The organism is Corticibacter populi (genome assembly GCF_004217315.1).
In the GTDB taxonomy this organism is placed as follows: Bacteria; Pseudomonadota; Gammaproteobacteria; order Burkholderiales; family Burkholderiaceae_C; genus Lampropedia; species Lampropedia populi.
Genome location: NZ_SGWR01000001.1, coordinates 459,488 through 686,603 on the forward strand (window position 1 = coordinate 459,488; position 227,116 = coordinate 686,603).

General features: G+C 62.3%; 220 protein-coding genes and 3 pseudogenes (2 of these 223 cut by a window edge). 129 read left to right on the top strand and 94 right to left on the bottom strand.

Annotation, left to right across the window (positions count from 1 at the left end):
* The 12 genes from EV687_RS01970 to EV687_RS02025 all read left to right on the top strand — a co-directional run.
* Positions 1–274: the 3' end of a Re/Si-specific NAD(P)(+) transhydrogenase subunit alpha gene (locus EV687_RS01970; RefSeq protein ID WP_122226208.1), read on the top strand. It extends 857 nt beyond the left edge of the window; only the last 274 of its 1,131 coding nucleotides appear in the window; its start codon lies beyond the left edge, outside the window; the stop codon is at positions 272–274.
* Positions 275–411: 137 nt separating this feature from the next.
* Entirely contained in the window at positions 412–762 is a 351-nt protein-coding gene (locus EV687_RS01975; RefSeq protein ID WP_122226209.1) for an NAD(P) transhydrogenase subunit alpha part 2, read from the top strand.
* A complete protein-coding gene (locus EV687_RS01980) occupies positions 759–2,180 on the top strand; it encodes an NAD(P)(+) transhydrogenase (Re/Si-specific) subunit beta (protein WP_122226210.1) in 1,422 nt (473 codons plus the stop codon). Before EV687_RS01975 ends, EV687_RS01980 begins: the two co-directional genes overlap by 4 nt.
* Positions 2,181–2,266: 86 nt before the next feature.
* On the top strand, positions 2,267–2,980 hold the full coding sequence (gene serB / locus EV687_RS01985; RefSeq protein WP_122226211.1) for a phosphoserine phosphatase SerB: 714 nt from the start codon (positions 2,267–2,269) through the stop codon (positions 2,978–2,980).
* Positions 2,981–3,339: 359 nt separating this feature from the next.
* The gene (locus tag EV687_RS01990; protein WP_122226212.1) at positions 3,340–6,501 is read left to right on the top strand and encodes a TonB-dependent receptor domain-containing protein; all 3,162 of its coding nucleotides are present in this window, start codon (positions 3,340–3,342) and stop codon (positions 6,499–6,501) included.
* Between the two features lie 70 nt (positions 6,502–6,571).
* Entirely contained in the window at positions 6,572–7,465 is an 894-nt protein-coding gene (locus EV687_RS01995; RefSeq protein WP_130466409.1) for a Slam-dependent surface lipoprotein, read from the top strand.
* A 178-nt stretch (positions 7,466–7,643) separates the two neighbouring features.
* Positions 7,644–9,098: a surface lipoprotein assembly modifier gene (locus tag EV687_RS02000; RefSeq protein ID WP_162846526.1), complete on the top strand. Its 1,455-nt coding sequence runs from the start codon at positions 7,644–7,646 to the stop codon at positions 9,096–9,098.
* A gap of 12 nt (positions 9,099–9,110) precedes the next feature.
* Positions 9,111–9,446, top strand: a complete 336-nt coding sequence (locus EV687_RS02005) for a TehB family protein (protein ID WP_122226215.1) — start codon at positions 9,111–9,113, stop codon at positions 9,444–9,446.
* Between the two features lie 177 nt (positions 9,447–9,623).
* Positions 9,624–10,640 carry an ABC transporter substrate-binding protein gene (locus tag EV687_RS02010; protein WP_122226216.1) on the top strand — a complete coding sequence of 339 codons (1,017 nt, stop codon included), beginning with the start codon at positions 9,624–9,626 and terminating at the stop codon, positions 10,638–10,640.
* Between the two features lie 117 nt (positions 10,641–10,757).
* Complete coding sequence (locus EV687_RS02015; protein WP_122226217.1) at positions 10,758–11,561, top strand: ABC transporter permease; 804 nt, start codon at positions 10,758–10,760, stop codon at positions 11,559–11,561.
* 139 nt (positions 11,562–11,700) lie between these two features.
* Positions 11,701–12,579, top strand: a complete 879-nt coding sequence (locus EV687_RS02020) for an ABC transporter ATP-binding protein (protein ID WP_122226218.1) — start codon at positions 11,701–11,703, stop codon at positions 12,577–12,579.
* Between the two features lie 20 nt (positions 12,580–12,599).
* Positions 12,600–13,877, top strand: coding sequence for an NnrS family protein (locus EV687_RS02025; RefSeq protein ID WP_207226361.1), 1,278 nt, complete (start codon positions 12,600–12,602; stop codon positions 13,875–13,877).
* Positions 13,878–13,935: 58 nt separating this feature from the next.
* Here the strand turns inward: EV687_RS02025 and EV687_RS02030 are convergent, their stop codons facing one another.
* The 4 genes from EV687_RS02030 to EV687_RS02045 all read right to left on the bottom strand — a co-directional run bounded on the left by EV687_RS02030 (position 13,936) and on the right by EV687_RS02045 (position 18,350).
* Positions 13,936–14,700, bottom strand: a complete 765-nt coding sequence (locus tag EV687_RS02030; protein ID WP_162846527.1) for a Crp/Fnr family transcriptional regulator — start codon at positions 14,698–14,700, stop codon at positions 13,936–13,938.
* A 232-nt stretch (positions 14,701–14,932) separates the two neighbouring features.
* The gene (locus tag EV687_RS02035) at positions 14,933–15,451 is read right to left on the bottom strand and encodes a copper chaperone PCu(A)C (protein WP_242612414.1); all 519 of its coding nucleotides are present in this window, start codon (positions 15,449–15,451) and stop codon (positions 14,933–14,935) included.
* Positions 15,452–15,504: 53 nt separating this feature from the next.
* Positions 15,505–17,604, bottom strand: coding sequence for a TonB-dependent copper receptor (locus EV687_RS02040; RefSeq protein WP_242612416.1), 2,100 nt, complete (start codon positions 17,602–17,604; stop codon positions 15,505–15,507).
* 311 nt (positions 17,605–17,915) lie between these two features.
* Positions 17,916–18,350, bottom strand: coding sequence for a DUF2946 family protein (locus EV687_RS02045; protein ID WP_122226222.1), 435 nt, complete (start codon positions 18,348–18,350; stop codon positions 17,916–17,918).
* A gap of 165 nt (positions 18,351–18,515) precedes the next feature.
* Between EV687_RS02045 and EV687_RS02050 the strand changes: the two genes are divergently transcribed.
* A complete protein-coding gene (locus tag EV687_RS02050; protein ID WP_122226223.1) occupies positions 18,516–19,208 on the top strand; it encodes a dienelactone hydrolase family protein in 693 nt (230 codons plus the stop codon).
* Between the two features lie 106 nt (positions 19,209–19,314).
* Here EV687_RS02050 and EV687_RS02055 read toward each other — a convergent pair whose 3' ends face one another.
* The 4 genes from EV687_RS02055 to EV687_RS02070 form a co-directional block, all read right to left on the bottom strand.
* A complete protein-coding gene (locus tag EV687_RS02055; protein ID WP_122226224.1) occupies positions 19,315–20,517 on the bottom strand; it encodes a BMP family ABC transporter substrate-binding protein in 1,203 nt (400 codons plus the stop codon).
* A 57-nt stretch (positions 20,518–20,574) separates the two neighbouring features.
* A complete protein-coding gene (locus EV687_RS02060; RefSeq protein WP_122226225.1) occupies positions 20,575–21,486 on the bottom strand; it encodes an ABC transporter permease in 912 nt (303 codons plus the stop codon).
* Positions 21,486–22,619 carry an ABC transporter permease gene (locus tag EV687_RS02065; protein WP_122226226.1) on the bottom strand — a complete coding sequence of 378 codons (1,134 nt, stop codon included), beginning with the start codon at positions 22,617–22,619 and terminating at the stop codon, positions 21,486–21,488. Before EV687_RS02065 ends, EV687_RS02060 begins: the two co-directional genes overlap by 1 nt.
* Positions 22,620–22,688: 69 nt before the next feature.
* Positions 22,689–24,296 carry an ABC transporter ATP-binding protein gene (locus EV687_RS02070; RefSeq protein ID WP_122226227.1) on the bottom strand — a complete coding sequence of 536 codons (1,608 nt, stop codon included), beginning with the start codon at positions 24,294–24,296 and terminating at the stop codon, positions 22,689–22,691.
* A gap of 301 nt (positions 24,297–24,597) precedes the next feature.
* On the opposite strand from EV687_RS02070, the gene EV687_RS02075 reads away from it, so the two are divergent.
* Positions 24,598–25,194 (top strand): peroxidase-related enzyme, encoded by a 597-nt coding sequence (locus EV687_RS02075; RefSeq protein ID WP_122227097.1) that lies wholly within the window; start codon positions 24,598–24,600, stop codon positions 25,192–25,194.
* A gap of 8 nt (positions 25,195–25,202) precedes the next feature.
* On the opposite strand, the gene infA is transcribed toward EV687_RS02075, so the two are convergent.
* The gene (gene infA / locus EV687_RS02080) at positions 25,203–25,448 is read right to left on the bottom strand and encodes a translation initiation factor IF-1 (RefSeq protein WP_122226228.1); all 246 of its coding nucleotides are present in this window, start codon (positions 25,446–25,448) and stop codon (positions 25,203–25,205) included.
* 518 nt (positions 25,449–25,966) lie between these two features.
* On the opposite strand from infA, the gene EV687_RS02085 reads away from it, so the two are divergent.
* The 5 genes from EV687_RS02085 to EV687_RS02105 all read left to right on the top strand — a co-directional run bounded on the left by EV687_RS02085 (position 25,967) and on the right by EV687_RS02105 (position 31,676).
* The gene (locus EV687_RS02085; protein WP_122226229.1) at positions 25,967–26,863 is read left to right on the top strand and encodes an NAD kinase; all 897 of its coding nucleotides are present in this window, start codon (positions 25,967–25,969) and stop codon (positions 26,861–26,863) included.
* On the top strand, positions 26,863–28,656 hold the full coding sequence (gene recN, locus EV687_RS02090; protein ID WP_122226230.1) for a DNA repair protein RecN: 1,794 nt from the start codon (positions 26,863–26,865) through the stop codon (positions 28,654–28,656). The genes EV687_RS02085 and recN overlap by 1 nt, the downstream gene beginning before the upstream one ends.
* 9 nt (positions 28,657–28,665) lie before the next feature.
* Positions 28,666–29,547: an RNase adapter RapZ gene (gene rapZ / locus EV687_RS02095; RefSeq protein WP_122226231.1), complete on the top strand. Its 882-nt coding sequence runs from the start codon at positions 28,666–28,668 to the stop codon at positions 29,545–29,547.
* Between the two features lie 212 nt (positions 29,548–29,759).
* Positions 29,760–30,632 carry a pirin family protein gene (locus EV687_RS02100; RefSeq protein ID WP_122226232.1) on the top strand — a complete coding sequence of 291 codons (873 nt, stop codon included), beginning with the start codon at positions 29,760–29,762 and terminating at the stop codon, positions 30,630–30,632.
* Positions 30,633–30,752: 120 nt separating this feature from the next.
* Positions 30,753–31,676, top strand: coding sequence for a pirin family protein (locus tag EV687_RS02105; protein ID WP_122226233.1), 924 nt, complete (start codon positions 30,753–30,755; stop codon positions 31,674–31,676).
* Between the two features lie 72 nt (positions 31,677–31,748).
* Here EV687_RS02105 and EV687_RS02110 read toward each other — a convergent pair whose 3' ends face one another.
* From EV687_RS02110 to EV687_RS02140, 7 genes are all read right to left on the bottom strand, one after another.
* Positions 31,749–32,543: an ABC transporter ATP-binding protein gene (locus tag EV687_RS02110; RefSeq protein ID WP_122226234.1), complete on the bottom strand. Its 795-nt coding sequence runs from the start codon at positions 32,541–32,543 to the stop codon at positions 31,749–31,751.
* Between the two features lie 16 nt (positions 32,544–32,559).
* Positions 32,560–33,447 carry an ABC transporter permease gene (locus tag EV687_RS02115; RefSeq protein WP_122226235.1) on the bottom strand — a complete coding sequence of 296 codons (888 nt, stop codon included), beginning with the start codon at positions 33,445–33,447 and terminating at the stop codon, positions 32,560–32,562.
* Between the two features lie 427 nt (positions 33,448–33,874).
* Positions 33,875–34,864 (bottom strand): ABC transporter substrate-binding protein, encoded by a 990-nt coding sequence (locus tag EV687_RS02120; protein ID WP_122226236.1) that lies wholly within the window; start codon positions 34,862–34,864, stop codon positions 33,875–33,877.
* 187 nt (positions 34,865–35,051) lie between these two features.
* Positions 35,052–36,236, bottom strand: a complete 1,185-nt coding sequence (gene bktB, locus EV687_RS02125; protein WP_122226237.1) for a beta-ketothiolase BktB — start codon at positions 36,234–36,236, stop codon at positions 35,052–35,054.
* Positions 36,237–36,483: 247 nt separating this feature from the next.
* Positions 36,484–36,813, bottom strand: coding sequence for a BON domain-containing protein (locus tag EV687_RS02130; RefSeq protein WP_122226238.1), 330 nt, complete (start codon positions 36,811–36,813; stop codon positions 36,484–36,486).
* Between the two features lie 219 nt (positions 36,814–37,032).
* Complete coding sequence (locus tag EV687_RS02135) at positions 37,033–37,503, bottom strand: hypothetical protein (RefSeq protein WP_242612417.1); 471 nt, start codon at positions 37,501–37,503, stop codon at positions 37,033–37,035.
* A 69-nt stretch (positions 37,504–37,572) separates the two neighbouring features.
* Positions 37,573–37,737 carry a DUF1328 domain-containing protein gene (locus EV687_RS02140; RefSeq protein WP_122226239.1) on the bottom strand — a complete coding sequence of 55 codons (165 nt, stop codon included), beginning with the start codon at positions 37,735–37,737 and terminating at the stop codon, positions 37,573–37,575.
* A gap of 580 nt (positions 37,738–38,317) precedes the next feature.
* Between EV687_RS02140 and EV687_RS02145 the strand changes: the two genes are divergently transcribed.
* From EV687_RS02145 to EV687_RS02155, 3 genes are all read left to right on the top strand, one after another.
* Positions 38,318–38,641, top strand: coding sequence for a hypothetical protein (locus tag EV687_RS02145; RefSeq protein WP_130466410.1), 324 nt, complete (start codon positions 38,318–38,320; stop codon positions 38,639–38,641).
* Positions 38,642–38,708: 67 nt separating this feature from the next.
* Positions 38,709–40,226 carry an aldehyde dehydrogenase family protein gene (locus EV687_RS02150; protein ID WP_122226241.1) on the top strand — a complete coding sequence of 506 codons (1,518 nt, stop codon included), beginning with the start codon at positions 38,709–38,711 and terminating at the stop codon, positions 40,224–40,226.
* A gap of 23 nt (positions 40,227–40,249) precedes the next feature.
* Positions 40,250–40,726: a YqaA family protein gene (locus EV687_RS02155; protein WP_122227101.1), complete on the top strand. Its 477-nt coding sequence runs from the start codon at positions 40,250–40,252 to the stop codon at positions 40,724–40,726.
* A 115-nt stretch (positions 40,727–40,841) separates the two neighbouring features.
* Here EV687_RS02155 and EV687_RS02160 read toward each other — a convergent pair whose 3' ends face one another.
* Entirely contained in the window at positions 40,842–41,477 is a 636-nt protein-coding gene (locus tag EV687_RS02160; RefSeq protein ID WP_122226242.1) for a superoxide dismutase, read from the bottom strand.
* Between the two features lie 443 nt (positions 41,478–41,920).
* On the opposite strand from EV687_RS02160, the gene carA reads away from it, so the two are divergent.
* The 3 genes from carA (at position 41,921) to carB (ending at position 46,889) form a co-directional block, all read left to right on the top strand.
* Positions 41,921–43,084: a glutamine-hydrolyzing carbamoyl-phosphate synthase small subunit gene (gene carA / locus EV687_RS02165; RefSeq protein ID WP_122226243.1), complete on the top strand. Its 1,164-nt coding sequence runs from the start codon at positions 41,921–41,923 to the stop codon at positions 43,082–43,084.
* A gap of 138 nt (positions 43,085–43,222) precedes the next feature.
* The gene (locus tag EV687_RS02170; protein WP_122226244.1) at positions 43,223–43,594 is read left to right on the top strand and encodes a hypothetical protein; all 372 of its coding nucleotides are present in this window, start codon (positions 43,223–43,225) and stop codon (positions 43,592–43,594) included.
* A gap of 37 nt (positions 43,595–43,631) precedes the next feature.
* Positions 43,632–46,889, top strand: a complete 3,258-nt coding sequence (gene carB, locus EV687_RS02175) for a carbamoyl-phosphate synthase large subunit (protein WP_122226245.1) — start codon at positions 43,632–43,634, stop codon at positions 46,887–46,889.
* Positions 46,890–46,981: 92 nt separating this feature from the next.
* Here carB and EV687_RS02180 read toward each other — a convergent pair whose 3' ends face one another.
* From EV687_RS02180 to EV687_RS02190, 3 genes are all read right to left on the bottom strand, one after another.
* A complete protein-coding gene (locus EV687_RS02180; RefSeq protein WP_122226246.1) occupies positions 46,982–47,986 on the bottom strand; it encodes a bifunctional riboflavin kinase/FAD synthetase in 1,005 nt (334 codons plus the stop codon).
* Positions 47,987–48,117: 131 nt separating this feature from the next.
* On the bottom strand, positions 48,118–49,236 hold the full coding sequence (locus tag EV687_RS02185; RefSeq protein ID WP_122226247.1) for an acyl-CoA dehydrogenase family protein: 1,119 nt from the start codon (positions 49,234–49,236) through the stop codon (positions 48,118–48,120).
* Between the two features lie 33 nt (positions 49,237–49,269).
* Positions 49,270–50,451: an acyl-CoA dehydrogenase family protein gene (locus EV687_RS02190; protein ID WP_122226248.1), complete on the bottom strand. Its 1,182-nt coding sequence runs from the start codon at positions 50,449–50,451 to the stop codon at positions 49,270–49,272.
* A 172-nt stretch (positions 50,452–50,623) separates the two neighbouring features.
* On the opposite strand from EV687_RS02190, the gene purN reads away from it, so the two are divergent.
* Both purN and EV687_RS02200 read left to right on the top strand, forming a co-directional pair.
* Positions 50,624–51,244, top strand: coding sequence for a phosphoribosylglycinamide formyltransferase (purN, locus tag EV687_RS02195; protein ID WP_122226249.1), 621 nt, complete (start codon positions 50,624–50,626; stop codon positions 51,242–51,244).
* Positions 51,241–52,626: an RsmB/NOP family class I SAM-dependent RNA methyltransferase gene (locus EV687_RS02200; RefSeq protein WP_122226250.1), complete on the top strand. Its 1,386-nt coding sequence runs from the start codon at positions 51,241–51,243 to the stop codon at positions 52,624–52,626. The genes purN and EV687_RS02200 overlap by 4 nt, the downstream gene beginning before the upstream one ends.
* 47 nt (positions 52,627–52,673) lie before the next feature.
* Here EV687_RS02200 and EV687_RS02205 read toward each other — a convergent pair whose 3' ends face one another.
* The 6 genes from EV687_RS02205 to EV687_RS02230 all read right to left on the bottom strand — a co-directional run bounded on the left by EV687_RS02205 (position 52,674) and on the right by EV687_RS02230 (position 57,914).
* Positions 52,674–53,507 (bottom strand): siderophore-interacting protein, encoded by an 834-nt coding sequence (locus tag EV687_RS02205; RefSeq protein WP_122226251.1) that lies wholly within the window; start codon positions 53,505–53,507, stop codon positions 52,674–52,676.
* A 286-nt stretch (positions 53,508–53,793) separates the two neighbouring features.
* The gene (mobH, locus tag EV687_RS02210; RefSeq protein ID WP_122226252.1) at positions 53,794–56,322 is read right to left on the bottom strand and encodes a MobH family relaxase; all 2,529 of its coding nucleotides are present in this window, start codon (positions 56,320–56,322) and stop codon (positions 53,794–53,796) included.
* The gene (locus tag EV687_RS02215; RefSeq protein WP_130466411.1) at positions 56,319–56,525 is read right to left on the bottom strand and encodes a hypothetical protein; all 207 of its coding nucleotides are present in this window, start codon (positions 56,523–56,525) and stop codon (positions 56,319–56,321) included. Before EV687_RS02215 ends, mobH begins: the two co-directional genes overlap by 4 nt.
* A 14-nt stretch (positions 56,526–56,539) precedes the next feature.
* Positions 56,540–57,025: a hypothetical protein gene (locus tag EV687_RS02220; protein ID WP_122226253.1), complete on the bottom strand. Its 486-nt coding sequence runs from the start codon at positions 57,023–57,025 to the stop codon at positions 56,540–56,542.
* Positions 57,022–57,282, bottom strand: a complete 261-nt coding sequence (locus EV687_RS02225) for a hypothetical protein (RefSeq protein WP_130466412.1) — start codon at positions 57,280–57,282, stop codon at positions 57,022–57,024. Before EV687_RS02225 ends, EV687_RS02220 begins: the two co-directional genes overlap by 4 nt.
* A 53-nt stretch (positions 57,283–57,335) precedes the next feature.
* The gene (locus EV687_RS02230; RefSeq protein ID WP_130466413.1) at positions 57,336–57,914 is read right to left on the bottom strand and encodes a hypothetical protein; all 579 of its coding nucleotides are present in this window, start codon (positions 57,912–57,914) and stop codon (positions 57,336–57,338) included.
* Positions 57,915–58,498: 584 nt separating this feature from the next.
* Here EV687_RS02230 and EV687_RS19355 point away from each other — a divergent pair.
* The 5 genes and pseudogenes from EV687_RS19355 to EV687_RS02260 all read left to right on the top strand — a co-directional run.
* Entirely contained in the window at positions 58,499–58,783 is a 285-nt protein-coding gene (locus EV687_RS19355; RefSeq protein WP_122226255.1) for a DUF7660 family protein, read from the top strand.
* Positions 58,784–58,850: 67 nt separating this feature from the next.
* Complete coding sequence (locus tag EV687_RS19360) at positions 58,851–59,135, top strand: DUF7660 family protein (RefSeq protein ID WP_122226255.1); 285 nt, start codon at positions 58,851–58,853, stop codon at positions 59,133–59,135.
* 82 nt (positions 59,136–59,217) lie between these two features.
* On the top strand, positions 59,218–59,424 hold the full coding sequence (locus tag EV687_RS02245; protein ID WP_122226256.1) for a YegP family protein: 207 nt from the start codon (positions 59,218–59,220) through the stop codon (positions 59,422–59,424).
* A 90-nt stretch (positions 59,425–59,514) separates the two neighbouring features.
* Entirely contained in the window at positions 59,515–60,183 is a 669-nt protein-coding gene (locus EV687_RS02250) for a DUF4145 domain-containing protein (RefSeq protein WP_122227103.1), read from the top strand.
* A 676-nt stretch (positions 60,184–60,859) separates the two neighbouring features.
* Positions 60,860–61,338 (top strand): annotated as a pseudogene (locus tag EV687_RS02260) (integrase core domain-containing protein); the annotation flags it as partial.
* A 225-nt stretch (positions 61,339–61,563) separates the two neighbouring features.
* On the opposite strand, the gene EV687_RS02265 reads toward EV687_RS02260, so the two are convergent.
* Together EV687_RS02265 and EV687_RS02270 are read right to left on the bottom strand one after the other, a co-directional pair.
* The gene (locus EV687_RS02265) at positions 61,564–61,974 is read right to left on the bottom strand and encodes a hypothetical protein (RefSeq protein ID WP_122226258.1); all 411 of its coding nucleotides are present in this window, start codon (positions 61,972–61,974) and stop codon (positions 61,564–61,566) included.
* Positions 61,975–62,149: 175 nt separating this feature from the next.
* The gene (locus EV687_RS02270; protein ID WP_242612419.1) at positions 62,150–62,470 is read right to left on the bottom strand and encodes a plasmid stabilization protein; all 321 of its coding nucleotides are present in this window, start codon (positions 62,468–62,470) and stop codon (positions 62,150–62,152) included.
* A gap of 51 nt (positions 62,471–62,521) precedes the next feature.
* Here EV687_RS02270 and EV687_RS02275 point away from each other — a divergent pair, with 51 nt between their 5' ends.
* Genes EV687_RS02275 through EV687_RS02370 form a run of 20 tightly spaced genes read left to right on the top strand, consistent with a single transcriptional unit; the run spans position 62,522 to position 82,065 of the window.
* Positions 62,522–63,697 (top strand): hypothetical protein, encoded by a 1,176-nt coding sequence (locus tag EV687_RS02275; RefSeq protein WP_130466414.1) that lies wholly within the window; start codon positions 62,522–62,524, stop codon positions 63,695–63,697.
* Positions 63,698–63,705: 8 nt separating this feature from the next.
* Positions 63,706–64,308, top strand: a complete 603-nt coding sequence (locus tag EV687_RS02280) for a hypothetical protein (protein ID WP_207226362.1) — start codon at positions 63,706–63,708, stop codon at positions 64,306–64,308.
* A 4-nt stretch (positions 64,309–64,312) separates the two neighbouring features.
* On the top strand, positions 64,313–65,017 hold the full coding sequence (locus tag EV687_RS02285) for a lysozyme family protein (RefSeq protein WP_122226260.1): 705 nt from the start codon (positions 64,313–64,315) through the stop codon (positions 65,015–65,017).
* The gene (locus tag EV687_RS02290; RefSeq protein ID WP_122226261.1) at positions 65,014–65,538 is read left to right on the top strand and encodes a PFL_4695 family integrating conjugative element protein; all 525 of its coding nucleotides are present in this window, start codon (positions 65,014–65,016) and stop codon (positions 65,536–65,538) included. The genes EV687_RS02285 and EV687_RS02290 overlap by 4 nt, the downstream gene beginning before the upstream one ends.
* Positions 65,535–67,751, top strand: a complete 2,217-nt coding sequence (gene traD, locus EV687_RS02295; protein ID WP_122226262.1) for a type IV conjugative transfer system coupling protein TraD — start codon at positions 65,535–65,537, stop codon at positions 67,749–67,751. Before EV687_RS02290 ends, traD begins: the two co-directional genes overlap by 4 nt.
* Complete coding sequence (locus EV687_RS02300) at positions 67,751–68,524, top strand: TIGR03747 family integrating conjugative element membrane protein (RefSeq protein ID WP_242612421.1); 774 nt, start codon at positions 67,751–67,753, stop codon at positions 68,522–68,524. The genes traD and EV687_RS02300 overlap by 1 nt, the downstream gene beginning before the upstream one ends.
* A gap of 35 nt (positions 68,525–68,559) precedes the next feature.
* A complete protein-coding gene (locus EV687_RS02305) occupies positions 68,560–68,886 on the top strand; it encodes an integrative conjugative element protein, RAQPRD family (RefSeq protein WP_122226263.1) in 327 nt (108 codons plus the stop codon).
* 50 nt (positions 68,887–68,936) lie between these two features.
* Entirely contained in the window at positions 68,937–69,167 is a 231-nt protein-coding gene (locus tag EV687_RS02310; protein ID WP_122226264.1) for a DUF3262 family protein, read from the top strand.
* Positions 69,168–69,216: 49 nt separating this feature from the next.
* On the top strand, positions 69,217–69,612 hold the full coding sequence (locus EV687_RS02315) for a DUF2976 domain-containing protein (RefSeq protein ID WP_122226265.1): 396 nt from the start codon (positions 69,217–69,219) through the stop codon (positions 69,610–69,612).
* Between the two features lie 12 nt (positions 69,613–69,624).
* Positions 69,625–70,110: a TIGR03750 family conjugal transfer protein gene (locus EV687_RS02320; RefSeq protein ID WP_122226266.1), complete on the top strand. Its 486-nt coding sequence runs from the start codon at positions 69,625–69,627 to the stop codon at positions 70,108–70,110.
* On the top strand, positions 70,107–70,868 hold the full coding sequence (locus EV687_RS02325) for a PFL_4703 family integrating conjugative element protein (RefSeq protein WP_122226267.1): 762 nt from the start codon (positions 70,107–70,109) through the stop codon (positions 70,866–70,868). Before EV687_RS02320 ends, EV687_RS02325 begins: the two co-directional genes overlap by 4 nt.
* Entirely contained in the window at positions 70,865–71,944 is a 1,080-nt protein-coding gene (locus tag EV687_RS02330; protein WP_242612422.1) for a TIGR03749 family integrating conjugative element protein, read from the top strand. The genes EV687_RS02325 and EV687_RS02330 overlap by 4 nt, the downstream gene beginning before the upstream one ends.
* A 12-nt stretch (positions 71,945–71,956) precedes the next feature.
* Positions 71,957–73,441, top strand: coding sequence for a TIGR03752 family integrating conjugative element protein (locus EV687_RS02335; protein ID WP_122226268.1), 1,485 nt, complete (start codon positions 71,957–71,959; stop codon positions 73,439–73,441).
* Positions 73,428–73,910 (top strand): TIGR03751 family conjugal transfer lipoprotein, encoded by a 483-nt coding sequence (locus EV687_RS02340; RefSeq protein ID WP_122226269.1) that lies wholly within the window; start codon positions 73,428–73,430, stop codon positions 73,908–73,910. The genes EV687_RS02335 and EV687_RS02340 overlap by 14 nt, the downstream gene beginning before the upstream one ends.
* Positions 73,911–73,921: 11 nt before the next feature.
* On the top strand, positions 73,922–76,867 hold the full coding sequence (locus EV687_RS02345; RefSeq protein WP_122226270.1) for a conjugative transfer ATPase: 2,946 nt from the start codon (positions 73,922–73,924) through the stop codon (positions 76,865–76,867).
* 21 nt (positions 76,868–76,888) lie between these two features.
* Positions 76,889–77,347: a TIGR03757 family integrating conjugative element protein gene (locus tag EV687_RS02350; RefSeq protein WP_162846528.1), complete on the top strand. Its 459-nt coding sequence runs from the start codon at positions 76,889–76,891 to the stop codon at positions 77,345–77,347.
* A gap of 14 nt (positions 77,348–77,361) precedes the next feature.
* Positions 77,362–78,654, top strand: coding sequence for a TraU family protein (locus tag EV687_RS02355; RefSeq protein ID WP_242612425.1), 1,293 nt, complete (start codon positions 77,362–77,364; stop codon positions 78,652–78,654).
* A gap of 8 nt (positions 78,655–78,662) precedes the next feature.
* Positions 78,663–80,033, top strand: coding sequence for an integrating conjugative element protein (locus tag EV687_RS02360; protein WP_122227111.1), 1,371 nt, complete (start codon positions 78,663–78,665; stop codon positions 80,031–80,033).
* Positions 80,030–80,368 (top strand): hypothetical protein, encoded by a 339-nt coding sequence (locus EV687_RS02365; protein WP_130466416.1) that lies wholly within the window; start codon positions 80,030–80,032, stop codon positions 80,366–80,368. The genes EV687_RS02360 and EV687_RS02365 overlap by 4 nt, the downstream gene beginning before the upstream one ends.
* 29 nt (positions 80,369–80,397) lie before the next feature.
* Entirely contained in the window at positions 80,398–82,065 is a 1,668-nt protein-coding gene (locus EV687_RS02370; protein WP_122226273.1) for a conjugal transfer protein TraG N-terminal domain-containing protein, read from the top strand.
* Positions 82,066–82,099: 34 nt separating this feature from the next.
* On the opposite strand, the gene EV687_RS02375 is transcribed toward EV687_RS02370, so the two are convergent.
* Complete coding sequence (locus EV687_RS02375) at positions 82,100–82,342, bottom strand: hypothetical protein (protein WP_130466417.1); 243 nt, start codon at positions 82,340–82,342, stop codon at positions 82,100–82,102.
* Between the two features lie 153 nt (positions 82,343–82,495).
* On the opposite strand from EV687_RS02375, the gene EV687_RS02380 reads away from it, so the two are divergent.
* The 5 genes from EV687_RS02380 (at position 82,496) to EV687_RS02400 (ending at position 85,734) form a co-directional block, all read left to right on the top strand.
* Positions 82,496–82,960 (top strand): PH domain-containing protein, encoded by a 465-nt coding sequence (locus EV687_RS02380; protein WP_242612427.1) that lies wholly within the window; start codon positions 82,496–82,498, stop codon positions 82,958–82,960.
* Positions 82,961–82,970: 10 nt separating this feature from the next.
* Entirely contained in the window at positions 82,971–83,702 is a 732-nt protein-coding gene (locus tag EV687_RS02385; protein ID WP_242612429.1) for a DsbC family protein, read from the top strand.
* Between the two features lie 125 nt (positions 83,703–83,827).
* On the top strand, positions 83,828–84,304 hold the full coding sequence (locus EV687_RS02390; protein ID WP_122226275.1) for a hypothetical protein: 477 nt from the start codon (positions 83,828–83,830) through the stop codon (positions 84,302–84,304).
* 10 nt (positions 84,305–84,314) lie between these two features.
* Complete coding sequence (locus EV687_RS02395; RefSeq protein ID WP_122226276.1) at positions 84,315–85,181, top strand: hypothetical protein; 867 nt, start codon at positions 84,315–84,317, stop codon at positions 85,179–85,181.
* Positions 85,182–85,185: 4 nt separating this feature from the next.
* Positions 85,186–85,734 carry a lytic transglycosylase domain-containing protein gene (locus tag EV687_RS02400; protein ID WP_122226277.1) on the top strand — a complete coding sequence of 183 codons (549 nt, stop codon included), beginning with the start codon at positions 85,186–85,188 and terminating at the stop codon, positions 85,732–85,734.
* 19 nt (positions 85,735–85,753) lie between these two features.
* Here EV687_RS02400 and EV687_RS02405 read toward each other — a convergent pair whose 3' ends face one another.
* Positions 85,754–86,251 (bottom strand): GNAT family N-acetyltransferase, encoded by a 498-nt coding sequence (locus EV687_RS02405; RefSeq protein ID WP_122226278.1) that lies wholly within the window; start codon positions 86,249–86,251, stop codon positions 85,754–85,756.
* Positions 86,248–86,544 carry a type II toxin-antitoxin system TacA family antitoxin gene (locus tag EV687_RS02410; protein ID WP_122227115.1) on the bottom strand — a complete coding sequence of 99 codons (297 nt, stop codon included), beginning with the start codon at positions 86,542–86,544 and terminating at the stop codon, positions 86,248–86,250. The genes EV687_RS02405 and EV687_RS02410 overlap by 4 nt, the downstream gene beginning before the upstream one ends.
* A gap of 73 nt (positions 86,545–86,617) precedes the next feature.
* Between EV687_RS02410 and EV687_RS02415 the strand changes: the two genes are divergently transcribed.
* From EV687_RS02415 to EV687_RS02460, 10 genes are all read left to right on the top strand, one after another.
* A complete protein-coding gene (locus tag EV687_RS02415; protein ID WP_423201059.1) occupies positions 86,618–86,791 on the top strand; it encodes a lytic transglycosylase domain-containing protein in 174 nt (57 codons plus the stop codon).
* A gap of 286 nt (positions 86,792–87,077) precedes the next feature.
* A complete protein-coding gene (gene pilL2, locus EV687_RS02420; RefSeq protein WP_122226279.1) occupies positions 87,078–88,142 on the top strand; it encodes a PFGI-1 class ICE element type IV pilus protein PilL2 in 1,065 nt (354 codons plus the stop codon).
* Entirely contained in the window at positions 88,142–89,953 is a 1,812-nt protein-coding gene (locus tag EV687_RS02425; protein WP_122226280.1) for a hypothetical protein, read from the top strand. The genes pilL2 (EV687_RS02420) and EV687_RS02425 overlap by 1 nt, the downstream gene beginning before the upstream one ends.
* A 10-nt stretch (positions 89,954–89,963) precedes the next feature.
* Complete coding sequence (locus EV687_RS02430; RefSeq protein WP_122226281.1) at positions 89,964–91,319, top strand: type IV pilus inner membrane component PilO; 1,356 nt, start codon at positions 89,964–89,966, stop codon at positions 91,317–91,319.
* Positions 91,306–91,794, top strand: coding sequence for a hypothetical protein (locus tag EV687_RS02435; protein ID WP_130466418.1), 489 nt, complete (start codon positions 91,306–91,308; stop codon positions 91,792–91,794). Before EV687_RS02430 ends, EV687_RS02435 begins: the two co-directional genes overlap by 14 nt.
* Before the next feature lie 13 nt (positions 91,795–91,807).
* Positions 91,808–93,628: an ATPase, T2SS/T4P/T4SS family gene (locus EV687_RS02440; RefSeq protein WP_122226283.1), complete on the top strand. Its 1,821-nt coding sequence runs from the start codon at positions 91,808–91,810 to the stop codon at positions 93,626–93,628.
* Entirely contained in the window at positions 93,625–94,731 is a 1,107-nt protein-coding gene (locus tag EV687_RS02445) for a type II secretion system F family protein (RefSeq protein ID WP_122226284.1), read from the top strand. The genes EV687_RS02440 and EV687_RS02445 overlap by 4 nt, the downstream gene beginning before the upstream one ends.
* A gap of 130 nt (positions 94,732–94,861) precedes the next feature.
* On the top strand, positions 94,862–95,455 hold the full coding sequence (locus tag EV687_RS19260; RefSeq protein WP_162846529.1) for a type IV pilin protein: 594 nt from the start codon (positions 94,862–94,864) through the stop codon (positions 95,453–95,455).
* 100 nt (positions 95,456–95,555) lie between these two features.
* Entirely contained in the window at positions 95,556–96,878 is a 1,323-nt protein-coding gene (locus EV687_RS02455; protein ID WP_165392805.1) for a type II secretion system protein, read from the top strand.
* Between the two features lie 33 nt (positions 96,879–96,911).
* Entirely contained in the window at positions 96,912–97,820 is a 909-nt protein-coding gene (locus EV687_RS02460) for a hypothetical protein (protein WP_130466419.1), read from the top strand.
* Positions 97,821–97,883: 63 nt separating this feature from the next.
* Here EV687_RS02460 and EV687_RS02465 read toward each other — a convergent pair whose 3' ends face one another.
* Positions 97,884–98,948: a CAP domain-containing protein gene (locus EV687_RS02465; protein WP_122226286.1), complete on the bottom strand. Its 1,065-nt coding sequence runs from the start codon at positions 98,946–98,948 to the stop codon at positions 97,884–97,886.
* Between the two features lie 336 nt (positions 98,949–99,284).
* On the opposite strand from EV687_RS02465, the gene EV687_RS02470 reads away from it, so the two are divergent.
* The 4 genes from EV687_RS02470 to EV687_RS02485 all read left to right on the top strand — a co-directional run bounded on the left by EV687_RS02470 (position 99,285) and on the right by EV687_RS02485 (position 103,908).
* Positions 99,285–100,106 (top strand): SprT-like domain-containing protein, encoded by an 822-nt coding sequence (locus EV687_RS02470; RefSeq protein WP_122226287.1) that lies wholly within the window; start codon positions 99,285–99,287, stop codon positions 100,104–100,106.
* Between the two features lie 375 nt (positions 100,107–100,481).
* A complete protein-coding gene (locus EV687_RS02475; RefSeq protein ID WP_122226288.1) occupies positions 100,482–101,558 on the top strand; it encodes an ABC-three component system protein in 1,077 nt (358 codons plus the stop codon).
* The gene (locus EV687_RS02480) at positions 101,555–102,049 is read left to right on the top strand and encodes an ABC-three component system middle component 2 (protein WP_122226289.1); all 495 of its coding nucleotides are present in this window, start codon (positions 101,555–101,557) and stop codon (positions 102,047–102,049) included. The genes EV687_RS02475 and EV687_RS02480 overlap by 4 nt, the downstream gene beginning before the upstream one ends.
* Complete coding sequence (locus tag EV687_RS02485) at positions 102,040–103,908, top strand: hypothetical protein (protein WP_122226290.1); 1,869 nt, start codon at positions 102,040–102,042, stop codon at positions 103,906–103,908. Before EV687_RS02480 ends, EV687_RS02485 begins: the two co-directional genes overlap by 10 nt.
* A gap of 243 nt (positions 103,909–104,151) precedes the next feature.
* On the opposite strand, the gene EV687_RS02490 is transcribed toward EV687_RS02485, so the two are convergent.
* The 8 genes from EV687_RS02490 to EV687_RS02525 all read right to left on the bottom strand — a co-directional run bounded on the left by EV687_RS02490 (position 104,152) and on the right by EV687_RS02525 (position 108,948).
* Positions 104,152–104,550 carry a type II toxin-antitoxin system VapC family toxin gene (locus EV687_RS02490; protein ID WP_207226389.1) on the bottom strand — a complete coding sequence of 133 codons (399 nt, stop codon included), beginning with the start codon at positions 104,548–104,550 and terminating at the stop codon, positions 104,152–104,154.
* A gap of 8 nt (positions 104,551–104,558) precedes the next feature.
* A complete protein-coding gene (gene vapB / locus EV687_RS02495) occupies positions 104,559–104,789 on the bottom strand; it encodes a type II toxin-antitoxin system VapB family antitoxin (protein ID WP_122227117.1) in 231 nt (76 codons plus the stop codon).
* A 135-nt stretch (positions 104,790–104,924) separates the two neighbouring features.
* Positions 104,925–105,200, bottom strand: a complete 276-nt coding sequence (locus EV687_RS02500; RefSeq protein ID WP_130466421.1) for a hypothetical protein — start codon at positions 105,198–105,200, stop codon at positions 104,925–104,927.
* A 100-nt stretch (positions 105,201–105,300) separates the two neighbouring features.
* Positions 105,301–106,089: a 5,6-dimethylbenzimidazole synthase gene (gene bluB, locus EV687_RS02505; RefSeq protein ID WP_242612430.1), complete on the bottom strand. Its 789-nt coding sequence runs from the start codon at positions 106,087–106,089 to the stop codon at positions 105,301–105,303.
* On the bottom strand, positions 106,071–106,880 hold the full coding sequence (locus EV687_RS02510) for an ATPase (protein WP_122226293.1): 810 nt from the start codon (positions 106,878–106,880) through the stop codon (positions 106,071–106,073). Before EV687_RS02510 ends, bluB begins: the two co-directional genes overlap by 19 nt.
* Positions 106,870–107,124: a hypothetical protein gene (locus EV687_RS02515; protein ID WP_242612432.1), complete on the bottom strand. Its 255-nt coding sequence runs from the start codon at positions 107,122–107,124 to the stop codon at positions 106,870–106,872. Before EV687_RS02515 ends, EV687_RS02510 begins: the two co-directional genes overlap by 11 nt.
* Before the next feature lie 180 nt (positions 107,125–107,304).
* The gene (locus tag EV687_RS02520) at positions 107,305–107,595 is read right to left on the bottom strand and encodes a helix-turn-helix domain-containing protein (RefSeq protein ID WP_122226295.1); all 291 of its coding nucleotides are present in this window, start codon (positions 107,593–107,595) and stop codon (positions 107,305–107,307) included.
* A gap of 12 nt (positions 107,596–107,607) precedes the next feature.
* On the bottom strand, positions 107,608–108,948 hold the full coding sequence (locus tag EV687_RS02525; RefSeq protein WP_122226296.1) for a type II toxin-antitoxin system HipA family toxin: 1,341 nt from the start codon (positions 108,946–108,948) through the stop codon (positions 107,608–107,610).
* A 447-nt stretch (positions 108,949–109,395) separates the two neighbouring features.
* Between EV687_RS02525 and EV687_RS02530 the strand changes: the two genes are divergently transcribed.
* Both EV687_RS02530 and EV687_RS02535 read left to right on the top strand, forming a co-directional pair.
* Entirely contained in the window at positions 109,396–110,559 is a 1,164-nt protein-coding gene (locus EV687_RS02530; RefSeq protein ID WP_130466422.1) for a hypothetical protein, read from the top strand.
* Between the two features lie 339 nt (positions 110,560–110,898).
* Positions 110,899–111,417: a ClbS/DfsB family four-helix bundle protein gene (locus tag EV687_RS02535; RefSeq protein ID WP_122226298.1), complete on the top strand. Its 519-nt coding sequence runs from the start codon at positions 110,899–110,901 to the stop codon at positions 111,415–111,417.
* 74 nt (positions 111,418–111,491) lie between these two features.
* Here the strand turns inward: EV687_RS02535 and EV687_RS02540 are convergent, their stop codons facing one another.
* Entirely contained in the window at positions 111,492–112,523 is a 1,032-nt protein-coding gene (locus tag EV687_RS02540) for an SDR family oxidoreductase (RefSeq protein ID WP_122227121.1), read from the bottom strand.
* A gap of 93 nt (positions 112,524–112,616) precedes the next feature.
* On the opposite strand from EV687_RS02540, the gene EV687_RS02545 reads away from it, so the two are divergent.
* The 4 genes from EV687_RS02545 to EV687_RS02560 are packed head-to-tail and all read left to right on the top strand — an operon-like array spanning position 112,617 to position 115,153.
* Positions 112,617–113,255, top strand: coding sequence for a TetR/AcrR family transcriptional regulator (locus tag EV687_RS02545; protein WP_207226363.1), 639 nt, complete (start codon positions 112,617–112,619; stop codon positions 113,253–113,255).
* A gap of 44 nt (positions 113,256–113,299) precedes the next feature.
* On the top strand, positions 113,300–113,914 hold the full coding sequence (locus EV687_RS02550; protein WP_122226300.1) for a LysE family translocator: 615 nt from the start codon (positions 113,300–113,302) through the stop codon (positions 113,912–113,914).
* A gap of 2 nt (positions 113,915–113,916) precedes the next feature.
* On the top strand, positions 113,917–114,192 hold the full coding sequence (locus EV687_RS02555; protein WP_122226301.1) for a hypothetical protein: 276 nt from the start codon (positions 113,917–113,919) through the stop codon (positions 114,190–114,192).
* Between the two features lie 34 nt (positions 114,193–114,226).
* On the top strand, positions 114,227–115,153 hold the full coding sequence (locus EV687_RS02560) for a pyridoxal-phosphate dependent enzyme (protein ID WP_122226302.1): 927 nt from the start codon (positions 114,227–114,229) through the stop codon (positions 115,151–115,153).
* Between the two features lie 303 nt (positions 115,154–115,456).
* On the opposite strand, the gene EV687_RS02565 is transcribed toward EV687_RS02560, so the two are convergent.
* A complete protein-coding gene (locus EV687_RS02565; RefSeq protein WP_122226303.1) occupies positions 115,457–116,323 on the bottom strand; it encodes a ParB N-terminal domain-containing protein in 867 nt (288 codons plus the stop codon).
* A 668-nt stretch (positions 116,324–116,991) separates the two neighbouring features.
* Between EV687_RS02565 and EV687_RS02570 the strand changes: the two genes are divergently transcribed.
* The 3 genes from EV687_RS02570 to EV687_RS02580 all read left to right on the top strand — a co-directional run bounded on the left by EV687_RS02570 (position 116,992) and on the right by EV687_RS02580 (position 118,962).
* Entirely contained in the window at positions 116,992–117,288 is a 297-nt protein-coding gene (locus tag EV687_RS02570) for a DUF4031 domain-containing protein (RefSeq protein WP_207226364.1), read from the top strand.
* Between the two features lie 266 nt (positions 117,289–117,554).
* The gene (locus EV687_RS02575; RefSeq protein WP_122226304.1) at positions 117,555–117,875 is read left to right on the top strand and encodes a hypothetical protein; all 321 of its coding nucleotides are present in this window, start codon (positions 117,555–117,557) and stop codon (positions 117,873–117,875) included.
* 10 nt (positions 117,876–117,885) lie between these two features.
* Positions 117,886–118,962, top strand: a complete 1,077-nt coding sequence (locus tag EV687_RS02580; protein WP_122226305.1) for an ImmA/IrrE family metallo-endopeptidase — start codon at positions 117,886–117,888, stop codon at positions 118,960–118,962.
* On the opposite strand, the gene EV687_RS02585 is transcribed toward EV687_RS02580, so the two are convergent.
* From EV687_RS02585 to EV687_RS02615, 7 genes are all read right to left on the bottom strand, one after another.
* Positions 118,959–119,897: an alpha-glutamyl/putrescinyl thymine pyrophosphorylase clade 3 protein gene (locus EV687_RS02585; protein ID WP_122226306.1), complete on the bottom strand. Its 939-nt coding sequence runs from the start codon at positions 119,895–119,897 to the stop codon at positions 118,959–118,961. The two genes, EV687_RS02580 and EV687_RS02585, sit on opposite strands and share 4 nt — an antisense overlap.
* Positions 119,894–120,706 (bottom strand): hypothetical protein, encoded by an 813-nt coding sequence (locus tag EV687_RS02590; protein ID WP_122226307.1) that lies wholly within the window; start codon positions 120,704–120,706, stop codon positions 119,894–119,896. The genes EV687_RS02585 and EV687_RS02590 overlap by 4 nt, the downstream gene beginning before the upstream one ends.
* Positions 120,703–121,680 carry a thymidylate synthase gene (locus tag EV687_RS02595; protein WP_165392806.1) on the bottom strand — a complete coding sequence of 326 codons (978 nt, stop codon included), beginning with the start codon at positions 121,678–121,680 and terminating at the stop codon, positions 120,703–120,705. Before EV687_RS02595 ends, EV687_RS02590 begins: the two co-directional genes overlap by 4 nt.
* Positions 121,681–122,283: 603 nt before the next feature.
* Positions 122,284–123,081 carry an NERD domain-containing protein gene (locus EV687_RS02600; protein ID WP_122226309.1) on the bottom strand — a complete coding sequence of 266 codons (798 nt, stop codon included), beginning with the start codon at positions 123,079–123,081 and terminating at the stop codon, positions 122,284–122,286.
* Positions 123,082–123,532: 451 nt separating this feature from the next.
* The gene (locus EV687_RS02605) at positions 123,533–124,399 is read right to left on the bottom strand and encodes a methylenetetrahydrofolate reductase (RefSeq protein ID WP_242612437.1); all 867 of its coding nucleotides are present in this window, start codon (positions 124,397–124,399) and stop codon (positions 123,533–123,535) included.
* Positions 124,400–124,520: 121 nt separating this feature from the next.
* Entirely contained in the window at positions 124,521–125,189 is a 669-nt protein-coding gene (locus tag EV687_RS02610) for an epoxyqueuosine reductase QueH (RefSeq protein ID WP_122226311.1), read from the bottom strand.
* A complete protein-coding gene (locus EV687_RS02615; protein ID WP_122226312.1) occupies positions 125,173–126,102 on the bottom strand; it encodes a LysR family transcriptional regulator in 930 nt (309 codons plus the stop codon). The genes EV687_RS02610 and EV687_RS02615 overlap by 17 nt, the downstream gene beginning before the upstream one ends.
* Positions 126,103–126,151: 49 nt before the next feature.
* Here EV687_RS02615 and EV687_RS02620 point away from each other — a divergent pair, with 49 nt between their 5' ends.
* From EV687_RS02620 to EV687_RS02635, 4 genes are read left to right on the top strand one after another with little or no spacing between them, the layout of a single operon-like run.
* Positions 126,152–126,559 (top strand): hypothetical protein, encoded by a 408-nt coding sequence (locus EV687_RS02620; RefSeq protein WP_130466423.1) that lies wholly within the window; start codon positions 126,152–126,154, stop codon positions 126,557–126,559.
* On the top strand, positions 126,556–127,131 hold the full coding sequence (gene msuE, locus EV687_RS02625) for an FMN reductase (RefSeq protein ID WP_122226314.1): 576 nt from the start codon (positions 126,556–126,558) through the stop codon (positions 127,129–127,131). Before EV687_RS02620 ends, msuE begins: the two co-directional genes overlap by 4 nt.
* A gap of 36 nt (positions 127,132–127,167) precedes the next feature.
* A complete protein-coding gene (locus EV687_RS02630; protein ID WP_122226315.1) occupies positions 127,168–128,151 on the top strand; it encodes a DUF1852 domain-containing protein in 984 nt (327 codons plus the stop codon).
* 28 nt (positions 128,152–128,179) lie between these two features.
* On the top strand, positions 128,180–129,208 hold the full coding sequence (locus tag EV687_RS02635) for a methionine synthase (protein ID WP_122226316.1): 1,029 nt from the start codon (positions 128,180–128,182) through the stop codon (positions 129,206–129,208).
* A gap of 122 nt (positions 129,209–129,330) precedes the next feature.
* Here EV687_RS02635 and EV687_RS02640 read toward each other — a convergent pair whose 3' ends face one another.
* A complete protein-coding gene (locus tag EV687_RS02640) occupies positions 129,331–130,452 on the bottom strand; it encodes a tyrosine-type recombinase/integrase (RefSeq protein WP_130466424.1) in 1,122 nt (373 codons plus the stop codon).
* Between the two features lie 194 nt (positions 130,453–130,646).
* Between EV687_RS02640 and EV687_RS02645 the strand changes: the two genes are divergently transcribed.
* Positions 130,647–130,940 carry an H-NS histone family protein gene (locus EV687_RS02645; protein ID WP_122226318.1) on the top strand — a complete coding sequence of 98 codons (294 nt, stop codon included), beginning with the start codon at positions 130,647–130,649 and terminating at the stop codon, positions 130,938–130,940.
* A gap of 59 nt (positions 130,941–130,999) precedes the next feature.
* Here EV687_RS02645 and EV687_RS02650 read toward each other — a convergent pair whose 3' ends face one another.
* Both EV687_RS02650 and EV687_RS02655 read right to left on the bottom strand, forming a co-directional pair.
* Positions 131,000–132,232 carry a type II toxin-antitoxin system HipA family toxin gene (locus EV687_RS02650; RefSeq protein WP_122226319.1) on the bottom strand — a complete coding sequence of 411 codons (1,233 nt, stop codon included), beginning with the start codon at positions 132,230–132,232 and terminating at the stop codon, positions 131,000–131,002.
* A gap of 8 nt (positions 132,233–132,240) precedes the next feature.
* Positions 132,241–132,516 (bottom strand): helix-turn-helix domain-containing protein, encoded by a 276-nt coding sequence (locus tag EV687_RS02655; protein ID WP_122226320.1) that lies wholly within the window; start codon positions 132,514–132,516, stop codon positions 132,241–132,243.
* 644 nt (positions 132,517–133,160) lie between these two features.
* On the opposite strand from EV687_RS02655, the gene mbhE reads away from it, so the two are divergent.
* The 10 genes from mbhE (at position 133,161) to EV687_RS02705 (ending at position 143,263) form a co-directional block, all read left to right on the top strand.
* Positions 133,161–135,485, top strand: a complete 2,325-nt coding sequence (gene mbhE / locus EV687_RS02660) for a hydrogen gas-evolving membrane-bound hydrogenase subunit E (protein ID WP_122226321.1) — start codon at positions 133,161–133,163, stop codon at positions 135,483–135,485.
* Positions 135,482–135,937, top strand: a complete 456-nt coding sequence (locus EV687_RS02665; protein ID WP_122226322.1) for an MnhB domain-containing protein — start codon at positions 135,482–135,484, stop codon at positions 135,935–135,937. Before mbhE ends, EV687_RS02665 begins: the two co-directional genes overlap by 4 nt.
* A complete protein-coding gene (locus EV687_RS02670) occupies positions 135,934–136,362 on the top strand; it encodes an NADH-quinone oxidoreductase subunit K (protein WP_122226323.1) in 429 nt (142 codons plus the stop codon). Before EV687_RS02665 ends, EV687_RS02670 begins: the two co-directional genes overlap by 4 nt.
* Positions 136,359–137,876, top strand: coding sequence for a Na+/H+ antiporter subunit D (locus tag EV687_RS02675; RefSeq protein ID WP_122226324.1), 1,518 nt, complete (start codon positions 136,359–136,361; stop codon positions 137,874–137,876). Before EV687_RS02670 ends, EV687_RS02675 begins: the two co-directional genes overlap by 4 nt.
* Entirely contained in the window at positions 137,873–138,226 is a 354-nt protein-coding gene (locus tag EV687_RS02680) for a Na+/H+ antiporter subunit E (protein WP_122226325.1), read from the top strand. The genes EV687_RS02675 and EV687_RS02680 overlap by 4 nt, the downstream gene beginning before the upstream one ends.
* Complete coding sequence (locus EV687_RS02685) at positions 138,223–138,528, top strand: MrpF/PhaF family protein (RefSeq protein ID WP_122226326.1); 306 nt, start codon at positions 138,223–138,225, stop codon at positions 138,526–138,528. The genes EV687_RS02680 and EV687_RS02685 overlap by 4 nt, the downstream gene beginning before the upstream one ends.
* Entirely contained in the window at positions 138,525–138,923 is a 399-nt protein-coding gene (locus EV687_RS02690) for a cation:proton antiporter (protein WP_122226327.1), read from the top strand. Before EV687_RS02685 ends, EV687_RS02690 begins: the two co-directional genes overlap by 4 nt.
* A gap of 23 nt (positions 138,924–138,946) precedes the next feature.
* Positions 138,947–140,311: an SLC13 family permease gene (locus tag EV687_RS02695; RefSeq protein ID WP_122227125.1), complete on the top strand. Its 1,365-nt coding sequence runs from the start codon at positions 138,947–138,949 to the stop codon at positions 140,309–140,311.
* A gap of 70 nt (positions 140,312–140,381) precedes the next feature.
* Positions 140,382–141,767 (top strand): Trk system potassium transporter TrkA, encoded by a 1,386-nt coding sequence (gene trkA, locus EV687_RS02700; protein ID WP_122226328.1) that lies wholly within the window; start codon positions 140,382–140,384, stop codon positions 141,765–141,767.
* Positions 141,764–143,263 (top strand): TrkH family potassium uptake protein, encoded by a 1,500-nt coding sequence (locus EV687_RS02705; RefSeq protein ID WP_242612438.1) that lies wholly within the window; start codon positions 141,764–141,766, stop codon positions 143,261–143,263. The genes trkA and EV687_RS02705 overlap by 4 nt, the downstream gene beginning before the upstream one ends.
* A 16-nt stretch (positions 143,264–143,279) precedes the next feature.
* On the opposite strand, the gene EV687_RS02710 is transcribed toward EV687_RS02705, so the two are convergent.
* The 24 genes from EV687_RS02710 to ssb all read right to left on the bottom strand — a co-directional run bounded on the left by EV687_RS02710 (position 143,280) and on the right by ssb (position 166,047).
* Positions 143,280–144,002 (bottom strand): response regulator, encoded by a 723-nt coding sequence (locus EV687_RS02710; protein ID WP_122226329.1) that lies wholly within the window; start codon positions 144,000–144,002, stop codon positions 143,280–143,282.
* Positions 143,986–146,727 carry a sensor histidine kinase gene (locus tag EV687_RS02715; RefSeq protein WP_122227128.1) on the bottom strand — a complete coding sequence of 914 codons (2,742 nt, stop codon included), beginning with the start codon at positions 146,725–146,727 and terminating at the stop codon, positions 143,986–143,988. The genes EV687_RS02710 and EV687_RS02715 overlap by 17 nt, the downstream gene beginning before the upstream one ends.
* 28 nt (positions 146,728–146,755) lie before the next feature.
* Positions 146,756–147,379, bottom strand: a complete 624-nt coding sequence (kdpC, locus tag EV687_RS02720; RefSeq protein WP_122226330.1) for a potassium-transporting ATPase subunit KdpC — start codon at positions 147,377–147,379, stop codon at positions 146,756–146,758.
* 10 nt (positions 147,380–147,389) lie between these two features.
* Positions 147,390–149,420, bottom strand: coding sequence for a potassium-transporting ATPase subunit KdpB (kdpB, locus tag EV687_RS02725; protein ID WP_122226331.1), 2,031 nt, complete (start codon positions 149,418–149,420; stop codon positions 147,390–147,392).
* 19 nt (positions 149,421–149,439) lie between these two features.
* Positions 149,440–151,149 (bottom strand): potassium-transporting ATPase subunit KdpA, encoded by a 1,710-nt coding sequence (kdpA, locus tag EV687_RS02730; protein ID WP_122226332.1) that lies wholly within the window; start codon positions 151,147–151,149, stop codon positions 149,440–149,442.
* A 642-nt stretch (positions 151,150–151,791) separates the two neighbouring features.
* Positions 151,792–154,173: a helicase-related protein gene (locus tag EV687_RS02735; protein WP_122226333.1), complete on the bottom strand. Its 2,382-nt coding sequence runs from the start codon at positions 154,171–154,173 to the stop codon at positions 151,792–151,794.
* Positions 154,174–154,390: 217 nt separating this feature from the next.
* Positions 154,391–154,999, bottom strand: coding sequence for a hypothetical protein (locus tag EV687_RS02740; protein WP_122226334.1), 609 nt, complete (start codon positions 154,997–154,999; stop codon positions 154,391–154,393).
* Between the two features lie 84 nt (positions 155,000–155,083).
* Positions 155,084–155,347 (bottom strand): hypothetical protein, encoded by a 264-nt coding sequence (locus tag EV687_RS02745; protein ID WP_122226335.1) that lies wholly within the window; start codon positions 155,345–155,347, stop codon positions 155,084–155,086.
* A 296-nt stretch (positions 155,348–155,643) separates the two neighbouring features.
* Complete coding sequence (locus EV687_RS02750) at positions 155,644–155,973, bottom strand: hypothetical protein (protein ID WP_122226336.1); 330 nt, start codon at positions 155,971–155,973, stop codon at positions 155,644–155,646.
* Positions 155,974–156,229: 256 nt separating this feature from the next.
* Positions 156,230–156,475 carry a hypothetical protein gene (locus tag EV687_RS02755; protein WP_122226337.1) on the bottom strand — a complete coding sequence of 82 codons (246 nt, stop codon included), beginning with the start codon at positions 156,473–156,475 and terminating at the stop codon, positions 156,230–156,232.
* 23 nt (positions 156,476–156,498) lie between these two features.
* Positions 156,499–156,825 (bottom strand): hypothetical protein, encoded by a 327-nt coding sequence (locus tag EV687_RS02760; RefSeq protein ID WP_122226338.1) that lies wholly within the window; start codon positions 156,823–156,825, stop codon positions 156,499–156,501.
* A gap of 81 nt (positions 156,826–156,906) precedes the next feature.
* Complete coding sequence (locus EV687_RS02765; RefSeq protein ID WP_122226339.1) at positions 156,907–157,098, bottom strand: hypothetical protein; 192 nt, start codon at positions 157,096–157,098, stop codon at positions 156,907–156,909.
* A 10-nt stretch (positions 157,099–157,108) separates the two neighbouring features.
* The gene (locus tag EV687_RS02770) at positions 157,109–158,251 is read right to left on the bottom strand and encodes a DUF6094 domain-containing protein (RefSeq protein ID WP_122226340.1); all 1,143 of its coding nucleotides are present in this window, start codon (positions 158,249–158,251) and stop codon (positions 157,109–157,111) included.
* 117 nt (positions 158,252–158,368) lie between these two features.
* Positions 158,369–158,578 (bottom strand): hypothetical protein, encoded by a 210-nt coding sequence (locus tag EV687_RS02775; RefSeq protein WP_122226341.1) that lies wholly within the window; start codon positions 158,576–158,578, stop codon positions 158,369–158,371.
* Positions 158,579–158,652: 74 nt separating this feature from the next.
* Positions 158,653–158,850 carry a type II toxin-antitoxin system HicA family toxin gene (locus EV687_RS02780; protein WP_122226342.1) on the bottom strand — a complete coding sequence of 66 codons (198 nt, stop codon included), beginning with the start codon at positions 158,848–158,850 and terminating at the stop codon, positions 158,653–158,655.
* Positions 158,851–158,861: 11 nt separating this feature from the next.
* A complete protein-coding gene (locus EV687_RS02785) occupies positions 158,862–159,137 on the bottom strand; it encodes a DUF1902 domain-containing protein (RefSeq protein WP_207226365.1) in 276 nt (91 codons plus the stop codon).
* Between the two features lie 211 nt (positions 159,138–159,348).
* Complete coding sequence (locus EV687_RS02790; RefSeq protein WP_130466425.1) at positions 159,349–159,795, bottom strand: DUF7673 family protein; 447 nt, start codon at positions 159,793–159,795, stop codon at positions 159,349–159,351.
* A gap of 128 nt (positions 159,796–159,923) precedes the next feature.
* On the bottom strand, positions 159,924–160,235 hold the full coding sequence (locus EV687_RS02795) for a hypothetical protein (protein ID WP_122226345.1): 312 nt from the start codon (positions 160,233–160,235) through the stop codon (positions 159,924–159,926).
* Between the two features lie 74 nt (positions 160,236–160,309).
* The gene (locus EV687_RS02800; protein WP_122226346.1) at positions 160,310–160,750 is read right to left on the bottom strand and encodes a hypothetical protein; all 441 of its coding nucleotides are present in this window, start codon (positions 160,748–160,750) and stop codon (positions 160,310–160,312) included.
* Between the two features lie 482 nt (positions 160,751–161,232).
* Entirely contained in the window at positions 161,233–161,850 is a 618-nt protein-coding gene (locus tag EV687_RS02805; protein ID WP_122226347.1) for a DUF3275 family protein, read from the bottom strand.
* Between the two features lie 404 nt (positions 161,851–162,254).
* Positions 162,255–162,881 (bottom strand): DUF3577 domain-containing protein, encoded by a 627-nt coding sequence (locus tag EV687_RS02810; RefSeq protein WP_122227129.1) that lies wholly within the window; start codon positions 162,879–162,881, stop codon positions 162,255–162,257.
* A gap of 339 nt (positions 162,882–163,220) precedes the next feature.
* Positions 163,221–165,215, bottom strand: a complete 1,995-nt coding sequence (locus tag EV687_RS02815; RefSeq protein ID WP_122227130.1) for a DEAD/DEAH box helicase — start codon at positions 165,213–165,215, stop codon at positions 163,221–163,223.
* A complete protein-coding gene (locus EV687_RS02820) occupies positions 165,215–165,538 on the bottom strand; it encodes a hypothetical protein (protein ID WP_122226348.1) in 324 nt (107 codons plus the stop codon). The genes EV687_RS02815 and EV687_RS02820 overlap by 1 nt, the downstream gene beginning before the upstream one ends.
* A 92-nt stretch (positions 165,539–165,630) precedes the next feature.
* Positions 165,631–166,047, bottom strand: coding sequence for a single-stranded DNA-binding protein (ssb, locus tag EV687_RS02825; protein ID WP_122227132.1), 417 nt, complete (start codon positions 166,045–166,047; stop codon positions 165,631–165,633).
* A gap of 41 nt (positions 166,048–166,088) precedes the next feature.
* Here ssb and EV687_RS18865 point away from each other — a divergent pair, with 41 nt between their 5' ends.
* Together EV687_RS18865 and EV687_RS02830 are read left to right on the top strand one after the other, a co-directional pair.
* A complete protein-coding gene (locus EV687_RS18865; protein ID WP_162846531.1) occupies positions 166,089–166,235 on the top strand; it encodes a hypothetical protein in 147 nt (48 codons plus the stop codon).
* Positions 166,225–166,410 (top strand): hypothetical protein, encoded by a 186-nt coding sequence (locus tag EV687_RS02830; RefSeq protein ID WP_130466426.1) that lies wholly within the window; start codon positions 166,225–166,227, stop codon positions 166,408–166,410. The genes EV687_RS18865 and EV687_RS02830 overlap by 11 nt, the downstream gene beginning before the upstream one ends.
* Here EV687_RS02830 and EV687_RS02835 read toward each other — a convergent pair.
* The 10 genes from EV687_RS02835 to EV687_RS02880 form a co-directional block, all read right to left on the bottom strand.
* Positions 166,390–166,734 carry a hypothetical protein gene (locus tag EV687_RS02835; RefSeq protein WP_130466427.1) on the bottom strand — a complete coding sequence of 115 codons (345 nt, stop codon included), beginning with the start codon at positions 166,732–166,734 and terminating at the stop codon, positions 166,390–166,392. The two genes, EV687_RS02830 and EV687_RS02835, sit on opposite strands and share 21 nt — an antisense overlap.
* 84 nt (positions 166,735–166,818) lie before the next feature.
* Positions 166,819–167,145, bottom strand: coding sequence for a hypothetical protein (locus EV687_RS18870; protein WP_122226350.1), 327 nt, complete (start codon positions 167,143–167,145; stop codon positions 166,819–166,821).
* A 254-nt stretch (positions 167,146–167,399) separates the two neighbouring features.
* Positions 167,400–168,518, bottom strand: a complete 1,119-nt coding sequence (locus tag EV687_RS02845; RefSeq protein ID WP_122226351.1) for a PFL_4669 family integrating conjugative element protein — start codon at positions 168,516–168,518, stop codon at positions 167,400–167,402.
* Between the two features lie 24 nt (positions 168,519–168,542).
* Entirely contained in the window at positions 168,543–168,965 is a 423-nt protein-coding gene (locus tag EV687_RS02850) for a hypothetical protein (RefSeq protein WP_130466429.1), read from the bottom strand.
* 191 nt (positions 168,966–169,156) lie between these two features.
* Entirely contained in the window at positions 169,157–170,857 is a 1,701-nt protein-coding gene (locus tag EV687_RS02855; protein ID WP_122226352.1) for a hypothetical protein, read from the bottom strand.
* Positions 170,858–170,869: 12 nt separating this feature from the next.
* On the bottom strand, positions 170,870–171,298 hold the full coding sequence (locus EV687_RS02860) for a hypothetical protein (protein ID WP_122226353.1): 429 nt from the start codon (positions 171,296–171,298) through the stop codon (positions 170,870–170,872).
* Positions 171,295–171,864, bottom strand: coding sequence for an STY4526/YPO1902 family pathogenicity island replication protein (locus tag EV687_RS02865; RefSeq protein WP_122226354.1), 570 nt, complete (start codon positions 171,862–171,864; stop codon positions 171,295–171,297). Before EV687_RS02865 ends, EV687_RS02860 begins: the two co-directional genes overlap by 4 nt.
* 10 nt (positions 171,865–171,874) lie before the next feature.
* Positions 171,875–173,572 (bottom strand): ParB family protein, encoded by a 1,698-nt coding sequence (locus EV687_RS02870; RefSeq protein ID WP_122226355.1) that lies wholly within the window; start codon positions 173,570–173,572, stop codon positions 171,875–171,877.
* 12 nt (positions 173,573–173,584) lie between these two features.
* Positions 173,585–174,484: a ParA family protein gene (locus tag EV687_RS02875; protein ID WP_122226356.1), complete on the bottom strand. Its 900-nt coding sequence runs from the start codon at positions 174,482–174,484 to the stop codon at positions 173,585–173,587.
* A gap of 183 nt (positions 174,485–174,667) precedes the next feature.
* A complete protein-coding gene (locus EV687_RS02880; protein WP_122226357.1) occupies positions 174,668–175,366 on the bottom strand; it encodes a hypothetical protein in 699 nt (232 codons plus the stop codon).
* 249 nt (positions 175,367–175,615) lie between these two features.
* Between EV687_RS02880 and EV687_RS02885 the strand changes: the two genes are divergently transcribed.
* The 11 genes from EV687_RS02885 (at position 175,616) to hisI (ending at position 186,757) form a co-directional block, all read left to right on the top strand.
* Entirely contained in the window at positions 175,616–176,020 is a 405-nt protein-coding gene (locus EV687_RS02885) for a Fur family transcriptional regulator (RefSeq protein ID WP_122226358.1), read from the top strand.
* Between the two features lie 80 nt (positions 176,021–176,100).
* Positions 176,101–177,291: a zinc metallochaperone GTPase ZigA gene (gene zigA, locus EV687_RS02890; protein ID WP_122227134.1), complete on the top strand. Its 1,191-nt coding sequence runs from the start codon at positions 176,101–176,103 to the stop codon at positions 177,289–177,291.
* Positions 177,292–177,362: 71 nt separating this feature from the next.
* Positions 177,363–178,298 carry a GTP cyclohydrolase FolE2 gene (folE2, locus tag EV687_RS02895; RefSeq protein WP_122226359.1) on the top strand — a complete coding sequence of 312 codons (936 nt, stop codon included), beginning with the start codon at positions 177,363–177,365 and terminating at the stop codon, positions 178,296–178,298.
* Complete coding sequence (locus EV687_RS02900) at positions 178,295–179,461, top strand: CobW family GTP-binding protein (RefSeq protein ID WP_122226360.1); 1,167 nt, start codon at positions 178,295–178,297, stop codon at positions 179,459–179,461. The genes folE2 and EV687_RS02900 overlap by 4 nt, the downstream gene beginning before the upstream one ends.
* Positions 179,458–180,873, top strand: coding sequence for a cysteine--tRNA ligase (gene cysS / locus EV687_RS02905; RefSeq protein WP_122226361.1), 1,416 nt, complete (start codon positions 179,458–179,460; stop codon positions 180,871–180,873). Before EV687_RS02900 ends, cysS begins: the two co-directional genes overlap by 4 nt.
* The gene (gene yidD / locus EV687_RS02910) at positions 180,870–181,121 is read left to right on the top strand and encodes a membrane protein insertion efficiency factor YidD (RefSeq protein ID WP_122226362.1); all 252 of its coding nucleotides are present in this window, start codon (positions 180,870–180,872) and stop codon (positions 181,119–181,121) included. The genes cysS and yidD overlap by 4 nt, the downstream gene beginning before the upstream one ends.
* Positions 181,122–181,264: 143 nt before the next feature.
* Complete coding sequence (locus EV687_RS02915) at positions 181,265–181,825, top strand: gamma carbonic anhydrase family protein (protein ID WP_122226363.1); 561 nt, start codon at positions 181,265–181,267, stop codon at positions 181,823–181,825.
* A gap of 12 nt (positions 181,826–181,837) precedes the next feature.
* A complete protein-coding gene (gene thrS / locus EV687_RS02920; protein ID WP_341273243.1) occupies positions 181,838–183,865 on the top strand; it encodes a threonine--tRNA ligase in 2,028 nt (675 codons plus the stop codon).
* Positions 183,862–185,250: a dihydroorotase gene (locus EV687_RS02925; protein WP_122226365.1), complete on the top strand. Its 1,389-nt coding sequence runs from the start codon at positions 183,862–183,864 to the stop codon at positions 185,248–185,250. The genes thrS and EV687_RS02925 overlap by 4 nt, the downstream gene beginning before the upstream one ends.
* Entirely contained in the window at positions 185,162–186,193 is a 1,032-nt protein-coding gene (locus EV687_RS02930) for a D-alanyl-D-alanine carboxypeptidase family protein (protein ID WP_122226366.1), read from the top strand. The genes EV687_RS02925 and EV687_RS02930 overlap by 89 nt, the downstream gene beginning before the upstream one ends.
* 66 nt (positions 186,194–186,259) lie before the next feature.
* Positions 186,260–186,757, top strand: a complete 498-nt coding sequence (gene hisI / locus EV687_RS02935) for a phosphoribosyl-AMP cyclohydrolase (protein WP_122226367.1) — start codon at positions 186,260–186,262, stop codon at positions 186,755–186,757.
* 369 nt (positions 186,758–187,126) lie between these two features.
* Here the strand turns inward: hisI and EV687_RS02945 are convergent, their stop codons facing one another.
* On the bottom strand, positions 187,127–187,837 hold the full coding sequence (locus EV687_RS02945) for a hypothetical protein (protein ID WP_130466431.1): 711 nt from the start codon (positions 187,835–187,837) through the stop codon (positions 187,127–187,129).
* Positions 187,838–188,096: 259 nt separating this feature from the next.
* Between EV687_RS02945 and pilL2 (EV687_RS02950) the strand changes: the two are divergent.
* Positions 188,097–189,065 (top strand): annotated as a pseudogene (pilL2, locus tag EV687_RS02950) (PFGI-1 class ICE element type IV pilus protein PilL2); the annotation flags it as partial.
* A gap of 18 nt (positions 189,066–189,083) precedes the next feature.
* On the opposite strand, the pseudogene EV687_RS19365 reads toward pilL2 (EV687_RS02950), so the two are convergent.
* A pseudogene (locus EV687_RS19365) lies at positions 189,084–189,200 on the bottom strand (IS3 family transposase); the annotation flags it as partial.
* 331 nt (positions 189,201–189,531) lie between these two features.
* Here EV687_RS19365 and EV687_RS02955 point away from each other — a divergent pair.
* The 12 genes from EV687_RS02955 (at position 189,532) to EV687_RS03010 (ending at position 202,495) form a co-directional block, all read left to right on the top strand.
* A complete protein-coding gene (locus tag EV687_RS02955; RefSeq protein ID WP_122226369.1) occupies positions 189,532–190,569 on the top strand; it encodes a helix-turn-helix transcriptional regulator in 1,038 nt (345 codons plus the stop codon).
* A gap of 259 nt (positions 190,570–190,828) precedes the next feature.
* Positions 190,829–191,185 carry a hypothetical protein gene (locus EV687_RS02960; RefSeq protein WP_122226370.1) on the top strand — a complete coding sequence of 119 codons (357 nt, stop codon included), beginning with the start codon at positions 190,829–190,831 and terminating at the stop codon, positions 191,183–191,185.
* A gap of 8 nt (positions 191,186–191,193) precedes the next feature.
* Positions 191,194–191,541: a DUF3649 domain-containing protein gene (locus EV687_RS02965; protein WP_122226371.1), complete on the top strand. Its 348-nt coding sequence runs from the start codon at positions 191,194–191,196 to the stop codon at positions 191,539–191,541.
* 113 nt (positions 191,542–191,654) lie between these two features.
* A complete protein-coding gene (locus tag EV687_RS02970; RefSeq protein ID WP_423201068.1) occupies positions 191,655–193,250 on the top strand; it encodes a PepSY-associated TM helix domain-containing protein in 1,596 nt (531 codons plus the stop codon).
* Positions 193,247–193,666, top strand: coding sequence for a DUF3325 domain-containing protein (locus tag EV687_RS02975; protein ID WP_122226373.1), 420 nt, complete (start codon positions 193,247–193,249; stop codon positions 193,664–193,666). The genes EV687_RS02970 and EV687_RS02975 overlap by 4 nt, the downstream gene beginning before the upstream one ends.
* A 37-nt stretch (positions 193,667–193,703) precedes the next feature.
* On the top strand, positions 193,704–194,870 hold the full coding sequence (locus tag EV687_RS02980) for a YncE family protein (protein WP_122226374.1): 1,167 nt from the start codon (positions 193,704–193,706) through the stop codon (positions 194,868–194,870).
* 28 nt (positions 194,871–194,898) lie between these two features.
* Complete coding sequence (locus EV687_RS02985) at positions 194,899–197,094, top strand: TonB-dependent siderophore receptor (protein ID WP_122226375.1); 2,196 nt, start codon at positions 194,899–194,901, stop codon at positions 197,092–197,094.
* A 138-nt stretch (positions 197,095–197,232) separates the two neighbouring features.
* On the top strand, positions 197,233–198,498 hold the full coding sequence (locus EV687_RS02990; protein WP_242612439.1) for a YncE family protein: 1,266 nt from the start codon (positions 197,233–197,235) through the stop codon (positions 198,496–198,498).
* Between the two features lie 65 nt (positions 198,499–198,563).
* Positions 198,564–199,568 (top strand): Fe2+-enterobactin ABC transporter substrate-binding protein, encoded by a 1,005-nt coding sequence (gene fepB / locus EV687_RS02995; protein ID WP_207226366.1) that lies wholly within the window; start codon positions 198,564–198,566, stop codon positions 199,566–199,568.
* A complete protein-coding gene (locus tag EV687_RS03000; protein ID WP_122226376.1) occupies positions 199,540–200,574 on the top strand; it encodes a FecCD family ABC transporter permease in 1,035 nt (344 codons plus the stop codon). Before fepB ends, EV687_RS03000 begins: the two co-directional genes overlap by 29 nt.
* Positions 200,575–200,585: 11 nt before the next feature.
* Positions 200,586–201,638 carry a FecCD family ABC transporter permease gene (locus EV687_RS03005; protein WP_242612440.1) on the top strand — a complete coding sequence of 351 codons (1,053 nt, stop codon included), beginning with the start codon at positions 200,586–200,588 and terminating at the stop codon, positions 201,636–201,638.
* A gap of 11 nt (positions 201,639–201,649) precedes the next feature.
* Positions 201,650–202,495 carry an ABC transporter ATP-binding protein gene (locus EV687_RS03010; protein WP_122226378.1) on the top strand — a complete coding sequence of 282 codons (846 nt, stop codon included), beginning with the start codon at positions 201,650–201,652 and terminating at the stop codon, positions 202,493–202,495.
* 456 nt (positions 202,496–202,951) lie between these two features.
* On the opposite strand, the gene EV687_RS03015 is transcribed toward EV687_RS03010, so the two are convergent.
* The 5 genes from EV687_RS03015 to aceE form a co-directional block, all read right to left on the bottom strand.
* Positions 202,952–204,259 carry a type II toxin-antitoxin system HipA family toxin gene (locus tag EV687_RS03015; RefSeq protein WP_122226379.1) on the bottom strand — a complete coding sequence of 436 codons (1,308 nt, stop codon included), beginning with the start codon at positions 204,257–204,259 and terminating at the stop codon, positions 202,952–202,954.
* Positions 204,256–204,618, bottom strand: a complete 363-nt coding sequence (locus EV687_RS03020; protein ID WP_122226380.1) for a helix-turn-helix domain-containing protein — start codon at positions 204,616–204,618, stop codon at positions 204,256–204,258. Before EV687_RS03020 ends, EV687_RS03015 begins: the two co-directional genes overlap by 4 nt.
* 250 nt (positions 204,619–204,868) lie before the next feature.
* Complete coding sequence (gene lpdA / locus EV687_RS03025) at positions 204,869–206,668, bottom strand: dihydrolipoyl dehydrogenase (RefSeq protein ID WP_122226381.1); 1,800 nt, start codon at positions 206,666–206,668, stop codon at positions 204,869–204,871.
* Positions 206,669–206,686: 18 nt separating this feature from the next.
* A complete protein-coding gene (aceF, locus tag EV687_RS03030) occupies positions 206,687–208,369 on the bottom strand; it encodes a dihydrolipoyllysine-residue acetyltransferase (protein WP_122226382.1) in 1,683 nt (560 codons plus the stop codon).
* 22 nt (positions 208,370–208,391) lie between these two features.
* Positions 208,392–211,118: a pyruvate dehydrogenase (acetyl-transferring), homodimeric type gene (gene aceE, locus EV687_RS03035; RefSeq protein ID WP_122226383.1), complete on the bottom strand. Its 2,727-nt coding sequence runs from the start codon at positions 211,116–211,118 to the stop codon at positions 208,392–208,394.
* Between the two features lie 245 nt (positions 211,119–211,363).
* On the opposite strand from aceE, the gene EV687_RS03040 reads away from it, so the two are divergent.
* The 4 genes from EV687_RS03040 to EV687_RS03055 all read left to right on the top strand — a co-directional run bounded on the left by EV687_RS03040 (position 211,364) and on the right by EV687_RS03055 (position 217,947).
* Positions 211,364–213,877 (top strand): PAS domain-containing sensor histidine kinase, encoded by a 2,514-nt coding sequence (locus EV687_RS03040; protein ID WP_122226384.1) that lies wholly within the window; start codon positions 211,364–211,366, stop codon positions 213,875–213,877.
* Between the two features lie 8 nt (positions 213,878–213,885).
* Positions 213,886–214,509, top strand: coding sequence for a response regulator transcription factor (locus tag EV687_RS03045; protein WP_122227140.1), 624 nt, complete (start codon positions 213,886–213,888; stop codon positions 214,507–214,509).
* A 378-nt stretch (positions 214,510–214,887) separates the two neighbouring features.
* Positions 214,888–215,742 (top strand): bifunctional methylenetetrahydrofolate dehydrogenase/methenyltetrahydrofolate cyclohydrolase FolD, encoded by an 855-nt coding sequence (gene folD / locus EV687_RS03050; RefSeq protein ID WP_122226385.1) that lies wholly within the window; start codon positions 214,888–214,890, stop codon positions 215,740–215,742.
* Positions 215,743–215,901: 159 nt separating this feature from the next.
* On the top strand, positions 215,902–217,947 hold the full coding sequence (locus tag EV687_RS03055) for a M3 family metallopeptidase (RefSeq protein WP_122226386.1): 2,046 nt from the start codon (positions 215,902–215,904) through the stop codon (positions 217,945–217,947).
* Between the two features lie 45 nt (positions 217,948–217,992).
* Here EV687_RS03055 and EV687_RS03060 read toward each other — a convergent pair whose 3' ends face one another.
* On the bottom strand, positions 217,993–220,365 hold the full coding sequence (locus tag EV687_RS03060; RefSeq protein WP_162846533.1) for a DUF3772 domain-containing protein: 2,373 nt from the start codon (positions 220,363–220,365) through the stop codon (positions 217,993–217,995).
* Positions 220,366–220,678: 313 nt separating this feature from the next.
* Here EV687_RS03060 and glpK point away from each other — a divergent pair, with 313 nt between their 5' ends.
* The 4 genes from glpK to EV687_RS03080 form a co-directional block, all read left to right on the top strand.
* Complete coding sequence (gene glpK / locus EV687_RS03065; protein ID WP_122227142.1) at positions 220,679–222,172, top strand: glycerol kinase GlpK; 1,494 nt, start codon at positions 220,679–220,681, stop codon at positions 222,170–222,172.
* A gap of 289 nt (positions 222,173–222,461) precedes the next feature.
* Positions 222,462–224,186 (top strand): thiol reductant ABC exporter subunit CydD, encoded by a 1,725-nt coding sequence (gene cydD, locus EV687_RS03070; protein WP_122226388.1) that lies wholly within the window; start codon positions 222,462–222,464, stop codon positions 224,184–224,186.
* Entirely contained in the window at positions 224,183–225,925 is a 1,743-nt protein-coding gene (locus tag EV687_RS03075) for an amino acid ABC transporter ATP-binding/permease protein (protein WP_207226368.1), read from the top strand. The genes cydD and EV687_RS03075 overlap by 4 nt, the downstream gene beginning before the upstream one ends.
* 99 nt (positions 225,926–226,024) lie before the next feature.
* A protein-coding gene (locus EV687_RS03080; RefSeq protein WP_122226389.1) for a cytochrome ubiquinol oxidase subunit I crosses the window boundary here: on the top strand, positions 226,025–227,116 show its 5' portion. It continues 501 nt past the right edge of the window; only the first 1,092 of its 1,593 coding nucleotides appear in the window; it begins with the start codon at positions 226,025–226,027; the stop codon falls past the right edge of the window.

Sequence of the window (227,116 nt, forward strand, 5' to 3'; positions counted from 1 at the left end):
CGACATCGCCGCCGGCAAAGGCGAGGGGGGCGTCGGCGGCAATTGCCCGCTCACCGAGGCCGGCGCCACCGTGGTCAAGCACGGCGTGCACATCGTTGGCGAGACCAATCTGCCCGCACTCGTCGCCGCCGATGCCTCGGCGCTCTACGCGCGCAACGTGCTGGATTTCCTCAAGCTCATCCTGCCCAAGGACGAGGGCCTGAAGATCGACCTGCAGGACGACATCGTCGCCGCCTGCCTGGTGGCACGGGATCGCCAGGTGACCCGTGCCTGAGGGCCTGAGGGCGCCGAATGAAACGCTGAATGCAGCACTGAGTGAAGTGCCGATCTTGAATTCTGAATCCATCGCCCCGGCCAACCAGGCCGTGGGCACCGACTGTTCGGCCACTGCGCCGTGAAGGAGAAACCAGCATGGATGCCGTATCCCCCATCATCACCAATCTGATCATCTTCGTGCTCGCCATCTACGTGGGCTACCACGTGGTCTGGAATGTCACACCCGCGCTGCACACGCCACTGATGGCAGTGACCAATGCCATCTCGGCCATCGTCATCGTCGGCGCCATGCTGGCGGCCGCCCTGACCGAGACCCCGCTGGGCAAGACCATGGGCGTGCTGGCCGTGGCGCTGGCCGCCGTCAACGTGTTTGGCGGCTTCCTGGTCACGCGCCGCATGCTGGAGATGTTCAGGAAGAAGGAGCGCAAGGCGCCCACCGATGCCGCCAAGGCCCAGGGACAAGCGCAACAAGGAGAGGCGCAATGAGCATGAACCTCGTCACGCTGCTCTACCTGGTGGCCAGCGTCTGCTTCATCCAGGCCCTCAAGGGTCTCTCGCACCCGACCACTTCGATCCGCGGCAACCTGTTCGGCATGGCCGGCATGCTCGTTGCCGTCGTCACCACCGCCGCGCTCATCATCGAGCTGGCCGGCGGCGCGCTCGGCCTCGGCTGGGTGCTGCTGGGCCTGCTCGTCGGCGGCACGGCTGGTGCCGTCATGGCACGCCGCGTCGAAATGACCAAGATGCCCGAGCTGGTGGCCTTCATGCACAGCATGATCGGCCTGGCTGCCGTCTTCATCGCCGTGGCCGCCGTGGCCGAACCCTGGGCTTTCGGCATTGCCGGGCATGGCCAGGCGCTGCCGGGTGGCAATCGCGTGGAGTTGGCGTTGGGTGCCTTCATCGGCGCCATCACCTTCACCGGATCGGTGATCGCCTTCGGCAAGCTCTCGGGCAAGTACAAGTTCCGCCTGTTCCAGGGCCGGCCCGTCACCTTCCCGGGCCAGCACTGGCTCAATCTCGCGCTGGGGCTGGCGGCGGCCTTCTTCGTGTTCGGCTTCTGGCACAGCCAGAGCTGGCTGGACATCGTGCTGGTCATCGCCATCGGCTTTGCGCTGGGCGTACTGCTCATCATCCCGATCGGTGGCGCCGACATGCCGGTGGTGGTCTCCATGCTCAACAGCTATTCGGGCTGGGCGGCGGCGGGCATCGGCTTTTCGCTGAACAACAGCATGCTGATCATCGCCGGATCGCTGGTGGGGTCGTCGGGGGCGATCCTCAGCTACATCATGTGCAAGGCCATGAACCGCAGCTTTTTCAACGTCATTCTCGGCGGCTTCGGTGGCGATGCCGCTGCGGCGGGGGCGGCGGGCGAGGAGCAACGCAGCGTGCACACCGGCAGCGCCGACGATGCGGCTTTCCTGCTCGGCAATGCCGACAGCGTGGTCATCGTGCCCGGCTACGGCCTGGCGGTGGCGCGTGCGCAGCACGCCGTCAAGGAGATGGCGGCCAAGCTCACGGCCAAGGGCATCAGCGTGCGCTACGCCATCCACCCGGTGGCCGGCCGCATGCCCGGCCACATGAACGTGCTGCTGGCCGAGGCCGAGGTGCCCTATGACCAGGTGTTCGAGATGGACGAGATCAACAGCGAGTTCGGCGATGTGGACGTGGCCATCGTGCTGGGTGCCAACGACGTGGTCAACCCCGCTGCGCACGTCAAGGGCAGTCCCATCTATGGCATGCCGATTCTCGAGGTCTACAAGGCGCGCCACGTCATCGTCAACAAGCGCTCGATGGCGGCGGGCTACGCCGGGCTGGACAACGAGCTCTTCTACATGGACAAGACCATGATGGTGTTCGGCGATGCCAAGCAGGTGGTCGAGGACATCACCAAAGCCATCGAGTAGTCGGCGGACATGACCTGCGGCAGCGGGTACTGCCTGCTGCCGCATAATCTCGGGCTGTACCCAACTTCGCACGCCGGCCGCCCATCATGAGCAAACAGGAATTCGCCCCCGGACTGGAAATCCAGGACATCGCCGCGCCGTTGTCGCTGCGTGATTTTCGCCTCATCGCCTTCGACATGGACTCCACGCTGGTGACCACCGAATGCGTGGACGAGATCGCCGACATGGTGGGCAAGAAGCGCGAAGTCGCCGAGATCACCGAGGCGGCCATGCAGGGCATCATCACCGACTTCAAGGAAAGCCTGCGTCGGCGCGTGGCGCTGCTCAAGGGCGTCACGGTCGAGCAATTGCAGCGCGTTTACACCGAACGCGTGCGCCTCTCGGACGGAGCGCGCGAACTGGTGCAGGCCTGCCATGCTGCGGGCCTCAAGACCCTGCTGGTTTCGGGCGGCTTCACCTTCTTCACCGAGCGCGTGCGCGCCGAGCTGGAGCTGGACTTCGTGCGCTCGAACCTGCTCGATATCCGCGACGGCGTGCTCACCGGCGGCCTGCAGGGCCAGAGCTGGGGCGACATCTGCGACGGCCAGGAAAAGCGCCGTGCCGTGCTGGAGCTGGCCTCGCTGATGGACATCGAGCCAGCCCAGGCCATCGCCGTCGGTGACGGTGCCAACGACCTGCCAATGATGCAGGCTGTGGGCCTCTCGGTGGCCTACCACGCCAAGCCGCGCGTGCGCGCCCAGGCCAAGGTGGCCATCAACAGCGGCGGACTCGATCGCCTGCTGGAAGTGCTGCGGCCCTGAAGCGGGCCACGCGTTCTCCTCGTCGGGCCCAAGTGCCCCGAACGAAAAGGCTTTGAGCAGGTTCTAAGCCCCTGCTGACGCGCATCCCTGCAGGGATGCGTTTTTCTTCGTGCGTCCAGAAAGCCGGTCGGCAAGGCTGGTTGCCAGTCAGCGAGCGCCGATGGGCATGTTGGTCATCGCCATCGGGCATTGCTGCCATCTCCATTTACAAGAGAGATACGAAAAATTGACGACTTGATAATTATCAAGAGCATTTCCTGATCCTGCAAAGAAGAATCGATCCCGTTCTCAATATAGAGGATCGATGCGAGGCTGTTGGCTGGCCCCATCGCAAGAGGTCGTTCCAATCAGGAGAGGAAATGAACAAGAGAGCTTACCCGGCCCTGCAAGGCATCTCGGTGGCGGTGGCACTGGCGTGCTGGAGCATGGCCCATGCGCAAGGGCAGGAACAGGAAGGGGAGACGCCCGCGCAGCAGAATGGCTGGCAGCGCGATGCCGAACAGGCGCTGCCGGAGGTTGTCGTGACCGGCGAGCGCACCCGCGACGAAAAAGGCCAGGACGACGTGTATGACAAAAACGTTACCACCGTCTATCAGGAGCGCGAACAACTGCAGCGCTTCCAGGCCACCAACCCTGGTGACGCGTTCAAGGGCATGAACGGCGTCTACAGCATGGACACGCGCGGCAGTCAATCGATTACGCCCAACATCCGCGGCCTATCCGGCGAAGGGCGCGTGCCGCTGACCATCGATGGCACCGAACAATCCACCAACATCTGGCTGCACTTCTTTGGCGCGGGTAACCGCAGCTACGCCGACCCGGCGATGTTCCGCAGCATCGAGGTGGAAAAGGGCCCGTCCCTGAGCCGCGGCATCAAAAGCGGTGTTGGAGGTTCAGTGAACATCCGCACCATCGAACCCGGCGACATCATTCCCGAAGGCAAGAACTTCGGCATCGAATTGAAGGCCGACACCTCCGGCAACAGCAGCAAACCCCGATTTGATGCCGCCTCGGTCTACGGCAAGGATTACCGCGATATTCCCGGCGCGGTGCGCACCGGTACCAGTGTCGCGGTTCCCTCCGGGACGCCGCGGGAGAAGGGCGGCGGGGAGAACTTCAATTTCGACAGCCACTCCGGCATGCTCACCATTGCTGGACGCAATGAAATGACGGACTTCCTCGCCTCGTACAGCAAGCGCACCCAGGGCAACTACTACGCGGGAAAAAGGAATGCCGGAAGGTATGCAGGCCATGATTATCTCGATCAAACCAGCACGGATTCCTTCACCCCGAACATGACCAAGCTGTACGGCGCAGGAGATGAAGTCTTCAACACCGCCAGCGAAACCAGAAGCACGCTGCTGAAGAACAACTGGTATTTTCCGGATGGGCAGAAAATCGGCCTGTCATTCATGCGAAATGACATGGATTTTGGAGAAACCACTCCGGGTAATTCGGTACTGCTCATGTCCTGGCGGGAATCCTTTGAACACCAGTTTCCGGATGCGGATTTTTCCAACACCCAGCGATTCGTGTTTGAAAGACCGCATTCGGAGATGAAAGTGGATCGCTACAAGCTGGACTATGAGGTCAAGCCGGAAGATTCGAAATGGTTGAATCTGGAGGCCAGCTTGTGGCATACCAAGACCCGCGGCACACGCTATCAGACCGGAATTTCACCTTATGTCATCGACGCGGATGACGCTACCGCGAATGCCCTGGCGTTGTATGACACCCTCAGCAGTTCCTATCCTGACTTCGACTGGAGCTCCTGGCTTCCGGATCATGACGGCACCATCCTGGCCCGTGGGCGGCAATGGACCAGCCATGACCGCACCGGCCTGGACTTGAGCAACCAGATCAAGCTGAACGAAAAAATGCAATTGATGCTGGGTGTCAATTACCAGCGCGAAAAACTGGATGACCGGGTCGAGCAAACCAAACTGAATTTGAGCAGTGGGGGCCTGGGCATTGACGGCAACACCATGCACGCCAGCACCGATTTCTTTGGCCCGCGCTCTGGCGAACGCAAGGAATATTCCGCCACGATGAATCTGAGCTACCAGCCCACCCCGTGGCTGACGCTGACTGCTGGCACCCGATATATGCGATATACCGGCAAGGACACGGGTTTGGCGAAGATGGCAGGTAGTCGAGTGAAGACCGGCATGCAATTGGAATATGGAGAGATTCTGACCACGGAAGAAGCAGAGAAATACAGAGACCTTTCAGCCACCGACACAGCAAATAGCCAGGCCGCCGCCCCATATATTAATGATTATGTTTTCAATGGCGTCGTGACGCCCGAGATTGAAACTTGGCTGGCACACAAGCAAGTGTATAACGCTTTTCTGGATGGGAGGCAGGTAAGTTATAGATCGATTAATGATGGCTCTGGAATTAACTATCTATACTGGATATATGATCCCGTCCTTGTTCCGGTCATAAACGGCAAGCCAGATTCGTCTCAGAACCCATTTGCCAACGGTACGCTGAATGCCGCAGAGACTGTGGAGAACACCCAGGGCTTGGATGAGGTGGCCCGGTATGCCACTGGAATCGGTGAAGATGTTTATGAAACCCTGAGTTCAGGACAAGCCTGGGAAAACTCCGCAGAACAGTCGGGCCATGCCTGGAGTCCGGTCTTGAGCGCGACTGCGCGGATTGGCCAATTTGGTACCGGTTTTGCGCGTTATGCGCAGACCACGCGTTTCCCGAGCATTCATGAGCTGACCACCAGCTCGGTGGTGGACGGCGCCGGCACCCTCGGAACTTTGGCGGTGAATGGCGCCAGCAAGCCCGAGCGCAGCACGAATATTGAAATTGGCTATGCCCATAATCTGGCGCAATTCTTCCCCGGGCTGGCGCTGGCGGATGCGCGCATCAGCTATTACAACACCCGGATCAAGAACTTCATCGATCGCACCGCATACGCGGACACCATCCAGTTTGACAAGAAGAAAACCAGCGGCATCGAATTGCAATCGCGTTTTGATGCGGGGCGTTTTTTTGGCGGCCTGGGCGGCACCTACCGCTTGAAGCAGGAAATGTGCGACAAGGATTTCGCCAGCAGCATGGACCCTTATTACAACCGCATTCCCACCTGCATGACGGGTGGTTTCCCTGGTACCTATAGCGGCAGCAGCTTGCAGCCCAAATACTCCATCAATATGGAGTTGGGCACGCGCTTGCTGGACAGGCGCCTGGAGGTGGGTTGGCGCGGCACCTATCACGCCGGGGCGGAAAACAGGCAATTGGACCGCCTGCTGGCCCAGAGCACCGCGACACCCGGAACCGCCACTTTGCCACGGGATGTGTGGTTCCGTGGCGGCGTGGATGCGTTGTATTGGCAGTCGGTCGTGCTGCATGATTTGTACGCGCAGTTCCAAGTCAACAAAAGTGTACTGCTCAACCTGAACATCATCAATCTGACCGATCAGTATTACATGGATCCCATGTCCAAAAATGTCATGCCAGGACCGGGACGTACCATTACGGCGGGCATGACCCTCAGGTTCTAGGTTTTTTGCTTGTTTTTTTGAAAAACAAGTTTTTTCGATGTGTTTCAACCCAATCTTGACAGGAGTCGATATGAAAAAACGCATGATCGCTTTGACCGCGGCAGCTTTGCTGGGTAGCGGCGCGGCAATGGCAGCATCGGGCGGCAGCTCCAATACAGCCAATGTGGCGGTAGGCAATTCCAACCACATTATGTTTGGAGGTGGAAATTCCGGCTTGAAATTCGAAAACAGTAGCTTGGGTTTCATCGATATTGCGGGCGGGCCGGTCAATGGCTCCAATATCGCCATCGATGCCCGTGGCAATGGCACCATCATGACGGCGGCGGACTTGGGCCTGCTTTTCCCGTTGAATATTGCCCAGGTGTGGAGGGCCTCGGCATCCAATGGCACGGCCAAGTTCATGATCAACAGCGTGCGCCAGATCAATACTTTTGCGCTGGCGCCGCAGTTTGGCGGCCTGGTGATCGGGCAGGTGGCTGATTCCGCTGGCAAGCCGCTGGCCGTGGGCAGCGGTGTGTATTTTGGCGAGTGGGCGCCCCGTGCGGCAGGCACGCCGCCGAGCGACAGCACCAACCTGAACATGAGCAGCGGCAGCCGCACCGTTTGGTATGTGGGCGACAACCCTGTGACGGCGACCCCCAACCTGAGCAATGTCACCTACAACGTGATCGGCATCCGCCAGACCGGCGAGGGTGCCAACCTGCCGGCGACGCCGAATCTGTACAACGGTGTGCTGACTGCGAACTATGTGGCCGGCGGCAGCAGCAACACGTTGGCGGGCAATCTCAGCCGGACGGGCGACACGACCGTTGCCATCAATGCCACGATCAACAGCACCGGTCAGTTCACTGGGGATGGAGTCCAAGGCCGTTTCTACAACAATGCCGCAGCCCTGGCCGGCATTTACACGGGTGGCGGAACCGCTGCCACCAACATCGCTTTCGGTGGCAGTCGCTCGAACTGAATGCCATTGATTACGTGACGTGAGTCTATGTGGAGGCCGGTTCCGCCGGTCTCCATTTTATTTTGGGCCCGCCATTCGCGTGGATGCCGGTGCGCGCCACTCGGATATGCCGCATGGCGGGGCCGATTTCATGGAGCTCTCTATGCCACAGGGTTTGCTTGCGCTTTGTCTGTCTCTGATGCTTGTTCTGATTTCCGGGCATGCTCCGGTATGGGCCGACGAGGACGACACCCGATACCTGCTGCAGGAACAGACGCGCCGCGCCGCCGAACGTGCGGCCGGGCCGCAAGGCGAACTGTTCGCGCCGCCCGGCTCGCTGGTGGTGGATGGCCGGGTGCAGGCGGTGCAGTCACGCCAGGAGGAACTGGAGCCGGCGATCTACATCGCCATCAATTCCGGCCAGTGGGAGCGGCTGCCGGAGTTCCTCAGCCGCTATCGCCTGCTGCATGGCCACCGCCCGGCGCTGGTGGCCATGGCCGAGGCCCTGCTGGCCCGCCACCAGGGCGACTACGCCGCGGCGCTGCGCCGCATGCAGGCCGCGCATGCGGCCGACCCGGCGGATGCGCGTATCAACCTGGAACTGGCGCGCCTGCGCTTCGAGGACAACCAGGACGGCGCGGCCGGCGAGGGTTTTGCCCGCGCAATGGCGGCGGGCCTGCCCGGGCAGGTGCAGGCCATGGTGCGGCAGTACCAGCAGGCGCTGGCCGAGCGGGCGCGCTGGCACGGCAGTCTGGCGCTGGGCTGGGGTTACAACAACAACATCAATCAGGGCAGTGGCGATTACGCATGTTTTTTGGAGCTGGGAGGCATGTGCTTCTTCGAACGACGCATGCCGCAGCCCATCCATTCGAGCCTGCTGAACTACGAACTGGCGCTGCAGCGGCGCTGGAACCTGGGCGGCAACCACAACCTGCAATTGCGGCCGGTGAGCTATGGCAGCCATTACAGCCGCAAGGACGGGACGGGCAGCTCGCCGATCAGCGATCATGGCAGCAGGACCTCCATCCTGTACGGCGGCTACCAGTGGCTGGATGCGCGCACCACCGCCAGCGTGACGCCATATCTGGAGCATTTCCACCGCAACGGGCACACCGAGTACGTGGCGCGCGGCATGCAGTTGGAGTGGCAGCGTATGGTGGGCAGCGGCCTGCGCCTTGGCACCAGCCTGGATGCCAAGCGCTACGCACATACCGGGCGGGGCCTGCTGGTCAGCGGCAGCGATTATTCGCAGTACCAATGGGGCGTCTCGGCCGTCTACGTGCCGCAGCCGAACACGGTGCTCAACGTGGGCGCAGACGTGACGCGCAAGAAGTACGCGGTGCCGCAGGCCAGTAGCAGGGACTGGGCCTTTCGTGGCGGTATCTACCACCAGTTCGCCGGTACGGCCGGATTGTTCGTGAATGTGATGGGCGTTTTCCGTTTCGGCCGCAATGATGCCTACGATGGTTTTCTGGGGGCGCAGCGCCGCGATCGCCAGCAGGTCTACATTCTCGGCATCGGCGCCAACGCCTGGAAGCTGGCGGGCATGACGCCGGAGCTGCGGCTGCGCCACAGCGCCAACCGCAGCAATGTGAGCTGGGCCTACGGCTTTCGCCAGACGGAACTGGGCGTGATGCTGCGGCGCAATTTCTGAAGGAGATGGGCGATGACTTCAAGTGTTGCGGGCTTGCCTGCCGGGATCAGGGCTTACAAGCGCACGCCGGAGTTCACGCAGGAGACGGTGCCCGCCGGGCTGCTGCGTGATCACACCACGAAGGCGGGCACGTGGGCACTGATTCATGTGCTGGAAGGCGCGTTGCTGTACGTGGTGCCTTCCGAGGGTTTTCAGCAGGTGCTCGCTCCCGGCAAGCCGCCTGGAGTGGTCAGGCCACAGCAATTGCACAGCGTGAAGCCGCTGGGGCCGGTGCGGTTCTACGTGGAGTTCCACGCGGCCCCGCCGGATGAGGCGGAAGGCAGTCCGAGTTCGGGGTTGGCGGGGTGATGTATGTGGTTTGGCGTTGTGGCTTTTTTCGGCCCAGTGGTCCAGTGTCTCCCGGTGTCTGTTCGTACGGGTGCGGGTCGAGCCATGGATGATTGCCGGTCCCGGTAGGTCTGGGTCTTCATGCCTGAGATGGTTGCGGTGGCTGCAGTGGATGTTTTTTCGGAAAGGAGTGTTGCCATGGGTATTTCGGATTTCTCCAGGGAGCGTCGGGATTGGCTGGTGGGCGCTGGTGCTTCGGCTTTGGCGCTGGCGTTGCCTGCAGGGGCGCAAACCCAGCCGGTGCGGGAACGACTGGTGCTGGCAGGCCCGCTGGCCAATGTCTCGTTCCCGTTGATGCGACTGGCCGAGAGTGGCGCGCTGGCGGCGCTGGCCGACAAGGTGGAATTCCGCGCCTGGACCAACCCGGACCAGTTGCGCGCCCTGGCGGTTGATGGCGGAGCGGATTTCGTCGCCGCACCCAGCAATGTGGCAGCCAACCTCTATAACCGGGGCGTGCCGCTCAAGCTGCTGGATGTGTCGGTCTGGGGCATCCTATGGCTGGTTTCGCGCAACAGCCAGTGGCAGACCCTGGCGGATTTCAAGGGACAGGAGATCACGCTGCCGTTTCGCGCCGACATGCCCGACATCGTGTTCCAGTTGCTGGCGCGCCGCCAGGGGCTGGATCCGCAGAAGGACTTTCGCATCCGCTATGTGGCCTCGCCCATGGATGCCATGCAGCTGTTGGTATCTCGGCGCACGGACCATGCCTTGCTGGCCGAACCGGCGGTGTCGATGGCGCTGCGCAAGACGCGCTCGTTCCCCGTTTCGGTGATCGCGCCGGAACTCTTCCGCAGTGTGGATCTGCAACGCGAGTGGGGGCGGGTTTTCGGCCGTGCGCCACGGATTCCGCAGGCCGGCATTGCCGCGGTGGGTGCCGTGCGCGATGATGCCGTGCTGCTTGCGCAGATGCGGCAGGCGCTGGCCGAGGCGCATGCCTGGTGTTGGGCCAACCCTGCCGAGTGCGGGCAGATGGCGGCACGCTACGCCGGCATGCTGCAGCCGGAGGCGGTGGCCGACTCCCTGCAGGCCGTGCCGGCGTTCTATCGCACGGCAGCGCAGGCACGCGAGGAACTGGAGTTTTTCTATGGGCTGCTGCTGGAGAATCAGCCCGCCCTGGTGGGCGGCAGGCTGCCGGATGCGGGGTTCTATGGGTGAGTGTTTGCCCTGCCGCAACAACCGGGCGAGAAGGTGCCCACCAGTGCCTTGTGCCGCCGTGATACTCGAATGATGTCGACAGGCCCCGTTGGCGGCTTGGTGCTTATCGTGGTGCTTATGTTTCTTTCATCGTTTTTGCGCGGTGCGCGGCGCGCCGTGGCTGCCTGCGCCGTTTATCTCTGGAGCGGCTGGGGAGCGGTGGCCAGCGTGCTGCTGTTCTGCGCGCTTTGGGAGTGGGGGGCGCAGTGGTATGGGGATTTGCTGCTGCCAGGACCGCTGGCGACGCTGGCGCAACTGCGCCAGATGCTGGCGGACGGCATGGCCGCACCGCAGCTGCTGATCTCGGCCCGGCGTACCTTTGCCGGGCTGGCGCTGGCGGTGCTGGCCGGCAGCGTGCTGGGCATGCTGGCGGGCCGCTCGATCACCGCCGCGATGGCCTCGCGCCCGCTGGTGACGCTGCTGCTGGGCATGCCGCCGATTGCCTGGCTGGTGCTGGCGATGTTGTGGTTCGGCATGGGCGATGCCACGCCGGTGTTCACGGTGTTCATTGCCTGTCTGCCCATCGTCTTTGCCGGTGCGATGCAGGGCACGCGCACGCTCGATCACCAGCTGCGCGACGTCGCGCATGTGCTGCGCCTGCCATGGTGGATGGGCCTGACCGATGTCTATCTGCCGCATGTGCTGTCGTATCTGTTCCCGGCCTGGATCACGGCGTTGGGGACATCCTGGAAAGTCGTGGTGATGGCCGAGCTGTTGACCACGGTCGATGGTGTGGGCGCGGCGCTGGCCGTCTCTCGCGCCCAGCTGGACACGGCCTCGTCGATGGCCTGGATCGTCGCCGTGCTGGTGCTGCTGCTGGCGGTGGAATACCTGGTGCTGGAGCCGTTCAAGCGCAAGGCCGAGCGCTGGCGGCAGGCCTGACCATTCGATGGCGGCGATGGAACGGTGCGTCAGCCGGCAACAGAATGCAACGCAACAGGACGGCAAGGCGGCAAGGCAAGCAAAAAGAAATGCAACGGATCCACAAGAACAGCATGATGCGACACGATGAAGGCTTCCCATGGAATTGCATATCCGGCACCTGACGCACAGCTTTGCACTGACGGAGGTGCTCAGCGACATCAACCTCGACCTGCATGCCGGCGAGACGCTGGCGCTGGTCGGGCCATCCGGGTGCGGCAAGAGCACCTTGCTGCACATCGTGGCGGGGTTGCTGCGGCCTTCGGAAGGGACCTTGGAGTCATCCTTTCGGGGGATTGGCTGCATGTTCCAGCAACCGCGCCTGATGCCGTGGAAGAACGTGGTGGACAACATCGCCCTGGGCCTCAAGGGCCTGGGCATACCCGCGGGCAGCCGCAGGCGCCAGGGTGCTGCGCTGGCGTTGCGGATGGGGCTGCTGGAGCGGGATATGGACAAATTCCCGTATGAGCTCTCGGGCGGTATGCAAAGCCGGGTGGCTCTCGCGCGGGCGCTGGCGACCAGGCCCGACCTGCTACTGCTCGACGAGCCGTTCGCCGCGCTCGATGTGGGCCTGCGCCATGAACTGTATGGCGTCCTGCGCGAGCAGGTGCGGGGCACGGGTGCCGCAGTGCTGATGATCACGCACGACCTGATGGAGGCGGTCCGGCTGGCCGATCGGCTGCTGCTCATGGCGCCGCATCCCGGCCGGGTGTTGCGCGAATTCATGGTGCCGCGCCTGCAGGAGCGGCGCAGCGATGACTGGATCTACGGGCAGACGGGCCGGCTGATGCGGATCCGCGAGGTGCGCGAGTGCTTCGGGCTGCCGCTGCAGCGCGAGGAGGGCGATCATGAGGCCGATCCGACGGCCGCCGATGATGGTGGTGTGCCCGGTGGCATGGACGACGGTGTGCGCGCGCTGACAGGCGCATCGGCGAACTGCGCTGCGCCACATGGCCATCGCGGAGGGTGCGTGGCATGAAGCGATGGACCAGAGGCTTGATGAAGCGGTGGACCACCCATCCGGTGTTCCTGTGCGGCTTTCGGCCGTTCTTCTTCTTCAGCGGCATCGCCGCCTGCGCCCTGATGGGCTGGTGGCTGCTGTCATTGTCGGGAGTGCCTGCGGTGGCGGCATGGCAGCCTTCGGGGGGCCCCATGCTCTGGCATGCGTGCGAGCTGATCCTGGGTTTTGGCATGGCGGCGGTGGCCGGCTTCCTGCTGACGGCAGTGCCGGAATTCACCGGCAGCGAGCCGCAGCCGGCATCCCGTCTGCTTTGTGTCGCGGTGCTCTGGCTGCTGGCCCGCCTGGCCTGGTTGCCGGCGGCCTGGCTGCCATGGGGAGTCGGGATCGGCCTGCTGGCGACCCTGAACCTGGGATTCACGGCTGGCTTGCTGGCACTGCTGCTGCCGGCACTGTGGCGCGACCGTACCCGCCGCCATCTCAGCTTTGGCTGGGCGCTGCTGGCCATGCTGGCGGTGGAGGCCGGCTTTTTCCTGGCGCTGTACCGGCACGGTGATCCCATGGCCTGGCTGCTGCTGGCGATCGGTCTGATGATGGTGCTGATCGTGATTGCCGGCAGCCGCATTTCGATGAACGTGGTCAACCGGCTGGTCGAGGCAGGCAGACCGGGGCTGGCGGACCATGAAACCGTTGGTTATCTGGCGCGTCCGCCGCGGCGCAATTTCGCCGTGTTCTGCATCTGCCTTTTCAGCGGGGTGGAGTTCCTCAAGGGGCACGACCTGGTGACGGGCTGGCTGGCGCTGGCGGCGGCGGCGGCCATGTTCAACCTGCTCAATGACTGGCATGTGGGCCGCGCGCTGCTGTATCGATGGGCGCTGATCCTGTATGCGGGCTACTGGCTGGTGGCGCTGGGCTATGCCGGTATTGGCCTGGCCATGCTGGGCGCACCCTGGACGCCATCGTCCGGGCGCCATCTGCTGCTGGTCGGTGCCATGGGCCTGTCCATCTTCACGGTCATGAACATTGCCGGGCGCATTCATGCCGGCCTGTGGCTGGATGACCGCCGCTGGGTTCCGCTGGCGGCGGCGATGCTGGTACTGGCGGCATTGTTGCGCTGGCTGGCCGGCTGGTTCGCCATGGCGCAGTGGAGCGCCATGCTGCTGTTGGTGGCCGGCCTGTTGTGGATGGCCGCATTTGCGCTTTACCTGTGTTTCAGTGCGGCGATCCTGCTGCAGCCCCGCACCGACGGACAGCAGGGCTGCGCGGAGCCGCTGACGGATGCGCAAGGTCCGCAGGCGATTGCGCACAGGCATCGATGATGGCGGGCCTGCCGCCGGGCAGCGCGGTTACACGCAGCACGGCATCATGAGCAGGTTCTTACAGCAGGTTGCAGCATTCGAACAGGCTGCCGCTCAGGTTGCTGGCCGGGCGCGTGCGGATGAAATGCAGGTTCGGTGGCGGCAGACCCACTTCGTGGCAAAGCGCGACGGGGTCCAGCAGGACGAGTTCACGCTGCCGGCCGGTGCCGATCAGCCCGCGCCGCCTGAATTGCGCCAGATGCCGGGAGAATGTCTCGGGCGTGATGTTCAACTGGCGGGCAATCACGTTGTGGCTGTTGTTGAGCTGCAGCCAGGCAGTGCCCTGCTGGGCATGCACATCCATCAGGTAGCTCACGAGGCGCTGCGCCGAGTTGGTGATGGTGAGCAGGTCGATGCGGTTGACCGCCTGGAGGATGCGGCTGGAGAGAATCTCGACCAGCGAGTAGGCAAAGTCTGCGGATTGCCGTGTCAGTGACAGCAGCAGTTCCCGTGGCAGGCGCTGCAACCTGCAGTCCTGCTCGGCGACAGCCGAGAGCGGGTAGTGGCAGGGCTGTGCATACATCACGGTTTCGGCCACCAGTGCGCCGGCTTCGAGCGAGCGGAACACCTTGCTCTCGCCCATCAGGCTGGGGCTGTAGAGCGTGAGGGTGCCCGACTCCAGCCAATAGAAGTAGCGGGCCTCGTCACCTGCGATGAACAGGTGTTGCTGGGCATACAGCTGCACCGGTGTGGCGCTGTGGGCCAGCGCCGTCAGCAACTGTTGGCTGGCCTTGGAGAAGGTGGGCGATCGGGAGAGCGCCACCGTCAGTGATGTGTTGCTCATGGCTTGCCGTGTGCGGGAAAAGCCGGTCATGACCGGCCAGAAGATGTGTGCCCGGAATCATAGCCCTGCTGCCGACATTCTGTAAATGAGAAACATTATTTATTTGACCGCTGGGTGAAGGCGTGTGCGCTTACCCGTTCGGCCGAACTCGATCGTTGAGCCGACCGGCGCCAGCAACGTCTTCGTGCCCCGGCCGCCTGGGCCTGGCGACCGGGGCGGGGCTTCGGCGTCGTCAGTGGTGGCTGTGTCCGTGCGTTGCGGCGCCATCCCTGGGTTCCTCCACCCACACTTCGACCGGCACGCTGCCGGCATGCTCGAACTGGATGGTCAGCGGGAACCGGTCGCCGGCCTTCAAGGGCTGCTCGAGTTCGAGCAGCATGACGTGCAGCTTGTTGCCCTCGCCGAGCTTGACGTGGCCGCCAGCGGGCACGTCCACTCCGTCGACCTTGAACATGCGCATCACGCCACCTTGCATGTCCATGTCATGGATTTCCGTGTGCTTGGCGACCTCGGACTGCACGCCGATGATGCGATCACCCGTGCTGCCGGCGTTGTTCACGCCGAACCAGGCCGAGCCATTGAGCTGGCCGGGACGGCTTGGACGTGCGTAGGGGTGCGTGATTTCCAGGTCGCCGGACTTGAATTCATGGGCGTGGCCGAGTGTGGCGGCCATCATGGCGCCGCACAGCAGCAGGCAATGGCTGACGCGGGTGATGCGGGCGATGCGGGGAAGACAGATGCGTTGAGTCATGGTGTATTCCTTTTCTGTGCAAGAAGTGTGAGGGAGATGTCGGGAGTGTGGTTTCAGTCGAAGCGGATGTCCGCGCGTACCCAGACGGTGCGGCCCGGCTCGTTGATGCGGGTGCTGCCGGCGTAGCCGAAGCCGGCGTTGCCCGCCAGGTTCAGGTGCTCGGCATAGGTCTTGTCCAGCAGATTGTCGATGCCGGCGGTCAACCCGATGCGGGGGCTGATGGCATGGCCGATGTTGAGCGAGAGCACGCCAAAACCGGCGCTGGGGCCGAAATCCTGCCCGACCACGTTGCCCAGGCCGTCGGCATGGCGATGCTGGGCCGCAACCACGCGCCAGAGCAACCCGCCGGTCCATGGCCCTTGCTCATAACTGGCGCCCAGGCGCAGTTCCAGCGGCGGGGTTTGCGGCAGTGGCTGGCTGTCGGTGCGGTTGCGGGCCCAGATGTAGGCCAGCGAGCCCTGCGCAGACCAGCCGGCGCCGATGCGGCGTTGCAGGCCCAGTTCGAGGCCGGCGGTGCGGGCATCGACGTTGCGGACCATGCTGCTGCCACTGCGATAGTCGAACAGAATGTAGTCTCTGACCTGACCTGCGTAGGCCGAAGCCCAGGCCTGCCAGTCATCGCTGCGGTGCTGGATGCCGATGTCGATCTGCGTGGTGCGTTCCGGTTGCAGCCAGGCGTAGGCGTTGCCACTGGCCGCCGCGCTGTTGCCGGGCGAGACCAGCTCCCAGTAGTCCGGAAAACGCTCGACGTATCCGATGCCGGCATACACCGTGGTGGCGTTTGCCGCCGTCTGGTCTGCCAGATCGCGCTCCCAGCGCAGGAAGCCGCTGGGCAGGGAGTCGTTGCGTTTCGTTGCCACGGACATACCGGTGCTGGCTCCGCCCATCCCTCCCATACCGCCCATGCTGCTGGTGGCTGCATAGCGCGTGGCTCGGGTACGGTCCATGCGCAGGCCGCCAATGACGCGCTGCGCTTCGCTGGCATGCCAGGTCAGTTCGCCGAACAGGCCCGTGTTGGTGCTCTCGAAGTCGCGCACCCGGGGCTTGCTGGAGTAGGGGGCGCTGGGACTGCCGCTGCGCGCGCTGTGTCTGCTGCGCGTGTGGTCCACGCCGGCCTCGAGCAGCCAGTCCTGTGCCAGTCGCAATGTGGCGCTGGCGCGGCCGCCGCGGGTGCGGCGATCCGGGTTCGAGGCCATGGGCATGGACATGCCGCTGCCCGGCGTGAAGGTACGCAGCGAATAATTGTCCATCACATGGTCGGCATGGTTGGCGTAGAGTTGCGCTTCCACCTTGGCCAGCAGGGTGGAGATTTCCTTCTTCTCGAAACGCAGACCCAGGCTGCGCCGCTTGAACTGGCTGCCATCCATGCCGCGACCGCCATAGCGGGCTTCGCCATCGCCCGCACCGGCACTCAGTTCCAGCAGGGTGCGCGGGTCGGGTGTAACGCCCAGGCTGGCGTCGACGTTCCACTTGTCCCAGCTTGAGGGCACTTTGCGACCATTGCCATCGCGGTAGTCCTGCCCATGGGAGCGGTTGGCGGTGAGGCGGCCATAAATCTGCCGGTTGCCGGCGCTCACGTCCACCACCTGGTCGTTGCGTCCCGCACTGGCGCCCAATACGCTGGCGCGGCCGCGTACGCCCGGCGCCTCGAACACCGGGGGCTTGCGCTCGAAGCGCACCACGCCTGCCGAGGCGCCCGGCCCCCACAGCACGGTCTGTGGTCCTTTGGTGACGACCAACTCGTCGAAGGTGTCGGGCGAGAGGTAGGAGCTGGGCGAATCCATGCGGGCCGGGCAGGCCCCCAGCAGGGTCGCACCATTGGCGAGGATCGGCAGGCGCGAGCCGAACTGGCCGCGAAACACCGGGTCGCTGTTGGATCCGCCGCTGCGGATCGCGGAAAAGCCGGCAATGGTCTTGAGGTAATCCGCTGCGTCGCTGGCAGGCATGGGTTGGCGTGGCCGCCGCGGGTCCGTCACGACGGTGCCGGGCGCCGTCTCGGGCGTGGCCGTGATGACGACCTCGGCCAGCTGGCCGCTGCGGTTTGCCCGGTCGTGGTCGTGGCTGTGGTACGAAGCGTGTTCGCGGCCTGCTTCAGCATCTGTCGATTGCGCCAGCACGGCATGAGTGGCCAGCAGGCAAAGGGATGCCAGCATGATTGGCCGCGGGCGCACCGGAGCACGGGGGGAGAGGGAAAAGGGCATGGCAGTCCATTTCTGGGGGGCACAGGCCGATGCCGCAGGGCGGTCTGAATGGGCCGGTACCGGGAACTGTTCGAAGTCCCGGACGTTCCTCGGCGAGGGTATGGGCCTGTCCTGTCATGCCGCCATGCTCCGTCGACCCGATTGGGATGGCGGCAGCTGGCAGGACAGGCAAACCCACGGCCTCATGGGCAGCGAGAAGACGTCGGGGAAGTGGCGTTTTGCCGAAGGGCCTGCGCACGGGTCACGCAGCAGGCGCGGCGGCATCAGAACAGCGCCGGTGGGGCCCTTGGCGGGCTGGCCGGCCAGGCCCGCCGGGGGCTGCGCGGCCATGGCCGCGCAGCTGGCGGCCACTCGCTGGCCTGCGCTTCGGCCGCCAGCCAGGCAACCGTTGCCGTGGCCGGAGGCAGGGCCAGCAACGCCTCATCGCTGAGAAAACAGTACAGGCAATGCGCCATGCCGGCGTGAGCCGGCGCCGGCACGTCCTCGAACGCTTCCAGTGGACTGGGCATGCCGCCGTCCATGCGCACGTACTCGACACCGTGCGTGGTGCAGACCTCGAGCCAAGGAGCCGCTGCCGTGCCTTGAGAGGCCGGAGCCTGCATGCCCCAGGCCTGCGCAATCGGCCAGAGCATGCCCAGCAGCATGGTCAGAATGACCAGCCGGTTCATCAGGGCAAGGCGTGCGCGGAAGATCGTCATGGAGAAAATGGTTGCGGAGGCGCCGGCGCATTATGGCGGTGCGGTTGCAACAGTGTCAACGCAATCGCCCGCCCGATGGCCGTCTTGCCTATACTAGGTCGGAGTGCGCCACCGGATGCGCCATTTTCGTGGTCATGGACAGCAATCGAGCAAAGGAGATCATCGATGTCAGGTTTTCAGGAATTGCAAAGCGCGGATGGCTTCCGCTTCCCGGCCTATGTGGCCCAGCCCAAAGGAGCGCCCAAGGCCGCACTGGTGGTGCTGCAGGAGATTTTTGGCGTGAACTCGCACATCCGTTCGGTGGCCGACCGCCTTGCCGCGGAAGGTTTCCTGGTGGTGGCACCGTCGACCTTTGCGCGGGTCAAGAGCGGGGTCGAGCTGGGCTACACCGAGCAGGACATGCAGGACGGCTTTGCCATCAAGACGGCGGTCGATGCGTTGCCGGCGCCCGGCGTGCTGCGGGACATCCAGGCCGCCATCGACTTTGCCGCCGGCGCGCAGCCGGGCAAGGTAGGCATCACCGGCTTTTGCTGGGGCGGGCTGCTGACCTGGCGCGCGGCTGCGGAGCTCAAGGGCCTTTCCGCCGCCGTGACCTACTATGGCGGCGGCATGACCGGTGAGGAAGAGATTGCCCGCCAGCCCCAGGTGCCGGTGCTGGCGCATTTCGGCGACAAGGACCACTGGATTTCGCTCGAGAGCGTCGAAGCTTTCCGCAAGGCCCATCCGGACGTGATCGTGCATGTCTACGAGGCCGACCACGGCTTCAATTGCGACCAGCGCGGCTCCTACGATGAGGCCGCGGCGAAACTGGCCTGGGGACGCACGCTGGACTTCTTCACGCAGCATCTGGTGGGCTGAATCTGCGGCCGTCGCGTGCGCGTTTCCAATAGAAAACCCCGCATGGCGGGGTTTTCTATTGGTCACTGGCTGGCCGGCCGCGCACAGGCGGCGGGCAGACCGGACATCAGTTGCTGCCGGGCACGCTGCCTTCGACACCCTTGACGTAGAACTTGATGCCACTGAGGAACTGGTCGTCGGCGACCTGGTCGGCGGCGAGCACTTCCTGGCCGTCCTGACCGAGGATCGGGCCCTTCCAGATGTGGTAGGTACCTTCCTTGAGGCCTTGCTTGACGGCCGCGACCTTGTCCTTGATTTCCTGAGGAATGTCATCGGCGAGCGAGACCAGGTCGATGGTGTCTTCCTTGACGCCCCACCAGCTGCGCTGGCTGGTCCAGGTACCGTCCAGCGCGGCCTTGGCAGCGTGGATGTAGTAGGGTCCCCAGTTGATCACGGCCGAGGCCAGGTGGGCCTTGGGTCCATAGGCGGTCATATCCGAATCCCAGCCGAAGGCACGCTTGCCATGCTCCTGGGCGGTTTTCAGCACGGCCGGCGAATCGGTGTTCTGGAACAGGACGTCGGCGCCGTTGTTGATCAGCGTCGTGGCGGCCTCGGTTTCCTTGGGTGGATTGAACCACTCGTTGACCCAAACCACCTTGGTGGTGACGGCCGGATTGACGCTTTGCGCACCCAGCGTGAAGCTGTTGATGTTGCGGATCACTTCGGGGATCGGCACCGAGCCGACGATGCCCAGCACGTTCGACTCGGTCATGGCACCAGCGATGATGCCGGCCATGTATGCGCCTTCATAGGTACGGCTGTCGTAGGTGGAGAGATTGGCGGCGGTCTTGTAGCCTGTGGCGTGCTCGAACTTCACGTCCGGGAAGTCCTGGGCGATGCGCACCATGTATTCCATGTAGCCGAAGGTGGTGCCGAAGACCAGCTGATTGCCATCGGCGGCGAAGCCGCGCAGCACGCGCTCGGCATCGGCGGATTCGGGCACGCTCTCGACGAAGCTGGTCTGCACCTGGTCGCCCAGAGCAGCCTCCAACGCCTTGCGGCCATTGTCGTGCGCGAAGGTCCAGCCGCCATCGCCAACCGGGCCGACATAGGCGAAGGCGATCTTCAGCGGAGCCTTGGTCTCGGCCTTGGCTTCGGCCGCAGGAGCTTCGGCGCTGGCGGGCGCTGCCGCGGCGGGGCTGCTGCTGGGCGCTGCCGGGGCGGCGGGGGGCGCAGGCGGCTCCTGCTTGCCGCAGGCGCTCAGCGCCACGGCGGCAAACAGGGCCGTCAGCGAGAGTGGCATCACGCGGGATGTGCTGGGAAGGTTCATGTCAATGGCTCCAGGGTGTCAAAAAACAGGGAATCGATGCGCTGCGGCCCGCTGGTCTCAATGGCTTGGTACGAAAGGCTTGCCCAGCGACGCCGGCATGTTGGTGCGGATCCAGATGGGATTGCGCGAGATCAGCACCAGCACCACGATGGTCGCCAAGTACGGCAGCATGCTCAGCAACTGGCTAGCAATTTGTGCGCCGGTAGCCTGCAGATGCAACTGCAGCATGGTAACGCCACCGAACAGGTATGCACCCAGCAGGATGCGCATGGGCCGCCATGTGGCAAAGGCCGTCAGTGCCAGCGCGATCCAGCCGCGGCCGGCCACCATGCCCTCGGTCCACAGTGGCGTGTAGATGGTCGAAAGGTAGGCGCCAGCCAGTCCGCACAGGCTCCCGCCCAGCGCCACGCACAGCAGGCGGATGCCGCGCACGTGGTAGCCCAGCGCATGGGCGGATTCGGGCGACTCGCCGATCGAGCGCAACACCAGTCCGCTGCGCGTGTGGTTGTAGAACCAGGCCATGAAGACGGCCAGCGCCACCGTGCCATACACCAGCAGGTGCTGGCGAAACAGGGCCGGGCCGATGAACGGGATATCGGCCAAGACCGGCACCGAGAACTTGGGCGTGGCCGGGATGGTGGCCTGCACGTAGTCCACCCCCATGTACGCCGAGAAGCCCACGCCGAACAGGCTCAGCGCCAGCCCGCAGGCATACTGGTTGGTATGCAGGAAGATCACCAGCGCACCCATCGCCGCAGCCAGCAGCGCACCGGTGGCCATGCCCGCCAGCAGCCCCAGGCTGAAGCTGCCGGTATGCACCACGGTGGCGAAGCCGGCCAGCGCCGCGCACAGCATCATGCCTTCGGCGCCCAGATTGACGATGCCGGCCTTTTCGTTGATCAACAGGCCCAGGCCCGCCAGTGCGAGGATGGTCCCCGCATTGAGGGTGGCGGCAAGCAGCAGATCCATCATGCGTCTCCTTGGGCAGCGGCGGCTGGTGCGGCGGCCGGGGACCCGGCGGGTGATGCGGTCGCCCGCTGCCTGCCCTTCAGACGCAGCCGGTAGTTGACCAGCGCATCACAGGCGAGCAGGTTGAAGAGCAGCAGGCCCTGGAACACGCTCGAGAGCGACTTGGGCAGGCCCAGCCGGGATTGCGACAGTTCGCCGCCGATCACGAACATGCTCAGCAGGATGGCCGACAGCACCATGCCGATCGGGTGCAGTCGCCCGACGAACGCGACGATGATGGCCGTGAAGCCGTAGCCGACGGGAATGTGCGGGTTGAGCTGCCCGACCGGGCCGGCCACCTCCAATGCGCCCGCCAGGCCTGCCAGGCCGCCCGAGGCCAGCAGCGCCGTCCACAGTGCCCGGCGTGCCGAGAAGCCCGCGTAGCGCGCCGCCGCCGGCGCCAGGCCGCCGACCTGCTGGGCAAAGCCAGCACGGGTGCGGAACATGAAGAGCCACATCAGCAGGCAGGCGGCCAGCGCCAGCCACACGCCGATGTTGGCGCGGCTGCCGGGCATCAGGCGCGGCAGTTGCGTAGCCGCCTCGAACATCTTGGTGCGCGGGAAGTTGTAGCCGTCCGGATCCTTCCAAGGGCCGTAGACCAGATAGCCCAGCAGCTGGATGGCGACATACACCAGCATCAGGCTGACCAGGATCTCGTTGGTGTTGAAGCGGTCCCGCAGCAGCGCAACGATGGCGGCCCAGAACATGCCGCCAAGCACGCCCCCCAGCATCACCAGCGCAATGATCCAGTGGCCGGTATTGGGGCCGGCCTGCAACGCAACCCACCCTCCGGTAATGGCGCCGAGCACGAACTGGCCCTCGGCGCCGATGTTCCAGATGTTGGAGCGGAAACACAGTGCCAGCCCCAGTGCGATCAGCAGCAGCGGCGTGGCCTTGATGGCGATCTCGCCCCAGGCGTAGGTGTTCTTGATCGGCTCCCAGAAGAACACCTGCAGCCCCTGCAGCGGCGACTTGCCCGAGAGCGAGAAGATGGCGATGCCGATCAGCACCGTCAGCAGCAAGGCCAGCAGCGGCGATGCGTAGGTCCACAGGCGCGAGGGCTGTGGACGGGGTTCGAGTATGAGTTTCATCATGCTGGGCGTGGCATCGGCGGGCGCATGGGCGGCTGCTCTGGTTTTTGGGGGTGCGGGGGCGGCTGGCGCTCAGACCATGGTGGCCAGTTCGGCCTGGCCGGCAGCGGTCGGCTGCTGCGGCCCGCCTTCCCAGAGGCCGCTCATCCACAGGCCGATCTTCTCGATGCTGGCCTCGGCGCGCTGCAGCGAGGGCGAGAGTGTACCTTTGGCCATCACATAGAGGCGGTCGCAGACCTCGAAAAGCTCATCGAGCTCCTCGCTGATGACCAGCACCGCGCAGCCCTGCTCGCGCAGCGCCAGGATCTGGGCGCGGATCTGCGAGGCTGCTCCCACATCCACGCCCCAGGTGGGCTGGGCCAGGATCAGCAGGCGCGGGCCGGCGTCCATCTCGCGCCCGACGATGTACTTCTGCAGGTTGCCGCCCGAGAGCGATCGCGCCGCGCTGTGGGTGCCGGCCGCCTTGACCCTGAAACGCTGCACCACTTCGGCGGCCTTGGCATGCAGGCGCCGCCGACTCAGCCAGCCCAGGCGGCCAATGGCGAGGTCGCGCGTGAGCAGCAGGTTCTGCGCCAGGTCCATGCTGGGCACGGTGGCGCGGCCCAGGCGCTCCTCGGGAACGAAGTGCAGGCCCCACTGGCGACGGCGCTGGCGCGGGTCGCTGCGGCCGGCCGGCTGGCCGAACAGCCGGACCGCATCGGGTGCGGCCCGCGTGTCCTCGCCCGAGAGCGCGCGCAGCAGCTCGTTCTGGCCATTGCCGGAGATGCCGGCGATCCCGACCACCTCGCCGGCGCGCACCTGCAGGTGCAGGCGATCCAGTGCGGTGCCGAACAGGTTGTCGCACGGCAGGCTCAGCCCCTCGACCTGCAGCACCAGCTCGCCCGGCGTCCCGGGACGGTTTTGCAGCGCGGGCGGCTCGGCGCCGATCATCAGTCGCGCCAGCGAGGCGTCGCTGTGTTCGCGCGGGTCGACCACGCCGGTCACCTTGCCCTGGCGGATCACCGTGCAGCGATCGCAGAGGCTGCGGATCTCGTGCAGCTTGTGGCTGATGTAGAGGATGCTGCAGCCCGACTGGGCCAGCCGCCGCAGCATCGCAAAAAGGCTTTGCACGGCCTGCGGCGTCAGCACCGAGGTGGGCTCGTCGAGAATCAGCAGCTTGGGGTGGGTCACCAGGCTGCGCAGGATCTCCACCTTCTGGCGCTCGCCGACACTGAGCGTATGCACCGGCCGCTCCAGGTCGATGTCAAGCCCGAACAGCTTGCCGGCTTCGTCGAGGTTGACGCGCAGCATCTCGCGGCTCATGGTCCATTCCTGGCCAAGCCAGATGTTCTCGGCCACCGTGAGGGTCTCGAACAGATTGAAATGCTGGAACACCATGGCAATGCCCAACTGCCGCGCCTGCTGCGGATTGCGGATGTGCACCGGTCGGCCATCGAACAGCACTTCGCCCGCATCGGGGGCGACGGCACCGTAGATGATCTTCATCAGTGTCGATTTGCCTGCGCCGTTCTCACCCAGGATGGCATGGATCTGGCCGCGCCCGACACGGAGGTCGATGCCATCATTGGCGACGATGCCCGGATAGCGTTTGGTGATGCCGCGCAACTGCAGTCGTGCCGGCGCATCGCCATCGGCCGGCGGCAGGGAAGACGGGGCATCGGGAAGGGGCGTGGCGGTCATGGTTGACGGACAGAATGGGGGATGGGCGCTGGCATGCCGTGGCTGCCACGCACAAAACGGGTGCAATCCGGGCGGCCAGTGATGGGATGGGAGGCCGCTGCGGGGTTCAAGAGGGCCCTATTGTTGTGCAAAAAGCCCTCGAAACTCCCAAAAAAGTGCGTCATTCTCCGCCGTGGGAAGCACGCATGCACGGACGGTTTCCCCGTGATTGCGCTAGGTGCGCAGACCCGGCGGCAGGTGTACAGTGGGTCAGGCCGCCGGCAAGGCATGGCAAACATCGACACCCGAGAAGGAGACCAGCATGAGCAAGCGCTTTCCATTGGTTGAACTGGAGGACATGCCCGCAGACATTCGTGAGCGGATTCTTCAGGTGCAGGAAAAAGCAGGTTTCGTGCCCAACGTGTTTCTTGCGCTGGCACGGCGTCCGGAGGAATGGCGGGCTTTCTTTGCCTACCATGACGCGTTGATGCTGCGCGCGGGCAGTTCCCTGAGCAAGGGCGAGCGAGAGATGATCGTCACCGCCACCAGCGCCGCCAACCACTGCCTGTACTGCGTGGTCGCACACGGGGCGCTGCTGCGGGTCTACGAGAAGAAGCCGCGCGCCTCCGACCAGATCGCCATCAATTACCGCAAGGCGCAGATCGAGGCGCGCCAGCGCGTCATGCTGGATTTTGCGATGAAGGTCTGCCAGCAGTCGGAGCAGATCGAGGATGCGGACCTCGATCTGCTGCACCAGCACGGTTTCGATGACGAGGACATCTGGGACATCATCTCCATCACGGCATTCTTCGGCATGTCCAACCGCATTGCCAACGCCACGGGCCTGATGCCCAACCCGGAGTTCTACCTGATGGGGCGGGTCGCAAGGCCGCAGACCCACGTCAAGGATCGAGCCTGAACCGATCCTCAGGCGGAGGGCGCCGGGCCGCGGCCGGGCAGGTGGCGGAAGATGATGCGGCCCTTGGAGAGGTCGTAGGGCGACATCTCCAGCGTCACCTTGTCGCCGGCCAGGATGCGAATGTGGTGCTTGCGCATCTTGCCTCCCGTGTAGGCGATCAGTTCGTGACCATTGTCGAGGGTGACGCGAAAGCGCGAGTCCGGCAGAACTTCGGTGACCGAACCCTGCATTTCAATCAGTTCTTCTTTAGCCATAAAACGTGGTCAAAGGCCGCCACCCCAGGGCAGCAGAATGGAAACAGCAAAGACCTGCGCCAGGCTAGACCATCCTGAACCCGGATGCGAAGACGCCATGGCCATGGCGATGACAGCGGGCAGTGCCAGTCCCCCGGACAAGCCCCAGGCATCCCTGGGCATCCGGGGTCATGAAAAAGGCGGCCGTCGTGCCACCTGTGTGCCGCCATGCGCCGCGCGCGTCCCATCCGGTCCAGTCCCAGCAAACCCTAGCGCCAATGCTGCAAATGGAGGAAGCGGGCATTATAGAGTGGCTGCTGTGCCGCCGGCAATGTGCGGGGGCGAGATCTTGCGGGGTTTCAGGGCGGTTGTGAAGAGGGCGGCCGGCGCAGGCCGGAAGCTGGCGCGGCGGGCCGCCGTTTGGCCCGGGCGTCACACGGACGGCAGTGCTTCGCCGCTATACTTTTGAGCTGTTTGAACACCACGGCGAACGGGCGGACTGGCGGCGACTTGACTTGGGTCGCAGGGCTGAAACGTGTATGCGATCCCAATTTCACAGCATTGCCATCATCGGCAAATACCAGATCACCCCATCGATCGATGCGCGCAAGGCGGCCCGCAGCGTGGTCGAGGACGTGGCGCGCTTTCTGCTGCGCCATGACTGCGAAGTGGTGGTCGAGCAGGACACGGCGCGCAATCTGGAGGTGGACGGTTACACCGAGATGGCGCCCGAGGCCATCGGCCTGCACTGCGATCTGTGCATCGCCATCGGCGGCGACGGCACCATGCTGGGCATTGCGCGCCAGCTAGCCCCTTATGGCACGCCGCTGATCGGCATCAACCAGGGACGGCTCGGGTTTGTCACCGACTTGCCGCTCAATCATTACCAGGACCAATTGGCCCCGATGCTGCATGGAATCTACGAGGTCGATTCGCGCCCGCTGATCCACGCGCGCGTGCTGCGCGATGGTGAATGCATCTACGAAACCCACGCCATCAACGATGTGGTGCTCACGCGCGGAGGCATCTCCGGCATGATCGAGATGCGCATCGAGGTGTCGGGCCAGTTCGTCTCCAACCAGCGCGCCGACGGTCTCATCATCGCATCGCCGACGGGCTCGACCGCCTATTCGATGTCGGCGGGTGGTCCCATCGTCCATCCGGCCACCTCCGGCTGGGTGGTCACGCCCATTGCGCCGCACAAGCTCTCGAATCGGCCACTGGTTCTGCCCGACAGCTGTGAAGTGGCGGTGGAGGTGGTGGCAGGACGCGACATGAGCGCCAGCTTCGACATGCTGTCGCTGCCCTCGGTGCTGATCGGCGACCGCCTGCTGGTGCGGCGTTCGGCCTACAGCGCGCGATTTCTGCACCCCAAGGGCTGGAACTACTACGCCATGCTGCGCAACAAGCTCGGCTGGAACGAAGGAGGCAGCTGATGGCATTGCGCCGCATCGTTCTGCAGAATTTCGTGGTGGTGCAGCAGCTCGAGCTCGAACTGCGGACAGGCTTTACGGTGCTCAGCGGAGAGACCGGTGCCGGCAAGTCGATCTTGGTCGATGCTCTGCAACTGGCCCTGGGCGCGCGCGCCGATGCCAGCTGGGTGCGCGAGGGGGCACTGCGCGCCGACATCGTGGCCGAGTTCGATCCGCCCGCCGGCTGGCACGACTGGCTGGAGCAGCACGGTTTCGACGCGGGAGAGTCGCTGCTGCTGCGTCGCAGCGTCGATGCCCAGGGCAAGAGCCGCGCCTGGATCAATGGCACGGTGGCCACCGTCGCACAACTGCGCGAGCTGGGCGAGGCGCTAGTGGACATCCACGGCCAGCATGCCTGGCAAAGCCTGATGCGGCCGGCATCGGTGCGGCAGCTGCTCGATGCCTATGCCGGCGCCGACGACACGGCGGTGCAGCAGGCCTGGCAGCAATGGCGCGGCGCGGTCGCGGCCCTGGCGCAGGCCCAGGCCAATGCCGAACAGTTGCAGCGCGACCGCGAGCGCCTGCAGTGGCAGATCGACGAAGTTGCCAAGCTGGCGCCGCAGCCGCAAGAATGGGAGGCGCTCAACAGCCGTCACACCCGCCTTGGCAATGCGCAGGACCTGCAAAGCACTGCCAGCCGCGTCTGGGAACTGCTCGACGGCCAGGCCGACGAAGGGCCTGCGCTGCCAAGCCTCGGGCAGGCCATGCAGTTGCTGGCCGGCCATGCGCACATCGAACCGCGCTTCGATGAGTGGATTCAGGTGCTGTCCTCCGCCATCGACCAGGTGCAGGACGTGGCCCGCAGCCTGCAGGCCTACGCAGAAGCCGAGGACTGGGACGCTGCCGAGCTGCAGGCGCTGGATGCGCGGGTCGGGCAATGGCTGACGCTGGCGCGGCGCTACCGACAGCCGCCCGAACAGCTGCCGGGGCTCTGGCAGCACTGGCAGGACGAGCTGGCGCAAATTGATGCCAGCACCGATCTGCAGGCGCTGCAGCAGGCCGAGCGGCAGGCGCACGAACGTTACCTGCGCGCGGCCGAAACCTTGTCCGCACTGCGGCAGGTGGCGGCGCCGCGCCTCTCGGCGGCGATCACGGCGGCCATGCAGGAACTGGGCATGGCCGGTGGCCGTTTCGTTGCCGATCTGCAGCGCCTGGCGGAACCGGCCGCGCATGGACTCGACGAGGTGCAGTTCCTGGTGGCCGGTCATGAAGGCAGCACGCCACGGCCGCTGGGCAAGGTGGCTTCGGGCGGTGAGCTCTCGCGCATCAGCCTGGCCATTGCGGTGACCACCAGCGGCCTGGGTGATGCCGGCACGCTGGTGTTTGACGAAGTGGATTCGGGGGTGGGTGGCGCCGTCGCCGAGATCGTCGGGCGGCTGATGCGCCAGCTTGGCGAAGACCGGCAGGTGCTGGCCGTAACGCATTTGCCGCAGGTTGCGGCCTGTGCCAACGGGCACCTGCTGGTGGAGAAAAAGCGGCAGGGCGGCAGTGTCAGCAGTTCGGTGCGACCGATCGCCGGCACCGAGCGCGCCGCCGAGATCGCCCGCATGCTCGGTGGCGAGACGCTGACACCCACCACGCTCGCCCACGCCGAGGAAATGCTGGCAGCGGCCGGCAGCGGCGTGGGAGGCGGCCGGCGCAAGCGCGCTGCCAGTGCCACAACAGCCCCGAGCATCTCGACTGCAGCGATCCCAACGACTGCAACGACGCAGGCAGCGGCCGCCGTACCTGGCCCCGAACCGACAAGAAAGCGATAGGACACCGCAATGCTGGAACTGGTCATCATCACAGGAATGTCGGGCTCGGGCAAATCGGTGGCACTGCGGGTGCTCGAGGATGCGGGTTATTTCTGCATCGACAACCTGCCCCCCGAGCTGCTGCTGGCCAGCCTGGGGCTCGAGCGCAACCAGCACATCTCGCGCATTGCCATTGCCATCGACGTGCGCAATGCCGCCTCGCTGCCGCTGGTGCCGCGGATGCTGGAGACCGTGCGCGCACAGGGCGCGGATGTGCGCGTGGTTTTTCTCGATGCCTCCACCGAGACGCTGGTGCGGCGCTTTTCCGAGACGCGCCGGCGCCACCCGCTGGCCGGCGGCAATGACGAGCATGGCGACGATGCGCTGATCCAGAACATCAAGCGCGAGCGCGAGCTGCTGGCGAGCCTGCGCGAAATCTCCCACGTCATCGACACCAGCAACAGCCGCTCGGCCGAACTGCAGAGCAACCTCAAGCAGATGCTGCAGATCCCGCCGGGGCGGCTGACACTGGTGTTCCAGTCCTTTGCCTTCAAACGCGGTATTCCGCGTGATGCCGACTACGTGTTCGACGTGCGCATGCTGCCCAATCCGCACTACGAACCCGAACTGAAACCCCTGACCGGCATGGACAAGCCTGTGGCCGACTTTCTCGCCGTGCAGCCGCTGGTGCAGATCATGCAGCACGACATCGCGGCCTTTCTGCAGAAATGGCTGCCCCAGCATGCCGAGAACCACCGCAGCTACGTCAGCGTGGCGATCGGTTGCACCGGTGGGCAGCACCGCTCGGTCTATCTGGTCGAGCAACTGGCGCGCCAGTTTGCCGACGAATGGGAAGTCCTCAAGCGCCATCGCGAAATCCAGCAAGGTCTTGCTGGTGGACAGATCCGGTAAAAAGCGATGATTCTGAATCGAATCAAATTCTTGATTCAAACAATATCTCGAATATAGGAACAATTCATTGCGTGCATGCCCGCTAGTCAAGCGGGCATGTCGCCCATATTCTTGGGGCTTCAGTATTCGCCATCAGTTCCTACCGGCGCCGCACCGGGTCAGCAGACCTGGAGCAGATTCTGGTGGGCAGGGCGTTTGAAAGGAGTTTCCAGATGAAGCAAGTCCAACAAGTCTTCGACGCACCGCGTGGTCACTGGGTCGGAGATGGCTTCCCGGTGCGCTCGATGTTCTCGTACCAAGGGGATGCTGCGCAGTTCAGCCCCTTTCTGCTGCTCGACTACGCCGGGCCGGCGCACTTCGATCCGAGCGCGCACCGCCGTGGTGTCGGCCAGCATCCGCACCGGGGTTTCGAGACCGTGACCATCGTCTACGACGGCGAGGTCGAACACCACGACTCAACCGGTGCCGGCGGGCAGATCGGCCCTGGTGACGTGCAGTGGATGACCGCTGCCAGCGGCATCCTGCACGAGGAGTACCACGCCAGCAGCTTTGCCAGGACGGGCGGCGCTTTCGAGATGATTCAGCTCTGGGTCAACCTGCCGGCGCGCGACAAGCTGGCCGCGCCGGGCTACCAGACGCTGCTGCGCAAGGATATTCCGGTGCTGCCACTGCCCGATGACGCCGGCAGCCTGCGGGTGATCGCCGGTGACTACGCCGGGGCGCACGGTCCGGCGCGCACCTTCACGCCCATCTGGGTGATGGATGTCTCGCTCAAGGCCGGCAAGCACGCCGAACTGCCATTGCCGCAAGGCTGGACCGGCCTGTTGATGGTGCGGCGCGGTACGCTGCTGGTCAACGGCGAGCAGATCGTGCGTGAAGCACAACTGGTGAGCCTCGCGCGCGCCGGTGAAGGGGTCCGGCTCGAAGCCAACAACGATGTCGAGGTATTCGTGATGGCTGGCGAGCCGATTGACGAGCCCATCGTCGGCTACGGCCCGTTCGTGATGAATTCGCAGCAGGAGATCCGCCAGGCCATCGCGGATTTCAACGGCGGCCGTTTCATTGCCAAGTCCGCGACCGGCTAAGTTGCCATCGAAGTCGCCATTGCGGGGGCGGGACGTACGGCACTTCAGCGCACCGGCCCCGCTATCAGCACATTGATCCATATACGCGTGCGCTGCGCGCACAAATGACAAGGAGACCCCATGCTATCGGAAGACAAGGCAGACAAGATATCCACGACCAGCCCGGCTGCCCCGCAGCGCATTCCCGCGCGCATGGCCGAGATCGGTGGCGGCGTGCCCGTGCGCCGCGTGCTGCCGAGCAGGGGGCTGCGGACCATCGGCGCCTGGTGCTTCCTGGACCATGCCGGACCGGCGCCACGCAACCTGCTGAGCGTCGGGCAGCACCCGCATATCGGCCTGCAGACCTTCACCTGGATGATCGAAGGCGAGATCATGCACCGCGACAGCCTCGGCTCCGAGCAGGTGGTGCGGCCTGGCGAGATCAACCTGATGACGGCGGGGCGGGGCATCAGCCATGTCGAGGAAGCCCATGGCGATGGCCCCGTGCACACCGTGCAGCTCTGGATCGCGCTGCCCGAATCGCAGCGCCAGGCCGCGCCGCGCTTTGAGCACTACGCCGGCTTGCCACGCTGGGAGCAGGGCGGTTGGCAGCACGTGCTGCTGGCGGGCGAACTGGCTGGCCGGCATTCGCCGGTGGAGGTGCACAGCCCCCTGCTGGGCCTCGATCTGCGTGCGGAAGGGCCGGCCAAGGTCGATCTGGCGCTCGATCCGGCGCATGAATATGGCGTTCTGGTGCTCACCGGTTCGGCCGAGATCCAAGGTGAGGCACTCGCGCCTGGCGAGCTGCTGTATCTGGGCAGCGGCCATCGCAACCTGGTGGTGCAGAACGCACAGGCAGCCGGCGTCCATCTGCTTGTGATCGGCGGCGAACCGCTGGCCGAGGCGCCCCTCATCTGGTGGAACTTCGTTGGCTGCAGCACCGCCGAGATCCTGCAGGCGGCCGAGGATTGGAGCCAGCACGACGAACGCTTTGGTACGGTGCCGGGCACCGTGCTGGGCCGCCTGCAGGCACCGGATGCCTCGGGCCTGCGGCTGCGTCGCTGAAAGAAGGCCTGCGAGAAGGCCTGCGCCGCAGCAGATACCAAGGGTGTTGGGCGCGGTACTGCGCCCGCGTGTTCATCCCAACAGCAGGGCGTCGTCGCTGACTTGTTCGCCGCGGGTGCGCTCGAACATCTGCAACAGGTCGGGCACGTCCATGCGAGCACGCTCCTCGCCACTGACGTCGAGCACCACCTGACCCTGGTGCAGCATGACGGTGCGGCTGCCATAGTCGAGCGCCTGGCGCATGCTGTGAGTCACCATCATGGTGGTGAGCCGGTTTTCCTCGACGATGCGCGCCGTCAGTTCCAGCACGAAGGCCGCCGTCTTGGGGTCCAGCGCGGCGGTGTGCTCATCGAGCAGCAGAATGCGCGAAGGTTGGAGCGACGCCATCAGCAAACTAACGGCCTGGCGCTGGCCGCCCGAGAGCAGGCCGATGCGGTCCGTCAGGCGCTTTTCCAGCCCCAGGTTGAGAATGGCCAGGCGTTCGCGAAACAGCTCGCGGTTCTCCTTGCCCAGCGCAAAGCCAAAGCGCCGCTTGCGGCCACGCGCCAGCGCCAGCGCCATGTTTTCCTCGATGGTCAGCGCCTCGCAGGTGCCGGCCATCGGATCCTGGAACACACGCGCCACCAGATTGGCGCGCTGCCAGGCCTTGCGGCCGGTGACGTCGATGCCGTCGATCTCGATGCGGCCGCTGTCGACCAGCAGGTCGCCCGAGAGGGCATTGAGAAAGGTCGATTTGCCCGCGCCGTTCGAGCCGATCACCGAGACGAACTGGCCGGAGGGGATTTCCAGGCTGGCGCCGCGCAGCGCCGGATTCTCGATGGGGGTGCCGGGGTTGAATGTGACGCGCAGGTCCTGTGCCTTGAGCATGCCGTGTTCCTCCGCTTTACTTGAACAGCGCCTTGGCGCGGCGCTTGAGGATCGGGAACACCAGCACCAGCACCACCAGCACCGAAGCGATCAGGTTCAGGTCCTGCGACTTCAGGCCGATCCAGTTGCTGTTGAGCGCCAGCGCGATGAAGAAGCGGTAGAGCACGGCGCCGATGACGACCGCCAGCGTGGCCCAGACGATGCGCCGCGAGGGCAGCACGCTCTCGCCGATGATGACTGCCGCCAGGCCGATCACGATGGTGCCGATGCCCATCGAGATGTCTGCGCCGCCCTGGCTTTGCGCGAACAGCGCGCCGCCAAGCGCGACCAACGCGTTCGAGAGCGCCAGGCCGGCCAGCTTGGCCCAGTTGGTGGGTACGCCCTGGGCGCTGGCCATGCGGGCATTGGCGCCGGTGGCACGCATGGCCAGGCCCCGCTCGGAGGTGAAGTACCAGTCCAGCACCAGCTTGGCCAGCAGCACGATGGCCAGCAGGATCAGCGGCTTTTCGATGTAGTCCGGCCAGATGCCGGGCATGGTCACGGAGAACACCGTGGGCTCGAAGATCAGCGGCACGTTGGGCTTGCCCATGATGCGCAGGTTGATCGAGTACAGCGCCGTCATCATCAGGATGCCGGCGAGCAGATCCATGATCTTGAGGCTGACATGCAGCCAGCCGGTTGCAAAGCCGGCCAGCGCGCCGGCCAGGGTGGCGATGGCGGTGGCCAGGAAGGGATCGGTGCCGCCGGCGATCAGCGTGGCCGCCACGGCGCCGCCCAGCGGGAACGAGCCATCGACGGTGAGGTCAGGGAAATTGAGGATGCGAAACGAGATCAGCACGCCGAGCGCAACCAGGCCAAAGATCAGTCCGATCTCCAGGGCCCCCATGAAAGCGAAAAAAGTCATCGTCGTTGATGGCGGGAGAATGAAATGATGAGGATGCAGGCGGCGTACGCTGCGCCGCGCCACATTGATCGGGGTCAGCCAGACGCCTGCTCGCAGGTGCGACTGGCGGTGTTGCTCATAACAACCTGCTCAAAGTCTTTTCATGGGTTGGGCAGGATGTCAAAGGTGAAGTGCAGTGGCCAAGACGCCCGGTGTGCTTTTGTCATTCTGGCATTCTGCCATTCGGGTTGATCCGGTTGCCGCATGCTGCGGCTTCTGCACTTCCTCGTCGGGCCACCAGCCCGACTCCGGTTTGCACCTTGCATCGCATCGCCTGTCTCAGCCCAATGCAACCCATGAAAAGACTTTGAGCAGGCCCTAACAGCAAAAGCAAACCCACGCGGGCAAGGGCGTGGGTTTGAGATGCTTCGGTCGGCGGGCCAGGCGCTCACTCGATGACTTGCGCGGCGGATTGCACGAGCGCCTCGCTCAGCGTCACACCCTGGGCCTGGGCGGCCTTCGGGTTGAGGAAGAGCTGCAGGTTGGTGCTGCGTTCCGAGGCGATGTCGCCAGGTTTCTCGCCATTGAGGATGCGCACCACGATCTTGCCGGTCTGGCGCCCCAGATCCTTGTAGTCGATGCCCAGCGCGGCGATGGCGCCGCGCTTGACGCTGTCGGTGTCCGAGGCAATCAGCGGCGTCTTGGTGTCGTTGGCGACCTTGACCAGCGCCTCATAGGCCGAGACCACGTTGTTGTCGGTGTTGGAATAGATCACATCCACCTTGCCCACCAGATTGCGGGCGGCGGCAGTGATGTCCACGGTGCGCGGCGCGGTCGATTCGACCAGCTCCAGGCCCAGCGTTGGCAGCAGTTTCTTCAGTGCTTCGACGACCACCACCGAATTGGCTTCACCCGGGTTGTAGACCATGCCGATGCGCTTGACGCCCGGCACGATCTGCTGGATCAACTCGACCTGTTGTTCCAGCGAGAGCAGGTCCGAGACGCCAGTGACATTGGTGCCGCTCGGGCCCCAGTCCTTGACCAGCTGGGCGGCCACCGGGTCGGTGACGGCCGAATACACGGTCGGCACCTCCTTGGTGGCAGCCACCACGGCCTGGGCCGACGGCGTGGCGATGGCCACGATCACGTCCGGCTTGTCGCCGATGAACTTGCGGGCGATCTGCGCGGCCGTGCCGGGATTGCCCTGGGCGCTCTGGTACTGCCACTTGAGCTTGTCGCCGGTGAAGCCGCTGGCCTCGATCTCTTCCTTGATGCCGTCACGCACCGAATCCAGCGCCGGATGCTCGACGATGGCGGTCACCGCCACCGACTTGGCCTGCGCCATGGCCGCAGGACTGGTGGCAAAGCCCAGGGCGAGCAGGGCAGCCGCGCTGAGTTGCAACAGCGGGCGACGGCCAATGGAAGAGTGCTTGTGCATGGAGGCTCCTTGTTTCTTGAAAATCCTGGCGTGCGCTGCGCGTTGATGGCAGTGGTGGGCACAGCCAACCGAAGCAGGAATCGTACCTGAAAATACCTGCACTCGGTTACATCGGCAGGGACAATTCGGCCCGGACCGGTCCGGGTCTGCCCGCTCCAAGCCCTGCCAGTAGCGCCTTGCGTGCGGGTTACAGACGCTCGAAGATTGCGGCGATGCCCTGGCCGCCGCCGATGCACATGGTCACCAGCGCATAGCGGCCCTGGATGCGCTGCAACTCGTGCAGGGCCTTGACCGTGATGAGCGCGCCGGTGGCGCCAATAGGGTGGCCCAGCGAGATCCCCGAGCCGTTCGGGTTGACCTTGGCCGGGTCCAGCCCCAGGTCGCGCGAGACGGCGCAGGCCTGTGCGGCAAAGGCCTCGTTGGCCTCGATCACGTCGATGTCGCCGACCGAGAGGCCTGCCTTGGCCAGCGCCAGCCTGGATGCAGGCACCGGACCGATGCCCATGTAGGAAGGCTCGACGCCGGCGTGCGCATAAGCCACCAGCCGTGCCAGCGGCTTGAGGCCTTTTTGAGTGGCCGCGCCGGCCTCCATCAGCACCACGGCGGCGGCGGCATCGTTCAGGCCAGAGGCATTGCCGGCCGTCACGGTGCCATTCTCCTTTGCGAAGACGGGCTTGAGCTTGGCCATGTCCTCAAGTGTGGCACCGGCGCGGAAATGCTCGTCGGTGTCGAAGCGCACCTCGCCCTTGCGGGTCTTGATCACCACCGGCACGATCTGGTCCTTGAAGTAACCGGCATTCGTCGCCTTCTCCGCTCGATTGTGGCTCTCGACGGCGAGCCGGTCCTGGTCCTCGCGGCTGATGCCCCATTTGGCTGCGATGTTCTCGGCGGTCACGCCCATGTGGATGTTCTTGAACGGATCGTGCAGGGCGCCGACCATCATGTCGATCAGACTGACATCGCCCATGCGCGCGCCCCAGCGCGTGTTCAGGCTGGCATAGGGGGCACGGCTCATGCTTTCGGCGCCGGCGCCGATGGCCACGTCGGCATCGCCCAGCAGAATGCTCTGGCTGGCAGAGACGATGGCCTGCAGGCCCGAGCCGCACAGGCGGTTGACATTGAAAGCAGGGGTCTCGATCGGGCAGCCGCCCTCGACGGCGGCCACGCGCGAGAGGTACATGTCGCGCGGCTCGGTGTTGACCACATGGCCGAACACCACATGGCCGACATCCTGGCCGGCCACACCCGCGCGCGCCAGCGATTCACGCACCACCAATGCGCCCAGCGCCGTGGGGCTGACATCCTTGAGACTTCCGCCATAGGTACCAATGGCGGTACGGACGGCACTGACGACAACGACTTCACGGGCCATGACAATCTCCTTTTTGCTTGTGCTGTGTGGTTTTGTGTATTGCGCGTCTTGGCGCGGCAAACGGAGGCATTCTGGCATGAAACCCCGCCGTGGCAGAAGGCCCTGCGCGACAGTGCCGGACAGCTTCTTGAAGGGGTGTGGACAAAAAAATGGCCTGACTGCTGTCAGGCCATGTGCGGCGTCATGCGTTGCGTGGCAGGGGATCACTCATCCAATCCCCGCTGCAGCCATGACGGGTGGCGCTCACTCACGGACGGACCACGATGTTGTTCTTCACACTGCGCACGTGCTGGCTGGCGCTACGGGCCACGGCTGCGGCACGGTCCTTCTCGGCCTGCGACTTGGCAAAGCCGGAGAGCTGCACCTCGCCCTTGAGCGTCTCGACACTGATGGCGATGGCCGAGGTCGTCGGGTCCTCAGCCAGCTTGGCCTTCACCGCCGTGGTGATGGCGGCGTCATCGATGTAGGAGCCAACGGTCTGCTGGTCGCGCGCGACGGCGCAGCCCGTGGCGGTAACAGCGGCAATGCCCAGCGCGGCGGCCAGCGCCAGTGCCTGTGTGAAACGGGTTGTTGTCATGGTTTTCTCCTTTTCAAAACTGCATCCTGGCGAGAATGCCCTGATGCCCACACTTCGATCAATGGAAGTCGTTGGTGGTCGGTTGGCAATGCCCTCGGCCTCGGGCCGAGCCGGCATTGCATTCTGGTTGAATGATGGGAGCTGGGTCCACGGTTCCCGGATCAGCCAGATGGCCCCGGCAGAGCCGGCAGCAGTGTGGCAGCGTCCGGAGCCGTTGGCTCAGCGCCCCCGGCGACCGCCCAGCAGCAGGGCCGTCAGCGCGGCGCCAGCGGCGGCGGCAAAAAACAGGGCCTTGGTCGGCTGTTCGGTGACGTAACGGTTGGTCGCTTCCGACAGTTCGAGCACACGCTGGCGGGCACGCTCGCCGGTATCAGCCACCAGGTTGATGCTCTTGGTCGCCAGGTCCAGCGCCTTGTGGGCCAGCTCGTCGATGGCCGGGTCGGCGTGCTGGTGCAGCGACTGCAGCGATTGTTCGGCACGCAGCAAGCCGGCATTGGTGGCGTTGCGGGTGCTTTGCAGGGCTTGCTCGGCACCGCTCAGAGCCTTGCCGGTGACGTCGTGAGCCAGCTCGGCAGCCTTGTCGACGCCTTTCTCGACGGCGGCACTGGCCCTGCGTGCAGTGTGCTCGGCCTTCTCGGCGACTTCCTCGACGGCGGTCTCAAGGTCTTGGTCTTTGCGGGTGGATGGCATAAGCAACTCCTATGTTGGTGAATCTGAATGGTTGCGGCGGTGGAACTGACGCGTCGGCGGCTTCCTGCCTCACCGCTTTTGTATCAGATTTAGGATGAAGCTGACCACTGCAATGACAATAAACACGAAGAACAGAATCTTGGCAATTTCGGTCGCCCCAGCAGCGATTCCAGTGAATCCGAACAGTGCGGCAATCAACGCGATGATGAAGAAGATGACAGCGTAACGTAGCATGTCCGGTTTCCTTTCTATGGTTGGGTGCCTGCCATTTGCAGAGCATCGGGAGATAGCGCTCCGGTGGGCACTTCATGGCCTCTACTGTAAGCAGGCGTTGCCGCTGGAGCGGCAGGATGAGGCCCGCAGGCCCTGTCCGCCACAGTCCTGTTGCGATGCCGGACGGCTCCTACAAGCTCAGGCGGGTGAGTCCCGGCAGGCGGGGAATCAAGCCCTGTGAAAAAATCGTAAACAAGCGCTCAAAGTTGTCATCAACGGCAACTGCCCCGCTATGCACAGACAAACGAGACCTTGGGCAGACCACGCAGTCCCGTCGAGACCACGTTGAAGAAGCACCAAGGTCGTGCGTAACGGGCTTGTTCCGCATTGCCTTAATATCGGACATTGGCTGGCATCTACCGGTCCGTAGCCGATTCCATGACGGTTGGCGCCGACGCAAGCTTGAAGAGGCTCCGGCAGTCCCCATCTGGCTCTTCAGGAAGTTGCGCGCAGCCCATGCGGCGCAAGGCCATATGGAATGGGTTTCCGCCTTGGCATCACGGCAGGCGGATCCAGTCCGTCAAGAAAGAAAGGTTTGCATTTGAACAATCTTGTCGCTTTGCTGATTCGCATGCTGCTGCTGGTGACGGCGCTGGTGGCCGGCATGGTGTTTTTTGCCCTTTTCGTGTTTCTGGCACTGGGCTTCTGGCTGTTCTGGAGTGGGCGACTTCTGTGGGCGCGGCTGACCGGCAGGCCGGTCGGAGCATGGACATTCCGCATGGATCCGCGCAACGGATTCCAGCAGGCCTATCGCAGCGTCTGGAGCCGGGCACCCGGGGCAGGCGGCAACGCCGGCCCGAGCCGCCGCAGCGACGATTCGGATGTGACCGACGTGGTGCCACGTCAGCCTTCCCGTCCGGACTGAGAGCACCTGAGTGCCGCGCCTGACAGAACACCTGGGGCGGCCGGCCAAGCCTTTGTCGTGATGCTGGCTGAAGTCGCCTCACCGGCATGTCCATTCCATTGACCCACCACCCGATAGATCTGCGATCCGCGCCATGAGAAAACAAAAAGAGGGCGACATGGAACTGGCCGCACTGCGCGCCGCGTTCGACTTGCAATACCAGGCCAGCCGGGCGCAACCACAGGTGCCGGAGGCCTTGCGCCGTGAGCGCCTGCTGCGCCTCGGGCAGTTGCTGGACCAGCACGGGACTGCACTGGAAGAGGCCATCGCGCAGGACTATGGCGTTCGCTCGGCCCGCCTGACGCAGCTCACCGACATTTTCACCACGCGGGCGCTGCTGGCCCGGGCGCTGCGGCAATTGCACGGCTGGTGCAAGCCGCAGAAGGTGCGCACACCACTGTACCTGCAGCCGGGACGTGCCTGGGTGATGCCCCAGCCATTGGGCGTGGTGGGGGTGATGGCTCCCTGGAACTACCCGCTGCAACTGCTGTTGGCACCGGCCATCGGCGCGCTGGCAGCCGGCAACCGGGTGCTGCTCAAACCGAGTGAGCACGCGCCCCGCCTGGCCCAGTTGCTGGCCGAACTGGTGCCGGTGTTCTTCAAACCCGAGGAGATGGCCTTAGTGCATGGCAGCACGGCCATGGCGGTGGCCTTTGCCAGTCTGCCATTCGATCACCTGGTGTTCACGGGCTCGACCGAGACGGGCCGCAAGATCGCTCTTGCGGCAGCCCACAACCTCACTCCCACCACGCTGGAGTTGGGCGGGAAGTCGCCATGCGTGATCGAGCTCGATGCCGATATCGCGGAGGCGGCGATCCGCATCGCCCATGGCAAGCTGCTCAATGCCGGTCAGACCTGTGTGGCGCCTGACTACCTGCTGCTGCCGCGCGGCATGGAACAGGCTTTTGAAACAGCCTACAGGGACGCCGCGCTGACTCTCTACCCCGGTCTGCCCGAACATCCGGACTACGCTTCGGTGATCTCGCCCACCCAGTGGGCGCGGTTGTGCTCCATGCTCAAGCAGGCAGAACAAATGGGCGCGCGCATCAAGGAGATCGCGGCGCCAGAAAGCCCTTCGATCTGGGGACTCTCGCCGCATGGTGCGCGGCAGATGCCCGCGGTGCTGGCATATGGCGTTACCCCCGAGATGCGGCTGATGCAGGAGGAAATCTTTGGCCCGGTGCTGCCCATCGTCAGCTACGACCGCGCCAGTGACGTACCGCAAATCATCCGCAGCCTGCCGCGGCCCCTGGCGCTTTACTGGTTCGGCCGTTCCGAGCAGGCCCGCGATGCACTGCTGGAACAGACCGTCAGCGGCGGCGTGACCATCAACGAAACCCTGCTGCACGTGGCCCATCCGAATCTGCCGTTCGGTGGCGTTGGCGCCAGCGGCTGGGGCGCCTACCATGGCCGCTGGGGCTTCGAGCGTTTTTCCCACCATCGCGCCGTTTACCAGCCCGGCCGCTGGTTCATGGGGCAATGGCTACGGCCCCCGTTCGGTGAACGCTTCGACCGCTTGATGCAATCGCTGCGCAAGTGGCTGTGAGCGCAGACATGTGGCAAGACTGGATGCATCACCTGCTGGCATGGCTGGCATTGCCCGAATACGGGCTCTCCACGGTATTCGTGGTGGCCTTCCTCTCGGCGACCCTGCTGCCCCTGGGCTCGGAGCCCGCCGTGTTCGGGCTGATCCAGCTCAATCCTGGCTTGTTCTGGCCCACCATCGCGGTTGCCACGCTGGGCAATACCTTGGGCGGCTGTCTGAGCTGGTGGATGGGTCTGGTGGCGCATCGCGCCGTGGACCGCCGCCGGGATCAGCAGCTGCGCAACCCCAAGGCCTTGCGATGGTTGGAACGCTTTGGCGCCAAGGCCTGCTTCCTGAGCTTTCTGCCGGTGGTGGGCGATCCGTTGTGTGCCGTGGCTGGCTGGCTGCGCCTGCCGTTCTGGCCTTGCTCGCTGTACATGGCCGCTGGCAAGTTCCTGCGTTATGTGGTGATGACCTGGCTGCTGATGCAGGCAGTGCACGCCGGCCAGCATTATTGGTAAGTGTTTTGCGCAGCGGCCAGTGAGCCTTGGAAGACAAGGCCCTCCCGGCCGGAAGGCGGGGAGGGCCTGCGATGGGGCGGTGCTAAGGTGCGGCTGATGCCGTCACCTCCCATCATCACTTCGATTGAGCGGCTTCGTAGCGCTTGGCGACCTCGCCCCAATTGACCACGTTGTAGAACGCGCCGATGTATTCGGGGCGGCGGTTCTGGTAGTGCAGGTAGTAGGCGTGCTCCCAGACGTCAAGGCCCAGGATGGGCGTGTTGCCGGAGCCGATGCCGGTCATCAGCGGGCTGTCCTGGTTGGCACTGCTTTCGACCAGCAGCTTGCCGCTCTTGTCGCTCGAGAGCCAGGCCCAGCCGCTGCCGAAGCGGGAGACGGCGGCCTTGGTGAAGGCTTCCTTGAAGGCTTCGAAGCCGCCCAGATCACGGGTGATGGCATCGGCCACGGCACCGGTGGGTTCGCCACCACCACCCTGGCCGGCAGGGGCCAGCACCGTCCAGAACAGCGAGTGGTTGGCATGGCCGCCGGCATTGTTGCGCACGGCCGTGCGGATCGACTCGGGCAGCTTGTCGAGTTTGGTGATCAGTTCTTCGGCGCTCTGGCCGTCCCACTCGGTGCCTTTGACCGCAGCTGCTAGGTTGTTGATGTAGGTCTGGTGGTGCTTGGTATGGTGGATTTCCATGGTCCTCGCATCGATGTACGGCTCCAGGGCATCGTAGGCATACGGCAGGGGCGGAAGTGTGTAGCTCATGGTTTTCCTTTCTGGTTGGCAACAATGTGCGGTTTGCAAAAAATGGCGGTACATCCGCGATTATGAATGCGTCCGCATGACAGTGCAGGCATTGCACGGCACCCTGGCTCGAAGCGTTGAAACGGGAGCGGTGCAACGCATCCGTTCTGTATAGCATGTTTTGCGAACTCTGCATGGTGGTGCAGGTTTTGCGCCGTTCTCGAAGACCCGCATGATGCGCATCCGGCCAGCGTCGACTCGGCTCGCAAATGGGGCGGGGGCGGCTTGCCGTCATGCCTGCGCAGGTATAATCACGCCATTTGTCTGATTGTTGTCTGTATCAAAAGACACGGGGCTGCCAACCGCGCCAAGCTGCGCGCGCAGACCCCGAAAAATCAAGTGGGCGTGCCGCTGCTTGTCCTGTATTTTGATGAAAGATACTGAATTCAACCCGAGGTAATCGAGTGCTCTTGTCCCTTCAGCAGGGGAATCTCCCCGTCGCCATCCTGGCGCTTGCAGACGGCACGGTTTTTACAGGTAATGCCATCGGCGCCACTGGTGCCACGGTTGGCGAGGTGGTCTTCAACACCTCCATGACCGGTTACCAGGAAATCCTGACCGATCCCAGCTACTGCCAGCAAATCGTCACCCTGACCTATCCTCACATCGGCAACTATGGCATCAACGACGAGGATGTCGAGGCCGGTCGCCCGTATGCCGCCGGACTCGTCATCAAGAACCTGCCGCTGCTGGCGAGCAACTTCCGCAGCAGCGAAACCTTGCAGGCATACCTGCAGCGCAAGGGCATCGTCGCCATCGCCAATCTCGACACCCGCAAGCTCACCCGCCACCTGCGCGAGCAGGGTGCGCAGAACGGCTGCATCGTCGCGCTCGAGGCCGGTGCGGCACCGAGTGACGCAGTGATCGACGATGCCATCGCCCGTGCCCGCAAGGCGCCCAGCATGGCGGGGCAGGACCTCGCCAAGGTGGTCAGCACGCAGGAGCGCTACAACTGGTCGCAGACGACCTGGCAGCTCGGCGAGGGCTATGGGGAGCAAGGCGAGCCGCAGTTCCATGTGGTGGCCTATGACTACGGCGTCAAGTTCAACATCCTGCGCATCCTGGCCGAGAAGGGCTGCCGCATCACCGTGGTGCCGGCCGAGACGCCATTCGACCAGGTGCAGGCGCTCGCACCCGATGGCGTGTTCCTCTCCAACGGCCCCGGGGATCCCGAGCCCTGCAGCTACGCCGTCGAGACGGCGCGCCAGGCCATCGAGGCGGGCATTCCGACCTTCGGCATCTGCCTGGGCCATCAGATCATGGCGCTGGCGCTGGGTGCCAAGACCTTCAAGATGAAGTTCGGCCACCACGGCGCCAACCACCCGGTCAAGGACCTCGACAGCGGCCGCGTCAGCATCACCAGTCAGAACCACGGCTTCGCGGTGGATGCCGCCTCGCTGCCCGACACCGTGCGCGTCACCCACACCAGCCTGTTCGATGGCACGGTGCAGGGCATCGCCCACGTGAGCAAGCCGGCGTTCTGCTTCCAGGGACACCCGGAAGCCTCGCCCGGCCCGCACGACATTTCCTACCTGTTCGACCGCTTCGTTCAGTCCATGCGCCGCTGATCGGCCGTGCCGGCCAAACTGCCGGCACACCGCGGGGCGAGGGCCATGAGCCGTGACCCCGCGCGATCCGGTGCCGGCCTAGCGCACAGTTTGCGCCGGCCGGTGCATGTCAACAGACCCTTTCGGGAGATTCGGACGATGAAACTGTTCAGCTTTCCAACGGCAGCACTGGAGAAGGCGATTGCCAAGCGCATGCTGGCCCTGGATCCGGTGGCGCGCGACTGGTTTTCCGAGCGCTGGGCGCAAAAGCCCTACAAGAAATCCTTTGTCGAGAAGAAGGCCATGCCGCTGGTGATTTTTGTCGCCAAGGGCAAGAACTGGACCGATGAAGAGTTCGACCAGGAACTGGCCGGCTGGGACGTGAATTTCTATCCCGCCGAGGTGGACGTGCTGCGTCCCATTGCCGAGGGCGATGGCATGCTGCAGCTGATGCAGAAGAAGGTGCCGCCCGAGCGCATCGAGAAGCTTCTGCGGCACGTGCATTCGCGCACCATCCACTGCGTGGCCTGAACAACCGGTCCTGCCCCGAGATATCCCGCCCTGACTTATGCCCAAAAGAACCGACATCCAATCCATCCTCATCATCGGCGCCGGCCCCATCGTGATCGGCCAGGCCTGCGAGTTCGACTACTCCGGCGTGCAGGCCTGCAAGGCATTGCGAGAGGAGGGCTACAAGGTCATCCTGATCAACAGCAACCCGGCGACGATCATGACCGACCCGGCCACCGCCGACGTCACCTACATCGAGCCGATCACCTGGCAGACGGTCGAGAAGATCATCGCCAAGGAGCGCCCTGACGCCATCCTGCCAACCATGGGCGGCCAGACGGCGCTCAACTGCGCGTTGGACCTGTGGCGCAACGGCGTCCTGCACAAGTACAAGGTGGAGCTGATCGGCGCCACGCCCGAGGCCATCGACAAGGCCGAGGACCGCCTGAAGTTCAAGGACGCGATGACGCGCATCGGCCTGGGCAGCGCGCGCTCGGGCATCGCCCACAGCATGGATGAAGCCTGGGCTGTGCAAAAAAGTGTGGGCTTCCCGACCGTGATCCGCCCCAGCTTCACGCTGGGTGGTACCGGCGGCGGCATCGCCTACAATGCCGAGGAGTTCGAGACCATCTGCAAGCGCGGCCTGGAAGCCTCGCCGACCAACGAGCTGCTGATCGAGGAGTCGCTGCTCGGCTGGAAGGAATACGAGATGGAGGTGGTGCGCGACAAGAAGGACAATTGCATCATCGTCTGCTCGATCGAGAACCTCGACCCGATGGGCGTGCATACGGGCGACTCGATCACCGTGGCGCCGGCGCAGACGCTGACCGACAAGGAATACCAGATCATGCGCGACGCCAGCCTGGCGGTGCTGCGTGAGATCGGTGTGGACACCGGCGGCTCCAATGTGCAGTTCTCGGTCAATCCGAAGGATGGCCGCATGATCGTCATCGAGATGAATCCGCGCGTCTCGCGCTCGTCGGCGCTGGCATCGAAGGCCACGGGCTTTCCGATCGCCAAAATCGCCGCCAAGCTGGCCGTCGGCTTCACGCTCGATGAGCTGAAGAACGACATCACCGGTGGCGCCACGCCGGCCAGCTTCGAGCCGACCATCGACTATGTGGTTACCAAGGTGCCGCGCTTCGCGTTCGAGAAGTTTCCGCAGGCCGATGATCGCCTGACCACGCAGATGAAATCGGTTGGCGAGGTGATGGCCATGGGCCGCACCTTCCAGGAGAGCTTTCAGAAGGCGCTGCGCGGCCTGGAAGTGGGTGTGGACGGCATGAACGAGAAGACCCAGGACCGCGAAATCCTCGAGCGCGAGCTGGGCGAGCCCGGCCCGTCGCGCATCTGGTACGTGGGCGATGCGTTTGCCGCCGGCTGGTCGCTCGACGAGGTGCACAACATCACCAAGATCGACAAGTGGTTCCTGATCCAGATCGAGGAGATTGTGCAGATCGAGCTTCAGCTCGACAAGATCTACGAGGAAAAGGGCGAGGGCGCGCTGGCGGCCATCGACCAGGACACCTTCCGCGTGCTCAAGCAAAAAGGCTTCTCGGATCGGCGCCTGGCCAAGCTGCTGCACACCGACGAGCACGCCGTGCGCAAGGCGCGCCACGCGCTGGGCGTGCGCCCGGTCTACAAGCGCGTGGACACTTGCGCGGCCGAGTTCGCCACCAATACCGCCTACATGTACTCGACCTATGACGAGGAGTGCGAGGCGCAGCCGACGGACAAGAAGAAGATCATGGTGCTCGGCGGCGGGCCCAACCGCATCGGCCAGGGCATCGAGTTCGACTACTGCTGCGTGCACGCCGCGCTGGCGATGCGCGAGGATGGCTACGAGACCATCATGGTCAACTGCAACCCGGAGACCGTCTCGACCGACTACGACACCTCCGACCGCCTGTATTTCGAGCCCCTGACGCTGGAAGACGTGCTGGAGATCGCCGAGCTGGAAAAGCCCGCTGGCGTGATCGTCCAGTATGGCGGCCAGACGCCGCTGAAGCTCGCGCTCGGCCTCGAAGCCGCTGGCGTGCCCATCATCGGCACGTCACCCGACATGATCGACGCGGCGGAAGACCGCGAACGTTTCCAGCACCTGCTGCAGGAGCTGGGTCTGCGCCAGCCGCCCAACGCCACCGCCCGCACCGAGGCCGAAGCCATCGAGAAGGCGCAGTCGCTGGGCTATCCGCTGGTCGTGCGTCCCTCCTATGTGCTGGGCGGCCGTGCAATGGAGATCGTGCATGAGCAGGCCGGCCTGGAGCGCTACATGCGCGAAGCCGTGCAGGTCAGCAACGATTCGCCGGTGCTGCTCGACCGCTTCCTCTCGAACGCCATCGAGTGCGACGTGGACTGCATCCGCGACGCCAGCGGCCAGGTGCTGATCGGCGGCGTGATGGAGCACATCGAGCAGGCCGGCGTGCACTCGGGCGATTCGGCCTGCTCGCTGCCGCCGTACTACCTGTCTCAGGCCACGGTCGATGAGCTCAAGCGCCAGACCGCGGCGATGGCCAATGCGCTCCACGTCGTGGGCCTCATGAACGTGCAGTTCGCCATCCAGGAAGTGGGCGAAGGCAGTGACAGGAAGGACGTGATCTACGTGCTCGAAGTCAACCCCCGCGCCTCGCGCACCGTGCCCTTCGTCTCCAAGGCCACCGGCATCCAACTGGCCAAGGTGGCGGCACGCTGCATGGCCGGCGAGACGCTGGCCCAGCAGGGCGTCACCCAGGAGGTGGTGCCGCCATACTTCAGCGTCAAGGAGGCCGTGTTCCCGTTCGTCAAATTCCCCGGCGTGGACACCATCCTCGGCCCCGAGATGAAGTCCACCGGCGAGGTGATGGGCGTGGGCAAGACCTTTGGCGAAGCCTACGTCAAGAGCCAGCTCGGTGCCGGCACGCGCCTGCCCGAGAAAGGCACGGCCTTCCTCACCGTGCGCGACGGCGACAAGTCGCGCGCCGTGGCGGTGGCGCGCGAACTGGCCGCCATGGGGTTCAATCTGGTGGCCACGCGCGGCACGGCCGCGGCCATCGAGGCGGCAGGCATCCCGGTGCAGCTCGTCAACAAGGTGGCCGAAGGCCGCCCGCACATCGTCGACATGATCAAGAACGGCGAGATCGACCTGATCATCAACACAGTGGAAGAGCGCCGCAACGCCATCACCGATTCGCGTTCGATCCGCACCTCGGCATTGCAGGCTCGCGTGACGACCTTCACGACCATCTTCGGCGCCGAAGCCGCCGTCGAGGGCATGAAATCGCTGCACGATCTGGACGTGATCTCGGTGCAGGAAATGCACGCCAGCCTGGCACGCTGACCGGTCATTGGAGCGGTTTTTTCCCGCCCCGAGGTAAAAAAAGGCGTGCCGGAAAGCACGCCTTTTTGCATTCTTTCCTCTGGATTGGATGTTCAGCCGCCGTGCTGCGTCAGCCAGTTCCGGGCAGCCTCACAGTCTCTGGCAATGCCCTCGGTCAGCGCCTGCAGGGAAGGGTACTTGAGTTCGTCGTGCAGCTTGTGCAGCAGCTCGACACGAATGACCTTGCCATAGGCGCCATCGCGACCCAGCTCGGCAGGCCACTCCAGGCAGTGCGTCTCCAGCAGCACGCGGCCGCCATTGACGTCGTGCGGGTCCAGCGACGGCCGGATGCCCATGTTGGCCACGCCCGGCAGCGGCGCTGGCGCAAGGCCATGCACGCGCACCACGAAGATGCCGCTGGCCGCGGGCTTCCAGTGCTTGAAGTGCAGGTTGAGGGTGCGGAAGCCATCGTCCGCATTCGGCGCGCTGGCGCCGAGCTGGCGACCCAGCTTGCGCCCGTGCAGCACATGGCCGCTGATGGCATAAGGCCGTCCCAGCAGTTTGGCGGCATCCTGCATGCGACCTTCCTGCAGGGCCTTGCGGACCTCGGAGCTGGAGACGCGCAGGCCATGCACCTCATAACTGTTCATGCGGGCCACGTCGAACCCATGGTGCCGGCCCAGGGCATCGAGCAGCGCGTAATCGCCGGCGCGGTTCTTGCCGAACCGGAAGTCGTCCCCCACCAGCACGTAACGCGCATGCAGCGCATCGACCAGCACCTGGCGCACGAATTCCTCGGGAGAAAGCGCCGCCAATTGCGCATTGAAGGGCAGGATGACGGTCTGGTCGATCTGCTGGCTGGCCAGGTCGGAGAGTTTGTCGCGCACGGTGCCGATGCGCGCCGGAGCCAGCCCGCGCTTGTGCAGCGCAGCGGCAAAATAGTCGCGTGGATGTGGCTCGAAGGTCAGCGCGCAGCTGGCCAGGCCCCGGTTGGTCGCTTCATTGCGCAGCAGCGCCAGCATGGCCTGGTGGCCCCGGTGCACGCCGTCGAAGTTGCCAATGGTCAGTGCGCAGGCCGGTGCCAGCGTGGTGTGGCAGGTGCCGAGAAAAGTCTTCATGAATCAGGGGGAAAAGCGCGGTGGCAACGGCGAAGCCCGCATTATGCGGGAAGCACAAAGGCGGCACTTGCGATGCCGCCTTTGTGGACAGGGTGCCTGGCGTGGCCCTTGAAATGATCGTGAACAGGCTTTCAGGCGAACACGCCGGCCGTCTCCTGCATGTTGTCGCTGACGACGGCGAGGTGGTGCAGGCTGTCGCCCCAGAGAATCTCCAGCTGGGTCAGGCGCTTGAAGTAATGGCTGCCGATGTATTCGTCGGTGACACCGATGCCGCCGTGCAACTGCACCGATTGCTGGCCGACGAAGCGCATGCTCTGGCCCAGCTGGTATTTGGCGCGCGAGAGGGCCAACTGCCGCTCGCTGGGTGATGACTCTCCCAGCTTGAGCCAGGCGTAATAGCTCATCGAGCGCCCCAGTTCCAGCTGCATCTTCATGTCGGCAATGCGGTGGCGCAGCGATTGGAAGCTGGCGATTGGCACGCCGAACTGCTTGCGCTGGTTGAGGTAGTCGGCCGTCAGCGCCAGGGTCTGGTCCATGGTGCCCACGCCCGAGGCGCAGGCGGCGGCGATGCCCAGCTGGACGGCCTCCTGCAGCGCTGCCTCGCCATGCGCGGTGATCAGGCGTGCCGGCGTGTTGCGCAATTGCAGCTCGGCGGCACGGCTGCCGTCCTGCGTGAGATAGCCGGTGGCCAGCGCACCATCGGTGCCGGCTTCGACCAGGAAAAGGGCGACGCCGCCATCGAAGCGGGCCGGCACGACCCAGGCGTCGGCCTGGTCGCCTGCCGGCACCAGGCTCTTGTGACCGCTCAGGAGGTAATCGTCGCCATTGGGCTGGGCCTGGGTTTCGATGCGGTCCAGCCGGTAGCGCGCCTGGCGCTCCTGCTGGGCCAGCACGACGACGGCATCGCCACTGGCAATGCGGGCCAGCCAGTCGCTGCGCAGCTTGCCTTCGCCATAGTGGCCGAGCAGCCGGCCACTGATGAAGGCCTGCTCGAGCGGCTCGAGCACCAGACCGCGACCGAGCTCCTCGAGCACGATCATGGCCTCGATCGGGCCCATGCCCAGGCCGCCATCGCCTTCCTCGATGGTCAGGCCGGTGAGGCCGAGTTCGGCGAACTCGGCCCAGACACTGCGCTCGAAACCGCCAGCGTCGACGATGCCGCGCCGACGCTCGAAGGTGTAGCCACGCTCGACCCATTTGCGCACGGCGTCGCGCAGTTGTTCCTGTTCTTCGGTGAAATTGAAATCCATGTTGCTGTCTCCGGGTGGTCTCGGCAGGGCGCGTCAGCCCAGCACGGTTTGCGCCACGATGTTGCGCTGCACTTCGTTGGAGCCACCGTAGATGGTGGTCTTGCGGTAGTTGAAGTAGTTGGACGCCAACACCGAATCGGTGGCCTGGCCGCCCGGAAAATCGCCTTGCCAGCCTGACTCCATGGCCTCTTCGATGAAGGGCAGGCTGAAGGGGCCGGCCGCGAGCATCATCAGTTCGCTGTAGCGCTGCTGGATTTCGCTGCCGCGGATCTTGAGCAGGCCGGCGATCTCCAGCGGATTGCGGCCCGAGGTCATGGCCGAGAGCACGCGCAGCACCAGCATCTCGAGAGCGACGACATCGATCTCGAGTTTGGCGATTTCGTCGCGGAAGCGGTTGTCCTCCCAGACGCCTTCGCGCCGGGCGATGCGCTTGAGGCGTTCGAGCTCGCGTTTGGAGCGGTTGACGTCGGCGATGTTGGTACGCTCATGGCTGAGCAGGTGCTTGGCGTAGGTCCAGCCCTTGTTCTCCTCGCCGATCAGGTTCTCGGCCGGCACTTCGACGTTGTCGAAGAAGACCTCGTTGACTTCGCACTCGCCATCGAGCAACTTGATCGGACGCACCGTCACGCCGGGCGACTGCATGTCGATCAGCAGGAACGAGATGCCGGCCTGCGGCTTGCCCTCGCTGCTGGTGCGTACCAGACAGAAGATCCAGTCGCCATACTGGCCCAAGGTGGTCCAGGTCTTCTGGCCGTTGACAATGTACTTGTCGCCCACCCGTTCGGCACGGGTCTTGAGCGAGGCCAGGTCCGAGCCCGCGCCGGGCTCGCTGTAGCCCTGGCTCCACCAGACTTCGCCACTGGCAATGCCTGGCAGAAAGCGTTTTTGCTGCTCGGGTGAACCATAGGCCATGATGACGGGCGCGACCATCACCGGGCCGAACGGGATGATGCGCGGCGCGCCAGCCATCGCACACTCCTCCTCGAACAGATGGCGCTGAACGGCATTCCAGCCAGGGCCCCCGAACTCCTTGGGCCAGCCATAGGCCAGCCAGCCTTTCTTGCCCAGAATCTTGGCCCAGCCCTGCAGGTCGTCGCGGCTCAGGCGCAGGTTGTTGCGCACCTTGTTCGCCAGTTCCGCAGGCAGATGGGCGCGTACCCATTGGCGCACTTCTTCACGAAACGCCTGTTCCTCAGGCGTAAAGGCCAAGTCCATGGTGTGTCTCCTCATGTCATGATGTGATAGCGGCGGCACTGGCAGCCTGGCAGCCCCGGTGCGACGCGTGGCGGCTTTGTACCATGCCGCCTGGAGGAGGGCATGTCGAGTCGGCGACTGGCGCACAGCCTGCGGCGGGGTCGCAGACGTTCGATGCGACAATAGCGCCTCCATGAAAAACATCGTCATCTTGATTTCCGGCGCCGGCTCGAACATGGCAGCCATTGCCGAGGCCGCCCAGCGGCAGGACTGGGCAAGCCAATTCGGCGCCCGCATTGGCGCCGTGATCAGCAATCGCCCGGATGCTCCGGGTTTGCAATGGGCCTGGCAGCATGGCATTGCCACGGCGGTGGTGGACCACAGGACCTTTGATTCGCGCGAGGCCTTCGATGCGGCACTGGCCGATGCCGTTGACGCCCACCAACCGACCCTGGTGGTGCTGGCCGGATTCATGCGCGTGCTGACGGCTCCGTTCGTGGCACGCTTTGCCGGCCGCATGCTCAATATCCACCCATCCCTGTTGCCTGCCTTTCCCGGCCTGCACACCCACCAGCGTGCCATCGAGGCTGGCTGCCGCTTTGCGGGTGCCAGTGTGCACTGGGTGACCGAGGCGCTCGATGGTGGCCCCATCGTCGATCAGGTTGTGGTGCCGATTTTCGATGACGACACGGCACCCAGCCTGGCGGCGCGGGTGCAAACCCAGGAACATGTGCTATACCCCCGTGCCATCAGCCGCGTGCTGCCGGCTCTGACGGTGCCGGCATGGGCCGAAGCGAAGGATGAGGCAGCATGACGGGCAGCCGCACGACATCCGGTACCGCGACGGCCACTGCAGCCGTGCGAAGAACCGGCGAAGCCCGTTACTTGATCGCCGTGCTTGCCCAGGCGCTGGAGCCGGTACTGCGCTTCGACGCACCGGCTGACGCGACCCTTGCGCAGTTCATGCGCGAGCACCGCCAGTTGGGCGGGCGCGACCGGCAACTGCTCGGTGACGCCGTCTACGCGCTGCTGCGCGCATGGCGATTGGCGCTGCATTGGCTCGCGCAGGGCGAACAGCCGATGCCCCGCGAGGCCCGCATGCGGCGCCTCGCATTGCTGGGTCTCGCCCTGCAGGCCGGCGGCGCGGCACCCGTACCTTTGCCAGGCGCATCGGCACTGCAGATCGTCCAGCGCGCCCGCGCGCTGAGCACCGATGGCGGCGATACCGATTGGTTGGACGCCTGCACCGCGCAAATGTCCGATGGCCTGCCCGAAGCCTGCCAGCACAATCTGCCGGACTGGCTGGCAGACACCTTGGCGGGGCAATGGGGCCGGGACACATTCTGGACGCTCATCGCCGCGTTGCGCCAGCCGGCGCCGTTGGACGTGCGCGTCAACATCCTGCGCGCCAAGCGCAGCGCCGTGCAGCAGCAACTGGCAGCGATAGGTCTGTCATGTCAGTCGACACCATATTCACCGTGGGGCCTGCGCTTCGACGACAAACCTTCGCTGCAGCGCAGTGCACCGTTTCAGGACGGGTTGATCGAAGTACAGGATGAAGGATCCCAATTGCTGGCGCTGCTGAGCGATGCCCGGCGCAACGAGACCGTGGTGGATTTCTGCGCCGGCGCGGGCGGCAAGACTTTGGCTCTGGGCGCGATGATGCGCAACACCGGCAGACTTTATGCCTTTGATAACTCGGCGCATCGGCTTGCGGGGTTGCAGCCGCGCCTGCAGCGCAGCGGCTTGCTCAATGTGCATACGATGGCCTTGCAAGGCGAACGGGACGAACGCCTGCAGCGCCTGGCCGGCAAAGTCGACCGTGTGCTGGTCGACGCACCGTGCTCCGGCCTCGGCACACTGCGTCGCCATCCCGATCTGGCCTGGCGCACCGGGCCGAATGATGTTGCCAGCCTGCAGGCTGCGCAGTTGGCCATCCTGCAACAGGCTTGCCGGCTGCTCAAGCCTGGCGGGCAGCTCATCTATGCCACTTGCAGCCTGCTCGATGCCGAGAACTCGGTCGTGCGCGCCCAGTTTGCGTCCGAGCAACCCGATCTCGAACCGCTGGACTGGCAACCGCTGCTGAAAAAACATCGCCTGGAGGCATTCGCCGTGGCAGACAACGCCTTGCAATTGCTGCCGCACCGCAGCAATACCGATGGGTTCTACGCCTGTGCATGGCGCAAGCAGGCCTGAAATCCTTCAAGTTGCGCCGTGGCCAACTCCGCGAGGTGGCTGCCTGGTTACTCGTATGTCTCGTGCGCCGCGGCACTGCCTCGGCGCCAGTAGGCCGCAGCACGCAGCCATTTTGGATTGGCGCCTCGCGCCTCGATGAGATGGGTACGGATCGCCTTGGCTTCGGCGGCTTCACATGCGACCCAGGCATGGAAATCGCCATCTGGAAACGCTGCCTGTTCAATGGCACTCAGCAGCGATGAATTCCCGCTGCGGCGATGTATCCAGTGGATACGGGCATGGGAGGGGCAGGGCAGCGATTGTTCATCGGCGGAGCTATCGACCAGGATGAAAACCTGAGCCCGCGCATCTGGCGGCAGTTCCCGCAGACGCCGCCCGATGGCAGGCAAGGCCGTTTCATCTCCCGCCAGCAGATGCCAGTCAAAACAGGTTGGAATCAGCAAAGACCCTCGTGGGCCGCCCACTCCCAATGCATCACCCGGCTTGGCGCGCAATGCCCAGGTGGTGGCCGGGCCCGCATCGTGCAAGGCGAAGTCGAATGCCAGCAGGCCCTGCCGGGGGTCATGGTGGTGCGGGGTGTAGTCCCTGGCCGCAGGACGGGGACCATCAGGCCAGACTACACCTTCCGACGTGATGGCAGGCAGAATCAACTGACCTGTCTCAGGATCGGGAAACACCAGTTTGCAGTGATCATCAAAGCCCGGACTTGAGAAGTCGCCCAGTGCGTCGCCGCTGCATATGATGCGCACCACATGTGGCGACAACTGCTCACGCGCCAGCACGGTCAATTGACGGAAACGCAGTTCATGGCGAACACGCTGTGGCAGACGTTGCTGTTCTGCCGGGTGAGGAGCTTTGGGAGTGGAGTTCGATTCAGGCATACAGCAATTATCGGACAGCAGGAATGTACTGCTGAGAAGTACTTCATCAGCGCAAGACATGTCGTTCACAGTGAACGACATATTTTATTTAACATAATATACATCGTATCTAGTAAATGAGACTTTCAAAAAGCGGGGGATCCCCGCATTCATTTTTTACCAGATACTGATGCAGATTGACATCTTCTCAGTTCAAAGAAATCAACAAGTTAAGAACAAAGACTCCGTTGACACACGACGCGAATGTACCACAGCTTGTTACGGTGTCAATGCACAGCACGGCCCGCTACACCAGCTCCAGCACCGGATTGCTCGGCGGCACCGGCTGCACGAAACGTCCCGGCTCGACCAACACCACGGTCGACAAGTGGCTGACGACCTGCTCGCCACGCTTGATCGCAAAGCGCACGATGTTGGTCTTGTTCGGACCCGGCAAGTGCCAGGCAGCCTTGATGACCGCTCGCTGCACCTGCGTGGCCAGCTCCGGGATCTTGTGGGCCTCGGGCGTGAGCGTGCCGGCGTACAGCTTGAAGATCAGCGGCGAGACCAGCGCCATGCCTTGCGGCACGAAATGCACGGCCGCTCCGGTCTCGTTGTACTTGATCTCGCGGTCCACCAGCGACTGCTGCAACCATTCGATGAAGTCGAGAGCCAGCTGCGAGGGCTCGGGCGGCGTGGTTGCGGCCGCTCCGGGAATCTTTGGCAGTTTGGGCCGCAGAATGACGGGCTCCGGCCCCAATGTGGCTTCAGCGGCTTCGCCGGAGGCATCCGAGGAAATTGGCGCAGTTTCGTGATCGCAACCAGGTCTTGCGGCTGGCTCCGGATCGACGGCCGCACTGCTGCGTGCGGTCACTGGCGCCGGTTTGCCCAGCACCACGCCTGGCAAGGTTTTACGCGGCTGCAGCGGCTTGAGCGGCGCCAAGGGCTGCAGCGGCTGCAAGCGTGGCGCGGGCGGCATCGACGCGGCATGTGCAGCCGCTGCAGCTGCGCCAGTTTCGTGATGATTGGCCTTCGGCGCAGTTGTTGCATCCTCATGCTGGCCAGGCCTCGCCGCAGCTGCGGGCGGCTTCGCCGGTGCCGTTCTGGCCGTCACCATCGCCTCCTCGAACACCGGTGCGTCCAGCAGGTCTGCCGCATCCTCGGCACTGACCCGGTTGGCCTTGCGGGTTGCAACAGGTTCAGCCGGCTGACGTTCCGCTGCTCCATGCTTGCCCGAACCAGAAACTGCTGCAGCTTTGTTTGCCGTGGGTTTGCCTGCTGCAGGCTTGGGCTTGTTGAAGGCCGGCTCGCGCACGGCTGCGGCCTTGTTGAAACTCGGCTCCTTCACGGAAGGTTTGGAAACTGGCGCATGCTCGCGCTTCTTGCCCGAACCTGATTCAGCCTTCTGTGTGCTGGCTTGTGTGCTGACTTCGGCATGACCTGGTTCAGTGTTCAGGACACCATCGTCAGCCGTTGCTGCAGCGCCTGCAGGATCTGGCTCTTCCTGGACGGATGCCGCATCCTTGGATTCCTTGACCTCGATGTAGCCCTGCATCGGCTCCGGGTAGTGCTCGGGATCCGCGAACACTTTTGCAAGAGGGAACTTGAGCATCGAGAGCGAATGCGTGTAAGCGCCCTGCTCCTGGCCGTCTGCGGCCTGGCCATGCACGGCGACATGCCAGATGGCCTGGCCCGAGTGCGGATTGCGCTCGATGAGGCCATAGTCCTGCCAGGTGTCGAACAGGCGATCGTTCTTGGTCTCACCCGGCACGGTCTGATCGGGCTCATTCTTCTGAATCCAGTCGCGGGTCGCGTCCGCCAGACGCTTGGCGACGAACCAGATCGCGCCGTCATGGACCCAGCCGGCCGCGCCGCTGCGATTGAGCGGCAGGCTGGTGCCGCCGCGCAGCATTGCGCCAATGGCCTGCATCAGCAGATCGATGAGCGGCACGGCCTTGGCAGTGGCAAAGCGCGCCTGGCTGCCGCTCTGCAGTGCCCGCCTCGCCGACAAGGCGTCGGCTCGGCGCACCAGCTGGGCGACCAGGCTGCCCTTGTCCTGGCCCGAGAGATAGAGGTTGAGCGCATCGAGCGCACGCGGCTGTGTCGAGAGGAACGCCATGGCCGAGGACGGCGCTATGGCCGGCAGCAGCAGCTGGGCCATTCTGGAGTGGGCCGAGTAGTCGCGGGCGGCCTTGGGCGTGAAATCGACCAGGTACTCGGCGCCTGTGGTGCTGGCGTGGCCGGCCACTTGCTTGAGGTTGCCGGCCAGAGGCGCCCAGCGTAGAGGCGTGGCCATGTTGCGCGTGCGCCAGGAGATGCGCAGATCGGTCATGGGCTTGGCCACGTCGTGCAGCAGCGCCGCGAAGAACACGACATAGGTCCAGTGATCGCGTTGCGTATCGATGACCTCGATCACCTCGCCCTCGGGCAGCAGATGGCCGTTTCGCCAGGTCAGCGCTGCAAGGACCATCTCCAGCGTGTGCGAGAGTAGCCCGCCGACGTGCGCGTGGTGATGCGCCTCCGACGCCGGCATCAGCTGCACGAACTCGGCATAGGCGCGCAGTGCCGGCAGAAAGTCGCGGCGAAAGACGGCTTCGGACTGTCTCGATTGCAGCCAGATCTTCTTGAGGACTTTGCGCGCATGGACGTGGCGCAGCAGCTCGTCGGCGTCTAGGACGCGCAGCCACCCTGCCCGGCTGCCGGCGATCTCGACCTTGAGCGCGTCCTCGTCCTCATTCTGCGGTGCGGCCGCCGGCGCCGCTGCTGGAACAGGCCCCACTGGCTTGCCCTTGCTCCAGGGCATCATGGACAGCAGCCGCGCGGTGATGGATTTCATGATGCATTCGCGGGTTTTGGTGATGCTTGCTGATTGTCTTGTTGAGTATCAGGATTCACGCAGTTCACCTTTTCCGATGGTGCAAATATCGAATATCGCTTACCACCACGACTGCAGGCTGAATTGGCATCGTAGATTTCAAAGGCAAGCAGTAAAAACAAGCCTGCCACAACGGATAAAAGACTGCGAATTGCATCATCCATATCACTGAACCTCATTAATAATTGCCACAATACAAAGAAGACTTGCCATGAATCCGATTGAGCCGATACATCATCTGCAGCGCTGCTTCATGCTCGGAATACGAATGCAATGACACATAATCGATCTTCCCGTCTTTCTGAACTTGACACTCAAGCCAGTGATCCTGGCCCAGCGTCCTGGTTCTGGATTTGCCGGTCCATCCTGCAGGCAGCTCGAAACCCAGCACGCGAATGGAGGCCTTGGAGAAGGCCTGACGGTCGCGCTCAGCTGAGAAAGTGCTACCACTCCAGACATCGACCAGTGTCGCAATGACCTCGAAGTCGGCATCCGCCTGTGTTGCGGGCATGTCGGGATCGCTGCCGATGTAGCAGCTGATCGGCGCATCCGGCCATTCGTTTCGGCATGCTTCAAATTCACCATGCAGCCAGCAACGCAGGTATTCAATTCCCGAATCTATCGATACAGCATATTTGATGGCTTCGGTCGCTGCGTCAGTCATGATTTCTGTCCATTCACGTAATTCACGTCTGCCCATTGATACAGTGTCCAGAAGCTGCAGCCTGGCGAGTTGTCGGGTGTGATGCACATTTGGGCGTGGCTGTATTGGTCGCCAAACAACTTGTAGCCCAGGCGTGATGCAGCAATGGATGGCAGGCAATTCGACGACGCACGTTTACCCTTGACTGTGCTTGTCATGAAGGTCTTGCCATTGAACTTGATGCAAATATCGGTTCCAACGAGAATTTGATCTGCCATGCGATTTCACCTGATACAGCTTTGGATTCCTTATTCGCCGCCCTGCTCCAGATTCACGACTTCATCAGCAGCACGCGGCTGCGCTCGGCCAGGAGTGGATTGCCGCGTTCGGGGCGCCAGACGCACAGATCCTCGGCCACCTGGCCCAGGGCGACGAATTCCAGCCAGGTTTGCTCCAGCGGATTGAATTCCAGGCGCGGCCGGGGCGGCCTGGCGCTCCAGTAGCAGCGGTGATGGACGAAGTCTTGTTCGACCAGGTCGTCAATGATTTGCTGCCGCAGCAGCTCGGTAGCCAGAGGCCCTTTCACCACCAATCCTTTCCCAAGATCGGCGACATGGCACAGCAGTACCTGACGCACACAGAGCAATGGATGGGCGTCTTCTCTCAGGTACTGGTTCAAGCCATCGAATCGGCCCAGCCAGGTCAGCAAGGTGGGTGACCAGGCGGCCAGGCCAAGGCTGCGCAGCGATTCGACGATCACGAAGATGGCATGAGCCTGGTCGAGACGATCACGCTGCCCTGAGCCAGGTTCGGCATTGGTCAGGGGCTCGAATTGCTGCGTCAACGATGGTGGACAGGGAAACTTCTGGCTCATGCTCCGCAGGTTATGGGCTGCGTCACGATTCGTCATGCCGATTTCCTGCGACACGTTTGAGAGGGTTTCGGCTTGCTCGCTGCGGCAAATTCTGTTAAATGCCCGCATGAGGATGCGCCAGGCCCTTACGCGCAGCGCAGCGCCTCCCGGCGCTGCGCTGCGCCGGTAACCCCTTAGCGGCTGTTTCCCCTACCAGTAAGCCCTTTGCGGCAGCGACCGAAGAATGAGGAGCTGCCGCGCCCTTTGGATTGGGCCACTACTCCCGTAGAGAGGCCTTTGCCTGTTGCAAGCCGCCCCCGGCTTGCGGTTTCATGAGGCAAGGACTTGACGGCAGAGAAGTCTTCACCACTGCTGTGGCAGAACAAGGAGGCATCTTCGGTGCAAATGGAGTGGTGACGCACCCGGATAGCCGCCCGCACCTGATCAAGCAACTTGACGGGCCTTGCCCCCGCTTGCGACAATGGCGCCGACGAAACATTTTGTGACCTATCCATCCGCAGAATTTTAGGCGGCCTAAATCATCAAAGGCAAGCATCGGCAGAGGGAAGATAGGTCGGATCGGATTGGATAGGCCGCCTGACTGTGCTTGAGCTGGGCGGCCTAAATATAGTTAGGCACGCATGGAACAGGATCGGCTATTCAATTCCCTAAATTCAGTATCGGATGAGTCCTCGTTCGTCCATTTCGTCAAACTGCTGGTTGCGGATAGACAATCCGCGGATCGGTTCCCATTGACTATTGACGGATTCCGTGGAGACTGGGCCAACCACACCATCACTGACTTCCTGGAGGCCGCGGTATCATGGGCGGAGGATTCAGATTTTGGCGAACGACCAGGGCCCAAGCCAAGCAATCCTTGGTACTTATTCGCTTTATTTTTATGGGCGGGGCAAGGCTATGAGTAGCGCGCCTAACAATTCATTCAAGCCGACGCCGCTTCGCGGCGCGGCTTAATTCAGGCGTTAGGCACGCATGGAACAGGATCGGCTATTCAATTCCCTAAATTCAGTATCGGATGAGTCCTCGTTCGTCCATTTCGTCAAACTGCTGGTTGCGGATAGACAATCCGCGGATCGGTTCCCATTGACTATTGACGGATTCCGTGGAGACTGGGCCAACCACACCATCACTGACTTCCTGGAGGCCGCGGTATCATGGGCGGAGGATTCAGATTTTGGCGAACGACCAGGGCCCAAGCCAAGCAATCCTTGGTACTTATTCGCTTTATTTTTATGGGCGGGGCAAGGCTATGAGTAGCGCGCCTAACAATTCATTCAAGCCGACGCCGCTTCGCGGCGCGGCTTAATTCAGGCGTTAGGCCTAAACATAAGGAGAGTAAGTGGCTTCAATCGCGTATTTCTATGTCTACAAAGACAACGCAAGTGAGTGGCGCTGGCGTTACGTGGCGACCAACGGCAAGACCATCGCCGTAAGCTCGGAAAGCTATAACAACCTAGTTGATTGCGAGCATTCGGTTGGCCTCATGAAAGCTTCTTCAAGTGCAGTCACTATTGGCGATGACAGCTACAAAAGGTTGCGCCCATAGATCGCTTATGGCAACGCCTAACATTGCGCTCAAGCGGACTTGCTACGCAAGCCGCTTACCTTAGTCGTTAGCCTTCTTGGGGACATAGTCATGCCGTTCGAGCACTTCCCTCCTGCCCTTGGAAAGGGTGAATATCACTGCCCTTACTGCAACGTTTATGCGAAGCAATTCTATGCACATCTATTGACCTTGACGCAGTTCAATTGGCGTAGCGAGGTTGCCTCACAATCCATGTTCAATGAGGTCCTGCCAAAGGATTGGATTGTTACAAAATGCCAGCATTGCAGTCAGGTCGCTTTCTGGCATGGTCAGAACATGATCTACCCAAAGAAGACCATCGCTGCCCCACCAAACCAAGACCTTTCAGAATCCATCCAGGCCGACTACCACGAGGCTGCAAGTGTTCTTGCAGATTCCCCTAGGGCTGCCGCCGCACTTTTGAGGCTTGCTTTACAGAAGTTGTGTGTTCAGCTGGGGGAAGAAGGCAAGAACATCAACGACGACATCAAAAGCCTCGTCAAGAAGGGCCTCAATCCGCTCGTGCAGAAATCTCTCGACGCCCTCAGAATCACTGGGAACAACGCCGTTCATCCAGGAGAAATCGATCTTTCGGAAGAACCTCAAAGGGTTCTTAAGCTCTTCGAGCTAATCAACTTCATTGCAAACAAGATGATCACCGAGCCGAAAGAAATAGAGTCCTTCTACGACGGGCTTCCTTCTGGCGCAATTCAAGCCGTCGACAAGCGGGACAAGGCATAGTCAGAAGGCTAACAATTCATTCAAGCCGAAGCCGCTTCGCAGCGCGGCTTAACTCAGGCGTTAGAGCGCACCCGGATGCTAAACGAGCTCTCATACAAACTTCTTGTCCGCCCAGGGTCTACCGGCAGCACGTCGACGACCGCGAGAACATCCGCTGATTTCCACATTGACGGGGAGTCTCTTCTCCGCACCATTGTCAAACAACATGGCGGCCATGGGGATTTTATGGGCGCTCTTGTCCGAGGCTACCCAGAGTCCCAAGCAGATGTTGCCAGGCAATTGACGCTGCAGGGCGCGCCTGAATCTGACTCCGGAAGAGTACTTCTTTACATATGCCCAGAGTGCGGCGATATTGGCTGCGGTGCCTACAGTGTTAAGGTAAGTCGGGATCAAAGGACATACACGTGGGGAGACTTCGCCTACGAGAACGGCTATGAGAACCCTCGCCTATTAGAAACGGTTGGTCCATTTGTATTTGAGGCTATTCAGTATGAGACAGCAGTTGAGTCGGCTAGTGCGCTCTAACAATTCATTCAAGCCGACGCCGCTTTGCGGCGCGGCTTAACTCAGGCGTTAGAATCACCAAAGCAGCAGATCCAAATTATGAGCCAGATGAAAATCTTGTTCAAGAGGTGCCTGCCAAACGCAAACGTCCTCTGGAGGTGTGGTCTCATCGCAGCCCAGGCCGTGCCTGCCGAGAGGCAGGAACAGCGTGTGGAGCTATGACTTTGTCTATGATGCCTGTGCCAATGGCCAGACACTGAAATGCCTGACCGTGGTCGATGAATACACGCGGTAATGCCTGGCCATTGATGTGGCAGGCAGTATCCGTGCCAAGCGGGTGATCGACGTACTCAGTTGCCTGGTCAGCCTGCGTGGTGCGCCGAAATATCTGCGCAGCGACAATGGCCCCGAGTTCGTCAGCGCCCAGCTATTGCAGTGGGCGGTGCAGGAGAGGCTGGAGACGGTGTTGATCGAACCCGGCAAGCCCTGCAGAACGGTACCAATGAGAGCTTCAACGGCAAATTCCGGGATGAATGCCTGTCCATGGAGCGGTTTCGAAACCGGCTTGAAGCGAGGGTCATCATTGAGGACTGGCGACATCACTACAATGATGTTCGGCCACATTCCAGCCTGAATTACCTGACCCCATGACAGTTCGTAGGAACACTGACCAATGATTTAACAACCATGGCCTGCGTCTCTAATTCCGATTGGTAGGAAATTTCCGGGTAGGTCAGTCTTTTTTGTGCCTGTTCCAAGCCGCCCCCGGCTTGCCCATTTGGGTCACACGGATGGTACGGAAAAACATATAGTATGGAAAAACATACCATCGCGGCAGCTCCGTCGATCTTCGAAATCACAAGCGATATCAGCGCATTACGCTTTGAGTGATGAAGCGGCTTTCACCTTCTTTGGTCGTACAGGCTTGGCGTGGCCTGCCTTCTTCAACGCCTTCTGCAATGCGGCCATGCCCTGCCACATTTTCTCGGCTTGGACGGGGGAAATCTCGCCGCCATCAGCGATGTGCTGCACGACCTGCTGCAGGCTGAACGGCAAGCCATCCGTGCTGTAGCGCCTTCGGAACTCAGTCTGCTCCTGCTCTCTTTGCTTGAAGAACTCCTCTGCCTGCGTGCGTTCTTCCTCCGTGAGCTTCTCGGCTTCTGCCGCAGGCAATGACGTCATGTACTTGAGGCAGGTCGCAACCACCTTGCCCGATGAACGCTTGTGCCCGGGGTCATAGGTCGAGCGGATGAACTGGATTTTGCGGCCTTGTTCGCGGATCTGCATGGGTCATTCTCCCTTAGCAAGTAGTCAGATCAATATTCGTCCGACTACGCGGATTCAATTATATCCTATCAGCAGATGCAATTCAATCCGATGGACATATTAAATATCATCTGTGCAACAGATAGATAAATATCCATCGACAGATTGATATGAATCCGAGTAGACGGATGGATTCCTATCCATTATGCGAAGGCTTCGTAACCTCCGCAAGGTGCGTAGGATTGGATGGTGCGCCTGGCTGATTGCGAAAGTGGTCCTGCAGCAACATGCGGAGCTCATCGGTACTCATGCCTGGTCGGATGTCCGTGCGCACTGCTTCGACTTTTGCCCGTACCCACTCGTCGTACTCACCGTGAGCCAACTCCTGATTTGCCAAGCGCAGCAGCAATTCGACACGCTCAGGACCATGATCTTGCGGGGATATCTGCGACAGCCTCTCGGCCAACTCTCTCAGGAAACTGGCGTTCTGATAGTGATTTATGGGGCTCATGTCCATGGTGTCTTCCTGCTCTGTATGCCTAATCGCATTTTGACTTATAGGATTTGAATGGCTTTGTCAAGCCGAAACCCGCTTGCACGTGCGGCGGGGTTTCGGCTTGAGACAGTTTTCTCTGATTGCAACACTGGCAGGCATTGGTGGTGGGCTGTGTTCCCACCGTTGGCCCGTGTCGAAGCGCAGCAGCGGCGGGCAGTTATCCGAGGTCCAGCCATGCAACAGGAAGATCAACAGCAAGAGCCAGTGGTGGCGCAGCAAGCCATTGAAGACGAGGCGGCGCGCAAGGCTCAATCGGATGCAACAGTCGATCCGCTGCCTGAAGTGGATTTTTTGGAAGGCGCGGCGGCAGAACCTGCTGATGAGGCGCGTGATGCATCGTCCGAGGGACAGGCGAGCAAGCGCAGCGCTCTGGCTGGTCTGCCTTTCTCGCTCAAGAAGATGGTCATTGGCTCAGTCATTGCGATTGCTATCGCTGGTGGCGCATCGGCATGGCTGGCTCTGCGTGACCAGGGGCTTGCAGCCCCTCCTGTGGTGCCACAGCCTGAACTCGCCAGCAGTTTCGAGCCGCTTCCAGCTGACCTGGGCGTCGTCGGCGCAGGCGAGCTGGATCAGACCTTGGCTCTTGAAAGCCCCCCAGCCTCCTATGAGGATGATGATGAGGCCCTGACCCACGACATTGGCGTCATCGACCATGTCGCTGCGGGAGATGCCCGCAGCGCAGGTTCATCGATCCCTGCATCCGCCCAGCAGCTGCAGGCGCTGGAGCAGCAGGTCATGGCATTGCAAAGTGCCCTGGCGCAGCAACAAAGCTGGAACGCAACGCTCGAAGCTGGACTTGTCAAAGCCGGTCTGCTTCGGCAAGAGGACGGCCAGGCCACGCTGGATGTTCAGCATTTCATCGCTTCGAGTTCATCAGCATCCGCAGCAGCGCCTGCTGCCAAGCGGGCCATCGTGAGCCGACCTGCCGCACCCAGGCAGCAGCCGCGCCGCGAGGCGGTCGCCAGGGCGCCGGAGCCTGCCGAGCCGCAAGTCAAGCTCGTCTCGATCGACATGTGGAACGGCCAGCCTTCGGTGGTGGTCGGCACCACCGATACGTCGCTCGGCTACCGCGTGCTGCAGGTCGGCGATTCGACGCGTGGCATCACGCTGCAGTCGGCGGATCCCGTCACGCAGACCGCCGTGTTCCTGGTCGGCGGCAAGCCGCAGATCCTGCGCAAAGTGCAGTGAGGCAGGCAATGCGTTTGACCACAGAAATCCGCGCCGCCGTCCTGGTCGTGCTCTGGACCACCACCGCAGCCTGGTCGCAGCAGGTGGGCAACAAGCCCATCGCCGCCACCGAGATCGGGGCACGCCAACAGGCGGCCACGCAGGCCGGCGCCATCCAGCTCGACGACCTGGACCAGTTGCAGGCGCAGTTTTGGGGACTCTCGACCGACGAGATGCGCCGCGCCAAGCTGCTGATGCAGGGGCCGCGTGCCGCATTCTCGGTCGAGAACATCTCGCCGGTCGAGGTGCTGGGCATCCATGCGCGCAGCGCCGACGAGCGCCGCAAGTACGCCGAGAAGTTCGCCAAGGCGCTGCGCGAAGACGTCGAGCGATCGCTGGCCTGGGAACGCGAGTTCCAGGGCGCCATGCAGCGCCTCTATCCGAATTCCCCCATGGTCGATTTCTCGGCCATGCCCCCTGTCGAGGCGTCGACCACGGCGGCGGACATGCTCAATGTCCCGCGAGACAAGGTGATCGACCCGCAGGCGCAGCGCGCACGCGTGCCTGTGCAGGCCTCGCAGGCCGATCGCAACGCCGGCCGGCGTGCCATTGAACAGCTGCAGCGGAGGTGAGTGGATGCAGCGGCGCAACTTGCTCATTGCAACAGCGGTCATGCTCTCCGGTGGCTGGTCCAGTGTGAGCGCAAGCTCGCCAGTCGGCCAGACCCGCATGATCCTGCCGCAGGGCACCTACAAGCGCATCGTGCCGCTGGGTCAGTCTGCAGCTGCGCCCGCGTCAACACCTGTCCGCGCCCATCCGACCAGGCCGCAGCCTGCCGCAGGCCAGGTGCCCTGGGCCTACGCCCAGGTCGCCGCCGAACATGGCCTGCCGGCCTGGGCGCTGTATGGCGTGGCACTGCAAGAGAGCCGCATGAAGTTTGGCGAGCGGGTGCTGCCATTCCCCTGGACGCTGTGCGTGCGCGGCCGTGGCGAGCGATACCGCTCGCACGCAGCAGCCCTTGATGCGCTACAGCGTCACATTCGCACGGGCATCACCAATGTCGATTGCGGCTCCATGCAGGTCAACTGGCATTGGCATGGTGCCAAATTCGCATCCAAGTCGGACGCGCTCGATCACTGGACGAACCTGCGCGTGGGCGCCTCGATCCTGCAAGGCCTCTACCAGGCGCGCCGCGACTGGCTGACGGCCTTCAAGCTCTATCACATCGGCTCCGAGCGCCCGGACAACCGTGAGAGGGGCAACCGCTATGCCCGTTCAGTGGTGCGCCAGATCGCCCTGCAGGGCGTCGATACCCGCCAGCTGCTGGGAGTGACCGCATGAGCTGGTACGTCGCCCTCCCCCTGGTCTTTTTCCTCTCCATGCCCAGCCATGCCCAACAGGCTGTGCTGACGCAGCTGCATGACAGCGGCCGCACTGTGCCACTGGAGCCGTACATGGCCTACATGGTGGCCGGCGATGACCAGGACGGCGTGCTGCCAGGCCTGCGGTTCCCACTGGTCACGGCCCTGCATCGTGGTGTGCTGCCGCAGGATGGCCTGCAGGTGTTCGATGCGCAGTGGATGACGCAGGACGTGTTCCTGATCGGCACCGACGAGGATTCGCTGCTCTGGCTGCGCTACAACAAGCAGCGCCTGGAGCAGCTGGGCGCCTGGGGCGTGGTGGTCGCCTCGCAGGACGAGCCCGCCTTCAAGGTTGCGCAGGCTGAGGCGGCGCCGCTGGCATTGGCGCCGGCGACCAGCCGCTGGCTGGAGCAGCAGCTGCTGCGTGCGGGCAGCAGCGTCTATCCGGTGCTGCTGCGCCGTGATGGCACGGTGCAGCAGATCCTGAAGGGCCTGCCATGAGGTCGGAAACCGGACTCGAGGCCCTGCTGCGCCCACCGGTCGAGTGGTATTCGGCCTTCGTGCTGCTGGTGGTTGCGGCCATCGCGGTGCTGACGCCCTGGGCGCTGATGATGCCCTGGCACATGGCCCTGGTGGTTGCGGCCATTGCCGGCTACGCCGGCTGGACGCGGCTGCGCGAAGGCCTGCGCATCGTGCGCTACCACCACAACCTCAAGTATTACCCGGTCACGCGCATCGCTCCGCACAAGATTCCGGTCGGGCCCGGCGAGTTCTATCTCGGCGAGGGTTTTGCCTGGACACAGCAGCACACGCAGCGCGTGCATGAAGCGCGCCGACCCGATGCAAAGCCCTATGTCACGCAGAGTGCCCGCGAGATTGCGCTGCGCAATTGGGGAGCCAAGGTGCAAGAGGGCAACTCGCGGTTGCTCAAGCGCCTCACCGGCTTCGACCATTGGCTCAACCCGTTCAAGCCCTACCCCGATCTGGGTGGCTCGCCGGTACTGCACGGCGTCGGCTCCATCGATGAGCGGCCGGTCAAGATGCGCCAGAGCAGCCGCAACGGCCACATGGTGGTGATGGGCACGACCCGCGTGGGCAAGACGCGCCTCTTGGAGATGCTCGCCACGCAGGATATCCACGCCGGCCACGTCGTGATCATCATCGACCCCAAGGGCGACGCGGACCTGATGCTGCGCGTGCAGGCCGAAGCCCGACGCGCTGGCCGGCTAGAGCAGCTCTATCTGTTCCACCTCGGCTACCCGGAAATCTCCGCCCGCTACAACGGCATCGGCAGTTTCAGCCGGATCACGGAAGTCGCCACGCGCGCCACCAACGCCCTGCCCTCATCTGGCAACAGCGCGGCATTCAAGGAGTTCAGCTGGCGGTTCACCAACATCGTCGCGCAGGCGCAGGTGGCCCTCGGGCGCATTCCGACCTACGAAACCCTGCTGCACGATGTCACCGGCATTGAGCCGCTGTTCCTGGAGTACGTGACCTGGTACTACGCGAATCAGGCCATCAACCACCAGCGATTTGTGGACTTCAAGGACAAGATTGAAGTGCTCAAGGCCTTGGCCGAGTCCAAGAAGCTGCAAGGTGTCGATAAAACACTGCAGAACCGGGCGCCAGAAGTGATTGCCATGGCGGTCTGGATCCGGGAATCCAAGGCTACCGACAACGTGCTGCTGGGTCTGCTGGGCGCTGTTTCGTATGACCGCTCTTTCTACGAAAAGATCATCGCCTCGCTCGGTCCTTTCCTCGAAAAGCTGATCTCCGGCCAGGTGGGCAAGCTCATCAGCCCGGACTACCTCGATCCCGATGACGACAGGCCCATCTTCGACTGGATGACGGTGATGCGCCAGGGTGGCATCGTTTATGCGGGCCTGGATGCGCTCTCCGATTCCGTTGTCTCGGCTGCCGTTGGCAACTCGATGCTCTCGGACCTGGTGAGCGTGGGCGGCAAGCTCTACAAGACCGGGCTCGACCCGCACCATCCGGAGGGCAAGATTTCCCTGCCGAAGGTGTGCTGCCACTTCGATGAAGTCAACGAGATCGCCGGGCCCGAATTCGTGCCGATGGTCAACAAGCTCGGCGGCAGCGGGTTCCAGATCACCGCCTACACGCAGTCGTTCTTCGACATCGAGTCCAAGGTGGGCGACAAGGCGAAGGCCGGACAGATCTTCGACAACTTCAACCATGTGGTGATGCTGCGTGTGCGCTCGATCACCACGGCGAACCTGGTGGCCGAGCAGATGCCCGAGGTGGACGTGGTGCATCTGACACCGGTCTCGGGCGTGACCGATTCGGCCGCACAGGGCGGCGCCGACTTCACGTCCCGCAACGACGACATCCTGACCTCCGTCAAGATGCCCATGATTGCGGCCTCGGACATTCTCAAGCTGCCCCAGGGCCAGGCGATTGCGCTGCTCGAAGGCAACCGCGCCTACAAGATCCGCATCCCGCTTGCGGACACCACGAATGACCCATTCGTGCCCGAGTCCCTCAAGAAGGTAGCGCAGGACATGAAGCGGCGCTACCGCACCTCGGAGAGCTGGGCAGCCGAGACCGACTGGCTGGGAGGCCAGCCAGTCGGACCGGGCCTCATCGATGACACGCTCGCAGAGGAAACCGAGACGGCCGCAGATGCTGATGATGCGGCCGCACATGGCAGCGACACCGCTGTCGTCACGACGATCGATCAGAGGGGTGCGTGATGGCCATGGCAGCAGCACAGTCCCGCCCCATCCAGCCGCAAAGCCGTGGCCCGATCAGCATCGTGCTGGAGATCGCCATGGGCCTGGTCTTCATGTCGCTGTTCTCGATCTTCGTGGGCACGATCATCGAGATTGCCGGCTCCTACACATTCTGGAAGGCCGAGGGCCTGGGACATGCCCAGCGCATCGTCCAGCAGGATCTGCACTACATCGAGCAGGCTCCGCGCAGCATCCTGGTGCGCGATACCGTGTCCTTCTCCAAGCGGCTCATCGAGCGAGTGCGCTTTCCCTACGAGCGCCTGGGCATCCTGCGCTGGTACCAAAGCAGCCACAGCACCACGGGTGTCGGCGATCTGCTGCAGGGCCAGTCCAGCGGAACCCGCCAGGTGCGTGCCGGCGTCGATCGTGCGAGCGCCACGGCCAGCCGCATGTTTGCGCACATTGCGGTCACCAGCATGTATGTGGCCCAGGACGTGTTCCTGCGGCTTGCCATCGCGGTCTTCGCGCTGCCGGCATTCGCCCTGGCCTGCCTGGTGGGCGTGGTCGACGGCATGGTCAAGCGCGACCTGCGCCGCTGGCAGGGCGGACGCGAGTCCAGTTTCGTCTACCACCACGCCAAACGCTACACCAAATGGGCGCTCACCGCCGGCTTTGGCTTCTACCTGACGTGGCCCTTCGGCGGCATCAACCCGACCTGGATGGTCCTCATCTTCACCGTGCTGGTGGCGTTCACCCTCAGCGTCACGGTGGCCAGTTTCAAGAAATACGTCTGATCTTTGTACGTCTGATCTTTTGCAGGAGAGAACGCATGCATGCATACCCATCCCGACAACTCAATGGCCGCGCCTGGCTGGCTGCGCTGCTGGTGGCCGCAGCTGGCCTGGCAACGCCCGCGTTCGCTGACAACCTGGACGCCGAGCGCGAGCGTCTGGCCGTCATTGATGGCGAAATCACCATGCTCAAGCAGCTGGTGGCCAAGGCGCAGGCCTCGGCGCCAAGCGGACAGCGCGTCAAGTTCCACTACGAGTGGCTGATCGCCGACTTGGAGCAGATGCAGCAAGGCATCCGCGACCACCTCAACTCGCCCAGGCAGCCGCGTCCGGTGCCGGCGTTGCATGGCGACTACCGCCAGTGATCGCACCCACCGATCGCACCCACCGATCGCCCACACCAATCGCCCCACTCATGAGCACGAACACCCTCTTCTCTGATGGCTCCGGCGTTGATGCCTCCGTGCTGGCCGTCACCCTGCAGTCCATCGGCTCGGTCGTCGCCATCATGGTTTTTGCCTGGATCGTGGGCCGCGTCCTGCAGGCCTACCAGAGCGAGCAGCTCAAGGCAGGAGAAGCCATCTGGCAATGCGTCAAGGCGGTGGTGGTGTTGATGTTCGTACTGACCGCGATTTTTGTCGTCTGAAACCGCGTTTTCTTCCCTCTTTCAACTCACTCTTTCAGGAGAAATCACCATGTCCCCATCTTCTCGACTCCTCGCCACTGCGATGGCCAACCCGCGCACCGCGCTCATGCTGCTGGCCGTGCTGGGCGCGGCACTCGGGTGGAGCGATGCCCATGCAGCCTTGCCGACCGTCGACCTGCCGGAAGGCATCGACGGCCAGCAGGTCTCCCAGGGGGATTGGCTGGGAGCCATGGGCGGCTACTTCAAGAAGGGTGTCACGATTCTCGGATTGATCATGGCAGCATGGGGCTTCTTGATGGTCGTCTCCGGAGCGTTCACGAAGTGGCGAGCCTACTCGAAGGGCCAGGCCGAGTTTGCCGACCTCAAGGAGTACATGATCACCGGCGCAATCTTCACGGTCTTCCTGATCCTGATGGTTACCTACGCCTTCGAGGTCTTCAGCTGATCGGATCAGGCCATGCAGCACAAGGCAGTGATCACCGACCTGGTCAACAGCGAGCCCAACGTGTTCCAGGGCATGAACGTCACGGAAGCGGCGTTCATCGGTGGGATCTCGATGGTGGTTTTCCTCGTCGCGGGAGGCGCGGTTTTCGCAGCGACTGGCCTCTGGCAGGCCATCCTGCTGCTGGCGGTGTTCGGGCCGCTGGTGGTGCTGTACCTGGCGAGCGCGCAGCTGGCGGTGATCAAGCGCGGCAGGCCCGATGGCTACTACGGCCAGGCCATCCACCGCTGGCTGGCAGCGCGCAATGTCGTCACCGACAAATCGATCTCGCGCAGCGGCGGCTGGGATATCGGACGGCGCATCCTCGGTTTCGAGAGTCCCTTCCACATGCCGTTCAGCTCCGGCCTCCCCTCGGCAGCCACTTCCCGCAAGCAGGCGCGTCCGGTTGCCCGGCGAGCCCCTTTCAAACAGACAGCCCGCACAACCCGCACTGAACCATGAGTTACATCGACGCGCTCGAAACCGAGCGCAAGAAATCCGCGCAGCTGGTCAAGATCATGGCCTGTGGCGCATTGCTGGGCCTGGCGGCGATGTACCTGCTGTACGCATCGCCCAAGCACGTCACGGTTCATCTGGCGCCGGACGTGCGCGCCGGCGACAGCGTCGACATCAGGGACGGCCATTCGCCGGTGCCCAGCAGCAATGTCTATTCGTTTGGGTACTACATCTGGCAGCAGGTCAACCGCTGGCAGGCCGATGGCAGCAAGGACTATCCGGCGCAGGTCTTTGCATTGCAGGCCTACCTGACGCCGCGCTGCCGCGCCCAGCTGGTCGCCGACATGGAAACACGTGGCAAGCGCGGCGAGCTGCGCCAGCGCACGCGCCTGGTCACCGAGATCCCCGGTTTTGGCTTCGCCGAAAACCGCGTCATCAGCGAAGGCGGTTCGAGCTGGCAGGTGCTGCTGGACATGCAGCTGATCGAAGAGTTCCGCGGCCACTCGCTCAAGGACGTGTTCATCCGCTACCCGCTGCGGGTCGTGCGCTATGACGTCGACCGACAACGCAACCCCTGGGGCCTGGCTTTGGACTGCTTTGGCGCCGCTACCCCAGCGCGCATCAATGCCGCTGATGTAGCAGCAGGCAAACCCCAGCAGGCACCCACCAGCATTGCGCCGATGACGCTGCCGCGCACCACCAATCAGTCCGTTGACCCGCTCGCCGATGCCGCACGCGGCCCCGCTGCCAGGAGCAATCCATGACTCACAATTTCCACACATCCCGCCTGGTGCAGGCCTGCTGCGCTCTGGCAATCGCATTGGGCGCTGGCCTGGATGCAGCCAAGGCGCAGACCATTGACGACATCCCTGCCGAGCTGGTGGATATCACGCCGGGGCAGCGTGCAGCATCCCCTGCCCCTGTTGCAGCCGTTGCGATGCCGGCAATGCCAGACCTGGGCGAGAGGCCCGATCTCGCACCCGATCCCGTCGTCCAGGCCGAGGTGTTCCAGCAGCTGGATGTGGCTGCGAATCCAAGCGGCGCCGACGTTGGCATTGCTGCCCGTGCGGTGCGCGAGGCGCAGAGCAAGCGCGCCGCCACGCCGGCGCGTGCGAGTACGGAGCGTGTGGTTTTCAACCGCCGTCCGATCGGTGTGGCGCTCCCGGTGGGTCACGAACGCCTGATCACACTGCCCTCGCCGGCCGTGCTGCATGTACCTGGTGACATCGAGGTGGCCGTCAGGCTCGAATCCATTGGCCGCACGGTCTACGCGAGAGCGCTGCGTCCATTCGCGCCGCTGCGAATCATCGCGGAGCTGATAGAGACCGGCGAGCAGGTGCCACTGGACCTGGTGGCCAACGAGGGCACCGTCACAGCTTCCGAGGAGCTCGAAGTGTTCCTGGGTGAACGCGTGCTTGCAGACCGCAAGAGCGAGCCGACGGTATCGACCGAGCATCAGGACCAGGAGCAGCAACAGGCTGCCGACATGGTGCAGCTCACACGTCATGCGGCCCGCGCACTCTACGCGCCCAAGCGCCTGGCCTACGGTACGGCCGGTGTCTCCCAGGTCAAGCTCGATACCACCCCTGTCAACGGCCTCATTCGAGGTGCCCTGGTCGAGACGACGCCCATCGGACAGTGGCGCTCGGGCAACCTGTGGGTAACGGCAGTGGTGGTGCGCAACCTGGCCAAGAGCCCACTGGAGATACCGCTGGAAGCCTTGCGCGGCCAGTGGTTGGCCGCAACGGCCCAGCACGGTCGCATTGGCCCGGCCGGCAGCGAGCGCGACACGACCGCGATCTACCTGGTCTGCCAGCGTCCATTCGAATCCTGCAGGTAAGGAGCAGCACACATGGCAACCAGCAATCGCATGCTTCCGATCATGGCCGGCGCCGTCGGCTTGATCGCCGTCGTCATCGTGGTCCAGCGCTGCACGTCCGATGCGCCGGTGCGCTCTGATGCACCGATGCAGGCGCTGCCACGTGTGCAGGCCGGCGCCGACGCCGACACCATGACCGAGGCACTCAATACGGTCACGACCAGCAACAATGCCCTGCGCGAGCAGGTGCAGCAGCTCGTCGAGCAGAACATCCGCATCATGCGCGAGAACGAGCAGCTGCGCGGCGGCCGGCCAGGCGCGCCAATGCCTGCAGGCACAGCCAATGATGTGGTCGATCTCGGCGGCAGCGACGTGGCGACTGCGCCCGCAGGCGATCCGTCGCCACTCGCGGGCATTGGCCGTGCCATCGACTCAGCCACGCAGACCATCGGCACGATCAGCAGCACCCGCCAGGGCATGCCCAATGCCGGCACGGTGCGCGATGCGGCGCGGGCGGCCAATGGCATGCCACCTGCGGTCTCGCAGTCCGCAGAGGTCGATCCCGATGCCGGCTCGGTCGCCTACAAGGCGCTGGCACCCATGGGCTGGCAAGCAGCGACAGAGACCCAACGCGGCAAGGCGCCGGTGGTGCGCTATGTGCGCACCTCGGCGGCCGCAGCCGACAATGAGGCGGCCAGTGCAAGCCAGGCCGTTGCCAAAGCCGCCGCCGCCCGCCCGCAGGATGAGCCCTACTTCACGCTGCCGGACAACGCCACGCTGGTGGACGTCACGGCCATGACGGCCATCATTGGACGTGTACCGGTCGATGGTCGCGTGACGGACCCGATGCAATTCAAGGCCATCGTCGGGCGCGAGAACCTGGCGGCCAACGGCTGGGAACTGCCAGGGGACATCGAGGGCGTCATCGTCTCGGGTATTGCCGTTGGCGACATGGCGCTGTCCTGCTCCGAGGGGCATATCCAGTCGCTCACGTTCGTTTTCAACGACGGCACGATCAGCACGACCCGATCCGGTCAGTCAGCATCCAACATCAACACGAACAGCAGCAACGCCGGCAACCAGCGCAGCGGCTACATGGGCTACATCAGCGACCTGCACGGCAACCCCTGCATCGTCGGCCGCTTCGTGACCAATGCGCCTTCCTACCTCACGGACATCGTCGGCCTCAAGAGCCTGGAGGTTGCAGCGCAGTCGTTCGCCAACGCACAGACCACCACCAACCAGACCGCAGACGGCTTCACCAGCGCTGTCACAGGCAGTCGTGGCGACTATGTGATGGGACAGGCGGCATCGTCGGCTGCCAGCGAAGTCTCGAACTGGCTGCTCTCGCGTCTGCAGAACAGCTTCGATGCCGTGGTCACGCCCAGCGGACAGCGCCTGGTCGTGCATCTGACACAGGAAGTGCGCATCGACAAGATCGTCGGCGCACGCAAGATCGTTCACCGCCAGCAGGCGGCCACAACCCAACAGCGAGGCACCCACTATGGCCTGGAATGACGCCATCTCCTTCATTTCCCTTCCGGCGCTGCTGGTGGTGACCGCCACGCTGGCCGGCTGCTCGGTGGCCGGGCCCCGGCAATCGCCGCTGATCGATGCGACGGCCGGCAGCCCGACGATCTCGGACATCTACAGCGGCCGCATCGCCCCTGGCACCGACGAGCCAGCCCGGCCCGATACACGCGCACTGCTTTACGGCAAGGGAGGTGCGCGCTCGATCGGCGCCGGCGACGAGCTCACTGACCGCTACTGGTCGGCCCTGGAGCCGATGAACCAACGGTTCCAGCGCGTGCCCAATCCCGACCTGGTGATGGTCGTCTATCCGCACCTGGCCAAGGGCAAATACCCGGTGCCGGGCTATGTGACCGTGTTCCCGATGTACGACGAAGTGCATTACGCACTGCCCGGCGAGGTGGAGATCGAGCTCGCCACGGCCAAGAGCCTTAATCGCCCGGATGGGGCGCGATGATGGAGTCACGCATGCTCGATGACATCTTCAAGCTCTTCGGATTGGGCACGGACCGTAACGCTGCCAGTCAGGCAGCCAGTCAGGAAAAACAGGCAGAGGAAAAACAGGCAGATCCGATCGCGGGTGGTCAGTCCGCGACGCCTGCCATCGAGCGGCAGCGGCGCGAGCGGCCCTTGACGATTGCGTACCGGCGCAAGATGGCCGAGCGCCCGCCCTCGTTCACGGAGCTTCTGCCCTACAAGCAGTACCTCGATGCCGAGCAGGTGTTCGTGATGGAGGATGGCGCCACGGTGGGTGCGATGCTCGAACTCACGCCGATCTCGACCGAGTCAAGAACCGAGCAGGATCTGCAGGCTTACCGCATGAAGATCCAGGACGCCCTGCAGGCGATACCGGAAGCCGCTGGCTCGCCCTGGATCGTGCAGTTCTACCTGAGTGACGACCAGAACGTCACGCCCCTCAAGGAACGCCTGCAGGCCTACATCCAGGAGGTGCACAAGGTCTATCCAGAGCGCGCCAAGGCCATCCGGGAATCGCGCTACACGCGGGCGGTGCTGGCCGAGTTTGATCGGCACATTGACCTTGCGTCACGACCCGAAGGTCTGTTCACAGACACGCTGGTGACCGGCCAGACCTGGCGCGCGCAGCTGCGCCGCGTGCGCTGCTGCATCTACCGGCGCTTTGGCGCAATGGATGCGACCGAAGCCAATACCGCCTCTCAGCAGGTCAATGCCGCGGTATCGATGTTCACGTCCGCACTGGCCGAGGCCGGCATTGCCAGCCACCGGGGCGATGGCAAGGATTTCTACGAATGGCTCATGCCATTCTTCAATCCTGCGCCCAAATTTGCCAGTAATGTTGCCGAGGCGCTCAAGGTCATGCCCTATACCGACGGCAAGACACCGCCCGGACGCCCGCCGCTCTTTGGTTTCGACATCGCTGAATCATTGTCGGCGTCGCGCCCCAGGTCGGACCTGGAGGCCGGCATCTGGGAGTTCGATGGCCGGCCTTACAAGGCTTTGGTTCTGCAGGCGCTGCAGCGAGATCCGCAGATCGGCCACTTCAGCGCCGAACGGCGGGAGGACAAGCACTTCTACGCCCGATTCGACCGGCTGCCGCCAGGCTCGATGCTCTCGATCACCATCGTGGTTGAACCGCAATACAAGGTGCAGGGCCGCGTCGAGCGTATCCGCGATGCATCCAGGGCCAAGACGGCGGTTGCCATGCAGACGCATGCCGAGTGCGAGGGCGTGCTCCAATGCATGAGCACCGGCGAGAAGCTGTTTCCGGCCTACACGGTGCTCTACGTCACCGCCGCAGACCGCAAGGCTCTCGATGACGTGGTCAATCAGGCCAGCACCAGTCTGACGTCGTCAGGCATGAAGCTGATTGACCCCAGGCAGGATCTGGTGCCGCTCGATGAATTCATCCGGGGCCTGCCGTTCAATTATGACCACGCCTTCGACACCAAATTCCTGCGCCGCCAGCGCCTGATATTTGCCTCGCAACTGGCGGCGATGCTGCCGGTCTATGGCCGTGCCAGGGGCACCAACAATCCTGGCATGTGGTTCTGGAACCGGGGTGGAGAGCCCATCTGGATGGACCCGTTGAGCAAGCACGACCGCAAGAAGAACGCGCACATGCTGGTGTTCGGGCCGACTGGTGCGGGCAAGTCGGCCACGCTCAACTACCTCTCGATGCTGACGATGGCGGTGCATCGTCCGCGCCTGGTGATCGTGGATGCCGGGCGGTCGTTCTCGCTGCTGATGAATTACTTCGCGGAGATGGGACTCTCGACCTACAGCGCCGAACTCACCAGCTATTCAGATGTGTCCTTGCCGCCCTTCGTGCATGCCTTGCGCCTGCTCGATGACCCCGATGTGATGGGGTCCTACCTGTCGGCCGAACAGCAGGCGCGCACCAATGCCGGCTTGCCCGATGACGAGGCCATCAACAAGCTCGCGGGAGGCGATGACGTTCTCGATGCCGCAGAAGACGACGAGGATGACAGTGAGCTGCAAAAGCGCGACCTGCTCGGGGAGATGTTGATCGCCGCCATCATGATGATCACTGGCGGCGAGACTGCGGAAGTGGCTCGCATGGGCCGTGCCGATCGTTACCTGATTTCAACGGCCATCATCCGCGCTGCCATGCAATGCCGCGATGAAGGGCGTGCGCATCCGCTGGCTCAGGATGTGGCCTTGCAACTGATGGGCATGAACAAAGACCCCAGCCTTTCTGCGGTCCGGCAACTGCGCGCCGAGGAAATGGGCCAGGCGATGATGCCGTTCACCCAGGGGCTGCGCGGGCGCATCTTCAACCGCGTCGGCACGGACTGGCCGGACGTGGACGTCACCCTGGTCGAGATGGGCACGCTCACCCAGGATGGCTATGGCGATGCCATGGCGCTGGCCTACACCAGCCTCATCGATGCGGTGCAGTCCCGCGGTGAACGCACTCAGGCCGATGACCGCCCCATCATCTTCCTGACCGATGAGGGCCACTTGATCACCACCAACGAGCTGCTCGGCCCCAAGATCGCCAAGGGCACGAAGATGTGGCGCAAGTTGGGCATCTGGTTCTGGCTCGCCACGCAGAACCTGGCCGACTTCCCGGCATCCATGAGCCGCGTGCTGTCCATGTGCGAATACTGGATGCTGCTGACCATGGACAAGTCGGAGATCGAGGAGATCGCCCGGTTCCGGGCGCTTTCTCCCGAGCAGCGCCAGATGATCGAATCGGCCCGCAAGGAGCCACCGAAATTCACCGAGGGCGTGATGATATCGGCTGGTGGTCAGGTGCTGTTTCGCAATGTTCCGCCCTCGCTGCCCATTGCGCTGGCGATGACTGAAAAGCACGAAAAAGCGCAGCGCCGCAGGCTCATGGAAGAGCACGGCGTCAACGAGATGGATGCAGCCGTGATGGTGGCCCGCCAGCTCGAAAAGGCCCGGGAGTGAGCCATGCGCAAAGTGCTGACCATGCTCCTCCTCGCCCTGGCCGCCGGCGCCGGTACTGGTGCCCACGCTCAGATCATTGCTTCAAGCCAGGCGCGCTACCAAGGCATCACCCACGTCGAAGTCTTCGCCAACTCGGCGATGCCGATCCGCGCCGGCCAGGCCGCGCAGCGCACGCAGTTGCAGATCTTCCGTGTCGATGACGTCCAGCTCATCGAGGAGGAAATCAATGTCGGCGTGCCAGCCAGCGAGGCGGCCGCGATGGCGCATCTGCAGCGGCAGGAAGCGGCCATCCGAAGGAAGTACCAGGCACGCATCCAGCAGGCCTCTACCGGCATGAGCCGCGCCATCGCCTACCGGCTCTCGCGCATCCCGGCCGTGGTGATCAACCAGAAATTCGTGCTCTACGGCATCACCGACATCGATGCGGCCGCGGACTTGTTCCAGCAGCGCCAGGCCAACTTGCAGGGGGATGGTCAATGAGGTCCACCAGGCGCATGACGATCGGCACGCAGCTGGGCATGGTGGCTGCATCGGCATTGCTCGCCATGGGCAGCCTGGCCCTGCCTGGTCGCACGGCCTTGGCCGCCACGAACACGGCGGCGATCATCAGCAACACCATCGCGGCCGCGCCCTCGTGCCTGTCATACCGGGTCGAGGGCCTGTGCTTCTTCCTCTATTGCTCCTGGCGGGGCTGCCGCATCCGCACGTCGCTGCGGGTGAGCCACTATGTGCCCGATGCCATCGTGTCCACCTACAACGCGGCCTCGCAGCATCCGTGGGGAGATCTCGGCGCGGTGGTGGCCACCACGCTGACTGCCGCCAGCAGCACGATGCTGGCGACGCTGCCTGACAGTTCCGCAGGCGGGATGAACACCGCTGCGGCCATGGCGAGTTTCAAGGGGGCGGATGCCTTTGGCAACCCGGTGGGCATGTTCGCACAGATGATCTCATCGGGTGGCGTGTTCTCGGTACCCACCACATTGGCGATTCCGGACACCAGCGAGATCTCCGGGTTCCTCAGCAACGAACTGCCCAACATCGGCAAGCAATGGACGCAGGTGCCCCAGGAGATCGCATCCGGGGTCGGCTCAGGGGCCGTGAGCATGCTCAGCGGCAAGGAAGCGCTGCTCTCGGCTGTGCGTACGCTCATGTCCACAGTCGATGCGGTCAGGCGCGTCACGCAGATCTACAACACCATCGGCAACATCCAGTCGGCCCTCTCCTCGATCTCGCAGATCGTGGGGATCATCAATGGCGCCACTGGCGGGCAGACGATTTTCTGTCCGGGCGCGGCCTCGATGTTCAGCCTGCATTTCTCATCCGAGCTCGACGCGTACTTCTGGCGCGGCGTCATGCCGCTGGAGATGCTCTACCCGCAGGCCTGGGTGCCAACGCTGGGCGAAGTGGGTACCGGCGTGACAACCTGGGGCAGCATCTATCCGCGCACCGGCGAGATCATCCAGGGGCACCCGGTCAAGGCCTCGGCCGTACTCGCTGAACGGGTCAATTCGATCATCAGCCGCTCGAATCAGCCGCACATCTACGCTCGCCTAAAAGTCAACGGCGGCAGCGGCTACCGCTATTTCAAGCAGGGCACCGATCCCAAGTGGCAGATGCTCTATCCCGTCGCCGATCGCAGCTGCGCGACCTTCGGCGGCAATGACAGCCTGTCGCTCTCAAGCTGGGGCGACGGGCGCACGTCCACCGAGGACGGCTACAGCTGGAACCTCTGGCGCAAGTACGAATGCTGCCGCCGGCGCGGCTCCTACCTCTACAGCATCCCATGAGTCCCATCATGACTTCGACCATCACCTCCATCCATGCGCGGTTGCCTTCGCTTCGGCTTGCGGCCATCGCAGCGGCGCTGTGCTTGCACCTGGCTGCAGCCGATGCGCAGCCGGTTTCCGCATCCAACCTCTATTACCGCCTGGGCGGCTCCTCGCCGGCGAGCATGGCCGTCAACCGCAACATGAACAGCATGCGGCTCGGCCTCTCGGCGGGTCTCAAGATGAACTACTCCTGTGGCAAGTTCGACGTGGGCATGTCCTGGTCCACGCTGATGAACAGCGTCTCCAACCTGGGCGCGACGATCAGCGGAGCCATACAGGCAGGCATCTCGTCCCTGCCTCTTTACGTGCTGCAGCGGGCCCAGCCTGGTCTCTACCAGCTGTTCCAGAATTTCTCGCAGAAGGCGGATCTGCTGGTGGCTTCCTCGCTCAAGAGCTGCGAGGAGATGGAGGCGATGATCAGGAATGGTCAGAACCCATACGAGGATTGGGTCAAGATGGCCAAGGGGGAAAGCTGGAAGGTCAAGGCTTCGGCATCCGGCGACGTGGTGCAGGCCAAGGCCGACATCAACGGCAATGAGTTCGCGCAAAAGCGGGGCATCACCTGGGTCAACGGCAAGCTGGCCGGTGGCGACAGCACCGATCCGATCGAGCCGATCAAGGACATCAGTGTCGCTGGCTACAACGCCACGCTGAATCTGCCGGTGAGCACGTCGCCCAGCACGGACTACCGCAACACGCCGCACGGCGTGCAGCGCCTGGTGCGTGCATTCAAGGACGCCAACAGCCTCTCGACATTCACCACCGAAGTGCTGGGCGACCAGGCCATCAAGCTCTCGGCATCACAGCCGACCACCACCAACACGGCCACCGGGCTGGGTCCCAAGCTCGAGGACGAGCTCAAGGATGTTCAGCCCAAGCTCGTTGCTGCCGTCAAGCAATCGGGCGGGGTCAGCGCGCAGACCCTCTCGGAGATCTCCGCACCAGGCCTGGGTATCAGTCCGCAGCTGATGGAGGCCATCAAGAGCATGCCAGCCGACCAGCAGGCGCTGGTCATCGGACGGCTCTCCGAAGAGATCGCCATCCATCGCGTCGTGGACAAGGCCCTGATCGCACGCAACGTGCTGATCACCGGCCTGAGCCTGCCCGAGGTCCAGGCGGCAGGCGATGCCGTCAAGGACGTGCAGACCAAGATCGACCGTCTCACACAGTACATCGAGGATCTGCTGTTCGAGTTCCGCATCAGGAAGGAGATGACCAGCAGCACGGCGCTCGCCATCCTTGAAAACCAGGTCGACCGCAGTACGTCTGCAGCGGCCGTGCCGGGCACGCAGTACGTCGATCCACGGCCACTGGAAGGCGGCAAGGTCAGCCAATGATGAAGACCGCCTTCAAGTACCTGGTGGCCGCCATCCTGGCCTTCCTGGCCCTCTCGGTGGTGGCGATGCTGATGCTGCGCGCCGGCGTTGACCTGGTCGCGCTGGACGAGCGCCTGCAGGGCCTCTTCGACGTGTTCCGCCTGGCTCACCTAGTGGCCTGGCTGGCCCTGTTCGTGCGCTGGCCAGCGGCCATTGACTGGTGCATCGGCAAGGGTTGGCTGCGCAGCCAGGACCGTGCCGTCTGGTATGGCCTCAAGGCCAAGATCATGACGGCGCTGGCCGCCTACATCCTGATCGTGGTTGTGGGCCCGGCGCGGCTCTTCAGCATTCTCTGAGCGACAAGGGCAATCACAAGGGCAATCGTATGGAAGTGGGCAGCTACCTCGAAATCTTCCTCACCGGCTACGGCTGGGGTTTCGCCAACATCATCGCCGGCACGGTGGCCTCGACCGGCCTGGTGGTGATCCCGTTCATCTGGATCATTCTCTCGACCTGGAAGGATGCCAAGGAGCGCGGTGATTCAGGTGCCGGCGTCGAGTCGATCGTGGACACGATCCTGGTGCGCGTCGTCACGGCGCTGTGCGTCTACACCTTGTGCTTTGCAACCACGCCAATCACCACGGTGAACAACCTGGTCTACAAGCCACGCCCCACCCTGATGGAGCCCAATCCGCAACCTGTCAGCAGCTCAGGCACTGGCACGACCTTCGATACGGCCATGTCCAGCGCCTTCGACCAGAGCTACAGCACCTCACCATCCGGTCAGCTCACCTACGTGCCGGCCTGGTGGTATGCGGTGATGTCAATCGGCTCTGGCCTGAACTCGGCCGTGCTGGGGTCGCTGAGCGATCGCATGAGCGACCTGCGGGAGCTGGAAGACACATTGCGCACGTCGACGGTGAAGGATTCTCGAATCCTCCAGGAAATGCAGGCCTTCCGGGCGGCCTGTTTCTACCCCGCGAAATCGAAGTTTCTCAGCAGTGATCCTGCCACGATCAGCAGCGCCGGACAGGCCATCGTCACCGACGAGAGTGGTGTCTATGGCGCAAAGGATGTGGAGTGGCTGGGCAGCAAGCTGTTCACGACCGAGGCAGGCTTTTACGACGCCATCCGGCCGCCCTTCCCTGTCACGGGTTTCACGGTCGATTGCGGCCGGGACCTGGAGTACCACCAGTGCTCGAGCGACCCTCAGCCCTACTACACCGGCGCGCAGATGGACCCGGATTGGGGTCGGCCGACCTGCAATGAATGGTGGTTGGATTCGGACCACGGCCTGCGTGCCAAGATGGTCAAGTCAGGGTTCAAGAATGGCGGCGGCCTGCTGACCAACTTCAGGCTCTCGATCTCATCCGAAGATGAGCTGGACCTGCTGGCCAAGCACATCACCAACCAGGCCAATCCGCAGTATGTGAACAACATCGGCTCATTGACACAAGGCAGTGACGAACTGGCCTGGTACACCAAGGCTGGGCGATGGCTCACAGGCCTGGCCGGCTCCCCCAAGATGTTCATGGAAGGCCTCACCGCTGCCGGCACGATGAAGTTCCTGATGAGCATGCTGCCGATGGTTCAGGCCATCGTGCTGTTGGGTCTGTACATGTTCCTGCCGATGGTCACATTTCTTTCGGGCTTCGATGTCCGCATCATGTTCACCGGAGCGATCGCCATCCTCACCGTGAAGCTGTGGACGGCCATGTGGGAAATCGCATTCTGGATCGATGCACGCCTGATGGCTGCCATGTTCCCTCAAGATGGCCAGGCGAATGCCACCTACGTCGTCAACAACCTGATTCAAACATTTGAGGACGGCAGCATGCCTGGCGAAAAGCGCATTCTCCTGAACATCCTGATGCTGGTGATGTTCATTGGATTCCCGATGGTATGGACAGGGATGATGGCGTGGGTTGGAGCACGAGTTGGAGAAGCATTTGGCCCAGCAATGAAAAGTGCTGATGCAACTGGAAGAGGACTTGGAGCAGGTGGGGCGAAACTTATTGGTAAGACTGGCTCCGCTGTCGCAAAGAAACTATAAAAAAGCAGCCATTAGGCTGCTCTTTAAATAAGTGTTATTTTAAATTTGTCCAAGCCTCTGCTGCTTGCCTTTCCAGTTCACCGATATGCAAATAATCATCTCGACCATCAAATTTATAATGAAGTCGTGGGCCTTCAATCAACTCGGTTTTTTTGGATTCATTACCCACATGAAAATCATCCAATGCAGCATCACAAAATGCACCGAACATGCGCGCACCAATACGAAGAAGCGATTTCTTCTTCGTTACTTGAACTTGTGAGCGGATTGCTTGCATGGTGTGTACCTCTATACCTGACAACGGAGGCTATTCGGTTTGGTTGACATTGTCAAGCCGAAACCCCCTCACACGTTCCACCGGATTTCGCATGGCATCGCCTTGGGCGGATGCATACAGTGCATCAGGACTTAACTTTTCAGGAGAACCAATGTGAATCTGGAACAGGCAAGCATGACTCCGGGCCCGGCACGGCATGTGCGCGAGCAAGATCTGCTGTGGAGTGAATCCGAGGGCCAGGCGGCCAACGCCGGCGTGTTCATCCTGGCACTGCTCACGTTCTGGCTGCTCGTGCCGGTGCTGTACGCGGTCTACCGCTACCTGCGTTCGGCCACGACTCGCTACACGCTGACAGACCAGCGCCTGCTGGTGCAGAGCGGCATCATCGTCAAGCACATCGAGACATTGGAGCTGTATCGCGTCCTCGATCTCTCGGTCAGCGGCACGCTGCTGCTGACGGTGTTCGGTCGTGGCCGTGTGGTGATCTCCAGCACGGACGCTACGACGCCGAAACTCACCATCAATGCCATTGCCAATCCGCAGGCCGTGGCCAACCTCATCCGCGATGCCGTCGAGCGCTGCCGAGTGCTCAAGGGCGTGCGCGCATTCGATCACTGAAAGGACAACTATGCGTTATCGCAAAAGCATGGGCATGGCAGGGCTGATGCTCGCCGCCAGCGTGCTGGGCCAGGCCCTTGCCCCGTCTGACATTGCCCAGGCCATCAAGACGTCCATCGCGCAGCACAGCGACGTCCATGTCGATTCGGTACACACGACACCTGTGCCTGGAATATTCGAGGTGGTCGCGGACGCGGACGTGTTCTACACCGACGCCAGTGGCCGCTATGCATTTCTCGAGGCACGACTGGTCGACATGCAGGACAAGCGCGATCTCACCGACGCCCGGCTGCGCGACATGAACCGCATCCCCTTCGAATCCCTGCCACTGCAGCTGGCGATCAAGGAGGTGCGTGGCGACGGCAGCCGCACATTCGCTGTTTTCGAGGACAGCCAGTGTCCGATCTGCCAGGTCTTCACGAAGTTCATCGACCAGCTCGATGACGTGACCATCTACCGCTTCCCGTTCCCGGTGATCCACCCGACCGAGTCAGCGCGCCAGGCGCGCATTGGCTGGTGCGCACCCGATCGCGCTGGCACATGGCACGCCATCATGAATGGCGTCAGGCCCGAGGGCACCGAATCATGCGACGTGTCCGGCCTGGTCGATATCCTCAAGGTCGGCGAGCAGCACGCCATCAACAGCACGCCCACCGTGGTGCTGCTCGACGGCACGCGCCTGGTGGGCGCGACGCCACCAGAACAGTTCATCGAAGCCATCGACCAAAGCAGGAGGCAGTGAGCATGATAGGAATCTTCCCCGTTCTCCGGCGCGTAGCCATGGCCTTAGCGCTGGTGTTGTCCGGCTCTATTCCCCTTTCCGCATGGGCACAGGCAGCGTTGCCTGCGGGTCTGTCCTGGCAACCCATGAGCCTGGCTGTCTTCAACTCGGCGGTGTTCCAGGGCACAGCATCGCGTGCGGAGCTTGGCCTGGCTGGCAGCATCTGGTCGCAGGAGATTGCCGCGCTGCCAGCAAAACGAGCCAGCGCACCGGCATTGCCCGGCTTTGTCCTGGTCGGCGTGGCGAGCCTGCAGGGCCAGCAGCTGGTTTTCTCCAGCATGCACGCCCTCGGTCTGTGCCCGCCGGCGGAAAACAGCCGCTCGGCCGAGGACATCTACGTGCAATGCCCGCTGAGGATCACCCGCTATGGTCCCGACTCGAAGGCCGTGACACGACAGCTGACCGAGTTCTGTTTTCTCTACTCGGATGACCAGAACAATCCTGCGCAGCTCAACCACACCGAGTACGCCTTCGATGAGCAAACCGGCACGGCCTACTTCCGCGTCATTCAGCATGGTCTGCGAGTACCGGCGTGCGACCGCAGCGTGACCATCAAGCCGTGAGGGTGAGCGCATGAACACGCTTTCTCATTCCCCCATCCGTCGTCGGCTTGCAAAGCCGGCCTTCGGCTGGCTTGGCTACCTGTTCATTGGCCTGGCCATCGCAGCCACGGTCACCGCCGCGCAGGTCGCGGATGCGATCCGCAACAGCAGCACGGCATCAGCCTGGCTCAAGGACAATGCCGATGCAGTCGGGCGCCTTGCCATGTTCGAGAGCAGCGGCCGCACCGACATCTACAACGGCAGCTGCTGCTATGGCGTGCTGCAGATGAACACGGCCAACATCCGTGCCAGCGGCTACACGACCGCAGAGTTCCAACAGTTATCCCTGCAGGACCAGGTCAATGCCTGGTCGACCATCATGTCGTCGGCGCTGGCAACACGCAATCCGAATACGCTCGCCGGCATGGACACATTCGATGGCAGGCCGGTGACCGGCGACCTGGTACTCGCATGCGTGCAGCTCGGCATCGGCAACTGCGGCTCGATGATCCGCTCGGGCAGCTGCAGCGGTTTTGCCGACCGCAATGGAACGACGATCTGCGACATGGCAGACCATATCGCCGGCAATGCGAGTGGATCGACTGCCTCGGGAGCGAGCAGTTCTACAAACGGCATTGGAGCAGGATATGGCGGCTCGGCATTTTCTGGAACATACGATGGCAATTTCGATACAGGTTCCGGTGTTGATTCGGCAAAACTCAAGCTCTATCTGCAAATGGCGCTGCTCTCATTGACGGCCATGGTGATTGCCGGAGCCATGATCAATAGCTGGCGTGGATATTCTCGCGGTGCTCTGACGCTCCCGGAATTCAAGCAGGTGATATTCATGGGGACGATTGCAATATCCTTCGTCGCGTGTGTCGGTACATTTCTCTGACGCCATGAGAAAAAGATGTTTCATTGCCTTGGCGCTGATCGCTGCAGCGCTTAACGTCCAGGCCGACAGCACCACCCGCTGCCTGCGCGGCCAGGTGCAAACCAGGCACTGCGCACAGGTGATCGAAAACTACTGGCAGCATGAAGCAGCCATCCGTGAAACGGCCGTGCGCTTCGGACTGGAGCCGGCGCTGCTCAAGGCCCTGGTAGCGACCGAGAGCCAGTACAACGCAAAGGCCCGTTCGCATGCGGATGCGCGTGGGCTGACGCAGGTATTGCCCTCCACGGCCAAGGGCATGGGTGTTGCAGATCCGCATACCCGCCTCTATGACCCGCATGTATCGCTCTCGGCCGGCGCCGCATACCTGCGGCAGATGTACGTCGAGTTCCGCGACTGGCGGCTGGCACTGGCCGCATACAACGCCGGGCCCGGCGCCGTGCGCCGGCACAAAGGGATTCCACCCTACCGCGAGACGCAGCAGTACGTGGTCAAGGTGCTGGCCCTGTATCGCCAGTTCGCGCTGGTGGACGCGCAGTTGGCGAGTGCACGCTGAGCCGCGACCACCGCCCCATTTACAGGGAAAGCGCAGTCGTCAGAGGCAGGAACAAAGTAAGCGGCTCATCTTTCATTGCAATGAAGCCGTGATGCTTGTAGAAGTCCGCTGCAGATTCGTCCTTTGCATCGACAAGCATTGCATATGAGGCGATTTCCGATCGGCAAGATCGATCAAGGGCGTCTGCAAGCAGTGCCGCTCCCAGGCCCTCTCCTTGATGGGCTTGATCAACGGCCAAGCGTCCCATCCTGACGGCTGGCACTGTCGGGTAGCGAGGCAGCTTCTTGGTAATGGCAGACGGAAGGTCTCTCAGCAGGATGCTGGCCGAAGCCAAGGTGTAATAGCCCGCGATGCGCTGGTCGCTGGTCAGCGCCACAAAACAGGCGGCCACACGGCGCCGGACGTCCTGGCTGGCCTGTTCACGCAAATAGCGATTCAGGGGCTGAGACTGGCTATTAAACGCCTGGCGTGCATGGCCTGGATCAAGTTTGACGACCTGGTAGCGCGCAGAACTCATTCGGCATGGTTCCCAATAAGCTTTCGGCGCCGGGAAAAGGCACGTTTTAGCGCAGGCGTTGCCTCAGGTGGTGAGAGAAGTGCTTGGGCAAAGTTTTTTTGGTCCTCCACGGAGAGGCGAACGACTTCGGCTTGCTCAATGGTGCGCTGTGCGGCATGCAGGGCCGCCGAAACCACAAAGTCGGTCACCGTGCGGCCTTCAATCTCTGCAGCACGCTTAATCGTCTGGTGTGACGCAGGAGCAATCCTGGCCTCCAGCCTGGCGATGGATGGGGCGATATTGGCTGCGGGCATGGCGTGTTCCTCCAAAGAATCTACTGTTGAAAATTATCCGGCAAATAGCCGTACATATCAAGGGCAAAGATACTTGGAGTTAAACGTCGGGCGGCTGGCACTGGCCGCATACAACGCCGGGCCCGGCGCCGTGCGCCGGCACAAAGGGATTCCACCCTACCGCGAGACGCAGCAGTATGTGGTCAAGGTGCTGGCCCTGTATCGCCAGTTCGCGCTGGTGGACGCGCAGTTGGCCAGCGCACGCTGACCTAGTCATCACCCCCTCAGAACCCGGCTCGGCCGGGTTTTCCTTTTCTGAAGGCGCGAGGAAATCGTCGCGTAAATCACTTATACGAATGCAATCCGCTTGTCAAGCCGAAACCCCCTCGCACGTGCAACGGGGTTTCGGCTTGAGACAGTTTTCTCTGATTGCAACACTGGCAGGCACTGGCGATGCACACCTGTGCATCCGAGGTCCGGCCCATCGCGCGCATTGATTGCAACACCGCTCGCCTGGCTCGGGATGACCCATTGTCCAACTGTCGGGAGTTGTCATGGCGCCAAGCCACTCACTCAAATCCAAAGCATCCATCGCCGCGCTGGTCGTCGCAACCCTGACCGGTTGCAACAGCGTCAGTCTTGATCCCAACGCCACCGATGGCGCGTACAGCGTGCATCAACCTGCTCCGCAGGCGCAGCGGCAGGAGGCTCCAGCACCGCAGCAACGCGTGAGCCGCTACACCACGGCAGAGTCTCGCCCCGATGCCGGGGTGGTCGAGCCACTGCAGGCGGTTGTGCAGATCACCTATCCGCGTGACGTGCGCACCATCGAAGCCGCCCTCGACTACACGTTGATGAGGAGCGGCTATTCGCTGGCCCTGCCCACCACCGTTGAGCAGCAGCGTTTCCGGGGTCTGCCACTGCCAGAATCGCAGCGCACCCTGGGCCCATACACCGTCGAGCAGATCCTGCACACGCTGCTGGGCACCGAATGGCAGCTCGTCATCAACGCGCCGCAACGCGTCGTCGGTTTCGTCGAGCCGCCCTCCCCGATCGGGTCTGCCTCACTGCCCACGCCGTTGCCGGCAGTAGCGCCTGTGGCCGCCGTGCCGGTGCCTGCCTCAGCTGCCTCATCTGTATCGGCTGAACCTGTGACCGTAGCCCCGGTCGCTGCGAGCAACGCGTCAACGTCCGCAGCCCCCACCAGCTCGGCGATTTCTGCTGTCCCTGCCAAGGCATCAGCGACATCCACTTCCGCATTTCCGCCTGCCGCGTCTGCGCAAGCCGATTCGGGTGAAGTCTCTGCCTCTGCCGAACCCTCATCCAGCACCCCGGCAGCGCGCTGGGACGTGCTGCTCACCGACGTGACCCTGGCGCAGACCTTCCTGCGCTGGGGCAAGGATGCCGGCTACCGCGTCAAGTGGGATGCCGCCAAGCACGTGCTGATCGGCGCGACCGACTCCTACCAGCGCCTGAGCTTCGAGGATGCGGTCACGGCCGCGCTCTCCACGCCTGGCATCCAGCACAGCGAATACCCGCTGGAGGCCTGCTTCTATCCCAACAACCCGCCACTGGTGCGCATCACACGCCGCGGTGAGCAAGACAAGGAGTGCCAGTGATGACGGCCCCACGAAAGACCCTCACCGCCCTGGTTGTCACAGCGATGCTCTCGGGCTGCGCATCCACGGTCAGTCACCAGGCCGATGCCGACTATGAACGCGGTGCAGCAGTCTCCGCTGGCGTCAGCAACGACCTGGCTCAGCGCGTCGATGACTCGACGCATGGCTCCAAAGCCCACACCGACGCCCTGGCCGCGCAGCAGGCCTCGCCCGCTGTCACCAGGCGAGCGAGCCGCCCCTGGATCGGCGCACGCTTCGCCGAGGTGCAAAGCGACGAGGTGCTGCCTCCGGTGTTCTACGAGGATTTCTCGCTGCGCTTCGAGGATGTGGCCACCGGTGGACGCGTGCCACTGGCGGTGGTCGCCGAGCGCCTGACGCGCATCACCGGCGTGCCGGTGCGCATCAATCCCGATGTGTACGAACTGCCGGGCGGGCGCCAGGACGCCTCGGCCGTGGCACAGCGCAGCAGTGTCGTCGCACGTGCCAATCAGCCAGCCGGTGCGCTGCCGGCGCCGCTGGCGGGCATCGATGCGGATCTGGACGTGGATGCCACCGCATTCGCGCTCTCGAATGCGACAGCGGCCGCGCATGCCGTCACCTCCCTCTCCGCGATCGAGATGCGGTTCGATGGCCCCCTGCAGGTGTTTGTCGAGTCGCTCTCCAACCGGCTGGGCCTCTCGACCTCATTCCGCGAGGGCGTGCTGTATTTCCAGCGCTATGTGACCGAGACGTTTGAGCTGGCGACCTTCGGAGGCAGCCAGGACTACCAGATGTCGCTCTCGGGCGGCACCGAAAGCGGCGCCTCGTCCTCCGAGTCGGGTGCATCCACGACCTCCAACAGCACGTTCGAAGTGTCCGAGCGCGGCTCGGTTGAAGCCTTCGGCTCATTCTTCAAGGCCCTGGAGGGGATGCTGCAGACGGCACCTGGCAGCACCGTCTCGGTCAACCAGGGCACCGGGCGATTTGCCGTGACCACCACCAAGGATGTGATGAGCCGGGTGCGGCAGATCGCCAAGGCCGAGAACGAGGCCCTGCAGCGGCAGGTGCGCATCCAGTTCGACATCTACTCCGTCACCAGTACGCGTGGTGATCAACTCGGCATCGACTGGAATGCGGTGATCAACTCGCTGTCCTCGAAGTGGAATGCCACGATCGCCTCGCCAACATCCCTGGCGAGCGATGCGGCCGGCTCGGTCGGCCTGAGCATCCTCAGCCTCGATGCCGGTGGCAATCCGAACAGCGGCACGGTGGCGCGCTGGGGCGGCTCCAGTGCCGTTATCCAGGCGCTCAACGAAGTCGGCTCCTCGGTTCAGCACCGTCCGCTGGAAATGCTGGCCCTCAACCGGCAGTGGGCACGCAAGACCAATCTGAACGATCGCTACTACGTCTCCGAGACCACGCCATCGGTCAGCGGCCTCGGCGGCGGCAGCGCATCGGTGGGCATGAAGACCGACAACGTCACGACAGGCGACAAGTTCGTGGTGCAGCCGGCCATCCTCGACAACGGCACCGTGTTGCTCAAGTTCGGCGTGTCGCTCACCAACCTGGTCGACATGTTCGAAGTCACGGCTGGCTCGGGCGAGACGCTGCAGCGTGTGCAGAACCCGGAAGTCTCCGGCACGGACGACCAGGCCACCGTGCGCCTCAAGGCCGGCCAGGTCCTGGTGCTCACTGGCATGGGCCGCTACAAGTCCTCCAGCAATGACCGGCGTCTGGCCGAAGGCCTCTCGCTTCTGGCCGGTGGATCACGCTCGGCCGCACGCGAGCGCGAGGAGTTCCTGATCGTCGTGCGCCCGGTGATCACGCAGTGAGGTGCGCCCCATGAGCAAAGCCGAGCTGATCGAGCGCCAATTCGTCGCCGGCATGGACTGGCGGCAGTCCGTGCAGAGCATCGACCGTAAAAAGGATGCCCTGGCCAGGGCCCGCAAGCAGCGCGCCAATTGGTACACCACCATTGGCCAGCACACCATCGGCATTGCCGCTGTGCGTGCCAAGCCTGCAAAGGGGGAACCCTTCTACTCGCTGGCGGCAGGTTTCGCCGCCCTGTGCGGCACCGGCTACGGCTTTGCAGCCGTGCGCCTGGCCGACCAGCGCATCTGGATCTGCGGCGCCATCGATGCCGCGCCGGCCGCCGGCAATGACCAGGTGGTGCGCAGCGGCGAGATCGCCCGGGAACGCCTTCAGCATTTCCTCGGCCAGGTCGATGGCTCCTGCGCGGTCTACACCAATGATCCCGGTCTGCTCGATGGCCTGGCCGGGACCATCCAGCAGCATGCTGCCGATCTCACTGACATCAAGCAAGCGGCCGTCGCTCAGGCTCCGCTGACGCGAGTGGGCTCTTCGGTGCCCGCGCCGCTGCTGGGTATCGTGCTGTTCGCCCTGGTGGGTGTCGCAGGGTTCAAGGGCTACCAATACTGGCAGCTGCAGCAGCGCATCAAGACCGATGCGGCCGCAGCCGCATCGACCCACGTCGATGCGGCGGTGGTCTGGCGCCGCGCCTATGACGAGCTGGCACAGCAGCAGGTGATCGTCGGGCCTGCAGGCCTGCGGCAACTGCGTGATGCCATCGCCGAGTTGCCCACCAGCATCGCCGGCTGGCGACTCGCCCAGGCCGACTGTGCCGCCGCCCTCGAGGCCTGGAGCTGCGCCCTCTCCTATGAACGGGTCACCAATGTGGGCCTGGACCCGACCAACGCCGAATTCGAGCAGCTGCGCCCGCGCCATTGGCAGCACGTGCAGTTTCCCACCATCAACCTGGCCAGTGCCGCGATCACGGTGCCATCGGCCGGACATGTGCTGGATCTGGACGCCTTGCCCCATGTCTGGGAGCGGCAGATCGAGGGCGCCAGTGCCATCCAGCGCGTGCTGCGGGCGTTCGGCAGCAACGAGCAAGGCGGCTACGAGGAGTTGGTGCCCACGATTCCGGTCGACGGCAACGGCGAGCCGGTGCCCAAGCCCGACGAGCTGCAGCTCGCTGTCCTCAAGTCGTCCACGACCTTGAGCGGGCCACTGCGCAGCGTGGACGTGCTGGTCGATGACAGCGTGCCCATGGCCTGGCGAAGCCTGCGCCTCGATGTCGAACCCATCCCTTCCGACTGGCGCGAGAGCGGCCGCCCAGGCCTCATCGACAGCCTTCTCAAAGCAACCCTCACTGGAGATGTTTATGCCAAGCGCTAAACCGCTCACCTTCATCCTACTGTTGGCTACCGTGGTGCACGGCACCGCCGCTGCGCAGGACGTGGTGCCGATCGATGGCGTCGCCCAAGGCGCGACGGCGACCATACCTGTGGCTGCTTCGCCTGCTGCTCCCGTTGCAGCCCATCCGCAGCCCGGCTACGGCTTCGCACCTACCGTAGGCGCCCTGCTGCGCGCCGATGCCGACAAGGCACTGGCCGCTGCGCTCGGCCAGGACGCACCTGGTGCCAAGCCCGTAGCGCCATCTGTCGAGAAAAAGAAACCTGTCGAACAGGTTTCTCTGCTGGGCATCTACGGCCGGGCCGGCGCCTGGCGCGCCGACGTGGCCATCAATGGCGTGTCGGTGGTGCTCGCCGCCGGCGACAGCTTCCAGGACTGGCGGGCCCGCTCGGTGGACAACCGCTGCGTCGTGCTCGCCAAGGCCGGGCAGACGCGCAAGCTCTGCGGCACGCGCTGACCAGGATGCCCCCATGTTCGGGTTCCTGAAACAAACACAAGGCAAGGCTGCGGCCAACCCTGCTGCCGTGGCCCAGCCGCAGCGTGTCAGCGCGATCGTCAGCAAGACACCGATCACCAACGAAGCCGAGCTGTTCCAGCAGGTCTCGTTCGACCGGGCCCTTGCCGACGAAATCAGCCTCAGCCCTACGCTGCTGCAGCACATCTGTCCCCTGGAGACCGCCAAGGGTTCGCGCAAGGTCATCATCCTGGTCTCCAGCCGGCATCGCAATTCCGAGGAGCTGCGCGAGACCATCCGGCTGCTGGCCGCCAAGCGGTTCAACCTCGATGACGGCTTCGGGCGCAGCAATGTGTTCGTCGTCAGCAACGAGCCGCTCATCCATGCGGTGGCGCGTGGCCAGATCGACGGCAAGACCGCCGGACGCATGCGCGCAGTCCATGGCGATGCCTCGAAGTCGAGCTACTTCCAGTCGTTCCAGGACATCATCGCCTATGGCGTGGTGAACAAGGCGTCCGATGTCCACTTGAACATCTTCAGCCGGCGCGAGCGCAGCGAAGTGCGCTACACGATCGATGGCAAGTACGTCGCGCCGGATCGATTCAAGCTGCCGACCGCCACGCTCGAGGCGATCGCTCGCGTGGCCTGGCAGCGCAGCGATGGCGGCAACGGCGCCGAGTTCAACCTGCGCGTCGAGCAGCAGTGCCAGATCTACCTGCAGCTGCCCGAGCTGGGCGAGTACATGCTGCGCTGGGCCAGCATGGCCTGTGACGATGGCCCCCAGGTCACCATGCGGATCACCCGTGTGGATCAGGGCTTCAAGCCCATGGGCCTGGCCGAGCTGGGCTACCTGCCTTCGCAGATCGAGATGTTCCAGCGAGCCATGCGCAGTGAGGGTGGCGCCATCGTGTTCTCGGGCGTTGTGAACTCGGGCAAGAGCACGTCCCTGACCTCGCTGCTCTCGCAGATTCCGCCCACCCGCAAGGTCGTGTCGATTGAAGACCCCCGCGAGAACATCCTGCCGGGCACCCACTTCCACCAGAACACGGTTACCCGCGAGCTGGATTCGGATGCCGACCCGTTCAAGCCCAAGGTGCGCACGATCAAGCGCACGGCGCTGACCGACCTCTTCATCGGCGAGATCCGCGATGCGCAGACCGGCGCGCTGCTGCAGGACATCATCGAGGCGGGCAGCAACTGCTACACCACCGTGCATGCCCGCAACTGCGTGGGCATTCCAGCCAGGCTCTCGTCGCCGGCGATCGGCATCGGGCGCGACGTGCTGGCGACGCCCGGCAACCTCAAGCTGCTCATCTACCAGGCGCTGCTGCCGGTGACCTGCCAGCACTGCCGCCTGCCTGCGGCATCGCTGTGGTCAGCCGATGCCGAGGATGCCGCGTACTGGCATGCCTACTTCGAGCGCATCGAGCGGCTCTACGGCATCCATCACTCGCTCATCTTCGTGCGCAACCCGCACGGCTGCGAACACTGCCGGCGTTCCGGCCTTCCTGAACTCAATGGACTCAAGGGCCGCACGGTGGTCGCCGAGATGGTCGAGCCTGACGACCACTTCAATGCCTGCGTGCTTGATGCGAAGGTGGTCGAGCTGACCCGATACGTCGAGAGCTTGCGCACGGCCGCGTTTGACGATCCGGACATGCGCGGCAAGTCGGCGATGGAGTGCGCCATCTACAAGGCGAGCCAGGGTCTCATCGATCCGCGGGAGATCGAGCCGCGCTTCAAGGCGTTTGCCACGGTGGAGCTTGAGCGCGAACAGCAAAAAAGGGCGCGGCAGCGCGAAGCGCGATCCCTCAAACTGGTTGGAGGTGAGGCATGAGTGTCTTTGGCGCTTTCTCGCGCGTACAGCGCGCCGCCAGGCGATTCCGCCGCCAGCGTGCGGCCTACTATGAGTACCTGGGAGATCTGCTCACCGACAGTGCCGGGCGCGTGCTGATGATCGACATCTTCAACCAGGACGTCGAACGCTACGCCGGCAAGCCCCGAGGCGTCCTCTCGGCCTATTGGGCCGAGCGCTACCTCGAAAGCGGGGCCGACCTGGTGCAAACCTGGCGCGGCACGCTGCCCGAGGCCGACATGATGGTCATCGGCTCGGTGGTGGAACATGGCGGTGTGGGCGCCCTCGCCCAGGCTTTCAAGGAAGTCGCCCGCATGACCCGCGTGATGGACGAGGCTGGCAAGACCTTCAAGTCCATCATGCTGGTGGGTGTCCTGGCCATCGCCCTGGTGTTTGTCGCGCTGGTGGCCATCCCGGCCTTCATCTGGCCGAAGCTCTCGAGCACCTTCGAGTTCGTCCCGCCGGATTTCTACGGCGAGAAGACCCAGGCCATGGCCCGGTTTGCCGAGGCAGTGCCAGGCTACCTGATCGGCGCCGGCGTTGTCGTGGCAGTGGGCATGCTGGCGTTTCGCTGGTCCCTGCCGAACTGGCGGGGCCGCCTGCGTGCCTGGTTCGACCAGCGTCTCATCGTCTACCGGCTCAGCCGCGACTTCCGAGGTGCCATGTTCGTCTCGACCCTGGCCGCGCTCATCCGCAAGCGCACGGGCAACAGCATGACCCTGGCCGAGGGCGTGCAGGCCATCTCGAATGAGGCCTCGCCCTGGATGCAGTGGTACTGCGCGCAGATCCTCGACAACCTCCAGCAAGGCCATGACCAGGTGGAAGTCCTGGACGTGGGCCTGCTCGATCGGGAAACCCTCTTCTACCTCTATGACATCGCCCAGGCGCGCAGCCTCGACGAAGGCCTGCAGAAAGCCGGCTTGCGCACGGAGGGCCAGATCAATGGCGCCGTCAGGATCCGCGCCCGCATCCTGCAGATCACCCTGCTGGCCGTGATGCTGCTGACCATGGCTGGCATTGCCGGCTGGACGATTTCCACGATCAACGAGCTGGTCGACTCGACCAAGCTCGTCTACCAGCAGTGAGGGAGGAGCCGCAGGACCAGAGCAAACGCCACCCATCCCCTCATCTCTGCAAAGGCTCATTGCCTGATTCACAGGTCGTCATGAGCTTGCCGATTTCTTCAGTTTTCCAACCAACCATCCAGTGAACATCATGAAAGCATCCACCGCAACCATCATCAACACCGCACTCAAGGGCGACGTCAAGCAGCTGCGCGCCATGCACCGCCAGGGCGGCTTCACGCTCATCGAGCTGGGCGTTGTGCTGGCCATCATCGCCATCCTGGCGGTGCTGGCGATTCCATTTATCCAGGACTACATCGTCTCTGGCCGGGCCAACACCGGCGCCAAAGATCTGCAGAAGGCCGCATCCGATATTCGCTCGGCGGCAGCCGGCGTGACCACCGCAACGCCCTACTCCGGTGTGACCACCGCGACGCTGGCCGCCTACCTGCGCAACACCAGCTTCAACGTCTCCGGCAACACCGTCACCCACTCGATGGCCGCTCCCGGCCTGGCTCCGCAGAACGTGACCATCAGCGGCACCTCGGGCGCCACCTTCGCCATCCAGCTCGCCAGCGTCCACGAAAAGGCCTGCCCGGAACTGGCCTCGCAGATGAGCAAGGCCGCTGAGTCGATCACGATCGGCTCCACGTCCGTCAAGACAGCCACCACCAGCCTGAACGTGGCCAACGCCCGCACGGCTTGTGTCGCCGCCGGCGCGAACATGATTTTCACGTTCCGCTGATCACAGGCCAGCAGGCCCTGAAGCCTTCAACGTGCCGGCTCCGGTTTTTACCGGGGCTGGCCTTGCCACCGGAGTTTGGCCCATGTTTCACCTTCCGACAATGCCAGCGCGTCACCCGCGACGTCAGCGGCAGTCCGGCTTCGCCCTGATCGAGCTGGGCGTTGCGCTGGCCATCGTGGCCATCCTCGCCGTCCTGGGCGCACAGCACCTGGTCAACGAGCTCGATGACCGCCAGGGCGAGGCTGCCGGCTCCTATGGCCTGGCCATCAAAGGCGCGCTGGACGCCTACATGAACACCCATGCGACACAGCTGCAGAGCGGCGCCGCCATTTCTGGTTTTGCGAACAGCCTCTCACCCACGGTGGAAGAGCTGCGTGCCGCAGGCTTCCTGCCCAGCGCCTACCCGCTCATCGATCCGCTGCGCCGGCGCTACGTCACCGAGCTGCGCGTGACGGGCTGCCCGGGCGCCTGCGAGATCAGCGCCATCGCCTACTCGAACACGCCAATCACCGAGCGGTGCACCAGCTATGCGGGCAATGGCTCATGCCAGACCACGGCTGGCAACGTCAAGCTGCGTGTTGTCGAGGCCTTCCGCAGCACCGCACGTGGCTACGGTGCGGCCGTGACGCCGCTCGATGCCAGCCGCTTCCGTGGTTCGGTCTGCGATTACCCGACACCCTCCGGCGCCGCACTTGGCACCTACGGCATCTGCACCTCGGACAACTCGGCCATCTACGCACAGTTCGTGCGCATCCAGGACAGCCGCGATCCCGACCTGCAGGGCGATCTCACCGTCGCCGGCAAGGTCACGGCCAAGGGCGGTGCGGACATCGAGAACGGAGCCATCATCACCGGCGGCGCAGACATCACCGGGGGCGTGGACGTCACCGGCGACCTGGTGGCCACCGGCACGGTCACGGCGCAATCGCTGAGGCCGCGAGGATCTGCCTGGCTGGGTGCGTCCTGCACTGCCGGCGAGAAGGGCACGATCATGCAAAACGGTGGCACCAGCAGTCACCTGCTCGTCTGCAACGGCTCGAATTGGGTGGTGCTGGGCAATGAGATCGCCGGCCATGGGGCGGCGTGCTCCACAAGTGGCAAAACCGTGGTAACCACCTCCGGACAGACGCTGGTCTGCCGCGACGGTTATTACCAATACCTGGACTCGATGTTGGGCAACTTCCTGCTTGTCGACGTGATCCGGGCCGTCGAGGGCCAGCAGATCAACAAGCCGACATGCGATATCACCGGCTCGCCCTACGTGGTGCTGGTCACCAAGAGCGAGACCAATTCGGCGGGTTCGTTCAACCGCTATGTCGATGACAGCGGCAGCTACTGGACGGTGCGCATTCGCGACGCCGCTGGTGTCGTGGTCAACAACGGCGAAGTGCTGGCCCACACGTATTGCCAGTACGGCAGCTGAGACATCCACACTCAACTCGAAAGGAGCAAGAACATGAAGAACATCATGATGCCAGTGGCAGCCGTATGCACAACGCTGCTCGGCCTGATCAGCGTGCCGGCAGTCGCCGCCACCCAATACACCTGGGAGCCGGACTACACCAGCCGAACCCACTACTCTTCCGACCGGCTGCGCAAGACGCAGATCTGTGGGTACGGCGAGCGCTCGGACTCTTCCTGTGGGGGGAAGTTTGTGGCCGTGCCTGACACAGAACCTCCTGGCGGTGATTTTGAAATTAATCCGACTTCACGGTGTATTGGTAACGTACCTGGCCGAGTCAATCTCGTTGAAGCCGTGAACGTCAACGACTTCAACGCAGCGCGCTTCACTTTCGAGATCGTCAGCGGTAATCCCGATTTCCCGACTGCCTATTTTTTATCTCAGGCAGCCTTTACCAATGAAGGAAAGGGAACGAAAAACGTCTTTTGCAAACCTGGAACGACTGCAGCGCAGGCGTGGGATTGGGTCAATGCTTATGGCGGCACATGGGATCGTGAAGACGATGGGCGCTACGTGATGATCGATTCCGATGCGAAGCAGTGGGATTATTTGGGCGTTTGGATCAACGAGACCAATGGGTATGGCATTGGTGGGGGCTATGGCTCAGGTGGCGGGCTGATTTATAGCGCTCTGGGTGCAAGTACAAGATTTTATTCAACTCCACATTCCTATCCATTTCTAATGTGGAATGGATACCTGATTGGTCTTGCTCAATTTTGCGGCGAAGGAAAGTTATATCTTTCTCCTGCTGAGGCCAAGATTGGAATCGATCTCTGGCAATGGCGTGGAATCAACAGCGGCACAATATCAACCGTCAATAATATAAGGCGCTTCACTCTTGCCTATTTCACCAGCTCTCTATCAAGATTGCACAGTGGAAACTATTCCTGTAAGTGGAAATAGTCCACCAAACTGTCAAAAAGGCACCATGTGGTGCCTTTTTGACACAACGCCTGGATGCAATCATTAAGTGCCAGCGTAGGTGGTTGAGCCCGTCTGGAAGGACCAAGTCTTGTCATAGGTAGCGCCACTGGTCGCACTGCCCTTGAAAACGACACTGCATGTCGAGTTCGCGGGCAGCCACTCAACAGGAACGAGGAAAGCCCAATTTGCAAGCGCCCCTTCACTCATGTTTGCGTCATTCGCAGATGTCAGTAAACGGGTAATCACAGGCACCCCATTGCAGCTTAGAATGAAGTTATTGACTGTCAAAGTATTAGTGCCACCATTTGAAAGCGATCGATCCACTGCGAAGCTGATAGGATGCCCGGGGTATGCGACGTCAGGAACTGGCCGCGGCGTTTCGTTCGACAGCGCCAATGGTACGTTGCTTGCACCATCAACAGGCCAAATGACACTTCCTTTACCGGCGTTTTCGCTCGGTATAAATGGGGCTGATTGGTTAGATGGCCGAGCAAAATTGACAACGATGTTGTGCGAATATCCAAGTGTAGAGGATGCAGGGTAGTCACTATCGCCTATACCAACATTGATGTAATGCGACGATAAGAAACTGCTGCGGTGATATACGCTTGCCAACGCCCATTCAACTGCCAATTGGGCTCCTGTAATATTCGGATATTGCGTATATGAAATACTTTCATTTGTCTCGGCAGGTTCATAGCCTTGAGCCTGGACTCGATAAAATGAGTTGTTTCCAGTGAAACCATTATTTCCCTGGACCTCAGCATGACCCGTCGTGTCATTGATGGTCTGATACTGCGCATGCGCCTGCGCTGCTGCATCGATGCGTGTGTTCTGCAGCAGTGGCTCCAGGCCAGCCGCCTTGCGAGCCACATTGATGGCATCGAAAGCCGACTTCTGACGGCTACCGGCAGCGTAGTCGTCATTCTGGTTGGTGCCGTCATCGACCGGTTCGGTGGTTCCGCCGTCATTGCCACCAGTGTTGCCGCCATTGCCCGAATCGTCACTACCGCCACCACCGCCGCAGGCGGCAAGCACTGCGGCCAGGAGAATCGAGAGGGCCCAGCGTGTTTGGTTCAGACGAGCGTTGGATTGCACGGTTTGCATGGTCGTGTTCTTTCTGCGCCTCGGGCGCGGTTGCAAATCATTGAAGGGATGAAAAGTGCGCTGCTGCCGAGAGTGGTGAACCACCAGAAGCGCCTCCCCTGCCGTTGCACCTGGTGTATTACCAAGGCGTGGCCAAAAGGAATGATAGACAACGATCAGGTGTCAATGCGACATGAATTTTCAGGCACTTGGACCTGGAGCACTGACACCGGCAATGGCTCTAACGGAGGGGCCGTCAGATCATCGCAATGCAAATCGGCCCGTGAAGTTTACCCCAATTCCTGCTTCCTGCAATAGGTTTGTATTGCACAATACAGATCAATGTTGGAGTCATCCATGACCATCACTTTCGAGCCTGGCTCACACAGCCGGGCTGACCGCCCTACGCATGTCACCTACGACGAGTTGCAGCGCGCCTACGATCACTTCAACGAGCGGCTGTTTGGCAATGGGCTCCCGGCATGCCTGATCACCCTGCAGCGGGAAAAACGCACCTGCGGGTACTTCAGTGCGCAGCGCTGGGCCAGCATGGACGGACGCACCACCGACGAGATCGCCATGAACCCGGCCTACTTCGCCGTGACGCCGATTGTGGAGACCATGCAGACCCTGGTACATGAGATGGTTCACCTATGGCAGTACCACTTCGGCAAGCCAGGCCGCGGCCGGTACCACAACGGTGAATGGGCGAACAAGATGGAGGCCATCGGCCTGATGCCCTCTTCCACCGGCAAGCCTGGTGGCGCACGCACAGGCGACCACATGGCCGACTATGCGATCGAGGGAGGCCCCTTCCTGGCTGCATGCGAAGAACTGCTCACGCAGAGTTTCCAGATCAGCTGGTACGACCGTTTCCCCGCTGCCGACCACATCGCCCATGGCCTGGCCAGCCAGGCCGCACAGCTCTCGAATTCAGCGGCGGCCGCACTACCCATCCAGATCAGCTCCAGCCTGGCGAGCATGGTGCGCGGCGCCAGCACAGCCATCGGCCAAGTCTCAGGCGAGGAAACCACAACAGGGCCGCAGCCGGCACCGCCAGCTGCGGCGAATAGATCGAATCGGGTCAAGTACAGCTGCAGTGGATGCGGTGTCAACGTGTGGGGCAAGCCTGGGCTGAATGTGGTGTGTGGGGACTGCAAGGTGCCGTTTGAGGTGTGATTGCATGGCACAGGATGGATACATCCTGAAACATCGATGCTATGATCGTCTGCAGTCGGCCAGAAGCAGCCCTCAAGCGAATCTCTATAGGTGACGACTTCAGGCTGTTTAAAGACGTTCAATAGCGAATGCTTGGGGCACCTAAGCGTGGGCCATCAAGTTGTGTCGCAGCCTCAGCAGGGCGTTCACACCACTGACTATCCGCAACACATGAGGGCGGTTGCAATATCGGCATGACCCGTTAGCCCCTTCACGGGACGACTGTCGCTGCCCACCTAAACAAAGCGTCGGCGGACGGTGTGAACTATGTGTTACAAATAGCATATTTGCCCGTGCGATGGCTCAGAATCTCGCACCAGAGACAAGTCCACATCCATGTCACCGAAACCAGACACGACCCGCAAGCCGAGGAAGACCCAGCACGTGACCGCGGGCGGTGTCATTCAGCCATCGTCTCAAGTTCTCCTGCTGAACCCTGATCAGTGGGAAGAGTTCATTTTGGCCGCCGCGCGCAAGCGAGTTCTTTCCGGCGGCGCCTGCTACGCGGCTATCAAGCGGCTGGGCGGGGCGGGCGACGGAGGCCGCGACATCGAGGCGCGATACGGCCCGCCGTTGGTACGGGACGGCTGGGACCTGTACCAGGCCAAACATTACAGGCAAGGGCTGACACAGACCGACGCATTCCCGGAGATGGCGAAGTTTTTCAAGCAATTGGCCATGAAGACCTACCCGCGTCCGAATTTCTACTACTTCTGCTCCCCGCATGCGGTCGGCAACGAGCTTCACAACACGATGGCCGCTGGAGCGAACTCTTTCAAGGCGAAGTTCGTCGATGCATGGAAGACCGGAAAATATGGCATGAAAGGCAGAGCCGCTGAGCTGACCCCTGAGGTCCAGGCTGCCATCGACGATTTCGACTTCGATCGCTTCATCGAGTGCCCGGTACATGAACTGCTGGCTTGGCACGCGCTCGACAAGGCGGCCCACTATCACCTGTTTGGCATCGTGCCTGAACGCGGCGATGATGATCCGATGCCCGCCCAGCCCGCGTTGTGCGAGGGAAGGTATGTCGACGAACTCTTGCGCGTTTACACCGAGCACAAGGCGTCGCCAGTTACTCTGGCCGATCTGCCGGGCAGCGAGTACCAAGACCATTTCGATTCGCATCGACAGATCTTCTACTGCGCGGAAGGCCTGCAACGGTTCAGCCGTGACATCTACCCTGACGAACCGGAGTTCGATCGGCTGCTGGACATGGTCCATGCGGGCATCCGCCCCACGGTCGCGCAACTTCGCCTCAAGACGGGCATGGAACGGGTCGATGCAGCCGTAGAACGAGCGTCGTCGCTGCAGGTCCAAGAGAGCCGTCTTTCGCCCCAACTTCGCGGGGGTGACCTGCCCGGCACCTGCCATCACCTGGTCATTAGAAATGGGCTGAAGTGGGTCAAATGAAAAAATCCAAGCCCCTCGCCGCTTTCAACTCACCGTTCGAATTGGGCATTCGGATGGTGTACTTGCTCAATTCCTTGCAGCCGACTGGCGCCGACCTCCAAAAGCTGGTTCTGCTTGACTACGCAATCGTGTATTCCGACGATCTTGATGGGCCACCCAGCCTTCACACGCCGGTCCCCTATCGCGGTAGCGAATACATGAGTCGTCGCGACCTCATCGCCCAAAGCCTGCACTTGATGAGCACCCGCGGCCTCGTCGCCGTGTCCATGGATGAGACCGGCATCACTTACTTCGCCGGCAACGCCGCCAGAAGCATGGTCGGCGCGCTGACGTCACCTTACCTGCGTGAGTTGGAGAGCCGCTGCCGCTGGGCAGCCGCCACCTTCTCCACCCTCAGTTCAAGAGACATGACCGAGAGATTCGCTCAGCAAGGCCACCTGTGGGGTGCTGAATTTGAAGGTGCCATCGCGAGGGGGCAACAATGGCAATAACGCTAAAGCACTTGTCGGTCCACGGTCCGGGCGTATTGACCGCGAAGGTCGTGTTCGACGGTCATCGCACTCTCATCCGCGGCCCTAGTGACACGGGAAAGTCGCACATCTGGAAGTGCATCTGGTACCTGCTAGGTGGTACCGGCACGCTCGAATGGTTCCCGGAATTGCAGGGATACGACTTGCTGGAGCTCGGCTTCCTGCATGATGAGCATGAATACCTCGTCCGCAAGGCGATGTCTGGCGGCGCAGCGCGCGTTCTGGTACGGAGGGACGATCTTTCGATCCCGGACGGTACGCCGAATCCGCTCGAAGACATCAATCAGGATCTTGGCGACCTTCTCGTCAGTCTGTCAGGAGCTGCCGGAAAACTGGTGCTTCGCAATCGAAGCGAAAAAGGCCCGCTCACCGGTGACGACTTGCGGCATTGGGCGCTACTCTCCCAGCCCCGCATGATTTCCGAGGACGCGACGAAGGGCAAGGGTCATGGCTCAGACAAGCACGTCTCTTCCTACTCGCTGTTCCTGAGCGGACTCGATGACTCCGCGGTCGAGCTCTACAAGACCTCTTCCGAGAAAGACCAAGCCAAGGGAAGATTGGCGGCCGCCCAGGCAGAACTGGCTCGGCTGCAAGGCGTGATTCCAGCGGACACAGATCGAGCATCCGCAGTTGCTGCCCTGGCAAAAGTCGATGAGCGGCTGGATATGTTCGCCACTCAGCTCCAGGCGCGCTCTTCGGTCCTTAAGGAACTGCGGCAGCAGATCTCCGCGCAGGGAGACGCTCTCACGACCGCAACGACAAAACTTGCCAGCGCCACGTCGATGCGGGAGCGTTTCACGCTACTGGACCTGAAGTATGCGAGCGACCTTGCCCGCCTCGGAGCCACGGACGAAGGCATCGCGTTCTTCCAGGCTTTGGTCGAGACGCCGTGCCCGCTCTGCGGCACGCCGGTTGAGCAGCACGTCGATCCCGGCAACCTGAAGCCTAGGGCACCGACCAAATACCGCGATGCGATCGCGGCTGAGGTGGAAAAGATCCGCGCACTCCGTCGCGGACTGCAGCCATCGCTGGCTCAAGAACAGACGCGCTTGGCTACCGCTACGGCTGATGTTCAACGGCTTACATCGTCACTGAAGGCATTGGAGGAGCAGGAAAAGGCAGTGCTGCGTAGCGCGTCGCTGGAGTTCGATTCAGACCCACGCGATCTCGCTGAGTCACACACGCGGTTCTCATCGCTGATCGACGCCTTTGATGAAACCATACGGCTGACGGGCGAGATCGCGCGCCTCAAGGATGCAACGAAACAAAAGCAGACGACCCTCGTACGCAATGTTGGCCAGCATGGAGACGATGTCGGAATGATCGCACGCCAGATGCTCAACGACTGGGGATTCACGTCCATCCAGTCTGTGTACGTCGATCCGAAGGCCTGCGACCTGGTCATCGATGGCCGCCGACGCCTCAGCTATGGTGCGGGCAAACGTGGTCTATTCCTGTCCGCCATGACAATCGCCTTGATGCAGCATGCTCTAACTAATGGTCACCCTCACCTTGGTGTCGTCGTGCTGGATTCGCCGCTAAAAGCTTACGCCCAAAAAGAAGCGCCGGACACTGACCGGGAGATCCCCACAGCCACGGTGAACGCAAGCTTTTACGCTTGGCTTTCCCGCTTCCAAGGCCCCGGCCAAATCGTCGTTCTGGAAAACGAACCGGTGGATGCGGTCACGGCCCGCGCTTTGAATGCTATCGAGTTCACCGACGACTACACCCGCGGACGGCAAGGGTTCTATCCGCCAAGACCGATGATTGCGCCCGCGCCAAGGCCTAGTGACGAGTCCGACTACGGCGATCTTGCGTAATGCGCCACGCGCGCTTTCAATCTAAGCCGCCAGCTGACGAGCGAGTGCCATGACTCGGCGTTGGCCTGTAGAGACCAGCGGACTCTTAGGAGGTCACCTCTGCTGCAAGAGTTCTATACGCTGGGCTGGACGGCCGCTCCTAGGAGCCCTGTTCGACGAAGCGACGGACTGCTGTCGCTGCAAACCCGACATTGGGAATGCAGTGCGAGCGGCTGCTTTGGGTCGATTCGCGCCCCTGGCACATCAAACCCAATCTTCATAAACGAGGTTGGCAACTCTGCCGAACTCTCGCGTGTTGTTTGTCACAAGTATGCAGTCTGCGGCAATGGCGTGGCCTGCGATGGCGGTGTCATTGGGGCCAATCGGTGTGCCTGTATCGGAGAGCGCATTTTTGACTTCCATAGCCGCATCCACTGCGTGCCTGTCCCATGGCAGGATGGCGTCAAGACGCAGCACAAATTCATCCACCAAGGTCTTGTGGCGGGCAGAGGCTTTTTTGCCAATCTGGCCATAACGCATTTCTGCATACGTGATGGCTGAAATGACGATGCGGTGCTTCTGGGCGCTGGTGAGCGCCAGCCGCTGCAACACGGATGCGGGCATCTCCCGCATGATGAACGAACAGATGTTCGTGTCGAGCATGTAGGTGCTCACAGAGCGAACCTGCCTTCGTCATCAACGACCGATTGACGCTCCAGCAGGAAATCGGCGTCTGACTTCTGCACTGAAGTCAACGATTCCCAGCCAGGGCGCACTGGCCGCAAGGTGATGACATCGCCTTCGCGGGTTATTTCCAGTTCGCGCACATCTTCATAAGCCATGTCCACCGGCAGGCGGATGGCCTGGTTCTTGCCGTTCATGAAAAGAGATACAGTACGCATGATGACTCCTAACATATGTCAAGCATATGTATTGTAAGGTTGGATCATTGGGAGCGCAAGGTGTCGGAAGAACACGTTCATCCAGTTTTGAATTTCCGCTCCGAGTCGTCAGCGGAAGCATCGCCTTCTCAGCGCTCAGACCAATTCGCTATGCGGCACAGGCTCCCCAAGCCCCTGCCATCGTTTGATGGCCTCGCCCACGCGCTTCTCCAGAGACACCAGTTCATCATCAGCGAAATCAAGGCGGATCATGAACTCCAGGAAATCACCATCCAGCCTGGCGCACAGCGGTATGACTTCCAGTCCTTGCCCCTGCACGAGGTCCAGAACCCGCCGGAAATTGGGACGCACCGTGTGCCAGTAAACAACACCATGCTGCTGCAGGTCCGCGCATAGAGCTGCAATGCTCACAGGGTCTTCGTGAAAACAAGCACGCATCCAAACGCCTTTCCTTGTCTAGGGTTGCCCTCGAGGGGCTCCGCTCTCTCCCGCATCATCTCAGAACCTGTTCTCAGCAACTTTCCCAGGCCACCGTTTGGTTCTCCTGCCAGCCATTGCGATGCAGCAGCGGGAGGTCATCGGTGAACTGTGGCCAGCCGATGCACAGGTAGAGGCTGAAGCGCCAAGTTTGCGGTACCTCGAAGAGTCGCTCCATGCCGGCGGCATTGAGCACGCTCACCATCCCTACGCCGAGTCCTTGGGCGCGGGCCACCAGGTTGAGGTTCTGCACGGCCATGGCGGTGCTTTGTTCGAGCGTGCCAGCCATGGAATGTCGACCCAGACCGTATCCGGCTGTTGGATCGGTGTCAGTGAAGACAGCCAGTTGCAGTGGGGCCGTTTCGATGCCCTCGAGCTTGAGCTGTTGGTATTGCTGCCGTTTCTCCGGTACTTGGTCTTGCATGGCTGCCGCATTGGCCTGGCGGAAGATGTCATGCACGGCCAGCCGCCTGGCCTGGCTCTCCACCTGAAAAATCCGCCACGGCCGCGAATTTCCCACGGACGGCGCCAAGTCCATCGCCAGGCGCAGCTGCTGAACCACCACCGGTGGCACTTCCCGCGTCTCGAAATGCCGCACATCACGCCGCCAGGTCAGCAGGCGCAGCAGGCTTTCACGTTCACTGTCGGCAAACTCCATCATGCCGGCTCCCGCATGCATGTGCATGTCGTCAATCCCGGGCCACGCCCGGCAACTTGAGTCGCTCGTCACACTTGACCATGGAAAACACTCCCTATGGTTGTGTCGGTGTCCAAATTTTGGAGGCTGTTCAATGGTGCGGCACTTCAGAAAAAAGTCTTCCAAAGGTCCGTCTCAAGGAACCATGGGTTGATCACGCTGGCATCCAATCGGAGAGTGTCGGCATCCGACACCTCGGCCAGCAGCTTGTGCTTAGCGCCCGAGTTGTCAAAGATATAGGCACGGTGAGCTACCTCGCACGCTTCGGTCATGAGCGCAATGGACCTATGGTATCGACTGATGATCTTGTCGTCAGAAACCGGATGGCCACCCTGCAGCACGCGCCGGTGCACCCGGTCGATGTTGATGGTTGGATCGTCAGTCGCAACAAAGTACAAATAGACGCGATAGCCGCGCTCCCGGGCCTCTCGCATGAAGTCGATCTTTGAACGATGCGACATGACGGTCTCGAAGGTGAATGTTTTGCCTTCGTTGAGCAGTTCCTGTCGCACAGCATCGGCCAACGTGGCAGCAAGGTAGGAGTTGTATGGTCCAGGTACCCAGAGAGTCAGCGCTTCGTCCAGCCTGATTTCGGCAAGCAAGGCTGGTATGTCAATACCCTTCTTCAGCCCGAACGTTTGAAGGCTCTTCTTGATTCGCTTTAGCACCATGTCCGGCTCGCCGGTAACGCCGAGGTCTCTCAGCGTCAGGAATCCGCCTGAAGCATTCAGGACCTTCTCCATCTCGTCGGCATTCACGAAGACACCGATCCATTGGGGCTTCAGGTTGAGCTTGATAGTGCTTTTGCCTGATCCGTTTGGCCCTGCGAGGACACGAAGTCGGGGCTTGGCAGGCGGCGACAGAGTCGGCTTGCCAGCCTTGGGGGCACGCTCGGAATCAGCGGCTTTACTTGACACGTTTCAGGATGGTGCCGGGTTTGACGCGCTTGCCGATCGAGAGGTGCTTGATGACCTTTACGCTACCGTCGCGCTTGCGCTCAACGATCTCACCGCTAGCAGCCTTGACTGTCACCGCTCCTGTTTGCCTGAGTGTGTTCCAGTAGGCCTCATGACCTGCTTGGGCGGCAGCCACAAGGATGCGTCGCTCAGCAATACGCATTCCTCGTTCGGTCGGAATGGTTCGGTTCGTGTTGGTGGACATGAGAGTGTGGGAAGGTGTATGGCTGTCAGTCTATCAGGGTGGATTGACATGAATATATCTTCAAAGCGCTCAGGTGTGCTAACGCGCAGAAGTTATTGGCCTTGATGAGCAATCATCTGCTTTGAGGATCCTTGCAGAAGGCATGTATTGGCCCTCCAAAGCCCTGTCCATGGAAAGCGCTCAATCCCGTGCGCTCTTGCGCACGACGCCCAGTTGCAGGCCCAGCACACCCAGCAGTTTGTTGAGCGTCTGCACGGTGCCGGTGCTGCGCCCTTGCTCGATGTCGAGCAGGGTTTTCTGGGCGATGCCGGCCATGCCGGCCAGTTCTGCACTGGTCAGCCGCATGGTGCGCTTGAGGTGCCGCACGGATTGCTGCAGCGTCCACTCCGGGTGGGCCAGTACGTCGTCGATAGCTTGCTTGCGCAGCATCAGTTGCTCGGGCAGACTCAGGGTGTTGTAGCGTTTGTCCATGGGTATCCCTCCTCAGGCCAGCGCCCGCATGCGCTCGGCCATGCTCGCCAAACCGGGCCGCAGATAGGCATGCACGTCTGGTTCCAATCCTAGCTCGGCGCCCTGCTCTGCAATCTCCGCCAATGCGGGGGCCATGGCAGCGAGTCCGGCGGCCAGTCCTGTGCAGTCCAGTCGTTCCTCTGGATCGTTGGCCGGGCTGCACACCGCATCGAGCACGCGCTTCCAGTCAGGCTGACCATGGTCGTTGCCTTCCCAGCGGATGCTCCGGGCGATACCATCCGGGTGCAGGTACATGGGGGCAAAGTCGTACAGCGGTGTCAGGCGGATGTGGCCGGCGAAGTCGCGTTGAATGGCGGTGTTGCGGGCATGGTTGTCTTTGTTGCCCAGCGCCAAATTGACCACGTCGCGGCGCAGGTACTCCAGCACCTCAGTCTGGGGATCGCTGCAATGCGCCACCAGGGCCCGGCACACCTCGTCATGGCTGGGCACGCGGTCCAGGCCGGTGTAGCCTGTCAACGAGGCCACGCTTTCCTGGGCCAGCCGTTCCACGCGGCGAGCTCCATCGGCGGCGACCACGCTGCGGTCAAAGCGCGGAATGAACAGCACCCGACCGCCTTCGAGCTTCAGCGATGCATGCACACGCAGCCCCAGGCGGCGCGCCAGTTCCATGTAGACCGGCTCATGCCGCAGGATCTGCGCCAATGCCGCATCGCGGCCACGGCTGAATTTGACGATGAAGTGCCGCGCCGCCTGTGCATCGGGAAGCGTGTGGTCCAGGTGGAGTAAACCGACGTCATCCTGCGTCAGCAGCAGCTTGGGCCACTCGCCCTGCACGCCCGACGAACCGGCAACGAACAGGCCATGCTGGGCCAGGTGCTCGCTGAACGCCTCAACACGGGCCGAGACCTCATGTGTGGCGAAGCCGCGCGCGATCGAGCCAGTGTGTTGCTGCAGCTCATCCGTGCGGGCCTGCAGCCACTCGGCGGCTTCCTTAACGCGCAGATGGCCGATCGGGTTGCCGGCACCAGCCTGCAGCAGGCGCCAGTCGGCCGCTTGCTCGAGCGTCACAGGCAAATCCAGACGCTGCAGCAGCTCGGCGCGGCCGAAGCCCTGGGGCAGCATGTCGAGCAGCCACACCGGCCAGTGCGGACTCTCCAGCGGCTCCAGCCCCACAGGCCAATTGACGCTGATGGGATGTGCATCGCGTTGGCCGAAATGCCTCACCGACCAGTCCACCGCATAGCCGGCGAAAGTCTTGGCGCGCCAACCGTCGGCGTCGTTCCCCCACAGCGAGACCGAGGCCACGTCGTGCCATTGGTCCTGGCAATGAAGCTGGAGGGTGCAGGACTTCATAAGAGTGTTTTTCTATACAAATTGATTGCCTGATGGCTTGCATTTTGTATAAAAAAACACTCTACTGAAAGAGGCTGATCCGCTGTGAGTAGCGCGTGCCAAGTACAGGTGCAGTGGATGCAATGTCGATGTTTCAGACGAGCCTAGGCTCAATGTAGTGTGCGGGGATTGCAAGGTGACGCTTGATGCTTGCTTGCCTGGGGCTGGATAGATACATATGGAAACACAGATAATATGATCGTCTGCTAGCGGCCAAAAGCGGCCGCTGGGTTTAGAGCTTGGAAGAGCAGTGTTGGACTGTTCTGCGTCATTCGCGGACAAAGCCTGATTGGCAGCTCCCGCCATCATCGGCACTAAGCACCGCCGACGCCAACGTGAAACGAAGTAGCACCGTCCCTGTGCGAATCAGTTGGAAGCTACGATATGTCCTTCTCAGGGAGATTGTTCATGACAAGTATTGCAGCGAAAATTAAGGCTCTCCGTTCATGGCCCATATCCAACCGCAACCGACGACATCATTTTGAGCTCGGCGCCGTTAAAAATCAAGACAGAACTCAGGCTTGTGCACGACTCCTCGTCCACGGTCATGGGAGTTTGCTCAATGAAAGCAGCACGCTTGATACCGGCCTGGTATTTCCAGGTATTACACCGCCTGGAATCAGATCCGCTGCTGCAGCATTTCGCAGTATTCAGCGACTCTTTGAGAGCGCCGCTGTCGAAAAGCGGCTGGCCCCTTGGAGGGTGCTTGGCTTCATGTCAGACAGCCTTGTGCCGAATGGACTCGCCGCCGTGCTGCACGATGAAGATGAGAAGGTTCAGTTCATCAACGTCACTGCCGGAGCGTTCTTTCACACACTCTACTCTGCGTACCACTTGGTATCGGACAAGCGCTTCGAACCGACATTGCCGCGCCCGGGCGAGCATCTCGAGGCGCATGCAAAGCCACTCTTCGGAATTGCTCTAAACATTCCAGTCTCGCCCGAGCGACGAGCGTTGGCTGGACGGTTCGCAGTGGCTGCCTTGCGAGTCACCTTCTTTCATGAGTTAGCCCACATCCTGCGGGCACATGCAGTCTATTTACGCTGCGAAACTGGCGCAGGAATCGGCGCGATAACTGAAGTCTCATCATGTGATTTCGCGATTTCGCAAGTTATCGACCTTAGACGAAGGGCGTTGGAGACTGACGCCGACGACTTTTCGGGGCGGTTCATGGCAAAGGAGTTCTTCAGGGGCTTTCACGAAAATGAGCTGTCGCTAGATAATCCGCGCTTTAGGGCTAAGGCTTTTGAGGTCGTGGTCGGCGTTGTTTTGATGTATTCGTGGTTTGCAGAGTCGGAGGGCTATCACAGTGGCTCGCTAAGAGCGTATTTGGTGCTCGGCTCCATGTTTGTTGAACTAGGACTGGATGTAAAAACTAGCGTCAGATGGGTGAACGACAGAGTCTCCGGACTGCAAGCGCTCATGATTGAGCGAGGGCTGTTGCCACGCGGGGTTGGTTTTATCAGCGATGTCAAATTGAACGATCTGAATCAGGATACCTTCGCCTACCGGGAAAGCCATATGCGAGAATGGTTGCAGCTCAGGCCGTGGGGTTCTAACGGTGATAGGTGACTGCGCTGCATGAGGTTAGCGGCAGGGCGGACGCCCGCACAGGAGTCGTTTTACCTTATCAAGAGCCTCCCATTCACCGGTAGGTACTCAACATCGTGAGCTAAAGGATTGAAGCCGCCCGTAACACAGCTTCAAGGCCGGATGCGGTCGTTCTCTGGGAGCCGGGCGATAAGAGGATCCCGGAGCAAAGCAGCTGCAAAAAAAATTGTCGAGCGTCTGCTTGGGGTCGAAAGCAGCCAGCCTGACTTATGTAAGTTTTCAATATTTCAAGCGAACTTCTGAATAGTTATACCGTCGTAGCGGACGATGCAACCGCACCGCACACTCAGGAGGCCGCGCATGGCAGTCCCACAGAGCAAGATTGAACTGCTGAACGCCATCGACACTCAGTTCGGTAAACTGCAGGAGGCGCTGCACGCCATCCCACCGGAACAGGCGCACACGCCCGGCATGGAGGGCCACGCCAAGGGCACCTTCATGAGCCCGGCCAACCTCGTCGCCTACCTGCTGGGCTGGAACACACTGGTGCTCAAGTGGCTGCAGTGTGATGCCGACGGCCTGCCGATCGACTTTCCGGAGACCGGCTTCAAGTGGAACGAACTGGGCAAGCTGGCGCAGAAGTTCTACCGCGACTACGAGGCGCTGCCCTGGGCACAATTGTTGGACCAACTGGTCGCCGCCAAGACCGCCATCGTCGCCCGTATCGAAACCAGCAACGATGCCGCGCTGTACGGGCGCCCCTGGTACGGCAAGTGGACCCAGGGCCGCATGATCCAGTTCAACACCGCCTCGCCCTACGCCAATGCCCGCAACCGGCTGCGTGCTTGGCGCAAGGCGCTTGAAGCGGCAAATGGATAAGGTTTTCCACTCAATCTTTACGCCTCAATTGGCAGCTTGATTGCTGCAGAACCTTGTCTTCTATCCGACATGCTTCATGCCTCTGGCAACCAGCCATGCTGTTGGTACCAGGCAAAGGTATCGCGCAGGGTTTCCTCCACGGGCCGGAAGTGCAAGCCCAGCTCCCGCTCGCTTTTGGCGGGATTGAAGCGGGTGCGGTCGGCCTCGCGCAGCATCAGGCGCACGGTGGACAGGCTGAGCAGGATGGGCTTGCCGCTGATGCGTGCATACACCTCCTGCAGGCTGGCCAACGCCCACAGCAGGGGCACCGGCAGCGCCCGCGTAGGGGCCTTGACCTGGGCCACATGGGCCAGCAGCGGCACCAGTTCACGCATGGTCATATGCTGGCCTGCCGCCAGATAGCGCTCCCCGTTGCGGCCCAATACGGCGGCGGCAATCTGCGCCTGGGCCACATCGCGGGCGTCCACGACCGAGAAACTGCCCGGCACCAGGCCGGGCAGCTTGCCGCGCACCAGATCCAGCAACAACTGGCCAGCGGACGTCGGGCCGATGTCTGCCGGCCCCCACATCCAGCCCGGCAGCACGAAGCTCGCGTGCATGTCGGCGTGCTGCTGCAGAAATGCGCTCACCTCCTGGTCGGCCAGGATCTTGCTGCGGTAGTAGTCGTCCGCATCGTCCAAGGCACGGCTGTGGGTCTCGTCGATCCACTGGCCGGGCTGGCCATCAAGCACGGCGATTGAGGAGGTCTGCACGAAGCGGCGGATGCCTGCCGCGTAAGCGTGCACCAGCAACGCCTGGGTGCCATCGACATTGATGCGCTTGAGCTGCGCCCAGTGCGCGCCGCCCTTGTAGTTCTCGCGAAAGTACGCGGCGGTGTGAAAGACGACGTCGCAGCCCGCCAGCGCCGGGGCGAATGCAGCGACGTCGCCCAGATCGCCCTCGACCCAATCGATGCCTGCAAGCCCCTCGAACTGCTGCTCGGCTTTGCGGTGCGAACGCACCAAGGCTTTGACGTGCACCCCGCGTGCCAGCAAGGCCCGCACCAGGTTGTTGCCCAGCAAGCCCGTTGCGCCCGTCACGAAAGCCTGCGCAAAGTTCACATTCATGTTTTTCATCATCTCAGATTTCAGTTGAAATTCGAAATGTATGCAAGACAGATTCAGATGTCAATTGATATTCGGAATAGTAGAATGTCCAGCATGCCAGAACGCCCTGCCACTTCATCTGTCACCCGCCTGAGCCGACCAGCGCGGCAGGCGCAAACCCGCGAAGCGCTGCTGGCGACCGCCCGGCGCCTGTTCATCGAGAACGGCTACGGCGGCACGTCGATCCGGGACATTGCCGAGCAGGCCGGCTATTCACAGGGCGCGTTCTACTCCAACTTCGACAGCAAGGAGGCGCTGTTGCTGGAGCTGCTGCGCGGCCACATGCAGGCCGAGGCCGAGCAGCTCGCCGTGCTGGTGGCGCCAGCGCAGCGCAGCCTCGAAGCGATCCTGGACGACCTGCAGGCCTGGGCTGGCACGCTGGACAGCGATGTGAACTGGTCGATGCTGTCCGTGGAGTTGCAATTGAATGCGCAGCGCTGCGAGACCTTCGCGGCGGCCTATCGGGCGATCTGGCAACAGCACGCCCAGACGCTTGCGCAGTTGATCGGTCAGATGTTTGCGCAACGCGGCATGCGCCCTCCCGTTGCCAACGAAGCTATCGCGTCTGCGCTGATGGCGCTGGTACACGGCCTGGCGTTGCAGCGTGCCGCGACGGGTACTGCCGCGACCGGTCAGATGGTTGTGATTTTTCTGCGTGGCCTGCTGGCGCTGGCGGAGAATTCCACTACGTAAGGGGCACGCTCCAGAACTCCGCTTCATCTTGATGAGATCAACCCATGTTCTCCACCGAATACCTGCTGACCGCGCTCATCGTCGTGCTGATTCCCGGCACCGGCGTCGTCTTCACCGTCTCGATCGGGCTGACCCAGGGGCGGCGCGCCAGCCTGTTTGCCGCGCTTGGCTGCACGCTGGGCATCGTGCCGCACCTGCTGGCCACGATTCTCGGTCTGGCCGCCGTTCTGCATACCAGCGCGCTGGCATTCCAGTTGCTCAAGGTCGCGGGCGTGGCCTACCTGTTCTATCTGGCCGTGATGACCTGGCGTGACCGCTCGGCCTTTGCCGTGGACGCCACCGCTACCCGCCAGGGAGTCGTGGCGGTGATCGTCAAGGCGTTCCTGCTCAACATCCTCAACCCAAAGCTGACGATTTTCTTTCTGGCCTTCCTGCCACAGTTCGTTGCCGCGGATGCGGCGTCGCCGCTGACGCAGTTGCTGGGCCTGAGCGGCATCTTCATGGCCATCACCTTCGCCGTATTCGTACTGTATGGCCTGCTCGCGCACGCCTTCCGCGCGGCTGTGATCGAGTCCCCACGCGTGCAGAACTGGCTGCGGCGCGGGTTTGCCGCCGCCTTTGCTGGGCTGGGCACGCAACTGGCTTTTTCGGAACGCTGAGTATGCACGACTACCGCGATCTCGACCACCTGACCCGCGAGCAACTGATCGCCGAGGTGAAGCAACTGCGCGCCGGCATCCGTGCCCATCGAGACCGCTCTGGCCACGACCTGTGCTGGTACCACCCGCACCTGTGGGCCTTGCTGCCCGAGCAGGCCGGGCGCCAACCAGAAGTGCCCGACTGGCCGCAGTTCATGCGCGGCTGCGTGCGCTACCGCGCATCGCTGGATGCGCAACTGCCAGACGCGCCACGCACCCGCCGGGAATTCGGCGAATGACGCACGACACCAACACCCGCCATTAAACGCCACCATGCCCCTGCACATCGCCACCCCCTGCATCGAATCCCATCCCCTCAGCCAGGCGGCTGGCCGCCGCATTTGGCTCAAGCTGGAAAACCTGCAGCCATCAGGTTCGTTCAAGCTCCGCGGCATCGGCCTGGCTTGCGATACACATGCCCGGCGCGGCAAGCGGCGCTTCGTCTCGTCGTCCGGTGGCAATGCCGGCATTGCCGTGGCCTACGCCGGGCGCCGCCTGGGCATTCCGGTGACGGTGGTGGTGCCCGAGACTACCACCGAGCGCGCCCGCGCCCTGATCCGCGCGGAACACGCCGAACTCATCGTGCATGGCCAGGCCTGGCACGAGGCCAACGCGCTGGCCCAGTCGCTGCTGGGCGAGGACGATGCCTTCCTGCACCCGTTCGACGACCCGCTGCTGTGGCAAGGCCATGCCAGCCTGGTCGATGAAGTGGCGCAGAGCGGACTGAAGCCGGGCGCGGTGGTGCTATCAGTCGGCGGTGGGGGCTTGTATGCGGGCGTGGTCGAAGGGCTGCGGCGCAACGGCTGGGGCGACGTGCCCGTCGTCGCAGCGGAAACGCAAGGCGCGGATGCCCTCGCGCAATCGCTGGCCCAGGGCGAACGCATCGCGCTGGAGGCGGTCACCAGCATCGCCACCTCGCTGGCCGCCAAACAAGTCTGCGAACAGGCGTTCGCGCTGACCCGGCAGCACCCCACCCGCAGCGCCACCGTCACCGACCTTGCCGCCGTCACCGCCTGCGAGCGTTTTCTCGACGACCACCGCCTACTGGTCGAGCCCGCCTGCGGCGCCAGCCTGGCGCTGGCCTACGCCAACCACGCGGCGCTGGGCGACGCCGACGACGTGTTGGTGGTCGTTTGCGGCGGCGTCACCGCGACGGCCGAACAGTTATGCCAATGGCGGATACAACTCGTCATGCTCTGAACGGCGGTGACACGGCGATGCCGCAATGTCACCGCACGCAAGATCGGACTGCGGACCTGCTCACCAACGGTCGGACCCAATCTGGGGTAACAATTTACGCAGTCCAAGGGTCAATCAGTGCAACGTCAGACGCAAAGCTGCGGGACTGATAACAGATCCACTGACGTGCGGGGAACGCGCTTTAGCCTTCCATCCCTCGGACTCACATATCAGTTCATCTCCGCATGTGCGTTGACGAGATTCGGACTGCCAACCACTGAAGTGGTTGGCATCGCCGTTCTGGGCCGTACCCAGGAGAGTGTTTCAAGCTTCTTGCAACCGCGCGAGTTGGCGCTTCAGCGCTTCGTTCTCCTGCGTCAGCTCAGCCACGCGTTGACGCAGTGCGTCCAGCTCGGCTTGGTGATCGCCGTGCTGATTTTCTGTGCTGGCAGCGCGCGGCTTGCGCTTGGCTTCACGGACACGCTTGGCCGCTTGCTTAAGCTCGTCCTTGCCGGCAATGGCGGCGGCTTTTTGTTCTTCTTCCGGCAGCGTCGCCACAGTGGCTGCGGCGCTGAGGGAGATCTCACCTGCCTTGAGCGCAGCGACCACCTCGGGCGCAGCCTGCTGCTGGATGCGCTCGATCAGCACCACCTGGCTGCTGCTCAGCCGTGCGGCTTTCGCGATCGCTTCACGGCTGTTGAGGTCTCCGGCCTGCGATTTTTGCGCAGGCGAATCTGCTTGGGTAGGTGAGGCTTGTCCCTCCCCTTCCCAAGGAGACGTACTCTCGACCGTGTTCATACCGGTCTCCGCCACATCTGCAGGAGACGCAAGACTTACTGTTGACTGGACTTGCGAGGCCTGGCCGCGGCGGTTTTGCAATATCTCTCGCTTGCGCAGCGCGAGCACCCCACGCTGGAAATCGGAAACGCTGCGCCGTCCCAGGTGTTGATCGATCATCCAGAGATAGACGTCCTCCATCGACTCAAACCGGGTGTTCTGGATGGTCTGGAATGGCAGGCCATGCCTCTGGCAAATGCTGTATCGGTTGTGACCATCGATCAGCACATCGCCCCACAGCACCAAGGCATCGCGGCACCCCTCGGCAAGAATGCTGCGTTCCAATGCCGCGTACTCATCGGCACTCAACGGGTCGATGTACGTCTTCAGCTCCTCCTTGACCACGATCTCCATACCGCCCTGACCTTCCGCGCAAAGGGCGGCATTGTAGGCAAGGACAGGTGCACCCAGACCCAGCTACCGCCGAATCACCAACAGGGGCCTTGGCGGCATTTTTTGATGGCAGGCTCCCGGGTATGGGATGTACTGTGGTACCAGCTTCCAGGCCAGAGAGCCGGCGAACTCAACCGATCCATCCTGCCGCTACGTGCGGCGATCCTGCCTAAACTTTGAGCATTGCAAGGATGGCGCAGGAGAACGCGCTCTCCCGCAACAACTTGTCCACAGGGTTCTCCACCAAGACTGTGGATGGGTTGGTATGGTGTACCATTGTGTAACAGTAGATGCAGTTGGCCACTTTCGGCCAGCCGCGGAAGTTCAGAAGGTGCTGTTCACCGTCTGCTTCGCAGCGATTGCTGTCTGTCGCTCCGGGTGCTACTACTTATGATGTCAGCGAGACTGCGGCTTATTACCGCGGCGACAATACATTTTTTCGACAATAGGCATGAGCGGGCACAACTTGCCTGATGGACTTGTGAGACGGCATGCTCGACGAGTCAAAAATAACTGAGTTTGGTTGCGTACAAAGAATTGACAGTGTTGCAGATATATGAGCGGCTGGCTGTCATTAATATGGCTCCGTTAGGGTGTATGTTAAATTTCGAGTGGGAAAACGAAAAATAATGGTTTACGTAGATGATGCTGCGGTTCCGATGTACGGTTATACATGGTTTCACCTTATGGCTGATAGTGTCCAAGAGCTTCATGCATTCGCGGCCAACATAGGCATCCACAAACGTGCGTTCCATATCGGAGCTCGCCATCCCCATTACGATGTCACAGCAACTCAACGTCGGCACGCCATTCGCTATGGTGCCCGACCAATAAGTGCGCGGGAAGCTGTGTTGCTTAGCCGCCGAGTCGTGTCCGACGAGCCTCACGCTATCGCTCAATCTCCGCAGCTTTGCCTTTTCGTGTAGCCAGGCGGTTACTGGATGGATAGATCTCATGCCAAAGGACAACACAGAATAGGTGATTCAGCACAATGTAGTCACTAAAATGGATAGTTCTTCACCTCTCTGACAAGACACAAAAAGGGCCTTCTAGCTTATAAATGCGATAGCGAACAAATTGCAGTCTTCATCTTCGAAACCCTACCAGTAGTGCTAACGCAAATGCCGCGTGCCTCCCGTCGGGCAAGGAGCCTTAGCCGTGAAAAATTCCGCAAAAAGGACTAACGAAAACTGTGGAAATCACCTTCGACACAAAGGAGTTGCGCGACCTTTGCGCAGACGAGGAGACCGCTGCTCAAAAATTGGGCTCGGTCGCTGCGGAATCGCTGAAGCACCGAATATCAGACATCCGTGCTGCCGACTCCATCGACGAGGTACTTGCGGGCAAGCCACGCACCGGAATACACGAAGGGGCTGAGTGCTACTTCATCGATCTCCCACCGCCGTTTCGGGTGGCCGTCGTACCGGCCCATGGCACACCCCGCATGAAGCCTGACGGTTCCGCCGATTGGAGCCGTATCCGACGGATCAAAGTGGTCTCACTGCAGCCATAAAATTAGCCTTATGAACACGTTCAAGCCAAATTGGGCAAGTCCTCCTGGCGCAACAGTGCTTGACCTTTTGCACGAGCGCCAAATTCCGGTTAAGGAACTGGCAGATAGAGCGCACAGAGACGTTCAGAGCGTCTCGCGACTGATATACGGCGTCGAGCCTCTGACCGTCGACTGGGCCGAGTGCTTGTCCGCCATTCTGGGCGCAAGCCCAGAATTTTGGCTTCGGCGTGAGGAGATTTACCGCGTCGACCTGCGAAGGCTGTGTGAATCCACGGAAGTAGCCCCAGACAAGTGGCTATCCGATGTCCCTATCAATGATTTGGTCCGCTTCGGTTGGATTAAGCAAGGCACATCCGCCAGTGAAACAACGTTGAACGCCTGTGCATTCTTCGGTGTCACAACCTCCAGCTCATTTGAACAGAAGTACAAACGCCTATTTCAGGCGTCGGCCTACCGTGCCAGCAGTGCGTATGTCACGCGGCCGACAGCAGTTGCAGCATGGCTGCGACAGGGCGAAATCGAAGCATCTGCTGTGGTCTGTGAACCCTGGAATCGTAACAAGCTTGCCAATTCCCTCAACTCGATTCGGGCATTGACGGTGGAGGCGGACCCTTCGAAGTTTCTGCCGGAACTCGAGAACATCCTGGCTTCCTGTGGCGTAGCCATGGTGGTGGCACGGACACCGGAGGGATGCCGAGCGAGTGGGGCGACCCGTTTCCTGCATTCGGAGCAGGCCCTGATGCAGCTGAGCTTCCGCTACCTAGCTGATGACCAATTCTGGTTTACCGTCTTCCACGAGATTGGTCACCTGCTCCTGCATGCGCATGACGAGCTCTTCCTGGAAGGGCTTGAAGATAGGAGCAACGAGGCCGAGCGAGAAGCGGATGAATTCGCCTTGGACACGCTTTTCGAAAAGGTCGGTGCCGACGCTCTCGATAAGGTAGAGCCTTCATTGCTTGGCATCAAACGACTGGCCCGCCGAGCAGGCATTTCCGACGGGATTGTGGTGGGCCAGCTCCAAAGGCGTGAGCGGGTGCCTTATAGCCATTTCAACAAGCTGAAGGCCCGCTACGCGTGGGCCGACTAGCCCCTGAAGTACTTATAGACACCGGGATTCTTGCCCCAGTTGCACATGGCGTCTTCCATCTCTTGCATACCAACGCCCAGATGGACGCCGAGGATCTGTGTCCTGCGTTCCAGTTCAACCAACGAGAGTTGCTGGGCCCCCCCCTCGAACAACAGGCGTGCGCCCTTGTTTGGTCCGTTGGTCGAGGCATCTAGGTAGGGTCGGCCAGGTTTGATGTTCACGAAGCCAAGCTTCTGAATCATGGTTAGGTAGTCGAAGCGACCAATCCGGCCGAAGGAGGCAACCGACCGCATGGACCGGTAGAGCTTCTCGAAGGCCTGTGCAGGGTCATTGTTGGATTGCACCAGCGCCAAATCGAACAAGTTGGCATGGTTACCGGTGGCACTTACCCATTTCACATAGGTCTCGAACGCGTGCCCCGTACCGTTCTGCTTCGTGCCCGACAGACTCAGATACTTCCGATGATTGCCGAAACCGCGTCGTGAGCCGCGGCGCAGCTCTCCTTCATTTTGGTCCAGCCACGCTTTCATACCGGCGATATCTGCTTTCACGGCAGCAAAAGTCCAAGGAGCTCGTTGGCCCAGGGCACTGTAGAAGTCCCGCACATAGCGGTAGCCGGAGGCCGGATGGCGTCCGAAGTGCACGAACAGGAATACGAGCCAGCAGGCCTCGTCAAAGTCACCCGCCTGCTGCTTGAGCCTAGCGGCCCGGATAGGATCGAAGGCTGGGCTGAGACCGTCGGCGCGGTCGGGATGTATATCGCGATGGGTAACTACTTTGACGAAGTCGACACGGCGCACACTGTCAATCATCTGGCGGATGAAGACATCCTGGTGCTGTGGATCGTTCAGTCCCGGTAGTGCAAAGTCGTTCTGGATGCAGTTAGCAATACCGTGGCTCAGCTTCTTGGCCAGTTTCTCGACCTTCTTCCTCATACAAGCACTCCTGCCGATTGGCGGCCTATCCACGTTGAAATGTTGGCGATCGCCTGAGTGGTTACGCCAAAGCTGCTCTGGATGTTGTGATTGAAACCCAGCACCAGTAGCTTGCGACGAAGGGGAATGCTCCCCACCTCGGAGATGCGACCGATGTATGAGATGCCTTGTACGCGCCCGTCTTGAAGCGCCCAGGATGGTTCGACTTGAGACCTGAGGCTGTCAGCAACCACCAGTCGGCTGAACTCCCTGACCACGGTCGCTCCGTTAAGTACAAGTACCCTGATATCCGAGGCGCTGAGCGTGCGCGCCAGCGAGGGAGCGCCAAGCTCAATCAACCTGGCCTGATGGCCACGAGGCAGCGCAGACCACTTGTTCGCGGTGGCGAACGGCACCAGGTCCAGATGGCAGGCGCTTTCGCCGATGCGGCTATAGTAGGACGCTCCGGTCTTGGCCAAAATCCTGTCCAGTCGCTTGAACCACTGGTCATACGGATTCCGAAAGAAGTAGTCCTCACAGGTTTCCCAGATGCGCTGCACCCCCAGGCGAGCTACCTCGCTCCAGTTCGTCGCACGCAGACTGCCTAGAGATTCAAATCGGTTGTAGGGCTCAAGCAGTTGCTCGCCGACACGGTCTACAAACTCCAGGTTGCTCGGGTTCAAGCCCAGTGTTGCTACCTTGCTCACGGCCGGATTCCCGAACGAAACAACCGGCGAGGCCCACGGGATAGCACCAAGAGCGACGGGTGCCCCCTCATTCAAGATAGAAACCAGCGTACCGACCTCCTTGAGGAGAGCCTCGCTGCTCATGGCGTGACTCCTTTAGCTGCATCTGCAATCAGAAGATCCTGCTTCGCTTCAACGAACATCTTGTAGACGGTAGGCCTCAGCCGTTCAGTAAGGCCTTTGATGACCAAAAGGTCCTTTTCCTTGTAAGCCCGGTAGGCATCTAGCAGGTGGGCTAGCTCTTGCCAGTATGAGTCCCACACTGGCTGGGAGTTGGCCGCACCGCGTTCGCGGAGACCCTGCTCGTAGGCCTGAAGCTGCTTGACGTTATCCCAGGGGTCACCCATTGGCATCGGAGGCATTGCAATCTTGGATTGATAGCCCTCTTCAAGATATCGTGCCGCGCGTGCTGCGTGCTTCTTGTACAGGTGCAGGCTTCCTGCACAGTGCTTGTACTCGCCCACCTCCATTCCAACAGAGCGGGCCACCAGTTCCTGGAGCATGGTGAAAGAGAAGACGTCATGCGGAAGACCAAGGAAGGCATCGTTCGAACGCATGGAAACGAACATGTGGAGTCGGTCGTCTCGTGCCATGAACTGCAAGGTGCACGTACAAGGAATCGACTTATATGGCTTCAGCAAGTCTGTGGCATCGAAAAGCTGAATCACCGCACGCCTAGACGATGGCTTTTCCTTAAGCAGCTTGATGACGTTCGCCATCTGGTCCGCACCATTGAATGAAAATAGCCGTTCGCCATAGCCGCTGCGCACGGTAACCTGGTCGTCTGACTCGTCCTGGAAAACGCCGGGAACGTAGTAGTCAATGAAATCGAGCTTGGTATCGCGCGACAGGTACCACAAGAGCTCTCCAAGGGCACTGAACACCTTACTCTTGTCTTCGCTTCGGCTCAAACGGGCTCGGGGGTTCTTCAGATGAAGAAGCACACCGAACAGTTCGGTGAAATCGCCTCTGCTGGCCTTGACGCTGGTTCTCTCCGCGAGCAGCGCCTTGAGGACGTCATACAACATGTCGTCCAACGTATCGTGCGAGCCGAACACTTTCCCTCCCTTGTCAATTTGCCGGGCTAGCCACATATTGGGGCCGGATACAAATAGTAGCAGATCGTAGCTATAGGGCGGTAGTCTGCCTCCGGCGCAGGCGCCTGCCATGACTTTCTTTGTATGCCAGTGACATTGCTTGAGCAGGCCGCATGGTCTCACCGTTTCAGAGGCCCTCAAGGTAACGGTTACGCAATGGATCTGGAGTCCGAGTTCACTGCGGTTGGAAGCGGTTGACCGTCGATATTAGCGATTAATTCGTGAATGTCCATTTACCTAACCGCTCATCAAGGACCTGTCCGAGAGGTGCAGCAGCCGCTCAGTGCTCACTGTGGTCAATGTCAGGTTTCGACAGCCACTGTCATTAGCCAGTCAACCCTGAATGACAGCACCCAGCCTAAAGTGACTCCTCTCGTTGCTTAGTTGGCTTTGCAGCGTGTGCCGCAGTTCATGTATTTAGGTCGAACTTCCGGTTTCAGCCTTTTCCAGTCACTATCGAAAAAGTTGCGAGCTTCCACTCTGGGTCGCCTGCAGAAGTCCGCACTGTGACCAATTTCATCAACATAGGCGAGATCGGTCCAGCCACCTCAGCACACGCGCACGTCAGTCGCCAGAGTATGCCCGCACGCCGCGACATTTCGGGAATGCCACACAGCCCCAGAAACGGCTCTCACCTGCCGGCGCGTTGCGTCGCTGTCTCAGCACCATGGCACCGTCGCAGCGTGGGCACTTGGGTTCACCTCCCTGTGATGGCGCATTTTCGGCCGCTGCTTTGGCCTTGAGATTCATCACATGCTGGCGGTGGGTGGCCCAGTTTGGTGTCAGGCGCCCTGCTTCGATCATGGCCCGCGCATGTTCGACCTGGTCCTCGGTCAGCACGGGCTCTTGGAACTGCCGGATGTAGTCTACATACCCCGCGTTCTGGGTGACATTGGCCGGCATGTCGGTCTTGAACGTGCAGTCTCCGGTGAAGACCACCAGCGAGTGGCATACGTCATCGGGCAGGTTCAACGCTGCCTGCAGGGCCATCAGGTGCTTGTAGTTCTGGCGCAGCGGGTTCTGGAATCGGAAGCTGTTCCGGTAGATCTTCTGGGTCCATTGCGCATCACGCTCGCGCCCGTAGATCCAGCCTTTCATGTGCTTGGTCTCCACCACGAAAATCCCAAAGCGGGAGACAAAGATATGGTCGATCTGCGTACTGCCATCGATCGTTGGCAGCGTGACGTTGTGGATGCAGTGGTAGGTTTCTTTGGGCAGTCGCAGGCGGGCAATCAATCGAACCCACCCTTCCCCGACCATGCCCTTGACGATCGGCAGGCGCAGAATGCCAACCACCACGGCCAGCGCGAACGTCCACCACAGGTACTGAAACAAGGGCTCGAGTACTGGCGTCATGTTCATGGCTCCTCCTGCTCTCATTGACCATCGATCGTTTACATTTTCCTACAAATTGAATGATAACGAAATCAGTGGTCAAGGTGGCCATCCTCTTTGGCCATGTCCGGGTCGAATCGAAGGGAGCGCTGCTGCCCTCCCCTTGCTGCTCGACTCGACGAAGCGTTCGCCACGCCTGAAGTGCTCGTAGCACTCACCCCGAGGATGATGCTCATCGAGGAGCCGCTTCGCGTCAACAAAGCGGCAGGAGAGGTAAAGGGCCGTGGTTGCGAGCCATTCATGCCCGAGAAGGAGTTGAATACTCCGCAGGTCCGTCATTCTCCTGGGGCTTGGCGGACTTCACTAACTTCAGACTGGTACGGCTGTTGGGGGGGCAGATCAAGGCCCCCATCGAATGCTTACACGAGGCGCAGTATTCGCGATACCTGTGGATCAGTTCGAGATCGTTGCTAACGAATCAGCAAGCTAGCTCGCTGCGAGAACGGTATTGCTCTACCCACCCGACTGACTGTGCGATGCCTCCAAATGGAAAGAAATGCAAGCTTACCTTTCCATGCACTTCTGTTAGGTCAGCGGCTAGGCGATCAACAAAATGCTCCGGTCCCGCTGTGCCAAATAGCCTGCCGATTGAGATACCGTACTTAGACAACATCGAGGCGCAAGCGCCGACGCCACACATAGCGGCATAACGTGCAAGTACTGCAACGCCTGCGGGGCCAGGCACTCCCACGCGCACTCGGTGTTCAATGCCGCGCTCGCGCAACGCTTCCAGCCAAGTCAATACGATGCCAGCATCAAACGCAAACTGCGTGAAGATCAAAGGCGTCATGCCACGCCTTTCGATGTCTTGGCATTTGCGCTTGAGTACCTCCCACCGATCAGCGGCGCTCATGATCGGATGGCCTTCTGGATGGCCGCCCACACCAATGACCTTGATGCCCGAGCGCTCGAAAACCCCAGTCTCGATCAGCAAGGAACTGTTGGCAAATGGTCCCATCGGGGTGGCTGGATCTCCAGCAATCACTAAGCAACGCTCGACGCCAGCTTCAGCGACTGCGTGCTCGACGAACCACTGAAGTTCAGCGAGTGATGTGACCCGGCGCGCTGAAATATGCGGCATCGGCTCAAAGCCTATCTTGCGCACAGCCCGCGCTGTGGCCAATCGAGCTTCGTTGTCCTGGTTTGGCAGGTAGGGGATGGAAATTGTTGACGCTGGCGATATGCGGTGCGCCGCTGCGGTCAGCGCAGAAATGCCCTTCGCGTTGACCTCCAGCGAATAGTCGTCGGTGATGTTTGCGGGCCTGGACGTATCGAGATGGAGCAAGGGGCTTGCCATACTTGGCGAATATTGGGGCTTCAATACATCAGTTCTGACTGAGCCGACTAGAAGCCATTGAACACATTCCGAAAGCGCAGGGGCAGCCGTCGCTCACCCCGCGGACACCTCAGTCCTTTGCTGGCACTTCATCGCCGTAGAACTTCTCGCCGAGCCGGATGCGCTCACGGCCGCTTTCCACGCGATGGCGGTTCGTGTCGCGCAGCGAATAGACGCAGCCGCAGTACTCCTGCTGGTAGAAGTTCTCGCGCTTGCTGATCTCGATCATGCGCGCCGAGCCACCGCCCTTGCGCCAGTTGTAGTCCCAATACATCAGACCGGGGTAGTGCGCGGCAGCGCGCACGCCGCAGTCGTTGATCTGCTGCATGTTCTTCCAGCGCGAGATACCCAGCGAGCTGGTCATCACCGGAAAGCCGTGCTCATACGCGTACAGAGCCGTTCGCTCGAAGCGCATGTCGAAGCACATGGTGCAGCGGATGCCGCGCTCGGGTTCATCCTCCATGCCCTTGGCGCGCTCGAACCAGTTGTCGCGGTCATAGTCCGCGTCGATGAACGGAACGCCGAACTGCTCGGCAAATCGGATGTTCTCGTTCTTGCGCAGCTCGTACTCGTGGAGCGGGTGGATGTTCGGGTTGTAGAAGAAGATGGTGTAATCGATGCCCGAGGCCAGCATGGCCTCCATCACCTCGCCCGAGCAGGGCGCGCAGCATGAATGCAGCAGCACCTTGCGATGACCGCCGGGCAGCGGAATCGGTTTGCGTTCAACGGTATTGCTCATTGGTCGGCTCCTTGCGCGACGGCGACAGGGGGGCTGGCTGGTGTGCCAGTTCGATGAAAGCCCGCACATAGTCGATGCCAACTTCCGCCTCGCGTGCCCCCAGGAAAATCTGTTTGGCGATCCCACGTGCGCCCAGCCGCACAGGCACCACGTCCATCTTGACCGCATATTCCTCGACCAGCCAGCGCGGCAGCGCGGCCACGCCGCGGCCGCTAGCAACCATCTGAAGCATGATGTCGGTCGTTTCGATGGTCTTGTGGTGCTTGGGCGTGACGCCCGCCGGCAGCAGGAACTGGTTGTAGATGTCCAGGCGCTCGATGTCCACGGGGTAGCTGATGAGAACCTCCTGATTCATCTGCTGGGGCTTCACGTAGGCCGCCGAAGCCAAAGCATGCCCCTTGGCTACGACCAGAACCTGTTCATAGTCGAACACGGGCTCGAACTTCAACCCTGGCTTGAACAGGGGGTCGGGCGTGACCAGCAGGTCGATCTCGTAGCCGAACAATGCGCCGATACCGCCGAACTGAAATTTTTGCTTCACGTCCACATCCACGTCGGGCCACGCTGCCAGATAGGGCGACACCACTTTGAGCAGCCATTGGTAGCACGGGTGGCACTCCATGCCGATGCGCAGCGCACCGCGCTCGCCCTGCGCGAACTGGCCCAGGCGCTCTTCGGCTAAGTCCAGTTGCGGCAGCACCCGGTTCGCCACAGCCAGCAGGTACTGGCCGGCTTGCGTCAGGCGCAGGCTTCGCCCTTCACGCAGCCAGATGTCGGCGCCCAACTGCTGCTCCAGCTTCCTCATGCTGTGGCTCAGGGCCGATTGGGTCAGGTTCAGCACGCCCGCCGCGGCCGTCAACGACCCTTGCTTCTCGACCTGCTGAACGATGCTGAGGTGGATCCGCTCAAGCACTCACATGACTCCCGTTCATGAATTGGTGAAATAAAACCATTTTACTTCATTGATCCACATCAATACCATCCGCTCCCATTGTTCGTCTGCATTTTTTTGGAGCGACCTCCGAGTGAGCCTTGCATGTCAAATCAGAACGGCGGCTCAGACGCGACAAACCGACCTTGTGCTGCAACTGTGCAACAGCAGTGGCGAACAGGGCGCTTTGGACTTTGGCAAGGATTGGATAGAGGCTGCGCAGGCGGTTTTTGAGCTGGCTCAATGCATGAGACTGCCCTGCGGCAGGAACGGCGCATGGGCCAAGCATCTACTGCTGCTTCAACTGGTCTGCACCATCGTTGAGTCCGGGAAAGCAGCAACCGGCGAGCAACACGCTGATCCAGCGATCGAAGCCATGCTGCTGCGTGCGCGCAAGCTCCTGGCTTCAGGCAATCCACCGACAGGAAAGAAAAAATGAAATCTCCACTCCGTTTGGTCGCCGTGTCCGGCGGGCTGCAACGCCCCTCCAAGGCCGCCGCCCTGGCCGAACACCTGCTGGATCTCATCACGGATGAAATCCCCTGCGAACAACGGTTGATCGAACTCGGGCAGCTTGCGCCGCAGCTTGCTGGCGCGGTCTGGCGCTCTCAACTCCCCGATGCCGTGGAGCGGGAGCTTGCAGCTGTCGAGCAAGCTGACATTCTGGTGGTGGCAACGCCGGTCTATCGCGGCTCCTACACGGGGCTGTTCAAGCACTTCTTCGACTTCATCCACCAGGATGCCTTGATCGACAAACCCATCCTGCTGGCGGCCACCGGCGGCAGCGAGCGCCACGCCCTGGTGATCGACCACCAGTTGCGGCCGCTATTCAGCTTTTTTCAGGCTCGCACATTGCCGCTGGGCGTGTACGCGACCGACAAGGATTTCGCAGGCACACGCCTGGATAACGAGGCGCTGATCGAGCGCGCCCGGCTGGCCGTCCAACGTGCACTGCCATTGGTTGAATTGGCACGGCAGACACGATTGGCCGATGCTTTGTCGTTTGAATAACTTAGAGAGTTGACCACCAGATAACAGGAAACTGCAATGAGCAAGAATTTCACATTCGACATCAAGAGCATTGTTTTTGATGAAAACTATCATCCTTCAGAAAATACGCGCACAACAACCAATTTTGCCAATCTGGCACGAGGCGAGAGCAGGCAGCAGAATCTGCGCAATACCTTGAGGATGATTGACAACCGTTTCAACAACCTGGCGCCTTGGGACAATCCAACGGGGGATCGCTACGCCGTCGAGCTTGAAATCATCTCCGCATACATGAACGTCTCTTCCAGAGATGACAGCAGTGCCTTTCCTTTGATCGAGATATTGAAACCGAACATCATCGACAAGAAAGCCAATACACGCATTGACGGCATCGTGGGAAATAGTTTTTCCTCTTATGTGCGTGACTACGATTTCAGCGTATTGCTGCGGGAGTACAACAACGACAAATCCGAATTTTCCGTCCCTGATGATTTTGGCGATTTGCATGGGAAGCTGTTCAAGCACTTCGTCAATTCCGACGCCTACAAGGAGCGCTTCAGCAAGGCGCCTGTCATCTGCATCAGCGTTGCAAGCGGCAAGACCTACCATCGGACGGAAAACCAACATCCCATATTGGGCGCCGAATACCGGCAAGGCGAGTTTTCCTCGACCGACCGTTATTTCGAGAAAATGGGAATGCGCGTGCGCTACTTCATGCCCCCAGGCAGTGTCGCGCCTTTGGCCTTCTATTTTTCAGGCGACCTACTTGGCGACTACACCCCTCTTGAGCTGATCGGCACCATCAGCACGATGGAAGCCTTTCAAAAGATCTACCGTCCCGAGATCTACAACGCCAATTCCGCAGCCGGGACTGTGTACCAACCAAGCCTGACGAACCCTGACTATTCGACAACCCAGATCGTCTATGACCGCGAAGAACGTAGCCAACTGGCGGTCAAACAAGGGAAGTTCACGGAAGAGCACTTCATTAAGCCCTGCAAAAACGTGCTGGAGCAATGGGCTGCCAATTTCGCTATTTAATCAGCCCAAATACACGGAGCCATTCGCCATGAAAAAATTATTGCCTACCTCAACTGCTGGCAGCCTGCCCAAGCCTTCCTGGTTGGCAGAGCCGGAAAAGCTCTGGTCACCCTGGAAATTGCAAGGCGAGGAATTGGCTGAGGGCAAGCAAGATGCCTTGCGTTTGTCGCTGCAAGAGCAGCAGCATGCAGGTATTGATATTGTCAGCGATGGTGAGCAAACTCGGCAGCATTTTGTCACTACGTTCATTGAACACCTCGACGGAGTTGATTTTGATAACCGCGAAACCGTCAGAATTCGCAATCGCTATGATGCGAGCGTGCCGAGGGTCGTTGGTGCCGTAGGCCGTCAGAAACCGGTTTTTGTGGAGGATGCAAAATTCTTGCGTCAGCAAACCAGCCAACCGATTAAGTGGGCTTTGCCAGGGCCGATGACGATGATCGACACGCTCTATGACGCCCACTACAAGAGCCGCGAAAAACTGGCCTGGGAATTCGCCAAAATCCTCAATCAGGAAGCCAGGGAACTGGAAGCTGCGGGCGTTGACATCATCCAGTTCGATGAGCCTGCATTCAACGTGTTCTTTGACGATGTGAACGATTGGGGCGTTGCCACGCTGGAGCGAGCGATTGAAGGGCTAAAGTGCGAAACAGCCGTCCACATCTGCTATGGCTACGGCATCAAGGCCAATACCGATTGGAAAAAGACGCTGGGTTCCGAGTGGCGGCAGTACGAGGAATCCTTCCCCAAGCTGCAAAAATCCAGCATCGGCATCGTTTCATTGGAATGCCACAACTCCCACGTTCCCATCGACCTGATCGAACTCATTCGCGGCAAGAAGGTGATGGTGGGGGCCATCGACGTGGCAACCCACGCCATCGAGACGCCAGAGGAAGTCGCCAATACGCTGCGTAAAGCGCTCCAGTTTGTCGATGCCGACAAACTCTATCCCTGCACAAACTGCGGCATGGCACCCTTGCCGCGTGAAGTGGCAAGAGGCAAGCTGAAAGCGCTCAGTGCAGGTGCGGCAATCGTGCGGGGTGAACTCGCCGCGTAGGTTGGTTCTACCGAACCTCGGACCAGCTTGGCGGACGGTCTGATCGGCAGAGACAGTGTCACGCACAACCCCGGGCTTTATTCTGGAGACCCGCAAAGCGCAGGACTCCGGCAGGGGCACGGTCATCCTCTTTGGCCATATCCGGGTCGAATCGAAGGGAGCGCGGCTGCCCTCCCCTTGCTGCTTGACTCGACGAAGCGTTCGCCACGCCTGAAGTGCTCGTAGCACTCACCCCGAGGATGGTGCTCATCGAGGAGCCGCTTCGCGTCAACAAAGCGGCAGGAGAGGTAAAGGGCCGTGGTTGCGAGCCATTCATGCCCGAGAAGGAGTTGAATACTCCGCAGGTCCGCCTGGCCCATGTAGAGGTGTGTCGCGAAACTGTGCCGCAAGGTGTGCGGCGTGGCATCCAGGCCTGCGGCCTTCGCATGCTGCCGCACCATACGTCTCAATTGCCAGTAGCGCATCTCCGGGGCCTGGCCAGGCTTGCAGTTGCTGACAAACAGCTGCCGTGTCACCCAAGGCTTGTACCCGCGCTGGCGCAGCAACTCCGACCTCGCGGCAAGGTAGCGCTGCAACCAGTTGGCCGCCTCGTCGCCGTAGATCACCATGCGCTCCTTGTCCCCTTTGCCCCAGATGCGGATACAGCGGCTGCCGGGGCTGACCTGGTGCGGTTCCAATCCGAGCAGCTCGCAAGCACGAAGTCCGGTGGCATACAGCAGCTCAAGAGCGCAGCGGTCCCGAATGCCGATAGGAGTTGCGGTGTCCGGCATGGCCAGCAGGTGGTCGACTTGTTCGATCGAGAGAACGTGTGGCTCGGGACGTGACCGCCGGCATGGGCGTGGCTGCTCGAGCGGCCGCAGCAGCGTCGCGCTGCAGATGCCGGCACCTTCCGCCCAGCGATAAAGCAAACGCAAAAACCATAAGCGGACTTGCAATGCCGCATGACTTAGCCGCTGCTGGCCATCGAGCACATAGTCCTCAAGAACCGTTGGGGTGATGCGGTACCAGGGAACAAACCCGTGTACATTGAGCCAGCGAGCGAAGCTCGCCGCAAGGGTTTCAAGCTGCCTCAATGTGCTTTGTGCGTAGCGACCCGATTCGGCGACTTCCAGCAGGAAATCGCACAGGCGGGAGTCTGCATGCTTGCCGATCCCCGGTGATGAAAGAACTCGATATTGATGTGAACTGTTCCGGCGTAATGATGTCTGTGTCTGGGGGCCCTGCAAGCCTGCCTCGTATTCCAACGCACCTCACTCTTGCGTCTTCGAGTGACACACACCACACCTGGGGCGCGATTGTGCCACCACGAGGAGGGTGCAGGCGGCTGACAGGAGGTTTTCATCCTCCTCTTCAAGGAAATGCACTTTTGTGCATAATGCTCAATCATGGTGATCCATACCATCACCATTCTTTCAATTCCCTTATTGACAAGGATCCCATGCCCCAAGACTTTGAATCGTTGCTCGCACAGCGCGCTGAACTGGATCGCCAAATCGAAGCCCTGCGTGCCGCCGAGAAGGCGAATGCCATCCAGAAGATTCGTGAACTGGTTTCTCAGCATGAGCTGACTGAATCTGATATTTTTGGCAAGAGCAAGTCGGCCAAATCGACGAAGATCCATGTAGCGCCCAAGTACCTCAACCCGGAAACCGGTGAGACCTGGACAGGCCGCGGTCGCCAGCCGGTGTGGATCCGGGACAAAGACCCTGAGCAATTTCGCATTGCCCAGTAATGAGAAAACCGCCATTTGATGGCGGTTTTTTCTGAGCGGCACACTCGCCGTCTGGTCGTCTACCGTGCGTACTGCATCCCTGCAGTCCAGACTTCTCTGAGCTGCGCAAGCAGCCCTGGAGGAATCCGTTCGTCCATGCGAGCATCTTCGAGAGTGCTATGCAAGCCCTCAGCAATCCTCTTCATCACTTCGAGAGGGGCGCTGACACCACATACGTCACGACCAAACTTCACCAGTTCCTCTGGCAGAGGATATCCTTTGGAACGATTACTTTTGCCTGACCACATTCGCAATGCCATGGTGTTGTCCTCCATCTCCGGACCGCCTGGCGAGCGCTGGTAGCGGTAAATCCTGGTCGTTACAACATCAAACATGGGGGCCAGGCGAATATCATCCGCCCGCCCCTGATACAGGACCCCGAAATTTTTCAGATGGGCGTCCCCATTGCCAACCATGATGCTGAATGCAAGTTGCTCAAAAAATCGCCGCAACTCATTCTTTTGCTGGGTGACCAAGCCAAGAAGTTCTGCCACCTTTTCGTAGCTTCCATGGTATTTGCGCTCCGAGAGCGTATCGCGCACCCGTAGTCCCATCAAGGATGCGACATCCTCAAATCCCAATCTCGTCCCGTCGTCCAACAAATCGAAACGTTCGACCAGCAGGATCATCCCGTCATGGCTCAATTCAACTTGGGCAGATTCAATCCCTGCACGTGCCGCCGCGGTCATGCACAGGTATTCGTCGGCAGCCAGTCCCGGATAATTCGGACTGGCTGTTTTCACAATGAGATTGGGGATGGGGATCGTTGCCCGATCAGGCACCATGATCTTCGGCTGCATGCCCGCGACGCCGATTCCGGTGGAGAGGTAGGCTTCCACGAGATCATCGAAAACCTTCTCGGAAAACCGCAGCTCCAGTAGCGCTTCGCGCGAGATCACCGTTGCTGGAGCGGGCCTTGTAAAGCCTGGCAGGCCATAGCCCAGGCGACCAATGCCATTGCGCCCAATCATGGCGAGCAGGCGCATGGCTGTCATGGGTTGCTTCGGAAACAGCTGCCGAAGCCGGTTGAACAAGTCGCCCTCTGGGAGATTCTGATCCATGACAGGAAAGAGATCCCCATCTTTCCAGGTCAATCTGCTTGGAGGCATGAGCAGGCCGACCACAGGCTGCTCCTGCGCGTCACTCCGATAGCGGTATTCAAAGCCGGACTGCTGAACCAGTTGACCGGAAGGTGCTCCGCCCACCTCCACGTCCAACATCCGTATCTGCTCCGGGATGTTTGCTTGTACCATGACCACTCTCAATCGTCCTCATCGGCAAACCGTTGCCGCATCTCGTCAAGCGTGGGGAGCCCCGCTTTTTCGATGCGGATCGCATAGCCCATGGAGCTCAGAACATCAAGCAAAGCGCCGGTCGTGACGTCTCGGCCAGACTCCAGACGATGCAGCAAATCCCGGCTGCGTCCAGACTTGCTGGACAGATCCGTCGCCCGTATGCCATCGCCTAGCCGAAGCTGCCGAATCATCCGACCCAGGTCTTCTTTTGTCCGTATGGGGAGTGCTGGGCTGGGAGTCATGGAATGTCCTTCATGTAAGACTTATTTCCATTATTCATCAATTTTGTCTTTGGAGTAGGACGTTTTCATCATCTCCCAGCCGTTCAATGCTAGGAAGCCCTGAGGCGACGGTTACTTGATCTCTGCGAGATGGAAGGATTCCCAACTCTGCCTGGAGCCTGATCGAACCGGTGGATTGAACGCCATCTGGCTTGCCCAGCAAGACCTTGTCATGCTATCTTTTCATCGGGCTTTTCTGGCGAAACGCCCATTTCTCCCTCTTCAGCGGCCAGCACACACTGGCCGCTTTTTCTTTTAAAGGTCCCGTCCACCCAGAACCGGGGCAATTCGACCAGCGATCGATCCCCTGTGAAGCTGACTTGGTAGCCAGGATAAGGCGTGTCTGGACCAAAACCTAGTGTTTCTTCTCGTAGCTCACTTCATACTCGTTACAATCCAGCTTGGGTTTCGGCCGCATTCTGCGGTCGGGAGGTTCAGTGCATTGGTCGGGCCGCCAATGCGGGCTTTGCACGTCCAATGAACCTTAGCACCACTAGGCCTGCACGTCTGGGCTTCGCGCCTGCATTTTTTTACTTGGTTAATTTGCAAGGCTTTGGCTCTTGCAAGTCTGGCTTCTTGCGCTGTCCAACGGAAGGAGGACAGGCATGGAACTGATACCCCTGTCACTTAGCCCGTGGTTTGGAGCCATAGTTGTTTGGCGCCTTGCACTGGTTGAGCACCGATTGCTGCGCTACCTGCCAGTGCTGCTACCGCTTGCACTGCTGGCCGTGTTCTTGCAGTGGCTACCCGCGGTTTCGGGTGGCCAGAGCATCCTGCAGAGTTGGGCCTGGGCGCCCTCGCTTGGGGTCGAACTGGCGCTGCGTCTGGATGGCTTTGCCATGTTGTTCGTGCTGTTGATCACGGGCATTGGCACTCTGGTCACGCTGTACGCAATTGCCTACTTTGCCGCCTACCCGCGGCGTGAACGGGCGCGTTTCGTCCTGTTGATCCAGTTGTTCATGGCGGCCATGCTGGGCACGGTGCTGGCCGATGACGTCATCGCGTTGTTCGTGTTCTGGGAATTGACCAGTCTGCTGTCGTTTCTGTTGATCGGGTTTGACGCCAGCTCTGCCAATGCCCGCAAGGCAGCACTGCAATCCCTGTTGATCACCGCCGCTGGCGGACTGGCGCTGTTTGCCGGGCTGTTGTTGCTCGGCATGGCGCTGCAGACCTTCCGCCTGTCGGAGATGGCTGCACGCGCCGAGCAATTGCTCGGCAGTGTGTGGCTGCTGCCTGCGATCGTGTTGATCCTGCTGGGGGCGTTCACGAAGTCGGCGCAGTTCCCTTTCCATTTCTGGCTGCCGCAGGCCATGGCTGCACCGACCCCGGCCTCGGCCTACCTGCATTCGGCCACCATGGTCAAGCTGGGGGTGTACCTGCTGGCCAGGTTCGATACTGTGCTGGCGGACGTGTCGTGGTTTGCACCCACCTTGCTGGTTTTTGGTAGCGTGACCATGCTGGTGGCCGCTCTGGGCGCCTTGCGTGCCAGTCAGTACAAGGCGATGCTGGCGCAGTCCACCGTGGCGTCCCTGGGCATTCTGGTGATGTTGATCGGGTTGGATGGCGATCTGGCCACGGTGGCGCTGTGTGTGTTCATCGTCGCGCATGCGTTGTACAAGGCGGCCCTGTTCTTTGTGGCCGGTACCGTTCTCCATACGACGCACACCAGCAGTTTGCTGCATCTGGGTGGACTGCGGCACAGCCTGCCATGGACGGCTGCTGCGGCTGCGCTGGCCGGCCTGTCGATGGCGGGGCTGCCGCCGTGGTTCGGCTTCATTGCCAAGGAGGCCTTGTTCGAGGCGCAACTGAGCGGCAGCCAGGGATGGTGGGTCATCGCCGTGGCGGTCATGGTCAATGCCGTGATGGTGGCGGTGGCAGGCATGGTGGCGTGGCGTCCGTTCTGGAGCACGCCGGCGCAGCCCGTGCCCCTGCACCATGGCGCGTCGCCGGGCATGGTCATTGCGCCGTTGCTGCTGGCAGTTTGCGGTCTGCTGGCGGGCTTGCTACCTGGTCTGTTGGGCCAGTCTGTGGTAACTCCGGCTGCGGCTGCCCTGCAAGGGCACACCATTGCGTTTGAGCTGGCTCTTTGGCACGGCTTGACGCCGATGCTCGGTTTATCGGCTTTGGTGGTGGTTTTGGGGCTGGTGCTGTTGTTTAATTGGCCGCGCTGCCACCACGCGTTGTTGCGCGCTGCATGGCTGCAGCGGCTTGACGCCAATGCGTACTACCAGCAGGTTGTCGATGCAATTCTGTTGCTGGCGCGCCGCAGCACGCGTTGGCTGCAGAACGGCGATATGCGGCACTACACAGTCATCACCAGTATCGCTTTGGTGGCGGTGATGTTGTGGTTGCTCGCGAACGCGCACATCGGGCTGTCCCTGGTTGCCGGTGGGCAGTGGCTGCCGGTTCCTGCCGCTTTGCTGACATTCGGCATCGTCGGTGCTTGCGTGGCAGTGCGCACGCGCAGCATGGTGGCCGGGTTGGTGGGGGTTGGCGTCGTCGGCTACGGGTCTGCGCTGTTTTTTCTGCTGCATGGCGCACCGGATCTGGCGCTGACGCAATTTGCAGTGGAGACGTTGGTGCTGATCGTGCTGATGGCAGTCCTGGTGCGCCTGCCGCGCGCCGCACCGCCAACGCGCAGCCGGCGTGAAGTAGCCGTCGACGCCACTATCGCGGTTGTGTTTGGCCTGGTCCTTTTTGTCGCGCTGGCCAGCATGCTGGCGCAGCCTTTCGATACGCGTCTGTCGGATTTTTTCCGTGCCAGCAGCTACGTGGATGCGCACGGCCGGAACGTGGTCAACGTGATCATCGTCGACTACCGCGCGCTGGACACCATGGGCGAGATCGCCGTCGTGGCGCTGGCGACACTGGGTGCATGGAGCCTGTTGCGTCGCCGCAGGGGTGGCTCACGAAGAGGCGGCAAACCATGAATTCACTGATTTTCAAGAGCACTGCAAGACTGCTGTTCTGGGCCATGCTTGTCGCCTCGCTGGTGATTCTCTGGCGAGGCCACAACCAGCCCGGTGGCGGTTTCGTGGGTGGTCTGGTCGCCGCCATGGCATTTGGCGTGGTGGCCTTGTCACAAGACGTGCAGGTGGCACGCCGCCGGCTGCGCGTGCATCCGGTCGCATTGACCGGGCTGGGCGTATTGCTGGCGGTGCTCAGCGGCCTGCCGGGCATGTGGCGGGGCGCAGGTTTTCTCACGCACCAGTGGCTGGTCTTCGACAACGGCTTCAAACTCAGCACGACGCTGGTGTTTGATGTCGGCGTCTACTGTTCGGTGATGGGCGGCATGCTGTGCTTGGTGCTGCGGCTGTATGAGGACGACGCCGCGGATTCTCAGGCTAGACGGAATCCGCAAGAACAGGAGGCACAACCATGAATGTGGTCTACGCGGGCGGGATCGCCGCCATCATGGCGATCGGCCTGTATCTGCTGTTGTCGCGGCACATCGTGCGCTTGCTGTACGGCGTGATGCTGATCTCGGCGGGCGTCAACCTGACGATTTTTCTGGCCGGTCGCATCGGTGCCAATGCACCGCCCGTGATGGCGACCGGCGAGACTGCGCTGGCGGCCGGTGCCGCCAATCCGCTGCCCCAGGCGCTAGTGCTGACCGCCATCGTCATCGGCTTCTCGCTGGTGGCGTTCGTGGCTTCACTGGCGCTCAAGACCTGGCGCAGCACCGGCACGTTGGACAGCAGGGAATTGGGCGATGCGGAGGCGCTGGGTAGCCCTTACCCTCAAGCGTCCGCATCGGCTGCTGACAGGCATTGCACCAGTGTCAGCACGCAGGAGTCGAGCGCATGAGTGGGTTGGTCGAATACGCCGTTCTCTGGCCGGTCCTTGTGCCGATCACCGCTGCGGCATTGTGTACCTTGTGTTGGCATGCACCGAGGACACAGGCTGCGGTGCAACTCGCGGCACTGGTGTTGATGCTGCTGGCCGCGCTCGGGTTGCTGACGCAGGTGCGCAGCCAAGGTGTGGTGGCCATGACTTTCGGTGGCTGGGCACCGCCGTTCGGCATCAGTTTCGTGGCCGACCACTTTGGCGCGGCCATGGTGCTGGTGACGGCGGTGCTGGCGTTGGCTGCCGGCGTGTTCGGGCTGGGCAGCACCCACCTGCGACATGTTCGCAATGGGGTGTACCCCTTGCTGCTGGCGATGCTCGCAGCCGTCAACGGGGCGTTTTTGACCGGCGACATCTTCAACCTGTACGTCTGGTTCGAGATCATGCTGATCAGTGCGCTGGGCCTGCTGGTGCTGGACCAAAGCCGCGCCCAACTGGATGCGGCACTGAAGTACGCCGTCTTGAACCTGCTGAGCACGCTCTTGTTTCTGCTGGCGATTGCGCTGCTGTACGGCGTGACTGGCACGCTCAACATGGCCGATCTGGCGCAGGTATTGCCGCAGACCGAGGCCAGTGCGGCGCTGACGGTATCGGGCGCGCTGTTGCTGGTGGGCTTTGCAATCAAGGCCGGCTGCTTTCCGATGTTCTTCTGGCTGCCGGCGTCCTACCACACCATTCCGATTGCCGTACTGGCCTTGTTTGCGGGCCTGCTGACCAAGGTCGGCATATTCGCCTGCTACCGGGTCTTCACGCTGCTGTTCGAGCAGACGGCGGTGCGCGACGTCATGGCGTGGATGGCTGCCGGCACCATGCTGTTCGGGGTATTTGGTGCGGCCGTTCAATGGGATGTGCGGCGCATCCTGTCGTTTCACATCATCAGCCAGATCGGCTACATCCTGCTGGGCTTGGCGCTGGGCAGCGCCGCAGGTCTGGCAGGCGGCATCTTCTACATCCTGCACCACATCATCGTCAAGGCGAACCTGTTCTTGATTGCGGGCGCCATGTACCGCGTCAGCGGCAGCTACGACGTGCGGCGCATGGGCGGCCTGGCCCGCACGCAACCCTTGCTGGCCTTGCTGTTTGCCGTGCCGGCCCTGTCGCTGGCGGGCATTCCGCCGCTGTCGGGCTTCTGGGCCAAGTTCATGGTGATCGACGCATCGCTGCGCGTTGGTGCGGGCTGGCTGGCCGCCGTCGCGCTGTTCGTCGGGCTGTTGACGATCTTCTCGATGAGCAAGATCTGGATCGAGGCGTTCTGGAAACCGGCGCCCGTGATGCGCAGCCACCGGCGCACGCTGCCCGCCACCATGCTGTGGCCCATTGCGGTGCTGGCGTCGATCACGCTATGGATCGGGCTGCAGCCGCAACCACTGTTGCAGTTCTCGAACGAAGCCGCGCAGGGCTTGCTTGACCCCCAGCCATACATCCAAGCCACCTTTGGCAAGGGGGCGTCAGTCGCCGGGGAGGCCGCGCCATGAATCAGAAATCGAAACACCCATGGCATATCCGGCTGCGGGCCTGCGGCAGGCTGGCGGTGATCTTTTTGCGGGAACTGGCACTGTCGTCTTGGGCGGTGGCATCGGCGGCGTTTGCACGCAAGCCGCGCGTGGCGCCGGCCATCATCGCCGTGCCGCTGCGGTTGCGCAGCGAGATGGGCATTGCCACTCTGGCCAACCTGGTCTCACTCACCCCCGGCACGACGTCGCTGCACGTCAGCGACGACCGGCAAACCCTCTACGTGCATTGCCTGGATGGCAGCGATCCGGCTGGCCTGATCGCAGGTATCCAGCGCAGTTTCGAAGACGTGATTCTGGAGATAGAGCCATGATGGAATGGATTGCTCAGGCGCACCAATGGCTGGATCTGGCCACCCGCGGCCTGCTGGTGCTGATGATGGCACCTCTGGGGATGACCTTGGTGCGCCTGCTTTACGGCCCCAGCGTGGCCGATCGTTTCGTCGCGCTGGATATGCTGACCGGTGTGGCTGCTGCGACCGCGGCGCTGGTGATGTCGACTACCGGGCGGCGAGAGTTTTTGGATGTCGGTCTTGGCCTGGCCGTGTTTGGTTTCGTCGGCACCTGCGCATTGGCGGCGTTTCTGGAACGTCAGGCACGCGGGAGCCACCCATGATCACAACCAGTGTGGCGCTACTGGCCCTGCTGCTGAAGCTGGCGGGTTTCGTCTTTCTCTTTGCTGCCGCGTTGGGTGTGCTGCGTTTTGCCGACCCGCTGCAGCGCATGCACGCCAGCACCAAGGCTGGAACGATTGGTGCCGGACTGATGATCGCGGGTGCCGCACTGGCCAGTCGCAGTGCGGGTGCGCTGGTCATCGGTGCTCTGGCCATTCTGTTTCTGATCTTCACTGTACCTGTGGCAGGCCATCTACTGGGACGTGCAATTTATCTTTGTCGTGCACCGCTGCAGGGGTTGGAAGGCCAGGATGCGCTGGCAGGTGTGCTGCCTCGCACTGAATCCGAGACCTCGGTCAATCCAATCAACAAAACCATCAAAAAGGAAGACAAATGAGCGATGAGAATGCGCTGGAACGCATGGATGGGCGCATGCCCAAAGGAATCATCAAAGGCAAGCTCATCTTGCTGGTTGCGGCCATTCTGTCGTATGTGCTGTATCTGGCTTTGCCGTACGAAGATGGCGTGAACAAGGGCTTGGCGTTGCTGCTGTTCGTTGCCATCATGTGGTTTACCGAAGCCATTCATATCACGGTGACGGCGCTGCTGATCCCGGTCATTGCCGTGGCGATCGGCATGCCCAACATGACGACACAAACCGCCTTGAGCGCGTTTGCCGATCCGATCATCTTTCTATTCTTCGGCGGGTTCGCGCTGGCGACCGCGTTGCACAGCCAGAAGTTGGACAAGAAGATTGCCATGTGGTTGATTGCGATGTCGGGCTCCAACCTGGCCATCGCCACACTGGCAATTTTTGCGGTTACCGCCTTCCTGTCGATGTGGATCAGCAACACCGCAACTGCGGCGATGATGCTGCCACTGGCTCTGGGCATGCTGGCGCATTTGGACAAGGAGAAGGACCGCAGCACCTTCGTGTTCATCCTGCTGGGGATTGCCTACTCGGCCAGCATCGGCGGCCTCGGCTCGCTGGTGGGGTCTCCCCCCAACGCCATCGCCGCACGCGCGCTGGACATGGATTTCGCAGGCTGGATGCGCATCGGCCTGCCAATGATGCTGGTGCTTATGCCCCTGATGCTGCTGTCGATGTTCTTGGTGCTGCGGCCCAAGCTCAACAGAAAAGTGCATGTCGAGATCGAGGATATCCCTTGGACACCGCTGCGTGTGATCGCCATGCTGATCTTCGCGGCGACGGCGCTGGCATGGATTTTCAGCGGGCGTATCGCCGTGTTGCTCGGCATCACTTCGCCAGATAGCTGGATTGCCTTGGTGGCCGCAATCGCCGTGGTGGTCTCCGGTACCGCGACGTGGAAGCAGGTCTCCGAGAACACCGAGTGGGGCGTGCTGTTTCTCTTCGGCGGTGGCTTGACGCTCAGCGCCTTGCTGCAAAGCTCCGGGACTTCCCTGGTGCTCGGGCAACAAGTGGCGCAGACATTTGGCGATGCCCACCCCTTCGTGGTCATTCTGGTGGTGGCCATTTTCATCAACGTGCTGACCGAGTTCACCAGCAATACCGCATCGGCCGCGCTGCTGGTGCCAGTGTTTGCCGCCATCGCGGTAGAGATGGGCATGCCGCGCGAAGTGATGGTGCTGGTGATCGGCATCGGCGCATCTTGCGCATTCATGCTGCCGGTGGCGACGCCGCCCAATGCCATTGTGTTCGGCTCCGGGTTGATCAAGCAGAGGGAAATGATTTCGGTCGGGGCAGTCCTGAACGTGCTCTGCATCATCTTGATCACTTTGTGGGCCTACTTTTTCCTGATGTGATCCGATGCGGCGCAGGCCACGCAAGTCAGGCTGCGTCACATCCAACCATCCACCATTCACCACTGCATCCATGAAAGTCGTCATTTGCGGCGCCGGACAGGTCGGGACCACCATCGCCAAGCACCTTGCCACGGAAGGGATCAATGTCACTGTCATCGACATAGACCAGCGTCAAGTCAGCCGGATCGATGAAAGCTATGACGTGCGGGGCGTCGCAGGCCATGCATCGCATCCGGATACGCTGCGCAAGGCCGGCGTCAAGCACGCCGACATGCTGATCGCCGTCACGCGATCAGACGAGGTCAACATGGTGGCCTGTCAGGTCGCTTACTCGCTCTTCGGCGTGAAGCGGCGCATCGCCAGAATCCGCCATGGCGGGTATCTGGCCAAGGACACCAGCGGACTCTTTGCCGCCGAGCATCTGCCGATCGACGTCATCATTTCGCCCGAAATGGAGATCGCAGAACGGATTGCCCGTCGCCTGCGCACGCCGGGGTCGTTTGACGCGATGCCACTGGCCGGCGGGCGCATGGAACTGCTAGGCATCCACGTCGATGCCGCGCATTGTCCGGTGGCCGGCGAGCGGATCGCCGATATTGCTGAAGTTGAACAGTTTCAGGGAATGGCGATCATGGCGATCATGCGCAAAGGGCGCAGCTTCGTGCCAGCCGACAGTGACCGGATCGAGGTCGGCGACGATGTGTACCTCGTCTCCAAGACGGAGAGAATCAAGGATGTGCTGGTCGCGTTCGGGCACCAGGAGCGCATGGGCAAAAGACTCATCATCGTCGGGGCTGGCAACGTGGGTCTGCACCTGGCCATGGAGATCCAACAGGTTTCGCCGCATGTCGACATCAAGATCATTGAACAGAGCCGGACTCGTGCGGAGCAGGTTGCCAATGCACTCGGAAGCGCCGTCGTTGTTCTGCATGGAGACGCGCTGGAGCAGACCATTCTTGAAGAAGCACAGGCGGGCCAGGCAGAAACCACCGTGGCGGTCACCAATGATGATGAAACCAATATCTTTGTCTCGGTGTTGGCCAAGCAGCTTGGTTGCAAACGTGCCATCACGCTGGTCAACAAGAGAAACTACGAGGTGCTGATGCCGCGCCTGGGCATCGACTCGGTGGTCAGCCCAAGCGCCGTCACCATCTCCACTGTGTTGCGGCACGTCCGGCGCGGCGCGATCGCCGCGGTCCATACGCTGCGAGAAGATTTCGGCGAGGTTGTCGAAGCCGAAATCACTGAAGAATCTCGCCTCGTGCATCGTCCACTCGATCAACTCGGACTGCCTGCCGGCATGAAGGTCGCAGCCATCGTCAGGGACGGCCAGACCGTCATGGCCCGGCCGGAGGCGCAACTGCGCGTCGGCGACCGCATCGTGGCAGTGATTACCTACAGCGATCTTCGGCAAGCGGAAGCATTGCTTGGTGCCGCCAGGAGGCCTGCTGCGTGACCCTGGCCCCCAACCGCAGTGCCGCGCTGCAAGTGCGGCCGGCGGCCAGTGCCAGGCCGGTTCTGTTCCTCGTTGGGATGGTGCTGCTGGCTACGTCCGGCATGATGCTGTTACCCATGCTCGTAGACCTGTACTACGGCAACCGGGACTGGTGCGCCTACGCTTTCTCGGCGACGCTGTCAGCAGCGATCGGCTCCACGCTTGTCCGCAACCGCCGCAAGTCGCTCAGGGCGGGCCTGACGCTTCGCCAGGCATTCATGCTGACACCGCTGAGCTGGTTCAGCGTCGCAGCCGTCAGTGCCACGCCTTTTTTCCTTGCCGACTACGGCAGCGTCAGCGGCAATCTTGCCAACGCCTTTTTTGAGTCGGTATCGGGTATCACCACGACTGGGGCCACTGTCATCTCCGGGCTGGAGGGGGCCCCACCCGGCATGCTGTTGTGGCGCGCGCTGCTGCAATGGATGGGCGGCATCGGCATCATCGCCACTGCAATTGCCATCCTGCCGGCGCTGGGTATTGGCGGCATGCAGCTCTTTCGCACCGAGTCCTCGGATCGCTCGGAAAAAGCGATGCCCAGAGTGCGGCAGATCACGCTGGTCATCTGCTCCGTCTATCTGGGCTTGACGGTATTTGCGGCCCTGGTCTACTGGCTGGCCGGCATGAAGCCGTTCGATGCGGTGGCGCACGCACTGACATCCGTTGCCACTGGCGGTTATTCCACTTCCGATGGTTCTTTTGGCACATGGGAGGCGAACGGCATCCAGTGGTTTGCTACGGCATTCATGCTGGCTGGCAGCATTCCCTTTGTGCTGTACGTCCGGTTCGTCGCGGGCGACAGGCGGGCATTCTGGGATCGTCAGGTCAGAAGCCTGCTGATGTTTCTCGCCCTCGTGATCCTGCTGCTTGGGAGCTGGCTGGCGCTCTCCGGCCAGTACGCGCTGGAGCCGGCATTCCGACACGCGGCTTTCAACGTTGTATCGGTGGTGTCGACCACCGGCTACGCGACGGTCGACTACACGCTGTGGGGCAATGCGGCAGTGGCCGTGTTCTTCGGCCTGACCTTCATCGGCGGCTGCACAGGCTCCACCTCCGGGGGCATCAAGATTTTTCGCTTTGAGGTCATGGCGGTGATGCTGAAAGCGCACTTCCTGCGGTTGATCTACCCCAATGGGGTGTTTCCGCGCACCTACGGCAATCGCCGGCTGGACGACGATGTTGTCGGCTCGGTCGTGGCATTTCTCACAGTGTTCTTTTTGTGCTATTTCGTGCTCACCGTGCTGCTGATGGCCCTGGGGCTGGACTTTCTCACAAGCGCCTCTGGAGCGGCCACCGCACTGGCCAACGTCGGCCCTGGTCTGGGCGAGATCATCGGGCCGGCAGGCAATTTCTCTTCGCTGCCTGATGGCGCAAAATGGCTGCTGTCCATCGGCATGATGCTGGGTCGGCTGGAACTGTTCACCGTGCTTATTCTGTTCGTGCCACGGTTCTGGCGCTGATAGCACCACTCATTGTTTAACGGTCCTTAGTAAGGAATCTCAGCCCTACGCCCGGTTCGGTCATGATGTAACGAGGCGCTGACGCATCATCCCCTAGCTTGCTTCGCAGCTTGCCCACCAGGACGCGCAAGTAATGCGCATCCTGCGCATGTGTTGGCCCCCACATCTCCTTGAGCAACTGCGTCTGCGTGACTAACCTTCCTGGTTGCTGGACCAGCAGCGACAGTAATGAAAACTCCTTGCGCGTCAGCGCAACGGGTTGTCCCTGCATGCTGACTTCGCGCAGCGCCAGATCGATTCTGAGCACGCCGTCGTCGTAGGCCGGGTGATCCTCGGCGGTCGTTGGCACAGTGCGCAGAAACGCGCGGATGCGTGCCATCAGCTCCTCGATGCTGAAGGGTTTGGTCACGTAATCGTTGGCACCGGCGTCGAGCAAGGCCACCTTTTCGTTTTCAGCTGCACGGACCGTCAACACAATCACAGGCGCCCGCGACCACTGACGCAATTCCTTGAGCACGTCCTGGCCATCCTGATCTGGCAAACCAAGATCAAGCACGACCAGATCTGCCCCCTTGCTGGCCAGCAGCGTCAGCCCCTCTAGACCGGTTTCTGCCAGCATGGTGGCATAACCTTGAGAGCGCAGGCTGATGTCAATGAATTTGCGGATCTGCGGTTCGTCATCAACGATGAGAATACGGGCCGAACGCGCTGCGGTATGCGTTTCACTGGGAGGTCCCATGTTCTTTCGTCTCCGGAGTGATGTAGCTGCCCCAAGGCAAGGTCAGGCGAATGGTGGTGCCGCGCTCTTGCGGGCCCGGTAGCGCCTCGACGTTACCCATGTGTGCACCAACGATACCTTGGACGATCGTCAGTCCGAGGCCTGTTCCCTGCCTGCCCCGATCACCGCGCTCAACACTGTAGAACATGTCGAAAATGCGTCGACGCTCCTGTTCAGGGATGCCTGGCCCACGATCCGAAACATCGATCTGCAACAGGCCGTCTTCAGTACGACGTACCCGAACCTGCACAGCCTCTCCCGAAGGCGAGAACTTGGCGGCATTCTCCATGACGTTGAAAAGCGCTTGCTCCAGCAGTGCGGCATGTACGTGGATGGGGGGCAGGTCAGCAGGGATGTCATGCTCGATCCGCACACCTGGCTCGTAGCGCTGCAGGCGTCGGGCGGCTGAGCCCACCAGCTCGTCGATACCTATCCAATCACGCGCCAGCGTCAAGCCTTGCTGTCCCAACCAAGTCATGTCCAGCAGGTTCTGGATGTAGCGGTCGAGCCTTTCACCTTCCATACGAATGGTCTCCAGCAGGCTTAGCTGATCCTGGGGACCCATGTCTTTGCCGTAACGCGCCAGACTGTCGGCAGCGCCAATCATGGACGACAGCGGCGAACGCAGATCGTGCGAAACCGAAGACAGAAGCGCTGATCGCAGTCGCTCTGTTTCGCCCATCACGCGGGCCACTTCCAATTCCGACACCAAGCGTGTGCGCAAAGCGGCCTGACCAATGTCTTCCACCATGCTTTCGGCCAGGCGCCGCTGCTCGAACGGCAAACGAGCCATACCAGCGGGAAACCGCAGGCCAACCACGCCCAGCGTGTCCTCATCCGAGCGTACTGGCAAAAACCACCAGGCTGAACTGGTCAGGGTATCGGTGTAGCGGCCACTGGCTTGACCGTTCTGTTGCGTCCAGTCTGCCGCCAGCATATCCTTGTCGCTCAGTTGGATGGCTCCTGCCCCTGGGCCCAATTGATCTTTGATGCGTATCCATGCTTCAGCATGGAGTGCGGATTTCATTCCGGCAGTGCCGGCAGCGACGACTTGTCCGAGATCGGCTGCCTTGGCCAGCCGCCGTCCCAAGCTCTGCATAGCCGCCGCATGGGTGTTGGCCGCTCGCAGTGCCAGAACTTGCATGCGCAACTGTGAAGCCAGACGGCCAGTAATCAATGCTGCCGCCAAGAATAGCACCACGGTCGCCACACCGCGATGGGCACTGATGAGAAACGTGTAGTGTGGCTCAATGAAGAAGAAGTTGTAGGCGAAAAAGCACAAAGTCGCGGTGATCACGGCAGATGCCATGCGTGTTCGCGCGGCCACCAGCATGACAGCAACCAGAAAGACCAGCGACGGATCCCGCAGTCCCAGCGAGTATTCGGCCAGGGTTGCCGTGCACACAGCGCCCACGCTGGTCAGTAGTGCCAACAATACTTCTTTGCGCGTAAGTCCCTCAACGTTGAAACCCGGCCGCTGCCATGCACGTTTTCGCATCTGCGGTGTACTGATGATCGTCAGGTCATAGCGTGCGCCGCGCTTGAGCAGTTGCTGCGTTAAGGTCCGATTGAAGAAGCTGGCAATAGGTCGCTCGCGCGTGCGCCCAATAACAATCGACCGCGTGCCATACACGGCGGCGGTATCGAGCAGAGCCTGGGTGACATCGCTGTTATGCACCACTTGCGTCTCGCCTCCCAGGTTGCGTGCCAGCGCGAACGCTTTGTCAATCTCCAATAGGCGCTGCTGTTCGTTGCGCGTCGCGCTACCAGTTGCCGTTACGGCACGTTCCGCATCAGGTGTCGGCTGGGTGGCACCGGCGGAGCGTCCGGTTTCTACCGTCACCACCGACCAGGGCGCGCCACGACGCTCAGCGATTCGCGCGCCGGCACGCACGAGGTACTCGGAGTAGCCACGGCCGTCGATAGCGATCAGCACATGGCGCTGGATGGCAACGCCATCAAGGCCGCGGGCGGTACGTTTTTCGCGCAGATCGGTATCCACGTGCTCGGCCACAGTCTGCATCGCCAGCTCGCGCAAAGCGGTGAGGTTCGATGGCGAAAAGAACGCCTGCAAGGCCTGAGCAGCCTGCCCAGGCGGGTACACTTTGCCTTGGTTGAGCCGCTCGATCAGCTCGCGAGCAGGCAGGTCCACCAGGCGGATGTCGCGCAACCGCTGGAAAACGGCGTCGGGCACCGTCTCGCTGACCCGCACACCGGTGATCTGATGCACCACGTCGTTGACGCTTTCCAAGTGTTGAATATTGACAGTGGTGTAGACATCGATGCCAGCATCAAGCAATTCTTCCACGTCCTGCCAACGCCGCTCATGGCGGCTGCCAGGCGCATTGCGGTGAGCGAGTTCATCGACCAGCGCAATCGCAGGCTTACGCGCCAACAAGGCATCTAGGTCCATTTCCTCCAGTAACCGCCCCTGGTACGCCACCTCCTTGCGCGGCAATAGTGGCACGCCGCGCGTCATTGCCTGCGTCTCGCGACGGCCATGCGTTTCGACGATGCCAATCAGCACGTCCACGCCCTGTCGCCGCAGTTCACGCGCACGCGTGAGCATGGCGTAGGTCTTGCCCACGCCTGGCGCGGCACCAAGAAAAACTGTCAGGCGGCCACTGGCCTGGCGCTTGACCTCATTCAACAATGCATCGGCTTGTTCAGTCTGTTCGATTCCCACCGCGTTTCTCTCCCCGCTCTGCACGGATTCATCTGTGCAGAGCATCCAGCGCCAAGTTCAATTCAAGCACGTTCACGCGTGGCTGCCCCAGCAAGCCTAGTTGCCTGTGCTGCGTATGCTGGGCAGTCAACGCTTCGACCGCCTCAGGAGCAAGTCCACGCGCACGCGCCACGCGGTCGGTCTGAATGGCTGCCGCCTGGGGGCTGATGTGCGGGTCAATGCCGCCGCCCGATTGCGTGACGAGATCGCCAGGTACTTCGGCAGGCTCAACGCCTTCCCGCTGCGCCACGACCGCACGCGCTGTTTCCACGCGCTGGCGCATTTCGGGGTTGGTGCGCGCCTCATTGCTGCCGGATACCGCCATTGCATCGTAATCGACGGCGGAGGGGCGCGGCTGAAAGTAACGCGCATCCGCGAACGGCTGGGCGACCAATGACGAGCCAATTGCAGTGCCATCACGCTCGATCAGGCTGCCATTCGCTGTAGCCGGGAACAGTGCCTGACCCAGGACGACGCCGGCCAGCGGGTACAGCAGACCAAGGCCGAGCAAGGCGAAGACCGCCAGAGCGATAGCGCCTCGCAGCACCCCCCTGTCGAGCACAGGCTCAGGCGCGCTGGCAGGCGAGATGGTGTTGGTGTTTTGAATCGGCATGATCGAAACCTCAGAAAGAGAACAGAGCGGAAATCACGACGTCGATGGCCTTGATCGCAAGGAATGGCAATACGACACCACCGACGCCATAGATCAGCATGTTGTTGCGCAACAGCTGCGTTGCACTAGATGGCTTGAAACGCACGCCGCGTAGTGCCAACGGAATCAACAGCGGGATGATGATGGCGTTGAAGATCAGCGCCGACAGCACCGCGCTGGCCGGGCTACTCAGGTTCATGATGTTAAGCGCCGCCATTTGCGGAATCGCCGCAGCAAACAGTGCCGGCAGGATGGCGAAATACTTGGAGACGTCATTGGCCAGCGAGAAGGTGGTCAGTGCGCCTCGCGTGATAAGCTGCTGCTTGCCAATTTCCACCACGGCCAGCAGCTTGGCCGGATCGCTGTCCAGGTCGACCATGTTGCCGGCCTCCTTGGCGGCCTGGGTGCCCGAGTTCATCGCCAGGCCCACATCGGCCTGGGCCAGTGCCGGCGCATCGTTGGTACCGTCGCCGACCATTGCCACTAGGCGGCCGCCGGCTTGCTCGGCGCGGATGCGCTCGAGTTTGTCCTCGGGACGCGCTTCGGCGACGTAGTCGTCGACACCGGCCTTGGCGGCGATGTTCGCTGCGGTGAGGGGGTTGTCGCCGGTAATCATCACGGTTTTGACACCCATGGCGCGCAGGCGGGCAAAGCGCTCCTTGATGCCGTGCTTGATGACATCAGACAGTTCGATCACGCCCAGCACCTGCCGGCCATCACTGACTACCAGCGGCGTGGCGCCCTTTCGCGCCACCTCGGCCACGCGCGTCTCAAGCTCGCGCGGGACATGGCCGCCCAGGCCTTGCACGTGCCGCGCAATCGCATCAATAGCGCCCTTGCGGATGACGCGCTCGTTCGGCAGATCCACTCCCGACATGCGCGACTGCGCGGAGAATGGCACGAATTGCGCACCTGTGGGCTCGTCAATCTGCTCGTTCTTGCCGCGCGCGAGTTGGACGATGGACTTGCCTTCTGGTGTCGGGTCCGCCAGCGATGCCAGCAACGCGGCCCGGCGCAGCTGAGTGCCATCCACGCCGGCGAGCGCGTGGAACGCCGTGGCCTGCCGGTCGCCGTAGGTGATGGTGCCGGTCTTGTCCAGCAGCAGCACGTCAACGTCGCCGGCCACTTCTACCGCCTTGCCGGACTTTGCCAGCACATTGGCCTGCAACGCGCGGTTCATGCCTGCGATGCCGATGGCCGGCAGCAGCCCGCCGATGGTGGTCGGGATCAGGCACACCAGCAGCGCGATCAACAGCACCACGTTGACCTCTACGCCAACGAATCCACCGATAAATGGCAGGGTCACAACGACGATCAGGAAGGTCAGCGTCATTGTGCCGAGCAGCAGCCCCAAGGCTATCTCGTTGGGTGTCTTCTGCCTGTTGGAGCCTTCCACCAGCGCGATCATGCGATCGAGGAAGCTGTTGCCCGGCTCGACCGTGACGCGCACGACGATGCGGTCGGACAGCACTTTGGTGCCGCCGATCACGCCGGAGCGGTCGGTGCCGGCCTCGCGCAGCACTGGCGCCGATTCACCGGTCACGGCGGCCTCGTTGATGGTGGCCAGGCCCTCGATGATCTCGCCATCGGCAGGCACCAGTTGGCCTTCTTCGATCACGACCCGATCGCCAGGCCGCAGTTCGGCGGCAGGCACGGTCTTTTCCCCGCCCGCCTGGTCGAGCCGTCGTGCCAGCAGGTCCTGACGGGCGCGGCGCAGCGAGGCCGCCTGCCCACGCCCACGCGACTCGGCTACTGCTTCGGCGAAATTGCCAAATAGTACTGTGACCAGCAAGATCAAGGTCACGGCCCAGCCAAAGCCGGGCTGGGCCCAGCCTGCCAGGGTGGCCGCCGCAGTCACAAAGGTACCCAGCCAGACCACGGCCATGACCGGGTTCTTGATGATGTGCTGCGGCGCCAGTTTGATGAAGGCGTTGATCAGTGCTGGTACGAAACCGCGCTCTTCCAGGCGCGAAGCACGCCTTGGTTTGTCTTGAGAAGTCATATGGCTCATATTGGTCTCCTCAGCGCGTAATCAGCGTCAGGTGATCGGCTACTGGGCCAAGCACCAATGCTGGCATGAATTGGAGCAGCGTTAGCGTGACGATGACGGCAATGAGCGTCAGCGCGAAGGTGGGGGTTTCAATTTGCAGGCTGCCCGTGCTCTCCGGGGCCTGGCGCTTGCGTGCAAGCGTGGCGGCGATTACCAAGGGAATGATGAGCGCTGGATAGCGGCCTGCGGCCAGCACGAAGCTGCACGTCACGTTCCACCACAGGGTGGCATCTCCCAGTCCCTCGAAGCCAGAACCGTTGTTGGCAAAAGCCGAGGTGTACTCATAAAACACCTGACTGATGGCGTGAAATCCAGGGTTCGAGTTCCCTGTCAGGCTCGGTACCGCCAATGTGATAGCCGTCAGACCCAGCACGACCATCGGCTGCAGCAGCACCAGAACTGCAAGCAGCTTCACCTCCGGCGCTTCGATCTTGCGGCCGAACAGTTCGGGCGTCCGTCCGGTCATCAGCCCCGCCAGGAACACGCCCAGCAGCAGATACGTCAGAAACTGTTGCAGTCCACTGCCGATGCCGCCCCAGATGGCATTGATCAGCATGTCACTGATTGCGACCAGGCCGGTGAGCGGCGCCAACGAGTCATGCATGGCGTTGACCGAGCCGTTGGAAGTTTGTGTCGTCAATGCCGCCCACAGCGCCGAAGGCTCGGCGCCCAGGCGCACCTCCTTGCCCTCCATCAACGCGAGGTCCTGCGAGGTTGACGAATGTGCTTCCGACCATATGGCAAAACCGGCGGAAGCTGCTGACATCGCCAGCATCGTGCCAAACACCAGCCCGGCAAACTTGCGTCGACCGGTCAGACCACCGATCATGAAGACCACGGCGACTGGCATCAGAATAAGCGCCAGAGTCTGCAATAGGTTGGACAGCGGCGTGGGGTTCTCCAGCGGCACCGAGCTGTTGGGGCCATACCAGCCGCCCCCGTTGGTGCCGAGCTGCTTGATCGCCACCATCGGCGCGACCGGGCCGAGCGGAATTTTCTGCTCTGTCATACCGGTCGTAGCATCAACAGGCGCAACCACAGGGCCGCCATTCAGCGTGGCTGGCACGCCCTGGCTGGTCAACAAGACAGACCACATCAGACACAGCGGCAGCATGAAGCGCAACGTCGGGCGGATCACGTCGGCCCAATAGTTGCCGACATCCACCGGCGCCTGCTCCTGGCCATCGGCCTTGCGAGCCTGCGCATTGCGTCCGCCGAACATACCCCGCAGTGTTGCGACCACCAAAGCCAGTCCCATCATCGGCGTGATGACTTGCAGCGTCACGATGCCCATCATGTGGGCGAGGTAGGAGAGCTGCGCCTGCCCGGAATAGTGCTGCTGGTTGGTGTTGGTCAGGAACGAGACCATGGTGTGCAGCGCCAAGTCCCAACTCATGTTGGGCGCTCCGTTCGGGTTGAGCGGCAGCCAGGCCTGGGTCATCAGGATCAGCCAGACGACGACAGCCAGCACCAGGTTGCTCAGCACAAAGGCGCTGGCATAGCCGCGCCAGCTCATGCCCTGCCGGGGGTTCGTGCCGATCAGCGCATACAGCGGCCGCTCCAGCCAAAGAAACACGCCATCGCTGCGCATCGGTTCGCCGCGCATCACTGCGGCCAGGTAGCGGCCCAGTGGCCATCCCAGCCCGATCGCCAGGGAAAATACGAGAAGAAACTCAGTCATGGCCTGACTCCTTCAAGCCCCACAGAGAGGACTGAGTCTGTCCATGCCGCCTATCAAAAAAAATACTCTGCCGGTCAAAACTCAAACCGGGCTTGGAAGGACTGGTGTTGAGGATCTGAACGTGGCGTTCGAGTCCAAAGCCGAGGTATATAGAGCTGGCTCGTGCAAAAGGTTTTCCTTCGCCTGCGTCCCCGGTTTTACTAGGTGGTTGCGAGCTACTAGGCGATACATGTTCTGAATCCAATGCCAAGCTGGTTGAGTCACGTGCCTCGATGCCGGTTGCAATCCCTTGCCGCAAATCTATTACCGGAGTTGCAACGGCCTGACGAGTCAGTTGAGTACTCTTGGTGGGCATGACTTCTCTTTAAAATGAATGGCAAAATAGCCATGCCAAAGTATTCAGTAGTACGCCATAAAATATCTATCCCACCAACCGCAGAAACCATAAATTCTGCGTAAATTTTCATTGAGTTCAGCATCGCTGCGATTCCATGAATTTGCTGCCACGAGAGCCTTCGCCAAACCTATATTCCATAACCAGCCAAGCGAACGGATTTCACATCCGTGCAACATGACTATCCATAGCAATGAAAAACCCTGCCCAGGCTCGCACCAGGACAGGGTTTTCGTTTCAAGGCCTCCTCAGGCTGCCAGCAGCTCCTTGGCCAGGGCCACTTCGATGCTGTCGCCCTCGCTCTCGTTGAGGACATCGAGGCCGGACTCTGGCATATCGCCGCTTGTCGACTGCGACACCGCGATCTTCTTGCCCATGAGTTTGAGGCAGTCCATCTGCGTGGTGCCGGCGTAGCCCAGGAAGATCACGCGCACGTCGTGCATCTGCCCAATGCGCCAGGAGCGCCGCGCCGCTTGCTGCACGGTATAGACGTTGAAGCCGCTCTGCATGAAGACGATGGTCGGAAAGTCGAGCAGATCCAGACCGGTCTTGACGAGCTCAGGGTTCGTGATGAGCACGTCGATTCCACGGTCGACCTGGTCGGCCACCCAATCTTCACGCTTGGCGGCATCCACGCTGGCGCGCAACACACCAACCTTGAACCCACGCGCTTCCAGCAAGGCCTTGAGCCTGGCTGTCGTGTCACGGGTGCCTGAGTAGATCGAGTAGGCAAGCACCTTGCGGCCGCGGGCCTTCTCTTCCATGCAGATGTCGATGAGCTGCTGCTCCTTGGGGGAGCATTCAGCGTCGTCGAACACCTTGGCCTGAAAATGCAGCGTCGCCTTCGTGCGCGGGTGCCGCACCGTCTCCGTCCGAAAGCAGCAATCCGGCCATGCCAGCAGCACGTTCATCACAACACCCAGCAGCGTGCTGTCCTTCATTGCCAGCGCCTGCTTGAGGATCATCACGAGCTTGGCAGCCATGGCCTGGTAGGCCTGCCCCTGGTCTTCTCGCATCGGTACCGCGATGAATTCCTCATCGTAGGCCGGCAGCACGTCCTGACCGATGTCGCGCAGTTTCAGGAACACGGTGATGGGCAGGACGTAGCGCAGGATGCCGACCGGGCCGAAGCCTGGCGCCTTGCTGGTGCGAACCGTCAGGCTCTTGCCCTTGGCCGTGCGGTGCGAGCTGCTACCCGTTTCCTTGTACACGTCCTTGAGCACCCCATGCTCTCGCATGAAAGCCATCGTTGCGGCCGCCATTGAGCCGGTCTTGCTGGGTTTGTAGCCATCGGCCACCATGACGCTCGGGTCGATGCGCCAGAGCAGGTGATAGAGATCGTCGGCATAGCCGCCCATCAGGGTACCGGTCAGCAGCAGCACCTTCTCGCATTGGCTGGCAAGCACACCCATGGCCTGGCCCTGGGCGGATCCTTCGTTCTTGTACTCATGGCCCTCGTCCACCACCAGCAGGCCGAAGTAGTTCTTCGGAAGCTGCCTCTTGATGAACTCGGTGGGTTGATAGCCGCCCTGCCCGATCGAGAACTCGAAGGAAGCCAGGCTGCGCTCCATGCGCTTGGCCTGGCGGTCGCTGAAGATCAGATCCCCGTTCCCGTCCATCAGGTTCACGAAGTCGTAGACGTTGTCCTCGAGCATGCCGGCGAGAAACTCCTCGCCGAAGGTCTTGAGCAACTTCTTCGCTGTGGTCGGGCCGATGGTAGGCAGCTGCTGCAGCGCGCCAAGCACCAGGTCGAACATGGAGTCCTTGGCACGACCTGGCCGCATCAGCGTCCAGAGGGGCGATTTGCAATGCTCGCACTTGCGCCGCTTGTCACCGAGCCAGGCCTTGGCCATCTCGGCGGATACAGGCAGCTTGTCGCCGTCATCCGTCGTCGACTCCAGTGGCCGCATGCAGCTCGGGCAGCATGCGGCGTCGAAGCGCTGACCGTCCCACAGGATGGTCCGGGTCAGGAAGGACGGTCGCCAGTGAAAGCCCATTCGCATGCGCACACGGCCGAGCACGAAGAATTCGGGCTGGTCGGTCTTGTACCCCACGGCCGCACGCAGCTGCAGGAGCTTTCGCAGCGTGTCCGGACCGTTGAGAATCCAGACCTTGGCGCAATGGACCGTCTCCAGGATTTCGCGCCGCCACTTGTAGACCAGGTGCGGCGGTGAGATCACAAGCGTGCGCGGATGCGTTTGCTGCATCACCGCTGCCGCGCAGATGGCCATCATGGTCTTACCGGTGCCCATCTCGGCGTTGAGCACGGCCGCTGGAGAGTCCAGATCGACCAGCAGCTTCACCACTGCTTGCACCGCCTCGGCCTGGGGGTCAAACGGCTTGCGCTTGAGCGATTGCATGATGGCCTGGCGGTACTGCCAGGCCTGCGTGGCGTGATCGATCTCGGGAACGTAGACCGGTGGATTCTGCGTTCGCACCTGGTGCAAGAGCCCTTGTCCGAATTCCCGGATGAATTCACCCAGCGAGATGGTCTCGCCGGCAATGCTGTCGAGAATGTCGCCGCCGCTGTCCGCCTCCTTCACATCCTGCGGCTGCCGGGCATTGATGTCCTCGATGTCAGGATGCTGATCTGCCGATACCGGCAGATCGGTCACGGTTGCTGTTTCCATATGTCGTCGCTCCAGGAAAAAACGCGAAGCGACGTCCCCATCGGGGCCGTGCGCCCGCATGGGTTGATAAAAGAGAAATACCCTGGCAGAGTTGCCTGCCATGCCGCGCTTTCAGTGTTGAGCGCGGCTGAAACCGATTCGATTGGTTCAAGCGGTTTCCCTCAGTCCACCGGCGCAGCGATGGACTGAGGGAAACCGGCTGAGGCCGGCTCCTGATTCAAAGCGTCAAGGTGCGCTCACGCACAGACTGGCTCACGAAACGAACGAAGTGGTCAGTGATGCTCACGCGTACAGCCTGGACAGGACCGATGCGCCGATAGCGTCCAGTCCCGATTGCCATGACCGCCTCGCGTTCGCGGCACCACTGCATCAGCAGTCCTCGCCAGTGATCTGGCAAGGCCACAGGGGACAAGGTCTTGATTAGCGTCCAGACCTTGGCGTCGATGTCTGTTGGTTCGCCTTCGCGGCTCACCACCCAGCCAATGCGGTTGGCCTTGTCGAGCTCCTGCAAGGCCCTGTCGTAGATCCACATCTGGGTCAGTGGTCCGAAGATGTTTTGCCGCGGCAGACGCCCGGAATGCTTGGCCAGACGTTCGATCGCGCCGACCTCGACCAGCTGGCGGCCGCCGGCGGCATCGGCAAGGTTGAATCGCCGAACGCCCCCCTCCTTGCTGCCCAGCTCCAATGCGGAGATGAACTGCATGACGGAGCTGTCGCGGCCGTAGAAGGAAAGAAAGACGAGCTGGCCATCGTCGCTGCGAAGGCATGCGTCGACCCACAGGTCGACGAAACCCTCGATGCGATGGAGGCGGGAGAGTTGCGTCATGGTGTACTCCAGATGCAAGCGAGCACACCCAGCGGGTGTTGCGCCCGCTAGGGTTGATGAAAAAGACCAGGTAGGTCGTGAAGATCAGTCGTCTGACTCGATGGGAACCCAGTGCCAGACCGCAACGAAGATGCCCGCATTCCCGATACGGACCTCGGGGTGACCGTCCACTTCGCGGTCACTGTCGCCTCGATACTGTTCCCGTAGCTCAGCGATCTCCTTGGCATGTTTGCGCCGCACTGCCTCCTCCTCATTGAGATGGCCTTGCAGGCTGCGCACCGCCAACGCCAGGTTGCCATTGCTCCAGCAATCAACAACGTTGCGGGCAAGCATTTCGAGTTCAGGCATGTGCCTTCTCCTCATGTGCCTGGGCAGCATGGCCGTCGTGGCTTTTGCTGTAGAAGGTGTGCATGGTGTTGCTCCTGAAAAAAAAGCGGAGCAACGCCCCAGCGGGGGTCATAAGCCCCGCATGGGTTGAAAAATATGCCCTGGCAGTTGCCTGCCATGTCGCGCTTACAGGGTTGAGCGCGACTAGAAATCGATTCGAATGGTTCAAGCGGTTTCCCTCAAACCACTAAAGCAGTGGACTGAGGGAAACCGGCTGACGCCGGTTTTGTGTTGAGAGGTTGGTCCGATCAGATGAGTCAAGACCTCGCATTTTTGGCCGCGTAAAAAGCCTGCACTTTACGCACCAGATCGTCCAGTCTGGCTAGCACTCTCTCGTGCTGGGCACGGACATTCTTCTCCGTACAGCGATCGAGCGTTCGTACCAGATTCTTGCTGAAGTCTCCGTAGACCTCAAAAGTCACGAATGCACCATCAACCGTGACGACACGGGCGGTAGTGACCAGCTCCGGGCCGTGCTTTGCGGTGCGGATGTGTAACTCACGGTTTTTCTCATCCAGCACATAAACGGACAAGGCCGTCAGTGTGCGCCGTTTGAGGTCACGTTCGATCCGGGTTTCGATAGGCATGGTCTGCTCCTAAAAATAGGCGGAGCAACCCCCCAGCGGGAGTGCCCCGCATGGGTTGATAAAAAATGCCCTGGCAGGTGCCTGCCATGTCGTGCTTACAGGGTTGAGCGCGACTAAAAACCGATTCGAATGGTTCAAGCGGTTTCCCTCAAGCCACCCCGAAGGAGGCTTGAGGGAAACCGGCTGATGCCGGTTTGGTTATCGTCATACCTTGCTGATTAAACACATAACGATGTCGCAATTGTGAGGTCTAACCTCACCTCACGGCCTGCGTGGACTGCTCAGATTTGAGGGGGCCGTAATGGGCCTTAAGCTTGGCATTGATATCTTTGGCCACGCCTATCCAAGCTTCACCAGAGAGCATCGCTGACTCGAACTTCTCTGGCGTAGCCTGTGCCACTGCCTTGGCATGCTTCGCAATCGCGTCGATGATGAACATCTGCGCCAATGCCCCGTAGGGGCTGAACTCCATCAGTTCGGTCACGAATTCGACGTTGGTCATGCGGTGTGTCATGGCTGGCCTCCTCAGTATTCCGAAGGCAGCAGCAGCGTCGTGACGCTACGGTCGCATTCCGTGATGACCCAGACTGTTGTCGTGGCATCTACTTCGTAGACCGACATCAGCCTGGCGCCCACGCGCAGCGCGCGGTCGTTGGTTGCCCGATCCTCATCGCACACGTTGCCCCATTCGCCCATGGCATGGCGCGCAATGAAGACGAAAGGATTCAGGCGACCCTGACTGCTCAGCGCTTGAACACCCTGTGTCATGAGAACGCGCCCCAATGGGAAACGCCAGCGGGCTTTGGTCGCCCACCAGGCGCGCTCCAGCACGGCTTCAGATTGAACTTGCATAGTGATCTCCAATGAAAAAAGAAGGGAGATCACCAGCCCAGAGGGGCCGATGTGTCCCCCATGGGTTGAAAAAAATAGCAATCAGCCGCGGTGCTTGATCTGCTTCAGCAAAAGGTGCGCGCGACGAACTAGGTCAGAACGTGTCGCCCTGTCAGACGCCGGCATCGCATAGCCCTGATGAAGAAGCACAGTGTCCAGAGCTGCCGCCAGATCGTCGACCAGCTCCACCATCTCGCCAAGGCGCTGGCACGCCAGTTCGTAGGTTTCAGGCATAGCGATCCTCTCAGGCGATCTTGACGATCTGGCCTAGCCGGTGGTCCGGCGTGAACTCGATCGCGTTGATCACCGGCACGAAGCGATCGAGCAAGGTGATGGTCTGTGACACATCGCCCTTCTCGTTGATGTCGGTCTCCACCCTGCGCTCCTTGCGCTTGTAGGTGTCGCCCTTGATCAGGAAGGTGCGGCCGTTGTCGGCCCGGATCGCGCCAGTGACCTGGCCAGCGGCCAAAGCCAGCGCCTGGTGCCACGGCGTGAGATCACGCAGCGGCGGCCTGCACTGCCCCTTGACCTGGTTGAAATGACTTGTGAGCGCCCCCCACAGGAGGCTGTTCTTGTACTTCTCCAGCTCGTCGCGCAGCTGCTCTTCGTCCATGCGCACGGCATGAAAGTTGATCTCCTGCTCATGCGCGGCCGGCACCATGTAGGGATCGTCCTCCCAGGTGTCTGGCAGCTCTGCAGCGCCCTCGGCCGAGGCCTGTGCTTCCACCAGCGGCTGCAGGTCGGTCTTGTTGGCATAGCCGGCATTGCAGCGGATACCGATGACCACGCATTGCTTGAACTGCTTCTCGGGAGCCATGAAGACGCGCAGGTTTCGGAAGTTCCTCACCAGGTAGCCACGGATGTCGTCATCGAGGGCGTAGTGTGGAATGATGTAGACGAGCACCCCGCCATAGGCCAGGTATGGCACCGTCTTGCGAAGAAATGTGCGCTCGAGCCGCTCGGCCTTTTCATGCCCTTCCTCGGCCAGATTGCGCCCAGCCTTGTCGGAAACCCCGAAGCCATACGGCGGATTAAGGAACAGCAAGCCCATGCTGCGCGGCTTGACGACCACGTCGTGCATGTCCGAATGGATGACGCGGTTGAGCACGGTCTTGGCATGCCAGGCACGTTCCTTGTCGAACTCGATGCCCAGGGCCTCGATGTGACGTTGCACAGCGCCGGCAGCCTGCTCTCTGGCTATCAGCATCTGGCGAAGGTCAGCGAGAGCCGTCCCCTCGCCACAGCAGGGGTCCAGCAGCCTGTACGAGCCCTGTGGCGCCGGTGGCAGAGCAAGCATATTGCCCAGGCGTTCCAGCGTTCCAGCGTCGGTCGGGAAGTAACCAGCCTTGATGAAGTTGCGCGCCAGGCGCGCGAAGATCAGTGCCATGAGGCCTCCATGAAAAGAGGCCTGCTTCCCGATCGGGAACAGGCCCCGATGGGATAACGAAAAGCCAGCCGTGATGATCACGAACTGGCTGGTGAGAGTGATGCGGCGAAGCGCCGATCAGGGTGTTTGCTTCTGCGTCCACTGGCCCTTGTTCAGGGCTGCTTCAGCTGCAGCACGGGTAGGGAAATACTCCTCGGATTCCTTGCTGCATGGACCTTCTTCATCGGCAGTGCCGATGTAGAAGCCAGCTGCACTCTGCAGGACTTTGAGGGGTAAAACCAGGCCACACCATTGCTGCGCAAGGTGGCCAAATGACGAAAAGCTCATCGCGGTTCTCCTGTTGGTTGTCCGGGAGAAACCACCCAACGGGCAGTTTCGCCCGTATGGGTTGATGGTGGATTTCAGAACTGCTTGCGCAGCCCTGCCTGCTTGAGCACGCCATTGGCGGTGTGCCTCGACAGGATGGTTGAATCGACTGTGAAGTGCGCGTTGGTTAAGGGCGAGTACCAGATCTGGTGATCCCCCTTGCCATTGCGCACGAAAAAGCAGCCGGCACTCCTCAGTACCGCGAGGACTCGCGGCGTGAAACTCGCTCCCATGACAGCCCCTTTCAGGAAATGCCAGGTTGCAAAGCGGTGATGCGCCGGGCAAGAAGCTCAACGACATCGCCCTTCTCAGGACGCAAATCGTTGGCCTCCAACAGCTCAGGAACCATCACATCCAGCTTGCGCTGCAGATCATCCAGCGAATGCGCTTCGGTCGCCAGACCGGGCACATCGTTGGACGAGGCCACCCAGACTTGCGCCTCGGGGTCCCAATCTGCATTGACAAGATGGATCTTCATGTTCTGAAGGATGCTGGACTGCACAGTGAAATGTTGACTCATAGACTGCTCCAGGAAAACGAAGCAGCGGCCCTTGCGGGTGTGCTGCCCGCAGGGGTTGATGAAAAATTGGCGCCCAAGGCGTGAAGCCCCGGCATGCTTACAGGGTTGAGCATGCCTTGAACCGTTATCGATTGGTCAAACGGTTTCCCAAATTCTACTCTGAGACCAGGATTTGGGAAACCGGCTGATGCCGGTTTTGGTTTAAAAGCCATCAGTCCTGCTTGGCAAGACCGCTGGCATAGAGCATGTTGATGAATTTCTCCGGCCCTATGTAGTGATGAACCTCTTGCCGAGTCAGACGGGCATCCATCCTGAGCACTCGCATGCAATGCTCAAAAATGTCGTCGTCAATTCCTCGAAAGATATTCAACGCAAAAGGATAGTCGCCACCATTGAAGAGGCCGGCCAGGAAACGGGCCACTTTATGGCATTGACCACTGTTGCCGAGACTGATCTCGAATAGAGCATGCAGGGATTCGACACCATCACGCTCGATCGCCTCCAAACTTTTGGCGTGATCGGTTGCGGCCTGATCGAAGCGACTGGCGCCACACCAGAACTCATTGATCAGCTCCTGAAATGCGGCTGCCCGCGACTCCGGAACTTGTGTGGTGAAAGTCTCGTACCGCGCAGGTGCGGGCAAAGAATTGGCATTCATTGAAATCTCCAAGTACAGATATGCGACACTCCCTGCCATGACGGACAAGACGCATCGCCCATTTCGCGTGATTGAAGGAACGCCTCCGGTGGAGGTGGATTGGACCCACCTCCTCGAAGACATGGACATCAGTGAATCGGGGCCGATCCTGTTGCGGATGATCCGCATGCGGAAGGCCGCAGCCAATTCCGTGCTTGCAGTAGTTGAACCAGCGAGGCAGGCACATCAGCCAGCAGTTCCTGGCGCGCAAAGCACGCCTGGATCAGACTGACAACTGAACAGATCTGACCTGGTGCGACTTGCTCGCGCAAATCGACCGTGAGCTTGCGATAGTCGTCCTCCGTGCAGATTTGCATCCACTCGTTGAACGCCATGTGAAACAGGCGGCGCTGCTCCTCGCTGAGTTCTGGTAAATCTGAAACGATGGGGTTTTTAGGCATGGCTATCCTCCAAAAGGAATGGAGACAGCAGCCCCCATGGGGACTGTTGTCCCCATGGGGTTGATGAAATGCGATCAGGCGTGCTGATCTGTGAATGAACCGCTGAACTCGGTCATCTCGTCGATGGCAAGCAGAAGCGCCGTGGGAAGATCCGTCATGAACGGTGCCTTCTCCAGTAGCTTCCACAATGCATCACGCAGTTTGTAGTAGTCGTTCTTCGCGCAGATTTCCGAGGAAAAATGCACGTTGACGCTGAACGCATCAACAACTTCCAGCTTGACCAGATATGTGCCAGGCTTTGCGCCGCGCAACAGCGTTATCACGCCGCCGAACTGGTGCTCATCCCGGAGCAATACCCCAATGCTGAGGCAGCGCTCATAGAAGCACAGCGCCCAGCACCGAAGACCAGCCATTGCCGACCTGGTGTAATGCAGAAAGAGTTGAAGAACGATCGCCGCCAGCGCAGGGTGGTAGCCCTTGGTGGCGAGTTTGAAATTGCCCGACATGGTTTTCATGGGTAGCTCCAATGAAAAACGGGCAATCCTCCCTTGCGGGAAGCGTGCCCGCAGGGTGGAAAAAATGAAGATTGCTTCGGCCAGAGACCGGACACGTCTTCCAAGCTGAACGTGTCTGAAACCATTTTGAATGGTGGATGGTTTCCCTCAGCGCCCTGCCCCAGCATGACGCTCAGGGAACCCATCGGTTCCGTGTTTGAAATGGTACTTGAAAATTACCCCAGGCCGCAACGAACAATGCGCTGCTGGCCGGCTGCCGGCACGGGGTCGAGACAGCCAATGAAAGGCGCGTGAGTCAGGGCTGCGCATCGCGTTACACCTCCCAGCTACATCGCAAAGCCACGGCACATCAGGCTGCCGCCACCCTGAGTTGAGCTCGCCATGCCGCAATGTTGACGGCATGCAGCGAGCTGGCCAACATGCTCTGCGAAAGCATGTTGGTCAGCCCACTGCCGTGGGCTGTTTGTGAGATGGCAGCGCACTCAGTGCGATGGCATCCAGGTCTGAGACCGTGGGTCGAGCTCGTAGTCCAGCTCCTTCAGCTTGGCGATCTGCGCCCGGAAACGCAGGCGGTCCACAGTCGAATCGAGCTTGACTGGATCGCGTGCGAGAACGGCTGGCCAATGCTCGCCAAAGAGGCTCTCGAGCGTATCGGGATCTGGCGTTGCCGCTGGTGGTTGCTTGCGACCAATTCCGGCCAGCTTCTTCCTCAAAGCGTCCAGGCCGCGTGGCGCCACCTCTGCCTCTGACGGTACTGGTGCCTCAGTAGGTGTAGTCGGTAGGGGTAGGGTCTGGGCCTCGTCCGCTGGGTCTGGCTCGATGGGTTCTTCCTGCTCCTGCAAAGCATCGACGCCGTCAATGCGAAGGTCATGGAGCCTGGCACGAATCTCCGTGACACCTTTGCCGTAGGAAACGTACTGCGCAAGGTAGATCTCGCTGATCCATACCGTGCCGGTGTACTCCCCATCGCTGAATTGATCGAGCAGGGGGTCTTTCACTTTGAAGAGGCCTTCCTCGGCCAGCAGGTCGGCAACGCAGAAATAGCCATTGCTGCCACGGATCTGCTTGACTCGCAGCGTGACATTTTCCAACTTGATCATGATTGCTCCAGGTGTGATGCCGGAGCTGCCCTGCCGGGAGCTTGCCCGGCGTGGGTTGAAATGGAAATGGGCAACATCCTCTGCAGCGGATGTTGCCCATGGCTTGGAGTGTGCTGCCAGAGTTCCAGGCCGGCAGCTGGTCAAACCTGCGCTCAGAGGTGTGTGTCAACGGAGCATCGGTCTTTCGAGCACTACCCCGGACACACAAGGTGCCGTGTACGTTTCAGGGGTTGACGCACCGCAGCCAGTTGCCTGGCATACCGGTTTTGGGTGATACCGGCAAACACATGGAATGGCGGCAGTGTATCCCGAAATCGTCAATTCCTGCCCCATGAAGGTCATGGGGTGACCAAAAAAACAAACCCCCGATCGCACGAAGCGATACGGGGGTTGGAGGGGATACGTCAGGCGTGTGCCGGGGCACTACGTTGCTGACGATACCCGCTCGGTGCCTGGCGTTCGGGACGCTGGGCCGGTTGGGAAACACGCTGTGGACGACGCTGCGGAGCAACTTCCAGCTGCGGTGCAGGCTCGGCCGCTTGAGGCACTTCAGAAGCGGGCGCTTGGCCCTCATCATCATGCTGTGCAGCTTCGCCTTCTTCCGTTTCCGTTGCAGGACGCCTGTAGACGACTTCACCGTTGACCTTCACCGAATTGACGAGGATCAGGCGCCCCTTGATCAGGGTAGCCCATTCCTTCTGCCCGGTGGGGCGGCGGTTTACATCGCGAACATCGCGTTCGTAGAGGTGCGGGAAGATGTCGCCAATCCGGAAATTGACGAGCACCTTCGAGTGATTCTCCACGGCAGTTTTCAGGCTATCGATGATCGAGATGGTTGCGTCACCGCTCACACGCACATCGAAGTAGGTGTAATCCACTTCGTCAGCACTACCGCGGAGAGCGGCAATGCGGCAAGCGAGGAAGGACTCAGCCTTGCGACCGCGTCCCTTCACTTCGACCCAACGAACACTGTTGAGGTAACCGATACCGTTGGTGTGCAGGTTGAAATATTCACGGGCTTGGGTTTGCATGATGATCTCCAAAATTTCCAAAAAAATGGACGAGGAGATCGGCAACACCAAGCCGACCGTGAGGCCAGGATGGGGAAGCAGATTCCCCATCCGGGTTGCAATGACAAGAAAACTCCAACTCTTTCGAGCGTGCGCCTCTCAGGAGTTAAGACGCTTCGCGGTGCCTATCGGCGGTTCACAGTTCAAATGCTAGTGCAGAACTTTCAGGCTGTCAAACAGCGTTGACACCATAATGCAAGACAATTAATCCTTGATAATTTCGTCAGATATTAAATGGCTGGCTTCACACCGGAGAAGACAATCAATGAACACCAGTTTTAAACATCTGGCAAATCATAGTCAAGCCTCCACCACTTCCAATTCCTCTATGAATGCTTCAGGCACCTCTGCCTGAGCCTTCTGAGTCTCCGGCAGAGCGCAACGCACAGCCTCCACAACCTCGATCTCGGTATTCCGCTTGTTCTCCTGCAGCTGCAGCACGCCCTCGTCTATCGTTCCGGGAATGATTGGCACCAGGACCAGCACATCGCGCTTTTGGCCCAAGCGGTAAGCCCGGTCCTCTGCCTGACGCATGAGTGCCGGCGTCCATGGCATCGAGGCGAAGGCCACGATGTTGGCTGCCGTCAACGTGATCCCGACGCCGGCCGCAGACGTCGTTCCGATGAAAACCTTCGTCTCCGGATCTTCCTGGAACGTGTCTACAGCCTTCTGACGCTTCTTGGCCGAGTCACTGCCTACCAGGCTGACGCACTTCACTGAAATCGCCGCCAGGGCCTGTTTGAGCGCCTCCACGGTACTCATGTACTCGCAGAAGATGATGATCTTGTCATCCTCTGCCATACCCTCGACCGTCTCGACCAGGAACGGGATCTTGAGCGTCTCAAGCTCTCGCCGCAGCTTGACGATCTTCGGCATCGCCGTGAGCGTCATGTCGCCGTAGATCGACTTGTAGCCGTCCAGGCCTTCTGCCGGCGAGATGTAGCGCAGCTGCCGTTCTTTGGTGCCCAGATCCTTCAGGACTGACTTACTGCGCCGGAGCATCCAGCCCTTGATGGCCTCGGCCAGCGCCGCTCGCTTTTCGCTGCTGCCGGCATATTGCTTGCGGAAATCCGCAAGCGGCAGCCGACCCAGCTCGTGGCCAGTGATGCGCAGCAACGTGTGCATCTCCACTTCCCGGTTGAGCAGCGGCGTGCCGGTGACCACGTAAGCACGCGGAATCCGCGCCGCAAGCACAAACATGTTGCGTGTGCGGCCGGATCGGTGCTCCTTGAGATAGTGAGCCTCATCGACGGCCATGGCTGCGAAATCAAGCCCGACCTCACGCACCAGGCCCCCCATGCGCTCATAGTTGCCGACCACCCAATCGCAGGCATGCAACGTGGCCATGCGATCCTCGCCCAGCATGCCCACCTTGGCATCCGGGTAGACCATCCGGATCTCACGCTCCCAATTGAGGCGCAATGACGCAGGGCAGGCAATCAGCACCCTGCCCCGGCCTGCAGCCAGGCGCAATGCCACAACCGTCTGACGACTCTTGCCCAGGCCCATGTCATCGCCCAGGCAGGCACCTGACTGACGCACCAAGTGCTCAACGCCCACGGCCTGATAGTCCCGCAGCACTTCCCGCTGGAGCAGGTCCGCGAGGACGCTTCGATCGAAGGGCAAATCGGCATCACGTTCCCGGTCTGTCGAGATGAACGCTGTGCCAGCCTCGTCTTCTGCTCCGCCCCCTTCACCAAATGTTGGCGCTGCGCCAGGCACCTGGATGGGAGATGGGCCCGACGATCCAGTCGACAGATCTTCCAGGACAACGGGGCGCTCATGGATGAAGACGAATTCGGCCTCGATGCCCGCATGCTCGGCAAGCGCCTGCAGGATCTCATCCGGGCCGCCATGAACCTGCCATGCGCTGGCGTTTCGCTGGAAGTAGCCACCGAGCGCGTGCATGGCCCGCACGCAATGCTTGTCGTATGCAAAGCTGACAGCCCAACGACCGCGCTCGAGCTCGCCGCGGGCCAGTGGGAAGATCTGGACATCGAGCAGCTGCGTGAAATAGTCCGCGCTTGGGGCCTCCAACGCGGTTTTGAGCAGACCTGGTGCAGCATCCAGATCCACATATTGGCCTGCATAGGCCCGCTGCAGCGCTTCGACCAGAAAGCCATGCTGCAAGCGATCCAGCACCCACATTCGCCGTGGACCGCACCACCATGCCCCAAAGGCTTCGAGTGGCTTTTTCAGGCCAGGAACATGGGTCAGCTGCAACCCAATCCGGCGTCCGTCACTGGCTGCATTCAGTAGCAGCTCAGGGGGCTTCAGGACAACCGGCTTAAACATCAATAGGAGAGATCGACCGTCCCATGGCGGCGCACCTGCCAGAGAGCGACAAGAGCATCGAGCTGCAGGTCATACTGGCCGACCATCAAGCTCTCAGAATTCGTCTCATCGTCATAGCCGACAAAGAGCCGCGCCTCCCAGGACAGATCCGGCAACTGCAGCACACTGCCGACGCACTCGTCCTCGCCGAGCAGCCTGCACCCAGGCCACCTTCGCACATGCAGGAATCCTGACGTTTGGTCAGGCTCCTGAACCGGATGCTCCAGGACGGCGTAGTAGAGGCCGTCATCCAGCACAACACCCTCGACCTTCTCTTTCTTCATTTATATCTCCCAAAAGGCGGAATATCTCTGATCCAAATATCCTCTACCGGCGAGAGTAGAGGAGCACTTTTGATACACCAATAACCTATGGTTCAGAACGGAATTTCGTCAGAAAAGTCTGGATGGTCGCTGCCCTCAGCAGCGGCAGCCTCAGCATCGGAATTGTTGCCTTTTCTAGGGCTACCCAACATTTTCATTGAATCACCGCGAATCTCAGTGGTGTAGCGATTAACGCCATCTTTGTCTTGCCATTTCCGCGTCCGGAGCCTGCCTTCGACATAGATGGAAGAACCTTTCTCAAGGTACTCACCAGCAATTTCTGCCAGCTTGTTATTGAATACCACGTTGTGCCACTCTGTCTGCTCTCGACGCTCGCCAGTTTCTCGATCTTTCCATGTCTCCGTAGTCGCCAGAGACACGTTGCAAACACGCCCACCGTCCGGGAATGTCCTTAATTCAGGATCTCGTCCAAGGTTACCGATCAGAGTAACTTTATTCAGCGATGCCATATCTACCTCCATTGCTAAGTTGAAAAATCATGGTGCTTTAAATGACTGCATTGATTGCACCGGTGTCAACGCAGTTTGATGGCGGAAGAAGTCCTCGCTATGATCCTGCTGCTGCCCATGTGGCCCACAACCCTGTGGCAGCAACTTCATCAACACCAACCTATGAGGACTTCTTCCATGAACACTGAAGACAGCAAAAACTCGCAGTACATCACCAAAGAGGAATTCGACGAATTCCGCCAGCAAACCTTTGAAGCCATTCGGTCATTGGCACTTTTCGCTAAAGGTGAGGCTGCATTGGGGGCCACTCCAGAGGAGCACTACGAACATGTGGGAAGGCTGTTATTTCGCATGAAGCCTTGATTTGAGCCCGGGAAGTGGGTGGTGAGCAGGGTCTCCGCTCAATACATCCAGCCACTTCTTTTCTGCCTCCTCATTTTTTATTTTCTCAAAATCATTCTTCATCTTTTCCAAAATTTCCTTGAACATCGAATTCTCATTCAACCCAACTTTCACGTAAAAGTCATATTTCTCCTTTCCATCGGCATACCGATGCATGGTCGAAGAAATCCAACGCAAAGTCTCTAATTGCAATTCAATGGGATGCTCTGAAATTGCCTGTCTGAATGCATCAAGATTTTTAACGGCAAAAGCTGTTACCAGCATCAATGGGTAATCGTCGTTCATAAAACCACTCCAGTTAATTAGCGTTGCGTGAACAATAAGCAGTGAACGAAAGTTCGCTTCTTGGATGTCAAAACAGGACCTGGCTCACCGCCATCCCGCCAGCGGCGATCTCGGCAACACCGGCGCCGGGTTCTCTCCAATCTTTTCCCGCAGACTCCGCAGCTCTTCGCGGCACTGCTTGTGCTCATCGTTGAGCACCTTGGCCTGGGACGATGCAACCTCGCACCAATGACGCAGGTCGCCTGAGTAATTCGCCCACACCTCGGCCGCATCCTCAAAACTCAGATGCCGCTTGCTGACACCACGCTCACGCCAGCGCAGGAACGTGTAGCCGCTCTCCTTGCGCACGTGCAGCATGAAAGCGATCTGCAGGCCTGGCACAGCCCTGGATGCCGCCACCAGGTCACGCATCTGACCTTCCAGCCTCTCTAGCCTGTCAACTTCCTGCCTCAGGGCCAGGTGCTTGCCCCTACCCGTAAAGGCCTTTGTGTCAACGCGTTCTTGACACTCAATATCTGCCGCAGCTTCGCGTGCCCATGCCGTCACATTGACATCAGGACTTCTGCGTTTCCGCTCTCGCGCCCCTTTCAACACCACAAGCCCTTTCATCGCCATCCCTTTCTCCACCCAGCCCTTACCCCTGCCCCAGCTTCGAACGCCCTGCCTCAAGCCATTGCGGCAGATTCCTGCCCATCCCGACCTGCCCCAGCGTCATCACCATCTGCCACTGAGGCAGCCTCCTGCTCGCCAGCCGCAAGGCGTGCCCCAATCTCCAGCAGCAAACGGCGCTCTTCCGGACTGATGCTGAAGCGGCGGCGAGAATGCGATGGGGCAAGCTCGGTCGTGAAGATCGAGGCCTGCACCACACCAAACACTTGCGTGACAAACTCCACGCGTTTTGCCGCAGCTTCGTCCGCATCCCGGACAGCAAAGTCACGACGACTGAGCGCAACGATTTCTTGACGAGTGAGCCATGTCGAAAATCGCTCCGTGCTGTTCCAAGTGCCACGGATCAAGCGTGTGACCCGCGCAATCAAGGCGCGAACTTCCTCGTCGGTTTTCAGGGACTTGCGCTCCAGCGTCTTCATCACGCGCACGAACAGATCGAAGTCCGCAATCAATGGGGCAACCTCGTAGCCGTAGGGCGAGCCAAACCCCAGGTTCACGCTGGCAGGCTTTTCGGAACGCACGATGGCGAAACTGATGCCTCGGCTGCGCGAGGCGCCGAGCAGTTCCTCACCTCTGCGCGTCTCTTCGACCACCAGCTTGCGAAGGTCTTCCATCGAATGTTCATGCCGCACAAGTGCCCAATCGGCATACGGGTTGTCATTGGCTGTGAGCAGCCACAGGTTGCGCAAGGCAGCCGCAACGCGCCGGCCGCCGATGATGGGCGCGGCCTCAGAACCAGGTGCGCGGCGACGTCCCATGAACATACGCACGGCCTCGATGGTGTGCAGTTCCATCTTGTCGACACCCTCGTCAACCAGACGGCCCAGCTCACCCAATGCCGCAGCCTCTGATGGTTTGACCAACACATCCGCGCCCTTGCGGGCAGCATGCTCGGCACGCATTTGTTCCAGGCGCTCCTTGCGATCTTCAAGCTCAATGACGCGGTCATAGAGCGGATCGTCTTCAGCAATTTCAGCCGATTGCAAGAACTTCTCTTCTTCTTCAATCGAGTAGCCATCGCTGAATGGAGAGTTGTCGGCGGTGAGAAACTCGATGCGGGCCGACAACCCCTTGGCAATGTCGATGTCAGACAGACGTTTTTCTTTCGTGGCCATGATTCAATTCCTTGGCAATGGGGATTAATAAAGTTCAGAGCGCGCAGATTCCATGGCCTGCGGGTCTGCATTCCAGGCATCCAGAAACGGAAACTCTTTCTGGCTCAGGCCAGGCAAACGGAAAGCATTGATGAGCGGTTGCCGCAACAGGTCAAGTACCGCATCGCGGTTGACGGCGACCATGGTTCGAGAATTCCTGTAGGGACGAACGGTGATGTAGCCAGCCATTGCCAGTTTTCCAATTGAACGCTGAATGCTTGTTTTAGCCACCGTCTTTCCAAGCTCATCAAAATGAAGATCACCCACTGTCGTTGCGCTTTCTTCCACGTCGCAGCGGTTCTTGATGAATATCCACAGTACTGCTGCGTCATTGAAATTGCGTAGGCGTAGCAACAGATGAATGAACAGGTCGTTGCCAGTTTGGTTTGCTGTTATCGATTCGCTCAATTCATTTCTCCTTTATCGCATTGACCCATTCAGGGTTACTTGGTAAGCCTTACCGGTTGACCCGTTCCGGGTTACTTGGCAAGCCTTGCCAGTTGACCCGTTCCGGGTTACTTGGTATGCCATACCGGTTGACCCATTCCGGGTTACTTGGTATGCCATACCGGTTGTCCCACTCCGGGACACATGCCAAATCATTTCCGCCTCCCAAAGTGATTGCGCAGTTCCTTCAGCTTTGACAGGTACTCCGCTTTGACCGCGTCATCCCCGGCTTCCTCAGTCCGTGATTGATCCACCACCGAGGCATGGGCATTCGCTTGCTGCTGGCGATCCAGCAACTTGCGTTGCTTCTCACGCTGCGTGGCAACCTGCGCGGCCAGCGCGAGCACGGCACCCTTCTGCATGGCTCGCTGCAGTCCATGCAGCCATCCGGCCGGGTTGTGGATCGTCTTGCCTGTGAGCAGTTGTCCCTGCAGTTCGTCGAGCAATGCCTGGCGGATGTCCGGCGCTGCACGAACAAGCACATCGTTGATGGACGGCAGGCAGGCGGATTCGATGCTTGGGGGATAGATCAGGTCTGCGGAAAGCGACGCAGCGTTGCACTGCGCTTGGCCCGGTCCGAAAGAATCTTCCAGACGACGACTACGACGACCTTCGTCGCGCCCATGTGCGCGAGTCGTTGTCGTAGTATTTGTAATACCTATTTGTATATGGGATGGCGATTTGGGCAACTTCAGTTTGGCGTTTTGGGCAACTGAGTTTGGCGATTTGGGCACTTCCAGTTTGGCGTTTTGGGCAAGTTGCCCAGCTCCGATCTTGGATACGCCGCTTTGATCGCTATTGCCCATCCCGTTCGGCCCCAGGTCGACGTGTCGATTTCCGACATGTCTGCCGGCCGCACGCGCAACAAAGTCGAGCATCAGATCTCCCCGCAGGAATGCGGGCCGCACAGGTCTGACAATGGAAAGTGACGCCACAGGTTGAAGGTCGAGAGTCCGCTGCAGTGCAGGTGCCGTCTTCAGCGACTGGATGCGGCCTCCCGTCCGACTGTTCGAAGGGGGCAATCCTGAGGCCCCAGCGACGTCAATGGCATCATGTCTGCGACCGGCTTTCAGTGCGTTCCTGGCCTTCAATGGTTTGATGGTCTGGCCTTGAAGACACACCAGCATGGCTGGCAGGTTGATGACAACCTTGTCCCTGCCAGTCTCGCGGATCAATCCTGCTCGTTTGAGACGGTCGCGTGCATTGCGCTGCGTCTTCGGCGTCAGGCTCAAGTCGCGCATGATCGTGTCTTGGGACACATGCATGATCTCGGCATGTACTTGCCCCCCGATCGCGGCTGTCCGGTGTCTGGCCAGCAGATAGCTCAGGTAGAGGCCACTGGCCGGGCTCCCGGTCAGATCCGCCAACGGCTTGTAGTAACTGATGCAGTAGGTAAACCAGCTTTGGGTTGATTCCAGCGTTGGTGCCAGGCCTGTGGTGTATCCCAGCAGCTCGGCGAGACGGGACAGACGCACGCGGTAATGCATGCGGGCCGGCTGGCCCTGCAGCCGTTCCTCGAGGACCATCGCATCAACGAGCAAGGCACGCACTGTTTCGAGCTCGCGTCGCCCAAGTGCGGTGGCGTCTTCCCACTGCTTGCCGGTCATGAAGAACCAGCCCTGATCACGCGGCCGGTCACGCAGGCTCTTGCGCATCCAGTACAAGGACAGACCGAGAAAGATGGCTGCCTTGTAGCCAAAGCCCTGGGCCAGCGTGGGATGGAACGCAACATAGCCGCGCTCGTTGAGATGAGAGAAGATTTCGCCGACAGTGCTGGCTGGTGTCGGCGATGAGATCGCCGAACCGCCCGTTGGCTGACGGTCGTGAGGTGGAGTAATCGCTGGCAGTGCCATCTCTGGATTCCGTCAGCGTTGCCCGCCCCGCATGGCCTCGGCCAATGGCCTGGCCTGGATTTGCAGCAATTCGAGGATGCGCTGTGTGTAGATGCGGTATCGGATCGACCGACCTGAGCGCTCCTCGATGGCAATGCCTTTGTCGGCAAGAATGCGACGGCATGTCTGCTGCTGCGCTCGGGTGATTCCGGTAGCCAGCTCGCATTCCGCCGCAGTCATTTCGATCACGACCTCTGCCGACGTGGAATCCAGTGCCACAGGGCGATTGAGGGCATGCGAGAGCCAGAGCGCAGCAAGCACGCTGCCGGTGATGTCCACGAAGGGCCGATGGATGGTGATCGGCACCTGGCCGAACCAATCCAGCAGCATGCTCTGCAGCACGTCATCTGGCGTAACGTCCGTGGCGAGCTCGAATGATGGTTTCAGGCCCGGCTGTGTCATGCGACCTCCTGGTCTGCGTTGAATTCATTGACCGTTTGCCAGAGCGCCTCGATCGTGTAGTCGGGATGCTCCATGTGCAGGTGATAAAGCTGCTCGCGCAGTCCTGTGTGGGCCAGCGAGATGCGATGCCAGTCCTGGTGGATCTCATCGCGTTCGGATGTCTTGGGCAGCGAGGTCCGACCAGGGCCGCGGGAGGGCCCAATCAACATCTCTTGCATCGCTCGCACATCGGACTGCGAAACGGAGAACAACTGGTTGACCATCTGTCGGCTGGCTCCGTGCTTGACGAAATACTCGAGCTGCTGTTGGGTACGGCGCATCGAATCAAGTCTCAGAAGACACGTGCGTACCTCATCCATGTCGATAGCAAAGAGCAGCGATCGGGCAAGGAATGGCGCGATATCGCTCAGGTCTCGCGCTGGCCGGCGCCGCAGCAGATCAATGGATGCTGCGTCACAGCCGTTGCGGAGCAATTCATCAAGCCCACTTTTTGTTTCGATTTTCTGGATTATTTCCAGCAAAACCAAGGTGACTATTGCTTGTGATGAGACAGTGATCGAGAGCATGGCCGGACTTTCAGGGCTCGACGTAGAACAGAGGCCGGTAGTCCACCTGAATGGGATTGCATGCACGCAGTGCAGCAAAAGCGGCAATCAAGTCATTGACGATGGGGCCCACCTGCTCATGCGCAAGGAGTTCCAAATGCTCCTGGCTGGAGGTCCATAAGCGGCCATCCGACACTTGTGCCCGCACACGGTCAGCGCACATTGCGGCCATCACGGCATCGCCGCCCTTCATGGCGTGCGTCCAGTTCGATTCAGGATCAACAGGAATGCGTGCTGCCAGCGCTGCGCAGAACTGGCCTGACTCCATGGCCAGGAACACCCACAAATGCTGGCGAAGTGCGGGAATGGGCTCGATCAGTTCCTCGCCTTCGAGCCGATCCAGCGCTTGCGGAATCTCCACGTAGTAACCCAGCGGCAATTCGGCACAGCCCACGAGGAAATCGTGGATGGGAACCAACTCATTGAGCGCGGTGATTGCCACATGCACGCGCTCCATGGCTTTATCGATAGCCGATGCGGAAACACCACTGGATTCATCCGATGTGCTTGCCGAGGCTGTCTGCAGGTTCTGCGTTCCCGCCGACTTCGGCACCGGAGCGAGCATCGGACCAAGCTGCCGCTGCGGGCCCATGCCACCATTTTCAGAAGCTGGCGGTTGTGGGGCTGGCACCGACGACTTCGGGCTAGGCGGGCTAGGCTTTCTTGCCTGCAGCAAATCCTGCATGCTCAGTCGAGGGTTCTGAGCCAGCGCTTCAGCAAGAGCCGTCAGCCTGTCCTGGTCGAAACCCAGCGCCCGTGCAACCTCTGATTGGAGGTTGGCCAGCAGATCATCGACATCCAGTGCGACAGGCTGGCGTTCGGCAGGATCGAGGTCTGCGTTGACCAGTTCGGTGGCCTCTAGGTCCTCGCCATAGATCCTGAGCTGGTCCTGGATGGCTTTGCGAACGGCATCTCCCTTGTCGAGTTTATTAGAGAGCTCCAGGTATGCAGCCAATGATGGCCTTATGACCATATTTAGCTCATCTGTCTTCAACCACGGCCCGATCGGTTCAAGATGCTCCACAGCGAACTCGAAGTTCTGGATCATCTTGATGCCATAGGACAGCCCCCGCTTCTTCAGCTCCTTGGCCAGTTCTCCAACCGAGACTGGTTTGCCATGCTCAGCCTCGTACTCCCTCTTGAAGGCAGCCACACCTTTGGCCTTCTCCCAAAACGAGATGTCTCCGCGGTTCTCGTTTTCGGACAGGTGGGCAGAGATCACTGCGGCCTCGCCCGGCCAGGTCTTGACCTTCACCATCAAGCGCGAAAACCGCATGTCGCCTTCGGCGAAGAGCTCCTTGGCGATCTGCAGCCGTGTGTTGCCGCCGCCGTAGGGGCTGTACGTCTTCACACCGGGCGGACGCGTCACAGAGATCATGTTGGTGATGCCATCCGCTCTGATGCTCGCCTTGATCTCGTTATAGCGAGGATTGGGCTTCGACCGAGGGTTGTACTTGTAGGGCTCAATGTCCTTGAGGTCGAGCCACATGATCGAATCATCGACATCCGCGTGGGCATCGAGGTCCTTGGTCGCGTTGCGTGCGTTCAGGCCGTCGAGCAGCGCATCTCGCGCGGCATTTTTGGCCTTGTCGTCCTTGCTCAAGGTTTGATCTCCAAGATTGAGAGCTGCCGCACGTGCTGCGGCAGTCAGCGTTTCGGGTGTTCGCATGGCCGCATCCCCTTAATCCTTCTGCGCTTGGGCAGCGTCAACCGCACCAGGCACATGGCTATGGTTGCGATGATTGGGGGCATAGCGGCCATCGAGTGATGGCAATAGCTCCCACATCAGGCGATGCATGACATCGCCACAACGATGTGGATCGATCCAGTGCACCGGCACGCGAGCTGTTGCCGCTTTTCGGAATGCCACTGCCGAAGGCACCTCTGTCTCCATGAGGTAGACATGGCCCGCCATGTTGGGCATCTGGTCGCGGATCAGACCGGTCATCAGCCGGCTGTCATTGGTGTTTTCGAACCTGTTGAGCAGGGCCTTGACGGGTGGGACATGCAGACCGAGGTTGGCCGCAGACTGGATGCGTTCGAGGAGGCGGTTTGTACCGGCCAAGAATTCGCGGGCGGAAATGATGTCCGGACTGGCCGGAGCAACGACGGTGTCGGATGCGACGACTGCGGCATCTTGCAGGTGCCCTACAGCGCCCTGTGTGTCGATGATGACGATGTCGTAGCTGCTGGCCATCAGCGACTTGATGGCCATGCGAATGCGGACGATGTAGTCCGGGTGCTGGAACATCCAGTCTTGCAGGCGTCCATCGGTCGTGTCCGACATGACGATGTCGATGTGGCCCGTTGTCTCGATGCGGGCTGCACTGCCGCTGAAGCCAGCCGGAGGCAGCTGCACGGTGGAAATGCAGTCCTCCTCGAGGTAGCCGCGAGTGATCATGTCGGTCAACCCACGGGGCGCGACATGGTCGATGACGAAGAACTTGGAGAGGGATGGTTGGACGTCTGCGTCGATGAGAAGGACGCGCAGACCGATGTCCCGAAACAAGCCCGCAAGATGGGCTGCGATGGTGGTTTTTCCGACCCCACCTTTGGTCGCTACGACTGAGAGAGTGAACACGCTGGACTCCTTTGAATGCACTCATACATTCAACGGCGTAGCAGTCTCAACTCATTGATTTCAAAGGATTACCAAGCTGTCGTTAAATATACATCGTATCTAGTAAATGAGGCTTTCAAAAAGCGGGGGATCCCCGCTGGTTCGGTCTCAACTACCTTGCCCAATGTCTACGTCCAGCAAAGCTTATATATCCTCATGCTGGCCAGGCCTCGCCGCAGCTGCGGGCGGCTTCGCCGGTGCCGTTCTGGCCGTCACCATCGCCTCCTCGAACACCGGTGCGTCCAGCAGGTCTGCCGCATCCTCGGCGCTGACCCGGTTGGCCTTGCGGGTTGCAACAGGTTCAGCCGGCTGACGTTCCGCTGCTCCATGCTTGCCCGAACCAGAAACTGCTGCAGGCTTGGGCTTGTTGAAGGCCGGCTCGCGCACGGCGGCGGCCTTGTTGAAACTCGGCTCCTTCACGGAAGGTTTGGAAACTGGCGCATGCTCGCGCTTCTTGCCCGAACCTGATTCAGCCTTCTGTGTGCTGGTCTGTGTGGTGACTTCGGCATGACCTTGTTCGGTGTTCAGGACACCATCGTCAGCCGTTGCTGCAGCGCCTGCAGGATCTGGCTCTTCCTGGACGGATGCCCCATCCTTGGATTCCTTGACCTCGATGTAGCCCTGCATCGGCTCCGGGTAATGCTCGGGATCTGCGAACACTTTTGCAAGAGGAAACTTGAGCATCGAGAGCGAATGCGTGTAAGCGCCCTGCTCCTGGCCGTCTGCGGCCTGGCCATGCACGGCGACATGCCAGATGGCCTGGCCCGAGTGCGGGTTGCGCTCGATGAGGCCATAGTCCTGCCAGGTGTCGAACAGCCGATCGTTCTTGGTCTCACCCGGCACGGTCTGATTAGGTAGCTTGGCCAACTGCTCATCGCCCCAACACGAGGCGCAATCGAGCGAAGGGTTCTACGTGACCTCCATTGGCTTTTCTTCAAACCATGCAGAGTGAGTGGTACGACAGGTCAATGAAGCAGCCTCCAGCCAACAGCCGGCCGTTTGATTTCAATCTTGCTTAATCTGTTTGTTATGTTATAACATATCAATGCAAACTTGTTCCAATGGTGTTGTCGCACTTTCCAGGAGATTGCCATGCAACTAACAGCCAATCAACAGCGCGTGCTAGACACGCTTGAGCGAGCCGGTGGGCCACTTAGCGCCTATGCCTTACTCGACCGCCTGCGCGAACAAGGCTTCAGTGCACCGACACAGGTGTACCGGGCGCTGGAGCGTCTGGCCGGGCAGGGTTTGGTGCATCGGCTGGAAACCCTGAACGCATACGTCACCTGTACCCACCCCAATGAATGTCGGCACGGCATGACCGCGTTCGCCATCTGCGACAACTGTGGACACATCGACGAGTTCGTGGACATTGACCTTGGCCGATGTCTGGGCCACTGGATGAAAAACAACGCCTTCTCCATGCGCGACAGCACGATCGAGCTGCGCGGGCGTTGCGCCAACTGCGCCAGTCAGCCGCAAGCCGCAGCGAGCTGAACGCAGGCACCGATTCCTTTCCCTGATTCCTGATTCTTTCTTTTCCTACCACGATGAATACCCAGGCCTTGAATTCCACCATGCCCAGGAAACTCCCTGTCACCGTCCTGTCCGGCTTTCTCGGTGCCGGCAAGACGACCCTGCTCAACCACATCCTCAACAACCGCGAGGGCCGCCGCGTGGCGGTCATCGTCAACGACATGTCAGAGGTCAACATCGACGCCGACTTGGTGCGCGACGGCGGTGCCGAACTGTCTCGCACCGACGAGAAGCTGGTCGAAATGAGCAACGGCTGCATCTGTTGCACTTTGCGCGAGGACTTGCTGGTCGAGGTCGATCGGTTGGCGCGCGATGGCAAGTTCGACCAGTTGGTCATTGAATCGACCGGCATCTCCGAGCCGCTGCCGGTGGCCGAGACTTTCACCTTCGAGGGCGAGGACGGCCGCAGCCTGGGCGAGGTCGCGCAGCTCGACACCATGGTGACAGTGGTTGATGCCTTCAATTTCCTGCGCGACTATGGCTCGCGCGACAGCATCAAGTCGCGTGGCGAGTCACTGGGCGAAAAGGACGAGCGTACGGTGGTTGACCTGCTGATCGACCAGATCGAGTTCTGCGACGTGATCGTGTTCAACAAGGTCGATCTGATTAGCGATGCCGAGCGCGAGCGCCTGATGGCAATCCTGCATCGCCTCAATCCGCGCGCCCGCATTGAGGTCTCGGAATTCGGCAAGGTGCCGCTCAACCGCGTGTTGAAGACCGGCCTGTTCGATTTCGATCAGGCTGCACAAGCGCCGGGCTGGCTTCAGGAACTGCGCGGCACCCACACCCCGGAAACCGAGGAATACGGTATTCGAAGTTTCGTCTATCGAGCGCGCCGCCCTTTCCATCCACAGCGATTCTTCGACTGGGTGCAAAGCGAGTGGCCAGGTGTGGTGCGCTCCAAAGGTTTTTTCTGGCTGGCCAGCCATCCGTCGCTGGCAGGTAGCTGGTCACAAGCGGGTGCGGTGGCGCGACATGGTCCCGCCGGCTATTGGTGGGCGGCTGTGCCGCAGGAGCGCTGGCCACAAGACCCGGAATCGATCGCCCTCATCCGTGCCAAGTGGGACCAACAGGTGGGCGATGCACGTCAGGAATTGGTACTGATCGGCATGAATATGGACGAGCCTGCACTGCGCGCGCGTTTGGAGTCCTGCCTGCTGACCGACGAGGAAATGGCCCAAGGTCCATCGACTTGGACGACTTGGCACAACCCCTTTCCTGATTGGTCCTGATGACAAGCCCCTCTCCCCCGTGCTTCGAGCCGGGTGGGGAACGACGCCCCACCTTACACAACTTTGAGCACATGACCGTATCACTTCCCGACATCTCCTTGACCGAGACATCGCCGACATTGAGTCCGCTGCGATGGGTCGGTATGCAGGGAATCGACCTCCCTCTAACCGTGTCCGAACCCGGCTATCGCCGCGAGTTGCATGCGCGCGGCGATGTACAGGTCGATCTGCCCGCGCCACATATCAAGGGCATTCACATGTCCCGGCTGTACCGGCTGCTGGATGACCTGGGTGATGGCGAGGCACTGTCGCCGGTCGGTCTGCGCCGTTGTCTGCAGGCGATAGTGGAAAGCCATCGCGACTGCAACACCAGTAGTGCACGGATGCGGTTGCAGTTCGATTTGCTTGCTCGCCGCCAGGCACTTGTCACCAAAGGCCTTGCCGGCTGGAAGTCCTATCCGGTGCGTTTGGATGCAACGCTGAGGCCTGGATCTTTCTCGAAACAGGGGTTTTTCACTCTTCGCGCACAAGTGACCGTCGGCTACTCCTCGACCTGCCCATGCTCCGCCGCGCTGACGCGGCAACTGATTGAGCAGGGATTCACGCGGGCCTTTGCTGGTCAACCATCGGTCGAAGTGAGTGAAGTTGCCGATTGGCTGCGCCGTCACGCCACGCTTGCTACTCCGCATAGTCAGCGTAGCGAAGCTGTTGTTGGGGTAGATGTTGCCGCAGGTGCCCCAGACATGGGATTGCTGACATTGATCGACCGCATCGAGCAGGCCGTGGGTACCCCGGTGCAGACGGCGGTCAAGCGCGCCGACGAACAGGCGTTTGCGGCGCTCAATGGTCAAAACCTGATGTTCGTCGAAGATGCGGTGCGGCGTATTCAGGCCGCGCTGACTGTCGGCTATGCCCAGCCTCTTGTCCATGTTCGCCACCTGGAGAGTCTGCATCCGCACGATGCTGTGGCGTGGGCGGCTCCGGCCGCCGAAGGAGTGCTCGCATGACGCCAAAATCCTCCTTGATCCCCGTCACCCTGCTAACCGGCTTCCTTGGCAGCGGCAAGACCACCGTACTCAGCCATCTGGTGCGCCAGCCCGAGCTGGCCGACGCGCTGGTCATCATCAACGAGTTCGGCGAGATGGCGCTCGACCACCTGTTGGTCGCCCACAGCACCGAGAATCTGGTGATGGAGATGAGCAGCGGCTGCCTGTGCTGCACCATCCGCGGCGACCTGGTGCAGACGCTGCGCGACATCACCTGGCGCTTCTCGCGGGGCGGCCAGCGACAGTTCCGGCGCGTGCTGATCGAAACCACCGGCCTGGCCGACCCGGCGCCGATTATCCACACGCTGATGACCCATCCGCAAATCGCACCGAAGTACCGGCTCGACGGCATCGTGACGACGGTGGATCTGGCTGCCGGCATGCACACGCTGGACAGCCACCCCGAGGCCGTGAAGCAGGCCGCGATGGCCGACGCACTACTGCTGACCAAGGACGACTTGGCCACGGACGCACAGCGCACCGCGCTGCTGCGCCGCCTCGACGGCATCAACCCTGCAGCGCCACGCTGGACCGTGAGCAACGGCGAAATCGCCCCGGCCAAGGTGCTTGATCTGGGCTTATTCTCGGTGCAAGGCAAGGCTCCGGACGTCGAGCGCTGGTTGCGGGAAGAGGCCTATGCCGAATCCGCACCGCACGGTCATGCGCATGATGGCCTTGACCATCACCAAGGCCACCATGACCACGGCGACGACGACCGCCACCGTCACGGCCACGCGCATGGGCATGAGCACGACGGGCACGACGGGCACGACCACCATGACGTAAATCGCCACGACGATCATATCCGGGCCTTTTGCTTCGCGGTGGATGACCCGATTCCCGAGGAGATGCTGCCCGCCTGGCTGGACGTGCTGATGGCCTTCGTTGGCAGCAACATCCTGCGCGTCAAGGGCATCCTCAACGTCGAAGGACACGAGGCGCCGATCGTCGTCCACGGTGTGCAGCACATCTTCCATCCGCCGGTGCCGCTGCCGGCCTGGCCCGGTGAGGATCGCCGCTCGCGTCTGGTGTTCATCACCCGGGATGTGGATCGCGAAGCCATCGAGGCGACCTTCCAGGCCTTCCGGCAGGTATTACCGCAAGCCCTGGAGCGCGCCGCATGACCTCTCCCATCCGCCTCTACAACACCCTGGCGCGGGCCAAGCAGCCGCTGCGCACCGGGCTGCCGGATCGGGTCACGATGTACGTGTGTGGCCCGACGGTCTACAACTACGCCCACATCGGCAATGCCCGCCCGGCCGTGGTCTTCGACGTGCTGGCGCGGCTGCTGCGGCACCACTACCCGCAGGTGGTGTACGCCCGCAACTTCACCGACGTCGACGACAAGATCAACGCCGCCGCCACCGCCGAAGGCGTGCCCATCGGCACGATCACGGCCCGCTACATCGACGCCTACCACGCCGACATGCGTTCCCTCGGAGTGTTGACGCCCGACCTGGAGCCGCGTGTCACCGAGCACATCCCCGCCATCATCGACCTGATCCAGACTCTGGTTGCACGCGGCCATGCCTACGTCGAACAGGGGCATGTCCTGTTCCACGTGCCGTCCTGGCACGCGTACGGTCGCTTGTCCGGGCATCGCCCGCAAGACATGATCGCCGGGGCGCGGGTCGAGGTCGCGCCCTACAAGCGCGACCCGCTGGACTTCGTGCTGTGGAAGCCGTCCACGCCCGATCTGCCCGGCTGGAACAGCCCCTGGGGCCGCGGGCGGCCAGGCTGGCACATCGAATGCTCGGCCATGATCGGCCAGCACCTGGGCACCACCATCGACATCCACGGCGGCGGCCAGGATCTGATCTTCCCGCATCACGAGAACGAGATCGCCCAAGGTACATGTGCCCACGGCACCCTGTATTGCCGCACCTGGGTGCACAACAGCTTCGTCACCGTGGAGGGGCAGAAGATGTCCAAGTCGCTGGGCAACGTGCTGCTGGTGCGCGACCTGCTGACGCAGGCGCCGGGCGAGGCCATCCGGCTTGCGCTGCTGACCACGCATTACCGGCATCCTTTGGACTGGAACGCCCGGCGCCTGGCATCCGCACGGCACACCTTGACGCGCTTCTACCGCAGCCTGGAGAAGGTAGAACACCTTGCCGGCGCCCCCGATGCCGCGCCAGATAGCGAGGTGCTGGCGGCACTGGACAACGATCTCAACGTCCCCGGTGCGCTGGCCCGACTGCATGGTTTGGTGGCGGAACTGGACGACGCCAGCAGCGACGCCCAGCGGGCACCAATCAAATCTCGCCTGCAGGCCTCCGCACGCTTGCTCGGATTGTTGCAGCAAACGCCGGCCGTCGCCCTGGAGACCTCGCATGCGTCTGCTTCCGTGCAGATCCTGCCATCGCTCGACCTTGCCCGGATCGAAGCACTGGTGACCGAGCGCATGCAAGCGCGCCAACAGCGCGACTTCGCCCGCGCCGATGCCCTGCGCAAGCGACTGGCCGAAATCGGCATTCTGGTGCAGGACACGCCGCAGGGCAGCACCTGGACCGTGGCCGAGGAGGTGACGGCATGAAGCGCTGGCTTGGCAAGGTGGTGATCCTGCCGATTCGCGGCTACCAGTTGTTCATCAGCCCGATGCTTGGCCCGCGTTGCCGTTTTCACCCGAGCTGCTCGCAGTATGCGATCGAGGCAGTGCAGACGCACGATGCACTCAAGGGGCTGTGGCTGGCAGTAAGGCGCGTGCTGCGTTGCCATCCACTGCATCCGGGCGGCTACGACCCAGTGCCACCTTCCATAGGAAATGAGCATGAATCATCTTGATGCTGTGATCGCAGGGGATGGTGTCATCGACCTTGGTGTGTCACCGCAGTTTCATGACCGGACAGCCACCAGGCAATCTGCAGCCCTTGCACACAGCGCCCACCCACTACAGGCATAAAAGTCCCAACCACCAGAAAAGCCTCATGATCCGCAAGAACCCACGCGGCGATCTGCCGCGCATCCACCCTAGTGCCTTCATTGACCCGACTGCCATCCTGTGTGGCCTGGTGATCGTGGAAGAGAACGTCTTCATCGGCCCCTATGCAGTGATCCGCGCCGACGAGATGGGTGCCCAAGGGCAAATTGACCCCATTGTGATCGGCGCGCACTCCAACATCCAGGACGGCGTGGTGATCCACTCCAAATCGGGTGCGGCCGTCACCATCGGCCAGCGCACCTCGATCGCGCACCGCGCCATCGTGCATGGCCCCTGTACGGTGGGCGATAGCGTATTCATTGGCTTCAACAGCGTGTTGTTCAACTGCACGGTCGAGGACGGCTGCGTGGTTCGCTACAACGCGGTGGTCGATGGCGTCCACCTGCCGCCGGGCTTCTACGTGCGCTCCACTGAGCGCATCGGCCCGGACACCGATCTGGTCGCGCTGCCGCAGGTGTCGGCCGACGCCAGCGAGTTTTCTGAAGACGTGGCTCGCACCAATAACGAACTGGTGCGGGGCTACAAGAGCATCCAGAACGAGTTTTAACCCATGTCAGCTATGCCCGAATCCCCAGATCGGAATGCCATCACCGTCACTTTGCCGGACGGGTCGCATCGTCAGTTCGCTCACCCTGTTTCCATACTGGACGTGGCCCAGGCCATCGGCCCCGGCCTGGCGAAAAACACCGTGGCCGGTAGGCTCCATGACCGATTGGTCGATGCCAGCGACCTGATTGACCACGACGCCACCCTGCACATCATCACGCCCAAGGACGAGGAAGGGCTGGAGATCATCCGCCATTCCTGCGCGCACCTGGTGGGCCACGCCGTCAAACAGCTCTATCCGGCCGCAAAGATGGTGATCGGCCCAGTGATCGACGAGGGCTTTTACTACGACATCGCCTACGAGCGCCCCTTCACGCCCGAGGACATGGCGGCCATCGAGCAGCGCATGAAGGAGCTGATCGCCAAGGACTACGACGTCGTCAAACGCATGACGCCGCGCACCGAGGTCATCAAGCTCTTTCAAGAGCGCGGTGAAGACTACAAGCTGCGCCTGATCGACGACATGCCGGGTGAGACGCAAATGGGCCTGTACTTCCACGAGGAATACGTGGACATGTGCCGTGGCCCGCATGTGCCCAATACACGCTTTCTCAAAGCCTTCAAGCTCACCAAACTGGCCGGTGCCTACTGGCGCGGCGATGCCAGGAACGAGCAACTGCAGCGCATCTACGGCACCGCCTGGGCCGACAAGAAGCAACTCGACGCCTACATCCAACGCATGGAGGAAGCGGAAAAACGCGACCACCGCAAGCTGGGTCGCGAGCTGGATCTGTTCCATTTCCAGGAAGACGCGCCCGGAGCGGTGTTCTGGCATCCGCGCGGCTGGACGGTGTTCCAGGAACTGATCGCCTACATGCGCCGCCGCCAGCAGGATGCAGGCTACGTGGAAGTGAACTCACCTGACGTGATGGACCGCAGCCTGTGGGAAATCTCCGGCCACTGGCAGAACTACCAGCAGCACATGTTCACCACCGAGACCGAGGACGGCCGCTCGCTGGCGCTCAAGCCGATGAACTGCCCCGGCAGCGTGCTGCTGTACCGCCACGGCCTCAAGAGCTACCGCGACCTGCCCATCCGCATGGGCGAGTTCGGCAAGGTGCATCGCTACGAGCCGTCCGGCGCGCTGCACGGCCTGCTGCGGGTGCGCCACTTCACACAGGACGATGCGCACATCTACTGCACGCCGCAACAGATGGATGCTGAATGCCGCACCGTGGTGGCGCTGACGCTGGACATCTACCGCCAGTTCGGCTTCGAGGACGTGCGCATCAAGCTATCGACCCGACCCGACAACCGCATAGGCGACGACGCCACTTGGGATCTGCTCGAAGGCGCGCTGGTGCAAGCGCTCCATGGCATGGGGCTGGCCTATGGCATCAACCCCGGTGAGGGCGCGTTCTACGGCCCCAAGCTGGAGTTCGTGCTGCGCGACGCCATCGGCCGCGACTGGCAGTGCGGGACCTTGCAGGTGGACATGAACCTGCCCGAGCGCTTTGGCATCGAGTACGTCGATGAAGTTGGCCAGCGCAAGCGCCCGGTCATGCTGCACCGCGCCCTGTTCGGCTCGCTGGAGCGCTTCACCGGCATCCTGATCGAGCACCACGCTGGCAAGCTGCCCGCCTGGCTGGCACCGGTGCAGGCGATGGTGCTGTCGATCACTGAGGCACACGCCGCTTACACGGAAGACCTGGCGCAGCTGCTGCGCGGCGCCGGGCTGCGCGCCGAGGCCGATGTTCGCAACGAAAAGGTGGGATACAAGATCCGCGAGCAGACCTTGCAGCGCACCCCCTTCCTGCTGGTAGCCGGGGCCGAGGAGGTCGCAACCGGCACCCTCGCCCTGCGTACGCACGATGGCAAGGATTTGGGCACGCTGGGCGTGGCCGAGGCCATCGCTTTCCTGCGCGCGCAGACCGAGGTGCCAGACGCGACCGCGCGCCAGGCGGCACAGGCCGAACGGCTGCTGCGACTGGTTGCAGCGCCATCGCGGACAACCACACCGTCTGAGGCCGTGTCAGCATGACCGCAGTGGATGGCCTTGACCTCCGCGCCCGGCTGGCGCGCCGCCATGCCGATCTGCTGGTGCAAGGCGGCACCGTGTTGATGCCGAGTGGCCCTGAACGCATCGATGTGACCTGCGTGGCGGGCCGCATCGTCGCGCTGGGTGATCTGCGTGGCACATGGAGCGCCGATACCGTGCTGGACGCCACCGGCCTGCATGTGCTGCCCGGCGTGATTGACAGCCAGGTGCATTTTCGCGAGCCGGGCCTGACGCACAAGGAAAACCTCGAAGCCGGCACGCGCGGTGCAGTGCTGGGCGGCGTCACCGGCATCTTCGAGATGCCCAACACCAGTCCGCTGACGCTCACACCGGCGGATTTGCAAGCCAAGCTGGATTCGGCCAGCGGCCGTGCCTGGTGCGATTACGCCTTCTACATCGGCGGCTCGGCCGTCAACGCCGAGCGGCTGGCCGAGCTGGAAAACCTGCCCGGCTGCGCCGGCGTCAAGGTGTTCATGGGCAGTTCGTTTGGCGACCTGCTGGCCGACGACACCGAAGTGCTGCGCCGCATCCTGCGCCATGGCCGCCGCCGCATGGCCGTACATACCGAGGACGAAGCCCGGCTGCGCGAGCGCAAAGCACTCGTCGAAGCCAGTGGCGACGTGCGTCAGCACCACGTTTGGCGCGACGTGGAGAGCGCATTGATGGCGACGCAGCGCATCGTGCGGCTGGCCGCCGAAACCGGCCGCCGGTTGCACGTGCTGCACGTCTCCAGCGCCGAGGAAATCGCCTTCCTAGCCGGCCACAAGCGTCGCGTCACGGTGGAAGTCACGCCCCACCACCTGAGCATGCATGCGCCCGAATGCTACGAGCGCCTGGGCAGCCTGGCGCAGATGAACCCGCCGGTGCGCGAGCAGCGCCACCAGAATGCGCTGTGGCAGGGCATCCGCGACGGTGTGGTCGATGTGATCGGCAGCGACCATGCGCCGCATACGCTGGTAGAGAAAAGCAAACCTTATCCGCAATCGCCCAGCGGTATGACTGGCGTGCAAACCCTGCTGCCGCTGATGCTGGGCCACGTAAACGCTGGCCGCCTGAGCCTGCAATGCCTGGTCGATCTCACCAGTGCTGGCCCCGCCCGCATCTTTGGCATCGAAGGTAAAGGTCGCATCGCGCTGGGGTACGACGCGGATTTCAGCATCGTCGACCTGCGGGCGCGCCGCACCATCCGCAAGGACTGGATCGCCAGCGTCAGCGGCTGGACGCCGTATGAGGGCCTGAGCGTCACCGGCTGGCCCATCCATACCATCGTGCGCGGCCATGTCGCTGTGCGTGACGAGGCGCTGGCCCAGGCCTCTCCGCAAGGCCAGCCACTTGCCTTTCTTGACGTCAATCTACGGAGCCCATGACATGCCTCGGTCAGTGCTGTGTACCTTCTTTATGATGCTGCTGTGGATGCTGCTCGCTCCGCAGGCCCTGGCCTATGCACCCAACGCCCAGGGCGGCGCCGCGCCAGCGCTGCGGCAGGCCTTGCAAACCCTGGCGCTGCACTCCAATGCCGCGCTGCTGCTTGACGCCGAATCAGGCGAGGTGCTGTTTGCCAAGGACGAGCGCCATGCCCGGCCGATTGCGTCGATCACCAAACTGATGACGGCCCTGCTGATCAGCGAGTCCCGGCTCGACATGCAGGCCGTCATCACGATCACCGATGCGGACGTTGATCGAATCAAGCGCTCCTCCTCACGTTTGCCGGTCGGCACGCGCCTGTCGCGCAGGGAACTACTGCAACTGACACTGATGAGCAGCGAGAATCGTGCGGCCCATGCCTTGGCGCGCACGCACCCGCAAGGACTCAAGCGCTTTGTCGAGATGATGAATGCGCGAGCCATGTTGCTGGGAATGACCAGCACGCGCTTTGCTGACCCCACCGGCCTGTCCGATGCCAACCGATCCAACGCCCATGATCTGGCGTTGCTGGTGGCTGCCACTCGCTCCGATTCCATGATCAGCGTCATGTCCGTCACACCGCAGCACGACATCCGGCTAGCTTCTCGCCAGTTGCATTACGTCAACTCCAACGCATTGGTCCGCTATGCCGAGGACATGACCATTGCCCTGCAGAAAACCGGTTACATCCGTGAAGCAGGTTATTGCCTGGTCATGCAAATCAATGTTGACGGCCACACCTATACCTTGGTGTTACTCAATGCCAACAGCGCCAAAGGCAGATTGGCCGACGCTCGCCATATTCATGCACGCCTGGCCGCGCATGTACCAGCCCCTGCGGACCCTATTTATCAGCAGTGGCTGCAGTGGCAAGCTGCATCAGTGGATGCCGGTACGGGCGAATGATCGCATCCATACCCCTTTTTGAACACGCTCTGTATTCCGCCAGTACATCTCAGCAAGGAGTTTTGAATGAGCCAAGCCACCTCTCAGGGCCCCCTCTTGGACGTGCAGTTTGCCCCACGCCTGTCCATCGACCAGGTGGAAGAAGGCCAGCAGTTTGCTCCGAAGTTTGACGCGCACGGTCTGATCGCCTGCGTGACCACCGATGCAACCAGCGGCGAGGTACTTATGCTGGGCTATATGAATCGCGACGCCTTGAAGAAGACCATCCAGACCGGCGAGGCGCATTATTGGAGCCGCTCGCGGCAAGTGCTCTGGCACAAGGGTGCCACCAGCGGGCTGGTGCAGAAAATCCGCGAAATCCGGGTGGACGATGACCAGGACGCGATCTGGCTGCGGGTGGACATCGACGGCGGCGCAAGCTGCCATGTCGGCTATCGCTCCTGCTTCTACCGCATCGTGCCTCATGAGGCCTGTGCGGCGCAGCCACTGGTGTTCGCCGAAAGCAAGAAGGTGTTTGATCCGGTTAAGGTCTACGGTGATGCCCCCAACCATACACAGCTCTGACGAAGCCCGCTGGATGCAACTGGCGCTTGATTAGACGGGTGGCGTGACTGCCATGGACATTGCTCAAGTTCCATGAGATATCTCATGGCCGCACAAACCATCGCCGCGCCCCCCCCCTTTTCAAGCCGTACACATCAAGGGCAGAGGTACTTGGAGTTAAACGTCGGGGGCTTGGCGCTGGCCGCTTACAACGCCTAGCCTGGCGCCGTCCGCCGGCACAAGGGGATTCCACCCTACTGCGAGACGCAGCAGCAGTATGTGGTCAAGGTGCTGACCCTGTACCGCCAGTTCGCACTGGTGGACGCGCAGTTGGCCAGTGCGCGCTGAAGTGACGACGTAGGTTAGACTGAATTACCATATTAAAGTTGGTTATTTGGCCGCGATAATTAATGAAGGTGCGTATAAGTCTTCCGCAGAATTGGCGAGCAACGGAGACCCCTTCCCACCAGCAAGTGCTTCAACAAAGGATTGGCCAACAGCCATAGGGAAATAGTTGTGATCTCGCAAAATGTATGCGGGATAGGTACAAAGGAGACGCCCCTTTAGTTCATCGTAGTGGTCGGGATATGCCATGACCAGTGAATGATGAAATGTTGCCTCGATGATTTGACCACTGTCTATCGTCAGCCAGGCGTGAATATTGATTCCGGCTTTACCTAGCCGTGCATATTCAGTCAGGTCAATTCCACCCCCCTTAATCCATTCAGTCAAATCGTTCCAGCTTGGGTCAAAGACTGGGTGGTCCTTCTTCCATATCTGGCCAATGGTGACACTCACGTTTCGCCCGAGAGCCTGGCTGATGATTGGAGCCATAAAGTGGCACCATTTCATGCATTGAAATGCCGAATATTCAAAACCAGGAACGCCAGCCGCTTCAAGCGCCGGGATGATTTTTGATAGATCACCTTCATCTACAGGCTGCTTATTCCAGCGCCAATTGAAATTGGCCATGGATAAATCATAATGCCTTGAAAATTTGATGGCTTGCATGAAATTGGCATTGTAATCACCAAGAATATGAAATGATGGAACAGGTAAATCAGGTCGATTTGATTTCCTGAATAGTCCAAAAAACCCCATGCCATATCTCCTTCGTATGGTGATGATAGGCGCAAAGGCCATGATGACTGGAGCTACGCCATCATTTCCGTCTTGTCAAGCCGAACCCCCCTCGCACGTGCAACGGGGTTTCGGCTTGAGACAGTTTTCTCTGATTGCAACACTGGCAGGCACTGGCGATGCACACCTGTGCATCCGAGGTCCGGCCCATCGCGCGCGTTGATTGCAACACCGCTCGGTTGGCTCGGGATGACCCATTGTCCAACTGTCGGGAGTTGTCATGGCGCCAAGCCACTCACTCAAATCCAAAGCATCCATCGCCGCGCTGGTCGTCGCAACCCTGACCGGTTGCAACAGCGTCAGTCTTGATCCCAACGCCACCGATGGCGCGTACATCGTGCATCAACCTGCTCCGCAGGCGCAGCGGCAGGAGGCTCCAGCACCGCAGCAACGCGTGAGCCGCTACACCACGGCTGAGGCTCGCCCCGATGCCGGGGTGATCGAGCCTCTGCAGGCTGTCGTGCAGATCACCTATCCGCGTGACGTGCGCACCATCGAAGCCGCCCTCGACTACACGTTGATGAGGAGCGGCTATTCGCTGGCCCTGCCCTCCACCGTTGAGCAGCAGCGTTTCCGGGGTCTGCCACTGCCAGAATCGCAGCGCACCCTGGGCCCATACACCGTCGAGCAGATCCTGCACATGCTGCTGGGCACCGAATGGCAGCTCGTCATCAACGCGCCACAGCGCGTCGTCGGTTTCGTCGAGCCGCCCTCCCCGATCGGGTCTGCCTCACTGCCCACGCCGTCGCCGGCAGTAGCGCCTGTGGCCGCTGTGCCGGTGCCTGCCTCAGCTGCCTCATCTGTATCGGCTGAACCTGTGACCGTAGCCCCGGTCGCTGCGAGCAACGCGTCAACGTCCGCAGCCCCCACCAGCTCGCCGATTTCTGCTGTCCCTGTCAAGGCCTCAGCGACATCCACTTCCGCATTTCCGCCTGCGGCGTCTGCGCAAGCCGATTCGGGCGAAGTCTCCGCCGAGCCCTCATCCAGCACCCCGGCAGCGCGCTGGGACGTGCTGCTCACCGACGTGACCCTGGCGCAGACCTTCCTGCGCTGGGGCAAGGATGCCGGCTACCGCGTCAAGTGGGATGCCGCCAAGCACGTGCTCATCGGCGCGCCCGACACCTACCAGCGCCTGAGCTTCGAGGATGCGGTCACGGCCGCGCTCTCCACGCCTGGCATCCAGCACAGCGAATACCCGCTGGAGGCCTGCTTCTATCCCAACAACCCGCCACTGGTGCGCATCACACGCCGCGGTGAGCATGCCGGCCTCGGCCTGCTTGAGGAAGCCGATGATCTGTTCCTCGCTGAATCTGCTCTTCTTCATGTCCGTCATTCTCCTGGGGGTTGGCGGACTTCACTAACTTCAGACTGGTACGGCTGTTGGGGGGCAGGTCACTTGACGCTCATCATTTCCAGCTGAGCCTCCTTGATATTTCCAACAGAGGGACACTTTTATCTGGGGTTCAGGGGCCATTACTTACTGTTCGAGGCTCACAGGCTCAAGTGCAATACGCCCATCTCGCTATAATTAAGAATAGTTTTCACTACCATAGAATCACGGGTCTTGATCGGGTGCCTCAATCACGCGATCTGGCTTGCCCCACGCGATCCCATCCCCGCGTAGCCACCAGCCGCGCATTGATGCTCTCGCGCCCATGTCCATCGATCCCCTTGCACTCTCGCGCTACCAGCAATATTTTCAGCGCGTAGACTCGCCTTTCGAAGAACTGCCGACCGCCTCGGACTGGCGCGGTGCCAGCAGCACCTCCAGCGCCGTGCAACGCCGCTATCGCGTGCGCGCAGGCGCAGGCGCAGGCTGGTTCGACATGCATGCTTTCGGTGATCGCATGGCCATCAGCCGCCTGCAGTGCAGCTTCACGCAGTCGCGCGTAGAGCATTACCAAGACATTCCCGACACCATCCGGCTCAGTGTCGTGCTCAACTGCGACCATGGCGCGCATGTGCGTGCGAGTGAAAAAACACTGGCGCAGCCTGGCGACATCCGCGTACGCAACGGCAACCCCGGTCCGGTGCTGCATGCGGTGGTTCCCGACGTCATGCGCACGGGCTTGGCCATCGATCTCAGCCGCGACATGATCGAGACCTTGGGCGCGCAGGGCTGTGATCTTTCCCATCTTGGCCTGCCTGGCTCATGCAGCCTGCTACGCGCCGATACCCCAGTGGCATTGCGCCTGCAGACACTGGGCCAGCGCATGATGGCGCTGCATACCGATGCACACCTGCTGGCAAAGATCGAACTGGAGACGCTGGGGCTGGAGTTGATGCTGCTTGCGCTCAAAGGCGAAGACCTGCGAGCGGTTACCGCCGCTGCCGGTGCCCGCGCCGCAGCGGCGCGCCGGCACTGGGGTGTGGCCGTGGACGACGCCATCGACATCCTCCAGAGCGAATGGCGGCATCCGCCCACCATTGCCGAACTGGCGCGCCGCGCCGGCATCAATGCCTGCTATCTCAAGGAGTTCTTTCGCCAGCGGACCGGCATGACGATCGCCGACTACCAGCGCCATTTGCGCATGCGCCATGCCAGAGACATGCTCGAAAGCGGCGCCTACACGCTCCAGCAACTGGCGCACGCCTGCGGCTACGCCCGCACGGACAAGTTCTCCATTGCATTTCGGCGTGCCTGGGGGCAATCGCCCAGTGGCTTGCTTGGCAGCGCCAGAAGTGCGCGTTAAGCATCGGGCAGAAATAGAACCACCAATAAGATCGATTTCTATTTTCTTCCAGGGGGCTAGTTCTTGCCGATGAGGGGCTAAGCAGCTAGAGAGCAACAGGACACTTGCGCTTCGCTGCAAGCCCTCTCTCTCGCAGGAACGCGATGCCGAGACGTTCTGCGCGCGCCCTTAAGCACATCGGCTGGCGGCGGCAAGATCACTCGCCAAGCAGCAGCAACCTGCCCAACCCTCGTCTTCTCCCTCTTGCGACAAGGATTTCATGGAGAGGTCATTCTCTACCATCAGTTACACCGACGATTACATCGCCGCCCGCCAGATGCTGGACGTGTCGCGGGTGATTGCGGCCACCGATGCGGGCGTCTACGGCAACGCCAACCTGATCGACAAGACCCACATCGACGCCGCCAACACCCGTACGTTGCCGGGCCCCACTCTGTTGGGCCTGGGCCTGGGCCTGGGCCTGGGCCTGCGCTGGCGCACCGACGTGGCCGGACGGCCGCCAGTGTTGCGCGGCACGGTGCAGAACGTCACCAACAAGGCTTATTGGGCCGGTTCGCTGGGCTCCGGCCTGGGTACGCCGCATACCTTCGTGCTGCCAGCCAGCATGGATTTCTGAGAACCACCATGACCGTCCCCACGTCTCCTCCCGATCCGGGCCAGCGCCTGACCGCAGCGGCCCAAGCCGTCTGGCGCCAGGCGCCGCTGGTCTCGCGCATAGCCGCCGCGCTGTTCGGCGGCTATGCGCTGGCTGCGCAGTTCTCCATCGCCGCCCTCGCGCTGCCGTTGGCGCCATCCGAGGCCGCCTTCACCGGCATGCTGGGCAGCTTTCTGGTCTATGCGATCGCGGTGATCTGGGTGTTCGCCGTGCGCAGCGCCTGGCGCGCCTGGGCCGGTCTGCTGGTGGCCGCCGTCGTGATGCTTCCGTTCACCTGGATGGCCGTGCAGGCCGGCGCAAGTGGAGGTGCCGCATGAGCAACGTCAGCACGCCACAGCCCGCAGCCGCCGAAGCAGCAGCATCGGCGCCCTCCGTCAAGCCGTTGAAACCGGTGAAGAAAGCCGCCAAGGCGCCAGGGCTGCGCCAGACCATGTCCGACCTGCACATCTGGACCGGCCTGCTGGTCGGCTGGATTCTGTATGCCGTGTTCCTGACCGGCACGCTGGCATTCTTCCGCGACGAGACCTCGCTGTACATGCGCCCGGAGTTGCCCGCCGCGCAGCAGCGCGAAGCCGCGCCGGTCGTCGCGCAGCGCCTGGCCGACCACATCCTGGCCAGCTCGCCCAACGCCTCGCAGCTCAGCATTTCACTGCCGACCGAGCGCAACCCGACCGCCTCGGCCTTCGCCCGCAGTGCCGAGGGCGGGCGGCGCGGCTTTTCCAGCGCCACCTACGACCCTGCCACGGCAGAAAAGCTCGATGCCCGCGAAACGCGCGGCGGCGATTTCTTCTACACCTTCCACTTCAACCTGCACTACATGCCCGCGCTGTGGGCGCGCTGGCTGGTGGGCTTGTGCGCGATGTTCATGCTGGTGGCCATCGTCAGTGGCGTGATCACGCACAAGAAGATATTCACCGACTTCTTCACCTTCCGCTGGGGCAAGGGCCAGCGCGCGTGGCTGGATGCGCACAACGCGCTGTCGGTGCTGGGCCTGCCGTTTCACTTCATGATCACCTGGAGCGGCCTCATCACGCTGATGGTGCTGTACATGCCCTGGGGGCTGGAGCACCTGCCTTCTCAGGCCGACCGTGCCGCGGTGACGGGCGAGATGCGCTTCTTCCTGCCACCGGCGCGCCCGGCCGGCACGCCTGCAGAGCTGGTCGCCATCAATGGGCTCGTCGAACAGGCCGAGGCGCGCTGGGGCGCTGGCCATGTTGGTGCCGTGCAGATCGCCAACCCCGGCGATGCCAACGCCCGCATCGCCATCGTGCGCCAGCAGGCCAGCCGCGTCTCGACCACGCCGAACTACCTGCTGTTCGATGGCGTCAGCGGCGATCTGACACGCGCCAAGGATGCCTCCGGCCCAGTCGCCACCACGCAGGGCGTGCTCTATGGCCTGCACCTGGGGCGCTTTGCCGATCCGGTGCTGCGCTGGCTGTACTTCCTCGTCAGTCTGGCCGGCACGGCGATGGTCGGCACCGGGCTGGTGTTGTGGATCGTCAAGCGCCGTGCCAAACTGCCCGACCCGGACAAGCCCTACTTCGGCTTCTGGCTGGTCGAGCGGCTGAACATCGGCGCCATCGCCGGGCTGTCCGTCGCTGTGCCCGCCCTCTTCTGGGCCAACCGGCTGCTGCCGCTGGAACTGGCCGAGCGCGGCAACTGGGAAATCCACTGCTTCTTCATCGCCTGGGCGGGCGCGCTGGCCTGGGCCTTCGTACGGCCCGCCAAGCGCGCCTGGGTCGAGCTGCTGTGGCTGGCCGCTGCGCTGCTGGCGGCGCTGCCGCTGGCCAACTTCCTGCTGACCGACCGCAATGTGCTCATCAGCCTGTGGACGGGCGATTGGGTCTTCGCCGGCTTCGAGCTGACGCTGCTGGCGTTTGCCGCTGCGCACGCCTGGCTGGCGATTCGCACCTTGCGGCACCAGCCCAAGGCCAAGCCAGTGCGCAAAACCATGGCCAAACCCACAGCCCCGAAAGTCGCCAGGGCCGAGCCCGCCACCGCAGAGCCGGCCGGGGAACACGCATGAACGCCGCCAACTTCGCCGGGTGGGAGCACCTGCTGGTCTTCGTCAATTGTCTGGCCGGTTTCGCCTGTCTGGCGCTGGCGATGGACCGGCACCAGAGCGACCTGTTCGGCCGCGAGCTGGCACCCAAGACCACACGCCTGCTCCGCATGGCCGGCTGGCTATGGCTGCTGGCCGCGCTGTGGCTGGCGGTGGCGCGCATGGGCTGGAGTTTCGGCCTAACGGCCTACAGCGGCCACACCAGCGCGGCGGCCGCCCTCGTCTTCATTGCCCTGCTGATCTGGTGTCGCCGCCAGGAGCTGATCCAGCAACGCGCCAAGGCCCAGGCACAAGCCCAGAAAGCGGCCAAGGCGGCGGCAGCCAAGGCAAATGCCACCGATTCAAGCGGTGCCGCAACACCCGATGCGGCGCATTCCTGACCGTCTTTTTCCATTGTTCATTCCAAGGAGTTCCAACATGAAAAACACCCTGATTCGCCTGTCGCTGTCGGTCTTCGCCGCTGCGGCCATGGCCGCCTGCTCCAGCAACCCTACGCAGTCGAGTTCGGCATCCGTGGCCGTTTACCAGCCCGTGCAAGCCGAGCAGATCTTGCGCCAGGAACTGGCCGTCGGCGTCTATGAACTGGCCTATTCCGCACGCCAGAATGCCGTATTCGCCGCAGCGTCGGGCGGCTTTGGCCCCGAGTCGGATCCTTCCAAGGTCTACCGCCTTGACCCTGAAACCCTGCAGGTGCAGGCCGAAATCACGCTGCCGCGCAACGGCTTCGGCGTCGGCCTGGACGATGCGGCCAACCGCCTCTACGTCGGCCACACCACCGAAGGCGCGGTCAGCGTGATCGACACGCAAACCAACCAGGTGCTGACCACCATCCCGTTGGCCGAGAAGGTCAAGTCCAAGACTCCGGATGGCAAGGAAGTCGAGGGCTATCCGCACAGCTTCCGCGAAATCGTCATCGCCAGCGCCAACCACCGCGCCTTCATGCCCGGCTTCGGCTTTGGCGGCAGCGCGCTGTACGTGGTCGACACCAAAAACCTGAAGCTGGAAACCGTGCTGCCCAACTTCGGCTTCGTCGCCACCGGCGTGACGCTGGATGCCGCCAACCACCGTCTCTACGTCTCCAACCTGCAGGGCCAGATCATCACCGTCGATACGCGTAGCCTGCAGGTGCTGGGCACCGCCGAGACCGAGGGCGACCAGTTGCTCAACCTCGCGCTAGATGCCGCCAACAACCGCCTGTTTGCGACCGACCAGGGCCACGAGCGCATCGCCGCGATGTGGGACCGCGCCCTGCCCGGCTACCAACCCAGCGGCACTGGCAGCCAGGTCGTGGTCGTGGACACCGCCAGCGGCCAGACGCTGCACAAGCTGCCCACCGGCCAGTACCCGATTGCGCTGCTGTTCGATGCGCCGCGCCAGCGCTTGTTCGTCACCAATCGCGGCGCCGGCACTGTCACGGTGTTCGACACCCGCAGCTACGCGCTGCTCGACACCATCGCCTTGCCCACACACCCCAACAGCCTGGCCCTGACGCCAGATGGCAAGGCTTTGTACGTCTCGGTCAAGGCCGGCCAGGACGACCCGAAAGGCAGCAAGGACAGCATCGTGCGCATCGCGCTGGATTGATCGCAACCGCTGAAACAGAGAACCCATCATGCACGCATTCAACCGCCGCCATGCCGTGGCCATCGCCACTGCCGCCTTGCTGACCAGCCACGTCGGCTTGAGCTGGGCACAGACCACCGTCACCACGCTGCCCGAAGTCGCCGTCACTGCCGATACGCCAGCAACCGACGCTCCCACCGAGAGCAGCGACAGCTACACACAAGAGCAACCCGCCAGCACCGTCACCAAGCTGCCGCTGACGCAGCGCGAGACGCCGCAGTCCTACACCGTCATCACGCGCCAGCGCATCGACGACCAGGCGCTGGACACGCTGGGCGACGTGCTGGAGCAAACGCCAGGTATCTCGGTCGACTCCGGCGGGCCGCTGGTGGGCAGCTACATCGGCTACTTCTCGCGCGGCTACCAGATCACCAACTACCAGATCGACGGCGCCATCAGCCACGCCAATGCGGTCGGCGGCAGCGGCGGCTGGACCAGCATCAGCTCGCTGGATACCGCGATCTACGACTCCATCACTGTGCTGCGCGGTGCCAGCGGCCTGCTCAGCGGCTCGGGCGATCCGGGCGGCAGCATCAGCCTGGTGCGCAAGCGCCCGACGCGCGAGTTCCAGGGCGCATTGCAGCAAAGCCTCTCGCGCTGGCAGCAAGCCCGCACGGTGGCCGACTTTGGCGGTTCTCTGAACCAAGCCGGCAGCCTGCGTGCCCGCGTCGTCGGTGCGTACGACCAGGGTAAATCGTGGGTCGACCGCTACGAGGCCGACAAGCACACGGTCTACGGCGTGCTCGAAGCCGATCTCAGCCATGACACCCTGCTGCGCCTGGCCGCCGAACACAACCGCGAGGATGGCAAGAATGCCGCAGCCTTCACCGCCTTCGAGACCGCATTCACCGATGGCACGGCCACGCCATTCGGCCGCAGCGACAACGCGCTGACCGACTGGAGCCGCTACGAGTCCGACCGCACCAGCCTGGCCGCAACGCTGGAGCACCGCTTCAACGACGACTGGCAAGCACGTGCCAGCGTCAACCATAGCCGCTACGACAACTCGCAACTATTCGGCTACGCCGGTGTGCGTCAGCCCTCGCCCGATGGCACGGCCGACCTGATGATCCGCTTTGGCGACACGGAGCAAACCGTCGACACCGTGGATGCCAGCCTGAGCGGCACATACGCGCTCTGGGGCCGCAGCCATGACCTGATGGCCGGCGTCAACGGCTCCGACTCCAAGGCCGATTCGCTGGGCAGCGCCACCAGTTGGGCCGCCACGCGCGTGGACGTGCTGGGCTGGGATGGCAGCTACGCCCTGCCCGATCTCTCCGCCGTGCGCACCAGCGACACCCGCACCGAGATCAAGCAGTGGGGCGCCTACCTGGCCACCCGCCTGCGCCCGCGCGATGACCTGGCCATCATCGTCGGCGGCCGCCTGAGCGAGTGGGAAACCACCCGCCGCAACCTGCAGACCGGAGCCATCACCGACGACCGCAAGGAAAGCACCGTCTTCACGCCCTACGCCGGCGTGGTGTTCGACCTGAACGACCAGCTCTCGGCCTATGCCAGCTACTCGACCATCTTCAATCCGCAAAGCTACGAAGACGTCAACGGCAACGTGCTCGACCCGGAAGAGGGCAAGAACTATGAGTTGGGCCTGAAAGGCGAATGGTGGGGCGGGCGCCTGAACACCAGCGCTGCCGTGTTCGAAGTGCGCAAGGACAACCTGGCCATTGCCGATGGCAGCAACCTCACGCCCGATGGTGGTCAGGCCTACACCGCCGCCGACCAGACCAAGGGCCGTGGCTGGGAGCTGGAAGCCAGCGGCGAAATCGCCCGCGGCGTGCAACTGCAAGGCGGCTACACCCGCGTCGTCACCCGCGCCAGCGACGGCACGCGGCTGAACACCGTGCGGCCCAAGCACCAGCTCAAGCTATTCGGCACCTGGGCACCATCCGGCGCACCCGGCCTAAGAGTGGGCGGCGGCATGACCTGGCAAAGCGAGATATACAGCAGCAACGCCTCGTACGCGAACGTGGACCGTTCATTGATCGGCCAGAAAAGCTACGCCGTGGTCAACCTGATGGCCGCTTACCAATTGGACGACCACTGGCACTTCAGCCTGCACCTGGACAACGTCTTTGACAAGAGTTACCGCACCATGGTGCTGGGCTCGGCGCGCCACACCTATGGCGCGCCACGGCATGTGTCGGCCAGCGTGAAGTACCAGTTCTGAGCCCTTTGATCTGGAGCGCGCCTGCCGTGCCCTCGCCAGCATTGCCTGATGCACCACTCTCCCCTGGCGGGAGAGGGGTGCATCAGGCTTAACGCACATCGGCTTGCAGAACCGCTCTTTTCCACGCAAGGATTCCCCATGCAAGGCCTCCTGACGCTTGCCATCACTACCCTGTCGCTGGCCGCACTGACGGCCTGCAGCACCGCGCCCTCCCTCACGCAGAACGCCACCATGCCAGCCACTGCCATCGAAGCCGCCTACGCCCCGGTCACCGCGGAGGACATCCTGCGCGTGCCGGTCGCCAGCGACCTCGTCGAGCTGGCCTTCAGCCCCCGCCAGCAAGCGGTTTTCGTCGCCGCGCCCGATTGGGAGGACGAAACCCGCTCGCGCGTGCTGCGCCTGGCGCCCGATACGCTGGCCGTGCAGGCGGAGATTGCGCTCAATGGCAAGGGCTTTGGCGTGGCGCTGGACGATGCCGCCAGCCGGCTCTACGTGACGCAGGGCTTCAACGGCGCCATCAGCGTGGTCGATACCGCCAGCAATCGACTCATCAAGCAGATCCCGCTGATGGAGAAAGTCCATTTCGCCAGCGAGTTCAAGCGCCTGAACTTCTCGGAAATACGCAGCGACTTCCTGCTAAAGGCGCTGGAGCGCTTCAAGATCACCGAGGACTATCCGCACAAGGTGCGTGAGATGGTCGTGGACACGAAACGCCACCGCCTGTTCGCCCCCGGCCTCGGCCTGGGCTTCGACAGCGTGCTGTTCGTCATCGACACCCGCACGCTGACGCTGGAGAAGGTCATCGAAGGCTTTGGCTACAACGCCGTCGGCATTGCGCTGGACGAGGCGGGTGGCCGCATCTTCGTCGCCAACATGGCCGGGCAGTTGATGGTGGTCGATGCCGACACGCTGGCGCTGAAGAAAACGCTGGAGGTGCAGGCCGACCAGTTGCTCAATCTCATCTACGACCCCGAGCACAACCGCCTGTTCGGTGTCGACCAGGGCATCGACCGCGACGACTGGCGCCACAACCACCTGGAGCGCGAGTACCGGCACCGCAGCGAAGGCCACCGCCTCTTCACGCTGGACGCCGACGCTGGCACCGTCATCTCCAACCTGCCCACCGGTGAGGTGCCGATCGGTCTGCGCTTCGACGCGGCGCGCCAGCGCCTCTACGTCACCAACCGCGCCGGCGTGCGCGTAGCCACGGGCAACGGCTCGATCAGCGTGTTCGACACCGCCGCGTACCAGCCGCTGCAAACCATCGCGCTGCCGCCCCACCCCAACAGCCTGGCACTGGACGAAGCCGCCAACGTGCTTTACGCCACGGTGAAGAACGATGGCGGCACCAAGCAGGCCAGACAGCCAGAGCACGTGGCGCGCATCCGCCTGTCAGCGCGATGATGGCATGGCATTCGGCAACATCCAGTTCTCCATCCGCTCTTGCCCGCTGCAAGGTTGATACCACCATGCGCCTCATGCACTGGCTTCGTGCCACCCTTGTTGCAGCTGCCATGCTGGCCGCCGCGCTGGTGCTCACGGCCTGCGGTCGCCAGCCCACCGACCATGTGCCGACCCCGGCACCCCAGCAGCAGCCAGAGGACATGGGCACGGCAGCCTGGCCGCGCAGCTTCCACAACGCCGATGGCAGCACGACGCCGATTCCGGCGCGGCCCACGCGCATCCTCTCGACCTCGCCGACGCTGACCGGCACCTTGCTCGCCATCGATGCACCGGTGGTAGCCAGCGCGACGCTGGTCGATGGCAGCTTCCTCGGCCAGTGGGCGGCGCTGGCCCAGGCGCGCGGCGTCGAGAAGCTGTGGCCGGCCGGGCGCATGGACCTCGAAGCCGTGCTGGCGGTGGCGCCGGATCTGATCGTCGTCTCCACTGGCGGCGCCGACTCCACGCTCGCGCACGTGCAGCAGTTGCGCTCGGTGGCGCCGACCATCGTGCTCGACTATGGCGGCGAGCCCTGGCAAAGCCTGGCGCGACAACTGGGCCAGGCCACCGGGCACGAAGCCCAGGCCCAGGCGCGCATCACCGCCTTCGATGCCTACGTGGCGCAGGCCCGCCAGCAACTGCAACTGCCGGCCGGGCAAGCCAACATCGTCAGCTACAACGGCCCCGCCATCAGCAACCCCGTCGCCACACCGGAAGGCCCGCACGGACGCCTGTTGAGCGCACTGGGCTTTCGCATGGAGGCGCCCGATCCGGCCTGGCACAGCAGCGCCGAGAGCGCGCGCAACTTCGTCTGGGCGCCTTACGAAAAGCTGCCCAGCCTGCGGGCCGAAACCACCTTCCTGCTGCGCGGCGACGACAGCCGCGCCGCGGCTTTTCTCGCAGATCCGGTGCTGGCCAACCTGCCGTCGGTGCGCAATGGGCAGGTCTACGGCCTGGGGGTGCATTCGTTTCGGATCGATTACTTCAGCGCCACGGAAATCGTCGATGGCATGGTCGAGCGCTTTGGGCGCTAATTCTTCGCCAACGCGCTGGCGCACCGCGGCCTGGCTGCTCGCCAGCGCGCTGCTGGCGACACTCGCGCTGGCCAGCCTGTGCATCGGCAGCGAGTGGCTGAGCCCGCGCGTGGTCTGGCAGGCCCTCTGGCAATTCGATCCGCGCAACCCGCACCACCTGCTGCTGCACCACCTGCGCCTGCCGCGCACGCTGCTGGCCTTGCTGGTCGGGGCCGCGCTGGCCGTCGCCGGCACGCTGATGCAGGCCCTGAGCCGCAATGCGCTGGCAGAACCCGGCATCCTCGGCGTCAATGCCGGCGCGGCGGCCGCCATCGTGCTGGCGATGGCGACGCTGGGCGTGTTGCACCCTGGCGCGATGCTGGCTTTCGGCCTGGCCGGGGCCGCCGCCGCAGGCGCGGCGGTCTACCTGCTCGGCGGCTTGCGGCACGGGCTGGAGCCAACGCGGCTGGTGCTCGCGGGCGCCGCGCTGTCGGTGGTGTTGCTGGCGTTCACGCACCTGGTCACGGTCAACAGCACCGATGAAGTGTTCGACCATTTCCGCCACTGGGGCAGCGGCGCCTTGCAAGGCCGTGGCCGCGACGTGCTGTGGCCGGTCGCCGCGCTCATCGCGGCCGGGCTGCTGCTGGCCAGGGTGCTGGCACCAGCGCTGGATGCCGCATCCCTGGGCGCGGAGCTCGGGCTGGCGCTGGGCAGCCGCACGACGTTGACCTGGGCGCTGGCGGCGCTGGCCGTGGTGGTGCTGGCTGGCGCTGCGACGGCGGCCGCCGGCCCGATCGTTTTCGTCGGACTAACCGCACCGCATCTGGCACGCGCCTGGGGCGGGCACAGCCACCGGCGCCTGCTGCCACTGGCAGCGGGGCTGGGCGCGCTGCTGGTGCTGGCCGCCGACGTACTGGGCCGGCTGGTGGCACGGCCCGGAGAAGTCGGCGTCGGCATCATGGTGGCGCTGGTCGGTGCGCCGCTGTTCATTGCCCAGGTACGGCGTGGTCGCTTTGCACAGCTATGAGGCGTCGCTCCATGCCCATGACCGCCGCTACCCTTCTACCCGGAGTGGTGTTGCGGCATGGCCGCTACAGCGTGCGGCTGCAGCCGCGCCTGCTGCTGGTCTGCGCGCTGTTGCTGCTGGCCATCTGCGCCTGCAGCCTGCTGCTGCTGGCAACGGGCCGGCTGCCGCTGGCACCTGGCGAAGTGTTGCGTGCGCTGGCCGGGCAGGAGCAGGCCGACGCCATCGCCCACCGCGTGGTCTGGCAGATCCGTCTGCCGCGCATCGTCACCGCCTTGTCCGCCGGTGCGGCGCTGGGCATCTCCGGGGCAATTTTCCAATCGGTCTCGCGCAATGCGCTGGGCTCGCCGGACGTGATCGGCTTCACCACGGGCGCGGCCACGGGGGCGTTGGTGCAAATCATCGTCTTCGGCCAGCAGCAGCCGCTGGCCGTGGCGCTGGCGGCGGTGCTGGCGGGTTTGCTGACGGCGCTGGCGGTCTATCTGCTGGCTTGGCAGACAGGCGCCGTCGCGAGCTACCGGCTGGTACTCATCGGCATCGGTGTCGGGGCTCTGCTGGGTGCGGTCAATGGCTTACTGCTGGTCAAGGGCGGACTGGATCAGGCGGTGCAAGCCAATCTATGGCTGGCAGGCTCCCTGGATGCCCGCACGTGGGCGCATGCACTGCCCGTTGCTTTGGGCACATTGGTGCTCACGCCGCTGGTGCTGTGCGCTGCCCGCCCATTGCACCTGCTGGAAATGGGCGACGACCTGGCGCGCCAGTTGGGAGTGGTGGCCGAGCGCACCCGCCTGCAGATGAGTGCGTGCGCCGTCGCCCTGGCGGCACTGGCAACCGGCGCGGCTGGCCCGATCGCGTTCATTGCGCTGGCAGCGCCGCAGTTGACCTTGCGCGCCACCGGCGCCTCGCGCCTGCCGGTCGTCAGCGCTGCGCTGATGGGCGCCTTGCTGCTGGTGCTGGCAGACCTGCTGGTGCAGCACCTGCCCATCGCCATGGCCGTGCCGATCGGCCGGGTCACCGGCATACTGGGCGGCCTCTACCTGGCCTGGCTGCTTGGACGCAGGCGCTGAAACACCCTGTCATGACCCACTCCCCGCCCATCCTGCAAGCCTGCGGCCTGCGCGTGCAGCTAGGCCATCAACCCGTGCTGGACGGACTCGACCTGGTGCTGCCCGAGGGCCGCATCACCGCCGTCATCGGCCCGAATGGCTGCGGCAAATCGACCCTGCTGCGCAGCCTGGCACGGCTGCTCAAGCCCCAAACAGGCCAAGTGCTGCTCGACGGCCAGGACATCCACCGCCTGTCGACGCGCGAAGTCGCGCGCCGCCTGGGGCTGCTGCCACAGTCGGCCCAGGCGCCCGCAGGCATCCGCGTCGCAGAACTGGTGGCGCGCGGGCGCTTTGCGCACCAAGGCCTGCTGCGGCAATGGAGCGAGGCCGATGCGCGCGCGGTCGAGCAGGCGATGCACGCCACGTGCGTGGCAGAACTGGCCGAACGCGCCGTCGACACGCTCTCTGGCGGCCAGCGCCAGCGCGTCTGGCTGGCGCTGGCACTGGCGCAGCAAACCTCCGTTTTGCTGCTCGATGAACCTACGACCTATCTCGATCTGGCCCACCAGATCGAGATCCTCGAACTCTGCCGCACGCTCAACCGCGACGACGGGCGCACCCTGGTGCTGGTGCTGCATGACCTGAACCAGGCCGCCCGCTATGCCGACCATCTGGTGGCCATGAAGGACGGCGCCATCGCCGCCAGCGGCCATCCCGACGCAGTGTTGACGCCCGAGGTGCTGGCACGCGTCTTTGGGGTCAATGCCCGCATTCTGCGCGACCCGCTACATGGCACGCCACTGATCTTGATCGATGGCCTAGGGCGTGTCATCCATCACCAAGGGGTCGCGCGAGCGGATAAAATTCGTCCAATCTAGGCGCACAGTGCAGCGCGTATGTCGATACGTGCAAGGTGTGCAACGATGAGTGGGCGAATTTTGTCCACTCGCCCTTCGGGTTGGAGCCAGAAAGGGCCGCCCGCAGCGTTGGCAGTCCTCGCAAGGCATCAAGCCTTGCTGCGGCTGCTGCCTCGCGCTCGGCCCTTTCTGGCTCCAACGCGACCCCTTGGTGATGGATGACACGCCCTAGTCTCGACCGAAATGTGAGAAGGCGTGAAAAAGCCGCTTCGAAAAGAAGTTACTGGCTGCAGGCAGCAACGGCGATATCAGAGGAGCCGGAAGTTTCTACTTCAGGACGGTACTGAGTCGGGTACAGGGTCATCCCTGCCGTCCAGCAGTAGGCGGTCCAGAGGCGACGGTTACTTGATCTCTGCGAAACAGCAGGATGATGGCAGTTGGAAGGCCGGTGGCAGCGATACTCCACTGTGACTTGCGTTATGACGCGATGATTGCCAGTCGCATGCTGCGCTGGAGGCTGGCAGCGATGGGTTCGGCAATGCCCGCCTGGGCTGCGTAACGCATCCAGTCCAGGGCACATGCATGGATGCTGCCCACGATGTCCCGGGCTTTCTGGGGCTTTATCCCGCAGAAAATGCCGAACGCTATCAGGTCGTCCAGTTCGAAATGGTCCCGCTTGCCATTGAGGCTCATCTGGTGCTGGTGGGTCCAACTGCCGCCGGGGTTGTAGGCGTAGCTCACATCGAATGCCGGTGACAGCCGCCATTGGCCATGGCGGTTCATCAGGAAGGCGATGTTCTTGACATGATCGTCCTGGTTGCGGATCAAGATGTTCAGCACCGCGCGCCGGAACTGCTGTTCAACGTCCAGAGCGGGCAAGCCAAGCTGTCTAATCGTCTCCACGGCCTGTTCGTACGAATAGGCCCCAGCCGCGTTGAAATCGAAATGGCGCAGAGCCGCCAGCGACTGCATGTGCAGCTTGCGGCCGCTGGCGTCGCGGTCGAAGCGGCGCGTCATGAAGTGTGCCCGCCCGCCTTCGCGATAAATGCGGCTTTCGCTCATGTCGATACCGGCGTCGATGGCCAGCAGATAGAAGCCATACTCGATCATGCCGAAGCCCTGCGGATCGGCCAGTTCCTTGTCGCGGTTGTTGACGATGCCATCGAACTTCATGAGCCAGTAGGAAAAGCCCTCTCCGGCCTTGACCTGCCCTGAGCGGAACTCGCCGGTTTGTTCGTTCCATGCAAGCACCGCCTTGGCACGTGCGCCGCCTGCCGATGTCCCCACCCGCAGGATATCCTCCAATGCCTTCCGGTCGTCCTCGCCGTGAAGCACGCCAGAGAGTCGTTCGCGATAGCCAAGCACCTCGTTGGCGAGGCGGGTCAACGCATCAATCTCGACCTTGCGCGAGCGCTGCGTGCCAGTTGTCAGTGCCGGGTGGAACTCGAGCGCCCCCATGCCTCGCGTGCCGATATAGCATAGCCGCTCGACAGGATTGAAGCTGCTGGCCGCCCGCCCCTGCCTCACCAGCCAGGCATCGATCAAGGCGTTGCCAAACTTATCCGGCAACGAATCGGCAAGCAGGCCGGGCAAGCCCTTGAATGCCTCCCGCGGCAAGCCCGGGAACTCATAGGGGTCCGGGCCAAGCGGCATCATGAGCGGCGCCAGCTCGATCCCGCTGCTGACGAAATCGGGCATGTATTGGAACACTGCCAGCTGGCGATCGTCCAGCCAGCTCACTGCGCCGATATCCCGGCCCCACAGGCGCACCGTGGCATCCGTCACGTTTCATCCTCCTCGCCCCAGGCCCAGTCCGTCGCCTTGGGCGTCGTGGGATTTTTCTCCCGTGCGCGGCGGCGTTCACGACCGCCATGCCTGACTCGCTCAACAGGCCGGACATCGGGGTCAGGCAAGCACTCCAGCAATCGATTTTTCAAGCCCAGCACGCCAAGGACCCTCAGCAATGTTTCCAATGACGTGTTCTCCCCTGCTTCGAGGCGCTTGATGCTGCTGATGGATGCTCCCGCCTCGCGCGCCACATGGGCCTGGGTCAGATTCCTGCTCAAACGCAGCTTGGCAAGCTTTCCCCCGAGGGAGCGCAGATCGCCAGCCAGGGTTGATGGTTCATCAATTTTGGAGTTCATATAAGCATCCCAAATGCTTCATATGCTACATCATAGCTCTTTTATGAATCATTAAATCTATAATCATAAAACGATCATATTAGATACTTTATTATCAATTTATGTTAATAATATTTCATATATGGAATATTATTGTCTGCACATGAAAGTCCAGAGGCAATGAGTAGCCCTTTCCAAACAGCGTGTTGCACACAAAACAAAACCGCTTGCCGGTGAAGGCAAGCGGCTGGCATTGTGAAGTGGCTGGAGATCAGCGCTTCTTCTCTGGTGGCAGATCGGTGCAGACGCCTTCGTAGGCTTCGGCCGCCATGCCAATGGTCTCTCCCAATGTCGGATGCGGGTGGATGGTCTTGCCGATGTCCACACCATCGGCGCCCATCTCGATGGCCAGGGCGATCTCGCCGATCATGTCGCCCGCATGCGTACCGACGATGCCACCGCCAACGATTTGGTGCGTTTCCTCGCTGAACAGCAGCTTGGTGAAGCCCTCATCACGGGTGTTGGCGATGGCGCGGCCCGAGGCGGTCCACGGAAACAGGCCTTTCTTGACCTTGATGCCCTGCGCCTTGGCCTGATCCTCGGTCAGGCCGACCCAGGCCACTTCCGGGTCGGTATAGGCCACGCTGGGGATCACGCGGGCGTCAAAGGCGGACTTGGCCAGCTTGTCGTCGCCCAGCAGTTCACCGGCAATGACTTCGGCGGCCACATGCGCTTCATGCACGGCCTTGTGTGCCAGCATCGGCTGGCCGACGATGTCACCAATGGCGAAGATGTGCGGCACGTTGGTGCGCAGTTGCACGTCCACGTCGATGAAGCCACGCTCGGTCACCGCCACGCCGGCCTTGTCGGCACCGATGCGCTTGCCATTGGGCACGCGACCCACCGCTTGCAGCACCAGGTCGTAGGTCTGTGGCTCGGGTGCGCCCTCGCCTTCGAAGCTGACCTTGATGCCTTCGGGCGTAGCCTCGGCACCGACGGTCTTGGTCTTGAGCAGGATGTTGTCGAAGCGCTTGGCATTGAACTTCTGCCAGACCTTGACCAGATCCCGGTCGGCACCCTGCATCAGGCCATCGAGCATCTCCACCACGTCCAGGCGCGTGCCCACGGTGCTGGAGTAGACGGTGCCCATCTCCAGGCCGATGATGCCACCGCCGATGACCAGCATGCGTCTGGGTTTCTGGCGCAGTTGCAGCGCCCCTGTGGAGGTGACGATGCGCGGATCATCGGGCAGGAATGGCAGCTTCACGGCTTCGGAGCCTGCGGCAATGATGGCGCGCTTGAACTGCAGTGTCTGCGTGCCACCGCCTTCGAGCTGCACCGTCAGATGGTTGGCACTGGCGAATTCGCCTTGGCCTTGTACCACGGTGACCTTGCGCATCTTGGCCATGGCGGCCAGGCCGCCGGTGAGCTTGCCAATGACTTTCTCTTTATGGGCGCGCAGCTTGTCGATGTCGACTTCAGGCTTGTTGAAACTTACACCCAGCTCGGACAGGTGGCTGGCTTCGTCCATCACCGAGGCGACGTGCAGCAGCGCCTTGGAGGGGATGCAGCCGACGTTCAGGCAGACGCCACCCAGCGTCGGGTAGCGCTCGACCAGCACAGTCTTGAGGCCGAGGTCGGCGGCGCGAAAAGCCGCCGAATAGCCACCGGGGCCGGCACCGAGCACGAGCACGTCGTAGTCGCCATCGACCTGACCGCTGTAGCTGACCGCTGCGGGAGCCGGGGCGGTTGCCTTGGCCGCGGAGGCAGGTGCAGCAGCGGGTGCAGGCGCTGCACTGGGTGTGTGCGCCGGGCTGGGCGCAGCAGCCTCTCCCACAGTTTCCAGCACCAGGATCACCGAGCCTTCGCTGACCTTGTCACCGAGCTGAACCTTCAATTCCTTGACGGTACCGGCGGCACTGGAAGGAATCTCCATCGAGGCCTTGTCGGATTCGACGGTGATCAGGCTCTGCTCTTCCTTGACGGTATCGCCAGGTTTGACCAGCACTTCGATGACTGCGACTTCATCGAAATCGCCGATGTCTGGAACCTTGACTTCAATCGTTGCCATGTGTTTCTCCTTCCTGGCTTAGAGCAGCACACGGCGGAAGTCCGCCAGAATCTGACCGAGGTAGGCGTTGAAGCGCGCAGCCGAGGCGCCGTCGATGACGCGGTGATCCCACGACAGCGACAGCGGCAGCATCAGGCGCGGCTGGAAGGCCTTGCCGTCCCAGACCGGTTCGATGGTGCTGCGGCAGACGCCGAGGATGGCAACTTCCGGTGCATTGATGATGGGCGTGAAGTAGCGCCCGCCAATCCCGCCCAGCGAGCTGATGGTGAAGCCGGCGCCGCTCATATCGGCCGGGCCCAGCTTGCCTTCGCGCGCCTTCTTGGCCAGATCGCCCATTTCCTGGCTGATCTGCAGCACGCCCTTCTTGTCGGCATCCTTGATGACGGGCACGACCAGACCATTCGGGGTATCGGCGGCAAAGCCGATGTGGAAGTATTTCTTGAGCACCAGTTCCTCGCCGTCCAGCGAGGCATTGAAATCCGGGAACTTCTTGAGCGCGGCCACGCAGGCCTTGATCAGGAAGGCCAGCATGGTGACCTTGATACCGGACTTCTCGTTCTCCTTGTTGGTGGCCACGCGGAAGGCCTCCAGCTCGGTGATGTCGGCATCGTCGTGGTTGGTGACGTGCGGGATCATCACCCAGTTGCGGTGCAGGTTGGCGCCGCTGATCTTCTTGATGCGGCCCAGCGGCTTGCGTTCGATTTCACCGAACTTGGCAAAATCGACCTTGGGCCACGGGATCAGGCCCAGCGCCGCGCCATCGGCACTGCCGCCGGCAGGAGCAGCGGCACCTTGTGCGGTCGTGCGCGCGGTGCCGGCCATCACGGCCTTGACGAAGCTCTGCAAGTCGTCCAGCGTGATGCGGCCCTTCTCGCCCGTGCCTTTGACTTCGGCCAGCGGCACGCCCAATTCACGAGCGGCTTTGCGGATCGAGGGGGAGGCATGCGGCAGCTTGCCGCCGAGGTTCACCTCGGCCGGTTTGTGCGCGGCGGCCGGCGCCGCTGCCGGCACCGGGGCAGAAGCCCTGGCCTCGCCCGCAGCCGCAGCAGGCGCCGCGGATGTGGGGGCAGCGGCTGCCGGAGCTGGCGCAGCAGCACCCGGGTTTGCACCGACACCCGCCGCACTCTTGAGAATGGCCACCAAGTCACCCTTGTTGATCTTGTCGCCCACCTTGACGGCCAGCGACTCGACCACGCCAGCGGCGCTCGACGGAATCTCCATCGAGGCCTTGTCGGATTCGACGGTGATCAGGCTTTGTTCTTCCTCGACGGCGTCACCGGCCTTGACCAGCACCTCGATGACCGCGACATCGCTGAAGTCGCCGATGTCGGGCACGCGCACTTCCACCGGACCGCCCTGGCCACCTTGGCTGCCGGCAGCCGGTGCCGCAGGAGCGTCGGCCGGCTCGGCTTGTTGCGCCGGTGCGGCGGCCGGGGCCGAAACGCCTTCGCCTGTTGCTTCCGCCTCAGCCTCCAACTGCAAGATCACGCTGCCTTCGCTGATCTTGTCGCCCAGCTTGACCTGGATGGACTTGACCACGCCGGCGGCGCTCGATGGAATCTCCATCGAGGCCTTGTCGGATTCGACGGTGATCAGGCTTTGCTCGGCGGCGACCTTGTCGCCTTCCTTTACCAGGATCTCGATGACCGCGACCTCGGCGAAATCACCGATGTCGGGAACCTTGACGTCTATCAGAGCCATGTTTGTTCTCCTTCTCGCTCACTCAGGCGTGCAGCGGGTTGATCTTGTCGGTCTTGATGCCGTACTTCTGGATGGCTTCGAGCACTTTCTCCGACGGGATGGCGCCGTCGTCAGCCAGCGACTTGAGCGCGGCCACGACGATGTAGTGGCGGTTGATCTCGAAGTGCTCGCGCAGCTTGTAGCGGAAATCGCTGCGGCCAAAACCGTCGGTGCCCAGCACGCGGTAGCTGCGGTCAGCAGGGATGAAGGGACGGATCTGCTCGGCGTAGTTCTTGATGTAGTCGGTCGAGGCGACCACCGGGCCTTCGGTCTTGGCCAGCTGTTCGGTCACGAACGGCACCTTGGCCGGCTCGGTCGGATGCAGCAGGTTCCAGCGCTCGGCCTCCTGGCCGTCGCGGGTCAGCTCGTTGAAGCTCGGGCAGCTCCAGACGTCGGCACCAATGTCCCAGTCGTTCTCCAGCAGTTCCTTGGCGGCGATCGACTCGCGCAGGATCGAGCCCGAGCCCAGCAGGTTCACGCGGTGTGCCTTGCCGTCGGCGGCCGGCAGCAGCAGGTACATGCCCTTGATGATCTGCTCCTCGGAACCGGGGTTCAGCCCCGGCATCGCGTAGTTCTCGTTGAGCAGCGTGATGTAGTAGAAGACGTTCTCCTGCTTCTCCACCATGCGTTTCAAGCCATCTTGCATGATCACCGCCACTTCGTGCGCGAAAGTCGGGTCGTAGCTCACGCAGTTGGGGATGGTGCCCGCCAGGATGTGGCTGTGGCCGTCCTCGTGCTGCAGGCCCTCGCCGTTGAGCGTGGTGCGCCCGGAGGTGCCGCCCAGCAGGAAACCGCGTGCCTGCATGTCGCCGGCCGCCCAGGCAAAGTCGCCGATGCGCTGGAAGCCGAACATCGAGTAGTAGACGTAGAACGGGATCATGATGCGGTTGTTCGTCGAGTACGACGTCGCCGCGGCGATCCACGAGGCCATGCCGCCCGCTTCGTTGATGCCTTCCTGCAGGATCTGGCCGGCCTTGTCCTCCTTGTAGTACATCACCTGGTCCTTGTCGACCGGGGTGTAGAGCTGGCCCTTGGGGTTGTAGATGCCGATCTGGCGAAACAGGCCTTCCATGCCGAAGGTGCGCGCCTCGTCGACCAGGATGGGCACGATGCGCGGGCCCAGCGCCTTGTCGCGCAGCAGCTGGTTCAGGAAACGCACATAAGCCTGCGTGGTGGAGATCTCGCGGCCCTCGGCGGTGGGCTCCAGCACGGCCTTGAAGGTCTCGAGCGAAGGCACGGTGAAGCGCTCGCTTGATTCCTTGCGGCGCTTGGGCAGGTAGCCGCCCAGCGCCTTGCGACGTTCGTGCAGGTACTTCATCTCCGGCGTGTCGTCGGCCGGCTTGTAGAACGGAATCTTGGAGAGCTCGCTGTCCGGCACAGGGATGTTGAAGCGGTCGCGGAACAGGCGGATGTCGTCGTCCGTGAGCTTCTTGGTCTGGTGCGCGGTGTTCTTGCCTTCGGCGGCCGCGCCCATTCCATAGCCCTTGACGGTCTTGACCAGCAGCACGGTGGGTTGGCCCTGATGGTTCTGCGCGGAGTGGAAGGCCGCATAAACCTTGAACGGATCATGGCCCCCACGGCGCAACGCCCAGATCTCATCGTCCGACATGTTCTCGACCATCTTCAGCAGGCGCGGGTCGCGGCCGAAGAAATGCTTGCGCACATAGGCTCCGTCATTGGCCTTGAAGGCCTGGTAGTCGCCGTCGAGCGTATCCATCATGACCTTGCGCAGGATGCCGTCCTTGTCCTTGGCCAGCAGCGGATCCCAGTTGCTGCCCCACAGCAGCTTGATGACGTTCCAGCCCGAGCCGCGGAATTCGCCCTCGAGCTCCTGGATGATCTTGCCATTGCCGCGCACTGGGCCGTCGAGGCGTTGCAGGTTGCAGTTGACCACGAAAATCAGGTTGTCCAGGCCCTCGCGCGCGGCCAGGCTGATCGCGCCCAGGCTTTCGGGCTCGTCCATCTCGCCATCGCCCAGGAAGGCCCAGACCTTGCGCGCGCTGGTATCGGCAATGCCGCGCGCATGCAAGTACTTGAGGAAGCGCGCCTGGTAGATCGCCATCAACGGGCCCAGGCCCATCGAGACCGTGGGGAACTGCCAGAAGTCCGGCATCAGCTTGGGGTGCGGATAGCTCGACAGGCCCTTGCCATCGACCTCCTGGCGGAAGTTCAGCAGCTGGTCCTCGCTCAGATTGCCTTCCAGGTAGGCACGGGCGTAGATGCCGGGAGCGGAATGCCCCTGGATGTAGAGCAGGTCGCCGCCATGCGTGCCGCCGGTGTCGGTGTCGTCGGCATGCCAGAAATGGTTGAAGCCCGCCGCCAGCATGTGCGCGAGCGAGGCGAACGAGGAAATGTGCCCGCCCAGGTCGCCGCCGTCCTCGGGATGCAGGCGATTGGCCTTGACGACCATGGCCATGGCGTTCCAGCGCATGTAGGCACGCAGCCGCCCTTCGAGCTCCAGGTTGCCGGGGGTGCGCACCTCGTCCTGGGGCTCGATGGTGTTGACGTAGCCGGTGTTGGCGGAGAACGGCAGGTCGATGCTGTTCTGGCGGGCATGTTCGAGCAGTTGCTCGATGAGAAAGTGCGCGCGCTCGGCACCCTCCCTGTCGATGACGGCGGACAGGGCGTCCAGCCATTCTCGGGTTTCCTGGGAATCGATGTCCACCGCCTGGGATGGCACATTGGCTGGGCTGCTTGCTTTGTCCGTCATAAGAAGGTCTCCGTTTAAGAATCAGCGGTCATCCACCATGCAAGTTGACAGTGACCAGCCTGCGAGTTTCGCATGGTTTCGCCATAATTTCAAATTAAGTCCGCTGTTTTCTCAATGCGAAATAGAGGCCGATTCGTGGCATTGCGCTATCGCCAATTTGGCAACCAGGCGGCAAGCTTGCAGCCACAATACTGGACATCCCTTCCCCGCAGCATCGGTAGATTCCATTGCACTCTCTTTCCCCCATGAACTCCAACCCCATCCAGGCCGGCAAGCGATGGTGGCGGCAACTGGGTTGGCGCCACCAGGATCGCCTGGGCAACCTGATTCCGCTGGTCGCGGTACTGCTTTTCGTGATGGTGATGGTCAGCGCCTTCCTTTTCTTGCGGATGGAGGAGCGCGAGCGGGAGGAGCAAGGGCTGGTGCAGCAAAGCCAGCTGGTGCTGCAGCGCCTCTCGGACCGCCTGATGGACCGCCAGGAACAACTGCAGCGGCTGGTCAGCAATCTCACCACGCCGGCGGTCGGCTCCGGGTTCGACCAGGCCGCGCGCCAGCTGCTCGGCCAGCAGCCCGAATTGCAGGCCGTCACCTGGTTCGATGCACGCCAGCGCGTCGTCAGCACGCACCATGCCGCGATGCTGCCGGGCCCGCTGCGCCGCATGGTCGGTCAGGTCTGGCGTGATGTCGATCTCTCGGCCTATCCCTATGGCCACTGGGAATTGGTGCCCGGCCGCTACGTCACGGGGGAGGAGAACGTACCGCCGCTGCTGCGTCTCTTCACCCCCATCCATGTCAACGATGCCTATCTGGGCATGATCGTCGCCGAGTATTCGCCCCAGGCCATGCTCAATGCCGTGCTGACCGGTGACAACGCCGCGGCGCTGGCCATTGCCCTCACCAGTGCCGGCGGCGATCTGGTTGCAGCCATCGGGCAGGCCGCCTACCTGCCCCGCTGGGTTGCCAGCGCACCGGTGGACGAATGGCTGGCTCCGCCCCGCCTGACACAGCCGGTTCCGCCGCTGGACGATGCGCTGATGCTGCAGACGGTGATGTACCGTACCGACAAGAGCGTCACCAGCTATGGCTGGATGCTGCTGCTGGTGCTGCTGGGGCTGACCACCATCGGCATGCTGCTGATGAACTGGCGCCTGAGCCGCCGCCGCTATCAGGCCCAGGGCAAGCTGCGGGCGGAATCCCACTTCCGCCTGGCGATCGAGAACTCCCTGATGGCGGGCATTCGCGTGCTCGACCTCTCGGGCAAGACCACCTATGCCAATGCCACCTTCAGCCGCATGGTCGGCTGGTCGGTGCAGGAGCTGGTCGGCATGACGGCGCCATTTCCGTACTGGCCAAGGGAAGACCGCGAGGTGCTGACGGCGCGTTTCCAGGCCGAGTTGGAAGGCCGCCATTACCCCGGCGGCCTGCAATTGCGCATGCTTCGCAAGAACGGCACCACCTTCGACGCGCGGGTGTTCCTGACGCCGATGTTCGATGACAAAGGCCGCCAGACCGGCTGGCTCTCGACCATCAACGACATCACCGAGCCCAACCGCATCCGCCAGCAGCTGGCCACGGCGCACGACCGCTTCACGCTGGTGCTCGAATCGCTCGACGCCTCGATCTCGGTGGCGCCACTGGGCAGCAAGGAGCTGCTGTTCGCCAACCGGCTCTATCGCCAGTGGTTCGGCTCGCAAAGCACCGGCCATCTGAAGTTGCTCAGCCAGGCCGGCGCCAGTGAACTGCAGGAGTCCGGCGACAACAACAGCGACGAGGAAGACGGGTTGATGGGCCTGCCCACCGAGGTTATTACCAGCGCCAACCCCGACCGTGCGGAGATCTACATCGAGAGGCTCGACAAGTGGCTGGAGGTGCGCTCGCGCTACCTGGACTGGGTCGATGGCCGCCTGGCGCAAATGGTCATCGCCACCGACATCACCAAACGCAAGCTGGCCGAGGAACAGGCCGAGCGCCAGGCCGAGAAGATGGAGACCGTCAGCCGCCTGATGACCATGGGCGAGATGGCCTCGAGCGTCGCGCACGAACTCAACCAGCCGCTGGCAGCCATCAGCAACTATGTGGGCGGCATGATCTCGCGCATCCAGAGCGGCTCCATCGCGCTGGAGCAGTTGCTGCCGCCGCTGGAGAAGACGGCCCACCAGGCGGTGCGTGCCGGCCAGGTGATCCACCGCATCCGCGCCTTCGTCAAGCGCAGCGCGCCCAATCGAGAGCGTTGCGAGCCGCAGCGCCTGGTGGGCGAAGCGCTGGAGCTGGCCAGCATCGAACTGCGCAAGCGCAACGTGCGCCTGAGCAGCCACATCGCGCCCTACCTGCCCAAGATCGAAGTCGATGCCATCCTCATCGAGCAGGTGCTCATCAACCTGCTGAAGAACGCTGCCGAGGCCATCGACGGAGCCGACCTGCCCACGGGCCGCCGCAGCATCGACCTGCAGGTCAATCGCGACGACGGGGGCGTGCGCTTTGCGGTGACCGACCAGGGGCCGGGCCTGCCCGAGCAGGCCACCCAACAACTCTTCGAAGCCTTCTATTCCACCAAGACCGATGGCATGGGCATTGGCCTCAACCTGTGCCGCAGCATCGTCGAGTCGCATCAGGGCAAAATGCAGGTGCGCAACCTCTACAATGAACAGGGTGAGGCAAGCGGCTGCGAGTTTTCCTTCTGGTTGCCCGTGGCCGCCAGTAATGGCACCTCCAGGGGGCCCGAGGCCCCGGAGGAATCGACCAATCAACCAGCGAGATGAATCACGACATGACGACAGGAACCAAAAAGGGCACGGTTTACATCGTGGATGACGACGAAGCCATTCGCGACTCCCTGCAATGGCTGCTCGAAGGCCGCGACTTCCATGTGCGCTGCTTCGACAGCGCAGAGGCATTCCTGAACCATTACGACCCGCGCGAAGTGGCCTGCCTGATCGCCGACATCCGCATGAACGGCATGTCCGGCCTGGAATTGCAGGACCAGCTCATCGAACGCAACTCGCCGCTGCCCATCGCCATCATCACCGGCCATGGCGATGTGCCGATGGCCGTCGACAGCATGAAAAAGGGCGCGATCGACTTCATCCAGAAGCCGTTCGAGGAAAACGCCATTACCGCACTGGTTGCGCGCCTGCTCGAGCAGGCGCAGAGCCAGTTTGCCGACCAGCAGCAGGCTGCCACTCGCGAAGCTCTGCTCGCCAAGCTCACCGCGCGTGAATCGCAGGTGCTCGAGCGCATCGTTGCCGGACGCCTGAACAAGCAAATCGCCGACGATCTCAACATCAGCATCAAGACCGTCGAGGCGCACCGCGCCAACATCATGGAAAAACTCGGTGCCAACACCGTGGCCGATCTTCTCAAGGTCGCGCTGGGCAGCGGCACCAAGGCCTGAGGCGCTGAACCTGCCGTGAGAACCAGTTCACGATCTTGTCGTGGGCCACGCAGGAGGCCAAAAGTGCAGCCGGGTGCGTTTTTAACCTCCTGCCCTTTACATTTATATTCTCCCGGCAAGCGCGCACTGCGGTGTGGCAAACCCTCGCCGGGCCACCGGCCCGACTGCCGTTTGCGCCTTGCATCGATCACCCCCTGCCCTCGCTGCTGCGTGCCGGCCGCCATGTCTCCCGGACATGGCGCTCTATCCACAGCGCCGGCGATGGGCACTCCCTGGCGGCCATTGGGCCGCTTTTGCTTGGTGACCATCCTGCCTCCCGCTGCCATGCGGCGCTGCGGGCATGGACTGGCTTGCCTCACGTTTCACTGACCGACCGACATGACCGCTCACATCATCGATGGACTTGCCCTCTCCCGCAAATTGCGCACCCAAATTGCCACCGAGGCCCAGCAACTGACTGCACAGGGCCGCCGGCCAGGGCTGGCCGTCATCCTGGTCGGCGACAACCCGGCTTCGCAGGTCTATGTGCGCAACAAGATCAAGGCCTGCGAGGACACCGGCATCCACTCCGTGCTGGAGAAGTTCGATGCCAGCCTCAGCGAGACCGAGCTGTTGGCTCGCATCGCCGCGCTCAACGCCGACCCGCGCATCCACGGCATCCTGGTGCAGTTGCCGCTGCCGGGGCACATCGACGAACAAAAGGTCATCGAAGCCATATCGCCGGCCAAGGACGTCGACGGCTTCCACGTCGCCAGTGCCGGCGCTCTGCTCACCGGCCTGCCCGGCGGCTTCTGGCCCTGCACACCGCACGGCTGCCTGCAGATGCTCGACGACATCGGCTATGAACTGCGCGGCAAGCATGCCGTGGTGGTCGGGCGCAGCAACATCGTCGGCAAGCCGATGGCACTGATGCTGCTCGCGCGCAGCGCCACGGTCACCATCTGCCACAGCGCCACGCCGGACCTGGCGCACTTCACCCGCGATGCGGATGTGATCGTTGCCGCCGTCGGCAAGCGGGGCCTGATCACCCGCGACATGGTCAAGCCCGGCGCCGTGGTGATCGATGTCGGCATGAACCGCGACGACCACGGCAAGCTCTGCGGCGACGTGGATTTCGCCGGCGTCAGCGAGGTGGCCGGCTGGATCACCCCGGTGCCCGGTGGCGTCGGCCCCATGACGATCACCATGCTGCTGGCCAACACCATCGAATCGGCCCGGCGCACGACCGCCTGAGCCACGCTTTCGCATTGACCCGGATCGCGCGGACCGGCTTGAAATCGTCCATGCCGGCCCGATGTGCAAGGCAAGGCACGACGCAGGCGCCATCGCATCCCATGAGACGATGGCGCCACGCCGCCATTTCCAGAACCCGCTGCTGACAGGACCCATACCGTGACCACTCCCGCCAACCCCTTGCTTGCCATCACCGACCTGCCGGCCTTTGACCTGGTCAAGCCCGAACACGTGCTGCCCGCGATCCGTACCCTCATCGCCGAGGCCGACGCGGCCCTGGAGACCGTCACGCAGGACGTTTTCCCCGCCGAATGGAACGCCATCTCCAAGGTCCTGGACGTGGCCACCGAGCGCCTGGGCACGGCCTGGGGCGTGGTTGGGCACCTCAGCAGCGTGGCCGACACCCCCGCGCTGCGCAGTGCCTACAACGAGGCGTTGCCTGTCGTCACCGAGTTCTGGACGCGTCTGGGCGCCAACGAGCGGCTCTACGCCAAATACAAGCAGATCGATCCCGCCGCGCTCGATGCCGAGCAGCGCCGCGCGCTTGAACTCTCGTTGCGCGGCTTCGTGCTCTCCGGCGCCGAATTGCAGGGTGATGCCAAACAGCGCTTTGCCCGGTTGCAGGAGCGCCTCGCCGCGCTGAGCCAGAAGTTCAGCGAGAACGTGCTCGACGCCACCGACGCCTATTTCTACGATGCCAGCGAGAACGAAGTGCGCGGCCTGCCCGAGGACGTGCTGCAGGCCACGGCCGAGGCCGCGCGGGCGGCCGGCCAGGAAGCTCGCTACCGCCTCAACCTGAAGATGCCGGTCTATCTGCCGGTGCTGCAGTATGCCGAGGACCGCTCTCTGCGCGAGCGGCTCTTCCATGCCAATGCCACGCGCGCCTCGGATCTGGCGCCGGCCGGACAGCAGCATCTGGACAACACGGCGGTGATCGAGGACATCCTGGCACTGCGCCATGAGGAGGCCCAGTTGCTCGGTTTCGCCAATTTCGGCGAGCTGTCGCTGGCACCCAAGATGGCCGAGACGCCCGAGCAGGTCGTGCATTTCCTGCGCGATCTGGCACGGCGCGCACGTCCCTATGCTGAGCGCGACGTGGCCGATCTGCGCGCCTTCGCCCGGGACGAGCTGGGCCTGGCCGATCCGCAGCCCTGGGACTGGACCTTCGTCTCCGAGAAGCTCAAGGAAGCCCGTTACGCCTTCAGCGATCAGGAGCTCAAGCCCTATTTCCCTGCGCCCAAGGTGCTGCAGGGCCTGTTCGGCATCGTCGAGAAACTGTTCGACGTACAGATCCGCACCGACCTGGCCGAGGTCTGGCACCCCGCCGTGGAGTTCTTCCGCATCGAGCGCCATGGCGAACTGGTCGGCCAGTTCTACCTCGACCAACCGGCCCGGCCCGGCAAGCGCGGTGGCGCCTGGATGGATGACATGCGCGGGCGCTGGCTGCGTCCCGACACCGGCAAACTGCAAACCCCGGTCGCCTATCTGGTGTGCAACTTCGCGGCGGGCGGCGACGGCAAGCCGGCGCTGTTGACGCACGACGATGTGATCACCCTGTTCCACGAGTTCGGCCATGGCCTCCATCACATGCTCACGCAGGTCAACGAACGCGATGTCTCCGGCATCAACGGTGTCGAGTGGGATGCCGTCGAACTCCCCAGCCAGTTCATGGAGAACTTCTGCTGGGAGTGGCCGGTGCTGCAGCGCATGACGGCGCATGTCACCACCGGCGCGCCGCTGCCGCGCGCCCTCTACGACAAGATGATTGCCGCCAGGAACTTCCAGAGCGGCATGCAGACGCTGCGGCAGGTCGAGTTTTCCCTCTTCGACATGCTGCTGCACATGCAGCCCTCGCCCCAGGTGCTGGCGCTGCTGCAACAGGTGCGCGATGAAGTCGCCGTGCTGCCTGCGGCCCCCTACAGCCGCACGCCGCATGCCTTCAGCCACATCTTCGCCGGTGGCTATGCGGCCGGCTATTACAGCTACAAGTGGGCCGAGGTGCTCAGCGCCGATGCCTATGCCGCTTTCGAGGAAGAAGTGCTGGAAGACGGCAGCCCGTCTCCGGCAACCGGCAAGCGCTACCTCGCCAGCATCCTGGAGGCTGGGGGCAGCCGTCCGGCCATCGAATCCTTCAAGGCTTTCCGCGGCCGAGAGCCGCAGATCGACGCGCTGCTGCGCCACCAGGGCATGGCCGAGCAGTCCTGAGAACCTGTTTACGCGATGATCGTGGTCAGATTCCGAAGGGGCCCATCAGGCCGCCGGACTCTCCGCCTGGCCCGGGGCGGGCGGCACGGCCGCCGCCTTGGGCTGAGCCAGGATCAACGTGCTGGGCGACGAGGTGGCGATGCCCGCCTTGGCCAGCCGCTCCAGGATGTCGTAAAGCAAGGCACTGCGCGCGCCGTAGGCCTGACGTGGGCTGCTGACATAGGCCAGAGCATTGAACATCAGCCCTGACGGGCCGACGTCATCCAGATAGACGCCCGGTGCCGGCGTAGCCAGTATCAGCGGATGGGCATCAAGCGCGTCCAGGATCACCTGCCGCACCCGGCTGGCTGGCGCATCCAGCGGCATCGGCAGCTTGATCTGCACGCGCCCGAGTGAATCGGCATAGGTCACGTTGCGTACCATCTTCGTGACGAACTCGGAATTGGGCATGATCACCGTGGAGCGGTCGCTCATCTGGATCTCGGTGGCGCGCACGTTGATGCGGCGGATGTCACCCTCGATGCCGCCGAGCGAAACCCAGTCACCCACCTTCACCGGCCGCTCGGCCAGCAGGATGATGCCCGAGACGAAGTTCTGCACGATGGCTTGCAGGCCGAAACCGATACCCACCGACAGCGCGCTGGCGATCCAGGTCACCTTCTCGAAACCCAGCCCAGTGGCCGAGAGCGCGGTGGCAATCACCACCACATAGCCCACATAGCCGGCCAGCGTGCTCAGCGAGGCCTGCACGCTGGGCTCCAGCGAGGTGACCGGCAACAGCCGCTCACTGGTCCACTGCTTGACGACGTGGACCACGCCAATACCGACGAGAAACAGCAGCAGCCCCTGGATGATCGCCATCGGCCGCAATTGCACTTCACCCCAGGAGAAGTTGCTGCGCAGATGCTGCACCTGCAGGCCGATGTTGAGCGGGTCGCTGCCATAGGAAGCAAACAGCAGCAGCACCGCCAACAGCGCGACGCTGGCCTGGGCAAGGCCCGCGCCCAGCACGACCCACTTCTTGCCGACCAAACCGCCGGTCGCATTCTGGTCGGCTTCAGCCGCGTCATCCGCAGCCGTGCGGCCCGTCAGCACCGCCGCCACATCGCCGATGGTGGCCGACAGGAGGTAGGCTGTCGCCAGAATCACCAGCGACCAGATCAGCTGCTGCAGTAGGAACTGCGCGAAGGCCACGAAGCCGCTGAGCAGGCTCACTGACGCCACCAGTAGCGCCAGCCCGAATGCGAGGCGCAAGGCCCGCTGGTAGCGGCGCAGCAAGCCTGCCACCCAGGTGCCGGTACCGGCCGCGGCGGGTTCTGGCTGCTGCCGCTGGGCACGTGCCACCCGCACCACGGCCGTGACCAGCAGGCCGATCATCAGCAATGCGAACACGGCATCCACCAGGATCACCGCGCCCAGCCGCGCATTGACGAGAGCACAAAGTTGCCGCGCCAGCCAGTTGCCCACCAGCAGGCCGGCCAGCACCAGTGGCAGGTTGCGCAGCGCCGAGGCCGCCGCATCGCCAATCGGCGGCAGCCGCCAGGACGGACTGTGCGGAGCCAGCAACGCATGCCAGAGCCCGGCGGCATAACCGCCGTACGAGACCGCGCCAATGAGCGCCAGGAACAGATGGCGCAGTGATTCTGGCAGCGGATGCAGCCAGGTGAACGCCAGGTAGATGCCGCCCAGCAGCACGAACGGCACGGTCACCGCCAATGCCACCTGCGACCATGCATAACTGCAGCGACGCAGTCGCCCGGAAGGCACCTTGCGCGCGGCCAGGCCCATCAGACGCAGGCGCAGGCGGCGCTGCAACAGGACGATGACAACGGCCCAGACCGGCAGCAACCACCAGAGCCAGCCCGGCATGTCCTTGAAATGCGCGCGCATTTCATCGAGCAGCACCTGGCCTCGCTGGGCATCGAGGGACGGGTCGGCAGTAAGCTCACTCCAGAAGCGCCCGGTCAGGATGGAAGGGCTGCGCTGCCACAGCTGGGCCTGGAACAGGGCGCGCCGCTGCGCAGCGAGATCGGCCAGGGTCTGCTCCAGATCAAGCTTGAGAAGGCCTGCCAGGCGACTTTCCGTATCGAGGTCCAGCAGCGCCTCGTTGAGCTGCTCGCGCTGCGTGGCGATCTCCGCCGACTCCTCCCCAGCGGGGGCTTCCCCCAGTTCGGCCAGCCGCGCCGAAATATCATCACGGCGCGGCGTCAGCGACGCGGTGTAGGCGTTGAGCTCCTCATAGGTCTGCAAACCCTGGCGGCGCAGGGCATCGAGGCCCTCGTCGTCCTCGATCTTCGGCAGCTCCTGGCGGATCTGCTGCAAACTCTGGCGCGCACCGTCCAGCACGTCACCGGCCGCACTGCCCTGCTGTGCAAACGCCTGCATGGTCGCCAACAACAGGCTTGAGAGAAACAGCACCGCGAACATCCGACGCAGCAGCAGGCGGCATGAATCAAGAGGAAGAATCGAACAGGTCATCCGGGTATCAGCGGGTTGAGGCATGGCATGCTTGCGCGAGTTTCATGGGGCCGCCGCATCCACACCCATGCGTGGAGGGCCAGCGGGCCCAGCCGGAAATGGCTCTCGCAGCCTGCGATTCTGCATGAACTTGTCGACCGGTGAGCCAATGCGCCTGTAGGTCGGCATCCCGTCCGTGCCTCGCCCGTGCCCTGCACGCACTGGCCCTGCGCTTATGATTGGCGGCATCTTTCCTCTGGCCACAGCCTCCGCCATGACCTACCTGCTCGCCCTCGATCAAGGCACGTCCAGCTCGCGCAGCATCCTCTTCAATGCCCGTGGTCATATCGTGACCATGGCCCAGCAGGAGCTGCCGCAAAGCTACCCGCGCCCCGGCTGGGTCGAGCACGATCCGCAGCTGATCTGGCAAACGCAACTGGCCACCGCCCGCCAGGCGCTCAAGCAGGCTGGCATCGCCGCCAGTGCGGTGCGCGCCGTGGGCATCACCAACCAGCGTGAAACCACCGTGCTGTGGCATCGCGCCACCGGCAAGCCGCTGCACCATGCCATCGTCTGGCAGGACCGCCGTGCCGAACCTGCCTGCGCAGCGTTGCGCGAGGCCGGACACGAGGAGGCCATCTTGCGCAAGACCGGGCTGCGCATCGACGCCTACTTCTCCGCCACCAAGCTGCAATGGCTGCTCAACCACATTCCTGGCGCGCGCGCGCAGGCCGAGCGCGGCGAGCTGGCCTTTGGCACCGTCGACAGCTGGCTGATGTGGAACCTCACCCGTGGCGCCGCGCATGTCACCGACGTCAGCAATGCCGCGCGCACCATGCTGTTCGACGTGCACCGCAACCGCTGGGACGAAGAACTGCTGGATCTGCTGGGCATCCCCTCCGCGCTGCTGCCCCGCGTGCAGCCATCGGCCAGCGCGTTCGGAGTGGTGCATGCCGACTGGCTGGGCGCCGAGCTGCCGATTGGCGGCGTCGCCGGTGACCAGCAAAGCGCCCTGTTCGGCCAGGCCTGCTTCTCGGGCGGCATGACCAAGAATACCTATGGCACCGGCTGCTTCATGCTCATGCACACCGGCGGGGATTTCCAGCGCTCGGCCAACGGGCTGGTCACGACCAGTGCCGCACAGGCCACCGAGGCACCCCAGTTCGCGCTGGAGGGCAGCGTGTTCGTCGGCGGTGCCGTGGTGCAATGGCTGCGCGATGGTCTCAAGGCCATCAGCAGCAGCGATGAAGTGCAGCACCTGGCCGAAACCGTGCCCGACGCTGGCGGCGTGATGCTGGTGCCGGCCTTCACCGGACTGGGTGCGCCCTACTGGCAGCCCGATGCGCGCGGCACCATCACCGGCATCACGCGCGGCACCAGCATCGCCCACATCGCCCGCGCCGCGCTCGACAGCATCGCCTACCAGAGCGCTGCACTACTGCTGGCCATGGGCCGCGACGTGCAAGACGCGGGTGGCGTGCCGGTGGCGGAGCTGCGGGTAGACGGTGGTGCCTGCGTCAACGACCTGCTGATGCAGTTCCAGGCCGACCTGCTGGGCATCCCGGTGCTGCGCCCGGCGGTGGTGGAGACCACCGCGCTGGGCGCCGCCTGGCTGGCCGGCCTGAGCTGCGGCCTCTATGCTGGTACTGATGAGCTGCAAAGCCTGTGGCAGGCCGAGCGGCAGTTCTTCCCGACCATGGCGCCCGAGCGCGCCGCCGAGCTGATGCAGGCCTGGGAGCACGCGGTACGCCAGGCCGTGGTGGCGTAAGAATCTCTTCAAAGGCCGGCGGGCATGCCCGTCGTGCGTCTGCGTCAGCCGGCTTACACGTGCAGCTTTCACGGCATCACCGGCTGTGATCTCCTTGCTGGCGTTGGAGCGGCGTCACCGCCGCCCGGCACCACGGGGACGCCGTTGCCACAGCGAAAAAACTTTTCTTTATCAGGCATTTGCAGTAGGCTGGTCTTTGCGTTTGCGCAAACTTTGAACGGACGATGTAAATAATCGTTAAAATTCAGTAATTACTGAAATTACATGAATTGAAAGTTCGATCGGAACCATGCCTTCCCCCCACGCTGTCGACAAGGCGCTATCGGTACCCGAGCTGCCATCCCTGCTGCATGGGGTGGCGGCGTGGCCGTGGGTCGCACAGGCATGGTTGCTCGCGGGAGCGGTGGCCGCGCTGGCTGCCGATGCGGCCACCATCCATTGGAGCGGCGCACTGCAGGCCGCGCTGGGCATCGTGCTGATCGGCATGCTGCGTGCCAGCCTGGAGTACTGGAGCAGCAGGCGCAGCCAGCTGCAGGCGCGCACTCACCTGACCCAACTGCGCCAGCAGGCCAGCCTGGCATTGCAGGTGCAGTCGCCGCTGGACCAGCGACGCCCGGCCTCCGGGGCGCTGACCAGCGCCTGGGTCGAACAGGCCGAGGCCATCGTGCCCTGGCTTTCCCGTTACCGGAACGCCCAGTGGCGGGTCCTGCTGGCGCCGCCGCTGATCCTGCTGTGCGTGGCATGGCACTCGTGGCTGGCGGCATTGGTGCTGCTGCTGGCGGCCCCCATGATTCCCTTGTTCATGGCCATCGTCGGCTGGCGCGCCCAGGCCATCAGCGCCGCGCAGATGGTGGAACTTGGCCAGATGCACGGATTCCTGCTCGACCGCCTGCGCGGCCTTGCCACGCTGCGCGCCATGGATGCCGTTGGCGCCACCGCTCGTCGTCTGCGCGAGCGCGGCCTGGATCTGGCAGCGCGCAGCATGCGCGTGTTGCGGGTGGCCTTTCTTTCATCCGCGGTGCTGGAGCTGTTCGCCGCGCTAGGGGTGGCCCTGGTGGCGGTGTACGTGGGCTTTCACCTGTTGGGGCAACTGCCTTTCGGCACCTGGGGCGGCCCGCTCGACCTGCGGGCCGGGCTCTTCATCCTGCTGCTGGCGCCGAGTTTCTTCGAACCTTTGCGCGAGCTTTCGGCCGTTTGGCACGACCGCGCCAATGGCTTGGCTGGCGCACAAAGTCTGGCCGGGCTGTCCACGCCGCTTACTCCCCTGGTCCTGGGCAAACCGCAGATGCAGGTGACGCCGCAGGGGCAACCGATGCCCGCCCTGTCGGTGGAGTTCCGCCAGGTGGAGCTGGTCATGCCCGATGCACTGGCGCCGCTGCCCAGGCTCGACGGCTTCATTCCCGCCGGCGCGCATGTGGCCATCACCGGCGCCAGTGGCAGTGGCAAAAGCCTGGTACTGGCGCTGGTCGCGGGTCTGTTGCGGCCGCAGACCGGCGAAGTCCGCATTGACGGCCAAGCCATGGATGAGGCGCATGCCGCCGGCCTGCGCCAGCGCATCGGCTGGATGGGCCAGCAGCCCCACATCTTCGCCGCTTCGGCATGGCGCAACATCACGCTGGGCCGCCCACAGATCGATCATGCCGATCTGCGCGCCACGCTGCAGGCCACCGGCCTGGCGGGCGAGGTGACAGCCCTGACCGAGACCCCGCTGGGTGAAGGCGGGGCCGGCATTTCGGGCGGCGAGGCGGTGCGACTGATGCTGGCGCGACTGGCCGCGCAGCAATCGGCCGGCTTGCTGCTGCTTGACGAGCCCACGGCCCACCTCGATGCCGAGACCGCGTCACAAGTCATCAGTGCCATCGAGACGCTCGCCGAAGGCAGGACCTTGCTGGTGGCCACGCATGACCCGCAGCTGATCGCGCGGCTGCCGCTGCGCATCGCCATCGATGCCGACAGCGCTCGCTTCGAGACGGCGACGGGCGGAATCGTGGGCAAACGGGAGGAGGCACCATGAGCGGTAACACCCCCACCAGGCCCAAGCCCCTTGCGAACCGCAACAGGCAAGCCTTGCGCACGCTGCTGGGCAGCCTGCTGCACGGGCACTGGCGCGCCATGGCCCTGGGCATGCTGCTGGCCGCCTGCACCACGCTGACGGGCGCGGCGCTGCTGGGCCTCTCGGGCTGGTTCATCACGGCCACCGCCATCGCCGGCCTCTCCAGTGCCGCAGCACTGGCCTTCAACGTGTTCACACCATCGGCCGGCATCCGTCTGCTGGCGCTGGGCCGCACAGCCTCGCGCTATGGTGAGCGGCTGGTCACGCACGCTGCCACGCTGGCGGCGCTGGTGGATGTGCGCGAACGGCTGTTTCGCGCTTTTGCCAGGCCGCTTGCGGCGCGGCCATGGCAGCTGCGTCCGGCACGCCTGCTGTTTCGGCTCACGCGCGACCTCGACGCAGCCGAGTCCCTCTACCTGAGGCTGCTGGTGCCTTTGTGCGCGGCGCTGGCGATGACGCTGGGCATGGCCGGCTGGCTGGCCTGGCTCAGCCCCTGGCTGGGCCTCGCCGCCCTGCTGTGGCTGCTGGCCACGGGCTTGGGCATCTCCGGCTGGCTGCTGCGAAGCAGCGCGCGCCTCTCGGCGGAGCAGATGCGGCTGACCGAGCAGTTGCGCACCCGGATGAGCGACCTCTGCGCCGGCCAGACCGATCTGCTGATGGCAGGCCAGTACGAGGCGCGACGCCAGCAGTTGCTGGCCGCCGAACGCCGACTCGCGCGTCTCGACGATCGCCTGCAGCAACGCGATGCCATGGCCGGCTGGACCTGGCAGGCGCTGCATTCGGCCACGCTGGCTGCGGCGCTGCTGGCGGGCAGCTGGCTCGTCTGGCAGGGCCGCATTGGCGCCGCCAGCGCGGCCCTGCTGGCCTTGATGGTGCTGGCTGCAACCGAAGCTTTCGCAGCGCTGCGCCGCGGTGCCCAGGACTGGGGCCGGGCCTTGCTGTCGGCGCGGCGGCTCCAGGCGCCGCTGCAGGCGGGCGGCACAGCCGGTGGCCCGCCATCATTGCCGGCGCCGCCGGCAGGCATGGCACTGCAAATGCGGGATGCGCGCGCCCTGCTCCGCCCAGAGGCCGGCGGGCGCTTTTCCGCGGGGGTGACGCTGCAGATCGCCGAGGGCGAGCGCGTGGCCCTGGTGGGCCCCAGCGGCTGCGGCAAGTCGACGCTGCTGGCGCTGGCCTGCGGGGAGCGCCGGCCGGCACAGGGCCATATTGCCGCGCTGCCGGCCTGCTGGCTGACGCAGCGCACCGAACTGTTCCAGGACAGCCTGCGGGGCAACCTCAATCTGCAGGAACGCCCGCTGGACGATGCGCAGTTGATGCAGGGGCTGCGCGATGCGGGCCTCGCAGAGCTGGTGGCGGAGCGCCAGGGCGGGCTGGACTGCCTGCTGGGCGAAGGCGGCCTGGGCCTCTCTGGCGGACAGGCGCGGCGCCTGGCGCTGGCACGGCTGCTACTGTCGCAACAGCGCTTCTGGCTGCTCGATGAGCCGACCGAGGGCATCGATGCCGAGGTGGCCCATGATGTGCTGCAGCGCCTTGCCGCCCACATTGGCACGCGTACGGTGCTGATGGCCACCCACCTGCGGCGCGAGGCCCGGCTGGCCTCGCGCCTGATCGAACTCGCCCCGGGCGGACGCATTCTGGCCGATGTGCGCCATGGCGATGCCGCCTATGACGATTTGCTGCGGCGGCTGCGGCCCGACTGAGCCAAACCCGCCCGATTCTTCCCGAACACTGGCACCAGCGCCGATGTTCCACTCTCCCTCCCGCCCCATCGATATTCCCTCATCAAGAAAGGCCTAGCCATGGATCTCGACATCGTCGGGCTCTCCCGACTGCAATTCGCCGCGACGGCGCTTTATCACTTCCTGTTCGTTCCCCTGACACTGGGCCTGGCCGTCATCCTCGGCATCATGGAGACCGTCTACGTCATGACCCAACGCCCGATCTGGCGCCAGATGACCAAGTTCTGGGGCACGCTGTTCGGCATCAACTTCGCGCTGGGCGTTGCCACCGGCATCGTCATGGAATTCCAGTTCGGCATGAACTGGAGCTACTACAGCCATTACGTGGGTGACATCTTCGGGGCACCGCTGGCCATCGAGGGGCTGATGGCCTTCTTCCTCGAAGCCACGCTGGTGGGCCTGTTCTTCTTCGGCTGGGAGCGGCTCTCCAAGGTCAAGCACCTGATCGTGACCTGGGCCATGGCGCTGGGCACCAACTTCTCTGCGCTGTGGATCCTGATCGCCAATGGCTGGATGCAGAACCCGGCCGGCGCCGCGCTCAACCCGCAGACCATGCGCATGGAGGTGACCAGCTTCGCCGAGGTGCTGTTCAATCCGGTGGCGCAGGCCAAGTTCGTGCACACGGTCTCGGCCGGCTACACGGTCGCGGCACTGTTCGTGCTGGGCGTGTCGGCGTGGTACCTGCTCAAAGGTCGCCACGTCGACCTGGCCAAGCGCTCGCTGACGGTGGCCGCCTCGTTCGGTCTGGCGGCCTCGCTGTCGGTGGTGGTGCTCGGCGATGAAAGCGGCTATCTCTCGGGCGAGCACCAGAGCATGAAGCTCGCTGCCGTCGAGGCCATGTGGGAGACCGAGCCGGCGCCGGCGTCGTTCACCGCTTTCGGCTTCCCCGATCAGGAGGCGCGCGAAACCCATTACGCGGTGCACATCCCCTGGGTGATGGGCCTGATCGGCACGCGCTCGCTGGACACGCAGATTCCCGGCATCAAGAACCTGGTCGAACAGGCCAAGGGACGCATCCAGAATGGCCTGATCGCCTATGATCTTCTCGACGAAATCCGCGCCCATGGCCATCAGCCGATTCCGGCCGAGGTGCGCGCGCGCTTCGACGCCCATAGCGGCGACCTGGGCCATGCGCTGCTGCTCAAGCGCTAT

Bases quoted from the DNA above. Each gene is read 5' to 3' on its own strand.
- EV687_RS01975 (WP_122226209.1), top strand. From the start codon at position 412: ATGGATGCCGTATCCCCCATCATCACCAATCTGATCATCTTCGTGCTC.
- EV687_RS01980 (WP_122226210.1), top strand. From the start codon at position 759: ATGAGCATGAACCTCGTCACGCTGCTCTACCTGGTGGCCAGCGTCTGC.
- serB (WP_122226211.1), top strand. From the start codon at position 2,267: ATGAGCAAACAGGAATTCGCCCCCGGACTGGAAATCCAGGACATCGCC.
- EV687_RS01990 (WP_122226212.1), top strand. From the start codon at position 3,340: ATGAACAAGAGAGCTTACCCGGCCCTGCAAGGCATCTCGGTGGCGGTG.
- EV687_RS01995 (WP_130466409.1), top strand. From the start codon at position 6,572: ATGAAAAAACGCATGATCGCTTTGACCGCGGCAGCTTTGCTGGGTAGC.
- EV687_RS02000 (WP_162846526.1), top strand. From the start codon at position 7,644: ATGCTTGTTCTGATTTCCGGGCATGCTCCGGTATGGGCCGACGAGGAC.
- EV687_RS02005 (WP_122226215.1), top strand. From the start codon at position 9,111: ATGACTTCAAGTGTTGCGGGCTTGCCTGCCGGGATCAGGGCTTACAAG.
- EV687_RS02010 (WP_122226216.1), top strand. From the start codon at position 9,624: ATGGGTATTTCGGATTTCTCCAGGGAGCGTCGGGATTGGCTGGTGGGC.
- EV687_RS02015 (WP_122226217.1), top strand. From the start codon at position 10,758: ATGTTTCTTTCATCGTTTTTGCGCGGTGCGCGGCGCGCCGTGGCTGCC.
- EV687_RS02020 (WP_122226218.1), top strand. From the start codon at position 11,701: ATGGAATTGCATATCCGGCACCTGACGCACAGCTTTGCACTGACGGAG.
- EV687_RS02025 (WP_207226361.1), top strand. From the start codon at position 12,600: ATGAAGCGGTGGACCACCCATCCGGTGTTCCTGTGCGGCTTTCGGCCG.
- EV687_RS02030 (WP_162846527.1), bottom strand. From the start codon at position 14,700: ATGAGCAACACATCACTGACGGTGGCGCTCTCCCGATCGCCCACCTTC.
- EV687_RS02035 (WP_242612414.1), bottom strand. From the start codon at position 15,451: ATGACTCAACGCATCTGTCTTCCCCGCATCGCCCGCATCACCCGCGTC.
- EV687_RS02040 (WP_242612416.1), bottom strand. From the start codon at position 17,604: ATGCTGGCATCCCTTTGCCTGCTGGCCACTCATGCCGTGCTGGCGCAA.
- EV687_RS02045 (WP_122226222.1), bottom strand. From the start codon at position 18,350: ATGACGATCTTCCGCGCACGCCTTGCCCTGATGAACCGGCTGGTCATT.
- EV687_RS02050 (WP_122226223.1), top strand. From the start codon at position 18,516: ATGTCAGGTTTTCAGGAATTGCAAAGCGCGGATGGCTTCCGCTTCCCG.
- EV687_RS02055 (WP_122226224.1), bottom strand. From the start codon at position 20,517: ATGAACCTTCCCAGCACATCCCGCGTGATGCCACTCTCGCTGACGGCC.
- EV687_RS02060 (WP_122226225.1), bottom strand. From the start codon at position 21,486: ATGGATCTGCTGCTTGCCGCCACCCTCAATGCGGGGACCATCCTCGCA.
- EV687_RS02065 (WP_122226226.1), bottom strand. From the start codon at position 22,619: ATGATGAAACTCATACTCGAACCCCGTCCACAGCCCTCGCGCCTGTGG.
- EV687_RS02070 (WP_122226227.1), bottom strand. From the start codon at position 24,296: ATGACCGCCACGCCCCTTCCCGATGCCCCGTCTTCCCTGCCGCCGGCC.
- EV687_RS02075 (WP_122227097.1), top strand. From the start codon at position 24,598: ATGAGCAAGCGCTTTCCATTGGTTGAACTGGAGGACATGCCCGCAGAC.
- infA (WP_122226228.1), bottom strand. From the start codon at position 25,448: ATGGCTAAAGAAGAACTGATTGAAATGCAGGGTTCGGTCACCGAAGTT.
- EV687_RS02085 (WP_122226229.1), top strand. From the start codon at position 25,967: ATGCGATCCCAATTTCACAGCATTGCCATCATCGGCAAATACCAGATC.
- recN (WP_122226230.1), top strand. From the start codon at position 26,863: ATGGCATTGCGCCGCATCGTTCTGCAGAATTTCGTGGTGGTGCAGCAG.
- rapZ (WP_122226231.1), top strand. From the start codon at position 28,666: ATGCTGGAACTGGTCATCATCACAGGAATGTCGGGCTCGGGCAAATCG.
- EV687_RS02100 (WP_122226232.1), top strand. From the start codon at position 29,760: ATGAAGCAAGTCCAACAAGTCTTCGACGCACCGCGTGGTCACTGGGTC.
- EV687_RS02105 (WP_122226233.1), top strand. From the start codon at position 30,753: ATGCTATCGGAAGACAAGGCAGACAAGATATCCACGACCAGCCCGGCT.
- EV687_RS02110 (WP_122226234.1), bottom strand. From the start codon at position 32,543: ATGCTCAAGGCACAGGACCTGCGCGTCACATTCAACCCCGGCACCCCC.
- EV687_RS02115 (WP_122226235.1), bottom strand. From the start codon at position 33,447: ATGACTTTTTTCGCTTTCATGGGGGCCCTGGAGATCGGACTGATCTTT.
- EV687_RS02120 (WP_122226236.1), bottom strand. From the start codon at position 34,864: ATGCACAAGCACTCTTCCATTGGCCGTCGCCCGCTGTTGCAACTCAGC.
- bktB (WP_122226237.1), bottom strand. From the start codon at position 36,236: ATGGCCCGTGAAGTCGTTGTCGTCAGTGCCGTCCGTACCGCCATTGGT.
- EV687_RS02130 (WP_122226238.1), bottom strand. From the start codon at position 36,813: ATGACAACAACCCGTTTCACACAGGCACTGGCGCTGGCCGCCGCGCTG.
- EV687_RS02135 (WP_242612417.1), bottom strand. From the start codon at position 37,503: ATGCCATCCACCCGCAAAGACCAAGACCTTGAGACCGCCGTCGAGGAA.
- EV687_RS02140 (WP_122226239.1), bottom strand. From the start codon at position 37,737: ATGCTACGTTACGCTGTCATCTTCTTCATCATCGCGTTGATTGCCGCA.
- EV687_RS02155 (WP_122227101.1), top strand. From the start codon at position 40,250: ATGCATCACCTGCTGGCATGGCTGGCATTGCCCGAATACGGGCTCTCC.
- EV687_RS02160 (WP_122226242.1), bottom strand. From the start codon at position 41,477: ATGAGCTACACACTTCCGCCCCTGCCGTATGCCTACGATGCCCTGGAG.
- EV687_RS02170 (WP_122226244.1), top strand. From the start codon at position 43,223: ATGAAACTGTTCAGCTTTCCAACGGCAGCACTGGAGAAGGCGATTGCC.
- carB (WP_122226245.1), top strand. From the start codon at position 43,632: ATGCCCAAAAGAACCGACATCCAATCCATCCTCATCATCGGCGCCGGC.
- EV687_RS02180 (WP_122226246.1), bottom strand. From the start codon at position 47,986: ATGAAGACTTTTCTCGGCACCTGCCACACCACGCTGGCACCGGCCTGC.
- EV687_RS02185 (WP_122226247.1), bottom strand. From the start codon at position 49,236: ATGGATTTCAATTTCACCGAAGAACAGGAACAACTGCGCGACGCCGTG.
- EV687_RS02190 (WP_122226248.1), bottom strand. From the start codon at position 50,451: ATGGACTTGGCCTTTACGCCTGAGGAACAGGCGTTTCGTGAAGAAGTG.
- purN (WP_122226249.1), top strand. From the start codon at position 50,624: ATGAAAAACATCGTCATCTTGATTTCCGGCGCCGGCTCGAACATGGCA.
- EV687_RS02200 (WP_122226250.1), top strand. From the start codon at position 51,241: ATGACGGGCAGCCGCACGACATCCGGTACCGCGACGGCCACTGCAGCC.
- EV687_RS02205 (WP_122226251.1), bottom strand. From the start codon at position 53,507: ATGCCTGAATCGAACTCCACTCCCAAAGCTCCTCACCCGGCAGAACAG.
- mobH (WP_122226252.1), bottom strand. From the start codon at position 56,322: ATGAAATCCATCACCGCGCGGCTGCTGTCCATGATGCCCTGGAGCAAG.
- EV687_RS02215 (WP_130466411.1), bottom strand. From the start codon at position 56,525: ATGGATGATGCAATTCGCAGTCTTTTATCCGTTGTGGCAGGCTTGTTT.
- EV687_RS02220 (WP_122226253.1), bottom strand. From the start codon at position 57,025: ATGACTGACGCAGCGACCGAAGCCATCAAATATGCTGTATCGATAGAT.
- EV687_RS02225 (WP_130466412.1), bottom strand. From the start codon at position 57,282: ATGGCAGATCAAATTCTCGTTGGAACCGATATTTGCATCAAGTTCAAT.
- EV687_RS02230 (WP_130466413.1), bottom strand. From the start codon at position 57,914: ATGACGAATCGTGACGCAGCCCATAACCTGCGGAGCATGAGCCAGAAG.
- EV687_RS19355 (WP_122226255.1), top strand. From the start codon at position 58,499: ATGGAACAGGATCGGCTATTCAATTCCCTAAATTCAGTATCGGATGAG.
- EV687_RS19360 (WP_122226255.1), top strand. From the start codon at position 58,851: ATGGAACAGGATCGGCTATTCAATTCCCTAAATTCAGTATCGGATGAG.
- EV687_RS02250 (WP_122227103.1), top strand. From the start codon at position 59,515: ATGCCGTTCGAGCACTTCCCTCCTGCCCTTGGAAAGGGTGAATATCAC.
- EV687_RS02265 (WP_122226258.1), bottom strand. From the start codon at position 61,974: ATGCAGATCCGCGAACAAGGCCGCAAAATCCAGTTCATCCGCTCGACC.
- EV687_RS02270 (WP_242612419.1), bottom strand. From the start codon at position 62,470: ATGGACATGAGCCCCATAAATCACTATCAGAACGCCAGTTTCCTGAGA.
- EV687_RS02275 (WP_130466414.1), top strand. From the start codon at position 62,522: ATGGCTTTGTCAAGCCGAAACCCGCTTGCACGTGCGGCGGGGTTTCGG.
- EV687_RS02280 (WP_207226362.1), top strand. From the start codon at position 63,706: ATGCGTTTGACCACAGAAATCCGCGCCGCCGTCCTGGTCGTGCTCTGG.
- EV687_RS02285 (WP_122226260.1), top strand. From the start codon at position 64,313: ATGCAGCGGCGCAACTTGCTCATTGCAACAGCGGTCATGCTCTCCGGT.
- EV687_RS02290 (WP_122226261.1), top strand. From the start codon at position 65,014: ATGAGCTGGTACGTCGCCCTCCCCCTGGTCTTTTTCCTCTCCATGCCC.
- traD (WP_122226262.1), top strand. From the start codon at position 65,535: ATGAGGTCGGAAACCGGACTCGAGGCCCTGCTGCGCCCACCGGTCGAG.
- EV687_RS02300 (WP_242612421.1), top strand. From the start codon at position 67,751: ATGGCCATGGCAGCAGCACAGTCCCGCCCCATCCAGCCGCAAAGCCGT.
- EV687_RS02305 (WP_122226263.1), top strand. From the start codon at position 68,560: ATGCATGCATACCCATCCCGACAACTCAATGGCCGCGCCTGGCTGGCT.
- EV687_RS02310 (WP_122226264.1), top strand. From the start codon at position 68,937: ATGAGCACGAACACCCTCTTCTCTGATGGCTCCGGCGTTGATGCCTCC.
- EV687_RS02315 (WP_122226265.1), top strand. From the start codon at position 69,217: ATGTCCCCATCTTCTCGACTCCTCGCCACTGCGATGGCCAACCCGCGC.
- EV687_RS02320 (WP_122226266.1), top strand. From the start codon at position 69,625: ATGCAGCACAAGGCAGTGATCACCGACCTGGTCAACAGCGAGCCCAAC.
- EV687_RS02325 (WP_122226267.1), top strand. From the start codon at position 70,107: ATGAGTTACATCGACGCGCTCGAAACCGAGCGCAAGAAATCCGCGCAG.
- EV687_RS02330 (WP_242612422.1), top strand. From the start codon at position 70,865: ATGACTCACAATTTCCACACATCCCGCCTGGTGCAGGCCTGCTGCGCT.
- EV687_RS02335 (WP_122226268.1), top strand. From the start codon at position 71,957: ATGGCAACCAGCAATCGCATGCTTCCGATCATGGCCGGCGCCGTCGGC.
- EV687_RS02340 (WP_122226269.1), top strand. From the start codon at position 73,428: ATGGCCTGGAATGACGCCATCTCCTTCATTTCCCTTCCGGCGCTGCTG.
- EV687_RS02345 (WP_122226270.1), top strand. From the start codon at position 73,922: ATGCTCGATGACATCTTCAAGCTCTTCGGATTGGGCACGGACCGTAAC.
- EV687_RS02350 (WP_162846528.1), top strand. From the start codon at position 76,889: ATGCTCCTCCTCGCCCTGGCCGCCGGCGCCGGTACTGGTGCCCACGCT.
- EV687_RS02355 (WP_242612425.1), top strand. From the start codon at position 77,362: ATGACGATCGGCACGCAGCTGGGCATGGTGGCTGCATCGGCATTGCTC.
- EV687_RS02360 (WP_122227111.1), top strand. From the start codon at position 78,663: ATGACTTCGACCATCACCTCCATCCATGCGCGGTTGCCTTCGCTTCGG.
- EV687_RS02365 (WP_130466416.1), top strand. From the start codon at position 80,030: ATGATGAAGACCGCCTTCAAGTACCTGGTGGCCGCCATCCTGGCCTTC.
- EV687_RS02370 (WP_122226273.1), top strand. From the start codon at position 80,398: ATGGAAGTGGGCAGCTACCTCGAAATCTTCCTCACCGGCTACGGCTGG.
- EV687_RS02375 (WP_130466417.1), bottom strand. From the start codon at position 82,342: ATGCAAGCAATCCGCTCACAAGTTCAAGTAACGAAGAAGAAATCGCTT.
- EV687_RS02385 (WP_242612429.1), top strand. From the start codon at position 82,971: ATGCGTTATCGCAAAAGCATGGGCATGGCAGGGCTGATGCTCGCCGCC.
- EV687_RS02390 (WP_122226275.1), top strand. From the start codon at position 83,828: ATGAGCCTGGCTGTCTTCAACTCGGCGGTGTTCCAGGGCACAGCATCG.
- EV687_RS02395 (WP_122226276.1), top strand. From the start codon at position 84,315: ATGAACACGCTTTCTCATTCCCCCATCCGTCGTCGGCTTGCAAAGCCG.
- EV687_RS02400 (WP_122226277.1), top strand. From the start codon at position 85,186: ATGAGAAAAAGATGTTTCATTGCCTTGGCGCTGATCGCTGCAGCGCTT.
- EV687_RS02405 (WP_122226278.1), bottom strand. From the start codon at position 86,251: ATGAGTTCTGCGCGCTACCAGGTCGTCAAACTTGATCCAGGCCATGCA.
- EV687_RS02410 (WP_122227115.1), bottom strand. From the start codon at position 86,544: ATGCCCGCAGCCAATATCGCCCCATCCATCGCCAGGCTGGAGGCCAGG.
- pilL2 (WP_122226279.1), top strand. From the start codon at position 87,078: ATGGCGCCAAGCCACTCACTCAAATCCAAAGCATCCATCGCCGCGCTG.
- EV687_RS02425 (WP_122226280.1), top strand. From the start codon at position 88,142: ATGACGGCCCCACGAAAGACCCTCACCGCCCTGGTTGTCACAGCGATG.
- EV687_RS02430 (WP_122226281.1), top strand. From the start codon at position 89,964: ATGAGCAAAGCCGAGCTGATCGAGCGCCAATTCGTCGCCGGCATGGAC.
- EV687_RS02435 (WP_130466418.1), top strand. From the start codon at position 91,306: ATGCCAAGCGCTAAACCGCTCACCTTCATCCTACTGTTGGCTACCGTG.
- EV687_RS02440 (WP_122226283.1), top strand. From the start codon at position 91,808: ATGTTCGGGTTCCTGAAACAAACACAAGGCAAGGCTGCGGCCAACCCT.
- EV687_RS02445 (WP_122226284.1), top strand. From the start codon at position 93,625: ATGAGTGTCTTTGGCGCTTTCTCGCGCGTACAGCGCGCCGCCAGGCGA.
- EV687_RS19260 (WP_162846529.1), top strand. From the start codon at position 94,862: ATGAAAGCATCCACCGCAACCATCATCAACACCGCACTCAAGGGCGAC.
- EV687_RS02455 (WP_165392805.1), top strand. From the start codon at position 95,556: ATGCCAGCGCGTCACCCGCGACGTCAGCGGCAGTCCGGCTTCGCCCTG.
- EV687_RS02460 (WP_130466419.1), top strand. From the start codon at position 96,912: ATGAAGAACATCATGATGCCAGTGGCAGCCGTATGCACAACGCTGCTC.
- EV687_RS02465 (WP_122226286.1), bottom strand. From the start codon at position 98,948: ATGCAAACCGTGCAATCCAACGCTCGTCTGAACCAAACACGCTGGGCC.
- EV687_RS02470 (WP_122226287.1), top strand. From the start codon at position 99,285: ATGACCATCACTTTCGAGCCTGGCTCACACAGCCGGGCTGACCGCCCT.
- EV687_RS02475 (WP_122226288.1), top strand. From the start codon at position 100,482: ATGTCACCGAAACCAGACACGACCCGCAAGCCGAGGAAGACCCAGCAC.
- EV687_RS02480 (WP_122226289.1), top strand. From the start codon at position 101,555: ATGAAAAAATCCAAGCCCCTCGCCGCTTTCAACTCACCGTTCGAATTG.
- EV687_RS02485 (WP_122226290.1), top strand. From the start codon at position 102,040: ATGGCAATAACGCTAAAGCACTTGTCGGTCCACGGTCCGGGCGTATTG.
- EV687_RS02490 (WP_207226389.1), bottom strand. From the start codon at position 104,550: ATGCTCGACACGAACATCTGTTCGTTCATCATGCGGGAGATGCCCGCA.
- vapB (WP_122227117.1), bottom strand. From the start codon at position 104,789: ATGCGTACTGTATCTCTTTTCATGAACGGCAAGAACCAGGCCATCCGC.
- EV687_RS02515 (WP_242612432.1), bottom strand. From the start codon at position 107,124: ATGTCCACCAACACGAACCGAACCATTCCGACCGAACGAGGAATGCGT.
- EV687_RS02520 (WP_122226295.1), bottom strand. From the start codon at position 107,595: ATGGACAAACGCTACAACACCCTGAGTCTGCCCGAGCAACTGATGCTG.
- EV687_RS02525 (WP_122226296.1), bottom strand. From the start codon at position 108,948: ATGAAGTCCTGCACCCTCCAGCTTCATTGCCAGGACCAATGGCACGAC.
- EV687_RS02530 (WP_130466422.1), top strand. From the start codon at position 109,396: ATGACAAGTATTGCAGCGAAAATTAAGGCTCTCCGTTCATGGCCCATA.
- EV687_RS02535 (WP_122226298.1), top strand. From the start codon at position 110,899: ATGGCAGTCCCACAGAGCAAGATTGAACTGCTGAACGCCATCGACACT.
- EV687_RS02540 (WP_122227121.1), bottom strand. From the start codon at position 112,523: ATGAATGTGAACTTTGCGCAGGCTTTCGTGACGGGCGCAACGGGCTTG.
- EV687_RS02545 (WP_207226363.1), top strand. From the start codon at position 112,617: ATGCCAGAACGCCCTGCCACTTCATCTGTCACCCGCCTGAGCCGACCA.
- EV687_RS02550 (WP_122226300.1), top strand. From the start codon at position 113,300: ATGTTCTCCACCGAATACCTGCTGACCGCGCTCATCGTCGTGCTGATT.
- EV687_RS02555 (WP_122226301.1), top strand. From the start codon at position 113,917: ATGCACGACTACCGCGATCTCGACCACCTGACCCGCGAGCAACTGATC.
- EV687_RS02560 (WP_122226302.1), top strand. From the start codon at position 114,227: ATGCCCCTGCACATCGCCACCCCCTGCATCGAATCCCATCCCCTCAGC.
- EV687_RS02565 (WP_122226303.1), bottom strand. From the start codon at position 116,323: ATGGAGATCGTGGTCAAGGAGGAGCTGAAGACGTACATCGACCCGTTG.
- EV687_RS02570 (WP_207226364.1), top strand. From the start codon at position 116,992: ATGGTTTACGTAGATGATGCTGCGGTTCCGATGTACGGTTATACATGG.
- EV687_RS02580 (WP_122226305.1), top strand. From the start codon at position 117,886: ATGAACACGTTCAAGCCAAATTGGGCAAGTCCTCCTGGCGCAACAGTG.
- EV687_RS02585 (WP_122226306.1), bottom strand. From the start codon at position 119,897: ATGAGGAAGAAGGTCGAGAAACTGGCCAAGAAGCTGAGCCACGGTATT.
- EV687_RS02590 (WP_122226307.1), bottom strand. From the start codon at position 120,706: ATGAGCAGCGAGGCTCTCCTCAAGGAGGTCGGTACGCTGGTTTCTATC.
- EV687_RS02600 (WP_122226309.1), bottom strand. From the start codon at position 123,081: ATGAACATGACGCCAGTACTCGAGCCCTTGTTTCAGTACCTGTGGTGG.
- EV687_RS02610 (WP_122226311.1), bottom strand. From the start codon at position 125,189: ATGAGCAATACCGTTGAACGCAAACCGATTCCGCTGCCCGGCGGTCAT.
- msuE (WP_122226314.1), top strand. From the start codon at position 126,556: ATGAAATCTCCACTCCGTTTGGTCGCCGTGTCCGGCGGGCTGCAACGC.
- EV687_RS02630 (WP_122226315.1), top strand. From the start codon at position 127,168: ATGAGCAAGAATTTCACATTCGACATCAAGAGCATTGTTTTTGATGAA.
- EV687_RS02635 (WP_122226316.1), top strand. From the start codon at position 128,180: ATGAAAAAATTATTGCCTACCTCAACTGCTGGCAGCCTGCCCAAGCCT.
- EV687_RS02645 (WP_122226318.1), top strand. From the start codon at position 130,647: ATGCCCCAAGACTTTGAATCGTTGCTCGCACAGCGCGCTGAACTGGAT.
- EV687_RS02650 (WP_122226319.1), bottom strand. From the start codon at position 132,232: ATGGTACAAGCAAACATCCCGGAGCAGATACGGATGTTGGACGTGGAG.
- EV687_RS02655 (WP_122226320.1), bottom strand. From the start codon at position 132,516: ATGACTCCCAGCCCAGCACTCCCCATACGGACAAAAGAAGACCTGGGT.
- mbhE (WP_122226321.1), top strand. From the start codon at position 133,161: ATGGAACTGATACCCCTGTCACTTAGCCCGTGGTTTGGAGCCATAGTT.
- EV687_RS02665 (WP_122226322.1), top strand. From the start codon at position 135,482: ATGAATTCACTGATTTTCAAGAGCACTGCAAGACTGCTGTTCTGGGCC.
- EV687_RS02670 (WP_122226323.1), top strand. From the start codon at position 135,934: ATGAATGTGGTCTACGCGGGCGGGATCGCCGCCATCATGGCGATCGGC.
- EV687_RS02675 (WP_122226324.1), top strand. From the start codon at position 136,359: ATGAGTGGGTTGGTCGAATACGCCGTTCTCTGGCCGGTCCTTGTGCCG.
- EV687_RS02680 (WP_122226325.1), top strand. From the start codon at position 137,873: ATGAATCAGAAATCGAAACACCCATGGCATATCCGGCTGCGGGCCTGC.
- EV687_RS02685 (WP_122226326.1), top strand. From the start codon at position 138,223: ATGATGGAATGGATTGCTCAGGCGCACCAATGGCTGGATCTGGCCACC.
- EV687_RS02690 (WP_122226327.1), top strand. From the start codon at position 138,525: ATGATCACAACCAGTGTGGCGCTACTGGCCCTGCTGCTGAAGCTGGCG.
- EV687_RS02695 (WP_122227125.1), top strand. From the start codon at position 138,947: ATGGATGGGCGCATGCCCAAAGGAATCATCAAAGGCAAGCTCATCTTG.
- trkA (WP_122226328.1), top strand. From the start codon at position 140,382: ATGAAAGTCGTCATTTGCGGCGCCGGACAGGTCGGGACCACCATCGCC.
- EV687_RS02710 (WP_122226329.1), bottom strand. From the start codon at position 144,002: ATGGGACCTCCCAGTGAAACGCATACCGCAGCGCGTTCGGCCCGTATT.
- kdpC (WP_122226330.1), bottom strand. From the start codon at position 147,379: ATGCCGATTCAAAACACCAACACCATCTCGCCTGCCAGCGCGCCTGAG.
- kdpB (WP_122226331.1), bottom strand. From the start codon at position 149,420: ATGACTTCTCAAGACAAACCAAGGCGTGCTTCGCGCCTGGAAGAGCGC.
- kdpA (WP_122226332.1), bottom strand. From the start codon at position 151,149: ATGACTGAGTTTCTTCTCGTATTTTCCCTGGCGATCGGGCTGGGATGG.
- EV687_RS02735 (WP_122226333.1), bottom strand. From the start codon at position 154,173: ATGGAAACAGCAACCGTGACCGATCTGCCGGTATCGGCAGATCAGCAT.
- EV687_RS02740 (WP_122226334.1), bottom strand. From the start codon at position 154,999: ATGACGCAACTCTCCCGCCTCCATCGCATCGAGGGTTTCGTCGACCTG.
- EV687_RS02745 (WP_122226335.1), bottom strand. From the start codon at position 155,347: ATGCCTGAACTCGAAATGCTTGCCCGCAACGTTGTTGATTGCTGGAGC.
- EV687_RS02750 (WP_122226336.1), bottom strand. From the start codon at position 155,973: ATGCCTATCGAAACCCGGATCGAACGTGACCTCAAACGGCGCACACTG.
- EV687_RS02755 (WP_122226337.1), bottom strand. From the start codon at position 156,475: ATGACCAACGTCGAATTCGTGACCGAACTGATGGAGTTCAGCCCCTAC.
- EV687_RS02760 (WP_122226338.1), bottom strand. From the start codon at position 156,825: ATGCAAGTTCAATCTGAAGCCGTGCTGGAGCGCGCCTGGTGGGCGACC.
- EV687_RS02765 (WP_122226339.1), bottom strand. From the start codon at position 157,098: ATGCCTGAAACCTACGAACTGGCGTGCCAGCGCCTTGGCGAGATGGTG.
- EV687_RS02770 (WP_122226340.1), bottom strand. From the start codon at position 158,251: ATGGCACTGATCTTCGCGCGCCTGGCGCGCAACTTCATCAAGGCTGGT.
- EV687_RS02775 (WP_122226341.1), bottom strand. From the start codon at position 158,578: ATGAGCTTTTCGTCATTTGGCCACCTTGCGCAGCAATGGTGTGGCCTG.
- EV687_RS02780 (WP_122226342.1), bottom strand. From the start codon at position 158,850: ATGGGAGCGAGTTTCACGCCGCGAGTCCTCGCGGTACTGAGGAGTGCC.
- EV687_RS02785 (WP_207226365.1), bottom strand. From the start codon at position 159,137: ATGAGTCAACATTTCACTGTGCAGTCCAGCATCCTTCAGAACATGAAG.
- EV687_RS02790 (WP_130466425.1), bottom strand. From the start codon at position 159,795: ATGAATGCCAATTCTTTGCCCGCACCTGCGCGGTACGAGACTTTCACC.
- EV687_RS02795 (WP_122226345.1), bottom strand. From the start codon at position 160,235: ATGCCTAAAAACCCCATCGTTTCAGATTTACCAGAACTCAGCGAGGAG.
- EV687_RS02800 (WP_122226346.1), bottom strand. From the start codon at position 160,750: ATGAAAACCATGTCGGGCAATTTCAAACTCGCCACCAAGGGCTACCAC.
- EV687_RS02805 (WP_122226347.1), bottom strand. From the start codon at position 161,850: ATGATCAAGTTGGAAAATGTCACGCTGCGAGTCAAGCAGATCCGTGGC.
- EV687_RS02810 (WP_122227129.1), bottom strand. From the start codon at position 162,881: ATGCAAACCCAAGCCCGTGAATATTTCAACCTGCACACCAACGGTATC.
- EV687_RS02815 (WP_122227130.1), bottom strand. From the start codon at position 165,215: ATGTTTAAGCCGGTTGTCCTGAAGCCCCCTGAGCTGCTACTGAATGCA.
- EV687_RS02820 (WP_122226348.1), bottom strand. From the start codon at position 165,538: ATGAAGAAAGAGAAGGTCGAGGGTGTTGTGCTGGATGACGGCCTCTAC.
- ssb (WP_122227132.1), bottom strand. From the start codon at position 166,047: ATGGCATCGCTGAATAAAGTTACTCTGATCGGTAACCTTGGACGAGAT.
- EV687_RS18865 (WP_162846531.1), top strand. From the start codon at position 166,089: ATGACTGCATTGATTGCACCGGTGTCAACGCAGTTTGATGGCGGAAGA.
- EV687_RS02830 (WP_130466426.1), top strand. From the start codon at position 166,225: ATGAACACTGAAGACAGCAAAAACTCGCAGTACATCACCAAAGAGGAA.
- EV687_RS02835 (WP_130466427.1), bottom strand. From the start codon at position 166,734: ATGAACGACGATTACCCATTGATGCTGGTAACAGCTTTTGCCGTTAAA.
- EV687_RS18870 (WP_122226350.1), bottom strand. From the start codon at position 167,145: ATGCGTGACCTGGTGGCGGCATCCAGGGCTGTGCCAGGCCTGCAGATC.
- EV687_RS02845 (WP_122226351.1), bottom strand. From the start codon at position 168,518: ATGGCCACGAAAGAAAAACGTCTGTCTGACATCGACATTGCCAAGGGG.
- EV687_RS02855 (WP_122226352.1), bottom strand. From the start codon at position 170,857: ATGGCACTGCCAGCGATTACTCCACCTCACGACCGTCAGCCAACGGGC.
- EV687_RS02860 (WP_122226353.1), bottom strand. From the start codon at position 171,298: ATGACACAGCCGGGCCTGAAACCATCATTCGAGCTCGCCACGGACGTT.
- EV687_RS02865 (WP_122226354.1), bottom strand. From the start codon at position 171,864: ATGCTCTCGATCACTGTCTCATCACAAGCAATAGTCACCTTGGTTTTG.
- EV687_RS02870 (WP_122226355.1), bottom strand. From the start codon at position 173,572: ATGCGAACACCCGAAACGCTGACTGCCGCAGCACGTGCGGCAGCTCTC.
- EV687_RS02885 (WP_122226358.1), top strand. From the start codon at position 175,616: ATGCAACTAACAGCCAATCAACAGCGCGTGCTAGACACGCTTGAGCGA.
- zigA (WP_122227134.1), top strand. From the start codon at position 176,101: ATGCCCAGGAAACTCCCTGTCACCGTCCTGTCCGGCTTTCTCGGTGCC.
- folE2 (WP_122226359.1), top strand. From the start codon at position 177,363: ATGACCGTATCACTTCCCGACATCTCCTTGACCGAGACATCGCCGACA.
- EV687_RS02900 (WP_122226360.1), top strand. From the start codon at position 178,295: ATGACGCCAAAATCCTCCTTGATCCCCGTCACCCTGCTAACCGGCTTC.
- cysS (WP_122226361.1), top strand. From the start codon at position 179,458: ATGACCTCTCCCATCCGCCTCTACAACACCCTGGCGCGGGCCAAGCAG.
- yidD (WP_122226362.1), top strand. From the start codon at position 180,870: ATGAAGCGCTGGCTTGGCAAGGTGGTGATCCTGCCGATTCGCGGCTAC.
- EV687_RS02915 (WP_122226363.1), top strand. From the start codon at position 181,265: ATGATCCGCAAGAACCCACGCGGCGATCTGCCGCGCATCCACCCTAGT.
- thrS (WP_341273243.1), top strand. From the start codon at position 181,838: ATGCCCGAATCCCCAGATCGGAATGCCATCACCGTCACTTTGCCGGAC.
- EV687_RS02925 (WP_122226365.1), top strand. From the start codon at position 183,862: ATGACCGCAGTGGATGGCCTTGACCTCCGCGCCCGGCTGGCGCGCCGC.
- EV687_RS02930 (WP_122226366.1), top strand. From the start codon at position 185,162: ATGTCGCTGTGCGTGACGAGGCGCTGGCCCAGGCCTCTCCGCAAGGCC.
- hisI (WP_122226367.1), top strand. From the start codon at position 186,260: ATGAGCCAAGCCACCTCTCAGGGCCCCCTCTTGGACGTGCAGTTTGCC.
- EV687_RS02945 (WP_130466431.1), bottom strand. From the start codon at position 187,837: ATGGGGTTTTTTGGACTATTCAGGAAATCAAATCGACCTGATTTACCT.
- EV687_RS02955 (WP_122226369.1), top strand. From the start codon at position 189,532: ATGTCCATCGATCCCCTTGCACTCTCGCGCTACCAGCAATATTTTCAG.
- EV687_RS02960 (WP_122226370.1), top strand. From the start codon at position 190,829: ATGGAGAGGTCATTCTCTACCATCAGTTACACCGACGATTACATCGCC.
- EV687_RS02965 (WP_122226371.1), top strand. From the start codon at position 191,194: ATGACCGTCCCCACGTCTCCTCCCGATCCGGGCCAGCGCCTGACCGCA.
- EV687_RS02970 (WP_423201068.1), top strand. From the start codon at position 191,655: ATGTCCGACCTGCACATCTGGACCGGCCTGCTGGTCGGCTGGATTCTG.
- EV687_RS02975 (WP_122226373.1), top strand. From the start codon at position 193,247: ATGAACGCCGCCAACTTCGCCGGGTGGGAGCACCTGCTGGTCTTCGTC.
- EV687_RS02980 (WP_122226374.1), top strand. From the start codon at position 193,704: ATGAAAAACACCCTGATTCGCCTGTCGCTGTCGGTCTTCGCCGCTGCG.
- EV687_RS02985 (WP_122226375.1), top strand. From the start codon at position 194,899: ATGCACGCATTCAACCGCCGCCATGCCGTGGCCATCGCCACTGCCGCC.
- EV687_RS02990 (WP_242612439.1), top strand. From the start codon at position 197,233: ATGCAAGGCCTCCTGACGCTTGCCATCACTACCCTGTCGCTGGCCGCA.
- fepB (WP_207226366.1), top strand. From the start codon at position 198,564: ATGCGCCTCATGCACTGGCTTCGTGCCACCCTTGTTGCAGCTGCCATG.
- EV687_RS03000 (WP_122226376.1), top strand. From the start codon at position 199,540: ATGGCATGGTCGAGCGCTTTGGGCGCTAATTCTTCGCCAACGCGCTGG.
- EV687_RS03005 (WP_242612440.1), top strand. From the start codon at position 200,586: ATGCCCATGACCGCCGCTACCCTTCTACCCGGAGTGGTGTTGCGGCAT.
- EV687_RS03010 (WP_122226378.1), top strand. From the start codon at position 201,650: ATGACCCACTCCCCGCCCATCCTGCAAGCCTGCGGCCTGCGCGTGCAG.
- EV687_RS03020 (WP_122226380.1), bottom strand. From the start codon at position 204,618: ATGAACTCCAAAATTGATGAACCATCAACCCTGGCTGGCGATCTGCGC.
- lpdA (WP_122226381.1), bottom strand. From the start codon at position 206,668: ATGGCAACGATTGAAGTCAAGGTTCCAGACATCGGCGATTTCGATGAA.
- aceF (WP_122226382.1), bottom strand. From the start codon at position 208,369: ATGGCTCTGATAGACGTCAAGGTTCCCGACATCGGTGATTTCGCCGAG.
- aceE (WP_122226383.1), bottom strand. From the start codon at position 211,118: ATGACGGACAAAGCAAGCAGCCCAGCCAATGTGCCATCCCAGGCGGTG.
- EV687_RS03040 (WP_122226384.1), top strand. From the start codon at position 211,364: ATGAACTCCAACCCCATCCAGGCCGGCAAGCGATGGTGGCGGCAACTG.
- EV687_RS03045 (WP_122227140.1), top strand. From the start codon at position 213,886: ATGACGACAGGAACCAAAAAGGGCACGGTTTACATCGTGGATGACGAC.
- folD (WP_122226385.1), top strand. From the start codon at position 214,888: ATGACCGCTCACATCATCGATGGACTTGCCCTCTCCCGCAAATTGCGC.
- glpK (WP_122227142.1), top strand. From the start codon at position 220,679: ATGACCTACCTGCTCGCCCTCGATCAAGGCACGTCCAGCTCGCGCAGC.
- cydD (WP_122226388.1), top strand. From the start codon at position 222,462: ATGCCTTCCCCCCACGCTGTCGACAAGGCGCTATCGGTACCCGAGCTG.
- EV687_RS03075 (WP_207226368.1), top strand. From the start codon at position 224,183: ATGAGCGGTAACACCCCCACCAGGCCCAAGCCCCTTGCGAACCGCAAC.